Origin of the sequence: Flavobacterium sp. KBS0721 (genome assembly GCF_002007065.3) — a bacterium.
Classification (GTDB): domain Bacteria; phylum Bacteroidota; class Bacteroidia; order Flavobacteriales; family Flavobacteriaceae; genus Flavobacterium; species Flavobacterium piscis.
Genome location: NZ_CP042170.1, coordinates 4959590 through 5190275 on the forward strand (window position 1 = coordinate 4959590; position 230686 = coordinate 5190275).

Consider the following 230686-nt stretch of genomic DNA (forward strand, 5'->3'; position numbering starts at 1 on the left):
GGTCGAGATATAACCTTCACCAATATTAGGCTGGTGACCATATAATCCAATTTGCAGCCAGCCCTTTTCATCAAAAGTGCCAGATGCATTTATTTGGTTGTAAATCATGCTATACAATGCTGAGCGAACCTGGGCCGGAGCAATTTCTTTTGGCAATTCTTTCAAAAGGGCAATGTGAGATAATAACTGGAAAGCTCCAAAACGATAGGCTAATGATCTTCCTATTGGAGGATAAGTTCCGTCAGGAGAAATTAACCTTTCCTGAACTGCTGCATAACGTCTTGCCCTGTTTAACTCTGTTGCATAATCTGCGTTGTAAACGCTGTCTTTTTGTTTAAGAGTGCCTAAAATATCTAATTGCATGGGATGAATTACAAAACTGTTGTAATAATCCCAATGAAAATCAGGCCCGTCGCCAAAAGTTCCATCTCCCAGATACCATTTTTTGTGTTGTTCTAAAGCATAATTTAACCGGTTATTATCAGGGTCTTTGTCGAATTTAACTATCGCTGCCTCAATCATTCCTGCAAAAAGAAGCCAGTTGCTTTGATAAGGCTCAATTTTTCTGGATGATTTTAATGCTGCAATTACATTTTGTTTTGTAATACTGTCTAGTGGTTCCCAAAGTTGGTTGGGTGCGCGAAGCAAAGCCTGAGCAAAAAAAGCCGCATCAACCAGAGGCTGTCTGTCAATCACAAAATTCATATAATCGGGACTGCCCGGATCAGTTGCATTATGAATGCACTTTTGAGCCAGATCGATATATTTTGCCCTTAGTTTTCCTTCTGCAGTTTCGTCTGCACCTAATTCCAGCCAGGGAGCCATTCCGGAAAGGAGTCGGCCAAAAGCTTCCAGATATGTTACATGAGTTCTGTCATCCCATGCTCCGGGAGATTTCTCTACAGGCATCGTTTGTTTTAGCTGGTTTTTACTTAATGCTTCTAAAACAGGGTTTCCAATTTTTGTTAAAGAGGATACAAAAAATTTACGCACTTTTTCAGGCGAATCTTTTTGAAGTTTTTTTGATTGTGAATGAATGCCGATTGTTGCTGCAAAATACAGAAACAACACTAAAGCAGTATTTTTTAAATAATGATTCATTAAAATATTTTTATCTTGTTTTGTAAGTTTTAGGTTGATTTCCAAAAACTTTCATTTAGTATGTATTTATTGTCCTTTACGTTTTGATATTTTTTCTTAAACTCAGAAGGGTTTATGTTATAAAATTGCTGAAAGTGTTTCCTGAAATATTTTATATCGCCAAAACCTGCAATTGAAGCGGCCTGGCTTATTTGTAAATCTGTTGTAATCAATAATGTTGCTACTTTTCTTAACCGGACGTTGCGGGTAAATTCTGAAACAGATTTGCCTGTAATTTTTTTAATTTTTTTATATACTAAAGAATAACTCATGCCCAGGTGAAATGCCAAATCATGCACATTAAAATTCTCTACATCCAAATTGGCATCAATAACATCTACAATTCTTTCGATGAGTTTTTTGTCCTCATCGGATAGTTTTAGATTGGTTTCTTTTTTGGTCACCGAGTTCAGCAGGTAATGCTGCTCGCTGTCTCGTCGGGCTAATATTCCGCTTATTCTCGCTAATAAATAGTCGTTATCAAATGGTTTGGTGATGTAATCATCGGCTCCTACTTCTGCCCCTTTTAGTTTTACTTCTTCTGAAGTTCCTCCGGTAAGTAATATTACAGGAATGTGTTTTAATTCTTCATCTGACTTAATATGTTTACAAAAAGCCACACCGTTCATTTCTCCCATCACCACATCTGAGATGACCAGATCAGGCTGTATTTTTTTAATTATATCTAAAGCTGTTTCGGCATTTTCAGCGAGCGTAATATGATATTTTGAGGATAAAATTCGTTTTAGATAATTTCTAATCTGGGCATTATCATCAACCACTAAAATACTTTTGGCATCTTTAATTAACTCGTTTACATTACCAGTTTCATCAATTGACTGCAACCCACTTTCCTGCAATACATTATCTTCTAATGCATCCTCCAGAAATAAAGTTCTGTCGCTTAGGTCTTCTCTGATTTCTACATCTCCAAAATGTTCTTTTCCAAGAGGCAATTTAATCTCAAAAATGGCTCCTCCATTTTCATTATCATAACATCTCACCTCTCCAAAATGTTGATTTACAAATTGTTTAACCAAATAAAGTCCGATACCAAAACCTTTACGGTTATTTTTTATGTTAGTATTGGACTGATAAAACAAATTAAAAATTTTGTCTTTATCTGCATCGGGAACGCCTTCTCCATTATCAATAACTTTTATAATTACCTCAACGTCTGTACAGCGCAAATTGACCGTTACGCTTCCGTTTTCTTTTTCTGTAAATTTTAATGCATTAGAAATCAGGTTAAACAAAGTCATTTCTATTTTTTCACGATCGACATAAACCAACAGCTTTTCTTCGGAAATACTAAAACTGTAGTCGATTTTTTTAATTTTTGCATGATGTACAAAACAGCTAAAAACTTCTTTGGCCAGTTCTACAATATCAATTTGCCCAATTTTAAGTTTTCCCGTTTCTGTTTCTGTTTTTCTAAAAAGAAGCAGCTGATCCACCAAACTCAGTAATCTTCTGGAATTGCTGTATACCATTTCGATAGCGCCCGGATCTATTTGCTGATCTGTACCGTAAATAATATCCTTCAACGGATTGATAATCATGGTTAATGGTGACCTGAACTCATGAGAAATATTGGTAAAAAAAGTTATTTTTTTCTCGTTTAACTCTTTTTCCTGTTTGGCCAAATCTTGCGAAAGCTTTATCTCATATTGAAGCTGTGCCTGCTTTCGCTGGTATTTATCTACAACATAAATAATAAAAGCGACAAGAAGAAAATACACAAAATAAGCAAAACCACTTCTGTACCATGGTGGTAATATGGTAATAGGCAATGAAATGGATTTTGTATTCCAGATTCCTTCTGCGTTTGTAGATTTAATTTTCAGTACATAATCACCTTCTGTTAATCGGGAATAATTGGCACTTCGGATATTATCAATATAATGCCATTGCGAATCCCATCCTTCGAGAAAATAAGCGTACGATATTTTTTCAGGCAGACTATATTCTAAAGCTGCAAAATCGATATTTAGCATCGATTCGTCATAAGGTAATTTTACTTGATCAATTCCAAAAGAAGTCAGGCCCGACTGATCAAAAACTTTATTATTTACTTTTATAGCAGTTATTACCACTTTTGGGAAATCATGAATCTGACTATTAATTCTGGTATCAATAATATTAAAACCTTTAATTCCACCAAAAACAATTTCGCCAGTGGTAAGCTTTAAGGCCGCATTATAATTAAACTGATTGCTTTGCAGTCCGTCAGTATCGTGATAACTGGTGATTTTTCCGTTTTTAGCATTATAGGTAAATATTCCGTTGTAGGTACTGCCCCAAAAAGCGCCCTGATTGTCCTGAACAATGTTTAAAACTGAATTATTTGGAAGTCCGTTTCGCTGTGTGAGGAATTTTTTAGCCGAAGTTTCGGGATTAAAAATCATCAAACCTCCCCCTTCTGTACCCACGAGTATTTTTGTTTTAGTAAGAGCAATAACTGATCTCACCGGATATTTTACATCAATTTCCTTTCGCTCCATAGTTTTGGGATTGAATCGAAATAATTTTGTAAAATTCCCTATCCAGAGATTATTGTTTTCATCTTCGGTAATCGAAATAATTCCTCTAATTTTGGCATCGACAAAATCGAATTTGTCAGTTGTATTATTATACCGGTACAGTCCTTCATCATCTGGAGAACTGGCCCATAAAATATTATCCTTACCACGAAAAAGTACCCAGATATTTTTTTGAAATGCATTGTATTTAGGATTGTAAAAACTATACTTTTTAAAATTACCGGTCTGAGCATTAAATAAGGAAACTCCGCCGCCATAGGTTGCAAACCAGGTTCCTTTATCATTTGTGACAATTGCGGTTACAAAATTATTCGAGATCGAATTGGGATTGTTTGCATTGTACGCATAATTGGTAAACGTATTGGTCTTTTTATTCCACAAACTTGCCCCCGCTCCGTCAGTTCCTATCCATAAATGTTCACTATCCTGCTCTGATAACGACAAAATAAAATCGCTGGGCAGGGTGTTTTTTATATTTTCATTTTTCGAAATGGTACTAAAAGGACTTTTTGTTTCCTCAATTTTATTCACTCCTCCTCTTAAAGTTCCAATCCAAACTCTGTTTTCATTGTCTAAAAACAAGGACGAAATGGCATTGCTATTCAGTTTTTCTTCATCTGAACTCGCATTAAATAAAGAAAAAGTATCTGAAGTATAATTGTATTTTACAATACCGTTACCGTTTGTAGCGATCCAGAGTTCTTTTTTATCATTCTTGCACATTAAATCAGAAATAGGATACTGAACTTCCTGATTCGTATAAATGTGATGTGTTTTTTTTAATGTATTGTACTTTAGCAAACCTTCATCAACGCCTATCCAAATGTTTGAAAATTTATCTGATAAAATGCAGCTTCCGGTTGTAAAATCAGAAAAAACAACAATTAGTTTTTTGGCTGTTGCATCCATAGTAACGAGACCAACGCCCTGAACAAAACACCAGAATTTGCCGGATTTGTCAAAATCCATTCCCTGAACATGATAATCCCAATGCAGTTTTCCGTTTTCATAAAGCGGGATCTGAACGATTTCCTGTTTGTCTGCATAATAAAGCAATCCCTTACCTGCCGTGGCGATATACATGTTTGATTTGTGATCTGCGATTTTATTGATAACAAAATCGATGGGCTCACTCTTAGAGGTTTTCGCATTTATATAATATCGTGTACTAAACTGATTGCTCAAATAATCATAAACACTTATGCCTCCTTTTGTACCAATCCAAATTTCATTTTTAGTGCCGCAAATACTTACAACCCTGTTATTATTTAGCGAATTACGATCATTGGGTTCGTTTCTGAAATTTAAAAAATTATAACCATCGAACCTGCTTATTCCGTCATAAGTACCAAACCACATTAATCCCCGCTTGTCCTTGTATACAGAAGTAACAGCATTATTTGCAAGTCCGTTTTTTATGCCAATATAACCAATATCATACTTTGCATGTCCAAATTTTGCAACAGCTGAACCTGCTTTCTGCGGCATTGCCGGCGAACAGACTAAAAATATTAAAAATAAAAGGATTCTATTTTTCAAAATATAGTGTGGTTGGAATTAAATGGTCAGGTTTTATTAAAATTTACTAATTAAAATTAAAATCTTTAAAATTAGAAAAACCTATGAATGATTTTCATAGGTTTTCCCGAACAAATATTTAGAAAAATACGAATTAAATTCATAGAATATAATTGCTTCTGCCGTTTGCTTTAATAGCGTCATAAAAAAATAATTAAACACATAGAAACATAGAATTTATGAACAAAAAGGATACAAAAAAAGAAATACATTTCTTTCGCATAGTAAGCTATGTGCATTATAAACAAGTGAAACGACTTCTTTTAATTAGAAAAATCTATGTTTCTATGTGTTAAAAATAATTATGCTCAACAGTTTATTTCACCAATGATATGGTATACGAATAACTGTACTGTTTTTCTAATAATCGGTACGGATCATGAGGAAGTCGTCCCCAACTATCATCACCACCCAAACCTCTTTGTTTGTAATCCAGATGCAGGTAAACAGCTTCTTTTGAATCTAAATTCAAATCAGAAGGATGTCTTTGTGCTTTATCTTTTCCAGGATCCAGATCTTCTGTCGAAATATTCAACGCGCTAAAACTAAGTTCTTGTTGTCCTTCGATTTTAATGCCTTGCCCGTTTTGATTTTTTAATGTCAGCCAGCGAACATCGGTTTTATAACCTGATTCCTGAGGACGAATGTAATTTCTGGCATATTGGTTTATTACTTTATCTGAATATTCTCCAATAAAAGAAGCCGAATTCCTATCTGAATAATTTTCCCAAGGCCCTCTTCCGTAATAACTTAGATTATCATAATTACCGTTTAGTTTGATGCGCATTCCAAAACGAGGTAATTCAGGTAAGTCTTTCCCTGCCATATCTATAGATGCAGTCACTTTTATTGATCCATTATTTTGAATTAGATACTCTACGGTGTAAGGAACAGCTGCCTGAGCTAGTTGATAGGCTACTTTAATCAGCAAACCTTCTGTTGTATTTTTATCCATTTTAACACTTATCAAAGTCGGATTTTTTGAGGCTTCTTTCCAGATTACTAATTTATTTGGCATTCCGTTTCCAAAATCATTATCTGTTGGAGCACGCCAAAAATAAGGAGACGGGAAATTGGTAAAAATTTCATTGCCCGCATTTTTCAGTTTATAGTTCAGGATTTCTCCTTTTTTCAAATCAAATTGTCCTGTCGCATTTTCAGCTTCAAAAGACACTATGTTATTGCTCACAGTGTATTTTAATTTTGAAGCACTTTTGGCAATGCTGTTGTTTTTAAAATAAGAACCTTTGCCTATTTTAAATTGTTCTCTTGCAAATTCATGTCCTTTAGCCAGCAATGGCGCATCGTATTTTGAAACGGCAAAAACATTTAAAAAATATTCTGAATTCTCCTCGATTGTACCTAAATCCAGTGCTGCTTTTTTAGTTTCTTCCGGAGCTGCATCCAAAGTAAATTCTGCCGATTTTGTTTTTACGCCATTTTTAATCAATTCCCATTTAAAGATATAATCAGAAAGATTGGTGAAATTATAATGGTTTGTAACCGACAAATCAGTTCCATTAAGTTGAAATTGAATGTTTTGATATACTTTTTTCACTTCATATAATGCAGGTTTTGGAGTTCTGTTAGAAAACACAAGTCCGTCAGCACAGCCATTCTCATCATTTTGTAAATTAGCACCTCCTAAATCTCCGCCATATGCCCAAAAAGTAACTCCCTTTTCATTTTTTGTTTTCAATCCCTGATCAATCCAATCCCAAATAAATCCACCCTGCATGCGTTTACTGTTATTGATAATGTCCCAGTATTCCTGAAAATTTCCGCTGCTGTTTCCCATAGCGTGTGCATATTCGCACATGATGTAAGGACGCGTTTTATCAGAATTGGCATACTCTTTCATGCTTTTTATGCCCGGATACATAGGGGCAACTATATCGGTATTTCTGTTTTCTCCTGCCTGCTCAAACTGAACCGGACGCGTAGTATCTGTTTTTTTAAGCCAATCGTAAGCATCATAAAAAACAGGACCATTACCACATTCATTACCTAAAGACCAAATAATGATAGACGGATGGTTTTTATCCAGTGCAAACATTCTTTCGATACGATCCATATGTGCCGGTGCCCACTCTGGCAAATAAGCAGGATGTTTGGTTTTATCAAACCAGTTTTGCAATTCGGCACCCATTGCATGGGTTTCGATATTGGCCTCATCAACCACATAAAATCCATATTCATCACATAAATCATAGATATGACTATCATGCGGATAGTGGCTCATTCTAATGGCGTTAATGTTAAATTCCTTCATTAGCTGAAGGTCTTTTATTGTTGTTGCTTCAACAGGAGCGTGCCCTTTTACATCATCATGTTCGTGTATATTAACACCTTTTACCATCACAACCTTACCATTTACTAAGAGTCTGGCATTTTTTATTTCGACTTTTCTAAAACCAGTTTTTTTAGAAATAATTTCTAATGTTTTTCCTTTATTGTCTAGTAATGTAATGGTATATCTGTACAGATTTGGTGTTTCAGCATTCCATTGTTTTACATTTTCGATTGTTTTTTCAAAGCTGATTTTCTGTTCTTTAGCGTTTACTTTTTTACTTTCAGAAAAGATGGTATTTCCTTCTTTATCAAACAATTCAGCTTTAACAACGGTATTTTTAATTTTACTGTTTTCAAAATATTTTAAAGTAACATCAAGATTAAAAATCCCATTTTTATATTGATTGTCTAAATCACTTTTTACAAAATAATCCCAAACAGTTGTTTTGGGCATTGCCTGCAAATAAACATCACGCTCAATACCGCTTAACCTCCAAAAATCCTGATCTTCTAAATAACTTCCGTCATGCCAGCGAAATACCTGAACTGCAATCAGGTTATTTCCTTTTTGTAAAAATGAAGTAATATTAAATTCGGCAGGCGTTTTTGATGCTTTGGTCATCCCTACCTCTTTTCCGTTAAGGAAAACTTTAGCATAACCGCTGATAGAACCAAAATGAAGTATGATTTCTTTGTCTTTCCATGAATCAGCAATTGTAAAAGTGCGTCTGTAACTTCCTACCGGGTTATAATCGCCATTTATAAAAGGTGGATTTTTAGGAAATGGATACGTAATATTGGTATAAATAGGAATATCAAAACCTTCTATTTCCCAGTTCGAAGGCACCTGAATGTTTTTCCAATTGCTGTCATCTAAATTTACTGCAAAAAAATCCATAGGTCTTTGCGACGGATTTTTTACAATATTGAATTTCCAGCTTCCATTTAAACTCTGATATAAGGCTGATTTTTGAGGATTGTTCCCTTTCAATTCAGCTTCATTATTATATAAAAGAAAGGAACTTCTGCCTGCTTCTTTTCCGCGGTCCAGAATTTTAGGATTTTCCCATTCGTTACTCTGGGCATAATTACTTTGCAGACTCAAAAATAAGGCAAGTGCTAATACAATTTTTTTCATTTAATTATTTTAAAAATGGGAACTAAAATTCAATACTCCTTAATTTTATTTCAATCAAACTTTACCAAGCATCATTAAATAAAGACTTACTTAAAAAAAATACAGAGGTCCCGGTTAGAAAATGATATGCTCTATTTTAGAAATAAAAAATAACTTCACAAATTTAAATAACAACACATAAAACAAGAGGGACACAACAATATATTAGAAGGGGTATATCAATAAAAACAGCAATAAAACAAATAAATTAGCAAATAATTTATACAATTCATAATTTTTAAATTAAAAAAAAGACATTATAGCACAGGCAACTTTTCTATTTCTAAAACCTGTACTGGCTCAGGATTTGCTTTTACCAAACCTTCTCCATCTGCCTGATTTACATTTTGAGAAAAAATGTGCAATTGCTTTTTATCGTTCCAGAGTTCTTTATCAAAATTAGGTTCCCATTGTCCTACTGAAAAGCGGCTAAGATCTTGTAATTTCCAGTTTATATTTTGCAGATTAGTGTATCCTAATGCTATTTTATTATCTCTTTCTTCGTCTCTAAAAAGCAAATACAACATCGATTTATGAACTAAAATTTCAGGACGTGAAATAGGGATTCTTTTGGTTCCTCCTCCGCCCAAAGTAAATGACTTTGTATGAAAAGCAGTGTTGATTAAGTTCCATTTTCCATGGGATAAATACACTACTTTATATTGCGGTATTCCGGTATTGTCCCAATAAGTAGTAATATATGGATTTCCCTTTTCATCTACCGTCATGGCCGTCTGATTGATTAAACTGCTATTTTGAGGTACTTTCCAGGCTTGTTCCGCCGTTGCTTTTGTAATGGGCAAGACGTATTTTTCGCCTGTAGATTTTTGCCATGTTTTTCCTCCATCTGCAGAAAAAGCGTAACAAATATCATGGTTGGTAGATACATCCCAGCTTTCCCTCCAAACCCACGACATGTAAATTCCTTTCTCGCCTACGCACATTTGCCAATAGGCACTGCGTTGATTTTCGCCATCGATTAAATTATTTTGTAAGGCGGTCCATTGCTGCGTTTTTACGTCATACGATTTCATAATCATATTTCCTCTTCCGGAAGCTCCTGAACGGTAGCAAAATAATAATTTCCCATCAGGTAAATTATGAAATTCAGGATACGTTACTTTCTCCTCCTCCTTGCCGGTCATTGCTTTTTCCTGGCCTAACTCTAAGCTGTATGGCATTTTACTTCTGGCGTAACGCAAACGGGTATCATGATGATCCCAGCTCATATGAAGATAGCCATCACCATCTATTGCGATACTGATGTCGTTGTGTGCATCTTTTACATTACCGCTATACGGAGTAATTAATGTATCCCATTTTTGTGCATTTAGTTTTCGTTTTGCCAAAACTACCCTGCCTTCGGGATCGTAGTATGCTGTATATTGAACTCCTTTAAAAGTAGTTAGTGCACTGTTTCTAAAAATTACTGTATTTACAGAATTATTGCTCCAGCCTAAACCAATAGTACTTTCTGTAGTTTTTAGCTGAGCCTTAGCGGAAAATGATGAAAATATCACCATCACAAAAAAACTTACAAGTACTTGATTTTTATTTAAATGTGTTATTAAGTTGATCTCCATTTTCTTTATTATTATCCAATAAATCCTTAATTAAAAAAACATTCCTGACTGTTTGCTCATCCTGATTTTTTATAAGCAGTTAACAAATGTAACTACAACACTTATTTAAGCAAAACAATACCAACCAGTTTTTTAATTTATTTATCAGATTGACAAAGAATATGATATCTACAGATAATAATAGTCAAAGCGAAGTAAGTTTAGCCTTAACCTTGCTGTTTTATCATGTAATGATCTTTTCAAAAACATAATATTGAAATGATAGCTATTAGAAGAAAAGATCTTCCATTTTTTGAAGCTTCAATATCATGTAAGACTAACCCTATTTAGTTTAGAATTCGGCGGTAAGAAAATTTCTTGCAGCCTCGTAACACTCTTAATACCTAACATTTATCATGTTTTTTGGCTGTTCAAATTTGTTATTTTGTTTTAAACTAACAATACCACAAAACTATCTAATGATAATTGACAACAAAAATTTCAAGAATACAGCAACCTGTCCTGAGCCTGATATTTATGTATTAAAAACCTGTAAAAATGCATATTGATACTGACTTACTTTATACCTGGGGGGCAGTAGCCAAAAAAGTACCCAAAAATACTATTATCTTTTATGAGGATGATCCACCTTTGTCTTTTTATCAGATACTGGAAGGTACCGTAAAAATGAGTTATACGAACGAAGACGGTAAAGATCTTACTATTGGAATTTTTGAAAAAGGAAACAGTTTTGGAGAACCTCCGCTATTTATCGAACAGCCTTACCCGGCTTCTGCAATTGCACAAACAGATTGTGTTTTACTGAAACTTTCTAAGAGAAAATTCATTGCCTTTCTTCAGGAAAATCCTGATATACAGATTAAAATATTAAAAGTTTTTGCCTGGAAAATTTACAATAAAATTGTCTTTTCTAAAAACATAATAAATCATAAGCCGGAATACCGTATAAAATATTTTCTTGATAATTTAAAAAAACAAAATAATGTAACTGCCTGTCAAAAAATGAGAATTCCTTACACGAGACAGGAAATTGCAGATTTTACCGGTTTACGTGTAGAGACTGTTATACGCACGATTTCACTTATGAATAAGGTAAAAAAAATTGAAATTGTCGATCATAAACTTTTTTATTGAATGAGATTCCAGCAGTTAACCATCACTCGTATCGGATAAATTTTATCAATTTCTGTTTCTTTACTTCAGGTTAGCCCAAAATTATTAATTCAGTATCTGCTCTTATAGAAGTAAAAAAGGAACTTTAAAAAGTTTCTTTTTTATTGTATCACTTTACTTATCATTGCTTTTGAAATATTATTTGCTCTGATCTTTATTTCACTCGCCTTTTGACCTTCAAATAAATCATCGACTGTGTTTTTCCATAATTTAGTCCAGTGCTTGAAATGACTTTTGGTTAAACTGCTTTTCTGGTTCAGCGCTCTGTGTTTCATCATTGGATTTCCGTCAAAATTTCCAGTGTAAAAAAGAATATTATCCCAGAAATCATACATTGTCGGAAGATGTTTTTCCCAATTGACAGCGGCAACTTCGGTAAATAAATATCCAATAGTCGCATCTGTTCGAATCTTTTGGTAAAAGGCATCTACCAGTATTTTGATGTCTTCTTTGTTTTTAATATCTGTTTTCATATTCTTTTCTTAAACGATTAAAGATCTTTTCTTTTAAATTTTCGAAGTGAGATAAAAAACGGAACCACAATCCATAAAACCAATAATGCAAAAGAGATTGTTAGTCCGAGTGTCGTTCCAAAAAAATCTTTAAAAATAGCTCCAGTATATCCCATCATCGCCGATTGGTCAAGGTGCAGCAAGATTTGAATACGGGCAAGATCTATTGGACTTAATGCCGTTACTGCCACCATTGCCTTTTCGATAGGATATTCGGCAAACTGAAATAATAGAAATAGTACCAATGCATCAAAAAGTATTGCAAAATACAGCCAGGACATGATTGCTAAACCTATTCCTTTTGCTTTATCACGGGTCAAAATACAACTCAAAAAAGCCAATGATACAAACACAATCGAAATTAAACATCCTGACAAAAGCATCATAAATCCTGCAGCATCAGGTGCGTTAATTAAAAGAGGAATTCCTGCACCCAATAAAAAGGCAAATACCATCGCGATAGAAAGTCCGGCAAATAAACTCATCCATATTTTTTTTCGTCTTAAAGGCTGGCTGAGCAGCAGCTCAATAAATTCTGAACTATTATAGAGATATATTGTTGAAAAAAGTATCGAAACTAACGGAACCGTAAATAAAATTACGTTCAGGATTGTCAGCAATCCCTTGGCTGAATTATCCTCCAAACCAAAAGAGCCCCAGGATAATAAAGCCAGAATAAAGGTGTAACTCAGTATAATTTTATTTTTAAGAATATCTAATAGTACAATTTTAATAATCCTGTTCATGATTCTTTTCTTTTAGAATTTTTGCAATAGCTTTTGAAATTTTGTTTTCGCCTGTTGATTCAAGCAAATCGGTTATCGTTTTATGAAAATGGACTTTCCCATCCTGCATAAAAATAATCTGGGTTATCATATCGTCAAGTTCACTAAGCAAATGAGAGGTAATCAGGATTAACTTTCCCTCATTTTTTTGATGTATGATTTTGTGCTTTAAAATTTCTGCTGCCAGAGGATCAAGACCTGCAGTGGGTTCATCAAGTATTAACACATCAGGATTAAAAAGAAAGGCCAATGCAGCACTTACCTTTTGGGTTGTACCGCCGGAAAGTGTTCTCATTTGCTTGCCTTTCATTTTATCGAGCTTAAAAGCTTTTATCAAATCTTCATCGAGCGTGTCTTTAGAATTTCGAATTTCTTTGATCATGGCAATAATTTGCTCAATAGTCATATTATCCGGATAACGGCCTATTTGAGGCATATATCCAATATTATTTCTATATTCAAACTTATTTAGAATGGATTTTTTATGGAATAAAATATCACCGCTGCCAGGCAAAACCATTCCTAAAACAGATTTGATTAAGGTCGTTTTTCCGCAACCATTTGGGCCAATAAGGGCGATACATTCTCCTGCATTAAACTGAAGATTCACATCTTGCAATACCTGAAGTCTGCCAAATTTTTTATTTATATTTTCTAAAGTAATCATAATACAAGAGATTTCATTTCGGGAGTTTGATCGACAAAATTATCGGGTGTAATACTTGGAAGAATTTTTTCTGATTTATCAAGAAGCGTAATCATAAAACTCCTGAATAACAGCATTGCCGAAGGATTGTTTTCCGTGAGAACAGCAAAAAGACTCAGCGGATGAAAAGGCACATCTCCAATTCCGTCCCGATTAAGATCATATCCTTCGTATTTATCCCAATAATTGTTATTAAAATGATTGAGCACTAAACTTCCATTGGTGCTAATGTCAAAAGTATTGGCGAGAAAATTATTAAAGGAAATCTCATTATCCATGCAGCTTGCCTGAATTTTCATGCCCCAGCCATTGTCTTTGAAAATATTTTTTGAAAGCATAATCCGGCTTGCTCCTTCCATATAAATTCCTGAAGTATTGCGAATGAATTTATTTCCTATAATATGACTATCTGAAATTTCTTTTAACAATAAACCATAAGCGGCATCTCCCCAATTTTCTTCAAAATAATTATTGAACATTTTTACATTTTTCGTGAACATCACTGCTACGCCCGCACCATTATTTTTAAAGACATTTGAGATATAGGAATCATCATTAGAAAACATAAAATGAAGTCCGTATCGAATGTTTTCTTTTGAGATATTTCTCCAGATAATAGAATTAGAAACAAATTCAAAGTAAATACCATCACGATGTCCGGAAATTCTGTTGCCGATAATTTGTATGCTGTCGCTTTTCCAGCAATGAATCCCGTTTCCTATTCGTTGTTCCTCTTTTTGATAAGCTTTGATCGTATTGTTTTTTATGATACAGCCAATTCCTTTTTGAACATAAATTCCAAAAAAATTATTCTCAAGAATATTGTTTTTTATGGTAACTGCTGTTTTGTTGTATATTTTAATGCCACAAGGGTCATTGAGGGAACCGTAGCCCGAATTGATGATTTTAAAACCCGCAAAAGTTACGCTATCGGCTTTGATGGAAACCACTTCATATTTTTTTTCTCCATCGAGAATAGGTAAGCCATTTCCCTGCAGTATTATTTTTTTATCTACAATTAAGTTTCCTTCCTTATAAACACCTTTATAAACCACGATAGTATCACCGGGATTTGCGAGTTCAATCGCTTTTTTTATTGTTTTGATGGTTTTATCCTTACCTACTTCTATTTTTTGCGAATGCAGACAGGTGAGAAACATTGAGAGACAAAGACAGAAGAATATTTTCATGGTTAGTGGGTTGTAATGAGCATTTATTCCAGCTTTATTTTTCTATAATAGCCGTCCATTCTGTTTCGTTTGCGTTTGATATTGCTTTAAAAGCTTTTGCCTCACTTTTGTTCGAAAATGCCGCTATGTTCCCATGCATGGGGCTTTTTATGGTACCGCCAGAGATAAAGAAAGCTTTCTCTGCTCTAATCAATTCATTTTCTTTGGCGTAATCATTTACATAATAGGCTTTGATCTGCATCTCCTGATGTTCTTTACCAAAATTGGCCATACAGGCAATATCATCAAACTTATACGCCCTGCCTTTTTGGGTAATAATTTCTGCAGCATATCTTCCATCACTGATTCCCATTTTACAAAAATCACAATTGTCTGTATTCAATTTAATTGGAATTGCTTTATCGCCTGAGCATGAAAAAAGAAAACAAGTACTAATTAAAATGCCGAAGAATTTATCGAGAGGTGAAACTGATTTTTTCTCTTTTATGATGGCCAAAAAAAGTAAAACGCCAACAGTAATAAGCATCCATCCGCCAATATCAGGAATAGAATAAGCACCAAAATTCAATAATTGTTTATAACCAAGCAGTGGCGGCTGGTACGCCATACCCGGAACCCGAATGGCTGCATTGGGATCTAAGTTATGACCATATTCATAGTTCCAGCGGTAAAAATCGACAGCTGCTAATACCGCGAAAAGTAAAAAAGCGAAGAAAAAGATGTGGAGCAATTTTCGCTTTGCAAAAAACAAACCGCTTATTGCAATGACACCAAATGAAGCTAAAATATAAGGCAAGATTTTAAATTCTATAAAATCTTCTGTATGAAGGGTCTTCATCCCAATATAGTGATTAAGACCATTTATAATATCAACATCTCCGGCTATTTTAGTAGCATGCAGTTTTAAAACCAAGCCTTCAGGATATTGTGGTGCACTGAGTTCTATTCTCCACATGGGTACAAAAATGGACCCTATTAAAAGCAGACTGCACAAAAAGAGTACTACTTTAGAAAAAGTTGAAAGTGTTTGATTTTTCATGATAAATCGAAATAAAAAGGGAACAAAGAAAACTTTGTTCCCTTTATGGGTTACTAGCTATTCCTTTGGTAAATTTGTACCTAAACTATAAGTAATGGGAACGTTACTTCCTGCAGGTGAAACTCTAACGTAACCCTGCATTTCCTGATGCAGTGCGCTGCAGAAATCGGTACAGTAGAATGGGAACATTCCTTTTTTCTGAGGAACCCATTTTAGTGTAAGCGTTTCGCCTGGCATGATCAGTAATTCGGCTGTGTTAGCCCCTTTAATCGCAAATCCGTGCGGTACATCCCAATCTTGTTCTAAATTAGTAACGTGAAAATAAACTTCATCACCAACTTTAATTCCTTCAATATTGTCAGGAGCAAAATGAGAGCGAATACAAGTCATGTAAACATGTACTTTATTTCCTTCTCTCACTACTTTGGTTTCTTTTTCTCCTTTGGCAACATATGGATGCTGGTTGTCTGCCATTTTGTAATATTTCAACTGACCGTTATTACGTATTTTATCAGCCGGAATACCTTGTGCATAATGCGGTTCACCGATGGTTGGATAATCTAATAAAAGTTTCATTTTATCGCCACTGATATCAAACAATTGTGCACTTTGAGCCAATTCAGGTCCTGTTGGCAAGAATCTGTCTTTTGTGATTTTATTATACACTACCATATATTTTCCAAAAGGTTTTTCTGTATTTCCTCCCGGAATCATAAGATGTCCTGGTGAATAATAAGTAGCTTTTCGATCTAAAACTTTCAGGTCTTTAATATTCCATTTTACAACTTCAGAAGATACAAACATGGTTGTATACGCATTCCCTTTTCCGTCAAATTCTGTATGCAAAGGTCCTAGTCCAGGTTTTTGAACTTCACCATAAAGAGCTGCTTCATATTTAACTACCGGAATTCCGGCATAAGTTCCATCAAACTGTTTTTTGGCAATGGCATCTTTAAGCTTTGTAAAACTGAATACCGGAATCAATGCTGCTAATTTTCCGCTTCCCACAATGTATTCACCCGTTGGGTCAATATCACAGCCGTGAGGTGATTTAGGACATGGAATCAGATAGCAAATATCTTTAAGTTCTGCAGCATCCAAAATCAATACTTCTTTCTTAGTTTCAGATTTTGCAGTCTGGGTTTTCTCATCCCAGGTATTATGAACATAATTGGCAGGTACGCGTTTTCCTTTCCCTGCTTTGATATACTCTTCCGCTTTTTTCCAGTTTACTGCCATGATAAAATCTTTATCATTTTTTGATGCATTAACTTCAAGCAATGTGTTGGCTTGTTCTGTGTTATAACAAGAGAAGAAGAACCAGCCGTGAGATTCTTTTTTACCGGGGTGACTAAGATCAAAATTAACGCCCGGAGTTACAATTTGAAAGGCAAGATCAAGCTCTCCTTCGTTTCCAACTTTTACAAAACTAATATGTCCTTTAAAGTTTTTCTTATAGGTATTAATAGGTACATCGCCATTATCATTATCTGCCGGTACACTAAAACGGCTCGCTCCTACTACATACTCTGTGTTTTGTGTAATAAAAGGAGAGGAATGGTTTCCTCCGCAATTTGGAAGCTCAATTATCTCTGCCGTTTTAAAAGTTTTCAGGTCAATACGTGCGATTCTTGGCGTATTATTAGCATTGGCAAAAAGCCATCTTCCGTCTGCTTCACCATTAGTCTGTGATAAATCCATGTGGTGCTGATCGTCCCACGGCACAAAACCATGCGAAGTATTCAGCATCGCTTTGGTTTCTTCACTGTAGCCATAACCACTTTGGGGATCCTGCGAAAATACCGGCATCACCCTTAACAATCTTCCGCTTGGAAGTCCGTAAACGCTCACCTGCCCACTAAAACCTCCAGATACAAAATTGTAATATTCATCGTATTTACCCGGAGCAACATATACTTTTTGTGCAGCATCACCTTCTACAGTATCACTAGAATCTTTAGGTTTACAGGAAACAAAAAAGGCACACCCCAACGTAAGGGCGAAAACTGATTTTAAAAATTTATTCTTCATAAGACTTTTATTTAGCATTATAATTTTATGGTTAGCATTATTTTATACCGTCAATCTGGCGCATATATTCCAGTATATTTCTGGCTTCATCATCTGTAAGCCCCTGATTAGGCATACGAATCATGCAGAGTTCTAATTGCGCCTGCAATTCAGGATCCTTGTCGATCATAGGATCAGGATTGGTAATAAAGTTCATAATCCATTGCGGGGTTCTGCGTTCTGTAACCCCTTTCCATCCGGGTCCTACTAATTTTTCGTCTGTAGGTTTATGGCAGGAAGTGCATTTTACTTCGGCTACTTTTAATCCTTTTTCTGCCATTGACTTGTCTAAGGAAGTACCTAATTCAATAGTAGAAAATTTTCCTAATCCTCTTTTAGGATCATACGATTCTGCTTCAGCTTTTTTCTCTTCTACCGAGGGAGTCGAAAAATCCTGATCTGTATTCGATTTTTCTTTTCCGCAAGACACAAACAAGAAAAGACCGAACATTGTTACTAAAAATAATCTGTTCATTACTATGGTTTTTATTTTGTTAAACTATTGAACAAAATTCCAAAACTTGTATCTCTTAAAGTATGACTGTAATCATACACTGCAAAAAATGTTCACAATACCTTCGTACTTTCAAAATACAGTTATGAAAATTTGTGTTTATATATTCCTGTTTGCAGTCGTGTTCAGACCAGCGTTTCCAATTCTGGACTACATTTTGAACTACCATTACATTGTAACAGAATTATGCGAAAACAAAGACACTCCAAAACTGGGCTGTAACGGAAAATGTCACTTAAAAAAAGAACTGGCAAAAGCATATAAAAATGATGTGCCTGCCTCAAGCGAGAAAAAAAGTGAAACCTTCGAAACTGCTTTGCTTTTCCTGGTAAACATTCCGGTTTTTAGTTTTGAAAGTATTAAAAAACCTCTTGTAGCGATAAACTCCGTCTATAAAAATCTGTACTCCCTTACCGCTACTGCTTCTGTATTTCGTCCGCCTATTTTCTGGTATTAATTTTTCTTTTATTTCTAATTTTTCTTCTCCGGATTTACATTCGGCGGAAGCCATATTATCATTAATTCAAATTAATACTCAAATGAAAATTTTAAAATACACCACTCTTTTAGCTTTAGCTATTCTCTTCTTTTCTTGTTCATCCGATGAAAATGCTGCTGATAAAACTCCAATCGATGAAACCACGGGGCTGCAAAAAATTCAGGAAATAGTGAACGAGAATCACATTATTGAACTCTATTCTCAAAGCGGCGCTTTAGTTCAGGGGTACAATCATATCACTCTTAGAATCAAAGACAAAAAAACAAATGCCTACGTTAGTAATGCCAAAATAAACTGGCTCCCAGTAATGCATATGGCCATGATGGAACATTCTTGTCCAAAATCGATTGTGACCAAAATAGCAGATAAACAAACGTTATATGAAGGCGATATTATCTTTCAAATGGCTCAAAATGACACTGAATACTGGAATCTGACTCTTACTTATACCGTTGATAGTATTTCGTCTACGGCGAAGGATATTATCAAAGTTCCGGCTTCCGCAAAACGAACCGTTAGCACTTTTAACGGTATTGACGGCGTTCGTTATCTGGTCGCTTACATTGCTCCTCAAAATCCAAAAGTCGCTACGAATGATATTAGTTTAGGCCTTTATAAAATGGAGGATATGATGACATTTTCTACAGTGAATAATTTTAAAATAAAAATCGATCCCAGAATGCCAAGCATGGGAAATCATGGTTCGCCAAACAATACCGATTTAACTCAATCCTTGAAGGATGGATTTTATAAAGGAAAATTTTCCTTGACCATGACGGGATACTGGAGAATTAATCTGCAGCTTTTAAACACTTCAGATCAAGTACTAAAGGGAGAACCCATAACGACAGAAAATCCGGCAAGTAGTTTATTCTTAGAAATAGAATTCTAAAAACTTACCAATAACAAGAAAGAGATGGTTTTCGCTGTCTCTTTCTTATAATTATTTCACAATGAAAAATACAATAGCCATCCTCTTAGCTGTATTTTCAACAGTCTGCTGGGCGCAAGAAAAAAAGAATGATACTGTCGCAGCTGTAAATCTTAATGAAATTATAGTAATAGGAAAAAAAACACCTTTAAATCTCAAACAGCCTAAATCGTTAACTTCTTTAGAGGATTATCTTAGTGGATCTTCCAAAATAAATATGATCAAAAGAGGTTCTTATGCGTGGGAACCCACCATTAACAATATGTCGACCGAACGTACTGTAATTACCATCGATGGCATGCGCATTTTTGGTGCCTGTACAGACAAAATGGATCCGGTAACTTCTTATGTCGAAGTCTCTAATTTATCTGAGGCAAAAGTTGCATCTGGTCAGCAGGCAAGTTGCCACGGAGCAACAATTGGAGGTTCGATCGATTTAAAACGCAATCAATTGAATCAGAAAGCAAACGGCTGGAATACTAGTCTGAATTCCGGTTACGAAAGTAATAATCAGCAAAAAATTATTGGTGCCGCTTTGGGATATAATGATAGTAGTTTTTTTACCCGAATAGATTTTATGCGTCGGGATGCCGAAAACTACAAAGCCGGAGATAGAAAAGAAATTGACTTTTCGCAATTTACCAAATATAATATTTCGGCCGCTGCAGGTTACAACATCAATAAAAAAAATATACTCGAAGCTACTGCCATTTACGACAAAGCCACAAACGTTGGTTATCCTGCACTTCCTATGGATGTTTCATTGGCAGAAGCCAAAATCGTGGCGCTGAGTTATCAATATATTCCGGTTAACAGTGTTGTTTCGAACTGGGAAACAAAGGGTTATTTTAATACCATTAAACACAAAATGGACGATACTAAAAGGCCTTCGGTGCCCATTCATATGGATATGCCGGGATCGTCTGAAACCTTTGGTTTTTATTCTAAAATAAAAGGAAAGATCAAAAACCATGATTTTTTGGCCGATTTGAATACTTTTTATAATAAGGCTGTAGCCGAAATGACCATGTATCCTGCTGATACAAATGAGAATCTTATGTTTATGTATACCTGGCCGGATGTACGCACTTTCTACAACGGATTATCATTAGAAGATAATATTAAAATTTCGAAGGAAGCTGTACTTAGAATCAGTACTAATCTGGGATTTCATTCTAATACTGTAGCCAATGATTTTGGATTGCAAAGCCTTCGTATTTTTTATCCTGAAATGAAGGCGACACAAAATCGCTTTTTAAAGAGTTTCTCCGGAAATTATACTGCCAATAAAGGAAAACTGGAGTATGGTTTTGGTTTGGCTTACGCCGAAAGAGCGCCCTCCGTCTCTGAAAGTTATGGATTCTATCTCTACAACAGCAATGATTTTTATGATTATATAGGAAATCCAAATTTAAAAAATGAAAAGGCTGTTGAAGGAAATTTTTCTTTTGGATTTAAAAGCAGCCGCTTAACATCTAAAATTACAGCTTCGTATTTCTATATTTCGAATTACATAATAGGAAAAATTGATTCGAAAACTTTGCCTATGACTATTGGAGCATCTGGTATAAAAATTTACAATGCACTTGATCACGCTTCGATTTTTAATACTGATTTTAATCTGGAATATTCAATTTCGCAAAACTGGAACATCAAAACATTAATTGCTTATAGTCTGGGCAAAGATGACGATCATAATAATCTTCCGTTTATAAGTCCGCTTCGATATAATGCCGGAATCGAATTTAAAAAAAATAAACTCAATGCAGGAATTTTAGCCTCGGGAAATCTTGCGCAAAATGATTTTGCCAAAGCGTACGGACAAACCCAAACATCTGATTATTTGATTTTTAATATTAATGCAGGTTATGCTTTCGATTGGAATCAAAACAAAATAAAACTGCAGACAGGTGTTGAAAATATATTCGATAAATATTACACCACTTTTTCAGACTGGAACAAAATACCGCGAATGGGACGTAATTTCTTCATCAATCTTGTTTACAGTTTTGACTAAATTTTAAAACAATAAAAAATAGCATTACAACTTTTAAAAAGGCTAAAAAAATAAATAGTCCTTATGATTGGAATCATAAACTAAAAAAGATTGCGGTGATACTTTTACAGTATTAAAATTTTTCAATAACATTCAAAACCCATAACAATGAAAACATCTTTCAAGATTACCGTTTTAGCTATTTTTACCATTTTTAGTTTATTTTCATGTGGAAAAAAAGAGGCTAAAGATATAGCACCTGCTGAAACTACTGCAACGGAACAACCCTACGAAGAACATCCTGTTGAAACTCCTGCGGCTACAAATGATCTGCATATTGAAAGTAATGATCAAATGCAGTATTCCTTGCATGAACTAAGAGCTCCGGCAGGAAAAATCACCCTTACCCTGAAACATGTTGGCAAGATGGAGAAAACGGTAATGGGACATAATTTAGTCATTCTGACACCTGGTACAGATATTTCTGATTTTACACAAAAAGCCGTAGATGCAAAAAATACAGATTACATACCTGCATCTGAAAAAGCAAAAGTAATTGCTCATACCAAAATAATTGGCGGCGGAGAAAGTGATACCATCGAATTTACTATTAATGAAAAAGGAACGTACGATTTTATCTGTTCTTTTCCCGGACATGTATCAATGATGAAAGGAAAGCTAATTGTAGAATAATTCATTGGCTTTTAAATAAATAAAACTCAAAATCATTATAAATGAATAAGGAAAGAAAACTTTGGATAGGATTTGCACTCGTAATGTGTATCTCTTTTTCAGTATTAGGATATTACGGATACGAGATTTATCAGCAGGCACCTCCTATTCCTACCCAAATAAAAAGCCCTGATAAAACGGTAATTTTTACCTCTCAGGAAATAAAAGACGGCCAGAATATCTGGCAAAGCATTGGAGGTCAGGAAGTGGGAACCATTTGGGGACATGGTGCTTATGTAGCGCCAGACTGGACTGCAGACTGGCTGCATAGAGAAGCTGTCTTTATTCTCGAAAAATTATCTCAAAAAGAATATTCAAAAACTTATGCCCAACTAACAGAGGAACAGCAGGCAGGCATGAAAATCAGACTCCAGAATGATGTGCGTAAAAATACCTACGACAAAACTACTGGTGTTATCACGATTTCTCAAAACAGAATTGAAGCCATAGAATACCTAAGCAAATATTATGAAGGTTTGTTTATGGATGATCCTAAATTCGATACGCTCCGTAATAATTATGCTATTCCTAAAATGTCTGTAAAAGATCCGGAACGAATGCATAAAATGAATGCTTTTTTCTTTTGGGCAACCTGGGCTACTGTAACAGAAAGACCGAATCAGAAAATTTCATACACCCACAACTGGCCATCAGATGAACTGGTTGGAAATGTGGCAACAAAAGATCTTTTGGTCTGGTCAGGAGTCAGTATCATACTGCTTTTGTTCTGCATCGGAATTCTTATTTTTTATCATGTACGATCAGGAGAAGACGAACATTTTGAAGTACCGGTTCAGGATCCTTTGCTGAAACAAGGAAAAACACCTTCGATGTACCGAATAAAAAAATATTTGTGGGTCGTAAGCCTTTTAATTGTGCTGCAAGTTATACTGGGTGTCATTACTGCGCACTATGGTGTAGAAGGAAACGGTTTCTTTGGAGTTCCGTTAGATCAAATTCTTCCGTATGCCGTAACAAGAACCTGGCATACTCAACTGGCCATATTCTGGATAGCGACGGCCTGGCTTGCCACCGGATTGTATATTGCACCGGCGGTTTCCGGCAAAGATCCAAAGTTTCAAACATTTGGGGTTGACTTTTTATTCTATGCCTTACTTGTAATTGTACTAGGTTCTATGGCAGGACAATGGTTTGGTGTTATGCAGAAACTTAATCTGGTAGAAAACTTTTGGTTTGGTCATCAAGGTTACGAATATGTAGATCTGGGCAGGTTTTGGCAAATATTTCTTCTTGTAGGATTGTTTCTTTGGCTGGCATTTATGGTTCGCCCCTTATTACCGGTCCTGAAGAAAAAAAACGGCGAGAGAAATCTAATCATTATGTTCCTGATCTCATGTACTGCTATCGCTACTTTCTATGCTGCCGGACTCATGTGGGGAAGACAAACCAATCTGGCCATTGCCGAATATTGGAGATGGTGGGTAGTACATTTATGGGTAGAAGGTTTCTTTGAAGTATTTGCTACTGTTGTAATCGCGTTTTTATTTGTTCGTCTGGGCTTGTTAAAAACAAAAACAGCTACACTTAATGTTCTTTTCTCTACCATCATTTTTATGTCTGGCGGAATATTAGGAACCTTCCATCATCTCTATTTCGCCGGAACTCCCACGGCTGTTATGGCGCTTGGAGCAACCTTTAGTGCCTTAGAGATTGTACCCTTGGTTTTAATTGGTTATGAAGCTTACCACAACTACAAACTTTCTAAATCAACCCAATGGATTAAAGATTATAAATGGCCTATTTATTTTATGATTGCTGTTGCTTTCTGGAATTTCTTAGGCGCTGGAGTATTTGGATTTATCATTAATCCGCCTATTGCCTTGTATTATGTTCAGGGTTTAAATACAACGCCTTTGCACGGACATACTGCCTTATTTGGAGTTTATGGAATGCTGGGAATTGGTTTGATGCTTTTTGTACTGCGCAGTTTGTACAGACAAGAGAGATGGAATGAAAAATTAATGAAATTCATATTCTGGTCTACCAATATTGGCTTGCTGGCCATGGCTTTAATGAGTCTTCTTCCGGTTGGAATATGGCAGGCTATAGAAAGTATCGAGCACGGAATGTGGTATGCACGTTCTGCTGAACTCATGCAACAGCCAGCCATGGTAACCTTAAAATGGCTTAGAGCAATTGGCGACACTATCTTCGGATTTGGCGTACTGGCTTTGTGCTGGTTTGTTTTTGAACTCACACTTCGAAAAAAAAGTAAATAAACCTGAATCTCCGGGAGTTAAAATTCCCGGAATTCTTTTTCTTAAAAATTAAAAAAAAGCCGAAAATTAAAAAATACGATCGTAAAAATCTCATTTCAGCCGATTTTAATCTTAATCCATTATAAAAACTTAATTCTATGACAACAACAAACCCAACCACAATTGGCGAAATCGTAGCAAATGATTTCAGAACCGCAGCAATCTTTTCAAAATATAATATTGATTTTTGCTGCAAAGGACATCGTACTTTAGAAGAAGTTTGCAAAAAGCGAAACATCGAAGAATATCTTCTTGTCGAAGAGCTTGACCGTGCAAAAAATAATTCGGCGAACCAAACTTTTGATTATAAATCATGGCCTTTGGATCTGTTAACAGATTATATCGAAAAAACGCATCACAGGTATGTAGAAGAAAAAACGCCGGTCCTATGTCGCTTTTTAAATAAATTATGCAGTGTTCACGGTGAAGTACATCCTGAACTTTTTGAAATCAACACCCTTTTTACTGAATCTGCCGCAGATCTTGCTACTCATATGAAAAGAGAAGAAGAGGTTCTTTTTCCCTATATCCGAAAAATGAAAATAGCGCACAATAAAGGCCAATTGCTTCAAATGCCACATTTTGGAACAATCGAAAATCAGGTAGTTTTGATGAAAGAAGAACATGATATTGAAGGACAGCGCTTTAAAAAAATAGCTTTACTTACCCATAATTATACTCCTCCGGGAGATGCGTGCAATACTTATAAAGTTACTTTTTTGATGCTGGAAGAATTTGAACGTGACCTGCACAAGCATATCCATATGGAAAACAATATATTATTTCCAAGAGCAATTGTTCTTGAAAAAAACTTTGAAGTAGTGCTCTAAATATCATAAATGATAGAAAAATATGTGATCAAATGAAACGGAGATTACAAGCTTTTTGAAGCGTTAAAAATTTAGGATGCGCTTCAAAAAGCCTTCAAAAGTGTCAATTAAACACCAGATAAAAAGAAAGGAAAATTGGATTTTTCTTAAATCCAGAATTGGATTATTATATATTGGCGTGTTTAGTGGTGGCGAATAAACAATTCCATAAAAAATAATAGATATTATAAAGATGATAAAGTATCTTAAAATAAAACTTTGAAGGAAATCACTTTGTACAATTCTTTAAAGAATAATTTCTCCAAGCTCAGCGACTTAAATTATTGTGATAAAGAAATAAACCATAAAAATATATCAGCGTCAAATATTACAGCTGTTTACGGAGAATGAATACAATATGTCTTAATTCTTTTAACCCCAATACTTTAAATTAAAATCTGTATTATGACTTTACACCATATACTTTTAATAATTCACCTTATTGCTGCAACGATCTGGATTGGAGGCCATCTTACGCTTAGTATTGTTTTTCTGCCAGTTGCTTTAAGAAAAAAAGAACCTTTAATTATATTAAACTTTGAAAAAAAATTCGAACCACTTGGTATATCTTCTTTAATTGCCCTGATTATAACAGGAATTTGGATGGCCTATGATTTTGGAATTACGTACCAATCATGGTTTCATTTTTCCGGCAGTTTAGAAAAAGTAGTTTCGATAAAATTGGTTTTATTAATGCTAACTTTTGTTCTTGCACTCTATACTCAAATTTATGTAATTCCAAATCTCACTAAGTACAATCTCAATAAAATAGCATTTTCGATTATAAGCGTAACTGTAATAGGACTTAGTATGCTTATTTTGGGTTCAACAATAAGATATGGAGGGATCTAAAGACGTATTTTAATATGTACTCCAACAGAATATCATGATCAATTTTTGAACTTGTTCAATCGCTGACGAACTTCCGGTCGCTGGTTTTGGTAAAGTTTATTAACCGCAAAGAACGCAGGGGATTACGCAAAGTTCGCAACGAACAGCCTTTGCGACCTTAATAAAGACAGCAGTACAGACAATAAAAAAAACCTTTGCGTACTTTGCGGTAAATTTCACAAAGTGATATAAACAAAAAATCCCTCCCGATAAATCAGGAAGGATTCTTAAAAGAAAGGCGACGACATACTCTCCCACATAACTGCAGTACCATCTGCGCAGGCGGGCTTAACTACTCTGTTCGGGATGGGAAGAGGTGAGCCCCGCCGCAATAACCACCTTAAGGCCGTTTTGCAATGGGTGATTAGCCTTAGCTAGTCAACATTACACAATATCTTAACATACTGAGATAAAGAAAAGTATTTTAGTTTTAGAAAGTTTCTCCCCCCGACTTGCATCGGGGGAAAAGGGTGTACATAAGCTTACGGATTATTAGTACTACTCGACTATGACATTACTGCCTTTACATCTATAGCCTATCAACGTGGTCATCTTCCACGATCCTTAAAAGAAATCTCATCTTGTGGTGGGTTTCGCGCTTATATGCTTTCAGCGCTTATCCCTTCCAAACGTAGCTACTCTGCGGTGCCCCTGGCGGGACAACAGATACACTAGAGGTTTGTCCAATTCGGTCCTCTCGTACTAGAATCAGATCCACTCAAATTTCTAACGCCCACAGTAGATAGAGACCGAACTGTCTCACGACGTTCTGAACCCAGCTCGCGTGCCACTTTAATGGGCGAACAGCCCAACCCTTGGGACCTTCTCCAGCCCCAGGATGTGACGAGCCGACATCGAGGTGCCAAACCCCCCCGTCGATATGAGCTCTTGGGGGAGATCAGCCTGTTATCCCCGGCGTACCTTTTATCCTTTGAGCGATGGCCCTTCCATGCGGAACCACCGGATCACTATGCTCTACTTTCGTACCTGATCGACCTGTATGTCTCTCAGTCAAGCTCCCTTATGCCATTGCACTCTACGCACGGTTACCAAGCGTACTGAGGGAACCTTTAGAAGCCTCCGTTACTCTTTTGGAGGCGACCACCCCAGTCAAACTACCCACCAAGCAATGTCCCCCGCAAAACGGGGTTAGGCCTCAGATAAACAAAGGGTTGTATTTCAACAATGACTCCACAACGCCTGGCGACGCCGCTTCATAGTCTCCAACCTATCCTACACATCATTTATCCAAGGTCAATACTAAGCTATAGTAAAGGTGCACAGGGTCTTTTCGTCCCACTGCGGGTAAACGGCATCTTCACCGTTACTACAATTTCACCGAGCTCATGGCTGAGACAGTGTCCAGATCGTTACACCATTCGTGCAGGTCGGAACTTACCCGACAAGGAATTTCGCTACCTTAGGACCGTTATAGTTACGGCCGCCGTTTACTGGGGCTTCAATTCAATGCTTCTCCGAAGATAACATCTCCTCTTAACCTTCCAGCACCGGGCAGGTGTCAGGCCCTATACTTCATCTTACGATTTTGCAGAGCCCTGTGTTTTTGATAAACAGTCGCCTGGACCTCTTCACTGCGGCCCCCATTGCTGGGGGCGACCTTTCTCCCGAAGTTACAGGTCTATTTTGCCTAATTCCTTAGCCATGAATCTCTCGAGCACCTTAGGATTCTCTCCTCAACTACCTGTGTCGGTTTACGGTACTGGTACTAATTACCTGAAGTTTAGAGGTTTTTCTTGGAAGCCCTTAGGCGCACTATCTCTTTGTCCGAAGACTCCGAGTACTATCGTATTTCCCCAAGCCGCGTGGATTTGCCTGCGCAGCTTATAGGTAGGTACTTCAACGAACTATTCCGTCAGTTCGCGGCGCTTTCATCACTCCGTCACCCCATCACAGTAATTAGTAGTACGGGAATATTAACCCGTTAGCCATCGACTGTCCCTTTCGGGTTCGCCTTAGGACCAGACTAACCCACAGCTGATTAGCATAGCTGTGGAAACCTTAGTTTTTCGGTGTGCGGGTTTCTCGCCCGCATTATCGTTACTTATGCCTACATTTTCTTTTCCAGCCAGTCCAGCATACCTTACGATACACCTTCAACCCTGCTGGAATGCTCCCCTACCACTTAGAGTAAACTCTAAATCCATAGCTTCGGTAATACACTTATGCCCGATTATTATCCATGCTCGTCCGCTCGACTAGTGAGCTGTTACGCACTCTTTAAATGAATGGCTGCTTCCAAGCCAACATCCTAGCTGTCTGGGCAGACAAACCTCGTTCTTTCAACTTAGTGTATATTTGGGGACCTTAGCTGATGGTCTGGGTTCTTTCCCTCTCGGACTTGGACCTTAGCACCCAAGCCCTCACTGTTAGTGAACATTATATAGCATTCGGAGTTTGTCAGGAATTGGTAGGCGGTGAAGCCCCCGCATCCAATCAGTAGCTCTACCTCTATATAACTTTATAACTAACGCTGCACCTAAATGCATTTCGGGGAGTACGAGCTATTTCCGAGTTTGATTGGCCTTTCACCCCTACCCACAGGTCATCCGAAGACTTTTCAACGTCAACCGGTTCGGACCTCCACTGTGTGTTACCACAGCTTCATCCTGCCCATGGGTAGATCACACGGTTTCGCGTCTAACACTACTGACTAAAGCGCCCTATTCAGACTCGCTTTCGCTACGGATCCGTGGCTTAACCACTTAACCTTGCCAGCAACGTTAACTCGTAGGCTCATTATGCAAAAGGCACGCCGTCACCCCACGAAAGGGCTCCGACCGCTTGTAAGCGTATGGTTTCAGGATCTATTTCACTCCGTTATTCACGGTTCTTTTCACCTTTCCCTCACGGTACTGGTTCACTATCGGTCTCTCAGGAGTATTTAGCCTTAGCGGATGGTCCCGCCAAATTCAGACAGGGTTTCACGTGCCCCGCCCTACTCAGGATACCACTATCTATTACACTCGTTACCCATACGGGGCTATCACCCTCTTTGGCGTCACTTTCCAGTAACTTCCGGTTCCTTGTGCATAAAATCTCGTGGTCCTACAACCCCAATCTTGCCGTAACAACATTGGTTTGGGCTAATCCGCGTTCGCTCGCCACTACTTACGGAATCACTTTTGTTTTCTTCTCCTCCGCCTACTTAGATGTTTCAGTTCAGCGGGTTTGCCCACCTATCGGTGTACTATGTCTTCAACATAGTGGGTTGCCCCATTCAGGTATCTGCGGATCAATCGGTGTGTGCCCGTCCCCGCAGCTTTTCGCAGCTTATCACGCCTTTCATCGCCTCTGAGAGCCAAGGCATCCCCCATACGCCCTTATTTTGCTTATTGTACCAATCATAAAATCAATTATGACCGTTTTTTTTTGTCTTTTATTATTTGTATTGCTACTTATAACAAAAAACGCTTTCTACTTTTTATTATTTTCTTATCTCAATATGTCAATGAACTTTTATTTACTATCTTTATAGTAAACCAGTGGAGAATAACGGAGTCGAACCGTTGACCTCCTGCGTGCAAGGCAGGCGCTCTAGCCAGCTGAGCTAATCCCCCAATCTAATTATGAATTGTGAATTATGAATTATGAATTATTATTCATAACGCCTCAACTCTAGAATTTCCTTTTCAAGTTTACAGTCTCTTTATTTTGTCTTTTTATAATTTACAATTCATAATTTATAATTAACAATTTAAAAAGTAGTCCCGGGCAGACTCGAACTGCCGACCCCTACATTATCAGTGTAGTACTCTAACCAGCTGAGCTACGAGACTCTGTTTTACTTAAAATTTATTATTTGAACTAACAGCAAGAGTAATTGAACTTTAAAATTCAGATCCTTTAGATAAACATCTTTTTTCCCCATCGTGTATTACTACTAACAATTGGGGCTCTAGAAAGGAGGTGTTCCAGCCGCACCTTCCGGTACGGCTACCTTGTTACGACTTAGCCCTAGTTACCAGTTTTACCCTAGGCAGCTCCTTGCGGTCACCGACTTCAGGCACCCCCAGCTTCCATGGCTTGACGGGCGGTGTGTACAAGGCCCGGGAACGTATTCACCGGATCATGGCTGATATCCGATTACTAGCGATTCCAGCTTCACGGAGTCGAGTTGCAGACTCCGATCCGAACTGTGACCGGTTTTATAGATTCGCTCCTGGTCGCCCAGTGGCTGCTCTCTGTACCGGCCATTGTAGCACGTGTGTAGCCCAAGGCGTAAGGGCCGTGATGATTTGACGTCATCCCCACCTTCCTCACAGTTTGCACTGGCAGTCTTGTTAGAGTTCCCGACTTGACTCGCTGGCAACTAACAACAGGGGTTGCGCTCGTTATAGGACTTAACCTGACACCTCACGGCACGAGCTGACGACAACCATGCAGCACCTTGTAAATTGTCTTGCGAAAGATCTGTTTCCAAACCGGTCAATCTACATTTAAGCCTTGGTAAGGTTCCTCGCGTATCATCGAATTAAACCACATGCTCCACCGCTTGTGCGGGCCCCCGTCAATTCCTTTGAGTTTCATTCTTGCGAACGTACTCCCCAGGTGGGATACTTATCACTTTCGCTTAGCCACTGAAATTGCTTCCAACAGCTAGTATCCATCGTTTACGGCGTGGACTACCAGGGTATCTAATCCTGTTCGCTACCCACGCTTTCGTCCATCAGCGTCAATCAATTAGTAGTAACCTGCCTTCGCAATTGGTATTCCATGTAATCTCTAAGCATTTCACCGCTACACTACATATTCTAGTTACTTCCTAATAATTCAAGTCTAACAGTATCAATGGCCGTTCCACCGTTGAGCGATGGGCTTTCACCACTGACTTATTAAACCGCCTACGGACCCTTTAAACCCAATGATTCCGGATAACGCTTGGATCCTCCGTATTACCGCGGCTGCTGGCACGGAGTTAGCCGATCCTTATTCTTACGATACCGTCAAGTCCCGACACGTCGGGATGTTTCTTCTCGTATAAAAGCAGTTTACAATCCATAGGACCGTCATCCTGCACGCGGCATGGCTGGATCAGGCTTGCGCCCATTGTCCAATATTCCTCACTGCTGCCTCCCGTAGGAGTCTGGTCCGTGTCTCAGTACCAGTGTGGGGGATCTCCCTCTCAGGACCCCTACCCATCGTAGCCTTGGTAAGCCGTTACCTTACCAACTAGCTAATGGGACGCATGCTCATCTTTTACCGTTGTGACTTTAATATAATCCTGATGCCAGGGCTATATACTATGAGGTATTAATCCAAATTTCTCTGGGCTATCCCTCTGTAAAAGGTAGATTGCATACGCGTTACGCACCCGTGCGCCGGTCTCTAGTTCCGAAGAACTATACCCCTCGACTTGCATGTGTTAAGCCTGCCGCTAGCGTTCATCCTGAGCCAGGATCAAACTCTTCATCGTATATTGTTTGTCTTAATTGCTTAAGACTAATTATTATTCGACGTTTTCTCTATCGGTTTTTCAAATCTCTCGATTCCATTACTCTTATTCTTTTGTTCTAACATCTCTGTTAAAACGGCTGTCAATTCAATATGTCTACGAACGTGTTTCTTTTTCAATATCGCTTGTTTCTCAAAGCGGGTGCAAAAGTAGAAAACTTATTTTAAAGTGGCAAATGTTTTTTGAAGTTTTTTTTAAGAAAATTTCTTTTCTTTTTTCCTTCCAAACCTTACCAATCTCTCAATGAACTTTCCGTGTTTTGCGGGGTGCAAATGTAACTTCTGTTTTTAAATCTCACAAGCTTTTTTTAATCTTTTTTTGAAAATAAATTTTCAGTTTGATTCGTAATGCTTGTCAGTATTTTAAAGAACGTCTGTCGCTGTTGCGGGTGCAAAAGTAGACCCTTTATTTACATTTACAAGACTTTTTATTATATATTTTCCATCTTTTTTATAAGTCGTTGGTTTGACGGTTTTTACAAGGCGAAGTTTTTTTGATCTTTGGCTGCTTTTATTGGGTTTTGCCTGTTTTGGGTGGTTTTAATGAGTTTTGCCACGAAGGCGCTAAGGCGCGAAGGTTTCTTTTTTTGTTGGCTTTGTTTTGAAAAAGTCAGCAAAGTTGGGGTTTTTACTGTTTTTTTTTAATCGCGCAATCCCGATAGTTATCGGGCGCTAAGTCGCAAAGTTTATTCTTTTGGGGCAGTTTCTTTCTTCTTATTACTAATTTTTATTCTCAAAACTACTGCCCTAGCCCCGATGGGAGGGAAAATCCTTTTGCTTTTTTCTTTAAAAAGCAAAAGATTGGAAGGACAGCGGGAAATAGCTCCTAATAAAAACTAAAATTCCAAATCTTTAAAATTCCAAATTCCAATAAAAGCTAGTTTATGTGAAAATTGCTCTTATATATTATAGCAGAAACTTCTCCTTATATATATAGGTGCAAAAAATAAATCCGATAGTCTTTGAAACTATCAGGCTATATAATAAAAATCTTGACTTAGTTCCTATCATAACGATACCTATAAGTAAACAATTTAAATACCAGCTTACAATTGCTGTGAAAAATTGCTTTTTTTATCTTTCCTAAATTGAATCCAAACATACGATAAGGATAAGAAAACCATTATTGCGCTGGCGTACATCAACATTGGAATTTTTGCAATCACATCCTGATAAACCCATCCGGCGAAAAGTGCACCAAGACCAATTCCTGCTTCCAATGCAATATACATTGTTGCCATAGCCTTGCCACGATGTTCCGGAAAACTCATATCAACTGTCCAGGCATTTAAAGCCGGAGATACGATCCCCGTAGAAACTCCATATAATGCCGCTCCGGCCAAAAATCCGGCAATTGATGTTGAAAACCCAACAATCACTAAGGATATAATTAATAAAAAGAGTCCAATTGCTATCAAACGAAGGCGGCCGTACTTGTCAGACGCTTTTCCTGCTCCAAAACGAATCATTACTGACGTAATAGTAAAGACCATAAAGAACAAGCCTTTGTTAGCAATTCCTAAATGCTGGCTCCAATCCGGAATTAATGTCAGGATAACACCATAAGCCATATAAGAAAGAAAAGTCACTATAGCTGCGGGAAGAACTTCTAAAGCTATAATGTCTTTTCGTGAAATTTTTAAAATACGCAGGCTAAAACGCTGTTTATGTTTCAAAGTTTCCTTCATATTCATCAGAATAACAATAGACAGAAGCGCAAAAACAGAAGAAGCATAAAAAAGCATATTCATAGAAGAATACAATTTAATTGAACTTCCAATAGCCGGACCAAGAGCCATTCCTATAGAAAAGCACAATCCATGCAAACCTAAAGCTTCACCCCAGCGTTCTCTTGGGACAATATCTGCAACATAGGCCGCAGTAGCTGTAGGTTTGAATCCAGTAGAAAATCCGTGAATTAATCTCAAGAATAAAAATCCGGAAACTGTTCCTAAAACCGGATATAAAATACCGCAGACAAAACAAACAATAGAACCAACTGCCATTACTGGTACTCTGCCCAAAGTATCGGTTAACCGACCACTAAAAGGTCTGGAAATTCCTGCTGTTAAGGTAAAAAGAGCAATAATTAATCCTTTATACTCTGCTCCTCCCATATTGCTCAAATATTCCGGCAATTCAGGAATCAGCATATTAAAACTGGCAGAAAAAAGTAATGAACTTAAACAGACTAATCCAAATTGTAGATTATAAATAGGATGGATGGCTTTTACAGAAGAATTCATGAAGATTTTTTAAAAGTGCAAAAATAATGAAAACTCTAGTTTAAAACTAACAGCCGGTCTAAAAGCATAAGTTTATCAAACCAAATTCAAAAAGTAAAAAACAGAAAAAAATCCAAATCCCAATTTTAGAATTGGAATTTGGATTTTCAAAATTGAAATTTATATTTTATTAATCTAAAATAAAACTCACGCTAACATTTGCAACCACTTCTATTTCTCCAATTGCCAAAGTTTCGTTTGATGCACCAGCTGAATCCATAGCTACTGATTTCATAGCAGCATACATTGGTTGTGGACGGTACACCTGAGTATTATCAGAAATAGTATATGCTTTACCAACTTTTTGTCCTAAAACCGAAACATAATCTTCTGCTTTTAATTTAGCATCTTTGATTGCCAATTTTCTAGCTTCTGTTTCTATTTGAGCTAATTTAGAAGTTTCAAAAGAAACTCTGTCAATGCGATTAATTCCTTGTTGAACCAAACCTTCCATTAATTCATCATACTTAGATAAATCTTTAACTACAATTTCTACAGTTTGTGTAGCATTGTAACTTGTTTTCTTTTTCTCATAATCGTATTGTGGATTAAGGGCTACTTGCTTGGTTTTGAAATCTGCTGTTGGAATATTCATTTTTTTGATGAATTTTAAAACTGCATCAATTTTCTCGTCATTTTGCTTTTTGACATCTTTAGCATTATTCCCTTTTGTTTCAACAGTTGCCGAAATACAAACCTGATCAGGCGCTACTTTTACTTTGCCCTCTCCGTTTACATTGATTTGAGGAATTTGTTTGGTTTCCTGAGCGTAAGACATAGTCATAAACATGATTGTTAAAAATAATACTGCTTTCTTCATTTTTGTGATATTTAAATTGTTTGATAATGGAATTTCAAAAGTTGTGCCAATATTTATAGTTTGCCCAACTTTGCCATTACAAAAAGTATCAAAATAGGAATTGCTAACAGAATTACCATCAAACTATGATCTACAATTAATGAAGGCTCTTTTACCAAAGTTATCAAATACCCCCCTATAGCACCTCCAAAATGTGCCGTGTGTCCAATATTGTCATTTTTGGCACGCATTCCGTAAATCGAATACAATAAATATAAAATTCCGAATAAATAAGCCGGCATTGGTATAACGAAGAAAATTCCTAACATCATATCAGGCTGTAATAATATTGCAGAATATAAAACTCCCGTTACCGCTCCAGAAGCGCCAACAGCTCTATAACTATAATCATTTTTATGAAATAACATTGTAAGCAAACTCCCGAATATTAAACTTCCGAAGTAAATTAAAACAAAAGAAAAAGTCCCCAACCATTGTATTACTACAGGAGCAAAAAACCATAACGTTAGCATATTAAAAGCTAAATGCATAATATCTGCATGTAAAAATCCTGACGAAAGCATTCTGATTTGCTCTCCTGAACGGATACTTCCTACATGAAATTCGTATTTTCTAAAAAAGGCAAGATCGTTAAATCCTTTATAACTAATCAAAGCATTGGCGACTATTATCCCAACTAAAATGGTATTCATAAAAAATATTTAATGTGAATTGTAAATATAGTCATTCTTAAACATATGTTAGTGTCAAAGCAAAATATCAACGGTTATTCATTTTTACTTTATATTTGTAAAAAAAAATTACATGCAATTTCTCGTTTATATATTAGCCTATCCTTTTCTTTGGCTTATCTCTATACTCCCATTTCGAATATTTTACTGGTTATCAGATTGTGTATACTTTATTGTATATCGTGTTATTGGTTATCGTATAAAAGTGGTTCGCGAAAATCTTGAACTTACACTGCCGCACTTAAGTAAAGAAGAACGTAAAAAAATTGAAAAAAAATTCTATCAGCATATGTGTGATATGTTTTTAGAAATGATCAAAACGATGAGTATTTCGCCAGAAGAAATGGAGAAAAGATTTAAAATTACTAATATCGAAGTTCTTCGTGCCTATGAAAATAAAGGGAAAAGTGTTGTTTTAGTCGCTTCTCATTACGCGAGTTGGGAATGGCTTTTGACCATTAATAAGAGAATTAAATTTAGAGGAATTGGTGTTTACAAAAAAATTGCTAATCCCTATTTTGATAAATTAATTCGAAAAATACGTTCTAAATACGATGCAGAATTAGTCGAAACAAGAAAAACCATTCCGCTAATGGCACAAAATCAGCGTGACGGAATTTTAAGCCTCTACGGGTTAGCAAGTGATCAGTCTCCAAAATTAGACCGAATTTTTCATTCGATGAAATTCATGGGGATAGAAGTTCCTGTTCATACAGGTGCAGAAATGCTGGCTAAAAAATATGATTTGAGTGTGATTTTTGTAAAAGTAAAAAAAGTAGCTCGCGGCTATTATGAGGCTACGATTGTACCCATAGCAGACGACCCTAAAGAATATCCAAATTTCGACATAACAGAAAAGTACTTAAAAGAGGTAGAAAAACAAATTTATGAAGCTCCAGAATATTATTTATGGACACATAAAAGATGGAAGCATAGAGTTGAATAACTGTTTTAATTAAAATAAAAATCCAAAAAGGCAACCATTACTTTTTTGGATTTTTTTTTGAAAACTATCCAAAACAAGAAATTCATTTATCTCATATATCTACAGCATGTTTTTGATGGGTTTTTGTAATATTTTTTTATCGCAGAATCAAAATGAGAAACGAGATAAACGGCATATATTTGATATTGATAAAATTTTCCCAAATCTAAATTATCAAACTATGACAAAAAAAATATCTTTCTTACTCCTACTCTGTTTTTCAATCCTCACTCACGCTCAAAGTCCTAAACGCGGAATAGCTTACAAAGATCATTCGACAGCTGATTTACTTGCCCTGAAACCAGGAGTTTCATGGTGGTACAACTGGGGTTCTTTGCCTGAAAAGGATACAAACGCCAATTATACTTCTATTGGTGTCGAATATGTACCCATGGCATGGAATCAGATCAGCGATAACAATGTTCAGGCTTTTATTGACCGAATAAAACCCGGTGCCAAATATTTGCTCGCTTTTAATGAACCTAATTTTAATGATGGCGCGCGAATGACTCCGCAAGATGCTGTAAATTTCTGGAAGAATATTGAAAAAATAGCTGTTGCAAAAAATCTGGAAATAGTAAGTGCATCACCAGCTTTTAATGACCCAAATAATAGTTATGGAGGTTACAGCAGTCCGACTGCGTGGCACGATCAGTTTTTTCTTTTATGCCCAACTTGCAAAGTCGATTACATTGCCTTTCATACTTATGACAGAACCTCTGGCGATGTTATTGGCGTTACTAGTCTTCTTAAAAAATACAACCGCCCCATTTGGGTGACTGAATTTGCCAACAGAGTGGTTCAGACTGCAGCTCAAAAAACGGCATTTATGAAAGAAATCATAACAAATTTTGAAAACGATCCGGACATCTATCGCTATTCATGGTTTACCGGAAGAGTTCCTGCCGATTGGCTAGACATGGCAGAAGGTCCTTTATTAGCTCCTGAAAGTGGTGTTCTAAGACCAATAGGAACCGAATATGTAAATGCCACTTACACCTCAAAAAAAATGAACGTTCCAGGCAGAATAACCGCCAATAAACATTACCGAAGAAAAGGAACGAGCCTGCAAAATACTACAGATTCCGGAACGGGTCAAAATGTAAGCGCTATTGACCAGGGCGATTGGAATGAATTTATGTTAAATACTGATCAAGCAGGAAGCTATAATTTTTCTTTTAGAGTAGCCTCCACAAACCAGGGTAAATTTGATGTTTTAGTAAATGATGTCGTGATTAAAACAGATGAAACATTTGATGCAACTGGTGGTTTGCAAACCTATACCAACAAAATTGTAAAAGGTATCGCCTTGCCTAAAGGCGAAGTTTATCTGAAAATTAAATTCAAATCAAACAATATGAATTTTAATTATATAGATGCTGCAATAGCTAGTCTGGGTGTTAATGATCCTGCATTCGAAAAAGATTCTTTTACAGTATATCCAAATCCAATAAAAATACAATCGACACTTCATATAAAATCATCGATTACGGAGCCTTTATCTTTAAAAATAGTCGATATGAAAGGGAGTATTTGTTATGCTTCAGACGATTATTTTACGAATGAAGATATTAAAATTGGAGATAAATTATCGACAGGAGTTTATATTATAAATGCAGTTTATGGCTCAGTTAAAAAATCTATTAAGATTATTAAAAACTAAAAAAAGAAAAACCTCTTTCAAAATAAATGAAAGAGGTTTTCTTTTAATAACTGCTCATTTTAACCGCAAAGTTCGCAATGATTTACGCAAGGTTCGCAAAGTTTATAACACAAAGCTTTGCGAACTTTGCCTTTTATAAAAACTCAATATTAAAAAACCTTTGCGTACTTTGCGGTTAAATCTACCCGTTTCAAGCATTTAAATTCCCGCAATGGCTTTTATTTCATCTATAATTCGAAGAGCCAAAACATCTGCTTTATCCTGTGAAGGAGCTTCAGTATAAATTCTGATGATTGGTTCTGTATTTGATTTTCTTAAATGAACCCATTCTGTAGCAAAATCAATTTTCACACCATCAATCGTTGTGATATCTTCGTTTTTATATTTTTCTGTCATGGCTACTAAAATCGCATCAACATCAATTTGTGGTGTTAATTCGATTTTGTTTTTACTCATATAATATTCAGGATATGAAGCACGCAATGCCGAAACTGATATTTTTTTGTTGGCCAAATGAGTCAGGAACAACGCCACTCCTACCAAACTATCGCGTCCGTAATGAGATTCTGGGTAAATAATTCCACCGTTACCTTCGCCACCAATAATAGCATTGTTTTTCTTCATTAATGCTACTACGTTTACTTCTCCAACTGCGCTGGCTTCATATTTTCCGCCATGAGCTACAGTTACGTCACGCAAAGCACGTGATGATGACATGTTCGAAACTGTATTTCCTGCAGTTTTACTCAGAACATAATCCGCGCAAGCCACTAATGTATATTCTTCCCCAAACATTTCTCCGTCTTCGCAAATAAAAGCCAAACGATCTACGTCCGGATCAACTACTACTCCCATATCGGCTTTTTCTTTTACTACCAATTCAGAAATATCTGTTAAATGTTCTTTTAATGGTTCCGGATTATGAGGGAAATGTCCGTTTGGTTCGCAGTATAATTTTACTACTTCAACGCCCATTAATTCTAATAATTTTGGAATAATAATTCCTCCTGAAGAGTTTACTCCATCAACCACTACTTTAAATTTTGCTGCTTTTACTGCTTCAACATCAACTAAAGGTAAATTCAGCACCTCGTCGATATGAATATCCATGTAGGCATCATTTACGGTGATTTCGCCTAAACTGTCCACATCCGAGAAATCGAAAGCTTCAGCATCGGCAATTTCAAGAATTTTAGCGCCTTCTTCTCCACTTAAAAATTCTCCTTTTGCATTCAATAATTTTAAGGCATTCCATTGTTTTGGATTATGAGAAGCTGTCAGGATAATTCCACCATCAGCTTTTTCTAAAGGAACAGCCACTTCTACCGTTGGCGTTGTAGAAAGTCCAAGATCAATTACATTAATTCCTAAACCTATTAATGTATTCACAACAAGATTATGAATCATTGGTCCCGAAATTCTGGCATCACGACCAATTACAACCGTTAGTTTTTCTTTTGAAGTATTGTTTTTAAGAAAAGTACCGTATGCCGATGCAAATTTTACAGCATCAACAGGAGTCAGGTTATCTCCTACTTTTCCACCAATTGTTCCTCTTATTCCTGATATCGATTTTATTAAAGTCATTTTTATGAGTTATGGTTACCAATTACAAATATAGAAAAGTTACTAAGGTTCTTAGTGACTAAGTGGCTAAGAATTTAAAAAAAAGGTTCTAAGGTGCTAAGTTGCTAAGGTTCCGAGATCCTATAAAAAGTCTTTAAGTTGCTAAGAAACTAAGTTGATGATACTTTAATAGCACAAGCCTTCTAAGCTGCATCATTCAATAAAACGATATCAAAAAGTTTTCATACTTTTACTAAAACAAACTTAGTTTCTTAGCCACTTAGAACCTTAGCCACTCAAAAAAAAACAATGAATTTCCTAGCCCACATCTATTTGTCCGGAGATAATGATTTAATCAAAATTGGTAATTTTATGGCCGATGGAATTCGAGGGAAACAATTTGAACATTTTCCTGATGAAGTTCAAAAAGGTATTATTTTACATCGTTCGATAGATACTTATACGGATGCCCATGATGTTTTTAGACAAAGCACCAAACGTCTGCATGAAAAATACCATCATTATGCAGGTGTGATTGTTGATATCATTTATGATCATTTCCTGGCCAAAAACTGGACAAAATATTCTGATGAAAAACTCGAAGATTTCATTAATCGATTTTACCAATCATTACATGAAAATTATGATATTCTGACCGAAAAAACACAAGGTTTAATGCCTTACATGATCGAAAGAAACTGGCTTTTGAGTTATCAAACCGTAGAAGGAATTCATAACATCCTGACTCAAATGGATAGAAGATCTAAGAACCTGTCAAAGATGCAGTTTGCAAGCGAGGAACTTGTAGCATTCTACTCTGAATTCGAACAGGAATTCACCCTCTTTTTTGAAGATATCCGAACACATGCAAAACAAAAATTACACTCTCTATAAAATCAATCAGATTTTATAAAAACAAAACACGATTCTCTTTTTATGAAAAAAATAGTTTTTTTATTAAACTTTATATCTATATATAGTTTTAGCCAGCAAACTCCAAAACCAACCGGATTAGTAGCTGCAAAAGCGATGGTCGTTTCGGCGCGCCAGGAAGCCTCAAAAGTCGGTGCCGAAATTATTCAAAAAGGCGGAAATGCATTTGATGCCATGGTCGCCACAGAACTGGCACTTGCGGTTGCATATCCGTACGCAGGAAATTTAGGTGGTGGCGGATTTATGGTTTACAGAAAAGCGAATGGCGAAGTGGGATCTTTAGATTATCGCGAAAAAGCGCCTTTGGCAGCAACAAAAGACATGTTTCTGGATAAAAAAGGAAATGTTATAAAAGGCAAAAGTACCGAAACTGCTCTTGCTATTGGTGTTCCGGGAACTATTGCCGGAGTTTTTGCGGTTCATAAAAAACTAGGTTCTCTGCCTATGTCTGAAATTCTAAAACCTGTTATTGCCTTGGCAGAAAAAGGTGTTGTCGTAACCCAAAAACAAGAAAAAAGACTGCAGGCTTATCATGATGCGATTGTAAAAATAAATGGTCCTACTACATTATTGGCCGGTAATTTTAAAGAAAATGACACCATCAAATATCCTGCTCTTGCCAATACTTTGAAACGCATTGCAAAAAATGGAAGAAACGAATTTTATAAAGGTGAAACGGCTAAAATCTTAGTGAATTATCTTCAGAAAAAAGGCGGAATTATAACCCTTAAAGATTTAGAAAAATACGAAGCAAAATGGAGAAAGCCATTACAATTTAATTACAAAGATTTAAAAATAACTTCGATGGCACCTCCTAGCAGCGGCGGAATCTGTCTGGCACAAATCATGAAGATGATTGCTCCTTATGATTTAGCCAAAATGGGACATAACTCTGAAGAATCGATTCAGGTAATTGTTGAAGCCGAAAGAAGAGCTTATGCCGATAGAAGCCAATTTTTAGGAGATCCTGATTTTGTAAAAATTCCGATTAACGGATTGTTATCTGACTCGTATTTAAAAGGCAGAATGTCAACTTTCGATACAAAAAAAGCCAGTTTATCATCCGAAATAAAAGAAGGAAAAGTAAATTTTAATGAAAGCACCGAAACCACTCATTATTCGATTGTTGATGCGCAAGGAAATGCCGTTGCAGCCACAACAACGCTTAACGATGGTTACGGATCTAAATATTATTGTGATGAATTGGGTTTCTTTTTGAATAATGAAATGGATGATTTTAGTGCCAAACCGGGTTCTCCAAATATGTTTGGTCTGGTAGGAAATGAAGCCAACAGCATCGCGCCACAAAAAAGAATGTTAAGCTCAATGACTCCAACAATTGTGGAGAAAAACGGTAAATTATTTATGGTTGTAGGTTCTCCTGGAGGATCAACGATTATTACAAGTGTATTACAAGCCATTTTAAATGTTTACGAATACAATTTAAGCATGCAGGATGCTGTAAATGCTCCGCGTTTTCACCACCAATGGTTACCGGACTTAATTACTTTTGAACCCAATGCTTTTGATAAAAACACTATCGACAAACTAAAAGCAAAAGGATATTTAATCAACGAAAAAACAACTCCGGTAATTGGTAAATTAGACTGTATATTAGTTTTACCAAACAACACTCTCGAAGGTGGCGCAGATTCCCGAGGAGACGATACAGCAGTTGGTTTTTAATTTAATTACAGATTTCTATTTAAAATTAAACATTATCATCTAAATTTGTAGTTTACCTAACTTTTACAAACAGAATGCTAAAAAAATATTTCAGAAGACTCGAAAGCATCATCGCTTTGGCACAATCATTAATGACTCCAAAGCAATTTATTTTTTTATCAAGTGTTTTAATTGGTGTTTCCTGCTCTTTGGCGGTAATTGTTCTTAAAACCTTTGCTCATAGTGTTTTCTCTTTTGCGACTTACATCAACGGTATTTTAAAACTAAGTTTCATTAACAGTATACTTCCAATTGTCGGAATCGTGCTGACTGTTTTTGTGGTAAAAAGAGTTCTTAACGGAAGCATCGAAAAAGGAACTTCTCAGATTTTATATGCTGTGGCAAAAAAAGCCAGTATTATTCCGAAAAAGCAGATGTATGCTCAAATCGTTACCTCTTCCCTTACGGTTGGTTTAGGAGGTTCTGCCGGTTTAGAGAGTCCTATTGTAATTACAGGAGCAGCGTTTGGATCAAATTTTGCCCAAAACTATAAATTACCTTATAAAGACAGAACCTTACTTATTGGATGTGGAGTTGCAGCGGGAATTTCTGCAGCTTTTAATGCTCCAATTGCTGGAGTTCTTTTTGCTATAGAAGTTTTATTAGTCGATGTAAGCATTTCTGCGTTTACGCCTATTATGATTTCTGCCGCTACCGGTGCTTTGGTTTCTGCTATCGTTTTGGATGAAACTATTTTATTATCGTTTAAAAAACAAGAAGCTTTTAACTATCATAATATTCCTTTTTATGTTCTGTTAGGAATTTTGACCGGTTTTATAGCCGTTTATTACGCTCGAAATTTTCAAAGAGTCGAACATTATTTTTCACATTTAAAAGTGGGTCCGTACAGAAAAGCCTTAATTGGTTCTTCATTATTGGCATTACTTATTTTTATATTTCCAACACTTTTTGGAGAGGGTTACGAAAGTATCAAAACCTTATCTGAAAGTGATCCGGGACATATATTAGACAATACTTTGTTTGCTGATTTTAGAAATAATCAATGGGTGTTGCTTCTTTTTGTAGGATGCACGATGATGGTAAAGGTATTCGCTTCAGGATTGACTCTAGGAAGTGGTGGTAACGGAGGGAATTTTGCTCCTTCCCTATTTTTAGGATCTTACTTAGGTTACTTTTTCTCGAAATTCATCAGCCTTATTGGTTTATCAAAATTACCAATCAGCAATTTTACCATGGTTGGAATGGCCGGTATCCTGAGCGGATTATTTCATGCACCGCTTACTGCCATTTTCTTAATCGCCGAAATTACCGGAGGTTACAGTTTGATGATTCCGCTTATGATTGTTTCTTCGATAAGTTTTGCTATTTCTAAACGTTTCGAAAAATATTCTCTTGATGTAAAAGGTCTGGCTAAAAAAGGTCACGCTTTTACCAGCAATAAAGACTCCAATATTCTTTCTACTTTAGATATTGACACTATTATTCAATGTGATTATTTAACGGTTCATCCTGATGAAAATTTAAGTAAACTGGTCGATCTTATTTCGCACTCGAATCAGGTTGTTTTTGCTGTTGTCGACAACGAAAAAGATTTAGTTGGTGTAGTTCATTTTAATGATATTCGGGAAATTATCTTCAATAACTATCGCGTTAAGTATACTTTGATTAAAGATGTAATGAAAACACCTCTGGCTACAATTTCATCAAATGACAGCATGGAAATCGTGATGAGTAAATTCGAGCTATCAAAATCGGCTTTTCTTCCTGTTTTACGAAACGGAAAATATTTTGGATTCATTTCTAAGTCTATTGCACTTGAGGCTTACAGAACTAAATTACGCTCTATGACAATCGAATAAAGCTGTTTTCAAAATTCTGAAATAACGTTATCTTTTCTTTCCAAAAACCAAATACCACCAAAGTTTATTATGAAAATTAAAGCCATTATTGTTGATGATGAGTCACATGCGCGCAGTTTCTTAAAAAAACTATGCAATCGATATTATGAAGATAAAATCGAAATAGTTGATGAATGCAATTCGGTTACTGCAGCTTTAATTTCAATAAAAAAAAATGCACCCAATCTTGTTTTTCTGGATATTCAGATGCCGGATGAAAACGGTTTTGAATTGCTTACTCATTTCGAGAGTATTCCATTTGAAGTTATCTTTACAACTGCTCATAAAGAATATGCTATCGAAGCGATTCGCAACAGTGCTTTAGATTATTTATTAAAACCAATTGATGTCTCAGATTTTAAAATTGCAATTGACAGACTCGATTTTGTTTTAGAAAAAAAGAACAGTTTAAATCGTTACCAACTACTTTCTCAAAACATAGCCAATCAATTTACAGGAAAACAGCAAATTGCTTTTCCCACAAAAACCGGCTTTGAGGTAGTGCAGGTTAGCAAAATCATTTTTTGCAAGTCAGACGGTTCGTATACTCTTATTCACACTACAGACAAACAACATTATACTTCAAAATCATTCAAAGAAACTTGTGAATTACTTCTTTCCTCTCCTAATTTCCTAAAAGTACAGCGAAGTTATTTGATAAACCGGGAATATGTTGTCAATTTTAAATCAGATGAGTTTCTTCTCGAAATGACTTCAGGTGATAAAATTCCTGTTTCGGATAAATCATTTAATAAAAAAGAGCTTATTGATGCCATTACCAAATAAGATCTTTGTACAACTCTTTTTCATTTTAATTACAACTTCTGCTTTAGGTCAATATTTCCCATCGCGAAACTTTACCACTTCAGATGGATTACCTAATAATGCAGTACGGTCATTATTTTTAGATTCTAAAAACATTTTATGGATAGGAACTGAAAATGGTATTTCAAGAATGGAAAACGGGACCTTTACGACTATTGATGAAAGCAATGGTTTAGGGCATAACAGTTGTTGGGATATTACAGAAGATACACAAGGTAATATGTGGTTTGCCAGTTATGGTGGCGGCGTAAGCAAATTCGACGGTAAAAAGTTTACTGTTTTTACTATGAAAGATGGGCTTTTAGCCAATAAAACAAGAAAAGTTTTCCCCTATAAAAATAAAATTTATGTTGGTACAGAACAAGGCGTTTCTATAATTGACATAAAAACAAACAAACTAATTACTCCTAAGGTTCCCGAGCATAAAGAAGATTTTATTTCCTTAGCCTTCGTGGAATATAATGGTGTAGTCTATTTTACTTCTACTTTTGCAGGTTTATTTAGAATTGACGAATCGTCTTCGACTCCCCGAATCCAACCCGTTATCTTACATAAAAACTCCTATTCATTAGGACTTTTTGGTTCTACACTTTATAGCGGAAACGAAAGCCATATTAATAAATTTGATTTTGATAAAATTTCACAAGGAGACACCTCTTCTAAAGATTTTGGAAAATCTTTTGTCTGGCAATTCGCAAAAGACAAGAGAAACACCATTTTTGCAGCAGCTTGGGGCGTTTATACTCCTGACGGAGGACTTTATACAATTGCAGAAGATAAGATGACAGATGTGTCTGCTGCATACGGAATTGATTCTAAAATTCTACTGAATGTTGTCTATGATAAATTTAATGACATACTTTATGTGGGTTCGAATGACAATGGAATCTACCAGGTAAGATTGGATGAAATCATTAATTATAATCCTTTCCGTTCAAAATACATTATAGATTTTGAAGATTTTAATAATCAAAAGATAATTCTGGAAACTTCCGGCCTAAAAGTCATTAATGCAAAACAAGAAATTACAAATTCTATTTCACTAGACGATTTTAAGAAAATTGAAATGACTTTCTTTAGAAAAGGAAAACAAATCCTAACTAAACAATCAGCAGAATCCAGGGATTTCGAATTAAATTTTGACATTCCAACAAATGAAATTGAGTTTTATGAAATGGTAAAAAACCAAAACTCTTTATGGATTAGCAGCAATATAGGTATTTTTGAAATTGATAAAAATTATAAAATAGTCAATTACCTTCCCAAACATAGTTTAAAAATTGGTTTTGGCTATGATGATAAATTAATAGAAACCATAACTTATGCAGGAGTTCGGGTGTACGAAAATTTAAAAACCTTAGAAAATACGCATTATTCAAAATTCAATAAAAACACGCCACAATACATTGTAAAAATTTTAACCAATAAAAACAAAACTTATCTTCTATCCGTTTTTAATGGTTTATACGTATATGAAAATGGTCAGTTCCGATCGTACTTGTCTGATGGAATCTGGAAAGAAAAAAAGTTCAAACACATTACAAAAAACAACAAAGGGCAACTTATTCTGGCAGCTGAATTTGGGGATGTTTTTATAATCGATGATTCAAAATCATTCAGAATTCTTAAAACGATTTCAAAAAAACAAATTATTGGGAATACTATTTTATTTCTTGAATCGTACAAAGACTACATTTTGATAGGTACAGAAAAAGGGATCAATATTTATAAAGATGGCATTATTCGACTTATTGACAAGGAACAAGGTCTCAAAGATTGCCGAATAACTACTTCTCAAATTTTCGAAAATACATTATGGCTGGGAACTCAAAAAGGTTTTTATACAATAGATTTAATCCGTTTACTTGCAGCGCAATTAACCGTTTCTGAAATTGGAATCAGTAAAATTGCAATAAATAATATTCCTTTACAACCTTCGGCTTACAGATGGTTCAGTTATAATTCAAAACAACTCATTTCAGACTACAAGCACAATTCTTTTTCAATTGATTTTGTTCCAAAGGGGCACCCTTTTCCTAATAAATTAAAATTTAGATACCGCCTAAACAGTAATAATCGCTGGAGTCCTTATAGCGAAAAAACCAATTTATTTTTACCTTATCTGCCCTACGGAAACTACAATGTAGCTATTGAAGTTTTTGATATGAACGCAGGGAAATCAAAAGTTTTTACGATTTTACAACTTCATATTCAGCCTCCGTTTTGGTTAAGCTGGTGGTTTATTGTATTAATTGTTGCTTGTTTTTCCGGAGTAATCGTATTTATTTTTCTTAGAATAAAAAGAAAATCCAACGAAAAAACGATTATTCAGCGTCGTATTGCCGAAACCAAACTCGAAGCCTTGCTGAGCCAAATGAATCCGCATTTTACTTTTAATGCTATCAACGCTATTCAGGATTTCATTATAAGTAACGACATCGAAAACTCACTGCTTTATATTAGCGAATTTTCGAAGTTAATTCGTAAAACACTCGAAAACTCATCAAAACAAAAGATTACTATTGATGAAGAAATAGAATATCTTCAGGCTTACATTAACATTGAGAACATGCGTTTTGATAATCGATTAGATTTCGAAATTCAAATTTCACCAGAAGTAGATACTTGTTTTACCAAAATTCCAACAATGCTTTTACAGCCTTTTGTAGAGAATGTTTTTGTTCATGCTTTTAATGAATCAAGTGTTGCTCCCCAATTGATCATTTCGTTTAAAATGATTTCAGAAACTATTTTAGAATGTAAAATCACCGATAACGGATTAGGAATTAAGGCCTCAAAAAAAAATAAACTACATCAGTCAAAAGGAATTCAGCTTACAAAAGAGCGACTTTCACTTTTGCAGGAATTAAAAGATCCTATCGAAATTACTTTTACCGAAAATAATGGTACAATAGTTACTATTTTACTTTTGGTTTAATTTCTTCTACTTATAATTCAAAAAGCACTTGTCAAGTTTTGACAAGTGCTTTTTTCGTTTATAAACTAAAAAGATGCTTTCAAATTAAATAAGGATGCTTTTATAAAGTAAATTAATTAGAAAAGGAGTGATAATTTATTTTTGAAAGGAATTAATAAATTAAAAAATATGGCAACTTATAAATGTCGACGATGCGGAATTATTAGAAACGACTTTCAAAGATTACTATTAGCATTAACACCGCAAAGATGTAAACCCGGACTATTTAGCTCTAGCGGATCTGTTTCATCTCATGCTTGGTACAAAATTTCTAATGATAACATTTATTAATTGAAATGATCTGTTGATCTAACTACTATTTAATTAATGAGTAAAAAATTAAAAAATATCTTTATAAAGAAAGTAAATTATGATTAAAAAAATACTATTAGGGTTTATTTTAATACTAGCATTATCAGTACAAAGTCAGACAAAGAAAAAGGCACAGCCCTCTTATGAAAATACAGTAAAAAATTACGTGAAATGGTTTGAATCCCTTCCAGATTATAAAAAACGTGAAGAATCAATCATATTGGTTAATAAATTAAATAGAATGTCGCCACATGATAAAGGATTGTGGTTAGCAACGATGTCTAAATATAGTAAAGTTGAGGAAGTCAATAAAAATGTCATTGACAGTTTATCTAATGAAGGTGTAAAGAAGAAACTACTTGCAGAATTAAAAAATACTACATATGTAAATGGTGAGCAGAAAATAGATACAATTATAATATTACGCAGTACAACTGGTAAGGAAAGAACATTTGCCGAAAATACCAAAGTACGAGAAGAAATTGCACGACTAAAAGAAATAATTATCAAAGCTGATAAAAAAATGGATAGTATCGGTGGGTCTGTGGACTATCATTATAGAAACGGTAATAAAGAATATATGGATGCCTATCATGACTCTGAAAGTGCTAAATTCAATCTTCCTCACTTGAGAGATAAGATAATAACTTATCGGGGTGCTGGTGATAATAATTGGAATTCTTACTTAAAAGATCTTTATGAATTAGAAATCCATCTGTCAGTTCCTCATATATTGACGGATGATGAATTAGATAATGGGATAACCAGTACCAACAAATATGATAAGTTGAAGAAAATATATGTTGCTGAATTTGTCAGAGGTATTAATTATTATAAAGATAAAATACGTGATGATAAAAAAAGTACATTTAATATTAACGAAGTTGCAGAGAGAGATCAAATTGATGATTACAACGATTAATTGAAATAACGATTTACTTACTATAATAAAAGAAAACATAGAAATAACTAAACTAAAAAACGTCACTTTTGATTAATTGATAGAAAATAGAAAATGAAAAAAATATTAAAGAAAATAAAGCTGAAGTGTAAGGGATGGTTGTGTAATTGGGAATGTGGAGGATGTAACAATTGTGGCTGTTTTTGTACTTGCGATGATTAGGCATTAAAGAAAAAAAAGAGCAAGAACGAAGATATTACGTAAAGAATTGAATTAGAAAAAATGCTAATTTTAAAAAAAACCACAAAAAAAACTAACGTTATTTTGTTACTAATTGTAACATAAAGTTTTGCTATCGAGCACAAAAAGAACAAATCAAAGTGGTAACTTTGCGTTTTGCTCAAAATTATGTTAGAAAAAGACAATACTATTGAAGTTCTTGGTGCAAGAGTTCATAATCTAAAAAATATAGACATTTCTATTCCGCGTGAAAAACTGGTGGTTATTACCGGTTTATCAGGTTCGGGAAAATCGTCTTTGGCGTTTGATACCATTTATGCCGAGGGACAACGTCGTTATGTGGAGACTTTTTCCGCTTATGCCAGGCAGTTTCTTGGCGGTCTAGAACGTCCGGATGTTGATAAAATCGATGGTCTTTCGCCGGTAATTGCGATCGAACAAAAAACAACCAGTAAAAGTCCGCGTTCTACGGTGGGGACAATTACAGAAATATACGATTTCCTGAGACTTCTTTACGCTCGTGGTGCCGACGCTTATAGTTACAACACCGGCGAAAAAATGGTTTCGTATTCTGATGAACAAATTAAAGACTTAATTATTCAGGATTTTAAAGGAAAACGCATCAATATTCTCGCTCCGATTATTAGAGCCAGAAAAGGTCATTATGCCGAGTTATTCCAGCAAATTACAAAACAAGGTTTCCTTAAAGTTCGTGTAAACGGCGAAGTTCAGGATTTGGTTTCAGGAATGAAACTGGACCGTTATAAAACGCACGATATCGAAATTGTAGTCGACAGAATGTTGATCGAAGATACCGAAGACAATCAGAAACGTTTGTCTGAAAGTATCAATACAGCTATGCATCATGGCGAAAATGTTTTGATGATCTTAGATCAGGATACGAATGAAGTTCGTTATTTCAGTAGAAATTTAATGTGTCCTACAACGGGAATTTCGTATCAAAATCCTGAGCCTAATTTATTCTCGTTCAACTCTCCAAAAGGAGCCTGCCCGCATTGTAACGGATTAGGAACAGTTCACGAAATCAACGTAAAAAAGATTATTCCGAATCCGAAATTATCGATTAAAGCAGGAGGTTTTGCTCCGCTTGGTGAATATAAATCGTCATGGATTTTTAAGCAATTGGAAGTTATTGGAGAGAAATTCAGTTTCAAGATAACAGACCCGATTGAGAAAATTCCGGAAGAAGCCATGACCATGATTTTGCATGGTGGAAAAGATAAATTCGTTGTCAATTCTAAAGATTTAGGAGTTACCCGCGATTATAAAATAGATTTTGAAGGAATCTCGCATTTCATCAAAAATCAGTTTGACGAAACTTCTTCGACCACTATAAAACGTTGGGCAAAAGATTTTATGGATGAAGTAAATTGTCCCGTTTGTGATGGTTCGCGTTTGAAAAAAGAGGCTTTATTTTTTAAAATAAATGGAAAAAATATCGTTGAATTATGCGATATGGATATTTCTGATCTGACTGTTTGGTTTCAGGATTTAAACAAACATTTGTCTGATAAACAACTTTTGATCGCGTCAGAAGTAGTAAAAGAAATCAAAGACCGTTTGAATTTCCTTATGAATGTTGGTTTGAATTATTTGGCTTTAAGCCGAAGTTCAAAATCACTTTCGGGAGGTGAAGCACAACGTATTCGTCTTGCAACTCAAATTGGTTCGCAATTGGTTGGTGTTTTATATATTCTGGACGAGCCAAGTATTGGTTTGCACCAAAGAGACAATGAAAAACTAATTCATTCCTTAGAGCAATTACGAGATATAGGAAACTCAGTTATTGTCGTTGAACACGACAAAGACATGATCGAACGTGCTGATTATGTTATTGATATTGGACCAAAAGCAGGTAAATACGGAGGAGAAATCATTAGCATTGGAACTCCTGCTGAAACTTTAAAATCAGATACAATTACTGCTCAATATTTGAATGGTAAAATGAAATTAGAGATTCCGAAAGAGCGTCGCAAAGGAAATGGAAAGTTTTTAAAACTAACCGGAGCAACCGGAAACAACCTTAAAAACGTTTCTATCGAATTGCCTTTAGGACAATTGATTTGCGTTACAGGAGTTTCAGGAAGTGGAAAATCTACTTTGATCAACGAGACGCTCTACCCTATTTTGAACGCGTATTATTTTAATGGCGTAAAAAAACCGCAACCTTATAAAAAGATTGAAGGTCTTGAACATATTGATAAAGTTATTGATATCGATCAAAGTCCGATTGGGAGAACGCCACGTTCGAACCCGGCAACTTATACAGAGGTTTTTACCGAAATCAGAAACTTGTTTACCATGACTTCCGAAAGCATGATTCGTGGTTACAAAGCGGGACGTTTTAGTTTTAATGTAAAAGGCGGACGTTGCGAAACCTGCGAAGGTTCCGGTGTAAGAACTATAGAAATGAACTTTTTACCGGATGTTTACGTAGAATGTGAAACCTGTCAGGGAAAACGTTTCAATAGAGAAACTTTAGAGATTCGATACAAAGGAAAATCAATTTCGGATGTATTGAATATGACGGTTGATGAAGCCGTTCCGTTTTTTGAAAACATCCCGAAGATTTATAGAAAAGTAAAAACCATTCAGGATGTTGGTTTAGGATATATCACGCTTGGCCAGCAAAGTACAACACTTTCTGGTGGTGAAGCGCAGCGTATCAAATTAGCCGGAGAATTGTCTAAAAAAGATACTGGAAATACGTTTTATATCTTAGACGAACCTACAACTGGTTTGCATTTTGAAGACATTCGCGTTCTAATGGATGTAATCAATAAACTGGTGGATAAAGGAAATACAATTCTGGTTATCGAACATAATATGGACGTTATCAAACTTGCTGATTATATTATTGATATTGGTCCTGAAGGCGGAAAAGGCGGTGGACAATTGATCGCTAAAGGAACTCCGGAAGAAGTAGCGAAAAATAAAAAAAGCTATACTGCGAAGTTTTTGAAAAAGGAATTGGAGTAAAACCTTTGTACGGATGGATTAAAATCCATCCATACAAAATTGGTCGATGCTACCAATCTTTTTTGTATGTCTTCATCTTTCGACGGATTAAAATCCCTCGCTACAAAGTGAATCGAGCCTAAGACTCTTTTCATACTTATTATAAAAGTTCCGAAGGAACGAAATGTTGGTAGCAACGGATTTTAATCCGTTGAAAATATTACGCGTCCACACAACCAAGTTCCGTAGGAACGAAATATTGGTAACATCTCGACACAAAGATTGGGGATTTTGATTGAGGAGTTTCTTGCGGAGATCCCTCGTTCCTCGGGGATGACAAAAATGGAGATAGATCCATTTTTATAAAAATTCATTAATCATTTGATAATGAATCACAAACCAAAAAAAAAGATTTAACATACGTTACATTTAAATTAATAAATGTGCATTTCTGTCGCAATTCTCAAAAAAAGACTTAATTTAGCTAGCCGTTTTTGAAAAAAAAATTGATTTTGGCAAAGACTAATATAAAATCTATGAATCTAAAAGAAAAGTTCGGTAACGTTGACAAATATTTTTCGCCCAAAATAATTGACGAAGTAAACAATCAATATATTAAAGTGGCTAAAATAAAAGGCCATGAAGTTCCCTGGCACAATCACGAGAATGAAGACGAATTATTTTACATTGTTGACGGTGAACTTTTAATGGAAATTGAAAACGAACCATCATTCACTATGAAAAAAGGTGATTTATTCGTTGTAAAAAAAGGCGTAAATCACAGGGTTTCTTCAGTTGAGGAATGTTCGATAATGCTGATTGAATCGAAAACTACAGAACATACCGGAAAAGTTAAAAGCAATATTACTAAGTCAATTGAAGAACAAACGTATTAAATGAAAGAATTTTTCTTTTTATAAAACAATGTTTCAATTGAAAACTGGTGACCTAGCCCTGATGGGAGCGGCATCCTTTTATGGTGGGGTTCACCATAAAAGATACAGTGGACAGCAGGAAATAGCTCCTTCTCCTTCGACTACGCTCAGGATAAAAATTTAAAAACGACACAGCTAAAAATAAAAATATAAATAATTAAAATACCTAAAATGAGATTAGAAGATTTTGATAATGATGAGGACAAAGTAATTCAGGACCGTTTGAAACAAAAAACGTGGAATGAAATTAGAACAAACGATAGCTGGGCGATTTTTAAAATCATGGCCGAGTTTGTAAACGGTTACGAAAGCATGGGACGTATTGGTCCTTGTGTATCTATTTTTGGTTCGGCGAGAACGAAACCAGATGATAAATACTATTTATTGGCAGAAAAAATTGCTTACAAAATCAGTAAAGCTGGTTACGGTGTGATCACAGGAGGTGGCCCCGGAATCATGGAAGCTGGTAATAAAGGTGCGCATTTAGGAGGCGGAATTTCGGTGGGATTAAATATCGAATTGCCTTTTGAACAACACTTTAACCCTTATATCGATCACGATAAAAACCTGAATTTCGATTATTTCTTTGTGAGAAAAGTAATGTTCGTAAAATATTCTCAAGGTTTTGTGGTAATGCCAGGAGGTTTTGGAACTCTTGATGAAATGTTTGAAGCGATTACCTTAATTCAAACCAAAAAAATTGGTAAATTCCCAATTATATTAGTTGGCGTTGAATTCTGGTCAGGATTGATCGAATGGGTAAAAACGGTTTTAGTAGAAAAAATGCATACCGTTAGTCCCGAAGATTTGAACTTATTTAAGATCGTTGACACTGAAGATGAAGTAGTTGATGTATTGGATAAATTCTACAAGAAATATGATTTAAGTCCTAATTTCTAATATTTTTTTCACCATATAAGTGATATAAGTTCATTTAAAAATGCCGCATAAAGTATTAAACTTAAATTTTCTTATATCACTTAAGGGTTAAATAATCATAAAATCTTACAAAAAATTAAAGCTGTTTTTTTTAACAGCTTTTTTTATGTTATTTTTACAAAAAACCAAAACAACCGAACACTCGTAACTTAAGTTATATATTAATTATCCTAGGCCATCATTGAAACTATTATATAAAGTTATATTCTTCGTTTTTGTCTTAATGAGCTCATTAAAACAATATGCACAACATCAGTCTAAAATGGAGGTGGCGGTTAATCTCGAGCTTAAAACACTGAACGTAAAACAGGATATTACTTATTACAACACGTCTAACGATTCTTTGATTTCGATTGTTTTAAACGATTGGAACAATGCATTCTCTGGAAAGAATACGCCATTAGCCAAAAGATTTTCGGATGAATTTTATCGCGGTTTTCATCTGGCAAAAGCTGCAGAAAGAGGAAATACTACGATTTTGAATTTGACCGATTCAGATAATAGGGCACTTGAATGGGAAAGAACGGAAAAGAATCCTGATTTTGTGGTTGTAAAACTGAATCGAAAATTATATCCTGGTGAGAAAATCGATTTGCATCTGGTTTATATTTCAAAAATTCCGAGTGATAAATTCACCCGTTATGGCTTTGATCAAAATGGCGGAATGAACTTAAAAAACTGGTTCCTGAGCCCGGCGCGATTTGAAAATCATCGTTTTACGAAATCTAACAATTATAATCTGGACGACATTGCAAATGCAGGCGTTGATTATGAAATTGCTATAAAAATCCCAAACCAATACGCGATTACTACCGATTTGAATTCGGTATCAGAAGACGCTACGAATTCGCTCTTTAAAACCTACTCCTATTCCGGAAATAACAGAACTGATTTTAATTTGTTTATCGAAAAACAAAATAGTTTTGCAAGTTATGACAATGGTTCTCTGGAAGTGCTCAGTGATCTTAAAAACAAAAAACTTAGCGAAATTCAGAAAGCCATTATCATTAATAGAGTAGTGAATTTTGCCAGTGCTTTTATAGGGAAATATCCGCATCAAAAAATCACCGTTTCGCAGGTAGATTATGACCGAAATCCGTTTTATGGACTGAATCAGTTACCGTCATTTATTAGTCCGTTTTCTGATGATTTTATATTTGAAATTACGTTCTTAAAAACCTATCTTAATAATTATTTAAAGAATAGTTTGCGCTTAGATCCCCGAAAAGACAATTGGGTGTATGACGGGATTCAGATTTATGCCATGATGAAATATATGGAGGAAAATCATTTGGATCAAAAGATGCTTGGAAGACTTTCTAAAATGAAACTCTTTAAAAGTTACAACATTACCAATCTTACTTTCAATGAGCAATACAGCTATTATTATATGCTGATGGCTCGCAAAAACCTTGACCAGCCACTTGGAGATCCAAAGAATACTTTAATAAAATTCAACGAACAAATTGCCAGTAAATATCGTGCGGGATTAAGCCTGAGTTATTTAGATGATTATCTGGATCACGATATTGTTCCCGAAAGCGTACAGGAATTTTATAACCTGAATAAAACAGAGCAAACGAATCGCTATAATTTCGAAAAAATATTAACCAAAAACAGCCGTAAAAATATCGATTGGTTTTTTAATACAATTATTGATTCGAGAGATATTATCGATTACAAATTTTCTAATGTTTACAGAACAAAAGACAGCGTTCAGTTTCAGATCAAAAATAAAACCAACAATTTTGTTCCTATTCCGGTTTACGGACTTAAGAAAAATGAAGTCGTTTTTAAAAAATGGATTGAACCTAAAAACACCGATTCTATTTATGAAGTAGACCGCAAAAATGCGGATAAAATTGTCTTAAACTACGATAATGAAGTTCCGGAATACAACCAAAGAAACAACTGGAAATCATTAAAAAGTGTGGTGATAACAAATCGTCCCATCAAGTTTAATTTTGCCAAAGATCTTGAAGATCCGTATTACAACCAGATTTTGTACATCCCAACAGTTACTTACAATCTGTATGATGGTTTTACGCCCGGAATACGTTTTCATAACAAAACTATTCTCGATAAACCTTTTACTTTTGATATTAATCCCGCTTACTCTATTAAAGCAGGAACAATTTCAGGTTCGTCAGCATTTGTATACAATCAATATTACAGAAACAGTACACTCTATAATGTTAGATATTCTGTGAGTCAAAATTATTTTCATTATGCGCCTGATGCAACCTATTTAAGATTGAATCCGATGGTTCAGTTTAGAATTCGGGAAGAGAATTTTAGAGACAACAGAAAACAACTTTTTACGTTTCGACAAGTCATTGTAAAACGTGAAGCAAGTCAGTACATAACAGATAATTCTGAACCCAATTATTCTGTTTTTAATGCCCGGTATTCAAATACCAAAACCGAATTAATCGATCACTTTAATTTTATGACCGATGTTCAGTTTGGTGGAAACTTTGGAAAAATTGCCGGAGAAGTTGAATATCGAAGATTATTCGAAAACAATCACAAACTGAATTTGAGATTGTACGCCGGAAGTTTTTTATACAACACAACAAATTCAGATTATTTTAGTTTTGGTTTAGACCGCCCAACAGATTATATGTTCGATTATAATTTTTACGGACGATCAGAAAGCACCGGATTTTTTAGTCAGCAATATGTTATGGCCGAAGGTGGTTTTAAGTCAAAACTAGCGCCAGCCTACGCCAATCAATGGATGACGGCACTAAACGCCAGTTACTCGATCTGGAACTGGATTGAGGTTTACGGCGATATCGGTTTTATGAAAAGCAAACATCAAAGTGAGAATTTTGTTTATGATAGCGGAATTCGTTTAAATCTTGTTCCTGATTATTTTGAACTTTACTTTCCTGTTTATTCAAATAACGGATGGGAAATTTCTCAAAACAAATACAATGAAAAAATACGATTCGTTATCACACTTTCACCAAAAACATTAGTTAATCTTTTTACTAGAAAATGGTTTTAATTGAATAAATTTTAAAGAAAAACATGCGATATTATCAATAAATTACATTTTATTATAAAAATAACCCAAATAAAATACGTAGTTTTTTGATTTTAAATACAAATAATTAAATTATATTTATTTTAAAGAATTATGATTATTGATTGTTTTTAAGTAATTTCGCAGTCTAACATGACCCCTCAAGATTATGATAAAAGAAAAAAGCAATACTACATTAACATTTGAAGATTTCAAAACTGAGGTATTGAATGACTACAGAATTGCAGTAACCAGCCGCGAATGTAGCCTTTTAGGTCGTAAAGAAGTATTGACAGGAAAAGCCAAGTTTGGAATATTTGGTGACGGAAAAGAAGTTCCACAGCTTGCTATGGCAAAATCTTTTCAAAACGGAGATTTTCGTTCCGGATACTATCGCGATCAGACTTTTATGATGGCTATTGGAGAACTGACTCCAAAACAATTTTTCGCAGGTTTATATGGTCATACTGATTTAAATTTTGATCCAATGTCTGCCGGAAGACAAATGGGCGGACACTTTGTAACGCACAGTTTAAACGAAGACGGATCCTGGAAAGACTTAACAAAACAAAAAAATTCAAGCGCAGATATATCGCCTACAGCAGGACAAATGCCAAGATTATTGGGTTTGGCCCAGGCATCTAAAATTTACAGAAATGTTGAAGGTATTAAAACTAAAGACAAATTCTCTGTAAACGGAAACGAAATAGCCTGGGGAACTATAGGAAACGCAAGTACTTCTGAAGGTTTATTTTTCGAAACCATAAATGCTGCCGGAGTTTTGCAGGTACCAATGGTAATGAGTGTTTGGGATGATGAGTACGGAATCTCGGTTCACGCAAGACATCAAACTACCAAAGAAAACATCTCTGAAATCTTAAAAGGATACCAACGCGACGAAGATGCAAACGGTTACGAAATTTTCAGGGTTAAAGGATGGGATTATGCAGAGTTGGTTTCGACTTACGAAAGAGCTGCTGCAATTGCCCGCGAACAGCACGTTCCGGTTTTAATTCACGTAAACGAATTAACACAACCGCAAGGCCACTCTACTTCTGGTTCTCACGAGCGTTACAAAAACGCCGAAAGACTGGCTTGGGAAAAAGATTTTGATTGTATTCGTCAGATGCGTTTATGGATGATTGCCATCAATATTGCATCGCCTGAAGAATTGGCCGAAATTGATGCCCAATTGAAAAAAGAAGTTTTCGAAGCTAAAAAAGAAGCCTGGAACTCTTTTATCAACCCAATTATCGAAGATCAAAAAAATCTTATGGCTTTGCTGGAGCAAATTTCTGCTGCCAGTATCAACCATAAAGATAAAATACAAAAATACATTTCTGAATTAAGCGTTATCAAATCGCCTTTAAAAAAGGAAATGCTGGTAATCGCCAGAAAAATATTGCGTTTTATAGAAATTCCAAACAGCAAAGTTTTATTGTCTGACTGGATTACTAATTATATCGAAATTACCCAACCAAGATTCAGCAGCCATTTGCATTCAGATTCAGATAAAAATGTTTTTTCTGTAGAAAAAGTGCTTCCTGAATATGCTGATAATGCAAAAGCCGACCTTGATGGCCGAATGATCCTTCGTGATAACTTTGATGCTTTGTTTACCAAATATCCTGAAACACTAATCTTTGGTGAAGACGTAGGAAATATTGGTGACGTAAACCAAGGCCTTGAAGGAATGCAGGAAAAATACGGAGAACTTCGTGTTGCCGATGTTGGTATTCGTGAAGCTACTATTATTGGGCAAGGAATCGGGATGGCTTTAAGAGGTTTACGTCCAATTGCTGAAATTCAGTATTTAGATTATTTACTCTACGCAATTCAAATCATGAGCGATGATTTGGCGACATTACAATACAGAACCGTTGGTAAACAAAAAGCGCCACTGATTATCAGAACCCGCGGACATCGTCTGGAAGGAATCTGGCATTCCGGTTCTCCAATGGGAATGATTATCAACGCCGTTCGTGGTATTCACGTTCTCGTACCAAGAAACATGACACAAGCAGCAGGTTTTTACAACGCTCTTTTAGAAACTGACGAACCGGCTCTTGTAATCGAATGTTTGAATGGTTACCGATTAAAAGAAAAAACACCTTTGAATTTTGGTGAATTCAAAACACCGATTGGTGTAGTTGAAACCCTAAAAGAAGGTGCTGACATTACATTAGTTTCATACGGATCGACTTTAAGATTGGTCGAACAAGCCGCAAACGAACTTCTGGAATTAGGAATCGATTGTGAAGTAATCGACATTCAGTCCTTACTTCCGTTTGATATCAATAAAGATATTGTAAAAAGTATCGCTAAAACAAATCGTCTTTTAGTAATCGACGAAGATGTTCCTGGTGGAGCTTCGGCTTACATCCTGCAACAAATTCTGGAAGAACAAGATGCGTACATTCACTTAGACAGTAAACCGCAAACGCTGACTGCAAAAGCACACAGACCAGCTTACGGAACTGATGGTGATTATTTCTCAAAACCTTCTGCCGAAGATATTTTCGAGAAAGTATATACTTTGATGAATGAAGTTAATCCTTCGAAATATCCAAATTTGTATCAATAAATTTAGATTTATATATTTAAAAAAAAGCTCCAATATTTGGAGCTTTTTTTATATCTAATTTTTTAAGATTCTAATATCTTTTTTACTTCCTTATAATTAAGTATATCCTTAAAAAAAGTAAACGGAGCTCTTCGTGCTGGTAAAGTATTTATCAATATTTTTTCTTTTGCAACCTTAACTATTGTGACCTTTTGCCCCCAAGAAAATGAAGATCCACCGGTATAAAATTCTAAAGTTCCATCCCCTTTATGAATTAAGGTCCACTTATTTTTTTGCAGCAATTTTCCTATTTCATCTGTCGAATAATCTTTTACTAAAATTAACTCTTTGAAACGGCGCTCAGTTTCAATTCTTACAACAAAAACAATCAAAATTATTAATCCCCATGACATAAGAAAAGGCCCATCTCTTTCATAATTAGTTATACCAGCATAAATCAATAAAACTGGCATAAATAAAACAAGATAATTTTCTAGATAATCAAAATAACTAATAGGCCATTTCAATTTTCGAATCACATATTGTTTTGTATTTTTTTTCATTAAAATCCGTTTTTTATCCGTGCTTTCGCGCAAGCGAATCCGTGTCATCCGTGTGCCATTACGCGCAAACTAAACTCCTAAAATAGTACGAGCCTTTTCTAAATCCTCAGCAGTATCAATCCCAATTCCAACATGAGTTGTCTCAACCATTTTAATACGTTTTCCGAATTCTAAATAACGAAGTTGTTCCAGTTTCTCAGATGCTTCTAAAGACTTCATAGGAAGGCTGTAAAAATCTAATAAAGCCTGTTTTCTAAAAGCATAAATCCCGATGTGCTGAAAATAACGAACACCAACATCCTTATCCCTCGGATACGGAATTACAGATCTTGAAAAATACAGCGCAAACTGCGATTGATCTACTACAACTTTTACATTATTCGGGTTATTGATTTCGTCTTCATCTGTAATCTCACGCATTAGCGAAGCCAAATCAACTTTATGATCTTCATCATCTTTAAAAACCGACAAAACCTGTTCTAAAGGCCCAGCTTCAGTAAAAGGTTCGTCACCCTGAACATTCACAATAATATCAACATCAAGGCTAAAAATAGCTTCAGCAATACGATCACTGCCTGATTCGTGTTCTTTGATACTCATGATGGCTTTTCCACCATGCGAAACAATTTCATCAAAAATCAAATCCGAGTCGGTTACTACAAATACGTCATCAAACAATTTTGTGGCAACCGCTGCTTCGTAAGTTCTTAGAATTACGGTTTTCCCTCCCAAATCCTGCATGAGTTTAGCAGGAAAACGTGTTGATGCATATCGCGCCGGAATTACAGCTATTATTTTCATCCTAATATTTTTAAATTTATTTTATTCTTCGTGAATCTCTGTGAAAATCTTTGTGGATCTCTGTGGTAAAAATTATAACACAAAGTGTCACAAAGATTTTCACAGAGATTCGCAGAGTTTATTTAAGTATGTTACAAAATTTTTACTGATGTCATACTCAAAGAACCGGCCAACAATTTATCGTTGAATAAACTCAGTTCTTCTGATTTTTCTTTTAAACCTAAAGTATATAATAAAGGCAAATAATGATCCGGCGTTGGAATCGCCAATTGTATCGCCTTATTCATTTTTTCGAAATCAATTAAAGGTTGAAAATTCTCGTCAAGCAAATAATTATTAATGGTTTCGCGCGCTTCAATCGCCCAATCGAAACCGTAATTGTCCTTGTCAAAATTTCTGAAATCAACCAAACGGAGATTGTGAACGATATTTCCGCTGCCAATAATTAAAACTCCTTTACGACGTAAAGATTGTAATTTCTGAGCCAATTCAAAATGATATTGTCCCGATTTAGTATAATCAATACTCAACTGAATTACAGGAACATTTGCCTCAGGATATAAGTGTTTAATTACACTCCACGCGCCATGATCTAAACCCCAATGTTCATCTAAATCTACATTTACGGGTTCTAATATTTTCTTAGTTTCAACAGCCAGTTCAGGACTTCCTTTCGCAGGATATTGCACATCAAAAAGCGCTTGAGGAAAACCTCCAAAATCATGGATTGTTCTCGGCATTTGCATTGCAGTAACTTTGGTTCCATTGGTAAACCAATGCGCAGAAACACATAAAATAGCATTGGGCTGTGGCAATGTTTTAGCCAAATCTCGAAAACTAGCTACAAACTGATTTTCTTCAATAGCATTCATCGGGCTGCCGTGTCCCAAAAACAAAACCGGCATTTTATCTGTATTCGAAAACGTTGATGAAATCGAATGTAAGTCGTTTAGTGTTGTCATTATATTTAGATTTTTTGCCACGAATTTCACTAATTTTCACTAATTAATTCTTTGCGGCAATTTTTCTAGTTGTACTTATTTATTAGGCAATTTTAACGAATTTAATAAAAAGAAAATTCGTACTCATTCGTGAAATTCGTGGCAAAAAAAAACTACTCTTCAAAACTTTCGTCTTTAAATCCTATCAAATATAATTTATTTTTGGCACGTGTCATAGCGGTATACAACCACCTGATATAATCACGATCGATTCCGTTTGGCAGGTAAGGTTGTTCTATAAAGACAGTATTCCATTGCCCACCTTGCGATTTGTGACACGTAATCGCGTAGGAGAATTTTACTTGTAATCCGTTGAAATACTCGTTCTCTTTTACTTTTTGGAACTTCTTGTATTTTGTGGTTTCGCTTTCGTAATCTTTCATGACCTCTTCGTACAAACGATTTGATTCTTCGTAGGTTAGAGACGGAGATTCACTTTTAATGGTATCTAACAACAATACCGTTTCAAAAGGTTTCTGATCCGGATAATCGACCATTCTGATTTTTACTTTCGCAAAATTGAACCCATATAATTCCTTGATTCCGAAGAGTTCCAAAACTTCAATAATATCTCCGTTGGCAATAAATCCGGCTTCATCGGTTTCTTTTAGCCAGAAATAATTATTCTTTACCACCATCAGGAAATCCCCAACCGAAAGTTCGCTTTCTTTAAATAAAATCCTCGTTCTGATTTGTTCGTTGTATTGATTCGCCCTTTTATTCGAACGTACAATAAAAGCTGTATCCTCTATACTATAATTACTGTAAGCCGAGTTTATCGCATCCTGAATATCATAACCATCGGTAAGACGAATAATATCTTTAAATCTTTTTACATCAAATTTAAACTCAGTGATAAAAGTATCTTTCAGTAATTCACGCAGTTCTGTCGCATTGTACAAAATCCCGGAACTTTCTTCCTGACGCATTACTTCGTCGAGTTCGATATGTTCGATTTCTTTGTCATAATGCACAGCCAGAGTTTGCACATCAAGCGCAGGACTTATATCCAAATTCACCGGTGGCAACTGCGCTGTATCTCCCAAAAGAATCATCTTGCAATTGGTCCCGGAATATACATACTGAATTAAATCATCCAGAAGTGATCCGTTATCGTACAATTTCGAATCTGAATTGCTGTCTGAAATCATCGAAGCCTCATCGACGATAAAAATGGTGTTTTTATGTTTGTTTACCTGCTTGGTAAAAGCCACGCCTCCGCCAGCAGATTTTTTAGGAAAATATATTTTTTTATGAATTGTAAACGCGGGTGTATTCGAATAATTGGCAATCACTTTTGCCGCACGACCTGTTGGCGCCAGCAAAACAAACTTTTTATTAATATCTCCCAGATTGTTTACGATTGTCGAGATCACGGTTGTTTTTCCGGTTCCTGCATATCCTTTCAAGACAAAAATCGTATCGTTATGCGTGTCTGTTAGAAAAATAGCGATTTTCTGAAAAAAAACATCCTGTTTATAAGTGGGTGCAAAAGGAAATCGTTTTTGTAAAACGCCATAAAAAAGTGATGAATTCATAGGGAAAAATTGAACTACAAAGAACGGGCTTTTAAATATCAAATTCAATGTCAATTTCAAAAATCAATTTCAATGTCAAAAATCAATGTCAAACTTCAATGTCAAACTTCAATGTCAATTTCAAAAATCAATTTCAAAAATCAATTTCAATGTCAAACTTCAATGTCAATGTCAAATTTCAATATCAATCTCAAACTTTAATCTCAATCGATAAAAAACACCAACGCGGATTCTAAAAATTAATTTTAAATAAAATTAGAGATACCGAAAAACCACACAACTATTTAAATTAAGATATTACTTTTTGAAATTGAAATTTGACATTGAAGTTGGCATTGACATTGATATTGTTATTTATTTTATTTGTAAGTTTGTAATCGCCTTAAATTCTTTCTTGTAAAACAGGTAACGAATTGTAAATCAATATGTCATTGCAAAATACTAACATCACTTCCAAAAATTACAAAAAGCTTTCTATTCAGGTTTCACTGAACGGATTTTCATTTTGTTGTTTTGATACTTTAAATAATACAATAACAGCCTTTAATGAAATCAATTTTGATGCTACGCAAAAGCCATCAAAAATTGAAGAATTATACAGCGCCGCTTTTAAAAATTATCCGGAACTAAAAGATACTTACGATGAAATTTTAGTCATCCATAATAATAATCTTTCGACTTTTGTACCGAGCGCTTTGTTCGACGAAAATTTCTTAGGAAGCTATTTACAATACAATACAAAGGTTTTTGAAACCGACTTTTTTACTTTCGATCAAATTTCGAATTACGAAATGCATTCGGTTTATATCCCCTACATCAATATCAACAACTTTTTGATTGACACCGTTGGTTCGTTTGATTACAAACACGTCAACAGTATTTTGGTCGAGAAAATTCTTGAAAGCTCCAAGAACAATGATCAGAAAAAAATGGTAGTAAATTTCAATGCCAATCATTTTGAAGTTATCGTGGTTCAAAATCAGAAATTGTTATTATTCAATTCTTTTGAATATCAGACTCCGGAAGATTTTCTTTATTACATTCTTTTTACAGCCGAACAATTGAGCTTGAATCCGGAAAGTTTTCCGCTTGAATTATTAGGTACTATACATCAAAACGATCCGTACTATTCCATTGCATACAAATACATTCGTCATATTTCATTTTTGGATGTAAGCACATTACAAGAAAGAAACAGCTTTTCAACTGCACAAAATAAAAAACATTATATCTTATTTCAATCATGAGAATCATTTCAGGAAAATACAAAGGACGCCGCATTTTTCCGCCAAAAAACCTTCCTGTAAGACCTACGACTGACATGAGTAAAGAAGCATTGTTTAATGTTTTGAACAATCATTTTAGTTTTGAAGGCTTAAAGGTTTTGGATTTATTTGCCGGAACAGGAAACATTACTTACGAATTCGCTTCGCGCGGAAGTGCTCCAATAACCTCAGTTGATGGTGATTTTGGATGTGTAAAATTTATCAAACAAGTGTCATCAGAATATGATTTTGATGTCGCTGCAACGAAAAGTGATGTCTATAAATTCTTAGACAATTGCAAAACCTCTTACGATATCATTTTTGCCGATCCTCCTTACGGATTAGATCAGGCAGCGTTTGAAAAAATTGTTCTTACGGTTTTCGAAAGAGAACTATTAAATGAAGACGGAATGATGATTATTGAACATTCTAAATACACGAAAATGGAACATTTAAGTAATTTTTCTTTTCAAAAAAATTATGGAGGTTCATTTTTTAGTTTCTTCGAACTCAACTCGACTGATGATGAGGAAGAACTGACTATTAAATTAAATAAAGCTACAGAAGACGACGAAGGTTAGTTTTAGTTTGAATATAATAAGCTCAAATGGAGCGAAATCGAGATTTTATAATATTTCCGATTTCGCTCCATTTTGCAATAATTGAAATTCTAAACTTTAATTTTAACACATAGAAACATAGATTTTTTTTATGCATCTAAAAGAATTCCAAAAAAGAAATAAATTTCCTTCTCATAGCCCGCTCTGTGCATTTGAAATAAGTGAAACGCCTTTTTTCGAGTAAACCATTGTATGTTTCTATGTGTTAAAAATAATTACACACAATGATTTCTTTTTTTAATTCACCCGGCCCGAGTTTTGCTCCATGCTTTTTCCTTTAAATTCAGTTTCCTTTACTTTTCCAAAAGAATACTTGATTGAAATAGAAATTTCATGTTCATCTACCAAATACCTTGCTTTTGAGTTGATATTGTTAATGGTAAATACTTCTTCTTCATTTATCTTTTTAAATACATTATTAAAGTTCAGACTGCAATTCCAATTTTTAAAGAAAGTTTTCGAAACTGCCATGTCTACAATTGCCCTGGCATTTCTTTCAAAAACACCTTTGTTTTGTTTTGTAACTCCTCTAAAAGCAAGAACAGCCGTATATCCTTTTGGCAGTTTGAATTCATTGTTTGAATAATAATATGCATACGGTTTTGAAGATAAAAATACTGCCGAAGCATCATCTTCTCTGAAACAAAAACTAAAGAATTGGTTATCGTCCAGAATTTATAGGTAAAAGGCACTTCAACGTCGAGAACAAACGCAGATTCCTTGTCAAAATTCACGTCTTTAAAAGTCATTATATTCAGTTCTTTATCAAAAAAGAAACTATTGTAAACCGGATTTGTATTTTGATAATAGGTTAGTTTTACCGATTTATCATGATACTGAAATGTCGAAGAAATTTCGTTGACAATCGTAGGATTCAGATTGATATTTCTGGCATATAAAAAATACGGATTTATATATGTTGTCCCCTGACTTAGCGACGAATAATTGGGTCTTGAAATACTCTTTGCGTAATTTATACTAATGTTTTTCGTACTGTCTATTGCGACTGAAAACTGTATTTTGGGGAAAAAATCAGTATAATTTTTATTGATTAAAGGCGATAAATCAGTTTTAAACTTTCCGTTTACATTGGTGTTTTCAACTCTAAAACCCACGGAGAAATCGACTTTTTTAATCTTTCCTGAAAGCTGAGTGTAACCTGCCAGATTTTGCTCTTTAAAATCATAATGACTAATTTCATTTTCACTTTTCTCAAAATACACTATATCAGAATCTGATTTTGAATCGGCAGAAGCATACAATCCTCCTATTTCCAACTTCATTTCGTTTTTAAACTTTTTCTCAACATCAATCTTTCCTGAAAATACATTGACCTGAAATTTTTGATCACGAAGTTGTGTGAGTTCAAATTGGGTATTATTATAATTATTCTGCACATGGCTCCATAATCCCTGATCGAAATTAGAATATTGCAAACCGGTAAAAACCTGTGTATCGATCGCTTTTATTTTTTTAGAATAGTTTACAAATGAGTTTACAAAATTCTTCTTGCTGTCATTATCACTATACGTTAAAACATTATTTTCTACATTTTTATTTGTATTACCTGTTATAGTATTAATTGGAAAAATGTCTTTTTGAGGCCTGCCGTTTACACTAAACGAAAAATAATCCTCTTCGTTTATTTTGTAAAATAAACTGCCTCCAAAAACAAATTGCCTTTTTTTAGAATAAGCAGTTACATCATACTTAGAAATAATTTGCGCATCCGGAATTTGATAATCGATACTATGATTTTCCCAAGGCTGTAATTGATTGTAATTAAAATTGGCTTTCCATTCGATTTTATTCTTTTTAAAACTGGTATTAAAACCAAGATAATTACTGTATTTTTTCTTAAAAGAAACAACCTCAGAAATCTCTGTTCTAAAACCATCTTTTTTGCTAAATCTTCGTGTAATCAGGATTACAGAACGACCTTCGGCTTCATATTTAGAGGACGGGTTCTGAATGATTTCTATCGTTTTAATATCGGCCACAGCCAAAGCATTCAAATCGTTCATTCCAACTTTTTGATTGTCGATGTAGATTAAAGGATTTCCGCGCCCAACAACCGAAATACTTTCTTTATCAGAACTTACCTGAACCGTTGGCAATTTTGCTAATAAATCAACCGTATTTGGGATCGAATTATAGATCGAATTGGCGACATCAACTTTTATATTTCCGTTTGCATTGGTAAAAGTTTTTTTGTTCTGAGCAACCACAACTTCATTTAATGTATTCGAAATACTGTCTTTTGGTGTTTCATTTTGAGAATATCCAAATAACGAAAGCAGAAAAAGAAATAAAATCAGGAAAAGTTTCAAGGGCAAATAGGCGGTCATTTTTGGTTGGAGTTAAAGTTGTGATCCTGCAAAAATGCTTTAAAAAAAAGGTTGCGTAGGTTAATTGAAGGTTAATGCGGGGTTAATGTGCTGATTGTATCATAAAAGCATTAATTTTGAAATTAGGAATAGCCCACGGATTTTACGGATTTACACGGATTTTTTTATAAATCTGAAAAGTCTTTAATCTGCGTAAAAAAAAAAATCCGTGTAAACCAGTTTAACCCGTTTCATCCGCGAGCCATAACAAAAACAACTAATGAAACAAAGAATCAATTTACTAATAGCGTTTTCTGTCGTTGCTCTTATCGTTCTATCAGCGGTACAATGCTATTTGGTAAAAACTACTTACGATTACAAAGTGGCGCAGTTTCATACCGAAATCAAAAATGAAATTGCTCAAATCTCTAATAATTATAGTGATATTGATTCGGTACTTGTAGCAAAAAAAGACGCGCTCTACAAACAATTATCTGAAAATTATATTCAGGGGAAAAATACCAAAGTCGATGTTAAAAAATACATTCTTGAAAATGAATATCGGGATGCATTAACGCAAAAAATTCAGCGTAAATTCGAAAGAGATTTACCGGATCTAAAGATAGATTTTGCTATTGTACTGAATAAATTTGTCCTGTATCAAAATGCCAAAAAAGCAGATACTATTTTTTCTGAAAAACCTTTTATTCGAAATAAACTATACGGTAATCTGGCATCCTTAAATCATGCATTTCTGGTTAGAAATTATGTTGGAACAACAAACGGTTCTTATGCCAGTCAGGATTATAAATTACTGACCGAAGACTCCATGTATATCTCGGTAATCGATTGGGAAATGATTATTTTAAGACGAATGACTTTTGTTTTAATTCTCTCGCTGCTTTCTGTACTAACGCTTATAACGCTTTTTGTCATTGCCATAAAAGCCTTAATCAAGCAGAAAAAAGTAAACGAAATCAAAACCGATTTTATTAATAATATTACGCACGAACTCAAAACTCCTTTGGCGACTTTGGGTATTTCGACCAAAATATTAGAGCGAAAAGATATTAGAGATAATGATGAAAATTTTAATGCTATCGTCAATACGATTTCACGCCAAAACAATCGTTTACAAAATTTGATCGATCAGGTGATGGCGAATTCACTGGCCGAGAATGGAATTGAATTACAAAAAGAAAAAATAGAAACGGAAGATTTTCTGTTAACGATAATCAATGATTTTAAAATTGCATTTCCAAAAATCAATCTTAAAACCGATTTTCAAACTCATAAAACAATTTTGGTTTTAGATAAATTCCATCTCACAACTGCGTTTTTAAATGTTCTTGAAAATGCTGTAAAATATGGTTCAAACACGATAACTGTAAAAACAAGTATTGTCGAAAATCAGTTCTCTATTAGTATTGAAGATGACGGAATTGGAATTGAAAAGAACAAACAATCACTTCTTTTTGAAAAATTTTATCGCGTACAACAAGGAAACCTTCACAATACAAAAGGCTTAGGATTAGGTCTTTATTATGTAGATCAAATTATAAAAGCGCATCAGGGTACTGTGAATGTTGTGAGTGATTTAGGAAAAGGAACTCAGTTTACTATTTTATTAAAAGTTTAAATTACCTTATTTTGAAAAAATTACTTTTAGCTGAAGACGATTTTGATTTTGCAGCCATTTTAAAACAATACTTAGAACTGCATCAATTTGAAGTAATCTGGGCAGAAAATGGAGAAATAGCTGTAGACTATTTTAAAAAACAGACTTTTGATATTTGCGTTTTTGATGTCATGATGCCCAAAATGGACGGATTTTCACTGGCCGAAAAAATAATTACGATCAATCCCGAAATTCCGTTTATTTTCCTGACTGCAAGAAAATTAAAAGAAGACAAAATTATTGGTTTAAAACTGGGCGCAGACGATTATATCATAAAACCTTTTGAAGTAGACGAACTGATTCTGCGTTTGCAGAACATTTTAAAGAGAATGGAGCAAAAAAGAAGTCTCGAGGGAAATAATATAATTGAAATTGGTTCTTATATTTTTGATAATGAAAGATTAACCCTTAATAATAAAAATCACGTGCAGCAGCTCACAGAAATGGAAGCTTCTCTTATCGAATATTTATATCTGAATCATAATCAGCTATTAAAAAGAGATCAAATTTTAATGTCGGTCTGGAAAAAAGACGATTATTTTTCAGGACGAAGTATGGATGTTTTTATCAGCAGACTTAGAAAATATTTTAACTCAGATCCAAAAATAAAAATTGAAAGTGTTCGAAATATTGGATTAGAATTTAAAATAGAAAAACCTTGATCTCTCAAGGTTTTCTACTATATCTCTTTTGATTATTTTCCAATAACCCAACCTAAAGTAAAGTTAGCAACGGGTACAAATTCAGTATCATATTTATCAAAATTCACACCCGGCCCTAAATGTACTTCAAGATTGAACCGGCCTTTGTAAGTACGTTGAAACCCCCAAAGTGCTGCCAAAGTAAACGACGGATCGTAATTACCGTATTTTTCGTTGGTATTTAATGATTTAAAGTTATAATAAGCAGACGCGGCTAAAAAGTTCCCTGAATTGCGGGCGGTTCTTTTTCCTTTGGCAGCTCTTTTTTCTAAATTATAATAATGACGAAACTGTTCGTTGATCGTAGGAAAAACATACCAACTTGATTCGCCATAATAACTGCTATAACGATAACCAACTCCTAAAGTTACTTCAGAATAAAGTGTGTTTTTAGCATCAAAACCATGCTCATAAACAAATGCGGGAAATAGCAAATTAACCTTAAACTGATTTTTAACTACAGCAATCGGAGCATCATCCTGCGCCTGAACAGCATTAATAAAAAGAACAGCTAAAAGTAAAAACAGGTAATTTTTCTTCATGTTTGATTTTTAAATTGTTGCATCAAAAATAAGATTAAAACAATACAAAGGAATTAAAAATCAAAATATTTTCTTACACTAAATATGTAGCAAAGTATTGGGCATTATATAAACTACTGTAAATGATATAAGTTTTAGAACCAATTGTATAACTATTTACATCAAGTACGTAATACATTTGTAATGAACATTTAAAACCAAACATCATGAACCTAAAAAGATTTTTCGGAGGACTATTAACCATCCTCGGAATCGTTGGTTTGATTTATACTGCTGTTATATTTGCAGGGACTTCAGGCGAAACGCGAGACATTAAATCACTAATTATTTACGGTATATTAGGTATAGTGTTTTTTATGTCAGGAATTAGTTTAGTGCGCGCTACAAAAGACGAAGCATAAACTTTTCAAGACAATAAAACGGTACTTATTTTTTCGTACAGAGGAGTTTTTACGCCATATTTCAAAGCTTCTTCGACTACAAATTTTGTCAGCGAAGCCGCTTCTATTTTATTACCTGCCAAGTAATCCCTGTGCATAGATGAAGTCGCTTCTTTAGGCGATTTTTCTAGTTTTACAATAGTCTGGTTTACAATATCATCTGATAGTTGTAAACCTTTGGCTTTGGCTACCATTTCAATTTCTTTAAGTAATTCTACATAAATAGCTTTAGCATCAGAATTGCTTAAAATCTGTCCAATATTCTGGTTTAAATAAGAAGTTACAGAAGCCAGAGCAGAAATGAAAATGAATTTTTCCCAAACTGTTTCTTCAATATTCTCTACCAAATAACTTTCGATTTTAGCTTTCTGAAAAATGCTTTGTAATTCGTTTAATTTTGAATTTGAAGCCGTTTTAGAACCAAAGAATAACTTTTCATAAAAACCAATTTTCCGAATTGTTCCAGGCGAAAAAATCATCGAAATAATATAAACACAACCTTGCAAAATATCATTTTCTGGAAATAATTTATGAATACGTTCTGGAGCATCTACTCCATTATATAGCGGAAGAATCACCGTTTCCTGAGCGATACATTGCTGCAACGAAAGTAAACTTTCCTCGATGTCATAGGTTTTAGTGGCACAAATTAAATAATCCAATATGCCAATTTCATCCGGATTATTCGAAACCAATTTTGGATAAACAACAGTTTCTGTATCATCTGTAATGATTGTCAATCCGTTTTCGGCGATTGCTTTTTGAGTTTCGCCACGAGCGATAAAAATCACTTCAATTTCTTCAGACTTGTAATACGCTTTCGCTAAAAGTCCTCCAAAATAACCACCTACTCCACCGAGCCCTAAAATTCCTATTCTAATCATAAATTTTAAATTTTAAATTCCAATAAATATAAAGTAACGTAGGAACGGAATTACGCGTGTGATTTCTCTCTTCGTTCGAAATGACAAAAATGTGGTGCAAAAGAACCAAACACAAACCAATAAAAATCCGCATAAATCCGCGCTTTCGCGAAAGCGAATCCGTGTCATCCGTGTGTCATTACGCGCAAAGCCAAACAAATTATTCCTCTACAACTGGATCGAGATTAAGCTCTGTAAAATCACGTTCGCTTTTTGAGATTACAATTGTTGCTACTGTATTTCCAATCAAATTGGTTATCGCTCTTGCTTCGCTCATAAATTTATCAACTCCCAGTAAAAAAGCCAAGCCTTCTACAGGAATTTTATGCAATGCCGTCAATGTCGAAGCCAGAACAATAAAACCGCTTCCGGTAACTCCCGCCGCACCTTTTGAGGTAATCATCAGGATTCCTATTACACTTAGTATTTCGAAAAAACTCAAATGTACATCATACAATTGTGCCAGAAAAATCACCGACATCGACAAATAAATTGAAGTTCCGTCGAGATTAAAAGAATAACCCGTTGGGATCACCAACCCCACAACCGATTTACTGCAACCCATTTGTTCCAGTTTTACCATAATACTTGGTAAAGCAGCTTCAGATGACGAAGTTCCCAAAACCAGTAAAAGCTCTTCTTTAATATATTTTAAAATCGAAAGAATACTGATTTTATAATATCGCAAAATACTTCCCAAAATCAAAAACACAAACAAAGCCATAGTCAGGTAAACACAAAGCATCAGTTTGCCAAGCGGAATCAAAGTTCCCAAACCAAACTTACCAATCGTATACGCCATTCCGCCAAATGCACCAATTGGGGCAAGATACATGACGTATTTCAACCCAAAGAAAACGACTTTTGAAAAGCGTTCCAGTACCAAAATGGTTTGTTCTCTTTTGCTGTAAAAGTTCAAAGCAATACCGCAAACAATTGCTGCCAGTAAGACCTGTAATGTAAAGTTCGAAAAGAAAAACTCCAACCACGAAAAATCCTTCGCTGTGCCTTTTGTATATTGACTAGCATCGCCCAAAGTCAAACCTGATTTATCAATTTTACCGGGTTTAAAAAAATAAGCCACTGCAACACCAATAGCCAGTGCCACTGTCGAAACTACCTCAAAGTATCCCAGCGCTTTCACACCAATTCGGCCTACTTTTTTCAGGTTTCCCATTCCGGAAATTCCCAATACAATGGTAAGGAAGATAATCGGACCAATAAAAAGTTTGATTAGTGCGATAAATTTAGTGCCTAAAATTTCCATTTTTACACCATTTTCGGGCGAAAAATGTCCTAGCAAAATCCCGGCAATAATGGCAATTAAAACCCAAAAAGTAAGATTGGTAATTATGAGTTTAAAAGTACTTTTTCCCGGTTTAGCAAAAGGTTTTGGAGTGGTTATATTCATGAAGGTAGATTAGAGAGTTTCACAAATATATAAAAAATGCAGACCTGTAAGCCGGATTCTGTCCTCGATAAATCAAGGCCTTATCATTTATCTAGATCATGTATTACTACATGACTCAAGCTACCTACCCTTCAACAACGGACGAGAAGCCCTTAAATGCTGATATACTTGGTATTTCACCGCATAGAGTTTACCTGGTTTCACTACAGCATTACCTGTACATACTTTCTGTTGCACTTGTCCTTGCGTTATCTCTAACGCCGACGGGTGTTACCCGCTATGCTTCTCTGTGGTGTCCGGACTTTCCTCCCTCCCGATAAATTGGGACGACGATAAGGCGGTCTGCGGTGCAAAAGTAGCGTTTTATCTACTAACAATAATCATTTTAAATTTTAGATTTTTGGCCTATTATCATAATGATTTAATTTTAAATTGGTTATCTTTAAAATCCATAATTTTAAAATTCAATTATCATGACAAGAATGTATCACTACGCAACTGTTTCAAAAGCTCTGGATCAATTACATGAAAAAGGATTTACTTGTGATTTTAATCTAAACTCGGACCTGATTAAAAAGAATCCTGAAAAATTTGAAATTGTACATGTGTATCGATACGAAGGGGAATCAGACCCTGGCGATGAGGCAGTTGTATACGGAATTAAATCAACATCAGGCAAAAAAGGCGTTTATGTAGCAGGCTTTTCCGCCGACTCAGATCAGGAAACTGCTAAATTTTTATTTGATTTAAGCATTAAAGGAAGATAAATAATAAGTCGCTGGGTTTAAAATAACTTAAACTCAGCGACATAAAATATTAAACTTCGTGCGGTGGGGTTCGCCACAAAAGATTGGAACGGATAGCAGGATCTGCTCCTAAAAAAATTTCATAACAATCGAAATGAAAGGCGAAAAAAGTTAAAACTTACTTTTTAAATCCATTCTAACATGAAGAATTCTAATGATTTCAACTTCTTTATTTGAAATAATCTGATAAAAAATTATGTGCTGATTCGATTTAAAACCTAACAATTTTTCTGTTACGTTATCGTATTTTTTTCCGAGACTTGGATTTTCGGCTATTTCCTGACACGAGTTTAAAAGTAGAAGATAATATTTATCCGCCTGACTCTCTGACCATTCATCATAAGTATAATCCCAAATAGTAGCTAAATCGTCGACCGCTTTATTAGTCAAATAATATTTAGCCATTTTTTCTCTTTGCTTTTAAACTTTCAAGGTGCTTTTTGGCATTGAAGTTTACGGCACGTCCGCTGTCAATTCCATCCTGAACTGCCTTCTTCAAAATAATTAGTTTATTTTCTTCCTCTTCTAAAAGGCGTAAACCGGCTCTAACTACTTCACTCGCGTTTTTAAATCTTCCTTCAGAAAGACTATTTTCAATGAAGTTTTCAAAATGATTTCCTAGTGATATTGAAGTATTTCGTCCCATAGCATTTTATAATTAAATCAAAGTTACCAATTTTTGGTAATATTTCGAAATCATGATAAATTTTAACTTTAATTTACTGAGATTATCATTCCTTGCGAATGACAAAATAAAAAATCATTGTCATACGCGTGCCCATTTCAATTCAAAACATAAAAAAAGCCCATCATAAGACGGACTTTCAATAACAACACAAAACTAAATTATGCTGTTGGTATTTTTAATTTCCAACCTGGTTGAATCAGGTCAGGATTTTTAACAATATCTTTGTTGGCTTCAAAAATGGCTTCCCAGGAAACGCCATGAGCTTTTCCAATTCTAGACAAGGAATCTCCACTTTTTACAGTGTATTCAGTTGTAGCTCCTTCAGTAACAGCGATGTTCATTACCACATCAGCAGAACGATAATCAGGATCTATTTTTCCGTAAGCATCCCACAGTTTTTCTTTATCTGCTGCCGATTTGGCTTGACCGTCTATATACAAAACATTATCTTGTTCTCTTACCTGCAAATTGGCGATTCCTAATTCACCTGCCAAATCTGTGACATCTCTATATTTATCTTGTAAACTCATCATAACTTATTTAATGATTAATTTGTTATCCACTTTTTTCGGTTTCAGTTCCTGTATACTTTGCATTAAAGGCTGTAGTTTTTCTCTTTTAATTTCTCCAGAAAGTGTTACTACACCACCTACAACCGTAGCACTTACTCCATCGTAAGCATCTACAACTTTATGTATCGATTTATCTAACTCTGTATCTGGATTAATGATAACAGCTGCTGCCGCAGGTTCTTGATTGGCTCTTGCAATCTCGCAGGTATTCACAACAGATTTTACTCCTTTTACTGCTCTAACGCTTTTTTCGATATTTTTTTTGAAAATTGCGTCGTCGCAAGTTCCAGTAATTGTTGCTACACCATCATGTACAGTTACTTGTACGTTTGGCGTGTCGCTCAATTTTTCGCTGATAGCTTTTTCAATATCTGCATCTTTTGGAGCGCAGGCTGCAAGTGAAACAAAAAGTCCGATTCCCAGTAAAATTGTTTGAATTTTCATAATAACATTTTTTTAATAATTAACTATCTAAAATTAAACAGATTAACTATAAAAACATTATATGATATTAGAAGGTTTTTATATCATTTCCAGTAAAAAAGAAATAAATATCCTATATTTTTGAAGTTGCTAAAATAGAAATTAATTCTTCTAACTGAGGCATTTTCATTTTTACAACAGATTGTATTTCAGTATTTTCAGAAGCGATAAGTAAAACACCTTCATTATCTTCTATATATCCGGCAGGTATAGCTTGATAATTCGGATCTGAAATTAATGTTTCTTTTTTTCCATCTTTAAACCAACCATAAATAGCTTCATAAATAATTTTATTATTCAAATTTCTATAGTCTCTTCGCCATATGTATTCCAAAGTGAAACTCTAAGAAGATAAAAACCCATCAACCCAAATATTCCAATCCATATAAAATAGCCAATTTGCAATCCGCCTCCAATCAAAACACTTACAATAGTTCCAACCAAAGGAAAAATAAAAAATGCAAACGCAAAAAAGAACATTAGAATTCTAACTGCAAATGGCGATTTTTTGACTTTAAGATTTAAAGTATTATTTCTAAAATTAAATTGTTGCATGGATTATATTGAGTAACATGGTAAATAGTAAATGAGATTTTTATTTAAGGTTTATTCATGTTGCGTGACATCATTATATTGCCAGAGTACATTTATAATTTTCCACTCGCCATTGGTTTTTACAATATGCATATAATCTATCCAGGCATCGGCCAATAGTTTTACAGATGCTGTTCTTGCCGAAATATCCAAAAGCTTAATTTCCTTCCTTGGATTTTTAGGGAATTTATCCCCTTTTACATTATAAGTTTCTGCAAGAATTACCATATTCTCTGTAAAGTATTCTGATATATAATCTTTTTGAGCGGCCTTGCTTCTAAAAACCGATCTTTTTACCAAGCGAGGATGCAAAGCACTTTCCATCAATTTCGGGTTTGGAGTATGTTGTGCTTCAATGTATGCTAAAGCAACACGTTTGATATCAATCGTATCTTGTGCTGTTTGGGCTTGAAGTTGGAATGAGCAAAGTGCAATTATGAGTAGTTGTACAAGTTTTTTCATTGAATATTGGGATTTAGGATGAAAAGGTATTTATGAGTGGTACTTTCGTATCAAACGTGCTGACAGAATGAATGTAACATTTCAAATATAATTAAATTTAAAGACTGCAGTTAAAATAAAAGAAATTCAAATAGCAAAACTTGATATATTTAAAAATAGACAAAAAATAAATTATAATGAGATTGCTTCGTTCCTCGCAAACACTTTGATTGTCGATAATGATTTCGATCTTCGACTTCGCTCAGGAAGACAAGTGTTAAGAAAAAAAATCCGTAAAAATCCGCGTTTTCGCTTTAGCGAATCCGTTTTATCAGCATTCTATTTAATCACTATTATATTAAAAAATTCAAATTCAAATTCCTTACTGACTCACATTCAAAACAATCAAAATTCCCTTAAATATTTATGATTTTCAGATTTGTGATTTGGTAAATTTCAGCCTATATTTGCTATCGAATAAAAAGAATATGGAACAATTTGTAGTATCGGCTCGTAAGTATCGCCCACAGACCTTTAAGGATGTTGTGGGACAAAAAGCTATTACCAACACTTTGTTGAATGCCATAGACAGCAATCACCTTGCTTCTGCCCTTTTATTTACAGGACCACGTGGAGTTGGTAAAACTACTTGCGCGCGTATTTTGGCTCGAAAAATAAATCAGCCCGGATATGATGATCCTAATGAGGATTTCGCTTTTAACGTTTTTGAGTTAGATGCGGCATCGAACAACTCGGTTGATGATATTCGTAGCCTGATCGATCAGGTTAGAATCCCGCCACAAACCGGACAATATAAAGTCTATATTATTGACGAGGTTCATATGTTGTCTTCGGCAGCTTTTAATGCTTTCCTTAAAACATTAGAAGAGCCGCCAAAACATGCTATTTTTATTTTAGCAACAACAGAGAAACACAAAATTATTCCAACGATTTTATCTCGTTGTCAGATATTTGATTTCAAAAGAATTACAGTAAAAGATGCTAAAGAACATTTGGCTGAAGTTGCGAAAAGTCAGGGAATCAATTTTGAAGACGATGCTTTGCACATTATTGCTCAAAAGGCAGATGGTGCAATGCGTGACGCTTTATCTATTTTTGACCGTGTGGTTTCCTACTGCGGAACGAACTTAACACGTCAGGCTGTAACCGAAAACCTTAACGTTTTAGATTACGAAACTTACATTAGCATTACCGATTTACTTTTAGAAAATAAAATTCCGGATCTTTTATTAGCTTACAATGATATTCTGGCAAAAGGTTTTGACGGGCATCATTTTATTGCCGGTCTGGCTTCGCATTTCAGGGATTTACTGGTAAGTAAAACTCCTGCTACAATCGCTTTGCTGGAAGTGGGTGAACAAGCGCAACAAATGTATGGCGTTCAGGCTCAAAAATGTTCTCAGGAATTTCTATTAAAAGGAATTGATATCGCAAATGACTGCGATTTAAAATACAAACTGAGTCAGAACCAACGCCTTTTGGTTGAATTATGTTTGATGCAATTGGCCTCTATCAGCTTTGATGGAGAAAAAAAAAAGTTGAGCAATTCATAATTCCCCCTACTTATTACAGAAATAGTGGATATTCTATTACTGAAATTCCAACTGCAAAAACCCAAATTCCAAATACTGGAGGAGAAATTACAAATCAGAAAACCCAAATTCCAAATACTGAGGGAGAAAACAATTTCAATCAAAATAGCAATGTCAATCAAAATGACAATGTTGCTGTAAACAATACTGCTGAAACTCCAAAAGTTGAAACTCCACAACCTGAAATTAGTAACGAACCTAAAATTTCTGCTTTTTCTTTATCGAGTATTCGCAAGAAAAAAGAGCTGGAAGCCGCCAATATGTCTTATGTAAAACCGACTTCTGTAATGCCTACGGAAGAATTTACGGAGACTGAAATGTTAGTGCAATGGAATAAATATGCACAACGTTTGGGGGACAAAGGCCATAAAATCATGCAATCGCTACTATTGATTAACGATCCTAAATTAAATGGAACAGTTATTACTTTCGAATTACCTAATGAAGGTTCTAAACTTGATTTTGAAGGTCAGATTCATGGTCTTTTAGGGCATTTAAAAGGACATTTACACAATCATGACATTACAATTGAAGTGAATGTAAATGAAACTATTGAAATTAAGAGAAGTTTAAACGATCAGGATCGATACAATCGACTGGTGGAAATTAATCCTAATCTGGAACTTTTAAGATCTACATTTGGATTAGATTTAACTTCTTAATTTTAAAATCCATCTGCAACGATTATTTCGGTAGATTTTTTAAGCAACAATATATTTTGTAGTATTTTTTCTATATTTTTGACCTATTAATAATTTATTAAAATCTTAGAAATTGGAAAAACAATTAGCAAATTCTGCACCACTGGGTCTTCTGGGTTTCGGAATGACCACTATTTTATTAAACATTCACAATATGGGATTTTTTCCTATAAGTGCTGTCATCCTTTCAATGGGAATCTTTTATGGCGGAATTGCTCAGGTAATTGCGGGAATTATTGCTTTTAAACGGGGAAATATTTTTGCCGCTACTGCCTTTACGTCCTATGGTTTTTTCTGGATTACTTTGGTTGCGATCTGGATGCTTCCAAGTAGTGATATTACTGTAGCGGGACCTACTCCTTCTTCATTTTTAGGATGGTATCTCGCTCTTTGGGGAATATTTACTGCTTTTATGTGGTACGGAACATGGGGCGGAAGCAAGGTTCAGCAATTTATTTTTCTTTCATTAACCGTTTTATTTTTTCTTTTGGCTATAGAAAAATGGACTGAAATTGAGTCAATAGCTACTCTTGCTGGAGCAATTGGCATCATTTGCGGAAGCAGTGCTTTTTATTTGGCTATGGCCGAATTACTAGAAGAAGTAAAAGGTAAAAAAGTATTACCTTATTGATAACTATTTTTTGCCACGAACTACACGAATCTAAAGGATAAATTAGAACATTTATAAATGAAAAATTAGTACTAATTGGTGTAATTCGTGGCAAAATTGTTTATTTGTTCTTTAATCCGAAATCGTAAACTTCTTGCAGCCATTTTTCTCTTTGAAAATCTGTAGCTGTTTTTATAATTCCGATGTAACTTACTTTTACGGGTTTTACACCGCAGAATTCTAAAGTAGATTTCTTTAATTGATTTACACTTGGTCTTCCATAAAAAAATCTATAGTACCAGCCTGGCTGATCAAGAGTTGTAATAATATGTGCCGTTTTTCCTTTTAGCAGTTTATCCCACCAGACTGAGTTTTCACGATATTGAAACGCCATTCCTGGTAAAAACAAACGATCAATAAATCCTTTTGTAATTGCCGGCAAACCTCCCCACCAAACCGGATGAATCCAAACCAAATGGTCTGCCCTTTTGATTTTTTCCCAGGACTCCAGCAAATCCGGTTCTAATTCAGTTCGTTTTTGATAACCAAATTGCAGGTTTGGATTAAAATTTAATGCTGCAATTGTTATGGTTTCGACTTCTGCACCGGAAGCGATTGCACCTTTTAAATAAGATTCGGCTATGCCAAAATTGAAGCTTGACGGATTTGGATGTCCATTTATAATGAGTATTTTTTTCATGCTCTATTCGTTTATTTTAAGATTAATGGTACTGTAAGTATTTAAAGCCTCATAAACTTCTTTCGACGAATGTATTTGATGACTAAAATAAATTCCGCCTGATAAAGTGTCACTCAACATTTTTTCGATATGCAAAACTGTCGAAAAAGCCGTCAATTCCGCCTGACCTTTAATGCTTTGCAAGCTAACTCTTTTTGTTTTATCCTTCGTTTTTATGATTACTTCAAAAATGGTTTGATCGCCATTTCCGCTTGAACCAAAAAGCAATTGTCTTTCTTTTAAAAACATGATATTAAAAATCTTAAGCGATTGAAAATACCCCATCAAACTGGTTACAAACTTAGAATTGTAGGTCATCTTAACCAAAACAGTTGGTATTTTTTCTATCTGATTTAAAATAAACAAATCCGGAACATCAAGATTATAAACCTGACGTTTCCCAATTCCGAAAGAGAAATTAAATTTTTCGGAATTTAAAAAATGCTTTACATGTTGTGGTTGGTTATTTTTATAAACAACAAATGGTTTGCATACGTTTTCGGCTAAAAAATTAGCTGAACTTTTTCCTGCCAAATCTTTTACAGAATAATAGATAAAAATATTGGTTTCCTGAATTTTATGCTTGTCAGGCTCCATAAAATCTACGAGACTACCTACGATACCGCCCATCCAGCCCGAACTAAAAACAATTCGGCTATTTATTTTCTGTTTATTTGCCCTAGCTAAATCATACGCAATAGTGAGATCTGGTGTTGGCTTTGTAATATCGATATAATCTAATTTGTTTTGTATGGCAAACTGCAAAATTTCATTATTACGATCTTTTGTACACAATACAATCAGGTCGATTTTATTCTGTATAATAGATTCCAACGTTTTTGGATTGTTGACGTCAATAATTAAATTTTTATTCGTTTTTCCTGACTGACGACTTCCTACAAACAGGTTAAAGTCAGGATTTCTTGCTTCAAGAATTCGTAATATGACTTTACCTACTAAGCCGGTTCCGCCAATTACTAAAATATTTTTTCTCATCATTATATATTGTTTTTAGCAAAAATAATGATGAGATATCTCTCGACAACCAGACAAATGTCCTATAATATTGCTTTACGAATTCTGCTTAAATGCCTTGGTGTAACGCCTAAATAGGACGCTAAATATTGCAATGGAATGAGCTGCAGGTATTTTTTATGGTTTTTATAAAGTTCTTCATAACGTTGGGTTCCGGATAATTTCTGAAAAGAAATCATTCTTTTTTGAAGCGTAACATATTCCATTTCAGTTAACTTACGTCCTATTTCCTGCCAATGAATACCTAAGGCGTAAAGTTTTTCTAAACTTTCACGGCTTATGACTTGAACTTCTGTATCGGCTATTGCCTGAATATTTTCTTCGGCTACATTTTGCGTTATAAAACTAGAGAATGATGCCATAAATTCGTTTTCGAAAGCGAAACAATTCGTGATTTCATCCCCCTGATGATTGAAAAAATACGAACGTAAAATCCCTTTTTTGATAAAAACGATTTCATTACTGACCTCATTTTCTTTCAATAAAAGTTCTCCTTTTTTGAGTTTTCGAAAAGTAATTAAATCATCGAGCAGCTCTAATTCATTTTGAGGTAAAACCTGAATTGATTGAAAAACTGATTTCATTATAAATTCTGAATAGATTAATTTTTAGACGCGAAAACTCTTTCAATTCTTTTATCCGGAATAAGCCATAACATTGCTACAGCAAAATATGCAGCACCTGAAACCCATTCGTTGTAAAACGAAAAGACTATTCCTACGACATATAAAACAGCTGATGTGTACCCTTTTAAATCTTTTCCAATCGCTTTTGCCAATACTGAATTTTCACCTTCATTTACAATTATAATGCGCTGTAAAATAAAATACGCAATTGCAGATAAAAACAATACGATTCCGTACAAAGTCATGGAAGCTTTTGCAAAATTATGCTCTCCCATCCAGCCTGTTGCAACAGGAATTAAGGACAACCAAAATAATAAATGCAAATTAGCCCAAAGGATTTTTCCGTTTATTTTGGTCATGCCATGAATTAAATAATGGTGATTGTTCCAATAGATTCCCACATAAATAAAACTCAAAATATAACTTAAAAACTTAGGAATAAGCCTTTTTAAATCGGCAAATTCATGTCCTTCCGGCACTTTAATTTCTAAAATCATAATAGTGATAATAATTGCTAATACACCATCACTAAAAGCTTCAAGTCTTGTTTTATTCATTTATATCTAAGATTAAGTTTGGGATTGTTATAAAAAAGTTTGCCACTAATTGCACAAATTTACACGAATTATATTTTATAGTGAGAATAAAAAATTAGTGCAAATTTGTGAAATTCGTGGCAAAAAAAGATCTATAAAAATTAAATTTTCCCGTAGTACATTGCTTTTACGATTCCGTCAGAAAGTCCGATTTTGGGAACGTAAATTTGGCGTGCTCCACTCCATTTCATGGCATTCAGGTAAATTCTGGTAGCGTGGATAATTACGTCGGCGCGATCTGAATTCAGTCCCAGTTCTGCAATTCTTTGTTCGTAGGTTAATGAATTTAAAAACGCATATTGCGAATTGATATAAATGTACGAAAGCGGTTTTTCCTGCTGTTTTCCGGACATTTTAAACAGCTTGTTAATGTTTCCTCCAGAACCAATTAAGGTTACCTCATCATAATCTGCCGTATTGGTTTTAATCCATTTTTCGATTTCATCCCAAACCACATCATGCACCATATTATTCAGTAAACGAACAGTTCCGGCTTTAAAGGATCTTGAATTGATTAATTTTCCGTCAGAAAACAAAGTAAACTCTGTGCTTCCACCACCTACGTCTACAAAAAGATAAGTTTCATCTGTTTTTAATAAATGATGTAAATCTGTCGATGCAATAATGGCGGCTTCTTTTTTGCCATCAATAATTTCGATTTTAATATCGGCTTTTTTCTTAATCAAAGCCACTACTTCTTTAGCATTATACGCTTCACGCATTGCCGAAGTGGCAAACGCCATATAACGCTCTACTTTATGTACTTTCATCAAAAGATTGAATGCTTTCATGGCATCCACCATTCGATCTATATTTTCTTCTGAAATTTCTCCAACTGTAAAGGCATCTTGTCCCAAACGAATTGGCACACGAACAAGCGAACTTTTATTAAATTGTGGTTCTTTGCCATCTTGTTCTACAACATTCGATATTAGAAGCCTCATGGCGTTTGAACCAATATCTATTGCTGCATATTTCTTTATATTAATCATGCTCACTTATGATTTGAATTTATTCTTTTTATTATTAATTTATTTTTTGAGGAACTTGCTCTAATACTGATACTTTGTTTTGATAATACTTATAGGTTTCAAGTTGCGCTCTAAATGGGGCATGATGATTTCGAGGTTTGTATTTATTATCTAGTTTATAGGAATGGTATCTCACTTTGACATTTCCTTTCCATGCAATATTAAAATTATCTATTAATTCTTTCTTAATTTCAAGATCATAAATCGGACAGGTTACTTCGACTCTTCCGTCCAGATTTCTGGTCATGAAGTCGGCAGACGAAATATAAACTTCGGTCAGGCCGGCATTTCCAAAAATATAAACTCTTGTATGTTCCAGGTAATTATCGACAATACTTATGGCTTCGATGTTTTCGCTCATTCCCGGAATTCCCGGAATCAGAGAGCAAATACCTCTTACCTGAAGCTGGATTTTTACTCCGGCATTACTGGCTTCGTATAATTTATCGATCATTTTAAAATCAGATAAACTATTCATTTTTAATTTAATATGTGTTTTTCTACCTGCCAAAGCGTGCAGAATTTCACGATCTATTAATTTAATAAATTTAGTTCTTGTGTAATGTGGCGATACTATTAAATGCTTGTATCTGTGTACTCTGTAATTGATATCGAAAAATTCGAATATTTTTGAGATGTCTTTTAAAATTCCCTGATGACAGGTAAAAAGCGTGACATCTGTATAAATCTTCGCTGTTGATTCGTTGAAATTTCCTGTGGAGATAAATCCGTACCGACGTGATTTGCCGTCTTCGGTTCTTTCAATCACACAAATTTTACTGTGTACTTTTAAACCTTTTATTCCAAAAATAAGTTCAATTCCTTCGGTCTGCATCTGCTCTGCATACGAAATATTCGAAGCTTCATCAAAGCGTGCCTGAAGTTCGATTTGTACGGTTACTTTTTTACCATTTTTAGCAGCATTAATTAATGAACTAATAATCTGCGAATTTTTAGCCAAACGATACAAGGTAATTTTGATACTGGTTACTTTTGGATCTAAAGCCGCTTCACGCAAAAACTTGGTTAAATACGAAAATGACTGATACGGTGCATGTAACAGATAATCTTTTTTACTTATTTTTTCGAGCATACTTCCTCCCAGACTTAAACCCGGAATTGGCAATGGTTCGTTTGGTTTATAAAGTAAATCGTATCTTCCTAAGTTGGGAAAACTCATATAATCGCGACGATTATGGTATCTTCCTCCGGGAATAATACTATCTGTTTCTACAATTTTCATTTTATCTAAAAAGAAATGCAGCGTATCTTCTTCAATTAAATTATCATAAATAAAACGAACTGGCTCTCCTATTCTTCTGTCTTTTACTGATGTTGCAATTTTTTCGAGCATACTTTTACTCAAATCGCTATCGATATCTAGCTGAGCATCACGGGTAATTTTGATCATATGTGCCGAAACACTTTTATAATCGAAAATATTAAAGATATTTTTCAGGTTATAACGAATTACGTCATCAATAAGAATTACATAGTGTTTATCATCGTGAGATGGCAACACAACAAATCTGTTGATGGTTTTCGGGATTTCGATCACGGCGTAACGAACCTCATTATTTGTATTCATTTCTAAACGAACAGCCAAATAACCCAACGTGTCTTTAAGAATTGGGAACTCTGCTAAATCATTTAAAATGATGGTAACTAATTCCGGACTCAGTTTTTGATCAAAAAAATCTTTTAAAAAACATGCCTGATCCGGTGTTATTTCATCTTCATTAATAATTAAAATATTTTCGGCTTCCAGTTCTGTTTCAATATTACCTAAAATACGTAAACTTTCAGATTGCTGCTGAATTACAATTTCGGTAATATCTTTAATTAACTGATGAGCAGAAACTCCACCTAAATATTTTTCTCCAGAAATTCCTGAAAGGCTCAATCTTCGAATCGCAGCATAACGAACTCTAAAAAATTCATCCAGATTGTTTGAAAAAATTCCAACAAAACGCAGTCTGTCTAAAAGCGGAACCGTATTATCTGCGGCTTCCTGAAGTACTCTCGCATTAAACGCTAACCAACTTTTTTCTCTATCGATATATTTCTGTTCGTACACTTTATTATTATTTTAAATCTTTGGGGAAAATTGTTTTATGAGTTTTACCTTTATTGATTGCGTTCCAACTATCTGCATCAAACTGTAAGGACACAAAGCCTGAAGTAGGAACGTTTTCGATAAAAACATCTCCAAATTTATTAACAAAATTTGTAATAGCCTCGTTATGTCCAAAAAGAATAACACTTTCGAAACTATTATCACATGATTTGATAATCTTTTCAAGCTGTTTATCATCAAAAGTATAAAGATCGTCTTTAAAAACGATACTTTCTATAGGATATGAAATATTTTGGGCAAAAATCAGCGCCGTTTCTGAAGCCCGTGCCGCAGTACTACTCCATATTATATAGGTTTTAGGAAGAAAATTTGAAATATTTGCCGATACTTCATGGGCATCCAGGATTCCTTTTTTCATTAAAGGTCTGTCGAAATCTTTTAAAGGAGCTTCCCAGCTTGATTTTGCATGACGTATTAAAATTAAATTTTTCATAAGCGGATGGTTTATAAACCTCTTAGGAGGTTAATAATTTATTGAACTTCTAATTTACAAAAGAAATATTAAACCTTCTGCTTTTTTTATTTCTGTTAACATTTAAGGCAAATTTTAACAAGAATTAAAATTTCTTATAAACGAAATATCTAAACAATCGACTTATTCCATTTTTTCGAAAAAGTGTTCTTCATCTATTAAAACAAACACTTGGTCGATTGAAGCTTATTTATAAAAAATTAACTAAATATCTGATTATTAATCATTTAAAATATTTTAAAAATTGCATTTTTAATCAAAAAAACAAAAAAAATTACACTTTTTTATTTGTTAGAAATGACAAAAAAAATACATTTTCGATGCATTATCTAACAAAAAAAATACACTTCAACGAGTTTTTAGGTTAGTTACGGACAAAAAAAATCAAAAGTTGCACCTCTCTATAACTTTGATTCTGTTAAAATTTGATAAATACCAAAAACAAAAAACCACGCATATGATAACTAAAACTACTCTTGAAAAAGCAGCGAAATTTGTTCACGATTGTAAGTTTATTTTTTCTTTCAAAAAAAACATCTTTCAGAAAAACATTTTTTCTTTACTGTTTTGTTTAATTACAACTCTTGCATTTGCACAGACAAAAAATGTAGATTCATATCTAAGTGCCTTACCATCCTCTGATGCAATTCAAGTGAAACATCTCTTGTACGATCTACAATCGGCAGTTTACTATTTATCTGATGACAGAACGGTAAAAATCTATGGCGATAATCCCACTGCTTTGTACACAGATATCAATTCGATACCTTTTTTGGGATCAGCAGCAATACAGGGCAATGATATTGAAATTGCCACTATCAAAATTGAAACAAGTTCTGACTTAAGCAGGACTATTGATCTTACTTCGTTTTCAGGTTTTGGTAAATTAAAATACATCTACATCTCTACAGCAATTCAAACTAGCGAAGCAGTGATCAATAACATGATCAAAAATGACACTTCAAAATATGTTCTTATCTACAATATTTCTATCGGCGGATAATTTAAAAGCAATTATTATGAAAAAATTCTACTATCAATATTTAGCGCTTTGTTATTTATTTTTAATGTTATTAGGAAGTGCTTTTACAGGAAATGCACAAGTTATTGTTCCGTTTAAAGAGAGAACTTCTTCTTTTACTCCAACAACAAAAACGTATCACGTAAAAGGTAATTTTACGATGATGGGAAATACTAATTTGACGTTGCAGAACTATGGCGACAATACCACAAATGGTGGTAATTCGATGAAATATGTTGATATTGACGGCGACAACACCACATTAAACTCTTCTTCATCAACTCTTGTTTTGCCTACTGACAGCGGTACAAATTTAGACTGCTCAAAAATAGTGTATGCTGGTTTATACTGGACAGGAAGAGTTTCTAATGCCACAAATAGTCCAAACACATTTACCGCTACAAACGGAACGCTGACTAAAACTTTAGATAAACGAAAAATTTTATTCAAAGGTCCTTCAGCATCCGGCTATGATACTTTTGCAGCAACTGATATTTATTTTCCAACAAATGCAAACGGAAATATGTTTACTGCTTATGCAGAAGTTACCACTTACGTGAAAGACCACGGTGTTGGTGCTTATTTTGCTGCAGATATCGCTGCTACCCAAGGAAACGATGGTGGTGATATTGGAAAATATGCCGGATGGGCATTGATCGTGGTTTACGAAAATTCCAGTATGAAAAACAGAGATATTACCATTTTTGACGGACACGCTTATGTGAGGGAAAGTCAAACTCTGAGCTATAATATTCCGGTTTCCGGTTTTAACTCTGTGGCTTCTGGCCCTGTTGGAATAAAATTAGGAATAATGGCCGGTGAAGGAGATGTGAATTATAGCGGAGATTATTTTAAAGTTAAAAAAAGAACAGCAGTTACTGATCTTGATAGCGATTACATTACGTTAAGCAGAACCGGAAATTCGACTACAAACTTCTTTAATTCCTCTATTTTCACAGGTGGAAATACACGAAATCCAAGTTTAACGAATAATTCCGGTATCGACATTAGCATGTTTGATTTACCCAACACAGCTAAAGATATTATTGGGAATAATCAAACCTCAACTACTTTTAGATATGGTTCAACTGTAGACACTTACACCATTTTTGCAATTGCCATGGCGGTTGATGCTTATGTCCCGGAAATTGAAGGCACACTTACAGCTACCACAATAAATGGTACTTCGGCGGGTGCAGGTCCCTATACTGTTTTACCTGGTCAGGAAATGGGATATAAACTTCAAATAAAGAATAAAGGTTCTGAACCGACAAAAAATTCCAAAATCATAATTCCGATACCATACAATGCGACTTTTGTACCCGGAAGTTTAGGAAAAGTAGTGAATTTCACTCCACTTCCAACTCCAAACAGTTTGACTTATGAGCCTACTATTGGTGCAAACGGATCTATTGTTTGGGATTTAGGAACGTTACCTCTTCTTGCAAATACAGATACAGTTCTCGCAGAATTAACCTTTAAACTTAAATCTACAGAAAACTGTGCGTTGCTAAAAAACTCTAATTGCAGCAATGCCATTTCTGTAAATGGTACTTTAAATGGTACTGGAATAAATTCTGGTGTGGCAGTTACCAATAAACCTTTTATCTTAGGTTATACAACAAGTGGTACTTGTAGTGGCGTTGCGATTTCTGCACCGCTGCAAACAACCATTAATACCAGTTCTTTTATTAATGCAAATTGTCAGGCTACACCTCCAACTATAGCATTTACATTTTGTAATGGATCAACAACAATCCCAATTACAGATGTAACGGGTTCATTTCCTCCGGGATCGACTTTTTATAATGCTTATCCAATTATAGCAGGAACAACAACTCAATACACGATAAACAATCCTTTTCCTGCAACGTTTGGAACAAATACTTACTATGCTATTCCTCCAGGAGCAACGGGTGGTTGTTATTTTCAGTTTACCATAACGGTTCAAAGTATTGCTACAATGCCAACTGTGAGTGGACCCGTAAATTATTGTATTGGTGATGTTTCTCAGCCCTTAACTGCGACACCTACAAACCCGAGTTATACATTATATTACTATTTGACTACTACTTCTACTGCACAACAATCAATAACGCCTCCTACTGATACAGCTGGGCAATTTACTTATTATGTTGCCGAAGGAATTTCAAATGCTTGTATTGGACCTAAAAAACCAATTACGGTCAATATTTATGCTAAGCCAACGCTAGTTATAACTGCTCCGGCACCCATTTGTTCGCCTGCTGCAACACTTAATATTGCTGCTTCGGCAATTGTAGCCGGAAGTACGGCAGGATTAGTTTATACGTTTTGGAAAGATTTGGCTGCAACTATTCCGTATCCGGATTATGCTTCGGCAATTCCCGGAACTTACTACATCAAAGGAACAAACCCAACCACTAATTGTTATGACATAAAACCAGTTGTCGTGACCAAAAGTACAGTTCTTGTAACTGAACTTACAGCATCACATACAAATGTAAACTGTTATGGTCAGTCAACGGGTTCTATTACAGTAAATAATGCGACTGGCGGAGTTGCTCCTTATACCTATTCCTGGAAAAAAGACGGAAATGCTTATGCTGGTACTACTCAGATTTTAACCAATTTGGGAGTTGGAAGCTATGAAGTAACTGCCACAGATGCAAATGGCTGTAAAGGAACTTTGACAATTATTATTACACAACCAACTGCGGCTTTAGCTCTTGCAGCTTCTTCTAAAACAGATGTGACTTGTTTTGGGAAAAGTACAGGAAGTGTAACAGCCGGCGCGGTAACCAATGCCGTTGGAACTATTTCTTATGTATGGAAAAATGCTATAAATGTTTCAGTTGGAACTACAGCTTCGGTTTCAAATCTTCCGGCAGGAACTTATACTTTGACTGTTACTGATAATTGTTCGACACAAACTAATTCGGTTACTATATTACAGCCGGGTGCGGCTTTAGCTCTTGCAGCTTCTTCTAAAACAGATATTACTTGTTTTGGATTTAGCACTGGAACTATAACAGCCGGCGCGGTAACTAATTCTGTTGGAACTGTAAATTATGTATGGAAAAATGCTTTAAATGTTTCAGTTGGAACTACAGCTTCGGTTTCGAATCTTCCGGCGGGAACTTATACTTTGACCGTTACTGATAATTGTTCGACACAAACAAATTCTGTTACTATATTACAACCAACTGCGGCTTTAGCTCTTGCAGCTTCTTCTAAAACAGATGTGACTTGTTTTGGGAAAAGTACAGGAAGTGTAACAGCCGGCGCGGTAACCAATGCCGTTGGAACTGTTTCTTATTCTTGGAAAAATGCTTTAAATGTTTCAGTTGAAACTTCCGCTTCGGTTTCGAATCTTCCGGCGGGAACTTATACTTTGACCGTTACTGATAATTGTTCGACACAAAGTAATTTGGTTACTATTTTGCAACCGGGTACGGCTTTAAGCGCTACAACAAGTCAGGTAAATGTTGGTTGTGGCGGCGGTAATAACGGATCTGCAACTGTGAATGTTTCAGGCGGAACTTCAGGATATACTTATTCTTGGGACACAACTCCAGTTCAAACTTCTGCAACTGCAAGCGGGCTTATTGCAGGAACTTATACAGTCGTTATTAAAGATGCTAATCTTTGTACCATCTCTAAATCAGTAACTATTACTGATGGAGATGCTATTAAACCAATTATAGATCCGTTGCCTTTGGCTTCTACAATTAATTGTCCTGCTTTACCAGTTTTTGCAACTGCGACTGCAACTGATAATAATGGTACAATTTCTTCATTAACATATGACGATGTGGTTACTCAAGGTACTTGTGTGGGTTCATATACCACTACAAGAACATGGACTGCTGTAGATGCTTGTGGAAATATTTCTCTTCCTGTTAGTCAGGTTATTAATGTGCAGGACATTACTGCTCCAACTTGGTCAACTGCGGTGGCTTCTTTAAATAAAACTATCGAATGCAGTAATGCGGTGGCTTTAACTTCCGCTCAAACGTTATTTCCAATTGCTTCTGATTTATGTGATAGCGATGTTTCGGATATTGTAAAAGTGAGCGGTGCGTTTGTAGCTTCGGCAGCTTGTTCGAATGCAGGAACGTATACCAATACCTGGACAGTAAAAGATGATTGCGGAAATACTTCTGACACTTTCACGCAAGTGATAACAATTCAGGATACTTCGGCTCCAACCTGGTCAACTGCGGTGGCTTCTTTAAATAAAACTATCGAATGCAGTGATGCGGTGGCTTTAACTTCCGCGCAAGCGTTATTTCCAATTGCTTCGGATTTATGTGATAGCGATGTTTCGGATATTGTAAAAGTGAGCGGTGCGTTTGTAGCTTCGGCAGCTTGTTCGAATGCGGGAACGTATACCAATACTTGGACTGTAAAAGACGATTGCGGAAATACTTCTGACACTTTCACGCAAGTGATTACTATTCAGGATACTTCGGCTCCAACTTGGTCAACTGCGGTGGCTTCTTTAAATAAAACTATCGAATGCAGTGATGCGGTGGCTTTAACTTCCGCGCAAGCGTTATTTCCAATAGCTTTAGATTCATGTGATAGCGATGTTTCGGATATTGTAAAAGTGAGCGGTGCGTTTGTGGCTTCGGCAGATTGCTCGAATGCGGGAACGTATACCAATACATGGACAGTGAAAGACGATTGCGGAAATACTTCTGATACTTTCACGCAAGTGATAACAATTCAGGATACTTCGGCTCCAACTTGGTCAACTACTGTGGCTTCTTTAAATAAAACTATCGAATGCAGTGATCCGGCTGCTTTAACTTCCGCGCAAGCGTTATTTCCAATAGCTTCTGATTTATGTGATAGTGATGTTTCGGATATTGTAAAAGTGAGCGGTGCGTTTGTAGTTTCGGCAGATTGTTCGAATGCGGGAACGTATACCAATACCTGGACAGTAAAAGACGATTGCGGAAATACTTCTGACACTTTCACGCAAGTGATTACGATTGAAGATACTTCGGCTCCAACTTGGTCAACTGTTGTTTCTTCTTTAAATAAAACTATCGAATGCAGTAATGCGGCTGCTTTAACTTCCGCGCAAGCGTTATTTCCAATTGCTTCTGATTTATGTGATAGCGATGTTTTGGATATTGTAAAAGTGAGCGGTGCGTTTGTAGCTTCGGCAGCTTGTTCGAATGCAGGAACGTATACCAATACCTGGACAGTAAAAGATGATTGCGGAAATACTTCTGACACTTTCACGCAAGTGATTACTATTGAAGATACTTCGGCTCCAACTTGGTCAACTGCTGTAGCTTCTTTAAATAAAACTATCGAATGCAGTGATGCGGTGGCTTTAACTTCCGCGCAAGCGTTATTTCCAATTGCTTCTGATTTATGTGATAGCGATGTTTTGGATATTGTAAAAGTAAGCGGTGCGTTTGCAGCTTCGGCAGATTGTTCGAATGCGGGAACGTATACCAATACCTGGACAGTAAAAGACGATTGCGGAAATACTTCTGACACTTTCACGCAAGTGATAACAATTCAGGATACAACTAAACCAACATTTATTGGAGAACTTCCAAAAGATATTACGGTTTCTTGCGATGCTGTTCCTGAACCTGCAAATATTGAGGCTAGTGACAATTGCAATGGTAATTTACCGATCGTTTTTAGTGAAATTAAAAGCGATATTATAAACGGTTGTTCTACTAATTATACTTTAACACGCACCTGGACCACTAGCGATTGTGGCAAAAACACAGCTACTTATACTCAGATTATAACGGTGAGAGATACAACTGCTCCTACTGGAACATCTCCTGCTGATGTATCTAATTTACAAACAATTGCAGATATTCCGGTTGGGAACTCCGGTGATATCAAAGATGCTGCTGATAATTGCAGTAGTACGGTAGATATTATTGTAAGTGATTCTAATAATGGAGGAAGCGGTTGTGATGGAAATGCTTTTATCTTAACCAGAACCTATACATTGACTGATTGTGCCGGTAATAAAACCGAATTGAAACAAACCTTTACTGTAGAAAATAAAGTTTCGGTTTCAGGAGTTGCTTCGCATGTAACTTGTCTTGGAGGAAAAGACGGTTTAATATTAGTGACTAATAGTCCGGGATCGACTGTGGTTATTAGAAATGAAAATAATGAGGTTGTTGGCAATACTAATTTACCGGCAGGAACCTACACGCTTACAGCAACATCATCTGTAAATAGCAGTAACGAAACTTGTTCTGCAACGGCAACGGTTGTGATTTCTCAGCCAACTTATACGGTTAAAATATCCGGACAAATTATAAACAAAGACACGAATACGCCAATTGCAAATGTACCTGTTACTTTGGTTCCGCAAGGTACTACGGCTGGACCTATTTTATTACGCATCACAGGTGCCGATGGTTTATATAATTTCTCAGGAATGGTTGCCGGAAGTTATTTGGTTCAGGTTCAGGATGCCAACTTGAATAGTGCACATCAATTATATCCTGTCGATTCAAGTTTATTCTTTACTACACTTGAAGATTGTAAAATTCAGGAACATAATTTTGAATATGGAAAATCAACTTTACCGGTTTTAGGAGATTATGTTTGGTACGATACAAATGGCAACGGAATTCAGGATGAATGGTATGATGCTAATAATGATGGCATTGTAACTAAAAACATTCCTGACGGAAACGGAGCAATTGATTATAGCCAATGGGAATGGATTGACCTTAATGGTGACGGAAGTTATTCTGGGCCTATGAATGTGGGGGAATTAAATGCAGGAGGTTTTGGAAATGCTTTGAGTGCTAATGTTATTATTGATGGTCCTAACGGATATCATCAGGAAGTAATTGTGGGTATTGAAGGATTTTGGAGAGACAGACCTGATAGTGCAAATCCTTATGGAGATTACACTATTAAACTGGTAAAAGATGCTAACCTTGATGCAGTTGCTGCCACCTTAGGAGCTTCTGGATTAGTCAAAGTTCTACCTTCAATTACTAATAAAAAAGTGACGAATAAAAACGGTAAATCGCAATTGCATACGGTTTGCAGTACTACCGGTGGTGCAACTGGGTATATTGTAACGATAACCCCGGAAGATTTGGTTCATTTAGATGCTGACTTTGGAGTAAATTGTAAAGTTTTCTCTGATATTGTGGCCAATGATGATACAGCGGGACCAATTGCGGGAGTCAATAATATTACGAAAAATGTAGTAAATGTATTGCCTAATGACACACTGGAAGGTGTAGTTGTAACAGCTGCTGATGTTATTATTACAACAGTAACTCCAAATGAGTTTTTACAATTAAACACAGACGGATCTGTAGATGTTTTAGCAAATGCTCCGGTTGGAACTTTGACATTAGTATATCAAATTTGCGAAGCCGACCAAACAACAAACTGTGATACCGCAACAGTTACTGTAACTATAGAAGCTCCGGTAATGACTGTAACAGCGACTCCAATTTGTGTTAACGATGTTCCTTACATTGATTATGTGGTAACTACTCTAAATTTTACTCCTGTAAACGGTGTAACAATTGCATGGGCAAACAGTAACAATAACGTTATCAGTACAATGAATGATTTACCACTTAAAGGACGCCTATTATGGCCCGGAGCAGTAGTGGATCAAACCGGAAAAGGTATCGACTGGCCAGGTTGGGTTTTTCAGGACAATAAATGGATTGAAGCACCAGACGGATTTGAAACACTTCGTCCTCTTGCCAAATTGATAATTTCTACTAATCCTACCGAGACCATAACTATAGAGTATCCAAAAGCGGAACCTTACTGTACTGCCAGACCAACATTTGCTATTGTAGCAAATGATGACAACGCAGGACCAATAAACGGAACTACAGGAGCAACAAACGTTATAAATGTATACAACAATGATAGTTTGAATGCTAGTGCAATAATTCCAACTGATGTTACACTTACAATTGTAACACCGGATCCTAAAGGAGCCTTGACATTAAATCCTAATGGTTCTGTTGATGTTGCAGCCGGAACTCCTGGAGGAACTTATACGATGACCTATCAAATATGCGAAAATGCAGATGCGGGGAACTGTGACACAGCAATCGTAACAGTTATTGTATCTGAACCGGCTGCACCGCCAACTCCGGTTATTGCTAATGATGATGTTTACGCTAATATAGGTTGTAATACTTTTGGGTTAGTTGGTAATGTTTTGATCAATGACTTTAAAGGTATTACCAGAGCAACATTAGAACTCGTAAACTTTACCTTATTGAATTCAAATAACAATGCTAAAACAGACCCAAACATCACTTTTGATACCTTAGGAAATGTAACGGTATCTGGTTTAACTCCTGCAGGAACATATACTTACAGCTATCAAATTTGTGATAAGCTAAGTGCTGATAACTGCGATACTGCAACGGTTACGATAACTGTTGTGCCAAATGGTATTGTAAATATTTCAAGTCAAGCTTGTAATGATGATTCAACTCTTATTGATTTACTTTCTCTATTGCCCGAAAATACACCTTCAACAGGAGTTTGGATTGATTCTAATAACAGCAATGCGATACAAGGAAATACTTTTAATGCACTTGGTTTAGCACTTGGCAATTACACATTTGAATATAAAATAACAGATCAAAATTGTCCTAGAAGCATTTTACTGAACATGGAAATTAATGATGATTGTAAAGTATTAGCCTGTGGAAACGTTGTGGTACATAACGCCTTTTCTCCTAATGGCGACGGAATGAATGACGTTTTCAAAATTGATAGTATTGATGACATCACTTGTTATCCTGAAAACAATGTAGAGATCTACAATCGTTGGGGAATATTGGTTTTTGAAACTGATAATTATAACAACACCACCAACGCATTTGATGGAATATCAAGAGGAAGAACAACTGTTAAGCAATCTGACGGATTACCAACCGGAACTTATTTCTACATTATTAATTACAAATCGTTAGATGGAAATAATGTACTTCAAAATAATAAAAAAGATGGGTATTTATATTTATCAAAATAAAATCGATAGTAATAATAATATAATAATATCTACTATGAGAGCAAAATTATATTTCTTCGTCATAATGTTTACAGGCATCGCCTGTTATGCACAACAAGATGCACAATATACGCAATACATGTACAACACCATAGCTGTCAATCCTGCGTATGCAGGATCACGAGGAGCCTTGAGTATTTTTGGACTGTACCGTACCCAATGGGTGGGACTCGACGGAGCACCTGAAACCAGCAGTTTTTCTGTCAATACTCCCATCAGCAACAGCAATTTGGGAGTGGGAGTTTCACTGGTAAATGATAAAATAGGGCCCATTAACGAAAACAATCTTTCGGTTGATCTTTCCTATACTGTACAGACCTCACCTGATTTCAAATTATCATTTGGAATCAAGGGAACGGCCAATTTATTTAATCTGGATATCAACAAGCTAAATCCTGAAAGTCAGGGCGATCCGCAGTTTCAGGATCTCGACAATAAATTCTCTCCCAATGTAGGAGCCGGTGTTTACTGGCATTCTGATAAGGCCTACATAGGTTTATCAGTTCCTAATTTTATCGAAACCAATCGATATGATGATAATGACATTGCCATTTTTAAGGATAAAATCAATTATTATTTAATGGCTGGATATGTATTTGACCTGGATAAACTGGAGTACATCAAATTCAAACCCGCTGTCCTGACTAAAATGGTCCAAGGAGCGCCACTTCAGGTTGATGTATCGGCCAACTTTATGTTTATGGAAAAATTTGTGGTGGGACTAGCTTACAGATGGAGTGCCTCATTAAGTGCTATGGTAGGTTTCCAGATTACAGACGGACTTTATTTAGGATACGGTTATGATCGTGAAACCACCAACCTAAACAATTATAATTCAGGATCACATGAGATCTTCCTGCGTTATGAGTTCTTTAAAAACAACGGTAAAATGACAACCCCTCGTTTCTTCTAAAAATAATAATTATGAAAAAATATATACTTCTCTGCTTAATAATAATCTGTTTTTCATTCGACAGTTACGCCCAGGATTCCAAAACAGCTGCCGGAGACAAAAAATATGACAGTTATGCGTATATCGATGCCATTAAAACCTATGAACGCGTAGTCCAAAAAGGATACAAATCTGAGGATATGTTCAAAAAACTCGGTAATTCCTATTACTTCAATTCTGATTTTGATGGGGCCGCCAAATGGTATGGTGAACTTTTTGCGATGAATACCAGTGTAGAACCTGAGTATTATTACAGATATGCTCAATCCTTAAAATCAACAGGACAAATAGATAAGGCCAATAAAATCCTTTCTGAATTTAATGCTAAATTCAAAAACGACAACAGGGGAAAATTGTACAAAGAAGATGTCAATTATCTGGATCAGATAAAAGCCAATTCAGGTCGTTATACTATTGAAGATGCCGGAATCAATTCTAAATATTCCGATTACGGATCTTTCGTTTATGACAACAAAATCTATTTTGCTTCGGCCAGGGATACCGGAAACTTCTCGCAGCGCAAACACAAATGGACAAATGAATATTTTACCAATCTGTATTTTGCAGATGTGGATGCCACAACAGGTAAAAGCGTCAAAGTCAATAAATTCAAAACATCCATTAATACCAAATTCCATGAATCTTCTCCGGCTTTTACCAAAGATGGCAAAACAGTTTATTTTACCCGAAACAATTATGTAAACGGTAAAAAAGGAAAAGATGAAAATAAAATTACTTTAATAAAAATATACAAAGCCACACTGGATAATAACGGCAAATGGGGAAATAGTATCGAACTTCCTTTTAACAGTGATAACTATAGTGTTGGGCATCCTGCGCTGAGTGCTGATGGAAAAACCTTGTACTTTGCCTCTGATATGCCCGGAACATTCGGACAGTCTGACATTTACAAAGTAAGTATTAATGGAGAAAGTTATGGTGCGCCACAAAACCTGGGCACTTCTATCAATACCGAAGGCAAAGAAACCTTCCCTTACGTAACGAGCGAAAACGAAATTTATTTTGCTTCAGACGGTCATCCCGGACTTGGCGGACTCGATGTATTTGTAGGGAATATTGAAGATAACGGTACCATCAGCAATATTCAGAATGTGGGAAGCGATATCAACTCTCCAAAAGATGACTTTGCCTACAACATAGATCCGGTTTCCCGACGAGGCTATTTCAGTTCTAACAAAGATGGCGGTCAGGGATCAGATGATATTTATAAATTTCTGGAAACCCGAAAACTACAATGTATCCAGACACTGGAAGGTATTATTACCGACCTTAATACCACTGCTGTTTTACCGGGAACAAAAGTCACTTTGTATGAAGGAACCACAATGAAAAACAGCACGGTTTCAGATAAAGACGGCTATTACACTTTTACTGTGGAATGCGGAAAAACGTATAATGTAAGAGCTGAAAAAGAGGAATACACCACAAGGGAAGTTACAGTAACCATTGGAAAGCTAACCGGAAAAACAAGTCTTCCAATTGCTTTAGAAAAATCAACTTGTAAGGTCACCATTGGCGATGACCTTGGTAAATGTTTTGGTATTAAAATAATTTATTTCGATCTGGATAAATCCAATATCAGAACCGAAGCAGCTTTGGATCTCGAGAAAATCCTCGATGTGCTAAACAACAATCCAACGATGAAACTTGATATTCGCTCGCACACCGATAGTAGAGCTACACATCAATACAATGCAGCTTTATCCAACCGAAGAGCCAAATCAACCATTGACTGGCTGGTCAAAAACGGTGTTGCCAAAAACAGGCTAACCGGAAAAGGATATGGTGAAACACAACTGGTAAATGGATGTTCTGATGGTGTACAATGCAGCGAAGAAGAACATCAAATGAACAGACGAAGTGAGTTTATTATAATGGGACTTTAAAAAAGAAATTCCAATATTTTAAAAAATCCAAATTCCAATACGTCTATTTGTATTGGAATTTGGATTTTTTTATTTGGGATCTTTCCAGTTGTTTGTCTTTAAAAAAAGTCGTCGCAAATCAAAGATTCGCAACGACTACTAAAAACCAACCAGTCCAATAATATTTAAATTTTAGCGAATATATTCGTATAGTATTTTTTTCCGGTTTTAGCATCAGTGGTTACTGCTAAGCCAAAATGAGTAAAATCTCCTACGATATTTTCTTTATGTCCGGGGCTGTCAAGCCACGCTCTTACTGCTGCTTCAGAAGTTTTGTAATTGTAGGCGACATTTTCACCTACTTTTTTAGCTCCTAAAACGCTAATAATATTATTCGAACGCGAAGTAAAATCATTGTGATCGACAACATTGTTGGCAATCATATAATTATTATGCTCTTCACATTTAAACGAAATATGATTTATTTTTTCTAATGCATTCAAACCAATACTTACCCTGTAATCGTTGATAAGTTTCATGGTTTCGATCTCTGAATCGTTGTACGTGTAGTTCGTAATCAGAGTTTCGGTTGTAGTACTATTATCTGCTCCCTCCGCACTATCTGCAGAGCATGAGTTCATTGTAATAAAAATTACAACGAACATCATGGCACACATCATCTTTTTCATAATCAATAGCAGTTAAAATTAAAGTAAATGTTGGGGCAAATTCCTTAAAATATATTGTAAAAATAAATTGTATCGTTTTTCTTATTCAAACGTATTCAATTTATCGGTAAACTGCAAAAATAATCGATGAAATACACTATTATTATTATATTTAATATAATTTTCTTACAAACTAAGATGATAATCTTTCAATCTTCCAGGAATAATCAGATTGACTTTGGTAACGTATTCTGTCATGCAGTCTGTTAGGTCTTCCCTGCCAAAATTCAACCTCTAAAGGAGTGACCAAATATCCTCCCCAATTTTCGGGTCTTGGAATTGATTTTCCTTCAAATTCTGCTTCCAGTTTTTTTAGATTTTCTTCTAAAAAAGTTCTCGAAGGAATCACTTCACTTTGATGAGAAACAATCGCACCCAATTTACTTCCGTCAGGACGGGAATCAAAATAACCATCAGATATATTCTCAGACGTTTTTTGGGCAATTCCTTTTATAATGACCTGACGCTCCATATCCTGCCAAAAGAAAGACAAACAAACATGAGGATTTGCCTCAATTGCTTTTCCTTTTTCAGATTTATAATTGGTGTAAAAAATAAATCCCTCTTCGTAAAATTTCTTCAATAAAACTACTCTTGATTTCGGAAAACCATCTAATCCAATGGTAGAAAGTGTCATGGCATTCACCTCTCCGCTTCCGCCGAAATCTTCCACTTCATGAAACCATCTGTTAAAAAGATTAATGGGATCTTCAGGAATATTGGTTTCTAATAATTCGCTCTTTTCGTAAGATTTTCTATAATTGCTTAAATCATTCATTTTTTTAGATCTTTAGATTGTTAGACTGCTTAGATTGTTAGATTTTCTTTTTAAACTAATAATTCATAACTCTAAACTCATAACTTTTTTTACCACTCAAAAGAAACTCCGTCATCGCCTAAAAGTACGTTCGGGAAAATTGCTGCTGCTTCTTCTTTAAAACGTTCAATACCATCATATCGTGTAGAATAATGACCTAAAATCAAGTTTTTCGCATTCGATTTAAGAGCAATCGTTGCAGCTTCTTTGGCGGTTGAATGTAATGTTTTTAAGGCCAAAGGGGCTTCTGATTCTAAAAAAGTAGATTCATGATACAATACATCAACATCTTTTATAATCGGAATTATTGCTTCATGATAAACCGTATCCGAGCAAAAAGCGTAGCTCATTGAGGGAATAGGATCAAAAGATAATTTTTCATTTTCGATTACAGTTCCGTCATCAAGTGTCACATCTCCTCCACCCTTTATTTTTTGATAATAGGCTGTATGAATGTCGTATTGCTGAACAGCCTCAACATTTAGTTTTCTGTCTCCGGGTTTTTCCTGAAATAAAAATCCGTTCGTGTAAACGCGATGTTTTAGCGGAATGGTTTTTACGATGACTTTTGTATCTTCAAAAATAACTTCGCTTTGTTTAGACTCTAATTCATGAAAAAACAAATTATAAGTTGTCCAGGATTCCGTCAGTTTCAATTGAAGAAGAATCAATTCTTTAATTCCTTTCGGACCATAAATGTGCAGATCTGTTGTTCTGCCCAAAAGTGAAAAAGTCGAAATAGTACCAATTAATCCGTAAAGGTGATCTCCGTGCAAATGCGAAATAAAAATGTGATTAATCTTGGAGAATTTAATCTTGTTTTTACGCAATTGTACCTGAGTTCCTTCGCCACAATCAATTAAAAACAATCTGTTCTTAATTTCTAAAACCTGCGAAGTTGGGTTGGTAAGTGTTCTGGGAGTTGCGGCATAACAGCCAAGTATGGTTAATTTCATTTTAGATTGTTGATTGTAGATTTTAGATTGAGTAAGTATATTTTAAGATTGATTTAGTTATTCAAAAATCTAAAATCTGAACTCTAAAATCTAAAATTAAAACCCGAGGTCTCTTTCTATTTCGTCCATTTCGATAATATCATGTGCTTCTAAAAGAGAAGGCACTACGATTAATTTATCCGAAATAGCATTAAAGTCAAGATCAGCGACTACAATTACAAATGACTTTTTGGCTTTTTTTTGCTGTTTTGCAAGTGGTAAAAAAAGCTTAACGTCTTTTTCAGACAAACCTGAATCTGCTAATAAATCGATTATAATATTTTGTTTTTCAAAGGTTTTAAATTGCTGCGTTACTTTTTCAAGGAAAGCATTAAAATCTCCTTGCGTATTTTTGATTGTAACGGTATGTCCTTTTTGATCTACTTTCATCTTCTTATTTATAGGCGCTATTATGAGAGCTAAGGTACAATTTTTTTAGTTTTCAGTCGCAGTCGCAGTAAACAGTTTTAAACTTGTGTGATTCTAAGTTTTCAGTCGCAGTTTTCCGTAAACATTCGCAGCATACAGTTTTGAGCTTTTAGTAACAGTAAAAGAAAAAACATTTTCAAATCCGGACAATCCCTGTAAACTGAGACTGAGACTGAGACTGTAAACTAAACCTTATTGAATCTTAGAAGCTAATAAATAAATCACCGCCATTCTAATCGCTACACCGTTTTCTACCTGATTTAAAATCACTGAGTGATCAGAATCTGCTACTTCAGAAGTAATCTCTACTCCTCTGTTGATTGGTCCCGGGTGCATGATTACGATTTCTTTGTTTAGAGAATCTAATAAGGGTTTATCGACTCCGTATTGTTGTGCGTATTCACGTGTTGACGGGAAGAAATTCACATCCATACGTTCGTTTTGTACACGAAGCATATTGGCAACATCACACCATTCTAAGGCTTTTCTTAAATTGGGTTCAACTGTAACTCCCAGTGATTCAATATATCTTGGGATCAACGTTTTTGGTCCGCAAACTTTTACTTCGGCACCTTGCATTTGCAAAGCGTATATATTGGATAAAGCCACTCTTGAATGCAGAATATCACCTACAATAACAACTTTTTTTCCGGCTACATCTCCTAATTTTTCTCTGATAGAATAACTGTCTAATAAAGCCTGAGTAGGATGTTCGTGTGCTCCGTCGCCGGCGTTTACGATACTGGCTTTGACATTTTTGGATAAAAAATAAGCCGCTCCGGGATTGGAGTGGCGCATTACAACCATGTCTACTTTCATGGAAAGGATATTATTTACAGTATCAATCAGGGTTTCTCCTTTTTTAACCGAAGACTGAGCTGCCGAAAAACTGATAACATCAGCAGATAATCGTTTTTGAGCCAACTCAAAAGAGAGTTTTGTTCGGGTACTATTTTCGAAGAAAATATTGGCAATGGTAATATCTCGTAATGAAGGAACTTTTTTAATAGGCCTGTTAATGACTTCTTTAAAATGATCTGCCGTTTCAAAAATTAGGTTAATATCATTCTCGTTGATGTATTTTATTCCTAATAAATGATTTACGCTTAATTCTTTCATTTTTATTTCTTTAATTTTTATTTGTCAAATTCCTGAAGTTCTAAAAATATTCAGTTCTTCAATGTTTTAAAGAGAAGCTTCTCTATTGAACCATTCTGTCTACAACTTCACTGTAATCCTGGAGATCTCTTGCATCTTCATCAAAAATCTTTTGCCATCTGAAACCCGGAATTTCAATTTTAGTTCTTGCAGAACCGTCCCATTTTATTTTAAAATCGTTATTTATTAAAACTTCGGCAACTCGCTTTCCTACTTCTATCGTCGTTGCATCATCCGAATTATCTACTTTTTGAAAAGCGATATACAAACCTGGATTTTCAATAGCGATTGCTCTGGCCAAATCCTGTTCATGATAAAAACAATAACCGTCAGACTCTATTTCGTTTTCCTGCAATTCTCTTTCAACCTCAACCACTTCATATTCACCATCTGTTGTCGTATAACCTGCATTATGAAGTGCCAATATATTTTCGTCACACAATTCATCAAACGCTTTTATAAGCCTTTCAGTATCTGTTGGACTTTCCCATTGTTTACTTTCTGACAATAATTTTTGGTATTCTTCTCTTATTTTGTCAAAAGCCCACTCTTCTGAGATTTCGTCTGCAAATTCGTTGTCTTCAATTTCTTCTATAATGTTCTCCTGAATCTCATCAAGAGAAAGAAATCCCATTCTGACCTGATTAAAAATTGATTCATAAATAAACGCTTCATTCTCTGTCATATTTTTTTTGTTTAATCGTTTATTTGTTGATTTGTTTAAGCGTTTATTTGCTATACCGGTAATCGTTTCTTTCCGATTAAACGATTAAACAAATCACCGATTAAACTTTTAATTCGTTATCAGATAAACGGCGTCCTCGCCTTCATTCTCTTTCCAGCTTACTTTTACTTTTTCGTCGTTTATAGCATCAACCTGACGACCGCGATAATCGGGCTGAATAGGCAAATTACGGCTAAAACGTCTGTCGATTAACACCAACAATTCGATTTCTGATGGTCGCCCAAAAGACTGAATTGCGGTCAAAGCAGAACGAATGCTTCGTCCGGTAAACAATACGTCATCAATAAAAATGACTTTCTTGTTTTCGACTATAAAATTTATTTGTGTTTTATTGGCTTCCAGCGGTTTATCAGTACGACGAAAATCATCTCTAAAAAAAGTAATGTCCAGATATCCCAAAGAAATCTCCGGAACCTGATATTCGTTTTCCAATATTTGTTTTAAACGTTCAGCTAAAAAAACGCCTCTTGGCTGAATCCCCACTAAAATAGTATCCGAGAAATCAAGGTGTTTTTCGATTAACTGACAAGCCAAACGATGGAGTATGATAGTAACTTCTTTTGAATTAAGTAATACTTTTTGGCTCATAATTAAGTGTGATGTTTGGTTGGGCAAATATACGAAATCAGAATTTATTTGTTGGGGTGTTGGGTGGGGAAATATTTTTTTTGGTTTGGATGGGGGATTTCACAACTTCAAAGTAGTTCATAAAGGAAACTATTTCTTTAATATTCAAAAAAAAACAATATTAATAACTAAACTCTATTCTAATTTAAAAAACATATTTTAGCAGTATAATACATTATTTACAATTATCGATAATATTGTAAATAATAATACAATTCATTTCAACTTTACAATTATTATGTCAACATTTCTAAACATTAATCTTGAAAAAAAAATAAATCTAAATTTAGCGTTTAAGCATTTTTGTTTTTTAATATTTTGGAGCATTGGAATTTCTTTGTTTTTATTTAGAGTTGATTTAATTTTGCTTGAAACATCTACATTGGATTGGGCAATTCCATATATCCCAATAATATTTTTCTTATTGTTACTTTTATATCTTATTCTAAACCCTTGGTACTATATATTAGCTTTTGCTTTGTACCCTTTTTTACTTGTTTTTTGGTTTATTCCTAAGACAATATTAACTATCGGTAAAATATATATGTTTGGAAATTATATTAATTCATTAATTTCAGCCTTGTATAATTTGAAACTCACGATATTTAACTTAAGCTTATTTCTACTAACAGTAATTATTTTTTGTTTTTCCAATCATAGGATCTCTAGGATTTTTATCATGTTAAGTATTACATATTTTTTCACAAATTACTTGTATAGATTATTAAAAAAAGCTTTTACTACACCATCAATATTTGGTACAACGCTTGAAGATGCAATAGAGAAAATAATAAATCGTGAGAATAAATCAGATTCATTTTTATTAAAATCATATATAATAAACAAAGAGGATGAAAAATTAGAATTACAAACAAGAAGAGAAAAACAAATACGAAGAGTATTAATTTTTAATTTCTGCGCAGATTTATTTAAGCAAAAAATTATTGGTCAGAAAGGAAAGCAAGCGTATATAATTTCTTGCCTATTTGGTTCATTAATGTTTATGTTTTATTCAATTATTTTTTTTAGTTTTCTGAATTTCCAATTATATAAACTAAACCCTGAAAACTTTCTTTACACAGGTCAATACATAACATTTGATTTCTTCTATTACACATTGAAGACCATCACATTTGGAGATATTGAAATTATCAAACCGATCTCTATAATGGCTAGAATACTTGAAATTTGTTGCTTTTTTATTGTAGGAATTTTTATTTTAGTTATTTTTCTATCAATTATACTTGCTATGAAACAAGAAAGATTAAATGAAAATGTACAGCTAACAACTAAATTGATTGATTCCGAATCTTTAACTGTAAAAAACTATATTGAAACGGAATTCGGTTCAAATCTTCATTCATTAGCAAAAGAAGTTAAAAACATAGATGAATCTTTACAAAACATTAAGAGTTATATCGACAGACTATTTTAAGTGATTAACCTTTTCTTAAGCATATAAATCAATTTAAGATTACAGCTGAATATCAACAACCATAACGCAGAGATTATTTTATTTCTAATATTCTTATATTTGACAATATTAAACACCAAACATCATGAGAAAAATAATCGTCATAACCATGATTACAATCGATGGCGTAATGCAGGCACCTGGTGGCCCTGAAGAAGATACTTCGGGAGGTTTTGAATATGGAGGCTGGGTAGCACCTTTTGGAGATGAAGAATATGGCAATGTCATGCAGGAACAAATGAAACCTGCCGATATTCTTTTGGGCAGAAAAACATTTGATATTTTTGAAGACTATTGGCCTAAACATGCAGAAGGCTGGCCGGGAATTAATGAAGTTACCAAATATGTTTTGTCTTCTACCAGAAATAGCTCAGACTGGGAAAACACCGAATTTCTTTCCAACATAGAAGACATTAAAAATCTCAAGAATTCAGAAGGCGGCGATATTAAAGTTTGGGGAAGTGCTACACTTGTTCAACACTTGCTTCAACATGATTTAGTGGACGAACTTGGGCTTCTAATTTATTCTATAATTTTGGGCAAAGGGAAAAAATTGTTTGATGATAGCTCAACTCCTGCAGGATTTACCTTAATAGAAAGTACGGTTACACCAAGCGGTGTGATTGCTGTAAGTTACAAACGAGCCGGAGAAGTTAAGACTGGAACTATTGGAGAATAAAAAGTCTTCCATGTTAATGATAAACAGAATTAAACAACTCAAAATCACCGGAGGCATTATTTGGCTTTTAGAACTTATTCACGGAAAAGATTATTTAGCACCTAAATTAATTCATTTAAGAACTTTACAAGCAGGAACCGTTGGGCGTGAAGTTGCAGAAATGCTCGACAATAAAAACTATCGATTAATTCCGAAATTCGAAAATCACGATCTCAAGCACATTGTTTTAGAATATGAAATGACAATGAAGGATGAAATCAGAATGCAAGCCTATTTAATTGGAAATGGTAATTTTACTTTTCCATGTTTAATATTTTTTTCTTTAGGGATATTTTATCCAACAATTTGGAAAGATTTGCTAAACGAATATCAAACGGGAAAAATTTCAAAATCAATTCATTTTTTAACTTTAGATCATTGTATGGCATTGCAATTAGCAGACATCAAAAATGAATATGGCAGAAAAAATAGTCAATTTAAAAATATAAAAAAATGAAAGTAAAAGTCATAGGAATCCCTGTCCAAGATCAGGAAAAGGCATTACAATTTTATACTACAAAATTGGGTTTCATAAAAAAAAATGATGTGCCTTTAGGCGAAGGTAACAGATGGTTAACGGTAGTTTCTAAAGATGAACCAGATGGTGTTGAAGTTTTATTAGAACCATCACCCAATCATTTTGAACCAGCAAAAACATATCAAAAAGCGTTGTTTGATGCCGGAATTCCGTACACGCAATTTAATGTGGATGATCTTCAGCAAGAATATGATCGTCTTGTACATCTTGGCGTTGCATTTACCATGAAACCAACTGAAATGGGAAATGTAAAAATTGCCATTTTGGATGATACTTGTGGTAATAAAATTCAGCTTATTAAAATATTGTAACGATTCAACCTTCTATAAACTGGATTAAAATCCAGCCCTACAATATGGGTCGAGCCTATGGCTCTTTTTTGAATATCTATTAGTGTTAATCAAAATCATAGAACTTTTGAATTAAATTATGTAATACATTTTTTTGTTGTTTGAAGTAATTTTAATCTAACGATAATTAGAATACAAAATTCTTTTTAAAACACTAAAACAGCAAAATCATGCAAAAGAACATTACACCTTTGTTAATGGTATTCGTAATACTATTTTCATTTACAAGTTGCGAAGTTATTGGAGACATTTTTAAAGCCGGAATGGGATTCGGGATTTTTATCGTCATCTTTATTGTTGCGATCATCATCTTTATATTCGCTAAGCTTTTTGGTAAGAAATAAACATAAAAAAATCCCGATCATTACTGATCGGGATTTCTTTTTTATTTAAAGCTATGTTTATTTAGCATACATTTTTGTTCTTAATTCCTGAACTTTTTCGTCGTCAAGATATTCATCAAATGTCATATAACGATCGATTGCTCCGTTTGGCGTAAGCTCTACTACTCTATTACCAACAGTTTGTGCAAACTCGTGGTCATGTGTGGTGAAAATTACAGATCCTTTGAAGTTTTTTAGCGAGTTATTGAAAGCCGTAATCGACTCCAAATCTAAGTGATTCGTTGGTTCGTCCAGCATTAGGATATTCGCTCTTTCCATCATCATTCTCGAAAGCATACAACGTACTTTTTCTCCTCCTGATAATACGCGGCTTGTTTTTAAAGCTTCTTCTCCTGAGAAAATCATTTTCCCTAAGAATCCTCTAATAAATACCTCATCGCGCTCTTCTTCTGTTTTTGCGTATTGGCGTAACCAGTCTACCAATGTCAAATCGTTCTCAAAAAACGAATGGTTTTCTGCCGGTAAATACGCTTGATTGGTTGTAATTCCCCAATCGAAAGTTCCTGAATCTGCTTTTTGCTGGCCGTTTAAAATTTCGTAAAATGCTGTTGTAGCACGCGAATCTTTAGAGAAAAGAACGATTTTATCGCCTTTTGCCATATTCAAATTTACTCCTTTAAACAAAAGATCACCTTCTACAGAAGCCTCCAAATTTTCAACATTCAAAATCTGATCTCCCGCTTCACGATCCTGATCAAAAATAATCGCTGGATAACGACGGCTAGAAGGCTTGATATCTGAAATATTCAATTTAGAAATCATTTTTTTACGAGAAGTTGCTTGTTTAGACTTGGCAACGTTCGCACTGAAACGACGAATAAATTCTTCTAATTCCTGTTTCTTTTCTTCGGCTTTTTTGTTTTGCTGAGCACGTTGTTTTGCCGCTAATTGGCTAGACTCGTACCAGAAAGTATAGTTTCCTGAGTAGTGATTAATTTTTCCAAAATCGATATCAGAAATATGTGTACACACTGAGTCTAAAAAGTGACGGTCGTGAGAAACTACAATTACTGTATTTTCATAATTGGCTAAGAAATTTTCTAACCAGGCGATTGTCTCGAAATCCAGGTCGTTGGTAGGCTCATCCATAATAAGCAAATCAGGGTTTCCAAAAAGAGCCTGCGCCAAAAGCACACGAACTTTAATTTTTCCCTCAAGATCGCCCATTAATGTATAATGATGCTCTTCGTTGATGCCTAAGTTAGACAACATCGATGCGGCATCAGAATCTGCATTCCAACCGTTCATTTCTTCGAACTGAACCTGAAGCTCTCCAATTCTGTCTGCGTTTTTATCGTTGTAGTCTAGATAAAGTTCATCCATTTCTTTTTTAACAGCATACAAAACTTTATTTCCCATCAAAACAGTTTCCAAAACCGTATGCTCGTCGAACATATTGTGATTTTGGTTTAAAACCGACATACGTTTTCCCGGTTCTAAATGAATGTGGCCAGAAGTTGGATCGATATCGCCCGAAATGATTTTTAGAAAAGTAGATTTTCCAGCACCATTGGCTCCAATAACTCCATAAATATTTCCGTGTGTGAATGTGGTATTTACTTCGTCAAACAAAATTCGTTTGCCAAATTGAACTGATAAATTATTGACTGTTAACATGAATGTCTTTTTAATTAATTTGGTGCAAAAGTACGGAAAAAGGTTCAAAGATGCAAAGGGGCTAAGGTTCTAAGTTTTTACCATGCGAAGAAAATTTCTCGTAAAGACGCAAAGGCGCAAAGAAGACATACTTTGCGTTGAAAATTTTTACCATATAAGTAATATAAGTTCTTTTAAAGCGAAACCTAATAACTTAAAAAAGCCAATAAAAAACTTTGCGACTTTGCTCCCGATAGTTATCGGGATTGCGAGATTAAATTCAACAGCTACATAAGTTCATATAAGCAAACTTATAATTTCTTATATCACTTATAGGGTTTAAAAAAATTACAATTTACTTTCTTTCTCTAAAGCGACTTCAAGACTCTCGAAATTAGGCAACACTTTTGCAATAATTCCTTCTTTGTTTAAAATGAAATGTGTTGGGAATGAATTGAGTTGTAATGCTTCGTTCATATACACTTTCATGTTTGGAATTACTGAATATGCTAAAGGTCTTTTGGCTAAAAATGCTTTTAATTTTTCCGGAGCATCTTCGGCGAGGCTTATAAAAAGAATGTCTTTTCGGTCTTTGTATTCTTGTGTCAGTTTGTTTACCTGCGGAAATTCTTTGATGCATGGCGTGCAGTGAATGTACCAACATTTAATAACGATGATTTTTCCTTTCATGGATTCGTTTGAAACCAGATTCCCTTTTAAATCTTTGAAAGAGAATTTAGGAAATTGAGTTCCTTCCATTTCGAAATTTTTGTGGGCATCGAAACCAATTTGATTGATTGTGGCTTTTATACTGGTATCTGAATCGGGCTGAATTTCGAATAGCTTATAATAATATTTTGAATCATCTGATTTTAATCGGATTGGGATGAAGTTTTCGTTTGCCAATTGATTTAGGAAGGATTCTTTTGAAATTTCTTTTGAATTTGAATCGAATGCTATAAAATCTCTCGAAAGCATGATGTTTTTGCTTTGATAGGCAGACCAATCTGTATATGTTTTTTGAATTTGAATTGGGTCTACTTCAGGGGTTTCGTGGTTTGATTGAGCGAAACTTGTGCTGAAGATTAGAAATGCTATGATGAAGCTGATTGATTTTTGCATGAAGTTTTTAATGGAATTACCGGGATTCAAAAGTACTTAAAATTGTTTGTATTTTGAGGTAATAGCTAAGAAATGGCACACGGATGACACGGATTCGCTCTGCGAAAACACGGGTTTATGTCATTGCGAGGAACGAAGCAATCTCACTTGCTAAATCAATTGATAGTGTGGTTGCTTCGTTCCTCGCAATGACGCAGATTGAGGTTACTTTGCTTCTTTAATGGCTCGCAGATTTTGCAGATTAAGCGGATTTACACTAATTTTATTCTCCTTTATCGTTATTAAAACAAATGCCCTAGCCCTGATAGAAGCGGTATCCTTTTATTTTTTTCCTTTAAAAAAATAAAAGATACAAGTGGATAGCAGGAAATAGCTCCTAAAAAAAATCACTATTAATTTTACGTCACTTTAAAACATAAAAAAACCTGACAATATAATTGCCAGGTTCATAATGCTCGCCTCCAGGTGAAAACCAAATAACAAATCACCTAAACTTGATGCATTTATTCGAAATAAAAACTAGATTAAAAAATAAATAACCAAACTCAATTTTAACCGTCCTAATTTTTTTATTTCTAAATTTTCATTCCTTTAATTAATTTAAAAAGTTCATTACTTTCAGTGATTTTTTGTTTCCTGCTCTGTCTGTTACGATCACTACAAATATTTGTTTTGTTGAGAAACTGTAATTTTGAAGCAGTACTTCTTTATTATTCTGAATGTTTTTATGACTCACCAATAATTGCCCGATGGTATTGAATACCTCTACCTGAGCGATATCCTGGGTGTCATTTGTAACTGATAATGCATCGTTTTTGAAATAAGCCATAGTTGTATTATTTGCTTCAATTTTATCCACTGACAGTTTTTTTGCTGTTGACTGCGAAGCAAAATAAGCGGCATAGGCTTTCGATAATTCAGATGAATTACCACAAGAAGATGCATCCCAATTTACAGACCAGGTCATTAAACCTCTTAAAGAAGGATAAGGTCCGCCTGGCTGCATAGTGTATGTTCTTCCTGAAAACGTGGTTCCGTTTCTTAAATAATCCATAGCATTAATTCCTTCTGCCGGCGTTAAATAGCCGCTACCTGCTGCACTTGGACAAGCTGGTAATGCAATAAGAACTTTTGAGGCCGGTAAACCGTCAAAACGCATTCCTGTTGTACCAATATTATGCCCTTTTATTACCATATCGGTTAGGGCTGTTACCATGTTTGCTTTTTTAGCTGAACCATAATATTGACCATCTAATCCGTTTTCTCCTCCTGTATTATACAATTGTACCGCTAACAAATCTAATTCATTACGCAAGTTTTGAATGATTGGCAGGAAGGAACCAAAAGTATCTGTGTAGGTAGAATATCCTCCTTGTACGTATTGTGTTTCCGGAGCTGCTGTTAATAAAAATCCAGGGCCGTAGTACGCTTTTAATTCTTTGAAAGCATCTACTACGTTTTTTAATCTTGGATAAGCAGAAATACCCGCATACGAAATATCTCTTAAACCTCCTGCATTAAAGTTCATCGATCCGCCTTCAAAATCAATATCGACTCCATCAAATTGATACTCATCGATAATGGCTTTTAGACCATTAACAAAAATATTTTTTTGCGTTACATTGTCTAAAACAACATGACCATTTTGACCTCCAATAGAGACAATAACAGGAACGCCGCTATCTCTTAGGGATTTTATATCGTTTTTCAACAATTGCTTATTGAAAACACCATTGGTCATATATCGGGTATCATTGGTAGTTAATACTGGTGTATAACCATCACGATTAACGGTTTCTACGAAAGAATAATCGACTACGTTAAACTTACTTCCCACCATTTGAGAGAAGTATAAAAACGGAGCTCCTGCATTTTCCCAGGAATGTGCATATCCTAAAATAATTTTGGATGGAAGCGGGATAAATCTATTCGTGCTCACCGGAGCAATTTTAATGGTATTGTTTAATGTAGTTACAGCAGCTTTATTATCTGTTGCTTTGATTACAACTGGATAATCCTGATAAGCAGATGGAGTAAAATTATAGGTGTAAGTATTATTTGTACCTGCTGTCATGTTGAATGTACCTCCATTTATTGTGATAGTAACACCTGAAACTGATCCGTCACTATCTACAGCTGTAACTGAAATTGGCACAACCTGGAAAGAACTCTGGTTTACAGTACTCGATGGTGAATTCCAAGTAATTACAGGCAATGAATTAGGACAAGTTGTTCCTGAACATTGTAAAGAGAATGCTTTAGTGTTTTCGGCTGTTGTACCGCTTGATGAAGTTACTGTTGCTTTCAACGTATAATTTTTGTTGAAATCTGCTGCAACCGGTGTCCAGTTTGCTACATATTCTGTTCCTGAAAGTGTTGCTGTAATATTTTGTCCGTTGATATTGAATACTACTGACGAAATAGTTAAGGTTGCATCTACACTTGCAGTTGCTTTCAACTGAATTGCAGTTCCCGGAGCTATAGCAACCGTTGCCAATGATGGACTTGTAATAGTTACCTGAGGTGGCGTAATTGTAACTGTATTGGTGTTGAAGTTGTAAACCGTTGGAGCTGTTGGCATTGCAAAATTTACCAGATTATTGGGGAAATATGCGGTATTATTGTTCTCCCAACCATTTAGTTTTAAACTTAAAACTTGCGTGTAACCTGCTGTAACTGTATTATCAAAACTATAATTTCCTGATGCATCTGTTGTTGCAAGGACACTTTTCCAGTTATGCGTATTATCTGTCCAGGGCACTACTAATTCTACTTTAGCTCCTGCAACAGGAGTTGTACCATTTTTGACAGTTCCGCTAATTAAGTTAGTACTTGCCAGTGCTGCTCTTGCACTAGAACCTGTACTGAAGTTGTAAACTGTTGGGTTTGCAGGAACGGCAAAATTGGCCAGATTATTAGGTAGGTAAACTACTTCTCCGTTTTCCCAAGTGTTTAATTTTAAACTTGTAATTGTGGTATATCCTGCTACAACTGCATTGTCAAAACTGTATTTTCCCTGAGCATCTGTTATGGCAATAACACTTTTCCAAGGATGTGTATTATCTGTCCATGGTAAAACTATTTCTACTTTGGCACCAGAAACAAAATTTGCTCCGTTTTTAACCGTTCCGCTAATTTTACCTGAAGGAGTTACAATAACATCCTGAGCAAAGTTTAGTGTTTTGTTGGCCACTAAATTGGTATAAACTGTTGAAGCCGGTGTAAAAGTTTGTCCTGTTAAAGCTGCTGTTACGGTATAATTTCCTCCAGAAGGCAAACTAAGCGAATAAACACCGCTTGTATTTGTAACTGCCGTAAAATTTCCGGTTGTAGAAGTGGCTGTAACTGTTACGCCCGAAACCGGAGTCGTATTGTTTACAACAGTTCCGCTTACTGTGTAATTAACAATTGGTGCGCCTTGAATAAAATTCAACGTTTTATTCGCATCAATTGCATTATAAACTGTTGAAGTTGGTGTGTATGAGAAACCTGATTTTGCAGCTGTAACTGTAAAATTAAGTCCTGCTGTTAAACCTGCAACACTGTAAACTCCGCTTGCATTCGAAACCGCAGTTAAAACTGTTGCTCCAGATGTAGCCGAAACTGTTACACCAGAAACCGGAGTTGTTCCGTTAAGAACTGTTCCGCTTACGGTATAAACAGGTTGCGTTCCGTTGATCACTACAGCGGTTTGATTGACTGTAACATTGTTTAAAGTAACCGGAACAAATGTATACGAAGCTTTTAAAGCTGTTAATGTATAATTTTGTCCTGAAGTTAAGTTATTGAAGGTGAAATTGCCGCCAGTAGAAACTACAGTTTGCAATACGACATTGCTTGCATTACGTAATTCAACAGTAACATCCGGAACTAAAGCCGATCCGTTTTTTACAGAACCTGTAATACTTACTGTTCCCGGAACTACGCTTCCAAATGATGTATCAACCTGAGTTAATAATGAGTTTGGAATTGAACCTCTTGTATCCTGAGACAATTCCCAAACCATACCTCCGGCAAGGTTTTTCGATTTAATATATTGCACTTTTAAATCCATTGATTGCTTATCTTCATACGAGATAAACTGTTTTAAAGTTGCATTGTATAAATAAGGAACTTTTGTTGTATTATCGAAATAGCGTACCCATCCTGCCGAAGCTGCACTTGGAGTAACCAACATGGTATTTGGATCTAAATAAGGATGTGAATTGGTAACCGGATTCCCGACTAAATCACAAATTTCTATGCTTCCTGATTTTTCGCAGGCTGCCGGACCATCCCACGTTCCTGTTGGATTTTGTGGATTTGTACATCCTGAAACAATATATCTCGGTGCAGAAACGAATAATCCAGGTAAATTAGGATTGGTTCCATTATTGGCAACATTGTCGAATTTTTTCCCGTAGAAAGGCAATCCCATGATTAATTTATTGGCAGGAAAACCAACTACAGTCAAATATTGATTGGTTAATTCATCCAAAGATTCTGATTGTGCTGCGCCATATAGCGGATCGTTTGCGTTTCCACTTCCGTATAAAGGAGCATTGTAGCAGGTTTTATCGAACCAGTTTCCACCAAAATCATATCCAAAATAAGTGATATAATCGCAATATGTCGAAATGTCTTCTGTCATTCCGTATTGTGATCTGTTGTTTGGCCCTAAGTATTGTTTGGATACATTTCGAACATTGTTTCCAGCCGCAATTGTAACTAATTTATTTGGCATTGCCTGACGCATTGCTTTCAATAAATATACTAAGTTTTTGTTGTCGTCCGGGCTGTACTTTTGCGGAGGAATTGGTGCTCCGTTAATTACCTCGGTACCATCTGTTCCTCCGGAAAGAGGATATTCCCAGTCGATGTCGAAGCCATCAATAAAAGGATACGTGGTAATGAAGTTTGCCATGTCTGCAGCCAAAGCGGCTCTTGCAACAGGACTTGCTGCAATTGGAGAAAGATCCTGACCTTTAGTCCATCCTCCTACAGAGATTAAAACTTTTAAATGAGGATACTTTTCTTTCAACTTTTTCAAGTCATAGAAGTTTCCTTTTACCGGAGCATCCCAGGGGATTCCGCCTTCCATATGCTCAAAGTCGGCATAGCTGTCCAAACATAATAATTTGGTGTTCTCAGGATGGGCCGGATCATAAGTTGTCCCATAAAAAGAATAATTCAAATGCGTCAATTTACTTCCGTCTATTTTTGGGATATTAAAATCCCGGGCATAGATAGACCATTGCGCATAATACCCCACTACCTTTTTGCCGTGAGCTGGTTGGGCTAACGCGAGTAAGGGAAACAGTAACAAAAAAAGCAATCTGTAATAATGTTTCATAGTTAAATTAATATTGGTTAATAGAAAAAAATAAATATTCCAATTGCAATAAATTGTGCACCAAACACGGCACATAAAAAACAACAACTGGGTTTCAATAAATTGCAAATAGAAAACATTGCAACTCACAGGAAATTAATTCATATTACTTCTAAAAATAAATACTACTATTACTGATTTTCCATAATCATTAGTGAATAGCACTGATTGATATTTATTTAAATTCAAAAAAATTAGGTTAACAAATGATAAATTTGGGGTTTATCAATTTTAATATTTACTTGTTTGTCATGTTTATGCTTTATTCTGTTTTATTTGGTTTTAAATGTTAATACTTCTTATTTGGTTACTATATTTTTTATTTGATTTAATGAGTTTTTAATGTGGTTTTTTACCATATTCACCTCTACCAGAGGTTTCTGGCAGAGATAAATAAATTACTAATAATCAGGATAACAAAACTTACTAAGTACTAACTCAAACCAAACTCTTTAAATTAATTTTTTAAGACTCGCGTATACTGATAATTCAACATCTGCATGATCTTTTGTATTACATTGTTCAATTAAGCTTTTTAGATCATCCGTTTTTAATGTTGATTTGTTCTCTAAAACAAGCAACAATTCCTGCGATGCATCTGTCAGTTTTTTAGACAAAGGCAAAATTGGCTGAACTAATGGCGCATTGGCACTCAGGGCAACTAATTCTTTATTTAAGGCAATCCATCTATTTAAATAAGCGGCTACTTTTGCTTTATTTTCCGATGTTTTATTGGCCAGATATTGCGTTACTGCATCATCAAAAGCTAAAGAATCTTTGGCATCCGGCCCGCAGGCATCAGCAAAAAGTGTGAATGGAGAATACATTTGATACTCCGTTCCGCCTTTATTACGTGTATATCCTTTTAATGGCTCACAAACATTCGAGAACTCGCTTAATGAGTTGATATTTTGATTGTTTGTGATGTTTCTTAAAATCACATCTTTGTTGCGAATGTGTGTTAATCCTATTTCTTCTAATCTAAAAGAAACTACTTCAAGACGTTTGCGCATATTGGCTACATCTGTAATATCTTCTGCTGACCAAAGTCTTTCTGCAATTGCAGCTGTTCTTGGCCAAAGTCTTGAATCTATAGTTGTTGGCGTTACCAATTCTGTCCACATTGTAGCTTCTCCACCCAATATTCTTGCTTTTTCTTCGGCAGTTAAATTGGCTCCTTTTGGCATCGGATCATTCAAATAATGACTTGCAATTGGGTACATCAAATCGATATAATATCCGTTTGATAAAACTGTTTTATATCCTTTTTTTACTGCATCAACCAATGACTGACCTGCAATCACGCCTTCATTAGGACCTCTCCAGGAATGGATAATGGCATCTTTTGACATATTTTTTGTCAAAATTTCTTCCCATCCCATTAATTGTTTACCATGTTTTTTAAGCATTGGTACCAATTGCATGGTAAAATAAGTTTGCAATTCATGATTGTTTGCCAACTTGTTTTTCTTCATGAATTCCTGAATTTTTGGGTTTGCATCCCAGTCTTTACCTTCGTTTTCATCTCCCCCGATATGAAAATAAGCGCCTGGGAATAATGGACAAACCTCATCAAAAATTTCACTTAATAATTGATATGTTTTAGGATTTGAAGGATCTAATGTTGGCGAAAAAATACCTGCATTTCTTTCAACTCCATAGGTAGTAATTGCTGTACCCTGAATATTTTTTTCAGAAGTTCCTCCTGTCAATGTAATCACTTTGCTTCCTATTTCCGGGTAAGCGGTAAGTATTGCAGATCCATGACCAGGAACATCTATTTCCGGAACCACCAAAATACCGCGCTCATCAGCATATTTTACGATATTTTTGATTTCTTCCTGTGTGTAATACATTCCATCTGAGGCTAAATCAATCAGTTTTCGATGTTTTTTCATTTCGATTCTCCAACCCTGATCGTCTACCAAATGCCAGTGAAAAACATTCATTTTCATAGCGGCCAATCCATCGATATTTCTTTTGATGACATCAATTGGCTGAAAATGTCTTGAAACATCAATCATTAAACCTCTCCAGGTAAATCTTGGGAAATCTGAAACTTTTGAGTTTGGAAAATAAAATGAGTTATTGTTATTCTGCAACATTTGTAATAACGTTTCAAGACCATGAAGTGCTCCTAAATCGCTTGTTGCATTTATTATAATCTGATTTTGTTTAATATCTAAATGATAACTTTCATCTTCATACAAACCAATTTTTCCCGCTTTGGTACAATTGATCTGAAGTGAAGCTGTTGGCACTTCATTTAGTTTAGTAATAAAACCTTGTTCGAAAAAAATACCGGTTCTACCATCTAAGCGACGTAAAAAACGAGTTACTCCACCAAAAATTCGAGGATTAGGATTTCCGGTAATGTTTACTTTAAAGTTTTTGTTTAAAGCAAAATTTCCGTCGTTTACAACAACACTCTGAGGCCAGGGCATAAGATTTAGCTGCTCTTTTTGAATTTGAGCACTAGATGTTACACCTGCTAATAGTAGGACTAATAAATATTTCATTTTTTACTGTTTTTGAAAAAGATGTTACCTGGAGATAACCGTATTAAATAAATGAGAAACAAAACTCAGAATGACCCTGTTGAATCCTCACTTTCCTTATGAAATCAATCTGAATTTTGTACTGTGATTCGCTCTCACCCGAATCTTATTTTTTAATTTTAGTAATCAAAACGCTTAAAGGCTTCGATTGCTTCGTATTCTGCCAATCCTAAATCATCGTATAAAATCGCAGTGTTTTTGTTACGGTCTTCGGCTCTTACCCAAAATTCTCTTGAGTCGTTTCCCTGAAACATAACCCTGTCTTTTTGAGACTGGTGGTATAAAATCGCGTGACGTTTTAATAATACTTCTGATGGAGAAAGCGGAACGGCCATGTCAATTTCATGAATGTCCCATTCGTGCCAGGCTCCTCTATAAAGCCATAACCAGCAATCATCCATGTATTTTTCTGGCTTTAATTGTTTCATGGCGGCAAAAATCGCGTTCAGACAAACTTCGTGCGTTCCGTGCGGATCTGCCAAATCTCCTGCTGCAAACACCTGATGTGGTTTTATTTTGGCAATAATATCTTTTACAATGGCAATGTCTTCTGCTCCTAACGGATTCTTTTTTACCTGCCCTGTTTCGTAAAACGGAAGATCTAAAAAGTGTGTATTTTCATCCTTTAAACCAATGTATCTTGTAGCGGCGTATGATTCTCTTCTTCGGATCAATCCTTTTAATTTTCGAACTTCAAGAGAATCGATCTCGTTTTCTGATTTACTGTTTAAGAATTCAATTATAGATTTGAAGTTGATTCCGCTGCCGGCATCGCCGACAAAATCTTTGGCAACCTCAGCAAATTTCAATGCTTCGTCGTCTGTAACAGCTATATTTCCGGAGGTTTGATATACTACGTGTACATCGTGACCTTGTTTTATCAATTTTGAAAAAGTTCCTCCCATAGAAATCACATCATCATCAGGATGTGGACTAAAAAGAATCACTCTTTTTTTTGCAGGATTGGCTCTCTCCGGACGATGCGAATCATCAGTATTGGGTTTTCCACCCGGCCATCCTGTGATGGTATGCTGCAATACGTTGAACATATTGATGTTCAAATCATAAGCAGAACCTTCCTGCGCCAAAAGATCAGACATTCCGTTGTTGTTGTAATCACGGTCTGTTAATTTTAATATCGATTGTTTTGTTTTTTGGCACAACCAAACAATCGCTTTGCTTTTTAATTCTTGTGTCCAGATGCATTCCCCTACTAACCAAGGCGTTTTGAAACGCGTTAATTCTGAGGCTGCAGACTGGTCTAATACGAAAGTCGCATTAGCATGATTTTGTAAAAATGTAGCCGGAACTTCTGAGCTGATATCTCCTTGAATGGTTCTCTTGATGATATCGGCTTTGTTTTGTCCCCAGGCCATTAAAACGATTCTTTTTGATCTCATGATCGTAGAAACTCCCATAGTAATAGCACGTTTTGGAACGTTGTCTATACCATTAAAATCTGATGAAGCGTCTACTCTTGTAATATGATCCAGTGTAATAATTCTGGTTCCTGAATTGATGTGCGATCCCGGTTCGTTGAAACCTACGTGACCTGTACGCCCAATTCCTAATAATTGAAAATCAAGACCTCCGGCATTTTTAATATTCATTTCATAATCGATGCAGTACTGGTTTAATTCATCAATATGTACTGTTCCGTCCGGAATATTAACATTCTCTGGTTTGATGTCAATATGATTAAAAAGATGCTGATGCATGAAATAATGATAGCTCTGATTATTCTCTTTGGTCATTGGATAATATTCATCCAGATTGAAAGTAACCACATTGCTAAAGCTCAGGCCTTCCTCTTTGTGCATTCTCACTAACTCTTCGTAAACTTTTATAGGAGAAGAACCTGTTGCTAAACCTAATACACAAGATTTTCCTTTTTCTTGTTTAGATCTAATTAATTGCGCAATTTCCTGCGCCACAATTATAGAAGCTTCTGCTGAATTTTTGAAGATTTCATTGTGGATTTTCTCAAATCTGGTTTCTTCAAATTTTCCCGCACTTTTATAGCTGATATCAGGTTTTATTTCTAAAGCACTTTTCATTTCTTTTTCTTTTTTTGCTATTTACAATTTTGGTTTTTGAAATGGTATAAGCAACTCGCATTGCTTATACCATTTACTAACCAAACTTAAATTCTTATAGTTCTTTGATATTTTATTCTAGAAATTTGGAGCATTCACATCCCACCAGGTTCTTGTTCCTCCATTATCAGGACCTCCAAGTTTTGCAACACCTGTTGCCACACCACCAGGATTTCCATCTTTTTCAGTCGAAACAAAAGGTATTCTTCTTACACCCAATTCAGTAGTAATTAAACCACCACTTTGATTGTTAAGAATTGGCAATAATTTAGGGTAACCTGTTCTACGGTGATCTGTCCAGGCTTCGTAACCATCAGGAAAATTAGCAATCCATTTTTGAGTAATGATTTTTTGCAATTTTACTTCGTTACTTGCTGTTTCGTCCCAGGCAACAGTAACCTTATTTACAGCTAGACCACTATTGAATGGAGCTGCCGGATCTACATAATCTTTAGCCATTTTCACATTATCAGCCATATAATCAGCAGCACCTCCAGCAGAAAGCTGTTCAAAAGATGCAGTAATACCTGCTTTATATAATGTTGCTGCGTCACCTCCCATATTCCAGCCTCTTAAAGCGCCTTCTGCTCTTAAGAAATAAATTTCAGCAGTATTTAACCAAACTACCTGCTTGTCTTTTTCTATGATCTTACCAAAGGTTGAAAAGTCCTGATGTACCGTTTTATCTCCCATAATTCCACCAGTACGAATTCCTTTATATTCACCAGGGTATTTAACAGATGTTTTAAAGTAAGAGCTCATTCTAGGATCGTTGTAACCTCCCATGATAGACTCCATATCTGCAGACATACGGCTATCATTATAGTCATAAGAAGAAACTCTAAGAGGGTGTTGTGATACTTTTTTAATTAAAATAAAAGCATCATCAGCTTTTGTCATTACACCAAATTTCTGGCTCATCGCTTTTTCAGCCTCTGCCTTAGCTAATGCTGGTTTAACTTTTACAATGTGCATTGCCAATCTTAAACGTAATGAGTTCGCATATATCACCCATTTTTTATAATCTCCTTCATATGTTGAACGGTCTATGTTGGTAAAAGAACTTTTCTCTCCGGCATCGATTCTTTTTGTTAGTTCTGTTACAGCATAGTCTAAGTCTTCAAACATAAATCCGTAAGCTTCTTCTTGAGAATCATATGCAATTGTTGCATCGGTAGTACCAAATTTTGAGTACACTATTGGTCCCCATGCATCTGCCATTTTATGTAAAGTTTGCACTTTAATAATCTTAGCAAGAGCATAAAACTCATCGTATTTACCTTTAGATTCTCTTTCAACTTTATAGAAATTTGCCATAACTTGTGCATAAGCAGCTTCCCAACACCAAATATTCCAGTTATCAGAAAGTGCATATGAAAGGTTATTAGCACCATCAAAACCCGGAGCGGCAGTGTATCCTCCCCAGTTATTTGCAGATAAATCATTTGCTACCTGGTATTTCCAACCCGGAACATTGACCATGACATTATCAAACATCGTTTTAAAAGGACCATTAATATGATTAAAGTCCTGCGTTGTTTCCTCATAGGTAAAACCATCAGGATTACTATTAACCTCATCGAAATTATCTGTACAACCAACTAAGGCTAAAAGACCGAAACAGATTAATGATTTTTTTATATTATTTGTTTTCATGAGATTTTAAATTAGAAAGTTACATTTAAATTAAGTCCAATACTTCTTGTTGATGGCAAGCCATAAATATCAACTCCTTGTAAACCTTGACCTGTACTTAAAGCAATGTTTGGATCAAAAGGTGCATCTTTATAAAAGAAGAATAAGTTTCTTGCGATTACTGATAAAGTTGCTGTATTAACAAAAGGAAGTACTTTTTTATTGAAAGTATAACCAAGTGAAACCTCTCTTAAACTTACGTTTGTAGCATCGTATACATATTGTGAAGTAGCTCCGTTAACTCCTCCAACTGCGCTGTAATATTTTTCAGCATCCATAGAAGTTACTTTTGTACCATCAGGTTTTACTCCATTTATTGGCACACCACCTGCATTTCTGGCATCTCCGGTTCTCTTTGATACTCCATAAAAATCATTCATAGATTCTGTAATACTCATTACATCTCCTCCAAAACGTCCATCGATCAAGAAATTAGCTGTAAAAGCACCAAACTTAAATGTGTTTGACCAGCCTAACATAAAATCAGGATTTGCATTACCAACTTCTTTAAATTCACTGTCGATAGATAGATTACCATCTTTGTCTAAAATAATTTCTCCATTTTCATTTTTAAGAATATCTCTTCCCTGAATTACTCCAAAAGGTCTTCCCTCAGTTAAAGAATATCTGTAATTAACATTATTTACCGGAGTTAAAGGAATTGTTCCTCCTAACTCTTCAGGAATTTCTTTTACTTTATTTCTGTTTTGAGAATAGTTGATTGTCGTATCCCATGAAAATTTATCTCCAGCAATGATTTTTCCGGTAAGAACAACTTCAAAACCTTTATTTTCTATACTACCGGCATTAATTCCGTAATTGGTATAACCGTAAGGATTTGTTGCAGGTGCAGGAACCTGAATGTATTGATTTTTAGTTTCTGAGCTATAATAAGAAACCTCAAAACCTAATCTGTTATTAAACATTCTCCATTCTGTACCAAACTCATATTCTGATTTTAACTCTGGCTTTAATCCTTCACCTGGTCTTGGCCCTACCGTAGGAGGAATAAGATTACCACCCTGAACAGTTGATTTTGGAGAAGTTACAAAAGCCGAAACGTCATTACCAACTTCTGCATAAGTTGCTCTTACTTTACCAAAGTTAATCCAGTCTGGCATAGTAGTCATTTCGCTTAAAAGAGCTGTAACCCCTACAGATGGATAAAAATAGGAAGCTGTATCTGTATTTACTAAAGTAGAAGACCAGTCATTACGACCTGTAACGTCTAAGTATAACATGTTTTTATAACCAAAAGTTGCAGAACCAAAGATCGACTGAACTTCTCGTGAAGAACCTGTAGCCTGAAGACTTAAATTATCTAGTCCTGATGCTTCGCCAAAATTTCCTAATGTAAACAAGTTAGCATTAACAAGACCTCCAACAATACCAGAATCTAAAGTAGTAGAATGATTTGACAAAGTATTATTGATACTTGCTCCAACTATAGCATTAAAACTAAAGTTTTCGTTGAAGTTAGTATTGATTTTAGCAATTAAATCTCCGTAACGCTGTGTGCTTAAGGTAGCAACGTTTATATATCTACCGTTTATATGAGATAAAGAAGTATTGGTTGTAGCATAAATCTTTTTATCATAATCGTTTTCAACTCTATTATAGCTATATCTTGCTCCAATACTCAACCAATTGTTTGCCTTATAATCTAAAGCAATGTTTCCGTTAAAGAAATTGTCTTTGTCAATAGATTTATTTCTATTGATTAACCAATATGGGTTTTGAACATAAATATCAGATAGTGTATAGAAATTTTGACCATTAAGATTTCTGGAAGGAATAAATGATTCGTAATTATCTTTATAGTAATTAAAGTCATTTGCTCTTTGAAACAAATACACTCCTGTTAGCGGATTTGAATAAAGTCCGTTTACAGGTCTGTTATCAATAGTTTGGCTGGTGTATTTTGCATCAGCAGAAACCGTTAATTTATTATCAAAAAATTTCCCTGTCTGACGAATTCCAAAGTTATTTTTCTTTAATCCATTTCCTTCGATAATTCCGGAAGCAGAAGTATTAGCATAAGATATACTTGTTGAATTTACATCTGTTCCTGTTGTAAACGCTAATGAAGTAATTTGTGTAACACCAGTGTTGAAAAAATCTTCAACAAAATCTGGTGAAGATACTTTTGCTCCCCAAGATTTATTTGCAGCAGAAGTAGTTGCACCATATTCATTCTGGAATTTTGGTAATGAATGTACAGACTCAAAAGTTGTAACCGAAGAAACTGCTAAATTTGATGCGTTCTCTTTATTCTTTTTAGAAGAAAGCAAGATAACACCATTTGCTCCCTGAGATCCGTATAATACAGATGCTGCTGCACCTTTAAGTACTGTCATTCCTTCATAATCATCAGGATTAATCAAAGAAACAACATCTCCTCCATCACGGTTACCTCCGGCAGTACTACCAAATGAGTCGTTTGACGCATTATAACTACCCTGCTGATTTGAAGAACCATTATATAAAGGAATACCATCAATAACATAAAGTGGCTGGCTGTTCATGATAGATGAGTTACCACGGATCAAAACTTTAGTAGATCCTCCGGTACCACCAGAACTTTTTGTTACGGCAACACCGGCAATTTTACCGGCAATTGTATTAATAACGTTGGCATCTTTTACACGAGTTAACTCTTCTCCTTTAAGTTCCTGAGCTGAATAAGTTAATGATTTTCTAGTTTTCTTAAGACCTAATGAAGTTACAACAACCTCTGTAAGAGCATTTGATGCTGCAACAGCCATTTTAACATTAATTGTAGCGGCATCACCTACAACTATTTTTTGTGTTTCAAGACCTACATAAGTAAAAACTAAAGTCTGTCCTTTTTGCACTTCAACTGTGTACAAACCATCAAAATCGGTAGTAGCACCTTTTTGACCTCCTTGTACTGCAACGGACGCCCCTGGCAACGGCAACCCATCAGAATCTGTAATCACACCTTTGACACTCTTTACTTGTGCAAGCGAAACCTGCGCCGTAAAAACAATCATAAAGATTAAGAAAATTTTTTTCATGTTTATTTATTTTGTTAGTTATGGTGTAAATTTATTCTTAAGGGATTGTTAAAAAAAATAATTTATACAAACGGCTTTAAATTTTAAACCAACGACATAAATCAATCAATAATCCGTTTCACGAAAACGTTTTCAAGTTGACATATTTACTGTATTTGATCTATTTATTAATCTTTTACGCAAGTAATTTACATAATTACTAAAAAATCGTCATTTACTATAAAAATCTAATTACCTGAGTTTTATGTCGAAAAACTTCTAAAAAAGGTTGTTTTATTAGATAAAAAACAACTTTTAAGGATAGTAAAATCTTACTAATTTAAAGAGCACATATAGTATTCTTTTTTTTGATTTAATTGCCACAAAATCCTGTTGTCTTGACTTTTAAACTTGTATATTTTTTATGAATGACATCCAATAAAGAATATTCGCCAAAAGAGTCCTGAGCTATTTCCCAAATCATTATTCCTCCAGTGTTTTGAGAAGCAAATTCAACCTTTTTAGCAATCGTCGATTTTCCGTTGTAATATATTTTACCCAGTTCGTCCTGATCTGCAAATTGAGTTCCTGCTAGTATAATGTCATTATAAGTTGAACTTGTAACATCTGGATAAGTAAAATTGTAACCGTAAAAAGGTACACCAAGCGTTAATTTATCACTAGACACATTTTGAAGTTTATGCCAAAAGTCAATTCCTTCTTTAGCAAACTCAAACGAACTGTGCTGACCTGGCTTATCGGCAGACCATGGGCCTGTACTATCGTAAGCCATTACATTAATAAAATCGAATGCGTTTAATGCTTCCTGAGTTATATTTTCGAAACGGGAATTATTAGGCAAAGCAGCCGTTAATATTTTTTTATGCTCTGTAAGGCTCTTTTTTAATTCAATTACAAAACCACTATATCCTGAGGTGACAGCGTTCCATTCGAGATCGACATCTACTCCATCCAACTGATGCAATTCTACAAAGCTGACAATGTTCTGAATTAAAGCTGGCCTGTTTTCTGGTTTATCGATTAAAAAAGACCAATTTGAAGCCTGTTCTTCTGATATGACTCCACCGGCGAGTGAAATACTAATTATAATTTTAGGATTAACGGATTTGGCATATTTAACAAGTCCGTCAAGATCTCCGTTAAATACTATATTTCCGCTTTTATCCGGATTTGCAAATGCCACATTGAGATGTGTTAATTGACAAAACTGAATAGAAGTCATTTTACTGAAATTATCCGAAGATAAATAGCCTACAACTCTGGCTGTTTTAGTCTTTGCATTCTCAGAATCAGATGGCTTATCATTAGAACAACTATAGGCTGAAAAAAGGGAACTTATAAAAAAAAGGATGCCTAATAAGGCTTTATTTTTTATCATAATTTTTAATTTAAACTTGTTGTTTTTAATTTTTAATTAGAATGAAAATAACACCTTATTAGGCATAACTTTATATTTTGAGATTTTTTTTTAGTTTACATCCCACCAAACTTTCCCTAACCAATCATTCTTTCCTCCTAATCTGGATACTGCATCTAAATAGTTTTTTTCATTTTTCTGCATCTCATCATTTGGATAATACAAACGTGTGGGCACAACACCACCAGTTCCGGAATCTGAATTTGTTATTGGTATTAAATGAGGATATCCGGTTCTTCTCCAGTTTGAATATCCTTCGATACTATTAAACAAGTAGGTAATCCAAATTTGTGTGGCTATTTGTTCTTTTTCTGTTCCTGCCAATAAAGGTTTAGCATTTACATAAGCATCTATACTTGCCTGACTTGCTGGAGCTGCGCCATAAATCTCTAATTGCTTAATTCCTGCTTCAACACCTTTTTTGTAATAATCTGCGGCAGAGCCTGAAACCCATCCTCTAAAAGCAGCTTCTGCTAATAACAATTGACTTTCTGAATAACTTACATGCAAAAACGGAGTTGTTCTTAATTTTAAATAAGACTGTATTCCAGAAGCAGAATTTGATCCTCCAGGAAGCTCCCATCTAAACACTCCCGGTTTAACCCCTTCATATAATGTTTCGCCCGGCTGTAATGCTGCTCCGGGAATCACACTACTGCTTGTTTTAGGAGTAGCGATCATAGTCAGTCTTGGATCTCCGTTATTTTTTAGATAATCTATTAGTAACGAACTAAAGTGATCTCCCTGTTCATTTCCTATAAAACCATAAGACAATCCGTTTCCTCTGTAATCCAGTCTGGCAGGATCATCACTAAAAGGAAAATCTAAATGCTGCATAATACAGTTATCAGCATTACTTTCAAAAACTCCATTTTGAAACGCTGCTTTTGCTTGTTTTTCTGCTTCGGCGGGATTTACTTCAGAAATTCTCATTGCCGCACGCAAACGCATGGTGTTAGCTAATTTTTTCCATTTTGAAACATCCCCTTTATAAAATAAATCTCCTTTTATCAGATCTTTTCCAACATTTAATTGATTGTAAGCTTCATCTAATTCTTTAAAAAAAGAAGCATAAATATCTTGTTGTTTATCATATTTAGGCGTTACAATTCCTTTAGAAAAAGCTAAACCGGCTTCTGAATAAGGTACATCTCCATAAATATCAGTCAATCGCTGTGCGATCATCACTCTCATAACTTTAGCGACAGCATTCATGTTTACAGCCGAAGCATCTTTACCGGTTACATCGAGAATATCTACAACACTTTTCATTTCGTGAGCATATACGTTTCTCCATAAAGCTACCGCATATTCCTCTGAATTATTAAACTTGCCACCGTAGTTTGTTACTGCCCATGAACCAGAATAATGCTGTACAAAACCTCCGGCATATATTAAATTGGTTCTGTGCTGATAGTATCCGTCTCCGGACATACACAATTGGGTAAATGTAAGCTGACCCGCCGGATTTGCAGATAACGCCACGGGATCTTTTTCCAGTTCGTCAAAATTTTCTGTACAGCCAACTACCGTAAACACTGCAAGCATGGCTATTATATATTTGATTTTCATAATTTACTTTTTTAGAATGTAATTTTAATATTAAAACCATACGATTGTCTTGATGGTAATGATCCATACTCAAAACCTTGTCCGTTTCCTGAAGTATACATAGACTCCGGATCAACGTTTGGCAAATCTTTATTGAATGTCAATAGATTTCTTCCAAATACAGAAACATAGATTGAATTTATTTTTGCTCCGCCAAAAACACTTTTAGGAATAGTATAGCCTAAGCTTACTTCTCTTAATTTCACATACGAAGCATCATAAATAAACGGTGCCGGAGTAGCATCCGTAACTTGTCTCCAATATTCCTGAGGATCTACCGGTTTGGTGTTTTTTACATAAACAGGATTCTCAGCTGTTCCAGTATTTACCACTGCATTTGCTACATAACCACCCGTAGGAACCCAGCTGTTTATATCAAAATTAGGATCAGCTGCTGCAGCTTGTGTTCTTGCAGCAATATAAGCATCCCTTCCTTCTGTGGTAATATCTAACAATCCTCTTGTTGCAGCAACTGAGTTTGTCATAGAATACACATCCATACCAAATTTCATGTCTAATAAAAACTGAAGAGTAATTCCTTTATACGAAAATCTATTGGTTAAACCCGCTGACCAATCCGGAACTCCTTTTCCTAAAGCTACTTTAGTATCTGTGTATAGAGGCATACCATTTGCACCTACAATCATTTCACCTGAAGGTGTTCTTTGAAAATCTTTTCCAATGATAGTACCGTATTTGCCTCCAACCTGAGCTACAATTGCAGCATTAGCCCAACGAGCCTCAGAAATAGTATAGGTATTAATTTCAGGATGCAAAGAAAGGATTGAGTTTTTATTCTTAGAAAAATTCAAATCAATTCCCCACTCGAAATCTTTAGTTTTTATTGGTGAACCGGATAAAAAGATCTCAATACCTTCGTTACGTAATTCTCCTGCATTTACCGAAAGAAATTCATATCCTGATGTTGATGAAGAAGCTAAATCAAGTGTCTGATCAGCTGTATCTTCACGATATACAGTGATATCTGCTTTTAATCTGTTTTTGAAGAAAGCCGTTTCTAAACCAAATTCGATTCCTGTTTTTGATTGAAAAGTCAGGTTTGCATTTGGTGCCGATGTATTCTTAACATTTACTACACTTTGTCCGTCGTAAGAAGAATACGTCGTATAGTTTAATGCATTTTTATAGGCACCTGGAGCATTCGAAACTTTTGCCCACGAAGCTCTTAATTTTCCATAAGAAAAAACGTCACTCTGAATCTTAAATGCATCCGAGAATACAAAACCTAATGAAGCTCCCGGATAAAAAGCGTCTTTATTAATAACACTAAACCAGTCATTTCTTCCTGTAAACTCAGCGTATAAATAACCTTTATAATCAAACTTTGCAGAACCGTAAACAGAATTTGTTCTTGTTCTGGTTTCTATAGGTGCATTTATGGTCTGAGTTGAAAAATTACTGATAAATTCTGTTCCCGGCTGAATAATATTGGTTCCTTCACTAGAGTTTTCTGATCTTCTAAAATCTCTTCTGTTTGCTCCTAAAATTCCTGAAAATGTCAAATCTGTAGCTAATTTTATTTCGCTAAAAGTGGCAATAACATCCGTATTCATTTCAGAAACAGTAATATCTCCCACTCTAAGATAGCCGGTATCTCTCCCTGGCCATGTACTTCCCGGTACCATGAAATCTTTAGAACCGAAAACATAAGTATCTAAACCGGTTCTAAAAGTCAATCCAACCCATTTTTCAAGCTGATAGGTTCCCGCAACATTCCCTGTAAAACGATTTTTCGTAGTAGAATTGTGATTGGCGTTTACCGTTAAATAAGGGTTCAATTGATAAATATTGTTATTCCATTTATAAACTTCTCCTGTCTCCGGATCACCATAATTTTGCAACCACGCCTGATCGATATTAGGCGCCAGACCGCTTAAGGAATAACCAACATTGTTTGGCGAATCACCCAATCCTGGTCGGTTGTTGGTAGTTTCGACCATATAATTCACATTAGCATCCAAAGTAAATTTATCTGATTTTAAAGTACCATTTAAAGTCGCATTGTTTCTTTCTAATCCGGAATTAGGAACAACATCATCATTTTTCATATTATTAAATCCAAAACGAAGGAATGCATTTTCACTTCCGCCAGAAAGTGCAATTCCATTTGTAGTTGTAACTCCGGTCTTAAAAAAATCCTGAATATTGTTATCCACTTTAGCATAAGGTCGCATAGAGCCATCAAATATTTTTACCTGTGTTCCTACATTATTAGAAAATTTAGGTCCCCACGCACTGGTTGTATATCCGTAAATTTCAGTAGGTGCTTTTGTAGGATCCGGCAAAATCCCTCGATTTCCTGTACCATACTCATCCTGAAAATCGTCATACTTAGCATTTACGCGATCAAAACTAACACCGCTCGTTAGCTCTACTTGCAATTTTCCTTTACTTCCTTTTTTAGTTGTAATTAAAATTACTCCGTTTAACGCTCTTGAACCATATAAAGCTGATGCTGCCGCACCTTTTAATACAGTAAGACTCTCAATATCATTTGGATTAATACTTGAAATTCCGTCTCCGTTATCTCTTCCGTCAAACCATTTACTGGCTGCGGCACTGTCATTATTCAATCCTGAGTTATCAATAGGAATTCCGTCTACAATATAAAGTGGCTGGTTACTCTCACCTATACTCGAAATCCCTCTAATAATTACTCTGGCACTTCCTCCTGCTCCTGTAGCTGGCATAGAAATATCAACACCGGCAATCTTACCTGAAAGTCCCGACGCTACATTTGTTGTAATTACTTTATTAAGCTGATCACCTTTAATGTCCTGAACTGCATATCCTAATTCTTTTTTCTGCCTCTTGATACCCAAAGCGGTAACGACAACTTCATTTAGGTTTTGTGCATCTTCTGTCAGAACCACATTTACTGTAGATGATTCTGCTACAGTGGCAGTCTTCGTTTTAATTCCGATATACGAAAAAACAAGTATATCACCTGCCGATGCTTGTATCGTATATTTTCCGTCATAATCAGATTGGGTTGCAGTTTTCGTACCCTGAATAATAATACTTACTCCCGGCAGCGGCAATCCGTTTTGATCGCTTACTAAACCTTTGATTGTTTTTACCTGAGCAAGCGATACCTGCGCCGTAAACACAAACATAAAGATTAACATAATTTGTTTCATTTTATCATGGTTTTGTTGGTTAAGTGATAAATTTATTGTTAAAATTAACATAAATAAAACATTTTAAACATACAGCACAAAACCTTAAACGAACGACACAAAACAATCAACAATATGTTTTACGAAAACGATATCCCACAGAGATAATATAAAATATATCTTTTTTTATAAAATTTTATTCAAAAGAATTGTGTTTTACCCAGTAATTGTTTAAAGTTGCACAATATTTCCAGAGAAGAAATTTTACAATACTAAATCACCAAACTAAAGTTGACAGAAATCCAAAAATTAAAATTTGATATTAAGCTTAAAAATCATGTTTGGTTTTGGGGAAGTTACTTTACCCTTAACTTTTTAAGATGGGGAGCTTACTTTAATGATTATCCTTATTCGTTTAAATCAAATTTAATTGAGTTCTCTTTGCATATACCTTTAGTATATTTTAATCTTTTTGTTTTGGTGCCAAAATATGTATTGAAACAAAAGTATATTCCATATACCCTCGCATTAATAGCAAGCCTTTTTGGCATCTATCTGCTCAAAACAGTTTTGACCTATTATATTATATCCGAAAATATTTGGCCGGAAGCCAATAGAGAATATCATCCTTTTGATATTAATCATATTCTGGCCGTTTGTATAGGAGAGTTATATGTGCTGGCTATGGCTTCATCAGTTTATCTCACTTTAACATGGCTTCGGGAAAGAGAACGAAACCGGTCTTTAAGAGAAAATCAGTTCAAAATCAAATTGAAATACCTTGAAAATCAAATTCAGCCGCATTTCTTTTTCAATACCTTAAATAATTTATATGCCTTGTCATTAGAATCTTCTGATAAGGTTCCGGATGTTATTATAAAACTATCAAATTTGATGGAATATGTTTTATATGATGTAAAAGGCACCAAATTTGTTCCATTAATTAAAGAGATTGATTACATTCAGAATTATATCGAAATCGAGAAGTTACGCTTTGAGAATGTTGAAGTTACGGTTAATCTCGAATCGAATATAGAAGATGTTGTTGTACCTCCTTTAATATTCATCTCATTGGTCGAAAATGCCTTTAAACACGGAGGAATTAACAACAATAACTTAAAAATTAAGATAAATTGTAAGGTTATCAACAATAAAATGTTAGATTTTGAAATCCTAAATAATTTTGTAAATTCACAAAATCTTAATGCCAAAGGCGGAATTGGTTTAGTAAATACCAAGAAAAGATTAAAATTAATTTACAAAAACGATTTCAGTTTAAAACACACAACAAAACTAAACTACTATATAATCCGTTTGCAAATACCTATTGATAATGAAAATTAAATGCGTGTTGATTGACGATGAGCCATTAGCTATCAAAGTCCTGCAAAATTATTTTACCAATTTTACAGATTTTGAAGTCATCGGTACATTCAATAATTCTCTGGAAGCGCTTGATTTTATAAACAGTACTGCTGTTGATGCCGTATTTCTGGACATCAACATGCCTATGATGACAGGTTTTGAACTCATTAGTTTAATCGAAAATAAAACCAAAGTTATTATAACAACTGCTTTTAGGGAATTTGCTGCAGAAAGTTACGATCTTGATGTTTTGGATTATTTAGTAAAGCCTATCCCACTGCCCAGATTTATAAAATGCATTAATAAAATCACTACCGAATACAATTTAAAAAACAATATTAAAGTCGAAACTACAAAAGGCGATTCTCATATTTTTATCAAAGTCGATAAAAAAATGATGAAAATTAATATTGAAGAAATTCTATTTGTCGAAGGAATGAAGGAATACATCAAAGTAGTGACTCCTGATAAAACCTATATTACCCATAAATCACTCACCTCTTTGTCAGAAGAATTACCTGCAGATCGCTTTTTGCGCATCCATAAATCTTACGTAATTGCATTAAATAAAGTGAAATCTATCGAAGGAAATCGCATTCAGATCCAATCTTACACCATTCCGATAGGGAGAAATTACAGCAAAGAGGTCAAAAACAAAATTTTAGAATAAACTTTAACTATTAAATTCATTTTCTAAGTCGGTATAAATTAACACATTGTTGAAAAAATGATGCCGTTGGTTTAAATTTAACATTATTTGTGCCTTTTTATTTTTTTTTGATATACTTAACAAATATATTTACGGTCTTCAAAAAACAATAAAATAAAAAAATTAACCTCTTAAATTATGAGTTCAGAAAATGTTCAAACCAAATGGGGACAGTTTATCTCGTTGATAATTGTTTTCTTCTTTTGGGGTTTTGTTGGTTCTGCCAATGATATCCTGATTCCCGTATTCAAAAAAGTATTTACTTTATCTCAGGTTCAATCACAATTAGTGGCCTGGGCATTTTATGCAGCTTATTTCGTAGGATCTATGATCTTCTTTTTAGTATCATTAAAATTAGATGTTTTACAAAAATTCGGATATAAAAAAACCCTTTCTGCCGGTTTACTTCTTTCAGCAGTTGGATCATTTTTATTCATTCCTGCTGCAACAATGGAAAGTTTTCCATTTTTTCTAACTGCCTTATTTACCGTAGGTTTAGGATTTTCAATCCAGCAAATTGTAGCCAATCCGTTGGCTATTAAAATGGGAAGTCCCGCAACAGGAGCGCACCGTTTGACTTTAGCCGGAGGTATCAACTCTTTTGGAACAACAATTGGAGCAATTTTACTAGGAATCGCTTTATTTGGAATGGGCGATAACAAAAATACATCACTTTCATTAGAAGATATTAAACTGCCTTTCATCATCTTAGGACTTGCTTTTATTGCAGTTGCTATTTTCATGAACTTCTCGAAAATCGAAGATCCTGCAAAAGAAGAGGAAGTAGTAGTTAAAGTAGCACACGAAAAATTCAGCATCTCAGATTATCCACAATTATATTTGGGAATGTTAGGTATTTTTATTTACGTTGGTACTGAGGTAACGATCATTAGTAACCTGCCTGCCTTATTACATACTGCTGAATTTGGTAATGTTCTTGAAGATGCCATCGCACCTTTTATTGCCCTTTACTGGGGAAGTTTAATGATTGGACGCTGGAATGGTGGTGTTAACGTTTTCAACACTTCAAACTTAGTAAATACAGCATTAAAATTCATTGTTCCTGCAATAGCTTTTGGAGTTATTATTGGAGCTAACATTTTTGCTGCACACGATGTTTCTGCATTTTATATCTATCCAATCTGGATCTTATTATTTATTGGTGTAAGTTTTGTAGGGGGTAAAAATGCCGGAAAAACGCTAATGCTTTTCGGAATATCAGGATTATTAATGATGCTTGCCGGTTTAGTATGGCCAGATCCATCAATTGCTAAATTCTTCTTTATCTCCGGAGGTTTATTCTTATCAATCATGTGGCCATCAATCTTCGATTTAGCTATCGCAGGATTAGGTAAAAACACAGGAAAAGCATCATCATTCCTAATTATGATGATTTTAGGAGGAGGAGTTATTCCTTTGGTTCAGGGCGCAATCTGTGATATCGATCATACAAGTCCTGGCGGAATACTAGGTATTACCTGGACACACTTCTCTTACATCGTTCCGTTACTTGGTTTTGCTTATTTAGCATTTTATGGTTTCTATTGCCCTAAAATATTAAAAAGACAAGGAATTAACCATGTTGAAGGTGGTGGCGGAGGTCACTAGAACAAGTTTAAAAAAACAATAAAAAAATCCCAAATTCCAATCCACAAAGTTGAAATTTGGGATTTTTTTAATTCGTAAAAGAAAAAACTTAGTCCCTCAAAACCTTAGTATCTTAGAACCTCTACTTAGCATTAATAACATTACTAAGATTCTTTTTAAAAACACTCTTGTTTTGCTCTGATAATACATAGATGACATCTTTATCCGCATGAACAATAACTTTGTCAATATCCGCCTCTAAAAGGGCTTTTGGATCTTTAATTTTCAATGTACAGGCACCATCAAAAAAGCCATCATCCTCAATTATTTTTTTTGCTTCCAAAATTGTTCCATCACTTAAAACTGCCGAAATAGCCATCGTTTTATTGAGTGTTTTCGAATAAAAACCATCCATTACCAGCAATAACCTATAATTGTTTTTCAATTCCGGTCCCTTAAACTCATGGCGTGTAATATTATATCGCAGACCTTTTGCCAAAGTTTGAAACTGAACCGAACAATCCAGCTCAAAAGTAGCCACATCACCGTCATCATTGACCGATTTCAATATTTTGGCAGCTTGTGCATTTACAATAAAATTCAGGAAAAAAAACACCATAATTAAGATTAGTTTTTTCATATATACTTCAATTTGAGATATATAAAAGTAAAAAAAATCGCCATCTTATTTTAAAAGATGACGATTTTTAAATCTTAAGTACCTGTGTATTACTTATTTCCTTTTTCGAAATCAGCTACAAACTGAGCCAATCCAATATCTGTCAAAGGGTGTTTCAACAATCCGTAAATTGCAGAAAGAGGTCCTGTCATAACATCTGCACCAATTTTAGCACAGTTTACAATATGCATTGTATGACGTACCGAAGCGGCCAAAATTTGAGTTTCATAACCGTAGTTATCATAGATTTCTCTAATTTCCTGAATTAAATTCAAACCATCAGTAGAAACGTCATCCAAACGACCAATAAAAGGAGAAACATAAGTTGCCCCCGCTTTTGCAGCCAATAAAGCCTGACCTGCAGAAAACACAAGTGTTACGTTGGTTTTAATTCCTTTATCAGAAAAATATTTTGCAGCCATTACACCTTCTTTAGTCATAGGTAATTTAACTACGATTTGATCATGTAATTCAGCCAATTCTTCACCTTCTTTGATCATTCCATCATAATCCAGCGCATTAACTTCAGCACTTACATCACCTTCAACAAGATTACAAATGTCAACATAATGCTTCAAAATGTTGTTTTTTCCAGTGATTCCTTCTTTTGCCATCAACGATGGATTAGTTGTTACACCATCCAAAACACCTAAAGCTTGTGCTTCTTTAATCTGAGCTAAATTAGCCGTGTCAATAAAAAATTTCATAATTATATCTATTTAATTGTGTTCAGTTTTTGGGCGTTCCCTAACGGTCGGGCTCTCGGCTATATCTTTTGTTCCGTTTCACTTCACAAAAGGATGCCGCCTCCATCCCTAACGCAAATTCGGTGCAAAATTACAATTTATAATTTCCATAAAATAAAAAAGTCAAAAATAATTCTAAACACCTAAAATGATAAGAAAAATACCTTTAGTATTAAACTAGTTTTATTTTCGTACTTTTAAAAAATAAAAAATCACCCCTTAAAAGTGCTAGAAGACAATTTCAAACAAGATATAATCAACATCGGGAACATCTCAATTATTCCAAACCTACTGAATGTTATTTGCCAGACTACCGGAATGGGATTTGCAGCAGTAGCAAGAGTTACCGACGAAAGATGGATTACATGCAGCGTTCAGGACAATGTCCTTTTTGGCTTAAAACCCGGAGACGAATTACAAATAAAAACAACAATTTGCGACGAAATAAGACAAAATCCCAAACCCGTAATTATTGATAATGTAAGCGAAGACAAGGAGTATCATGACCACCATACTCCGGCGATGTACAAATTACAAAGCTATATTTCAGTACCAATCATGCGTCAGGACGGAAGTTTCTTTGGGACTTTATGCGCCATAGACCCTAAACCTAACAGCTTAAAAGAGTTCAAAGTACGCGAAATGTTCAACTTATTTGCTGAACTTATTTCGTTTCACCTTGCAGGAATTGAACAAGCAGTAGAAAACAAAAAAGCGCTGGAAGAAAAAACTAACCTACTTGAAAAAACTCAGGTTAAAAAAGATGAAGCAGAAAGATTAAACTCAGATTTCAAGAAAAAACTTATTGAAAAAAATCTTTCACTTGAAAAAATGAATAGCGAACTCGAAGCTTTCAATTACATTTCAAGTCACGATCTTCAGGAACCATTACGAAAAATACAACTTTTTACAGATACCATTGAGCGCGAAGAAGCCGGCAATTTATCAGAAAAAAGCAAAACAGCCTTTCATAAAATCAAGACTTCAGCTTTTCGAATGCAAAACCTGATTAATGATCTCTTGATTTATTCTAAAACAAAATTTGACGATAGAAAGTTCGAAGTAAAAGACTTAAACACCATCGCAAAGGATGTTATTGAAGATCTCACCAACGAGTTTGAAAATAAAAATGTACTTTTTGACATCAAAGAATTAGGCAAACTCTCCGTGATAGAATTTCAATTCAGGCAGCTACTATACAATCTGATCAACAATTCATTAAAATTCGCAAGTCCTGACAGGGATTTAATCATAACCCTATCGGCAGAAATCACCAACGGAGAATTAAACAAGCTTGCTCCGCTTACTAAATATTATAAAATAACAATCTCAGACAACGGCATTGGATTTGACCCATTGTATAGCGATAAAATATTTGGCTTATTTCAGGCACTACATACCAAACCGCTAAAAAGCACCGGAATTGGACTTACAATAGTAAAGCGAATTGTAGAAAACCATCATGGTTTTATAAAAGCCAAAGGAGCTTTAAATCAAGGAGCAAAATTTGAAATTTTTATTCCAATAGAATAGCACAAAAATTTGCTCCTATTTTTTGTATAGTTTATTGAACAGAATTTTTTCTATTCAATTGTTTCAATTCATCTCTGATTTCTTCGAGAACTCTTAGAGTATCCTCTTTATGAATTTCAGCGTTATTGATTTTATCACTCAATGAACTCATTAATTTTCGAATAAGCGACCATACGACGACCAATATTAAAACACCAAATAGAGCCGGTAAATATTCTGCTATTTTTTCCATATTTTTATAGTTTATAATGATTCATTAACATTTTTTCATACACTTTATCCGGAAGTGCTCGTTTTAAAACAATCGAAAACTTCTGCATAAAAGCGCCTACTTTATAATGTACGTTTGGCTTTTTTTGCTGCATAATTCTATAAACCGCTTCAGCCATTTCATTAGGATTGCTACCGGCATCAACATGTTCGTTCATTGTCGCAAGCGTTTCTCCATATACTTTTTCGTAAGCAGAACCCTTAATAACCGGCGCATGATAACGTCCGGATGCAATATTAGTTGCAAAATCTCCGGGCGCAACATTTGTAATCTCAATACCAAATGACTTTACTTCCATTCGCAAAGCTTCAGTAATCAATTCCAAAGCTCCTTTTGATGCCGAATAAACACTGCGGTAAGGCAGTCCCATATAACCGGCAATAGAAGTAATATTAATAATCAAACCAGATTTTTGTTCACGCATTTGCGGCAAAACAGCTTTCATTACTTCAATAGGACCAAAAAAATTGGTTTCAAAATTATTCTTGATTTCCTCGGTAGGAATTTCTTCCAGAGGCCCCGTAATTCCAACACCGGCATTATTAATCACCACATCTAAACGACCTGAATTGGCAATAATTTTATTTACTGCTGATTTTATAGATTCAGCATTGCGAACATCCAATGCAACCAGTGGAAAAACTGAACTCAGTACTTTTTCAGGATTTCTGCTCGTTCCGTAGACCACAAAACCTTTTTTTTGCAAAAATTCTCCAATAGATTTTCCAATCCCTGAGGATCCTCCGGTAATTAAAACGACTTTATTCATTTTGAAAAGTTATGAGTTTTGAGTTATAAGTTATGAGAGATCACTAATTTTTTTTTAACACAGAGAACACAAAGGTTATTCGCAGAGTCCACTACGATTTACATTGTGCTTACAATCTAAGCACACAAGCTTTGCGAACTTTGCCTTTTCACAAAACTTAGCATATCAAAAAATCTTAGCGCTCTTTGCGGTTAAATATTTTTTAATCTCGCAAAGCCGCGAAGTCGCAAAGTTATTCACAAAGCTTTGCGAACTTAGCATACTCACAAAACTTAGTATCTCAAAAAAACTTTGCGCTCTTTGCGGTTAAATTCGACAGCTTTTCCATTTGATCCATTATTAAGTTCAGGTAAATCTGTTAAACTTGTAACATTCAACAAATAACTTTTAACTTACGAAGTACCAAAAATAAAAAAATCCTCCATAAGGAAGACTAAATTTGATTTAATTATAAAAAAAATCCCGAAGCATCGGGAATAAAAAAAATGGCAAGCGACCTACATCGCACCGCTCAACCACGTACCCTTGCTATGTTCCCATCCTGGGGGAGTCTGCAGGAGCTGGTCGTGTAGGACTTGCCGGTGCAAATATACAATCTTTTTATATTTTTGCAAGACCTTTGTTGCTATAAAAATATCATCGTATATTGGCTTATTCAAATTTTAAACTATGAAAAATTATAACTTCCTAGCTGTCATTTTATTAGGAATCACATTAATTGGATGTGGAGATAAAAATAAAGGTGAAAATTCTTTATTTAATATTGATGATTCTGCTTTTCCGGCACATTTTACACAAGATAATGCCATTTCTATTGGAATTTTAAACCCAAAATCGAAAGAAATCGATAGCATTGTTTACTTTGTTAGTGATAAAAAAGTGGGAAGTACAAAAGGAGCTTCAAAATTTAATTTCCCCTTAAAAGATCAAAAATTAGGATATCAATACCTAAAAGCAACGGTTTATTTTGGATCTGATTCTTCTGATGCTACCAAAAGAATCGAATTAGTTTCTAACGTTGAACCTAAACCATTAAAATATAAAGTCGTAAATACTTACGCTCATGACACACTTTCTTTCACAGAAGGTTTAGAATTCTACAAAGATACTTTATACGAAAGTACCGGTCAGGAGGGCGCATCATATTTAAGAAAGTACGATTACAAAACAGGTAAAATTTACAAACAAATTGATCTTGATAAAAAATATTTTGGTGAAGGCATTACTTTTATCAATGGAAAATTATTTCAGTTAACATGGCAAAACAAAACTGGTTTTATCTATGATGCAAATACTTTAAAACTGGAAAAAACCTTTGCTTACGAAAAAGATATCGAAGGATGGGGAATGACAAATGACGGAAAATACATTTACCAAACCGATAAAACAGAGAAAATCTGGAAAATGGATCCAGCAACTCAAAAAATGGTAGATTACATAAATGTGTACTCAGGAACTTCAAAAATTAAAGCGATCAATGAGCTGGAATGGATTAACGGAAAAATCTATACCAATGTATGGTTTAAAGACGCTATTGCTGTCGTAAACCCAACATCTGGAGCCGTTGAGGGAATTCTAGACATGTCTGGTTTGAGAAAATTTATGGATGACAAAATTACCAAAGATGATGTTTTAAACGGAATTGCTTACAATCCTAAAACTAAAACTATTTTCGTAACAGGAAAAAACTGGAGCAAGATGTTCGAAATAACGGTTTCCGAATAAACTAAAAATAAATTCAATATTAAACACAAATTTCACAGTTTTCACGGATTAGTTCGTGATAATTTGTGAAATTTGTGTTTTAAAACAATATAAATAATGACGACATTAATTACCAACATACAAGAACTGCTTCAGGTTCGTGAAACTTCAATTTCTAAAGTTTCGGGTGCAGAAATGGCTATTCTTCCTACCATAAAAAATGCTTTTTTACTTATAAAAGATAATGTAATTGAGGATTTTGGTGCAATGGATAATGTTCCTGAAATCAAAGCAGATAAGGTAATTGATGCTAAAGGCCGGGCTGTACTTCCAACATGGTGCGACAGCCACACTCATATTGTATATGCAGGAAATCGCGAACAGGAATTCGTAGACCGCATTAACGGATTTACGTATGAAGAAATCGCGAATCGTGGAGGCGGGATTCTAAATTCGGCCAAGAAACTCAACGAAACTACAGAAGAAGAAATTTACGAGCAGTCAAGAGTTCGATTAGAAGAAGTCATGCATTTAGGAACAGGAGCTGTAGAAATAAAATCCGGATATGGCTTAACTATTGAAGGAGAACTCAAAATGCTTCGCGTTATTAAAAAACTGGCAGAGAATTATCCCATCAAAATAAAAGCCACTTTTCTTGGCGCACATGCTTTTCCTTTACACTATAAAGACAACAAAGCGGGGTACATAGATGAAATCATCACCAAAATGCTGCCCGAAATTGCCCAAAATAAATTAGCGGATTATGTTGATGTCTTCTGCGAAACAGGTTACTTTTCTGTAGAAGAAACAGAGAAAATTATGCAGGCAGGAATTCAATTTGGCTTAAAGCCAAAAATTCACGTCAATCAATTCAATTCTATTGGCGGAATACAAGCCGGAATTAAATTTAAAGCCCTTTCTGTAGATCATCTTGAAATTATGAACCCCGAAGATATCGAAGCATTAAAAAACACAGAAACGATGCCTGTCGCATTACCATCGTGCTCGTATTTTTTAAGTATTCCTTACACACCGGCAAGAGAAATGATTAAAGCCGGGCTTCCATTAGCCTTAGCAACCGATTTCAATCCAGGTTCTACTCCGTCCGGAAATATGAATTTTGTGGTTGCAACCGCCTGTATCAAAATGAAAATGACTCCTGAAGAAGCTATTAATGCAGCTACTATAAACGGCGCGTATGCAATGGGAATTTCAGAAACCCACGGAAGTATCACCAAAGGCAAAAAAGCCAATTTGATCCTCACAAAACCCATTTCGTCATACTACCAGATTCCATACGCTTTTGGAAGCAATCTAATAGAAAGTGTTTTTATCGAAGGTGAAATTTTAGTATAAAAATAAAAACTGAAGAAAAAGAAGCCAGAAATCAAGCTTTTATTTTTGAACCATTAAGAGATTAAGTTTCATTAAGCTGTAAAAACTTTATTTTTCTTAATCTCTTAATGGTAAAAAAAATAATAGTTCCGTTAGAATCTATTCTTCTTTTTATCTCAAAAACAACTAACTTTATCTCATAAAAAAAGGTCTGTGAAACTTCACAGACCTTTAATATTTTAGTGGTATTATTACCTAAGCGATAATTGTATTATCTTAAGTTAAAACTAGTTTTAGAAACTAATTCATCATTATCAAAAACATTGATAAAATAAGCTCCCTTAGCAAAATCTTTACCTGGTAAATCTTCACTTACGTTAACTGTTTTGTTTTCGTACTTAACAGTAGTTTTAAAACTATAAGTTAAAGTATTATCACCAAAACTTTCTGTTTTCTTATCTCCTAAAACATTGTTTTTAGAATCGATAACTTGCACATAGTACGTTTTATCACCAGATTTAGCGATTTGGTTTTCAGCTACAGTAAAACTAATTTTTAAAACATCAGCACGGCTTGCTTTATCAGTTTCAATTTGTTTTCCAGAACTTCTTAATTTATAAGCAGAAGTTTTAGTATTCAAGATTGATAATTTAGCCCCTTTTTCAACAGTCTTAGCCAATTCTTCGTTTTGACCTACAAGTACTTCATTATATTTTTTAGATTCACCTAAAACTACAATTGTACTGTCTCTTTGAGTTGTTAAAACACCATTTTGCTTTTTTAGCTCATCGTTTTCAGCAACTAAAGTTTTCATTTTACCTTGCATTGCCTGAACCTGAGATCTAAATTTAGATACATCACCTTTTGATTTATTTAAATCATCCATCAAGGCTACTACTTTATCTCTTTCCTGAATTAATTCATCAGACATAGAAGTGTTTTCAGCGATTGCAGCATCATAAGTTGTTTTTAACTCCTGCAGATCTTTCATTACAGATTCTTTCTCTGTTAATGTTGTTGTAAGTTCAGTTTTTGTTACATCTGAATCTGACGACAATTTAAAAATATACACTAAGCTACCAATTAGTAGGACTGCTAAAACTGCGATTACCGCTTTTAGACTTGAGTTGTTTTTCTTTGGGTTTTCCATATTTAAATAATTTTCTTTAAAACAAATTTAAGAATTAATATAAGGTTATAACGTAAGTTACTACAATTATATTATTTTTGGAAAATAAATTTTTTTCATGGAGAAATTAGTCCCGTTTACTATCAATGATTTAGCAAAAGTCACAAATCATCGAAGTGGTGAAATAAAGTTTGGAGAAAAGATGATTATCATTCCAAAAGGAGTTGATAAAATCAATTTTCTAAAAGAAAGCGAAGCCAAATATGTACTGTTGGGAATTCCTGAAGATATTGGCGTGCGTGCCAATTACGGCAGGCCTGGCGCAGCATCGGCCTGGGAAAGTGCTATAAAAAGTATTGCCAATATACAGCACAATCGTTTTTCTAAAGGCAGCCAGATTATTATTTTAGGACATATTAATGTTGCAGAAGAAATGCGCGATGTTGAAAATTTGGATTTTAACGATATTGACGATCGCTCAAAATTAAGTCAGCTGGTTGAAAAAGTAGACAAAGAAGTTTCGCACATTATTTTTACAATTATCAAAGCGGGGAAAACTCCAATTATCATTGGCGGAGGCCATAATAATGCTTACGGAAATATAAAAGGTTCGGCTTTAGCCAAAGGAAAACCTATAAATGCTATTAATTTTGATGCCCATTCTGATTTTAGGATCCTGGAAGGCCGCCATAGCGGAAATGGATTTTCTTATGCTTATGAAGAAGGCTTCTTAAAAAAATATTTCATTTTTGGTTTACACGAAAACTATACTTCAAAAAGTGTTTTAGACATTATTAAAAAATTAGAAGACCGCGTTCGTTATAATACCTACGACAGTGTAAATATTCGTAAAGAAAAAGATTTTGACAGAGAGATGGCGTTGGCATTAGAATTTATCAAAACAGATGCTTTTGGTATTGAAATCGATTTGGACGCGATTCCTAACATTGCCAGCAGTGCGATGACAATTAGCGGATTTTCGGTCGAAGAATTACGTCAGTTTATTTCCTTTTTCGGACAGCACAGAAATGCTGCTTACTTGCATATTTGCGAAGGAGCGCCGGATTTGGCCGATTCTCCCAACAATAATTTAATTGGAAAATTAATTGGTTATTTAGTTACGGATTTCATCAAAGCCAACAACGAAAAGCATACTTTATTATAAGATGACTTACTGAAAATGAGTTCATTTGCCAAATAAAACAAGAATCAAATAAACGATTGGTCGAATAAACCTATCTTTGCACAGAATTTTAGTACTTAAAACTAAATTCTTAACACCTAAGATATGTTATTCGAAGATTTATCACTTTCAAAAAGTATACAAAAAGCCGTATTTGAAGAAGGCTACCTAAACCCTACTCCTATCCAGGAACAATCTATTCCGATTGTTTTGGCAGGAAGGGATTTAATTGGTTGTGCCCAAACCGGTACAGGAAAAACCGCTGCATTTGCAATCCCCATCATACATCAATTACACCGAATTGTAGGTTCATCAAAAAAAGCCAAAGTAATTCGTGCCTTAATAGTTACCCCAACACGTGAATTAGCAGTTCAGATTGGACAAAGTTTTGATACTTATGCCAAATATACCAACCTGACGCAATTGACAATTTTTGGCGGAGTTTCGCAAAATCCTCAGGTTGACACACTAAAAAACGGAGTTGACATTTTGGTGGCAACACCGGGAAGATTGCTGGATTTACAAAAACAAGGTTTTCTTGATCTGGATCATTTACATACTTTGGTTCTTGACGAAGCAGATCAGATGCTGGACATGGGCTTTATAAATGATGTAAAGAAAATTGTAAAACTAACTCCAAAAAACCGTCAGACTTTATTATTTTCTGCAACAATGCCTATTGCTATTCGTGAATTGGCCGAGATGTTTTTGCAAGATCCTGCAAAAGTAGAAGTTTCTCCGGTTTCATCTACAGCAGAAAATGTAGAACAGCGTGTTTATTTTGTGGAGAAAACAGAAAAAAGAAATCTACTATATCATCTTATAAAAAACGAAGATTTATCAAACGTATTGGTTTTTTCAAGAACCAAACACGGAGCTGATAATGTTGTAAAAGCATTGCGCAAAAAAGATATCCCTGCCGAAGCCATTCACGGTGATAAATCGCAAAATGCAAGACAACGTGTTTTAGATGCTTTTAAAAACAAAGAAGTAGGTGTTCTTGTTGCGACAGATATTGCCGCAAGAGGAATTGATATTGACCAATTGCCTTTTGTAATTAACTTTGATTTACCTAATATTCCTGAAACCTACGTGCATAGAATTGGACGTACTGGACGTGCCGGAAACGGAGGAGTTGCAATTTCCTTTTGCAGTAAAGACGAACATGGTTACTGGAAAGACATTCAGAAATTGATAAAAGTAGACGTAAAAACGATTACGGATCATCCTTACCAATGGCACGCGGGAAGTCCTGAAGCAACAGAAGAAAAACCCAAAAATTCTAACCGAAGCGGTGGCGCTCATAAATCAAGAAAATCAAACGCTTCTAAGCAAAATAAAAAGCGCTGGTATTAATATACCGCTACCAAGTAAACACTAATTTCACAAATCGACATTTGTGAAATTAGTGTTTATTTTTTTTGTGCTTGTCTCGTTTTTTGATTCATATATTAAGTAGCTTATAATCTTAAACAGCTTAACAGGCTCAAAAGGTTTAATGATAATATCATTCATGCCGGATGAAATTGCTTCATCGGTTATTTCACCTTTATCAAAAGCAGTCAATGCTACGATAGGTGTTTTTATATCTTTTAAACGAATTCTTTTAGTCGTTTCAAATCCATTCATTAACGGCATATTAATATCCATTAAAATAAGATCAAAATCTTCTTTATTTAGGATTTCCAAAGCTCCAAAACCGTCGTCTACTACTTTACAGATATAATTATTCTTTTCTATAATTTTCTTTGTCACCAGTTGATTGATGAGATTATCTTCGACTATCAAAATTTTATAAACTTCACTTGAAGTCAAATCTACTTCGATTTCATCTATAATGTTTTTTGTTTTTTGCGGATCATATTCAAAAGCAATTACAAAAGAAAATGAAGTTCCCTCGCCTATATTACTTTTTAAATTAATTGTGCTTCCAAAAAGAGCCAACAATCGTGTCACAATACTCAGCCCTAATCCTGTTCCCTGATAATCTTCGTCTTTCCTGCCTACCTGAACAAACTTTTCAAAGATCTTACCCTGATCTACAATTGCAATTCCTACCCCATTATCTTTAATTAAAAAATCAAGAAAGTACATTTTTGACTCTATATTAATGAGTTTTACAATAATTTCGACTTCACCACCTTTAGTAAATTTTAATGCATTACTTACTAAATTCATCAAAATCTGGGCGAGTCGTAATTTATCTCCAATTAAATATTCCGGAATTTTAGGATCTATAGATACAGAAATTTTATTATTATTTTTTTGAGACAAAAAAGACAGAGAATTTTTGATCATGGTAATTTCATCTGAAATGTTAAATGTCAGATTTTCTAATACCACTTTATTTTCTTCAATTTTATTAATTTGAAGAATGTCGTTTACCAATGACAATAAATATCGCGCTGAAAATTTCAAAGAACTTAAATGTTGGCTCTTTGATAATTCTTTATGCTCTTCAAGCAGCATATTAGTAATCCCTACTACACCATACAGCGGAGTACGCAATTCATGGCTTATGGTCGAAATAAATTGAGTTTTGAGCAAAGAGGCTTCTTCTGCGATTTCTTTTGCTTTTAAAAGCTCTAAATTATGTTTTTTCTTAAACCTGATATTTTTGATCAGGGTAATAATCAGAAAAAGAAGTATGAGCGAAATCACTATAAACAAAATGACAATGATCCTCGATTTTTTCAGGCTTTGATATTGTGAATCTTTTTCATTCTCTATTTTATCAATTTGTCTTTTGTACTCATTTAACTCGAGATTAAAACCTGCAATAGAAGCTCGCTTGAGTTTTTCCTTATTAGTCATTTCATCTCTGATAGTACTATAAGCAAGCATATTTTTATAAGCGCCCTCAAATTTACCAATCTTATTTAAAAACTTCGAATACTCTAAATAAGCATATAACAAATCTGTTTTTTCATGAATAGATTCCCCGTAAGAAATAGCTTTTAAAAAATATTTATTGGCCTTAGCATTTTGATTTTCATTTGACCAATACATTCCATTCAAAAAATTTAAGGCCACATCGTTTGATTTTCCTTTTAAAGCATTCTGATTCTTATTGATATAGTTCAGGTAAGGCAATCCGTCAGCATAGTTTCCAATCTTAAAATAGGACCAAACAATATTAAGGTTTGTGATAGCAACTTCTTCAGAATACTTTGCATGTTCGCCATATTTTAGTGATTCTTTATAATAAGCAATTCCGTCAGTATATCTTTTTTTTTCAAAAAAACATAAATTACCTAAATTACTGGTAATCATCATTTTTAAATTAACAATATTGGATCTTTTAGCATAAGATAAGGCTTTATGGTAAAAAAAATCTGCTTTATCGACTTCACCCAGCTCATGAAAGTTAATCGCTATTATATTATAATTCCTCGAAATTAACGTATCATTTTTTATATTGAAAGCATGTTGTAAAGCTATACCGGATTTCTCTAAAGACTTTTCATAATTGGTGTCATCTAAATAATCACAGGCTTCCTGGGTTAAATTTTTAATTTTTTCATTTGATCCAATATTAGTCTGAGCAAATAGCTTAGGACAAAATAAATGCATACAAACAAAAACTAAAAAATAAAACCTGTAATAAGACATAAATTTGGGGGAAATGTTTATTCAAATATACATTATTATAACTTCAAAATAACAGTATGTTTTTCATAATGAAAGTAATACTAATCAATATTTTTATCTCTATTATTTTGATTCTTACCAATTACAAATAGCACCAAATAAAAAACCGTAATGAAAGTTATCATTACGGTTTTTTTATCATTTAAAAAGTATAAAACTATTTTTCTAAACTAAACTTCTTCAAGTCCTTCTATGCCGTCTTCTTTATCATCTTCCCATTGTCCTACAACCGAAGTCGCCAAAGCATTTCCTAAAACATTGGTAGCGCTTCTGAACATATCACAGAAATGATCAATTGGCAGGATTAAAGCAATTCCTTCTACAGGAATTTTAAACATACCACAAGTAGCTGCAACAATAACCAAACTCGCCCTTGGTACACCGGCAATACCTTTGCTGGTCAACATTAAAACCAAAAGCATAGCCATTTGTGTTCCCAGATCTAAATGAACCCCATAAAACTGAGCAATAAAGATACTGGCAAAAGTCATGTACATCATACTTCCGTCAAGATTAAACGAATATCCTAGCGGTAACATAAAGGCAACAATTTTATCCTTTACACCAAATTCTTCCAGTTCTTCCGTTAATTTAGGAAAAACAGCCTCGCTACTAGTTGTTCCAAAAGCAATTGCCAATGGTCCTATAATACGTCTTAGCAATTCCGTCATTCTTCCCTTCAGGAAAATATAACCTACAGCAATCAGGACTACCCACAATGTACTGATTCCGACTAAAAATGATCCGAAAAATTTAAAGTACGTAATAATTAATTCTTCTGCATCCCTAATAGCAAATACACCTGCAATGGCTCCAAATACTCCAATTGGAGCAAAGTTCATTACATAATTTACCATTTTCAGAACAATATGCGATGCTTTATCAAAAGCATTTATAATTGGTTTTACCGTACTTCCTAATGAAGCCGCCGCTAATCCAAAAAAGATAGAAAAAATTACAATTTGTAAAATCTCATTGGTTGCCAATGCTTCAAAAAGACTTTTAGGAACAATGTGTTCTACAAAATTTTCAACAGATAATATTTTTGTTTTAGCTGTAACCTCAGATGCTGCAGCCATATCTACGTGATCCAATTTTAAACCTACTCCGGGCTCTAAAAGATTTACATAAAATAATCCAATCAATAAGGATATAAAAGAGGCTGTAAAAAACCACCCAAGAGCTTTTCCTCCAACTCTTCCCACTGTTTTTATATCTCCCAATTTAGCAATTCCTACTACTAAGGTGGTAAAAACCAAAGGAGCGATAATCATTTGCACTAATCTGATAAAGATTGTGGCAAGCATTTTTATTTTATTACTAAAAGACAGTGCAGCTTCCTGCGAAATTGAATTATGAATCACAATTCCTAAAGCTGCTCCAAGCACCATTGCAATTACGATTTGTCCAGTTAATCCTTTAAGAAATGATTTTTTTTTAGTTTCTGTTACTTGCATTAATTTGTTTTATTTAGAATTAAAATATTAAGACCCTCACTGCCTTAATTTTTATTAATATGTTTTGTTGATTAAATAAAAATCAGCCAAAACAATTGCCGCCATTGCCTCTACAATAGGCACGGCACGAGGCACAACACAAGGATCATGACGACCTTTACCCGTCATGGGTGTTATGTTTCCTTTATTATCTAATGAATCCTGGGTTTGCATAATTGTTGCAACAGGTTTAAAAGCTACTCTAAAATAAATATCCATTCCGTTGCTGATTCCTCCCTGAATTCCTCCTGAAAGATTCGTTTTTGTAGTTCCGTCAGGATTGTATAAATCATTGTGTTCACTGCCTTTCATTTCAGAACCAGAAAAACCGCTTCCGTATTCAAAACCTTTTACTGCATTTATAGAAAGCATTGCTTTTCCTAATTCAGCGTGTAATTTATCAAAAACAGGTTCTCCTAACCCAACCGGAACGTTTTGAATGACACAAGATACAACACCACCAACAGTATCACCTTGTTTACGAATATCACGAATATATTCTTCCATAATCGCCGCCGACTTTTCGTCAGGACAACGAACAGGATTGCTTTCTATCTTAGAAAAATCTAAATCCTGGTAAGGTGTGTCTAAATGAATTGGACCAACAGAAGAAACATAAGCATTAATTTTAATTTGCGGTAACATTTGCTTTGCAATTGCTCCTGCTACTACTCTGCTTGCCGTTTCACGCGCAGAACTTCTTCCGCCACCGCGATAATCACGAAAACCATATTTTTGGTCGTATACATAATCAGCGTGACTTGGTCTGTAATTGTCTTTTATATGAGAGTAATCATCAGATTTTTGATTGGTATTCGGGATGATAAAACCTATTGGCGTTCCGGTAGTTTTACCTTCAAAAATACCAGATAAAAACTGCACTGCATCCGGTTCTTTACGTTGTGTTACAATTGCTGATTGTCCCGGTTTTCTTCTGGACATTTCAAGTTCAATTGCTTCTAAATCAAGTTCAATTCCTGATGGACAACCATCAATAATTCCGCCTAAAGCTTCACCATGAGATTCTCCAAATGTTGTAACTTTATAAAGGGTGCCGTAGCTATTTCCTGCCATTGTAATTTGTTTTGAGCAAATGTAAGTTTTATGAATTAAATTAAAAAATTTAAAATTAGTATTATTAACTAAAGGTTAAGTAGTTTAAAAATCACAATTTATTAAAATTGTAGCCAAATTGGTAACCTTTTGATAAAATATCTCTGACGAAAGTTTCTTTTATTTGCTAAACTTCAAAAAAAGAAAAATTGAAAAAACGAAATGTTGAATTGGTCGTTCTCTCAGATGTTCATTTGGGAACTTACGGAAGTCACGCTAAAGAACTAAACAACTACTTATCAAGCATTAAACCCAAAACATTAGTCTTAAACGGCGATATAATTGATGCCTGGCAGTTTCGAAAATCATACTTTCCAAAAGCACATTTAAGAGTCATTCAACGCATCATCGGGATGGCATCGAAAGGAACAAAAGTGTATTATATCACTGGAAATCACGACGAAATTCTTCGAAAATTCAGCGATATGAATATGGGAAATTTTTCTCTGGTCGATAAATTAGTTTTAGAATTAGACGATAAAAAAGCCTGGATTTTTCACGGAGATGTTTTCGATGCTTCGGTTCAGCATTCAAAATGGATTGCAAAACTAGGCGGATTAGGATACGATTATCTCATTTTAAGCAATCGATTTGCCAATTGGTGTTTAGCAAAACTAGGTCGGGAACCGTATTCTTTTTCTAAAAAAATAAAAGCAAGCGTTAAAAAAGCCGTCAAATTTATTTCGGATTTTGAAACTACAGCCACAGATCTGGCCATCGAAAAAAAATACGATTATGTAATTTGCGGACATATTCATGAACCAAAAATTATCACCAAGGAAAACAAACACGGATCTACCTTATATTTAAACTCCGGTGATTGGGTCGAAAATCTTACTGCATTAGAATATCATAAAAAGCGTTGGAAATTATACTCGTACATTGAAAGCAATTTTAGCGAAGAAGAAAATCTTTTTGAGATGGAAGATATTTTAAGTTCGCAATTAATTTCGTCAATCATCCTTAAAAAATAAGTCTAAAAAACTGCGCCAAAAAAAGAGAAATCCTGCACTACAACTGACACAGAAGTCTTTAACAAAATTTGATAAAAACGTAAAAATGTGAATTATATAACAATTTTTAAAAATAGTATACGTTTCTACATTACACGTAACTGTACATTTGAAAAAAATTTAATAACCATTTTTATGAAAAAAATCATTTTATCTGCCTTCATGCTATTAGGATTAGCATTTACAGCTCAATCACAAGAAATTTCAAAACATGCTTTAGGAGTACGTTTAGGAGATAACAACGGATTTGGTGGCGAGGTATCATATCAATTAGGCTTAAGCCAAAAAAATAGACTTGAATTTGATTTAGGTTTTAGAAATAGTAGTGATGTAGATGCCATTAAAGGAGTTGCTCTTTACCAATGGGTTTGGAACATTGATGGAGGTTTTAACTGGTACGCTGGTGTTGGTGGTGGTATTGCTGCCTGGGACCACGATTATTACAATAACAATTTTAAATATAACGACAGCGGAACATACGTATTTGCAGCTGGAGATATTGGTATAGAATACAGATTTAGCGAAGCACCTATCACACTTTCATTAGATGCAAGACCTGAAATTGGTTCAGGATATTATGACGATGACAATTTTGGATTTGATGTAGGTTTAGGAGTTAAATTTAGATTCTAAAATTAAAACTAAAAAATAATTGTAAAAAGAAATCCTGTCGCTGAAAAACGACAGGATTTTTTTGTTTTTATAGCACTTAATCATTTATCCGCAAAGTGCGCAAGGTTTTCTATATGGCGGGGTTTTATAAAAAAGCAAAGTTCGCAAAGCTTTGTATTGAAACAGCTTTGCGAACTTTTTAATTTCCAATTATACTTTAAATAAATAACTTCGCGCACTTTGCGGTTAAATTCAATATCCAACCTAAACAATGCTTATTTTATAATAATCTCTTTTTTCGAATGCACTTTTACCACCGTATAAGGATAAGTAATTACCTGCATTGTCATCGCATCTGCAGCAGGATTTACTTCTTTTACAGTAATAATAATATTCTTATCCGTTTCTTCCACTTTTTCAACCTTAATAGAATATCCGCCGGTGTTTTTCTCCCCCATGTTTAAGATAACATAATTTGAATTGCTAATATCGTCATCTTTCATTTTATCTTTCAAAAGCGGATCACTTTCCAACATTTTGATTTCATTAGGTTCTGTCAAAATTTCAAAAAATTTAATATTTCCACCACCGTCAGATTGTTCTGTTAAAACTTCATACAAAACTTTCGAACCTGAATCTGCTGTTTTTTTTGCTCCACAGGAAATTAAAACAAAAACTATTAAAACCGAAATTACTTTTTTCATTTACGTATGTTTTTAAATTTAATGTTTTTACTCTTTATAATCGTCTATCGCTTTTTGATACAAAGCTTCATACTTAGGCAAAATATTTTTGATATCAAATTTCTTTGCGACCTCTAAGGCATTTGCTTTAAATTCACTCAATGTTTTATCGTCCTTTAGGATTTTAATTGCATTTGCAGCCATTTCTTCAACATTGCCCACGTTGCTCAAATATCCTGAAATACCTTCAAAATTAACCTCAGGCAAACCTCCTGAATTACTAGAAATTACCGGAACCCCACAAGCCATTGCTTCTAAAGCTGCTAAACCAAAACTTTCAGTTTCTGACGGAAGCAGGAACAAATCAGTAAGACATAAAATTTTATCAATTTCATTACTGTTCCCAAAGAAAATTACCTTATCGTAAATCCCCAGCTCCATACATAAAATTTCTGCTTTTTCTTTTTCAGGACCGTCACCCACCATCATTAATTTAGCAGGCATTTCTTTCTGGATATTATAAAAAATCTTAATGATATCCGGAATACGTTTTACTTTTCTAAAGTTACTAATATGCGTTATGATTCGCTCATTCTCTTTCGCCATTACGGATCTGTGACAAGGCGCAAGCGGATCTTTTTTCATTTTGTCCAATTCAATAAAATTAGGGATTACCTTAATTTTATTCTTGATTTTAAACAACTTCAAAGTATCATCTTTCAAACTCTGCGAAACAGAAGTCACGTAATCTGATTTATTGATACTAAATGTCACTGCAGGTTTATAAAACGGATGATTTCCAACCAGTGTAATATCAGTTCCATGAAGCGTTGTAATCATCGGAAGATTTATACCTTCATTCTTCAGCATTTGCTTCGCCATATAGCCCGCATAAGCGTGCGGAATAGCATAATGCACATGCAAAACTTCAATCTTATATAATTTCACCATATCAACCAATTTGCTTGACAAAGCCAATTCATAAGGCTGATAATGAAAAAGAGGATATTCAGGAACGTTTACTTCGTGATAATGAACATTAGGATTTAAAAGTGCCAACCTAACCGGCTGACTGTAAGTAATAAAATGGATTTCGTGTCCGCGTCTGGCTAATTCAAGACCCAATTCTGTAGCAACTACGCCACTACCGCCAAATGTCGGATAACAAACTATAGCTATTTTCATGTATTAAATTTAATACTACGAAAGTACTCAAAAATAGCTTTTAATCGAAGATTTAGATTGTTAGATTTTTGTGAAGATTAGACCTCAGAATATGAGTTTATTAGATCAAAATCAATTTTAATACTAGCCTGGACAACAAGATTATTTCATTTTAATTTGTGGTAAATCAAGTAAGAACCTCCCAAGCAAATTCATAATTAATGATTAATAATGTTTTTCAGGAGCAAAAGTGATGTTTTCAAAAGAACCACTTGTCCCGCTGTCCGTTATATCTTTTCTGCCGAACCCCGGCAAAAAAGGATATCACTCCCATCGGGGCTAGATTAGAGGTTTTGTTTTTTTACAAGAACGAAAGTTTCCACAATCTTGTCATACTGACGAAGGAAGGATCACACAAGAAACTCCGCAAAGAAAAGTCAATCGTTGTCGATCTTGCAACGGAGATTTCTCGTTCCTACCAATGACGTTTTTTAGAATTAAAATAAAATCCGTTTAATCTGCGTCTTTGCAAAGCAAATCAGTGTCATCTGCGTTTCATGGCAAAGATTATACAATTTCTTGTATCTTCTTCAACTTCGCTAACAATGACGTCATTTATATTGCTTTTGTAAAAAAAAATAACACCCGGAATGACAAGATTGCGATAAAAAATCGCCAGTTAAAACAAAAAAAGGCACAAAACCCAAGTTTTATGCCTTCCAAAAATATTATAAATCTCTCTTAGAAAAATCTGCTATGCCAACTATCAGCAGCAGGAACTTCCCAGGATTCGTTGTATTCTTCTATATTGTTTACAAGATTATTAAACACAATCGTGTTCTCAGAAACCGATTTATCCTTAACCATTTTCTTGAAATCAATTAACGGTTTATGAGCAATATGTTCCCCAAGTTTAAAAGTAACGTTCATTTTGTCAAGCAAGTCAACATTATATTTTTTCTCTAAACTCTGAATAAATTCCACCGAACTATCAATAGAACATCCTGTAGCTGCCTGCACATCCTGATTTACAGCCAAAATAATAAATCGGTTGTATTTTAATTGATATGAAGCTTCTAAACTTGTTCCGTGTGCAGCCCAACCTTCAATGAAAGTTTTCAGGTCTGCTTCTATTTCAGAAAATTCTTCCTCAGAAAATTTTCTGTTTGATTGGTAAATCCAGATTTTGGATTCGCCAGGTAAATCTTCAAAAGGTATATACATTTTAATTTTAGATTTTAGATTGTTGATTTTAGATTCAAAAGTAGTTTCAAGTTTCAGGTTTCAAGTTAAAAAACTTAGCACCTCACTTAGCACCTCAGAACCTTAATTAAAGATCTTGCGCATTTGCTATTAACTCCGCAATATCCATTACTTTAACCTGTCCTTCTTTCTCCTTATGTTTAATACCATCAGTCAACATTGTATTGCAAAACGGACAACCTGCTGCAATAATATCCGGTTTTACTTCCAGAGCATCTTCTGTTCGCAATACGTTTACTTCTTTATTTCCCGGTTCAGCATCTTTAAACATTTGTGCTCCACCAGCTCCGCAACATAAACCATTCGCCTTAGAACGTTTCATTTCGAGCAATTCTACATCAAGTTTTTCTATTAAATCCCTCGGTGCTTCATAAATTTTATTGGCTCTTCCTAAATAACAAGGGTCATGAAAAGTGATTTTTTTTCCTTTAAATTGTCCGCCTTCAACTGTTAATCTTCCGTCATCCATCAACGACTTTAAAAACTCAGTATGATGCACTACATCGTATTGACCACCTAATTCAGGATATTCATTTTTTAAAGTATTAAAACAATGCGGACAAGCGGTAACAATTTTTTTAGCTTCATAAGCATTCAAAACCTCGATATTCATCATCGCCTGCATCTGAAACAAAAATTCATTTCCGGCACGTTTTGCAGGATCTCCGGTACAGCTCTCTTCAGTACCCAGAACCGCAAAAGAAACATTAGTACGGTTTAAGATTCGCACAAATGCCTTCGTAATTTTTTTTGCTCTATCATCAAAACTTCCCGCGCAACCTACCCAAAATAAAACTTCTGGCTGTATTCCCTGGGCTAGCATTTCAGCCATTGTTGGCACTACTAAACTTTCTGACATCTCTTTTTATTGTTTAATCGGCTGCTCGCTAAGTTGGTTAATCGCTGTAAACGATTAAAATTCCTACTTTATCCAAAACCGAAAAATTATTTCATGCTATCAGTTAAGCGAATAAACGATTAACCAACTAAACTTTAACTCTAATTTTCATTTTTCCAGTTCAGCCTGTCCTGCTGACTGTATTGCCATGGCGCACCATTATTTTCAATGTTAGTCATCATAGCATTCAATGGCATTGGTGCAGCACTTTGCTCCATCACCAAATAGCGACGCATATCCATAATAATAGACAACGGACTAATATTTACCGGACATTCCTCTACACAAGCATTACATGAGGTACAAGCCCACAATTCTTCTGGAGTAATATAATCGTTTAATAATGTCTTGTTATCCGGAACAAAAACACCTTTGTTGGCATCAATATTTTTCCCTACTTCCTGCAAACGATCTCTTGTATCCATCATAATTTTACGAGGAGACAATTTTTTACCTGTTTGGTTGGCCGGACAAGATGATGTACAACGGCCACATTCTGTACAAGTATATGCATTCAATAGCTGAACCCAGTTTAAATCCTGAACATCACTTGCTCCAAATTTACTTGGCGCTGCATTTTCATCTGCCGGAGCTGCTGCAAACGGATCTGCATTAGGATCCATCATTAATTTCACTTCTTTTGTAACCGATTCTAAATTATCAAACTGACCTTGCGGTTTTAGGTTTGCAAAATACGTATTCGGGAACGCCAAAAGAATATGTAAATGTTTAGAGAAGTACAAATAGTTCATAAAAACCAAAATACCCGCGATATGCAACCACCAAAAAACTTCAAACAATAATGCAACCAATTCGTTTGAAACGCCATTAAACATTGGCGCAATAAACTGACTTATCGGAAAACTTCCTGCTTTATGAAAATGAGAGAATCCTCCGGGAACATTTTGCAAATGCAAATCCGAGGCATTCATTAATAAAAATAAAATCATTAAAACAGTCTCGAAATACAAAATGTAATTGGCATCACTTTTTGGAAATCCGTTTAAATCAGGATTTATAAAACGTTTTACTCTAATTATATTTCTTCTGATCCAGAATATAATAACTGCAACCAGAACTAAAAATGCTAATATTTCGAATGCGGCAATTAAAAAATCGTAAACAACACCTAAATAAGGTGCAAAAACTCTATGTGTACCAAATAAACCATCAATGATGATTTCGAGTAATTCGATATTTATAATAACGAAACCTAGATAAACAACAATATGCAATACTCCGGAAACAGGTCGTTTCACCATTTTGGACTGCCCTAAAGCAATCATCGCCATATTTGCCCAACGAGCCTTAGGATTATCTTTACGATCAACATCAACTCCAAGGTTAATGTTTCTGATAATCTTTTTTATGCTTAATGCAAAAAAGCCAAAACCAGCTATTAAAAGTATAGCAAATAAAATATTATCTAAATATCCCATTCCTTAATTATTTTTTATCTGTTGTATTTGCGTCTTCTGTGGGTGGCGCAACGTAAGGTTTATTTTTCTTTCCAAAAAGAGAAACGTTTACGTAACGTGTTGGGTACAAACGAACATCCTGCAATAACAATTCTAATTCTTTCGAAGTTTTAGCCAAATTATTATACAAAGCATCATCATTTAATAATTTACCTGCGGTACCTTTTCCTGAGTTTAAATTACTCATAATACCGTCTACTTTAGCTAAAGTCTGATTTAGGTTTCTAACTGTTTTTCCTAAATCGGCTTTGTTCAAAGAATCAGATATCTTATTGAAGTTGTTCGACATTTTATTAAAGTTTGTCACTACTCCGTTAATCTGACCTTTATTAGTATCTAAAATAGAATTCAAAGTTCCTGATGCTCTATGAAATTGCTCCATAGTCTGACTCAATTCTGCCAATGATTTTTTTAGATCTTCCTGTCCTTTTTTATCCAATACATTATTTAGTCCGGAAACCAAAGTATTGATATTTAAAAGCATTAAATCTAATTTTTGCTGAATTGGCTCTATTTTACCTCCCAGAGATTCTGTTAAACCTAATTCTACAGTAGAAGAAAGCAATTGACCTTCTTCTGCCGGATCTTTATCAGCCAGATTAGGTAAAATCTTAATTTGTTTTCCACCAATTAAACTTGGTGAATACAAAGCAGCTTTACTTGTTTTTGAGATTGGAAAATCTGTTTTTAACTGAAGTTCAACCAGTAATTTACCTGTTAATTCATTTATTGTAATTTTACTTACTTTACCAACTGAAAGTCCATTTATGGTAACGGGTGCTGATGATGACAAATCCTCAACATTATTATATTCTACATATAATGTTTTGTAATTTGTAAAAAGGTCTTTGCCTTTTAAAAAGCTGTAGCCCCAGATAAATAATAAAATTGACGCGATGACTAAAATAGCCGTTTTAATTTCTCTTGTTAGTTTCAAAATTCTTAGTGTTTGTACAAAATTAGTATAAATATTCGAACTAAAGGCTATTATTTAATAGCGTCTTGAATACTGATCTTTTCTCCGTCTTTGGTTGCAACTAAAAAAGAAGCTCCATATCCTTTATCCTTAGCTTCTTCTAAATATTTTTTAGCAGCTGCATAATCTGAAGTTTCCTGGTAAAAATATTTATAAATATTATTTTCGTATATCATTGTTACATTTTTTAATCCTTTAAAATTTTTAGGTTCCAATGGCGTTTTTTTAATGCTGGCAATAAGCTGTACTTTAAAGAATGTTCCTTTTGGAGTATTCTTAGCAACCGCAGGAGCTTCAACCACCTTTGCTTTTACCGGAGTAGTATCTCTTACTGGTCGCGCATCGTTTGATTCATTGGATCCTGAACCAAAATATTCTCTTTTATAACTTAAAATTGCCTCGGCAATAGCTTTTGCAATGTCGTTTTGCCCTTCTTCAGAATTTAAAATATTTCCTTCAGTAGGATTAGAAATAAATCCAGTTTCCACTAAAACTCTTGGCATATAGGCTTTATGAAGAACCATAAAAGGCGCTTGCTTTACTCCTCCTTGTCTCAGCTTTTTACCCAATTTTTCAAAATTATCTTCAATTTTACTGGCTAATGAAATACTATTGTCCTGATATTCTTCCTGCATTAAAGTTAATCCAATCATCGATTCAGGAGAATTAGGATCATAACCTTCATATTTACGTTTATAATCTTTCTCTAAAGTAATAACCGAGTTCTCTTTTTTCGCAGCCTCAAGATTCGATGCCAGTTTACTTAAACCCATTACATATGTTTCTGTTCCGTCTGCAGCAGTATTTTTATTGGCATTACAGTGAATTGAGACAAAAATATTCGAATTGGCTCTGTTTGCAATATTAGCTCTTTCGACCAAATCAATAAAAACATCTGTTTTACGAGTGTAAATTACATTAACATTGGGTGTGCTCTCTAAAATTTTACCAACTTTTAAAACAATAGCCAAAGCAATATTTTTTTCGATCCGTCCGCTATAAACAGCTCCAAAGTCATGATCTCCATGCCCAGCATCAAGTGTTACCTTAAAAACATTTGACTGGCTGTATGCACAAAAAGACAATATCGTTAGAAAAAAAGTAAATATTACTTTAATTTTGTTAAATCTGTTCATAAATCTAAAAGTTAATTTTAATAAAACGTAACTGCTATAATTTTTACAATTGATTATTTTTGACAAAAAATTATATGTAAGTTTGACATGTCAAAAAACAAGCCATAATTTTACAAAAATAGCATTTAAACCTTTGCATACAAACTTATTTAATATCGTTTTATTATCATTTTTCCTAACTTTAGGATGTGGTAATTTATATTCGCAAGAGATAAAAAACAAAAAAAAGCCGTTACCAACTGTAAAACAAACAGATAAAGCCAAAACTGCTGTTACAGATCTAACGCCGGTGTCTGTTGTTGATACCATAAAGTTAGATACTGTTAAAACCAAAAAGAGCGCTTTAGATGCCGTTACTAAGTATAAAGCCAAAGATTATGCGAAGTACGACAGGAAAAAGAAGACGCTTACTTTATATAATGAAGCCGAATTATATTATAAAGATGTCGAATTAAAGTCGGGTATTATTGTTTTAAATCTGGAAAAAGATGAAGTTTATGCGGGTCGTATAAGAGATTCTGCAGGTGTTTTGATACAATATCCTAATTTTAAACAAGGACCAAGCGAAGTTCAGCCTGATTCTATCCGATTTAATTTTAAAACAAAAAAGGCGTTAATTTATAATTCAAGGACTGAACAGGGAGAATTTAAAATTAAAGCGGCTATTACAAAAAAAGAAAACGATTCTGTTTACTTTTTAAAAGGTGCCCGTTTTACCACTGCAAAAGACATTGATGATCCTGAATATTATTTCAGAACGAACAAAGTAAAATTCGTTCCAAACAAAAAGGTTGTCGTCGGTACCACTCAAATGGTAATTGCAGATGTACCAACTCCGTTAATTCTGCCTTTTGCTTTTTTTCCGATGACTAAGGAAAAAAGTGTTTCGGGTATTATTGTACCAAGTTATAACGATTCAAACACCAGAGGTTTCTCATTACAAAACATGGGTTATTATTTTGCTTTAAGCGATAATTATGACTTAACGGCATTAGCTGATTATTACACCAATGGTAGTTATGCCATGCGATTTGAATCAGCGTACGCAACAAGATACAAGTATAGAGGAAACATAAATGTTCGTTTCGAGAATTTGATCAATAGCGAGCGAGGTTACCCTGACTACAGTAAAGAAAACATTTACAATATTCAGTGGTCTCACTCAAAAGACACAAAATCAAATCCCAATTCCAGTTTTTCTGCTTCTGTAAATATGGGTAGTAGTAAATATTTTAAGCGATCTATTAACCAGGCCAACGTTGGTTCGAATTTAAACAACACTTTAAATTCATCGATTTCTTACAACAAAACATTTAACACTATACCACAAGCACGTTTTTCGTTAACAGCAACGCATTCGCAAAATACACAAACGGAGCAAATACAGATGACATTACCAACCTTGCAAGCCAGTGTTGATCGTGTGTATCCTTTTGTTGGAAAAGATGGGGTTAAAAAAGGTTTTATCAAGAACATCAACTTGCAATATAACCTGAGTGGTAAAAACAACATCACCACTACAGATTCATTATTTTTTAAACCACAAATGTTTAGAGATGCTCAAATAGGCATGCAGCATAGTATTCCAATTAGTACCAATTTTAAAATATTTAAATATTTTAGCGCAGGAGCCTCTACCAATTATCAGGAAACATGGGTTACAAAAACTATTGATAAAGATTATGATCCGGATAAAGGTCAGGTGGTCAATACAACAGTTAATGGTTTTGATGCTTTTAGAACTTATAATTTCAGTACCAATTTAGGAACTACAATTTATGGTACGTTTAATTTTGGAAGCGACAAAAGAATTCAATCCATTCGTCACGTAATGCGTCCAACGGTTACTTACTCGTACACACCAAGTTTTGACCAGTATTACAATAATTATACTGTTGATGCTACTGGTAGAATTTCCACTTATTCCAGATTTGATGGTGGAATTTTTGGAGCACCTGGTAAAAGTAATTCGAATATTGTATCCTTTGCTTTAAGCAATACTTTTGAAGCTAAAGTAAGAGACAGAGACAGCACAAAAACAGAACCTAAGAAAATCATGCTGTTAAACAATTTAAACTTCAGCACGAGTTATAATTTTGATGCTGACGGAAAAGAAAGTTTAGCATGGCAACCAGTTCTTGTAAGCGGAGGAACCCAACTTTTTGATAATAAAATGAATGTGAATTTTGGTGCTACATTAGATCCTTACGCGATCGATAATGGCGGAGCCAGAATTAACACTTATAATATTGATAATGGCGGGAGTTTATTTAGAATGACCAGTGCCAACGTAACTTTAAACTATTCGTTTTCTAACAAAGGAACCGGAAAGGAAAAAGACAATACACAAAGTGAACGGAACGGAGGACGTAAAGATGATTTATTTGGTACAAATACGGATTTGAATGACAGCCGAAACAGCCAGTTTGCTAATGAAAAAGATGACGAAGACGATGTAATCACAGAATTCTTTAAAGCAAAAATACCATGGGATATGACTATGGCTTATTCCCTGACCTATTCAAATGTAAATCGGGAAAATAAAATTACAGGAAACTCTATCATGGTTTCTGCTAATATGGATATTACTCCAAAATGGAAAGGCGGAGTTTCCACCGGTTACGATTTTGTGCAAAAGGGAGTTACTTTTACGCAATTCCGTTTTGAAAGAGATTTATTAAGCTGGAGAATGGCATTTAACTGGAGTCCATTGGGTGTAAACTCCAACTGGAACTTCTTTATCGGAATCAAATCAGGAATGCTTAGTGACATTAAATGGAACAAACGAAGCACTTCTAATCGATAAGCAATCCTTTATTTAAAGTAACTTTTAGTGATAATGAATGGAATCTTTAAAGATTTAATCTTAATTTCATTATCTCTAATTATCCTATTTAGTATTTAAAAAACTATTATCATGAAAAAAATCATCTTTACAGACAAAGCACCTGCACCAATTGGGCCTTACAACCAGGCCGTATTATCAGGAAATACACTTTATGCATCTGGCCAGATTGCCATAAATCCAGCTTCTGGAGAACTTGTCACAGAAAATATAAATGACGAAACCACACAAGTAATGAATAATATTGCTGCCATTCTTGAAGCTGCAAACATGACTTTTGAAAACGTTGTTAAGGCCACAATTTTCATCATGGATATGAACAATTTTGCGGCTATAAACGCCATTTACGGTTCTTATTTTGATGAAAAAACAGCACCTGCGCGTGAAACAGTTCAGGTAGCATGCCTTCCAAAAAATGTAAACGTAGAGATTTCGATAATTGCTGTACAATAGCACTTAAAAAAACAAGAACAAACAACAACTAGAATTATAGTAATATAATTACAAGCAAATAAAAAACCGTTTCAGTGATGAAACGGTTTTTTGGTATATATTGAATGATGTAAAATTCTATAATTGCAACGCTATAGCATTTAATAACAACTGAGCAGAAGCTTCATTTGTTGCCAAAGGTACATTATGCACATCACAAACACGAATAAGCATATTAATATCAACTTCATGAGCATGGCTCGCCAGAGGATCTTTGAAAAAGAAAACCATTTGCGTTTTACCTTCGGCTACGCGAGCAGCAATTTGCGCATCGCCTCCCATTGGTCCTGAAAGCATTCTTTTTACCTTAAAACCGGCATTTACTGCCTTACTTCCGGTAGTTCCTGTAGCGATCAGTTTAATATTTTCCTGAAGAAGAAGTGTTTTGTTTTTATTTAAAAACTGAACCATATCTGCTTTCTTACCATCGTGAGCTATTATAGCAATTTCCATACTTACCTTTTAATTATTGATTAGCAACATGATAAGCTATCAATCCATCAATAGGTCTTCTTAAAACATTACCTAATTGAAGCTCGTATTTATCAAAAGTTTCCTGTAGTTCGTCTTTTAGATAAAAAGCAATAGAACCTACAAAATGAACCGGAACTTCTTTACAATTATCAAATTGTTTGATGTAATTTTTTACAAAAGATTTCATTCCCTTGAAAATAATTTTTCTGCAAAACTCAGTGTCTTTATGCTTGATCAAAAACTTAGCAAAAGTCGCTAAATAAGCATTTGGATTTGGTTCTTTGTATAATTTGTTTTTGATGAAATCAGGATCTAAATCATATTCTTTTTCAAATTCTACTGCCAGTTCTTTAGGCATTTTATTGAAATAATATTTTCTGATTAATTCTTTTCCGAAAACATTTCCGCTACAATCATCCATGGCAATATATCCTAATGATTGTACTTTTTGATGCAATACTTTCCCATCAAAATAACTGCAGTTAGAACCTGTTCCTAAGATACTCACAATAGCTTCTTCTCCTTTTGGAGTAGTCGCATAAACTGCTGCATATGTATCTTCATGAACTTCTACAATAGCATTAACAAAATATTCCTGAAATATTTGCGAAAGCTCTGTTTTCATTCTGTCAGTTCCACATCCTGCTCCGTAAAAGAACAAATGTGTTGCATTTTTTTTATTTTGTAAGATATCAAAACGGTCATTTAACCTTTCGATAATTTCATGACCTTCCAGAATTTCAGGATTTAATCCTAATGTTTGTGTGGTGAATAATACTTTTCCATTATCATCAATTGCAATCCAATCGGCTTTCGTAGATCCACTATCAACTATTAATTTCATTTTATTTAGTTTTTGGATTAGTTTTTCTTTAGCTAAATAAAAAGTGTGTTTTTTACATTAATTAAAGAAGTAACAAAATAAGAAAAATCCCGTTACTTTGAAATAACGGGATTTTACAAAAATATATAATATTATTTTAAACCTGCAATATGCACAGATAAATCAATTAATTTGCTTGAGTATCCGTACTCATTATCATACCAAGATACTAATTTGAAGAAAGTTGAATTTAAACCAATTCCAGCAGTAGCATCAACGATTGAAGTTCTTTTGTCAGAAATAAAATCCTGAGAAACAACTGCATCTTCAGTATATCCTAAGATACCTTTTAATTCATTTTCAGAAGCTTTCTTTAAAACAGCCATAATTTCCTCGTAAGAAGTTTCTTTAGCTACTTTTACAGTTAAATCTACTACAGAAACGTCAGCAGTAGGAACACGGAAAGACATTCCAGTTAATTTTCCATTCAAAGCAGGAATTACTTTTCCAACCGCTTTAGCAGCTCCTGTAGAAGACGGGATGATGTTGATGCTAGCAGCACGTCCACCTCTCCAGTCTTTTCTTGAAGGACCATCAGCAGTCATTTGAGTTGAAGTTGTTGCGTGAACAGTTGTCATTAAACCTTCAACAATTTCGAAATTATCATGAATTACTTTAGCTAAAGGAGCTAAACAGTTTGTAGTACAAGATGCATTAGAAACTACTAAGTCAGTAGCTTTTGCAGACTCGTGATTTACTCCCATTACAAACATTGGAGCATCTGCAGAAGGAGCAGAAATAATTACTTTTTTAGCACCACCTTTAATGTGCTCATTTGCAGTTTCGATAGTAGTGAAGATACCAGTACATTCAGCCACTACGTCAACATCAACTTCATTCCATTTTAAGTCAGCAGGATTTCTTTCTGCAGTAATACGGATATTTCTTCCGTTTACGTAAAGTTTTCCTTCTTTTACTTCTACAGTTCCGTTGAAACGACCGTGAACTGAATCATATTTTAATAAATAAGCTAAGTGATCAACATCTAATAAATCGTTGATTGCTACAACTTCTACATTATCTCTATTGAAAGTTTCTCTAAAAACGATTCTTCCGATACGTCCGAATCCGTTTATTCCTAATTTTACTTTTGACATTTTACTTAATTTTTGCTTTTGTTTTTATTACACTACTTTAAAGTCTAATTTCCTCACAATAAACTTCTTTCCTTTTTAAACTTTTTTTTTATGTTGACATGATATCAGATACTCTCAACAATTCTCTATCAATTTCAGATTTACCTTTAATTGCTTGTTCAAGAGGTGTCAGGGCAACTTTATCTGCCTGCAGACCTACCATGTAATTTGATTTTCCTTCGATTAAAGACTCTACTGCTTTTACACCTAATCGGCTTGCAAGAACACGGTCGAAACAAGATGGAGAACCACCACGCTGCATATGTCCTAAAACAGATACCCTAACATCATATTCAGGTAAATTAGCTTCAACGTAATCTTTTAATTCGAATACGTTTTTACCAATTTTATCTCCTTCAGCAATAACTACAATACTTGATGATTTTCCTGAAGCTTTACTTTTTTGAAGAGAGTCTAATAATCTGTCTAAACCTAAATCTTCTTCAGGAATAAGAATTTCTTCGGCACCAGCGCCAATTCCGGCATTAAGAGCAATGTGACCTGCATCTCTACCCATAACCTCTACAAAAAACAGACGGTTATGCGAACTTGCTGTATCTCTAATTTTATCAATACAATCTACAACAGTATTCAAAGCGGTGTCATATCCTAAGGTATGACTTGTACCAAAAATATCATTATCAATTGTACCCGGAATTCCCATTACAGGAAAACCATATTCTGAATTGAAAATTAATCCTCCGGTAAAACTTCCGTCACCTCCTATTACAACCAAAGCATCTACTCCGGCTTTCACAAGATTATCGTGAGCTTTTTTTCTACCTTCCGGTGTTCTAAACTCAACTGAACGAGCCGATTTCAGGATCGTTCCGCCTTTGTTTACAATATTATTTACGCTACGAGGTCCCATTTCTTTGAAATCTCCTTCGATCATTCCCTGATACCCTCTATAAATTCCTATGCATTCTATATTATGGTAAGCACATGTTCGAACAACTGATCGTATTGCAGCATTCATTCCTGGTGAGTCTCCTCCCGAAGTAAGAACACCAACTTTTTTTATTGTTTTTGGCATTATTTAAGTATTAAAGTGTAAAATTAGCAAACATTCAGCACTTTTCAGGTGATGTTTATCATTAATTAATAAAATTTGTTAAATTCAAACGTTTTCGTTAATAAGTTTTTCGATAGTAAAAATTTCATTTAAAATAATAAAACGTACCTATTTTAATTAAATCTTTAAAATTAACAATACATAAATGAAGTGTTATAAAAATTCGGCACTTTTTGATATTGTAAGAAAATAAATCAGCCCCTAATTTAGCACAAAAAAAACCATTCTGCGAAGCGAATGGTTTCTTTTAAGATTATTTTTAACACAATGGGCTAAAAGTCATTATCAGGAATTAAACCTTCGCTATTGTTTTTTGGCTGTGTTTCATTCTTTTCTTCTTTTTTACCAGACTTCTTTTTGTCTTTTTCTGCATCTTTTTTATTGGAGAATTTTACAAAATCAGGGTTTAGATACGAATCCTGCAGATCATCTGAAGAGCTTTTGATGGCTCTTTCTAATTTATGATTCTTAAATAATTTATTGACCAGTTCGCTAAAAGTATCAAAATCTACTTCATACGAAATACCGACTCCTTGCGTATAACCAATTCCCTGTCCTATATAATTGATATCGTTTTCTTTATTGAACAAACGAAGATTCATCGATCCGTCTTCGTTCACACGGTATAATATTTCGATATCTCCCACAATAGCTGACTCGTTTACACCGCCTATAGGCACTCCTAATTTTCCGTTTATGGTTATTCTTTCGTTTACCTGCGATGTTATATTCGCCACAAATTGACCATCGGCCTCCTGACCAATTCGTTTATCTGCCGATATAAAATTCAAATCGATATTGATCTTATCGTTGTCTGATTTAATAATCCCGCCTAATAAACTAGCAGCAGTTTCTGCAAAGGTTCCTGACAAATCGCTTTGATTGAATCCGTCCGGACTCATAAATGATCCTGTCGAAAGCAAATACAAAGCTTGCGTCTGACGAACGTCTTTATCATCTAACTTATATTGTATCTCTGATTTCAAAACATTACTCACAGAAGGAAACTGAATATCAAAATTAGGTTCCGGACTTGTTAAATCTCCCCTTAAACCAATTACAACCTCTACCGGCACTTTTTTATTGAAAGATGAATTATCTAATAAAACAGCCGGATTTGCAGATGTTTTATAAACGGCTTCAAGATTCAATTGCGCCTTCATAGGGTTTCCTTCCCAAATAATAGAACCTCCTTTTTTAACAGCGAATTTTTTATCTATTAAACCACCATATTTAAAGTTATAAGTTCCTTCGTAGGCCTGGAAATCTCCCCACATATTAAATTTACCCAGTGTATTGATTTTAAACAACAACGATCCGTATCCTTTTCCTTTCATACCATGACCGGAATTCCTGTCCAGAATTACTTCAACCTCGGCATCAGGCGTAATATCAAAATCAAATTCTAACTCAAGACCATTGTAATTTCTTGTTTTTTCGACAATACCATTGGCAAGGTTATATTTTTCTTTTGGCGTTACAAAATGTATCCAGCTGCTTTCCCCAACACTTTGTGCGTTGTTTATAGGAATCTTCACTTCAGTTCCTTTTTCTGATTTAGCATCCACCTTTATAAATAGGTTTTCTGTTGGACCTTTAATACTTGCTGTACCATTGATAAAAGCCGTACCAAAATACGCTGCATCTTCACTATCTTTTGTATCTAATGCCAGTAATCGTTTTGAGGTTATGGTAAGATCAAGCTTCCAGTCACCAAAATTATGATGTTCGATACTTCCGTTCAGCAATCCTTTGGTACCGTACTTGGTATCTGTTAACTGATTGTTTCTGAATAAGAATTTTTCATCTGTTAAATCGATAACTGTTCGGTCGCTCAATTCGTAATCAGTATTAAGATACGGAACTGTCATTCCCGCTTTTTCTACGTAGAGTCTTCCGTTTATCTCCGGTTTTTTAAGATTACCAACAACTGCCGCATTTCCGGAAACCGATCCTCTTACATTTGATAAAACATCTCCTCCCACTGTACCTAAAGTGGCCAGATTAAATCCTTCGAGTTTTAAATTTAAATCTAAAAAAGTCTCCTTATTTTCGATTGCGAAAGTTCCGTTGGCCCGAAACGATTCTGTAAATCCATTTTGAATGGATGAATTTATGGTAAACTTTTTGAAACTTTCATCTCCGGAAATATCGAATTTTAAGGTTCCTAAATCTACTTTATTCAAATTAAGATGATCTATCGAAATGGCTGCCGTGGGCTGATACACATTCTTATTCTGTTTATAATTGATGTTACCATTCAAATTACCATTAAATACAAATTTGGAAGTTAATGGCGTAATTTTATTAATATCAACATCTTCAAAATTAAGGACGAGATCTTTATAATCGTTTCCTTTGATTACACCATTCAAATCAATTTTCTGATTTTCATGGGATAAGATGATATTATCAATAGTGAAATTTTTAAAGAACTGATCAAATACAATCTGGTTATCCTCACCATCATCTTCATTTAAATACCATATATAGTCTTTAAACTTCATCTCGGATTTCTTAATCCCAACGATATTATTTTTGTTCTTATCTATAGTGTGGTACAAATCGAGATTAAAATAATCTTCTCCTTTTGATCCTCCCTTAAACTCCGATCGAACAAACAGCGTATCTTTTGCAGTAACATTAATTAAATTAAAATCACGTATTTTATAGTAAGGTGTTTTTATACTATCTAACTCGACATAGGCATTGTACAGTGTGTTTTTATTATCAATGCTAATACGAATGTTGTCGAATGTATTTTTTGCCGCAGTAATTTTCTGAGATTTAAACCTAAATTTAAATTCCTGTAAATCCGAATCTATTTTCCCACGCACTACTGTACTTGAGTCTATATTAATTTCAGGATATAACATTTCGACTACTTTATCATAAACATGAAAGTTAAAACGCAAAAACTGGCCTTTTTTTACTTTATAAGGTTTATAATTGGTATATAAGCTACCAACCGAATTCATAACCAGTTTATCTAATTGCCCAAACTGAAATTTACCTACTATCTCCCCTTTTACTACATCATCTGAGCTAATGGTTATGGTACGCAGTTTATCAGCGTCGAAATTCGAGCTTACCGTTACTTCATCAAAAGTATAAGTGGCTTTAGGATTTTGGTAAACAGCATCTCTAATTAAAACGGTTCCCTGAAGGTTTTCTATAGAATTTCCGGTAACTTCAACTACTGCATCTCCGCGGAAATGAGAAATAGAATCGTTTAAGATTTTCAGCTTTCGAAGATCAGCATTCTCTACATTAATATGAAAATCATACTTACTTTCGCGTTTACTTAAATCTACTAATCCATCAAAAGTTAAACTTAAATTTGGATCATTTACAGAAAGCTGTCCCTTATAATAAGGCAATTTAAAATTACCGTTTACTACGATATTATTATAGGTATACTTATTATAATCTAATTTGGCAATATCTCCTTTTATAATCGTATTAAGATATTTCTCTGTAAAACCCTTACCGTCAATATCTAAATTTAAAGTTGTTTTGCCAATATCTTTTCTATTCAATAAAGCCCCCACATTAAAATTATCCAAAATGATATTTCCGGAATAAGATGCTTTATCAATAAAATCGATATTATTCATATGCAAATCTGCCTGACCATTCCCCAGATCTGTAATCATTTTAAAGTTAGCTTCTAATGCCGTGGTTGAAACTTTTGCTTTGCCCACAATATTAAATTTTCCTAACCTTTTAAGCTCTTTAGGAAGTTTTTTACCCAAAATACCCGGCAGTATCACCACTAAATTATCATAACTGGAAACCAGCTTGTCAAATTTACCATCCATGGCAAACTTTTGAGTTTTGGTACCCAAAAGGTTTTTAAAATTTATGGTTCCGTTAATTTTAGAACCATTGGTATCACTTAGATTAAGATGTCTTAAATTAAGATCATTTAAGGTTCCTTTGATCTTGGTTTTTATTTTAAAATGCTGATTTTTACCCAATCCGTCGAAAAAATAACGAATATCGTTTGAAGCAATCGAAGCCGAATCTAATGCAACATCAAATTTTACTTTATCTGTAAATTGAAGAAAATCTCCTACGTTATAATTTAAGATCGCTTTTCCGTAAATCGAGGTTCTTTTGGTTTTTATAGCAAGATTTTCAACTTTAATCTGTTTTTTGGTATAACTGAATTTACCTGCAAAGTTGGACACATATAAGCCGCGATGATCTAAAAAAGAAAAACGATGAATGGTCGTGTTTACATCCGGACCGTATAATTTAAAATCACTGATATAAGCGTTTAGTTTTTTAAAGTCAAGAAATACAGGTGTGGTTTTATTTTCATCAACAACAGAAAAAGCACCTTTTGAGATGTAGGCATTTCTGGCTGTCAGCAAAAAGTGCTTACTTGATTTGGCTCTTTCAGGACTAGTTTCAAACAATTTAATAAACTTATTTATATTGTTTTCGTTCTCGTTTTTATAGGTTTTCAGATTAAAAATCAATCCTGTTAAACGAAGATCACCAAAAATCAAATCACCATCCAGCGTTCTTTTAATACTTAAAATATCAGTTGTAATGATATCAGAGTAAATTAAAGTTTTGTTGTGATGGTCCAGAATTAAAACCTTCTTAAGTTTTACTCCTCCAAAAATATTGATTGCAACTTTCTCGACACTAATTTTAGTTTTAAAATCAGTATTTAACGATTCTGTAATGTATCTGGCAATTTTTGTCTGAACGATAGGTAAAGCCAAGGTGATAGCAAGTACTAACAAAAGTAAAATTAACCCAATTAGGGTTCGTGATATTATTTTCTTTACTTTTTTGATAACTGCTTTTATTTTAGTTTTCTTTTAAATTTATTTTGAACAGACAAAGAACGACTGTTTTTGATAAAAATTCTTTAATTTTGGCTTCTCCTTATAATAAAAGAAAATCAAATATTTGATTTGTCAAATATAATTCAAAATTCGTGCCTTTATATGCAAAATTCAGAGGTTTTTATTCTTGCCATCGAAAGTTCATGCGATGATACTGCTGCCGCGGTATTACATAACGACAAAGTACTCTCAAATGTTGTGGCCAATCAGTTAATTCACAACCAATATGGTGGTGTTGTTCCCGAATTGGCTTCGAGAGCACATCAACAAAATATTGTTCCTGTAATTGATGCAGCGCTTCGCAAAGCAAATGTACAAAAAGATCAACTAACTGCCATTGCCTTTACACAAGGTCCGGGTTTAATGGGATCTTTGCTTGTAGGAAGTTCTTTTAGCAAATCATTATCATTGGCATTAAAAATTCCGTTAATAGCTGTAAATCATATGCATGCGCATATTTTAGCCCATTTTATAGATGAAGAAGGTTTTGATAAACCTGAATTTCCTTTTCTGGCCTTGACCATTAGCGGAGGTCATACTCAGATAGTAAAAGTGAACGGCTTTTTTGACATGGAAATTATTGGCGAAACCACTGACGACGCGGTTGGGGAAGCTTTTGACAAGAGTGCTAAAATTCTTGGACTGCCTTATCCGGGCGGGCCTTTGATCGATAAATACGCAAAAGAAGGAAATCCGAAAGCATTTGCATTTACCAAACCTAAAGTTCCAGGATTAGACTTTAGTTTCTCCGGATTAAAAACAGCGATTTTATATTTTATTCAGAAGAAAAAGCTGGAAAACCCGAATTTTATCGAAGAAAACCTGAATGATATTTGTGCCTCTATTCAATATACTATCATTGAAATTTTGATGGATAAATTGAAATTGGCAGTAAAAGAAACCGGAATTACACAAATTGCCATTGGTGGAGGCGTTTCGGCAAATTCAGGTATTAGAACCAGATTAAAAGAAAGTGAAGGAAAATACGGTTGGAAAACCTTTGTTCCCAAATTTGAATACACAACCGATAACGCTGCAATGATAGGAATTGTAGGATATCAAAAATATTTATCAAGTCGTTTTGAAACTTCAGCAGTGGTTTCTAAAGCGCGAATTCAATTTTAACTATGCAATTATTTTATAATACTGAAATAGACGAATCAACTGAAAGCTTTTCTTTTGATAAAGAAGAAAGCCGACATATAATAAAAGTTTTACGAAAGAAAGACTCTGATATTTTACATGTTACAAATGGTTTAGGTTTATTGTTTGAAACTCAAATTACATTGGCTTCTGACAACAAATGTATCGTTCAGGTACTTTCGATAAAAAAAACCGACGAACCTAAATTTCGTCTGCATCTTGCCGTTGCCCCAACCAAAATGAACGATCGTTTTGAATGGTTTCTGGAAAAAGCTACCGAAATTGGTATTCAGGAAATCACACCAATTATTTGTGACCGCTCTGAACGTAAAGTGATTAATTTAGAACGTTTTGAAAAGATTATTCTTTCGGCCATGAAACAATCTAACGAAACGTATTTGCCTAAATTAAACGAAGCCATTTCGTTTAAGGAATTCATTAAACAAAAAAACGAAGGTTTGCAATTGATTGCGCATTGCGAGGAAACTGATAAAAAGTCATTAAAAGATATTTTAAAACCAAATCAAAGCGTTACGATGCTTATTGGTCCTGAAGGTGATTTTTCTGAAAAGGAAATCGCACTGGCTTTAGAGAATAATTATCAACCGGTTACTTTAGGAAATACGCGTTTACGAACCGAAACTGCCGCAATTGTTGCTTGTCATAGTGTTGTTTTTTTTAATGAAAGTTCTAATTGAAAACAATCTTTTCTTTTTGACGAAACAGCGCTCAACAAAGATTAAACTCAATCTTGTCATCTCGAGGAACGAGAGATCACACGCGGGATTCGACAAAGATTTGACCATATACTCTGCGGAATTTCTAGTGTGATTCCTCGAGATGACAAAAAAGCGTTTAAAAAGGAAAACACCAGATAATTTATAATTATTATGAAAAGAATATTTTACTTATTATTACTTTTTTCCATTTCCTCATTTTCACAGGAAATTGCTTTACTTAAATACAGCGGCGGCGGTGATTGGTACGGAAATCCAACCTCATTACCTAACTTGATTAAGTTTTGTAATGCCAACATTAATACCAGAATAAAAGCAAAACCATCAACTGTTGAGCCTGGTAATCCTGATTTGCTTTCGTACCCTTTTGTGCACATGACAGGCCACGGAAATGTAGTTTTTAGCGATGCAGATGTTAGCAATCTTAGAAATTACCTAACTGGTGGAGGTTTTCTTCATATTGATGATAATTACGGAATGGATCAATATATTCGAAAAGAAATTAAAAAAATATTCCCAACTAATAACCTAGTTGAGATTCCGGCAACTCATCCGATTTTTCAAAAGCCTTATCCTTTCCCTAACGGATTACCCAAAATTCATGAGCATGACGGAACCAGCGCACAAGCTTTTGGAATTTTCGTAGAAAATAAATTAGTATTACTTTATACATATGAATGTGATTTGGGTGACGGTTGGGAAGATGCCGAAGTACACAATGATCCTTTGGCCGTTAGAGAAAAAGCCCTGAAAATGGGCGCCAACATTATCAATTATATTTTTACCAACTAAACCGATAGAAACGTAAAGAATTAAAAATTGAGAATTAAAAATTAAAAAACCTCATTGCTCTTACGCTAGCTAGGAGTTTCACATCTTTAATTCTCAATTTTTAATTCTCATTTTTAATTTTTAATTCTTAATTCTTATAAAGTGCAACTTACTCACGAAGAAAACCAATTTGAAAGAAAAACATTTCCGATCACATTAGTTTGTGATCATATTTACTTTCAGCAAAATATAGGTTCTCTTTTTAGAATCAGTGAAGCATTTGGAGTCGAGAATATTATCTTTTTAGGAAAAGATATTCCGCTAACTCCCCGAAAAATAAACAAAACTTCCCGAAGTACGCATCTTCATGTACCTCATACCGTAATAGAAGAAACAACCGAATTAGTGGATTATCTTCTTCAAAATAATTTTGAAATTATTGCACTGGAAATTGCAAGTAATAGTAAACCATTAAAAGAAGTTGTGATTCCTGACAATCAAAAAATTGCACTTTTGATAGGAAGTGAAATTGACGGAATCTCTGATGAACTTTTAAAAATCTCGAATCAAATTTTACACATTAATATGTTTGGAAAAAACTCCAGTATGAATGTTGTCCAGGCTGCCAGTATTGCTTTATACGAGATTACTAGTATCTAATTTTTTTGTTTAAATGTTAAATTTAACTAATTCGAAAGCAATCCTTTTACAAACGGCAAACAAAACCTCGATTAAAAGTAAATAAATACGTTAAAATACATCAATAAAAATATTAAGTAAGAAAAAACATCTTAAAAAAATAATTGATATTTTTGTAAGAACTAGATTATACAAGGGTTTATAAATTTCTGACAAATAAATCATTATAAAAATTTGGCTACAAAATGATTTTGTTATAAAATTGCGGAACAAACAACCAAATGTAATTTTTTATAACAAAAACCCAAATTATTATGAAAAAAGTTCTTTTTTCCGCGGTAACAGCCCTATTGCTGTTTTCTTGTCAAAATGACCAATCAGAATCAACAGATTCAGAAGCAACAGCTGCATCAACGCGCCGCGTATGTGCATCTCAACAAGTGTTAGATGACCAGCTGAAAGCTGATCCTACATTAGCGATCAGAATGAATGAAATTGAAGCTTTTACTAACAAGGCCCTGATTTCAGGAAAACTTGTAAACGGAAAAGTTCAAATTCCTGTTGTAGTCAATGTCTTGTACAGAACTGCCGCACAAAACATTTCTGACGCACAAATTCAAAGCCAAATTGATGTCCTTAACAAAGATTTCAATGCATTAAACTCAGATTACAATAGTGTACCTGCCCTATTTTCAGGCGTAAAAGCCAACGTAGGAATTTCATTTGTTTTAGAAAAGATCAATAGAAAATCGACTACGAAAACTTCATGGGGAACAAACGATGCCATGAAAAAAGTAGCTCAGGGCGGTTTAGCACCAACTTCGCCAACCACAAAACTTAATTTATGGTCTTGCGCAATTGGTGGCGGAATATTAGGTTATGCGCAATTTCCTGGAGGAGCATCTGCTACAGACGGAGTTGTAATTGATTCTAAATATTTTGGTTTATCAGGTGCTGCAAATGCTCCTTTTAACTTAGGACGTACTGGTACTCACGAAGTAGGTCACTGGATGAATTTGCGCCATATTTGGGGAGACGCTAATTGCGGAAGCGATTTAGTAGCTGATACTCCTACGCATAATGAGGAAAATTATGGTGTACCTGCTTATCCTCACTACAGTACTTGTTCAGGAACTCCTGTAGAGATGACGATGAACTACATGGATTATGTTGATGATAATGCTATGTACATGTTCTCTAACGGACAAAAAAACAGAATGGCCGCCATCTTTGTTACAGGAGGTGCAAGAGCTGCTTTTGGAATCTAAAAAAACAGATTAAAATAAGGAAGTGAAAAGCGGGATGAAATCATCTCGCTTTTTTTTGTTTATCCCTTAGTTTTAAAAGCTTTTTCCTATATTTATAATCTAAAATCAAAATATGATCACATCTAAAATTATATCTAACGGAATCTTAAGAGCTTTAGCAACTATATTAATTATTACTGTCGTTTTATATTTTCTGTACACGATACAAACCGTAATTGTTTACTTGTGTATTTCCTTACTATTGTGTTTAATTGCAAATCCGTTAATACAATTCTTAAAAAATAAACTAAAATTTAGCAATTCACTGGCCGCCACTATAGCCTTAATCCTTTTTATTTTGGCAATCGTTGGTTTTATCTTTTTATTTGTGCCCTTGATTATTTCTCAGGCCAATAATCTCTCTTTGCTGGATACACAAAGTTTGCAGCGACAGTTTATGCAAACAGAACGCAGTATCGAAGCGTATTTTAATATTCAACATGTTGATTTAAATAAAGTTTTAAAAGATTCTAAAATCACTTCACTTATTGATTTTAGCTATTTTACCATTTTTCTAAATTCAATATTAGGATTTTTAGCCGATATGGGAATGGGATTGGTTTCTGTTTTCTTCATTACGTTTTTCTTTCTTAAGGATCAGGACTCATTTAAAGAAAGTGCGCGTAAAATTCTTCCGGATAATAATGAAGATAAAATCATCAACTCTGTTACAAAAATCAACCACTTTTTAACCCGATATTTTATTGGATTATTATTGCAATTAACCGTTGTTTTTATTTTATATCTAATTGTTTTAATGATTTTTGGAAATAAGAATGCTTTTGTAATTGCTTTTTTATGTGCTATCTTAAATATCATTCCTTATATAGGTCCGATAATTGGAACAACTCTGGCCGGAATTTTAACCATGATTAGTATGATTGGAAGTGACTTTCAGACCGAAATTTTACCTAAAACCATCTATGTAATCATAGGATTTTTACTAGTTCAGGCAATTGATAATAATATTAGTCAGCCTATAATTTCGTCAAAAAGTGTAAATTCGCACCCGCTGGAAATATTCCTGATTACTATAATCAGCGGAATTACTTTTGGGATTGTCGGGATGATTATTGCTATTCCGGTTTTTACAATGGTGAAAGTAATTTTGAAAGAATTTTTTCCTGATAACAAAATCGTCTCTGTATTAACCGAAAGAATTTAGCATTGAACACTTCTATTTTAGACCAAAAAATCCAGAAATTTATAACTCAAAATAGCGGTGCCTCAATTACAAAATTAGCGCTTCAGAAAAATCCATTTCCTGAAACGGACTGGATTTTGATTTTAAATCAAATCGAAGCAAAATCTAAAGCAAAAGATAAATTACCTACCTGGTTTAAAACAGAGAATATCATTTATCCAAGTAAGGTTTCTGTTGAACAAACCTCATCTGAGAAAACGGCTGCTTATAAAGCTTCACTAATATCAGGCGAAAGCTTAATTGATCTTACGGGAGGTTTTGGCGTGGATGATTATTATTTTACCCAACAATTCAAAAACATTGCACATTGCGAAATAAATGAAGAATTATCAAATATTGTAAAGCACAATTTCGAACAATTAAAAGTAAACAATTGTACATTTTATGCAGATGATTCAACAAATATTTTAAACCAATCTGATGAAAAATGGGATTGGATATACATAGATCCTTCCCGAAGAAGTGATGCAAAAGGCAAAGTTTTTATGCTGAAAGATTGTTTGCCAAATGTTCCTGAATTATTGGATTTTTATTTTGAAAAAAGTGATTCTATTTTAATAAAAACTGCTCCTTTATTGGATATTTCAGCGGGTTTGTCTGAATTAAAATTCGTTAAAAACATTCATATTATTGCCCTTGACAATGAAGTAAAAGAATTGCTCTTTGAAATTCACAATCATTACAAAGGCGAAATTCAAATAAAAACAGCCAATATTCTAAAGGAAAAAATCGAAACTTTTGAATTTATTTTGGGCGATGATACTATTTTTCCGTCGTATCATTTGCCTCAAAAGTACGTTTATGAAGCCAATTCGGCTATAATGAAATCCGGTGGTTTTGATGAAGTTAGTGCTTTTTACGACATCAATAAACTGCATAAACACTCTCATTTATATACATCAGAAAATTTAATCGATTTTCCGGGACGAACTTTTGAAATCGAAAAAGTGATTGGGTACAGCAAAAATGAGATGAAAACTGAGCTTGCCAACCAGCAGGCGAATATCACTACACGAAATTTTCCGGACACGGTAGAAAACATTCGAAAAAAATGGAAAATAAAAAATGGAGGAAATTTGTATTGTTTTTTTACAACTGATAAAAATTATAACAAAATAGTTTTAATTTGCAGAAAAATAACTCAAAAATGAAACAACTAATTACTCTAACTTTTTTTTTATTAACGATTACCGCATTTGCCCAAAAACCATGTGAATACAGTGCCAATGTAAATGACTCTATTGGTAGTTATAAAGTAACCAATGATTACCTTATTAGCGAAAAATATTTTGGAGGAACATTTGATTATGTTTTCTTTGCCTTAGCACAAACAGATGGTTTGCCTACATTAAACCTGCAACTTATCCAGAAAAGTAAAGATTTTATAAAAGCGAATTGTTTTGATAAGAATTCGAAAATATTTTTGCAATTAGAAAACGGAAAAATAGTTACCCTAATGCATATTGACAGAGAAAATTGCGGTACGCTTATTCATGATGACAAAGGTTTTGATAATCGTATCACGACGGGCATTTTTATGTTTATGAAAGATAATTATGAAGAACTGAAAAAATCTCCTGTATCGATTATGCGAATTAAATACCTGACCACAACAGAGGATTATATTGTAAAAAGAGAGTTAACATCTGAATTAAACGGAAAGGTTTATAAACCCAATACCTACTTTATGGAAAATATGAGATGTGTTGAATAATTAATCACATTTCCAGGTTTGGTTGGAGACTTTATCTTTTAAACCGGTCTTTAAATTATAATGCCACCACTCTGAATCAAATGAATTGAAACCATTTTTAATCATCACACTTTTAAGATATTTTCTGTTTGCGATTACAGGAACAGGCAGTTTTTTATAATTATGACCGGCCTGAATTCCGAAGAAGTCAAATTTAGTTCCCATTTCAAGCTCTATTCCATCGGCATTTACTAACGAAATATCTACGGCTCCTCCTCTATTATGGATGGAGCCTTTTTTAGGATCTGCAACATACTCTGGATTGGATACTATCTCCCACATTTTCTTTTGAATGGATAAAGGTCTGTAACAATCGTATATTTTTATTTTGCACCCATTCTTCATAAATACTTTATTGGCCGCTACAAGCGCCTGAACGGTCTTGTAACGCAATACACATTCGGCACAATCGTATACTTTTGCTTTCAGAAAATTATCTTCGGTAGCGTATTTCATATCATAAATAAAATCTTTGCTGTAATCTTTTAAATTTACAAAAGTGGTGTCTGCAATTTCCTGTTTCTGAGGTTCTGCATACACTTCGTTTTGGGCTTTTGCATTAGGCACAAACAATATGATACCGAAGAATACTAAAAAACGAAATTTTGAAGATGTGCTTATTTTCATTGTAAAATGTGTTGTATGATGTAAATATAGACATAAAAGTGTTGTACAAAAAATGCAATTTTAGATAATACTTTATTAATCTTTGTACTTTAAACTATGATCTTTAATTATTTTCTGGCTTTTGAGTTTAACGGGTTTGGGTAATTGTTTCCAGTTTTCATCGTGTTCAATTTTATAAACATCATCTTCATTACCTGAAGGATAATAGGCCGTTGCTTTAGATTTTACGAAAATCTGATTCGCTGATTTTTCAGGAATTGTATAAATAATTTGTTTGAACGGCTTTGCATCTAGACCATCGCTGTCTCCCATATACGACAAATAAAATTCAGGTTTACCGTCTTTATCTTCATCGCTAATGGTACATTTTTGATAATCAAATTCAGGCCAATATACGACATTGCCAAAATCCTGAAATTTGGCTTTTTCTATCAATCCTCCGTGATCATGCAATAAAACAAAGGCATATAAATTATGTTCGCTAAAAACTATAGTATCCTTAGGTTTGCCCTTCATATCACTATGTTTCCAGGTTTCTTCTTCATGAACCCATTTTTTTGTTTTAAAATTATAAACCTCACCAACGGCGCCATCTTTATAATCAATCATACGGCTGAGTTTGCTGATCTTCTTTTTAAAAACAAATTCAAAATGACCGTACTGGCTTTCGCAATGAATAATCATTGTTGTTTTGCCATATGATTTGCTTTCATAATTAAACTCCCCATCCGGAATGGATTTGCTATATTTTAGGGAATCCTTAGGATAATAGCGTTGTACTATCAAAGGTTTTATTTGAGCTGTGACTGAATTTACAAAGACTAAAAAAAGCAGTAGAAAAAGGTAATTTGGTTTTAATTTCATTTTATAAATTTTTAATGTAAAGCAGTACTAATTTACAATAGTAGATTATCACTCATAATTTTACTGGATTTTCTTGACTATATTTCCTTCTTTGTCGGTTACATTTGGTTTATGGAGTTCGTGCCATCTTTTTACAAAGGAATCAATATTTGCCATGTCTTTTATTACCAATTCCCTTAATTTATTCAGCTGTTTTTCAAAACTACTTTGCGTGGTATACTTTCCTATTTTATACTCGGGTAAAAAAAGCATGTAAAACAAAGGAGGGCCTTTGTAATCATCGCTCCTTAATTGCATACGAGTGGAATCATTAGGCGGCAGGTGAAAATGTATTCCGTCACACTCTTTCAAGTCTGAAATTGAATTTATCTTTTCATGAAGTTCGAAAATATTCAAGTCTATTTTTATTCGTTTCTCCCCTCTCAAAACAGTCAAAGTAATAATATGTAACTGATTTTCATTTGTAAGCTTGCATAACTCATAGGAGTATCCGCGAATATTAGGATCGTATTGTCCAAACCAGGATGTTTTGAAAGGAGATTTGACATATCCATTTTTTTCAAGTTCGGGAATGCCATAGTCTTTGAGAATAGTACTTCTAGTTGTCAGATGTTCTTTATCTGATATATTAAATTTATCTTTCATATTTAATACGTTTTCATAATCAGGAATCTGAATTCGTAAATCTATAAAAAACCTCACAACAATGTGAGGTTTTTATAGATTCTTTGTGAGGTTAAGAGAGATTATAAAAATACAAACGTTTTATCGAAGTCTTGACAGAGCTGAGAATGAAGTACATTATTTACTATTTTGTTTTTTCCTTTGCTTTAATGACCTTATTTCTCTTAAAATAATATATAGTATCGAAGTAAAAAAGAGAAATACTATTATTTGACAAAAAATGAAAGCTATATCACTACTTCCTAAAAAAGCACAGAATAAAGCCCCATACAAGTAAGACTGGGAATATAGTAATAACATAATCAGTTCACACCCACTACTACTTGATCCACAAATTATACTATTTAGAAATTTTTCAATTTCAAGACCTGTTAAATTGTCATAGGTTCCTATTAAAAAATATAAAGAGCAAAAAAATATTGCATTTGAAAAGCTTTTTTTATCAATTTGATTGATTTTTAAGTTCATTTTATTTTATTATCAAAGTAATTAGTCTGCCATATCCTTCAACTGCGGTGGGTAATCTTGTCATTTATTCCATAATTCAAGCCATTTTTGTTTTGCTCTTGGAGCTTCTCCTATTAGACCTGGAGCACCTTCTCCAGAGAATATTCCCTTACCTGAAGGAGTTTTCATATAAAGCTTTCTTCTTTTTACATAAACAAAACCCTTGATCCAAGTCTTTGCATCCTCTAATTTAATTCAGCATTCTATAAAAGTATCTACGTAGTATACATATAAATAAAAACTTGATGATCTACTGTAAAAAATAAAAATCCTCCAGTAAAAGGTGATTTTAAGAAACGATCCGGAAAATATACTTCAGATCGGATTCTATAATAATCGTCCTCTAAAAAGAAACTTTCTTTAATAGAATTAGTGAACCAAGGTTTTATAAAATCTTTATTCAAGTAAACCTTGTCTCCAATATTAACTTTATTCTTAGAATAATTTTCTTTTAGATTCTGATAGTCAGATTCTGATAGTTTCAAAATAACTTGCAAATCATAGTCATTTGGACCAATTGCTCTTCCTTTTTTTTGACCTAATTCGCTAATTGAAAATCTAACAGAAATAGGGTTTATGCCATCTATGTTTATTCTTTGTTTTAATTCATTAATATTACTATTTTCTATTTTTTCCTCTTTCATGCAAGAAAAAAAACAGCATATAATAATTAATAAGTGAAATAATTTAGTTTGCATTTTTTATTTAAATTAAGGTGTTTTTGTATTTGTCTTTACAGTCCACTTAACTGTATGAGTAGATGTTCCTTTTTGCATAAACTGCTTTCCTAATCCTGTTAATTCAAAATTTCCATTTGCATCATCCGGAGTTCCTGTAGCAATATCTGACATTCCAGGATTAAAATTATACTTGTCTTCAGCATGTATAGTTAATTTCATCGTATAGGAAATAACGCCTTTTTTCTCTACAGCGGTAACATCTGCACTCATCCAGAAATTAAATGCTCCAATAGCTTTTTGCCAATCTTCAGTATCAGGATATGGAAATCTTGAATCACTACTGGAACCTACAGGAAAACCTTCGCTCGACATCTGTATTTTTCCAGATTTTTTCAATAATTCTCCGGATCACCAGTAAACTCTGGTGTGGCATAAATACCCTGTTGTGTTGGAGGCCCCGGAGATACTCCTAAACTTTTTAGATAGGTATCTAATGCTCTTTGTTGTTCTGCTGTTAGTTTGGTATAATTAACTCTTCTGTCTGTATACCTAAGGGCTGAGTACAATTCTTTTATTTCGTATTCTCATTTTTAAACATAAAAAACTTCGCATTTCTGCGAAGTTTAATTTTTTTATTCTTTGTCGATTTTCTTTGACGGTTCGAAGTCGGGAGACTTCGAACAGCGGGGGTATAATTTAAAAAGTAAATATCATGAAACCTCCTTCATTATTTATGAAAAAAAAACGCAAACTCAGAATGACATTTACGCATTTTTATAAAACTCTTTAAAAAAAATGAAGTATAATTTAATATTTATCTAAATCATCAAATTCAATATTTGTAATTTTTGATTTTACTAGTATTTCATACAACTTATTGCTAATTACTTTAATTGCTGTATCTCCTAAACAAAAAATATCAGATCCATCCCAAGTTTCAAAATCAACTTTAATACTTCCATATACTCGATCTCCATCTTCATCATATTCAGATATAATGCCAGCCCTTCCTGTAATTTGAAAACCGTAATACTTCAACTCAACATCCTCAATAACAATAGGATAACAATCCCATCCTTTAATATTATTCTCTTCAAGAATATTTTTAAATCTTTCTGATATTGCAAAATTCCAAGGATCTTGATATCCAATCATATCAAAAAATATTTTACCTTCATCTACTTTAAAAATATTATTTTCTTTAAGAAATGATGGATCATCAAAGGACCCTGATGTTTCATATTTAACTTTTGCTTCTATTCTTACTGCACCTTTTTTATTACCTCGTACGAGTGTTTTTAATACTTCCATTATTCAAATATTTTTTCTATTCTTTTTGCTTCCTTTTGCAGTTGCTCTATTGTAGGTGTTATCCCTTTATATTTGTCCATAACTTTTTCCCATTCTTTCAAATGTAAGGCAGAGTTCTTACCTCTGTGTATTGAAGCCTCTAACCATTTCATATTTGCTGGATTATTGACATCTAAACCAGCCTTAGCAAAAAATTCAGCGAATTGCTTAGCTTTTGGGAAAATATGATGCGCATCCATCCCTTTGCCTAATAATTGAGTAAACACTTGTAAATTATGTCTATAATATTTTGCCGAAAATTTTGCTCCTCCTTCAATTAATTCTGCTGCACTCTTTTTTGCCATCACAGAGCCTTCTGCTTTCAGTGCAACTTTCATTTCAGCTTTTGACATTTTATACGCTCCATTTACAATGTATTTAGAGCCTCCTTCTAATAATACTTTACCAGTACCTTTCGCTAGTCCTTTTGCTATTGAGCCACTTCCAAAAGTAACACAATCTAATGCCAGTCCACCAACTCCCAATCCCAAAGTAACCCAATCTCCATCTCTTACTCCTCTATAAATATCCCTAGAGCTACCAATAAAAGGAATAAAATCAATAACATCGACCTGTTTACCATTTGGATCAATTAACCTTACTGGATTCTGATAACAATATCCGTAGGTGTTATGATTAAATGAATTAGATAGACCCGCATTATGATCATCGTCAAAATAAGTTTCATCTTCAATCACAGGGTTATATATTGACAGAGGATCAACATTTAACCACAAACTGGTTTTCATATCTAAATACCTAGCTCCATAATAGCTAAGATTTGTTTCTCTATCCAACTCCTTACCATTAAACAAATATGGCGTATTGAAAGAACTACTATGTTCTTCAAATAAAATCTCCCCAAAAGCAATATATTCCACATGTTGTGAAACAGAACCATTTTTGTTGCTAATATACGAAGTACTACCTAAATGGTCTGGATGAAAATAAAAAATATCGTTTTCAGGTAAACCAATTCCAGTAAATCCCTCACCAGCTTTCACCGTATTGGGCTCAATCGGAGGGCCAAATTGTACCGGAGGTCCAGGTACATCTCCCGGTGCATTAAAAATTGGGTTTCGCGGCCAACCTTCTGGTGGTTCCTTATTTTCCTCTACTGGCTTAATTACTTCAGTTGGATATGGATCTCCAGTAAATTCAGGTGTAGCATAAATTCCTTGTTGTGTAGGCGGTCCTGGTGGTACTCCTAAACTTTTCACATAGGTATCTAATGCTTTTTGTTGCTCAGCTGTTAACTTAGTATAGTTTACTCCGCCAGCTGTTATCCCTAAAGGCTGAGCAAAAGTTCCATTACCAAGTTTACTTACAACTCTTCCTGCACCTTCAAAATAATGTTTTGTAAATTTGCCTTTACTAATTACAAAATAAGGAGAAACGTATCCTGTGTAATCATCTGTATGCACAATTGTTGCTGCCGTTTCTCCGTTAATGGCTACATTTTGAGAATCTCCTGAACTTTTTATTACTCGTTCGCCTTTTGCATCATACGTATATTGGTGAATTCTTCCGTTATCATTTATTCCCATTAAACGATTTTCTTCGTCCCATGTCATTTTTCTGAATTTTTTTTCTTCCGTATAACTCGTGGGGTTTCCGTTGCCATCATACACATATTGACGTGGTTCTGCTTTTCCTGCTTCAGCAATTTTATTCGGTGCATTAGGATGCAGTTCGTTATCATAATTATAATCTAAAACATAACCTTTCTGTTCATTGTTTACCGTATGTACTAAATCCTTTTTTATGATGTTATGCATTTTGTTATAGCTCATATTCAGCTCATAACTTGCTTTGGTGAACTCACCTTGATACGTTGCTTTTGCCGATTTTAATCTGTAAAAATCATCGTATTGGTATTCATGGTTCGAAGTTCCACCCAAAGTATTGTTGACTACAGGTGCAACATTTTTAATACCTAAAACATTCCCAACCAAGTCATAACTGTACGAATTGTTGATCACTTGTCTGGTACCGCTCTTTACCTGCAATTGTTGTAATCTTCTCATTACAGCATCATAAGTATAGTTGGTCTCTGTATCATTACCGTACTTTAGATACTTGCGTTGCTCAAACTCGTCATAACCTAATTGTTTAATATAATCGTACGTATGGCTTTCTTTTTTACCCCGCATGCTTTGCAAGTTTCCTGCACGGTTGTAAGTATACTCTACAACCTCGCCGTCAGGATAGGTCATTTTCTGAATACGATTCCAGGTATCATACTCATATTGTGAAATGTAAGTTTGTACATCAGTTGGTGTAATACGAAGTGTACGTATTTCTTTTTCGACTTCACCTAATTTTCCGTAGAAAAATTCCTGACCACCGCTTGCATCCTGCACAAACCACAATCTTCCTCTACGTGAAGCTGTACCATCTGACTTGCCATAATTATATTGCACATTATTTTGAGGATTTTTTGGATATTTTATTGATTCTAATCTGTTATAATTATATTCGTATTGTATAGCCCCTCCATTCGGTACTGTGTTTTTAATTTCCTGTGTAATACGAGAAGTTAGATTACCAGCTAAATCGTAATTTAAGGTCGTTGTCCCTGCATCAGGAGTTGTAAATAAAGTACGCCTTCCCAACCAATCATAACTACTTTTGGTAATATGATTCATAGCATCAGTAACTTTGACTTTTTCACCTAATGCATTAATCTCAAAATTAGTTATTAGATCATTTTGCATAACCATTATATTCTGGCCTGTTGCATCCGTTTGGGTTTGTGTAGATTTATTTAATGCATCTGTTTGAATTGTACGCAGTGTTGAAATTCCATTATAATTATCCAAAGCAAAAGTTGTAGTATTACTACTGCCATCCGGTAAGGTTACTTTAATAGCTCGTCCTACCTCATCATATTCTGTTTTAGTTGGTGCTACTGCGGATACTGCAGTACTAAAATTATTGTCTATCGTAGTTGTCGTTGTTGGGTAATAGCTTGCTACTGGTCTACCTAATCCATCATAAATAACTTTTCCTGACACAATTTGTGCTTCTTGATCAGGACTACCAACCTGAGTAAATAAACTAGCTGTTTTTTTAACTTGAATTGCCCTTTCTAATCCGTCAGTGTAGGTATATGTTTCAATATCCTTGTCTAATTCAGAATCATAATTACGAGTTCTGGCATATGGTACCTTTGCATTTGGAAAATATTCATATGCAATAGTATATGGCTTTCCAGCAGCAATTTCATATGGTCCTCTAATACTGCTAATTCGTCCATTAGCATCAAGCGAGTAAATTGTACTTTGATCATTACGATCAGTAGTTTTTAATAATGTATTAAAGCGATAGTCATATTCCATTTTATTCTGATAACCAAAAGCATCCTTTATTCCAATTAAGTGACTATAATTATCTGAATCATAAGAATATTCTAATGTCATTCTCTGTGCTTTATGATTAGAAGCACCTGTAATCTTTTGAAGATTACCATAAATATCATAAACAATATCAGTAATTGCAATCTTATCAGCTGCAATATAATTTTTTATTTGAGTGACTTCAGCTGTGCTTGTATTGATGATTGTAGCTCTTTTACGCCTCAAACCCTCATTTGTAAATACTTCTAACTGTTTAGGAATTCCTCCAAAATATGGTGTAGTACTTTCATAATAACTTATTTTTGAAGTCACCCTATCATCAACACTTCCATTTCCTAAATCTTCATATTGTATAATGTTTCCTTTGGCATCGTATGTATTAAAAGTATTAGTTTCAAGATAATCATTTCCCCCTTCATATATTTTTTGATTAGTATGAGTTAATGCTATAAAAATACTTTTTGCATCACATAAAGCTAAATTCAGTTCTGATAAATTAACATTTGTCTGCGTCGCAACATCTATAAAACTATATTCGTTTTCTGATTCCTGACGCATTTTATTGTTTTTATCTAATGTGTAACCACGTTTTAAGAGATTTTTACGGAAGTAATCCTGATTGTAAAATTCCTGAATGGAAGTCGAAAAAACCGAATTGTCAGCAGTATCAATTTGTTCCTGAATGACTTTTCCGAAACCGTAAAATTCTCTTTCACGACGATCGTGATAACCGTCTTCGTATCTGAATTTTGCAATAGAATGGTCACTACCATCCCCCACATGTCCGTCAAAAACATCAACAGATTGTAGAACCCATTTAGCTGACGGATTTTCGTAAGTTGGTTTCAACAGTTCGTAATCTACCACATAACTGTTTCCGGCACCATTGGTTACACTTTTTAGTTTATTGGTTCTTTTGATATTGGAAAGGCGTACTACTAGATTATCTTCATCTTTTGATAAGATGTAATCTAAGTTTCCATCACCGTCAATATCTGAAAAAGAAGCTTCGGAACGGGAAGTACTGGCACCAAAACTTCCTCCAAAACTTGGGGTTAATTTCATTACGACAATTGGCGGAATTAACGGAATATCATATGATGCTCCAACACTTCCTCCGTAACTTACACCCGTATTTCTGGTCATCGCTTCATAACGAGGATAAGTAATAGCAGGGGCAAACGAGTTACCCATATTTAATTCGACCAAAACAGTATTGTCTCTGTATTCAATTTTATCTGCCAAACCATCTCCATTGATATCTAAAAATGAATGGCTGTTGTCTGACGTGCTTCTCGAATAATTAAGTCCTCCTGAAAAAGATCCGTTCATAACGCTGTATCCGGCACTTCCACCAATATCAAGCGAAGTTCCTTTGTTAATTACATTCATGTTTTCCCAACGCTCAGCCTGCAAAAATCCGTAACCGGTATTAAAGGAAACTGTTTCATTGGTTTCGATTCTATCTGCAAGTCCGTCACCATTAATATCTGAAAATATTTGTTCAGAGCGATCTTCTCCTTTACCAACATTACCTCCTAAACTGATTGTTCCTCCTGCTTTAAGAGCGTCTTGTATACTGGCATTTGAACCAGAATTAAATTTGACTTTCCCTTTGCTCACAGTCATTTGCAATGAACTTTGCGGTGCGCCGTGATTATAACTTCCTGACAAACTTCCGCCTGTACTATTGGTCTTAGAATGACTAAAATCGCCTATATTGGTAACATCACTGCTTTTTCCTCCAATCGGAGTGGTATATTGTACCTTACTATCGATTATGTAATCCGGAAAACCATCTCCGTTTAAATCACTCATGGTTTGAACTACATAAGTATCACCGGTAGATTTTGTCAAGCCTCCGCTAATACCTCCTGCACCACCACCTACTCCTGCACCACCACCAATACTTCGGCTTTTGCTTTCGTTGATCATATCAAGCGCATCAGTTTCACCTCCTGATAATGGATCTGTTAATGGCGAAGAAAAATCAGTATATTCTGCAAAGTCATCTTCTCCTAAACGATTGGTTCCCATAAACTCATTTTGAATAAAACTGGCTTTTTCACCTCCGTATAGAATGTTATCAGAATAAACAGCGCTCATAGGCAAAAAATACTCTTTGCCTGTATCGAATTCTCCCGGCATGTTTTCAGGATCTAAAGTATTTGGATCCGGAAAATTATTAGGATCAATACCGCTATTGTTTTCAAACTTAAGTTTTGTCTGATCTATCAGATTACCAGCAAGATTACCATTCACAATAAAACGTCCCCAATTTTTATATTGTAAACCAAAATTATATTCGGTTTCGCTTAAATTAGTATAGATTGAAAAATCATTTGTCGCTTTTTCCCATAACACCGGAAGTGCAGGATCTGTAACTGAATCTGTTATTTCGTAATTGATGTTTAACGCTCCCAACTTAGGATATGTAGTTAAAACTTCATTAAGTACAGGATCGCTTACATATACTTCTAAATCTATCGGTACATTTTTTTGTGTATCCGGATAAGCATAATTCAAATCAGCAGTAGAAGTAGTAAGACTCAAAACACCATTTGTAACAGTATAAGTTGTTCGGCCCACTAGCAAACCATTTTGTTTCGCAGTTAGTATTACATTTCCGTTATATCTGGATCTATTCAAACTGGTAGTCAATGTATAATCTGTAGTTTTTACAAACAGCTTCAATTTACCCGTAACGTCTGGTTTTACGCCATCAATCACGTAATTTCCATCAATTTTAGAATAAAAACTATGCCCAACATCCACCTTACGAATATTATCTTCAGGTCTCGTATTTGGTATATTTGGCAAAATCACTGATGGATTTGCAAATAATAATTTTGGATCGATATTAGTCGAAGATTCAAGGGTGGTTGTAACAAATGTGTTATCGTCAGGAATTGCAAAAACCAGTGTTTGCAAATTAAAGTCAACTACTTCTGATGCTAAAAATTTACGCTCATATAGAATTGTTGTTCCTGCTGTATTAATTACATTTTTTACAATTTTTAAAGTGATGTGATCCGAGGTAACCGGTTTCTTAAAAGTCCCTGAAAATGTTATTGTTCCTGCTTTTGGCACTACAATAGAATTGGCCTGGCTGGCAAAGAAATCTGTTGCTGCATGAAAATTTTTCAGCGTGATTAAATTCGCGTCTTTGGCTGTAGCATTTATTGTTTCTAAAGCATTAGAAATTTCGGTTCTTTTTTCAACCTGAGTATATTCGATTTTAGGATCCCAAGTTACTTTATCGTAATTTCCATCTTTTATAGAACTTATTCTAAAATACAAACGTTCTCCTTTCTCGACATTAAGTGTTTGAGCTGGTTTTGATTTTTGAGTATAATCTAAAGCTGTAATGACTTCATCCCAAATTAGAATATTATTTTTTTGAAAATACAAATGTACTCCATCAGCTTTATCTAAACCATTTCTTGTTTTGTATTCTTGTCTTTCTTCAGAAAGATCTTCTAAAAGCTGATAATTTTGATTTAATATAATGGTACCTTTTGCAGGAGCCTGCCATACGCGAACTACATCATGCAATGGGTTTTTATCTAATAACTGCTGAAGTTCTAAGGTTCGGTCCGGCATAGTAAGTGCCAAATCTCCACCACCTGAAACCGGAGAAGGGGTTTGTGAACTTGATGGCATAAATACAGGAACGCCATTTACAATTCGATTATAATACACCTTTCCATTATTCACAAAATCAACTAATCCGTCACCATTAAAATCCATAAAATAACTAAGCGTTCGATTGGTTGAACGCTGTTCGTCGTAACCAACATTTGCCGAAGCAACTCCAAAACCAACACTGGCATCTACTCCCCAGCTAAATGATTTGTTTTTGTTGATCCCAAGATTTTTTATTCCCTCAATTTTGACCGCTTCTCCAAATGAATTAGGCTTAGTCGCGTGTAAATTTTTACGATAATACACATTACTTCCAATTCTAAATATTTTATCTGGATATGAATCTCCATCTATATCTTCGAGTACAATCGAAGTTTCTGATTTCCCCCAATTGTTTCCTCCATGGGCACCAATAGTATTATTTTTAAAAGTACCAAAAGTTGGTAATCCTACACCTATTCTGTAATTAATACCCGTTGAAGTTCCGTTAGTACTTCCCGCTAAAGTATGATTGCTTTCAAACTCTTTAATTCCTGTAAAGCCTTGTTTAATATCGTCTGTAGGAACATCCCAACTCTGCTCCGGCCCAAAAGGATTATATTTCCCTGAAGCATCACGAACATCATCAAAATAATCCATTGTATTGGTGTAAAACAATTTCGATTCAGAATCGTATTCTGAAATCGATTCCAGCAATGTTTTCTTAAAAGCGCCTTCTTTATATTTAAGCTCGTAACTGCGAACCATATCGCTTTTGTAGCGTACTTCGATTTTGCGTAATAACTGATTGTTGAGTTGTTTGAAACCTAATCTTGCCGAAAGCTGAACATCTGCACGGTTGGCTTCGCCTAAATCACTGTTTTTTACAAAAGTGACGCTGTAATTTCCTTTTTGTGAACCAAAACCGGTATAATATACTTTTTTAAGATAGAGTTCTCCGTCCTTTTTATCGTATTCGTATTCAACTGTATTTCCTTTTAGATCGACCTGAAGACATAGTGCCCAATGTCCGATATTTCCGGATCCATCCTGTAAAACTGCATCGGTTGAAAGTCCTGACGCGTTTCCACCGTAATAACTGGCTACTCCGCTTTTATCCCTTACTACCCAATAATAATTTTTAGGAGATGATCCTTTACGGATAATTTGCTGGAAGGCGCCTTCTCGTCTTGGATAAAACTGTTTGTCGGTTGTTCTTCCTACCCATTCGGCTCTGTGCGAATTGGGGATCAATTGTTCTCCGGCAATGGCGTAAGTTTCAGTTTCTTTTGATGCATCGTATCGTGGTGCTCCCCAACGGGTTTCGATACTTACTGCAGGTGCCGAAATATCCCAACCCATACCTGCCCAGCTATGACCGCCATCACTATCATATTGAAGGTTAAATGAAGGCTGCATACCGCCTCTTCCGTTTGGAATCACGATTGAAAATCCTGTACTGGCCGTTCCTCTTCCGTTTGCAGAAGGTGGCGCGATAGACTGAATTCCAACCAGCGGACTCGCCGCTTTTAAATCTTTGATACTTGTTGGGGTATAACCTGAAGTCTCGGGAGATTCCGGCATTTTTATAATTCCGGCAATAAAATCGGTAAAATGAGTCGTTCTGGCCTTAATAATTCCTTGTTTGATATCCAAAGAGTCTTTGGTTACTTCCTGCCATAATCTTTTATTTTCATCAAAATAAAATACATTAATATCTTTCTCGGTATAACCTTCCGGGATTGTTTTTTTGTCATAAGGCAATGATAAGGTTACAGCCTTTTCGAAAATAGTTCCGTGTGGCAATAACCTGAAACCTGCATTAGTTCCTGTAACGTTGACCATGGCAGAATTTAGCGGTGCAATATCTATTTTTCGAAGTCCGCTTACCGATACTTTTACATTTGTTTTTAAAGCTCCAACAGGAAAAACTGCAGAGAAATCTTTGTAATCTAATGTATTAACGGTTTCAATATTGATGGTTTTAGCAATGCGCTCTTTTGCATTTTCGAGTGGTCTGTAACCCGGAACTTTCAAAAATTGATTGAGTTCTAATTTTTCATTTACAATAACTCCGGTTGCCGTCTCTTTGGTTACTAAAATAGATTTTCCTGTAGTTGCAGCATCCAAAACCAATTCGAATTCCGGTTGGTTCACATCAATGGAAATTCCGCCAATGCTCATTTTTCTGATTTGAGAAGGAAAATTGGTTCCCTTTATATAAAGTTTATTGTCTGATTTTAATAAAGTAAAGTCAGCCGAAGCAAGAGCAGTTTTATAAACAATACGAACATTTTTTATTCGGTATGAATTTGAAATTCCTTCCGGAGCCGTAAACAATACAACGTTGTCTCCTTCTCGCAATGACTTTTCTGAAAGTAACTCAGATTGTTTGCTCCAGTTTTTATTTTGAGATACAAATTGCCCTCCAATACTAGGCTGATTGTTTAAACTTCTTGAAATAGAAGCTGCCTGATCGTAACCGTACAAGTCATATTCCAGATACGCATTTTCTTCCTGAGATGGCAAAGCATCTACTTTAAGATGAAAAACATTATCGTAGGCATCATCAACATCAGATTCATCCTTTATTCCTATAATACCTTCGGCAATATCTGCACTAAACGACTTTGTGTTTTTAGTTTCGTTTTTAAGAATCGCTATCGAATCTGCTTTTGCTTTTTCAATAATCAATTCGTCATCATTACCTTCAGTAAATAAAGAAACTATTTTGTAGGGACCAAAATTGGCGGCAAACAAAAAAGAACCTATTAAAAATACCAGTATTATAATTTTATTTTTCATAAAGTAGGGTAATCAATTATGGGGCAATCTGTTTATTTTTTCAAGTTGCAATTCTTTTAATCTGTTTAAAAACCAGATTTGAATTACTTCACAATCACTTTGAACGTTTTGGTTCCAAAATCTGAACTTACGTTTACTAAATACATTCCTGAAGCACTTTTTATAACATCTTCATACAAATAGGTTTCTATCTGGCTGAAATGTTTTTGTTTTAAAAGCGAACCTGTTGGCGTATAAATACTAATGTTGGCATTTGTCTTTTTAGGGAATTGCATTGCAACAGAAAAACGGCCGTCTGTAGTGGGGTTTGGGTATAAAATAAGTACGCTGGAATTTGTTATTTCTTTTCCATCAGTAGCAACAGCAATTTTGGTAGCGGTTTTACATTCCTGATTGTTTACCAATCTAAGTTCATATGCTCCCGGTTGATCGATCAGTATTTTTGGGTTATCATCTATAAAATCACCCTCATAAAACCATTGGTATTCATAATTTCCTTCTGGTAAACCGGCACTGGCATCAAGAGTCAGTGCATTTCCGTCTTTCAATAGATAATCTGGTTTCAGGTTTGGGAATGTTCCCTGTTTATCAGCCACAAAAACAGTTTCTGAGTACAAATTTCCTTTTGCATCCCTTACGATATAATCATAAGTTCCTGATGAAAGCTGTACTCCTGTTGCACTTTTTGCTGCCTGATTCCATTGTTTTACTGCAACTTCACTGCCTTCTTTTTTTACAGTAACGGTAAATGGGGCCTCTCCGCCTTCTATAGCATAATTTAATTGCCCTGATCCTGAAACACCACAAGTTGCCTCTGTAATCCAGACACGGCTGAACATTTCCGGGGCGACTTTCAGCGTAAATTTGGCTTTGCCAGATTTTTGCTTGTCCCAGTTAAAATCATTCAATACCAGTTTTTCCTGGCTCGAAGTACTGGCTAACTTAACATATTCTGAATCTTTTTCGTCATAAGTTCCTTTACCGGAATAGTCTACTAGCAACCAGTAATAAGTATCTTTTGGTAAAGTGCCTTTTATGAATTTTGGATTTAATGTCCAGTCAAGACTTAAATCGGTTGGGTTGGTAAAATCCAGCTGCCACTCTTTGGCGATTCCAATAGGTTCTCCCTGCTCCTGTTTTTTTACCAGAAGATTTTTCCCGTTATCACTCCAAAAAGCAAAATAATTATCCGGAATAGTATTCGATTTACTTTTAAGTCCAATAGTCAGGAGTCCTTCATCGACCATATTACTGCTTTTGGGTTGCAATAATCCGCTGGCATCATCACGCCCTACTGCAGTAATCGAATTTTCAAATCCTTTATGCTGGTTGATGTCCCAGATGGTTTGACCTTTGCTATTCAGATAATTTTTGATATCAAACTGTGACAACGAAATACCATATTTTACCGCCAGATAACTTGCCACTTTTTGAGTTTCCAGACCTGACAAAACCCTATTGTAAACCAGAATCTCGCTGATGTTTCCTTTGAATTCTTCGGGGGGTAATTTATCAAATTTTGACTTCTGTCCAATAGTCAGCAACGATAACTTTGCAACACTATCTGTTACATTTTGTTGAAAGAAATGAATATTAGCTTTATTGGGTTTTATTTTCTCCTGATAGGTTTGATACGAGTATTTTTTTAGATCAACCAACCGTTTATTGGTGGCTACAGAAAGTGTTTTTTTAGTATCGTTTATGGTCCATAAAAATTGTTCTTTCAGACTGTCTTTTACTTTATACACCATAAACAGCGTTTGTTTTCTTTTACTTTCTGTTCCCAAAGGTAAAATCAAAGAATCTTGTGTGCTGTCGAAAACAATACTTGGGTTAAAATTAAAAACTGCACCGCTATGTTTTCTGGCCGATATTTTGGCTTCCTTTTTTGTCAGACTTTCCCAATAATAAGCCTCACCATTATTTTGGGATTTAATCCAAAATTGTGGCTCTTCAACTAATCCGGGCAGCACTTTTTGCTGAGAAAAAATTAAATTACTCGTCAACAAGGTTACAAAAACGGATATTAAAAAAATCTTTTTGTACATAATTTTTATGTTTAAATGAGAAGCGACTATTTAGAAATTGGCTAAATCATCAAAGTCAAAAGAGTAACCAATAATGAGTGAAATACTATTGATTTTGTTTTTATTTTCGCTATAGCGATGTCCGTTTTCCTCGGTAGTCAGAGCATCTGTAAGTCCTAAAGTATAACGCGCTCCTACAGAAAGCCTTGAATTAAATTCATATCCGGAAGAAAACATACCATAGAAATAGTTTTTCCCCGTTAGGGATTCTTTCAAAACTTTTTGCACATTCGCATCCGGCTCAAAATAAGTACCTGAATCAGCAAAAATTTCCTGGGCATTCGAGCTGTATTTTATATTGTCAGAGGCAATATTAAATCCTACATAAGGGCCTGCGCCAATGTAAAAACCTTCGACAGGATAATATTTAAATTGCGCACCAACATTTAGATAACTGTATCCAAAAGTCATTGTATATTTTAACCCTTTAATATCCTCATATTTTAAATCGGTGCTCTGACCTGAATAAGACAATTCAGTCTGAATACTCACTTTGGCGTACGGATATTTCCAGTTGATCATAATACCTGCAGTACCGCCAAATTTGCCTTCTTCTTTTAAAGTATATCCTTCGTAAATTCCTTTTGGTACAATTACATCAGGAAGATTAGACATTTTAGAATAAATTCCGCCTGCAAAAAGACCATAAGTAATCTCTCTGTCACCTTGTGCAAACAGCGATTTTGTGCTTACTAATAATAAAAGCAAAATAATTTTTTTCATGTTTTTTATTGAAATTACCATTGATGAAAACTATAACCTAAAGAGAAGCAAATGACACTGCTTTTGTTTTGATTTTCGATAAACTGAAAGGAAGAAGAATTACTTTTTACCACATCTTTTACACCTAAATAATAACGTAAATCAAAGTGGATACTTTGATGCAATTCATAACCCAAGGCAAAACACAAGGAAAAATCATCTGTTCCGTCAAGACCATCTTTATAAAATTGTCTGGTCGCAACATCGTACATTCCTCCAGCTTCGTTGGATTTGTAAGTAACATTATTAGACGATAAACTGATGCCATAAAATGCGCCAAAACCTAAGTTTAGTCCTTCATACGGATATACTTTGTACAGCGCACCAATTTGCAAATAAGAATAATGCAAACCCAGTTCAAATTCTTTTCCGGTGGCATCGTGATAATTTACGGTTTCTCCCGATTGTCTGAATAAAATTTCGGGCTGAATAGCAACACGCGTATCATAAAGTTTGCAGTTTAAAAAAAAGCCTCCCTCTAATCCGTATCCGCCTTTACTTTCCATCACACTATTGTCGTACGTATTGTCACGACCTTTAATGCTTTCAGGCAGATTACTAATTTGAGAAAAAAGTCCGCCAAGCTTGAGCCCATAAGTGATATTGGTCTCATTTTGTCCGTAAAGTGTAACGTTAAAAAAACAACCCAATATTAATAAGTGTAATATTACTTTCATTCACAAAATTTTTTGCGAATATATGTATTAATTTTTAATAAATATTAACATAAAAGTCGACCAAAAACAAAATTATTCGACAAATTACTTATTTCTTAAAATTAAGGGCAAAATGCCTTACAATTAGTACAATAATGGTTTACTTATTATAAAGCTGATTTTTTTTTCACAATTGTTTATCGAAAACAAACAAAAGAAGAAAAAATATGCCTTGTAGATAAACATTTTGAATTCTCCACATCAAAAATAAATAAGGCTCAAATTCAAAAAAATAAAGATCCTTTTGAGAAATTATCTAACTTTACTTTTCTCCTAAAAGCTAAGGCGTTCTAAAAAGAAAATAACTTTTATGGCTTTACAAACTGCGAAGACTAGATAAACTTTCAACCCATTTTGATAATGAAAAAAAGAGAAAAACTAGAAATTATTAGAAAATACTATCCTGATGCCTTAACTACTATTGATTTTATGAACAAAATCATAGATTATGTAGAAGAAAAACTAGATCTGGAACCCGCGCAAATCATGTTTGCAGACAGTATTTGCAGTGATGATGTCAACAGTATTCAATACCCTGTAAGAACAAATGAATTTTTGGGTCCTTTTAAAATGGGAGGATTAGACGGATTTCCTTTTACGGGATTAACCGGCATGCAGGCATTTGCAAGTCATGTTCCTGATGATGGAGCCGTTTTTATCTATTACGGACCACATATTGGTATTTCGAAAGAAGGAATTATTGGTGAGATTAATCGCTTTGGACAAAATAAACCTTCGGGTTGTTGTGGTGCAGCCAATGGTGCTTTGCATAAACTAATCAATAATGCTATAAAACCCGGCCATATTACAGAAATTGATTATCAGATGAATACTATTGAACAAATCCTTTTCAAACAAAAAGAAAGAATCCTAAAAGCCGAAATACCACTTTATGAAGCAACAGAAATAATCTACGATTCGATCGATAAACGCATTGAGGAATTAGTTGCTGCGACTACATACAATTGCAAATACGTTATTCTTGTTGGTGGCATTTTGATTAATAGTGACACCGATATAGGTTCTTTTTCATCTACCAAAAAATTTGAAGTTATTGATTTAAAAACGGGTCGTAGAGAAAATGCAATAGCCACTATCAATTAGTAAAATAGCAATTTTAAAATTCAATGAAAAACTATATACTAGTAATTTGCTTAATAATATTCAGCTTCTTTTTTCAGGCCGATTGTAATGCCCAAAAGTCAAAAAAGCCAAGGTTCAAAGCTTTGGTTTTATACGAAAATGGCGGACATCATCTGGCTTTTACCAAGGCTGCAAAACCCTGGCTAAACAAATTGGCTGTCGATAGCAGTTTTACAATTGATTATATCGAAAGTACTAAAACAATAAACGAAGCTCTTCTAAAAAAATATCAGGTTTTTATACAATTAGATTATCCTCCTTATACCTGGAGCGAGGAATCTATGAAAGCTTTTGAGAAATACATGAACAATGGCAAAGGCGGATGGGTAGGATTACATCACGCAACTTTATTGGGCGAATTCGACGGATACCCAATGTGGCAATGGTTTTCTGATTTTATGGGCGGTATAAAGTTTTTAGATTATATTCCGACTTTTGCCAGAGCCAAAGTAAATATCGAAGACACCTCACATCCTATAACAAAAGGAATTCCTTCAAACTTTTCTGTAAATACCGAAGAATGGTATACGTATAACAAGAGCCCGCGGCCAAATGTACATGTCATAGGCTCGGTAGACGAATCATCTTATGAGCCGGAATCAAAAATAAAAATGGGCGACCATCCGGTAATTTGGACCAACGATCATTTTAAATCCCGAAATGTTTACATTTTTATGGGACATTCACCTGAATTGTTTCAAAATGAAGCTTATACTATCCTTTTAAGAAATTCAATATTTTGGGCTGCAAATAAAAATTCGGTTTGAATTTAAAGTAATTTAAAAAATGCCCATATTTTCGGGTTTGATTGTAAATCCTATACGCACCATACTTTTATGTTCCTGATAATCAATCAAACTTTCTGTATAGCCCACAAACCATTGGAGCGTGAGATAGTAATTCTCGCTTTTGTAAGGCCTCCAGTTTACTTGTGTCTGTAAAGATCCGTAATTAATAAGTCCACTTCCTTTCCTGAAAAGAATATCAGCACTCCATCGTCCGGGCTGTATTTGATAAGTTGCACTGGCTTCGCCATAACCTACATATTTGGTTAATCCAGGATTGTCTTCTTTATCGACAAGCGGAATCCATCCTCTTAAACCAACAATCCATCGTGGAGAAATCTGGGATTTTAATGAAAAAGCCAGCATGTTCCAGGTTCTCGAATAAATAGAATCCCTACCATTTGATTCATGTTCGAATGAGACGCTTCCATAAGTCAACCTATTGCCTTTTAAATAAAACGGACGAACAATCGCTACACCGGGATTAAAATTAATTTCAGAAAATGGTTTGGAACTTGCATAAATATCCCAAAAAGCTTTTTGGGTATACATTAAATACGGAAAAAAACCTCCCCATAAAGGTTTTGAATTCAATCGTAATTTAAAACTTACCTGATATTTTACATCGGCATTATTACGGGTAATATCAGTATTTATAGGCACTCCTGTTAAAAAATAATTATCTTTATGAACAGAAAAACTAGGCTCTTTCAGTAGAGAATCTGCTGCCCGGAAATTTTTTTTCTCTTCGACAATTTGAGAAATTTGCGAATTTGATTTAATTGAAAATAAAACAAAAAAAATCAGTAGGTATTTGAAATGCATTTATAAATAGTAATTGTAATTATTTTTTAATTTTAAAATAAATGTACTCCATTTTAAAGCTCCGCATTAACTCAATAAAAATAAAGTTGACTCAATAACTTTCCGGTATTTTTTTTTTAGAACATTACAACTTTTTAGAGCAGCAGTTCATCATCCGTAAAAAACGATCATAGTCACTTATTACAGAATGATCTGTGTCTGTTTTTGCACATTTTAGGATGTATTATAAAACCACTTTATTCCGCCAGACATAAAACCCAATAAATCTTAATGACCCAAAAACAGGCTGTTTCCTAATTAAATTTAGTACCTTGTAGTACCAAAGTTTCTTTTGCACTAGTAAAAGTGTGAATTTTTATTTCCACAAAATGTAATCCATAAGATCTGTTTTATGAAAAAAATCCCTCTAATAGTATTCCTTACATGTCTCTTTATTTCATGCGAAAACAAGAAAGAAATTGAACTGCAAAGAAGAGAACAAGCTTTGAATGTAAGAGAAGAAAAAATCGCCGAAAAAGAATCAGACTATCAATCCCTACTTCTGTTTCGTGACAGTATTTATGCCTTAAAAGATACCGTACAAGACATAACCTCATCTATAAAAGAATGGCCGGAAAACATTCAGGGAATCTGGAACAGTAAAATGTTGTGCCGTGAATCGAACTGCAGCAAATATGTAATAGGAGATCAGCGTAACGAAACCTGGCAATTTTTATCAGACTCAACAGGAATTTACACCCATGTATTAAATAACAAAAAGCTTATTCGTGTGTTTCAGGCCAAATATAGCGATGATAAAATACTGCTAGAATTTAAAACCGACAGTATTTCTAAAAATAGTACCAAAATAAATGTAGTGCTTGACGATATCAAGAATAATGTCATTAAAGGAACACAGACTATAACAGGACAGGATAATTGTACGGCAAGATTTTCTGTAGAACTTACCCTTCCTCAAAAAAAATAATATATGTTATTAAGTATACAACACGTTAGCCTTCCTATCGAAGATCCACTGCTAAAATTCCTGATAGAGCTTATTATAATCTTGTGTATTCCGCTTTTATTGAATAAAATAAAAGTACCGCATCTTTTAGGTCTTATTATAGCGGGAGCCGTAATAGGTCCTAACGGTTTTAACGTGCTTGCGAGAGACAGCAGTGTGGTGGTAACAGGTACAACAGGACTTCTGTACATTATGTTTTTGGCAGGTCTTGAGATCGATATGGGCGATTTTAAAAAGAACAAGTGGAAGAGCATCACTTTTTCACTCTATACTTTTATAGTTCCTTTTGTACTGGGACTTATTGGCGGTTATTATGTATTGCATTTTTCTATTCTAACCACAGTACTTTTTGCCAGTCTTTTTTCGTCTCATACTCTTATCGTATATCCTATGATAAGCAAACTTGGCATCGCCAAAAAACTGGCTGTAAATATCACTGTTGGCGGAACAATGATTACCGATGTACTGTCACTGGTCGTTTTAGCTGTAGTTGTAGGGATGTCGCAAGGAGAAGTAGGAACCTCTTTTTGGGTCAAACTATCCGTTTCTATGATCGTATTTGCCTTGATCGTTTTACTCGTGTTTCCTATTATTGCACGTTGGTTTTTTAAGAATGTCGAAGATAAAATTTCGCAGTACATCTTTGTCATTGTCATGATATATCTTGCTGCTTTACTGGCAGAATTAGCCGGGATTGAAGCCATCATTGGAGCTTTCTTTGCAGGTCTTGCCCTTAACAGGCTTATACCTCATACTTCGTCGCTTATGAACCGCGTAGAATTTGTTGGAAACGCGATTTTTATTCCCTTCTTTCTTATAAGTGTTGGTATGCTTATCGATTTTAATGCTTTTATTCAGAGTTGGGAAACACTTGGAGTAGCTTCGATCATGCTGATAGCTTCTATTGGAGGGAAATATGTTGCTGCTATTTTAACCAAAAAAACATTTAGCCTTACCAATGATGAGGGTACTCTTATTTTTGGAATGAGTGCCGCATCTGCAGCTGCAACATTAGCTTCGGTAATGGTAGGGTATAATATTATTTTGTTCGAAAATGAAGCAGGAGAACCTGTCCGACTTTTAAATGAACATGTCCTTAACGGAAGTATTTTACTTATTCTTGTTTCCTGTACAATTTCATCATTTGTTTCTATGGCAAGTGCGCAGCGAATTGCAGATTCAGATAAAGAAGAAACTGTGGCAGGAACTAGTCATGAAAAAGAAAAAATACTCCTGGCATTAAATCATGAAAATACAGTTGAAAAACTAGTCAATCTGGGCTTGCTCATCAAAACTCAAACCAATAAAGACAGTCTTTTTGCCGTAAATATTATCAATGAAGCTAAAAGCGAATCTTCATCAAAAAATGCAGAAAAACTACTTGGCGAAGCCGTAAATATGTCCGCCGGAGCAGATGTAAAACTTAATCCCATTACCCGACATGATAATGATGTTGTATTAGGAATTAGCAATGTCGTCAAAGAACAAAACATTACCGATCTAATTATTGGCCTGGAAGAAGAAAAAGGTTTCTCCTCTTCTTTCACCTACAATCTTTATAATGGTTACTTGCGCAATAAGGAAATAAATGTCATTATTTATCATGCCGTTCAGCCTGTTGCTACGATAAAAAAATATGCTGTATTGATCCCTGCAAATGCAGAGCGTGAACCCGGTTTTTTCCATTCATTATTAAGAGTCTGGAATATCGGTAAAAATTCAGGAGCGAAAATGAGTTTTTACGCCAACGATAAAACAACTGAAATTTTAAAGAGCATTATTAAAAAGGCAAATATCGAAGCTGTTTTTAATCCGGTAACGACCTGGCAGGAAGCTCAGGAAGCTGCCTGTAATTTAGAGGAGGACGAAGGTTTGATCGTATTAATGGCAGACAGAGGCATGCATTCTTATTTTTCTCAAATGCAAAATGTGCCTGAAATTTTAAACAAAAACCTGAATAAAAATAATTATATCTTAATTTATCCATTTTCGAAAATTGACAAAACGGTTACCGAAAAAAGAGCCGTAAGCAATCTGGATGATTTTGCTGATATTGGAAAAATTATTGGAAGAATATTTAAATAATACAAACAATCAATTCAAATTAAAATGCAAGAAATGAACACAATGCAAAAAGAAGTAAAATTATACCGAAATTCAAAAAAAACAAAAAAACTATTATTCACTTCTTTAGGAGTCTGCGTTATTCTGCTTCTTGTTATTCTTTATAGTGCCGGAATATTTGACGGTGAACTCAAAATAAAACCATTGGTATTTTCCGGCGGAGCGTTCTTAATTATGTTGATTCTTTTATTAAAAAGTGTGTCGAGTTTAAAAGACAAGAGTCCATTAATTGAATTAAACCAACACAATTTTTATGGCAAAACTACTCCTATGTCAAAATCATTTGGTATTGTAAACTGGGAAGATGTAGCCGATATTCAATCACAAAAAACCGGAGGAGATACTTTGGTAGTGGTTACCATTAATAATCCTCAAAAATACGAAGGAAGACTTTCTAAAATGCTTTGGAATATGGCTCTTAACAAAGAAACCAATCAATTAACATTAATGTATTCTGCTTCTGAAATCGACGTTGATCACAACGAACTTTTTAACCTGTTTAACACATCATGGCAAGAAAGTAAAAAAAGTACTTTTGTATACAGATAAACATTCTAAATACATAATAAACACCGCGTTTTTTATTTTAATATTTAAAATAGCGAACTAACGAATAATAATCTTGCACTATTGTTTAAATTTGCAAAATTATTATTCGTTTTAGTTTCCCTAAATAAAATATCTCAATAACAAAATCCGGTCAATATCAAACAACTTAAAAGAGCTGTTTTGGTATTAGAAATAAATCTAATGAACATAAAAAGGTCCGAGCTTAAGAAAATCATTCAAAAAGCAGAAGATAAAAATTTATCTTTCCGTGTTTTTGATTTAGAAAAAGAACATCTAAAAAACTATTTGCAACCGCACAAAAACGATCACTTTTTTATTGTAATTGTAGCAACAGGAAAAGTCGAAATACAGATCGAAGACAAAATTCATTTTCTTAAAGCAGGAAAGATTTCTATTGTGTTTCCGGAACAAATTTGTTTTATATCTAATTTCAGCGATGATTTAAGCGGTAAAATAATTTTATTTGAAGAAGTATTATTTTGTTCCGATATATTAAAAAACGAGTTAAGCCCTTATAATGTAAATCTTTCTGCCAATCTTAATTGTACAGCGCTTCCTAATCAGGAATTCGAAGAAGCGATTGCCCTTGTAAAAAACATTCAGAATATTTACAACAAACCAAGCCTTGTCAAAAAAGAACAAGCCCGTTTTTATATCAAAGTCTTTTTATTGGGACTTATAGAATCTGTGCACGGTCAGCATCCTGTATTGCATCAAAAAACAAATCAGCATATTTATATTGGTTTTAAAAAACTTTTAAATCAACAATATCGAAGTGAACGCACGGTGCAATACTACGCGTCGCAACTTTCTATTACTCCTAAAAAACTCAATGAAATAACTAAAAAACATTGTGGTGAAACGGCTATAAATGCAATTCATAACAGAATCCTGACCGAAATCAAACGTCAATTATTGTTTTCTGATCTCTCTCACAAAGAAATTGCTTTTGAGCTGGGATTTAGTTCTCCGTCGGCCCTTAATAAATTTGTACGGGCAAAACTCAAAGAAACACCTACCGAACTTCAGCAGGAATTGGCGCAAATTTATACCGCGTAGTCTTGTTTGTATAACATATTGCCCTGCCCTCACATTTAACTTTGCATCAATAATTAAATACTATTAAAGATGAGCAAATTATTTGTTGCAGGAGAAGTTTTCCATGGTCCGGGAAGTCTTGAAGAATTAAAAAATATAAAAGGTAAAAAAGCTTTTGTTGTAACCGGCGGAAGTTCGATGAAAAAAAGCGGAACGCTTGATAAAGCTGTAGCATATTTAAACGAAGCAGGAATCGAAACTTTTGTTTTTGATGGTGTCGAAGAAGATCCGTCATCAGCAACAAGTTTTAAAGGTGCAGAAGCCATGAATGAATTTCAGCCGGACTGGATCGTAGGTATTGGTGGATGTTCTGCAATTGATGCCGCTAAAACAATGTGGATTTTTTACGAACATCCAGATACCGAATTTGATTCACTTATTAAACCGTTTAACGTACCGGTACTTAGAAACAAAGCGAGATTTATAGCCATTCCTTCTACTAGCGGAACAGGAACTGAAACGACAGGTTTAGCCGTAATAACAGATCGCGAAAAAGGGGTAAAATATCCAATTGTTTCATATGAATTAACTCCGGATGTTGCCATAATCGATGGAGAAATCTGTACTTCGATGCCGGCTCACGTAACATCAAATACAGGATTAGATGCTTTAACACATTGCGTTGAAGCTTATGTTTCTAATATTGATGATAATTTTGCTGATGTATTAGCAAAAGGCGGATTACAAATTGTTTTTGATAATCTGGAAGAGGCGGTAAAAAACCCTTCAAATATTACTGCACGTCAAAATATGCACGACGCTTCATTTATGGGAGGTTTGGCTTTTAATAATGCCTGGTTAGGAATTGTTCACTCATTATCTCATCAGGTTGGTGCTTTGTATGGTATTCCGCACGGATGTGCAAATGCGATCTTCTTACCTAACGTTATTCGATATAATGATTCGGCTACTGCTAAATTTCCGTCACTGGCAAAAGTAATTGGACTTGAAACTGCTGAAGAACTGGCACAGTCTATTGAAGGATTAAGAAAAAGAGTCAACAATATTTCTTCATTAAAAGAATTTGGAATCTCAAAAGAAGACTGGGACAAAAATCTGGATTATATTGCCAATAATGCATTAATCGATCCATGTACCGGTTTTAATCCAAGAGTAACAAACCTCGAAGATTTAAAAGACATTTATAATGCTTGCTACGAAGGTATTGTTTATGCTAATGATGCTTTAGTTACAAACTAGTTCTGAAAAACAGAAAAAAAAAGGAAACCAGACATTCAAAAAATGTCTGGTTTCTTTTTTAAAATACTATTCTAAACCCGTTGGGCAATGTCATTAAGTTAAGGAAATTCAATGGAACAATTTGTTAAAGACAATACCTAATCACTTTGTTTTTTGTTCCATTGGAACATTTCATTGGTAGCCCAATAAATACGCCGTTTTTTTACGTTCCGTAGGAACGTTTGATTTTATAAATAATAATACAGATTACATATACAATTTCTCAAACGTCCCAATGGGACGATGTTTATCACGATGCCTTTTTTCTACCGACGAGGTGTTCCGATGGAACACAATCTAAAATATCTTAACTTAATGGCATTGCGCTTTTGGACTATATTATTATATGTTAAAAATTATTACACCCAACGGGTTATTTTAATTATTAAAGTTCTGACTTTAAATCGATTTTACCTTTCTGAAGTCCTTTACCAGTTACTTCCAATTGTATTGCTCCTGCAGTTTTAATTGCTTTAACCAATACCACCAATTTACCGCTGAAAAGTTTCATTTTATTGTCATGAAATATTTCTAATGATGTAGCATCGCCATTACAAGCAGCTCTATACGTTGCAGCTCCGGTTACTTTAAAGTTTAGTTCATTGATTGCTGTAGGACATGGTAATCCATTTTTATCTACAACTGAAACGGTTACGAAAGAAATATCATCACCATCGGCTTTGATCACTTTGCGATCTGCTTCAAGAATGATTTTATAAGGATCTCCAGCGGTTTTAACCTCACTTTCGGCAGCTATTTTTCCATTCGAATCAAATGCTACCACTTTTACCGTTCCCGGCTCATATTTCACATCATTCCACATTAAACGATAACGGTTTTGCGGAGTTGAATTGTTTTTTTTCTGAACGCCCATACTTTTTCCGTTTACGAAAAGTTCTGCGCTGTCATAATTGGTGTAAACAAAAACCGGGGTAATTTCTCCTTCTCTTCCTTTCCAATTCCAATGCGGTAATATGTGAAGCGTTTTATCTTCCTTATTCCACCTGCTTCTGTACAAATAAAAACGGTCTTTAGGCAATCCCGCCAAATCAGAGATTCCGAAATAAGAACTTCTTGATGGCCATTTTTCATCATAAGGCGTTGGTTCTCCCAAATAATCAAAACCAGTCCAGACAAATTCGCCAATTACCCAAGGTTTATCATCCTGAAGCACAAAATCTTCATCAGGAACATTCGACCAACTGCAAGCTTCAAGATCATAAGACGAAGACTGAAAATCATCGTATTGTTTCTCTTTTTGCTGCACAACAGGAAATTTATAAATTCCTCTTGAACTCACTGTCGAAGCAGTTTCTGAACCTAAAATAAATCCTTGTGGAAATGATTTGTAAGCTTCTTCATAAAGATGTACTCTATAATTCAGTCCCGGTACATCTAATAAAGCCCCAAACCCAGATTCCATAGTTTGTTTTACCTGATCCATTCCTACCGTTACCGGACGCGTAGGATCTTCTCTGTGAAAAACATCCTGTAAAAATTTAGCTCTTGTCAAACCTTCAGCTCCATATTGATCCGGAACTTCATTTCCTGAACTCCACATTACAATACAAGGATGATTTCTTGTAGCTCTCACTAAATTTACAATGTCTTTCTCTGCATATTCTTCAAAAAAGCGATGATATCCGTTTTTCACTTTTGGCTTTGCCCATTCATCAAAACTTTCAGCCAGAAACATAAATCCCATTTCGTCAGCCAATTCAAGCTGTTCAAAAGAAGGCATATTATGAGAACTTCTGATCGCATTACATCCCATATCTTTTAGAATCGTAAGCTGTCTGCGAAGCGCGGCTTTATTGACCGCAGCACCAAGAGGCCCAAGATCATGATGAAGACAAACTCCTTTAAATTTTGTCACTTTTCCGTTAAGGCTAAATCCTTTATTGGCCTCGTATTTAATTGATCTAATTCCGAATTTTATATTTTGTTCGTCTTTTAAAGTTCCGTCAGCTGCGTATAATTTGCTAACGGCTGTATACAAATAAGGGGTTTCAGGACTCCATAAATGAGGTTTTGCAACAGCAATAGTTTGATGCAATTTTCCATCTTTTATTTCTGTCACTTTCTGTGTTGTTACTATCGTATTAGCTGCATCTTTTATTTCCGTTATCATCGACAAATTATTGCCATTAACCTCAGCTTTAAGATCAACAACAGCGCTGTTTTCGTTGATGTCCGGAGTGGTAATAAAAGTTCCCCATTGTACAAAGTTTTCCTGTTCTTTTACTACAATACTCACGTTTCTGTATAAACCTGCTCCGGGATACCATCTTGAAGAAAATGGTTCATTAGTCAATTTTACTGCCAGAACATTTTCTGCTCCGGCTATTAAATCTTTCGAAATATCAATATAAAAATAGCTGTACCCGTAACCCCATTCTCCTACCTTTTTTCCGTTTAAATAAACCTGAGGTTCGCTCATTGCACCTTCAAAAATAAGAAGTACTTTTTTCCCTTTTTTAAACTCAGGAATTGAAAATGTATTGCGATACCAGCCTGTACCAATATGCGGAAGCGCACCTGTACGACCTGTTTTTTCGGTAGGCACTTTTTCTCCGTTTTGTTCAATTGCCGAAACTTGTTTGTCCCATTCTTTATCAAAAGGACCGTAAATCGCCCAATCGTGCGGCACACTCACTTTTTCCCATTTCGAAGCATTAAAATCTACAGAAAAAGCATCTCCTTTTACTTCTTTAGAAAAGCGCCAATTGTCTTTTAAAACAGTTGTGGATTGTGACATCATTTTTCCGGAAGAAAAAACCAGAAGAAATACTAGCAGTATTGATCTAAAAATTAATTTCATTTTATTTTTTATTTTTTCACCATTAAGATATTAAAAGCACTTAGCTTTATGAAACCTAATATCTTAATGGTAAAATTTAATATTTAATTTTTAATTTAAAAAAAATCTATTCTTTAAAAGCATCCAAAGCTGGTGAAGGTTTCCCATCAGAAAGCCAGGCATTTAATTGATAACCGCTCCAGCTTTTTTCGCCTTGTGGCTCCCAATAAATAACGCCCAATCCTTTATTATTGGGTACGCTTTTTACGGCTTTTATAGTCGCTTCAAGCATTTCTTTGGTGTTTTGTACTTGTTCGAAATCACCACCAACTTCGACCACCATAACTTCTTTATTGTAGCGTGTTGCCATGTCTTTTAGATTATTTTCTAAATCTAATATAGTACTTTGATAATCGGTTTTGATCCAGTACGGATAATATGATAAACCAATTACATCATATTTCACCTTATTTTCAGTCGCTTTATCAAAAAACCATCTGAATTTTTCACTTTTATTTCCTTCATCTAAGTGAACAATTACTTTAATTTTTGGATCGATCGCTTTTGTTGCTTCGTATCCTTTATCCAGTAATTGTGCTAACTGACTGAAATTATCTGTATGTCCTTCCGGCCAAAGCATACCGCTAGGGATTTCATTTCCAATTTGAACCCATTCCGGCGTTACTCCGGCTTTTTTCAGCATTTTCAAAACGTCATAAGTATGCTGATACACATCGGTTAACAATTCCGGAAAAGAATGTTTTGCCCATGCAGCGGGTTTATTTTGTTTGCCGGGATCTGCCCATGAATCGCTGTAATGAAAATCGATCATGATACGCATTCCCATTTTTTGTGCACGAACTGCCATAACAACCGTTTCTTCCGGACTGCAGTGTCCGCTGGCTTTATCTTCATTCGGGTTTACCCAAACACGTAACCTGATGGTATTTATTCCGCGGTCTTTTAATAATTGCAGACAGTCTTTTTGAGAACCGTCTGCATCATAAAATTTATAGCCTGTTGCTTCCATTTGTGGCAGCCAGCCAACATCTGCCCCTTTTGAAAAGGAGTTTTTTTCGCTAATCATTTTTGGTTTACAAGAAGTAAATGCAAATATCATTAGCATTAAAAAAGATCCAATTTTAAGTGATTTTTTCATATTTTATTCTTTACTGAAAGCCTGCATTACGGATAAGGCATTATTATCAAAACTGTACAAAGCCTGATTTTCGAATGTAGATCCGCTTGTAGATTGTGGTCCTTTAAAAGCAACCCACTCGCCTCCCCAATACGCAAACCCTTGTCCGAATTGGGATGTTTTTACTAAGTTTTTAATATCCATTACAAAAGTTCTTTGTCCTGCCGGAGTTGCAGGATATCCTGAAACCAACTGATCGTTTGAACCTACAATATTATTCGTCTGGTCATTGTGCAATAAAGTAAAAGGATAAGCCGTTTCTGCGATCAGGACTCTTTTACTGAATTTTTGTCCTAAAGCATCAATGGTATTTTTTACTTCTGTTAAATCTTTACCGTGCCATATAGGATAATATGATAATCCAATATAGTCGTAATCAATACTTTTCATTTTAGTAAAAAACCAATCTGTGCTGCCGCCATTTACACCTGCATAATGAATCATTATTTTTGTGTTTGGTGCTTTACTGCGAACTGTTGCGCTTGCAGCACTTAATAAAGCGATACATTGTTGTTCGTTACTGATTAGATTTCCTTGTGGCCATAATAATCCGCTATTAATTTCATTACCAATTTGAATAATATCCGGCTTAATTTCTGTAATTATTGTAGCGGTATAATCAGCAACTGCTGTTTTTAAATCAGCAAAAGATAAATTTTTCCATTCTTCAGGAGTAGTTTGTTCTCCCGGATCGGCCCAATTATCAGAGTAATGAACGGTAAGCCATACTCTTAAACCGGCTTGTCTTGCTTTTTGAGCCAATTGTTTTACTTCGTTTAAACCAGAACGACCGTTTACAGGATTTTTCCATAAACGAATTCGGACGGTATTACAACCTGCATTTTTTAATGTTGTCAGCATGGGTTCGGCTTTGCCATTGCTGTAAAATTTAGTTCCCAAAGATTCCATTTGAGGAAGAAAAGAAACATCTGATGCTCTGATAAAAGTATCCGTTGCATCCGGCGGATTCACCGCTTCTGTATCGGCCGAATCATTACTCGAGCACGAAAACTGAATTGCAGTGATCGCAAGTAACCCAAGAATTTTTATATATTTTTTCATGATAGGAGTTATAATGATTGAAATTTTGAATGTAGAAGAAGCCTCAAAATAAGCTGAGGCTTCTCTTATTTTTTTAATTCAATTTATGGAGTTGCAATGAACGTATAACGACCATCTAAGTCATTGAACCAGATTTCATATTTTCCGGCCTCAACAATAATATCTCCGCCATTATCTCCCCAGCTTACATCCCATCCGCCATTAGCCTTAAACTTCATTTTTCCTGCTTTTAAAGTTTGAGTAACTTTCCAGATATGTCCGTCAAAATCCGATTTCACTAAAGGAACATCCATATTCCATCCGGTGTCATCGCCTGTTAATACCGATCCTGTCAAAGTAATTGTGGCATACGTTGTCATTGGGCCTGTATAGGGCTCAATTTTATAGGTTAGTTCTTCAAGATTAAGTTCAAAACTATAATAACCTGCAGCTGCCGTAGGGAAAACGCCCGGATCAGTATCGCTTTCTGTTGCTCTGTATTGAACTTTTGCTCCGTTTGTTCCATAAGCCGGAGCCCAGAATCCAATTTGTTCAATTAATTTGAAACCATCTTTATTAAAAAATCCTGTATAATAGAATTTTGCAGTTTCTTTTGTATCTCTGTAAATTGGCATATTGTTGCTCGTTACACTCCATCCTGCAGCGGTACCAGGTCCTACTAAAAACAAATCAATTTTAGGGAACACACCTCTGTAAGGCGTTAATGCAATGGTAATTGGTGTAGAATTTTTTGGCTCAGAAAGCGTTGTTCCAACTGTAGATTTAATTCTAACATCAATTGTTCCTTCAACATCAGGCGTAAGACCTAATTCAAGTGCTTTTGCATTAAGCTCTGCCACTGAAATAGCAGCGTGAGTAGAAGTCGTAGACGTAATATCTACCGGAGCTGCAAACTCTGTATTGCTGGCTGCAAACTGCACGGTATAGGTAACAATTGTAGGCGTTCCGTAACTTACTTTTTCCCAGGTAAATGTCAAAGCAGTATTGTTGGGTGTGTCTTTATTTAAAATAGTCGAAGAACCATTATCTGGTGTAATCATCGAGAAAGCCGCTTCCTGAGGCTCAAGGATCATCAAATCTGTTTCGTTTTCACAAGACCAAAGTCCTGTAATTAAGGCAATAACTGTAAAGATTTTATATATGTGTTTCATTTTTCGTATCGTTTATGTTTTAAAAAAAGTTTTAGTAACCCGTGTTTTGAGTCAAATTTCTATTGGCTCCCAATGATCCTTCCGGAATAGGGAAAACGCTCATGTAAGCAGGAATCGAAATTCCTTTTGATGAATTTCCTTTCCAGGCCCAATTGTAAGATCCTCCGGTATATTTGCCAAAACGAATTAAATCTTGTCTTCGGTGTGCTTCCCAGTGTAATTCACGCGCTCTTTCATCGATTAAAAAATCAAGCGTTAACTCACTTAAAGTAATGTTTCCAACAGTCAAATTACTATTCGCTCTTTGTCTTAACGCATTTACATAACTTAAAGCCTGAGCAGTTGTTCCGTTTCCGCCTCTTAAAGTCGCTTCTGCATACATTAAATACACATCGGCTAATCTGAATAATGGGAAATCAGTATCGGCATAAGTAGAACTGATTCCGTTTACTCCTGCAGTAGTTTTATTCGAAAATTTAGATAAAATATAACCTTGTGTTTTTACACCAATATCTTCAATATCAATAGATCTTTGTTTTGCAGGATCGCCCGCAACACCTTTTCCTATAGTATTTCTGGTATCCTGGCTGAATTTTACACCATCAAATTTTTGCGCAAATTCTTTTCTGATTCTAAGTGCTCCTGTCCAGCCGCCAATTCCAAAATCGGCACCATTATTTTCCCAGGCACCAATTTGTCCGTTTGTTAAAACCGTTGTTGCTCCCCAGTTTTGAGAAACCGCTCCATCCGACTGGATTCCGAAAATGATTTCTTCTGAGTTCTCGTTATCCGCTTTAAAGTTGTCCAGGTATTTTGGTTTCAAAGTATAACCACCGGCAATGATTTCGTTACACATTGTAATACAATCATCAAAACGATTGGCCTGAACATAAACCTGAGCATTTAAATACATTTTTGCCAAAATCATACGAGCCATAGATTGGTCTAATCTTCCGTATTCATTGGTTCTGGCTGCTTTTAAATCTGGTAAAACCGCTTTTAATTCACTTTCGATAAAATCAAATAATTGTTTTCTGTTAAATTCAGGCCCCGCAAAATTTACAGGATCATTTTCAGTGTACATTGGTGCTTTTCCAAATAAATCCATCATGTTATAATACGCATACGCTCTTAAAACACGAACTTCCTTACGCCAAAGTGCAATATCTGCTAATGTTGTAGCATTTGTAATACCTCTTGAACTTAATTTTTCAGGCGTGCTCTGACGTAAAAATTCGTTGGCATAGGAAACAGAAACCATGGTTCTGCTGAACATTCCTAAAATAACAGGATTTGCGGCTGTCCAGATATTACGTTGTAATTCTGCGGTTCCTCCGTCATTTTCGTAACTCCAAACCAATTCATCTGTCGTTAATTCCTGCATGTAGAGTAAACATCTTGTAAACTGGCTTGTTCCGGCATCTACCCCTTCAAGCGAAGAATTATCAGGCCCCAATACACCGGTTAAAGTTAAATTTCCGTAGACTCCTGCAAAAGCTTTTTTATATCCTTCCGGAGTCGAAAATAAAACATCAGACGAAAGAACGTCATCATCTTCAGAGACTACATTTAAGTCATCAGTACAAGAATGAAAAACGGTAGTCAAAGCTAAAATTGTTATTAAAATATATTTTTTCATCTTTATTAAAATTTAAGATTAAGACCAAATAAAATAGATCGTTGTCTAGGATAAATTGTTTTGTCTACACCGTTATTGGTGATTTCAGGATCTAAACCGCTGTATTTTGTAATTACAAAAACGTTCTGAACTCCAGTCGAAAATCTTAACGATGCTTTACTGTTTAACCAGTTGTTTAAAGTATATCCTAACGTAACGTTGTCAATTTTTAAGAAAGAAGCATTCTCGATATAAAGATCTGATAATACTACATTTGAAGTAGTCTGAAAATTAGTATCTAGTATCTGAGACGGAACATTACTTAAAACCCCTCCATTTTCCATAGCATCATATTGTGCTCTGCTGGCGTCTACGGCATTATAAATTCGGTTACCAATACTCGCTCTTAAATTGAATGAAAAATCGAATTTTTTATAATTCATATTCGATGCAAATCCTAATGTAAAGTCAGGATCTGGATTATTATAAATGTATTTATCAGCATCGTTTCTAACATTATCACCATTTAAATCTGCAAAAGCACCTTCAATTGGTTTTCCTTCGTTATTGTACATTTGTTTGTATACGTAGAAAGAATAAGGAGTATAACCTTCTCTGAAAATTTGTCCGGGAGTTCCTGTTCCTGCAATATTATCTCCTAAAAAGATATCGCTTCCGTTTACTAAATTTTTGATTCTTCTTTCAAATTTGGATACATTAAAATTCATATTCCAATTGAAATTCTCCGTTTTAATGGCATTCGCATTAAGCGTAAACTCGACACCTTTTGTAGTAAAGCTTCCTACGTTTTGATACACACGGTTCGAGAAATTACTACCATCAGATATGGCTGCATTTACTAATAAATCTTTAGATTCTTTGTAATACACATCAAGTCCGGCAGATAAACGATTGTCTAAAAATCCAAAATCAAGACCTGCGTTGTACGAAGTAGTTTCTTCCCATTTCAGGTTGTTTGTTCTTTTTGAAGGAAGTGCAACCGGAACCGGACTTGTACCAAAATAGTATTCAGAGTTTCCGCTGCCAACTTGATATTTCTGCAAGTATCCGTTTGGCTCAGGAATATCCTGCTGTCCTGTAATACCGTAACTTAATCTTAATTTTAAATCAGATAATACGGTACTTTCCTTAAAGAAATCTTCTTTGATTTTCCAGGCAAAAGCTACTGAAGGGAAATTTCCCCAACGATTCGCTTCTTCAAATCTTGAAGAACCATCTCTTCTGTAAGACAGTGTTAGTAAATATTTATCTCTGAAATTTAAGTTTGTTCTGGCAAAGAATCCTAATAAAACAACATCTGTATCCAAAGTTGTTTCCGGAAATGTTGATGGTAAATCAGGGTTTAGAATATTGCCTGTTTCAAATTTTGAGCTTTGAAATTTTTGATACGAATAACCTGCTGTCGCCTCAAAAACCAGTGATTTAAAAGTTTTATTATACACTAAATAAGTATCTAATAATTTATTTCGTCTGGTTGCTTCTGTATATTCATCTGTACCATACGGAATGTTGTTGTTTGATGGAGCAGAACCCGCATCAGCACCAACCAATCTTCTTCGGTCTCCGTTTGACTCATCAAAACCAACATTTACAACCGCTCTTAAAGCAGGAAAAAAGTGGAATTTATAATCTATTTCAAAATTCCCGAAAATTCTGTCATTCGTTCCTCTGTCATTGGTATTCAACAATTGCGAAACAGGATTTCTTGCTGCGGTTGAAACTAAAGGATAATTTCCGTTGGAATCAATTCCTGTAGTATATTCAAAATAACCGCCATAAGGAGCGCCATCCACTTTTATGGGCTGAGTTGGATCAAAACCAATAGCAGCTCCTTCAACAGCATCTGTAAATCTGTTTTTTTCGTTGGTGTAATTGGCCGAAAGCCTCAATTTTAAATGATTGTCAAGAAAAGCAGGATTCATAACTAAACCAACTGTGTTTCTTTTGAAAGTATTCGTTAAACGCAAACCTTGCTGATCTGTATTTCCTAAAGTTAAACTCGTTGGAATAATATTGAATAAACTTCCTCTAACGGCTAAACTTTGATCTATGGTTCCGGTGTTTCTGTAAATTGCTTTTTGCCAATCGGTATTTGCAGTTCCCAGTTTACTTAAATCATCGCTTCTTCTGTCTGCGATAACGCTTCTAAATTCATCTGCGCTAAAAACGTCAACCGTTTTTGTCAGCGTTCCTGCAGCATATTGTACATTATAGTCTACAGATAATGTTTTGCTTCCTTTTTTAGTTGTGATGATAATAACACCATTCGAAGCGCGGGAACCGTAAATGGCAGAAGCCGACGCATCTTTTAAAACCGTAATAGATTCTACCGTTGCAGGGTTTAATGAGGCTAAAAAGGAAGACGATCCTGTATTGGTAGCATTATCAAGCGGTAATCCATCAATTACAATAAGTGGATCATTGCTTGCAAAAAGCGAACTTCCGCCTCGAATTCTAATTTGAGAACTAGACCCCGGAGCACCAGTTGAATTTACTGATAAACCGGCTACTCTTCCGTTCAGTAAATTTTCTGTCGTAATATTATTTCCTTTGTTAAAGTCTTTTGTAGTAAGTGCAGTAACAGATCCTGTCGCGTCTTTCTTTTTAACGCTTCCGTAACCTACCTGAACCACAACTTCTTTTAGCAGATTAGTATCTTCATCAAGAAATACCGTTATGTTTTTTTGGGTGCCAACCGGAATGGTCTGATTAGAATATCCGGTATAGGAAAACGTAATCTGACTATCTGCTTTTACTCCGGATAATTTAAATTTTCCGTCAAAGTCTGTAGAGGTACTAATATTTGCGCCTGATACTTTTATGTTTACTCCCGGTATGGGCTGCTTGGAAGATTTTTCCAATACAACTCCGGTAATTGTGTTCTGAGCAAAAACACAAAAAGGTAGTAAGAATAATAAAAGTAAAAATTTTGTTTTAATTCTTTTCATACTTTTTTAATGGGTTTGGTTTAAGATAGTTTTTGTTTATTAGTGTTGGTTACAAAATGATTGCAGCGTTATATAAGTTAGTTTTATAACCTGCTTCTTAAAATAAGTTTATTCACTTTTTTAATAACTAGGAAAAGGTTTTCCTCTGTAAATGGTAATTGAAGTGTTGGTCATGTTTACATTGTTTTTGGTTAAGATAATTGGTTAGTTTTTTTTGATTGACTTGCTCTGAACAAAAAAGTAAAGCAGTATTACTCAAACGTTGTAGCTTATCAACTCACTTTGCAAATTAAGTACAGAGCAAGGTATTTAGACAGGGAAAAATTCATTTATAAAAGGGGACAATTTCGTAAAAGTGTCTGTACAACACTTCATAAAAACATATTATCTATTTTTTTAATTCAAAAAAAATCAAAACATCAATAATTAAGCTTTAAAATAATAGAATTAACAATGAAATAATTTGTTGTTTTTAATCGGTTTATTCTGAAAAAAGCAATTTGATATGCTTAAATTTTAAATAAGAAAATTCAAAAAACCTATGAGAAAAAAATTACCACAGAGAACGCTAAGTTTTTTTTAATAAGTCTAATAAAAACACAGAGATCACAAAGCTTTGTCTTCATTTAGCTTTGCGAACTCTGTGTTTTTTTTAAGCAATCTTAAATAAAATCTTTGTGTTCTTTGCGGTAAAAAACAATTACTATATTAAACTCAAAACCTTAGAAAAAAAAATTTTTTACCGCAAAGAGCGCTAAGTTTTTTTCTCTTAGCTTTTAAAAAAGGCAAAGTTCGCAAAGCTTTGTCTTCATTTAGCTTTGTGATCTTTGTGTTTTTAAAGCAATCTTAAATAAAATCTTTGTGTTCTCTGCGGTAAAAAACAATTACTATATTAACCTCAAAACCTTAGAGAAAGAAATATTTACCACAGAGAACGCTAAGTTTTTTTAATATGATAAGTCTAATAAAACACAGAGATCACAAAGCTTTGTCTTCATTTAGCTTTGTGATCTCTGTGTTTTAAAGCAATCGTAAATAAAAATCTTTGTGTTCTCTGTGGTAAAATAATTTAGGCAGTATGTTTTTTAACTCTTAACTTTTATAAAACACAAGTTCAAAAGCTTTCTATTGATCGAGCTTTGCGAACTCTGTGTTTTTTTTTAAAGCAATCTTAAATAAAATCTTTGTGTTCTCTGCGGTAAAAAAAACAACTAGTAAGCATCTTTTTTTCCAAAGCCTTTAGCATTGATTAAAAAAAAAACACTAAAATCATAATCCACCATTCCTGTAAAAAACCAGTAGTGTTTTTTGAGCATTAGTTAATAAATGTGTTAATTTCGCAAAGTACACAGCTATCAACATATATTCACATAAAAAAATTGATCCTGATTTCTAATCACATCCCTTTTATTTTTCGTATATCAAAGAGCAGCACGCTTTTTAAAAAAATTTCTATGAATAAATTAAAGTTCTTTCTTGTTATTAGTCTTCTGCATCTACATGCATCCGGACAAAATTACCCGATACGCCATCTTGATATTTCATCAGGACTTTCGAACAATTCTGTTGCCTCTATTTATCAGGATCAAAATGGTTATATGTGGTTTGGAACTTTTGATGGACTAAACCGATATGATGGAAATGATTTTAAAGTTTACCGCCATATTCATACCGATCCAAATTCTATTCAGGGAAATGCTATTAGCTGTATCGAAGGTGACTTTGAAAATAATTTGTGGGTAGGAACAACTGCCGGACCGGTAGTTTTTAATGCAGAACGATCTTCTTTTACTCCGCTGCAATATTATGATACCAATAAAAAAATCAAACCTTTAAACTTTACGGCTTACGAAATAATTGCTGTTCATTCGCTACATATGATTCTCGTCGCTACAAAAGAGGGGATTGTAGTTTATAAAGAAGGGGAGAAAATTGGCACGGCAATCCCTTTCAACGGAAAATTAAATTATATCGCAAGATCAATAGCTTATAATGCAAAAAAACAAATTTTCTACGTTTTTATCACCGGAACCGGTCTTTGCCAATATGATATTAAATCAAAAAAACTAACACTTCTTAACCCTACCATTACAGGTTCAAATTGCATTAAATTGACAAATGACGGACTCTGGATAGGAACAGATGAAGGGGCGTACTTATATAATCATAACCTTAATACTTATTCTAAAAATTACTTTCTGGAAAAAACAGTCGTGCGTGATTTTTATCAGCAGGGAAACAGACTCTGGATTGCCACTGATGGTGCGGGCCTTTTTACCATTACCAAAAATCAGCCTGCTCCTGTTTTATATCGTGCCAGTGGGCCTGTTTCATTACTAAACAGTAAATCGCTGTATGATATATTTGAAAGCAAAACCGGAGAAATGTGGTTTGGAACCCTGCGTGGAGGTGTAAGTATGATGGGAGAAAAACCGCTCTATTTTAATCATTTTAAAAGCAAGGATCCGCTGACCAATAAAGAAGACGAAGATCCGGCTGCCAACTTCATGCTTTCTTTTTGTGAAGACGAAAAGAAAAATATCTGGATTGGTACAGATGGCGCCGGAATGCGATACTGGAACAGAAAACAAAACACTTACGATGTTTACTCGACCACCTCAGCTGCAGGCAGAAAAATTCAGAGCAATTTTGTTACAAGTATTGTCAGGGATGCTGATAATGCCATTTGGGTGGCGATGTGGAAAGGCGGAGTCTGTCGTATTGACCCGAAATCAAAAGCCATTCAGAATTTCTCTATTTATAATCAGATTACCAAAAAAGCAGAACAGGAATCCTGGCTGCTGTTTATAGACTCAAAAAAAACGCTATGGCTTGCCGTTACTAATGGCGGAGCATTATATCAATTTGATAAAAAACAAAATAAATTCATTTGTTACAGCACCGCTTTGCGCGATGTTACTTGTCTCTACGAAACTCAGGACGGAAAAATCTGGGGCGGAACTTTCAATTCCTTTTTTGAGATCGATACCAAAACAAAAAAAGTAAAAAACTATCATTCAGAGTATACTATTCGATGTATAACCGAAGATGAAAATAAAAATCTTTGGATTGGTACGGTTGAAGGCGGTTTGCTTTTATTCAACCGAAAAACAGGCACTTTCAAAAAATATACCACACAAAACGGTCTTTCGAGTAATACCATTCTTCGTCTTTTAAAGGATAAAAAAGGAGATTTATGGATGAGTACGTATCAGGGAATCTCAAGATTAAATCCTAAGAACAATACTTTCAGAAATTTTGGAGTTTCTGATGGACTTCAGGGCAGTCAGTTTAGCTGGAATGCGGGAACGGAACTTTCGACAGGAGAATTTATTTTTGGTGGTATCAACGGATTCAATGTTTTTGATCCCAATACTATAAAAGACAAAAAAAATACGGGTAAGTTTTTATTAAATGATTTGCTGGTGAACAATCAGTCCTTAAAATTGGACAGCCCCTATATTACCGAAAAAAAGCTCGAAATGATCAGTGGCGCCGAACTTCCTTATGAAAAATCGGCAGTGAGTTTTGATTTTGTTTATCTTGATTATGTCAATTCAGAAAAAATCAATACCGCTTACTTTCTTGACGGATGGGACAAAGACTGGAACTATACCTCAAAAAATAACAGGGCAAATTATTCCAGGCTGACGGAAGGCACCTATATTTTTAAAGTAAAAACAACTGATGTTTTAGGCAACTGGACAAAGGAAGTAACACTGGCAACAGTAAAAATCCTTCCGCCTTGGTACAGAACATGGTGGGCGTATACTTTTTACCTCATCGCTGCTGCCGGTGCCATTTATGCCTATGTACTTTACCACAAAAACAAAGAAAGATTGCGCTACGAAATAAAACTTTCCCGTATGGAACATAAAAAAGACAAAGAACATGCTGAAAAGCAGTCTTCTATGTTTACTTATATGGCCCATGAACTGCGCACTCCCCTATCTCTGATTATAAATCCGCTGAAAAGCGCAATGGACAGAAAAAACCGTTCTGAAGATGATCTCGATCTGAATCTTGCCTATAAAAATGCCAAAAGATTATTGAGCCTCACAGATCAGTTATTACTGTTTAGAAAAGCGGAAACAGATCTTGATGAACTCAAAATTTCGAAAATTAATTTAAATAACCTGTGTCGGGAAATCTACGAAAGCTTTACACAAATGGCTGCGGTTAAAAGTCTCAATTATCAGTTTATTGAAGAAAAAACACCTGCTGAAATATACGGCGATTATGAAAAAATAGAGATTAGTCTTTTTAATTTAATCTCAAATGCTTTCAAATTTACACCAAATAAAGGTGCTATAACTATCGAAATCATCGAAAATACTGCTGATGTTTCTATCATTATATCAGATACCGGAAGCGGTATTCCTGAAAATGAAATTGATACTGTTTTTGAAAAATTCAAACAGGTTCAGTCTAAAGCCAGTAACGGATTTGGAATAGGTCTTTATGTTGTAAAATATTTTGTAAATAAACATCACGGCGAAATACAGTGTAAAAGCGAATTAGGAAAAGGAACTTCGTTTACTATTATTCTTCCAAAAGGAAAAAGTCACTTTGCAGCAATGAGCATCAATGAAAATCATCCTCAAATGTCGCCTCTTGTTGGGGAACTTTTAGAAGGAATGCCTGCTGACAATCAAAATATTCTTGAAGACAAAAGTCAATCCTCAAATCCTGAAAATATACAGTCAGCATTAATCAGTACCAAAAAAGTACTTTTAATTGTGGAAGACAATCCTGAAATGAATCATTATCTGGTGCAGCTTTTTTTCAACAACTATATTGTTTATTCGGCAGCAAATGGTCTCGAAGGTTTAAAACTTGTCGAAAAACACCTGCCGGATATCGTGCTGAGTGATATTTCGATGGAAGGCATGAACGGTTTGGATTTATGTAAAAAAATCAAGCAAAATGATGATTTAAGCCATATTCCGGTTATACTGCTCACAGCTACCACTAGCAATGATATTCACTTGCAAAGTATTACCGAAGGTGCAGACGACTATGTCACGAAACCTTTTGACAGCGATATACTTCTGGCGCGTGTAGATGCTGTTCTTAGAAACAGAGGGCAATTGCGTAAGTATTACTTAGACAGTATTACACTTCGCGAAAATGTCAATAAAGTTCCTGTTGAATACAAAGAATTCCTTGATAAATGCATCGAAATCGTCGAAGCCAATCTCGAAAACAGTGACTTTAACCTCAAAACTTTTTCTGCCGCAATGGGAATGAGTCATTCAAGTCTTTACAAAAAGATTAAGGCAATTTCAGGACAAACCGTCAATGTTTTTATAAGATCGATCAGAATCCGAAGAGCGGCTGTAATTATGCTTACAGAAAACATCAATATCGCGCAGGTAGGCCCTCAGGTAGGTATAGAAGATCAGCGTTATTTCCGTCAGCAGTTCGTGAAATTATTTGGAATGAAACCTTCTGAATATATTAAAAAATATAGAAATTCTTTTAATAAGGAGTTGAATATCATTCAGAAGAGAGATGTAACGTAGTTATGATTTTTAACGAATAAAATAAACTTTTAATTATAATTTAATGAATAATCGCATCGCTAAAGAATTGATAGAAATGGCGCATCATGACCTGCAGGTACGCGAAGAACTTTTAAAAGAAGGGAAACTTTCACCTGGCTATAATCCTGATATGGAGCTCGTGCATCTGGAGAATGCGAAACGACTTAATGAAATCATCAATACCATCGGCTACCCTACAAAATCAATTGTTGGCGAAGAAGCCATCCAGGCAGCATGGCTTATTGTTCAGCACGCCATCAGTTTGCCGGTTTTTATGAAAAGATGTTATACGCTAATATCCGAAGCTGGTGATGAAGTCAGTCCGCAAAACTTTGCTTACCTGCATGACAGAATATGCTATTTTGAAGGAAGACCACAGAAATTCGGCACTCAGTTTGACAGCAACGGAATGTTTCCCGTCGAAAATAAGACCGAAATGATACGCTTGCGCAAAGAACTACAACTTGACGCACACGACGAAAAATCTATAGTAGAGTTCATCCCCTCGGTTCATAAAACGGGCTTGCACCAAAACGATGCGGAGTTTAATCATTGGAGAAAGCAGGTTGGATGGTTATGAGCCTTTCTGAATATATTAAAATATAAGAATTGACATTTTTATTACAACTAAAAAGCTACAAACTGATTCTTTAATTGTTTAATAACGACTAACTGCATTAGGATAATGTGGATTAAAATGCTGCAGAATTACTTTGGGTGTTGCAATAATTTCTTTGCGAATACTATCAAACCATTCGACCTCTTTCGTTACTTCAGCACAGCATTCGTTTTTTGAGTTGAAAAAGCTACTTTTAATTTTGATTGTATCATTGATATAACAATGTTTCATCTCCACAAAAAAAGGTTCAGTAAACATCAAATTTTTATAACAAACCAGTTCATGATGTCCTTCCTGCAAACCCAAATGCAAAGCATTGAGTTTCTCTTTTGAAAATCCGTTATTAAATAAAAAATGATATAATAATCGAAGCGTGTATGAAATATAAGCGGTATTTTCCATTACCATATAATCATTTACATCTTCGCCGGCAACAACGTAATTTTTGCAGATCATTTAGATTCAGTTAGGGTTATTAAAAAAAGAGGCCAGTTCATTAATGAAACTGACCTCAGGCAATAGTCATGTTTAATGATCTTCCAAATCAAAAAAAGTTCTCTTTAGCTAATATGCGATGGGTAATTTCTATTAGCTAAATAGTTACTGACAGTGTTATTTTACCAATAAAAAATTATAGCTGATTTTTATTTTATCCGCAATTTTTTTTCTAACCATGCTTGGTATCTCGATATCAAAATCTTCAGGTTTTACTTCGAATGCACCAATAGCAGTAACTCCGTTGGCCGCTTTTGAAATTTTTACGACAACCGTAACAGGTTTTGTTTTTCCGTGAATAGTAAGATCGCCTTTCAAGGTAAAATTTTTAGCTGTGCTGGTGATTTTTGCACTGTCAAAATCTTCTATTTTCCCTTTTAATGTTGCTTTCGAAAACTTTTCAGACTCCATATAATTTTCATTAAAATGTTCCTCCATCAGAGCCACTTTAAAACGAAAACCTTTTATAAGAACCAAAGCCGCAAAATCGCCTGTTGATTGTTCTAAAACAGCAGATACACTTTTGTTCTCGGCAGCCACTTCTTCATAAGAAGGCATTGTAGCCTGAAATTTTATATTTCCTGTTTTTGTGATCAGTTTTTGCGCAAATCCATTTGTATTAGCAACTATTATCAATAGTAATACAAAGAAATTTATAAGTTGTTTTTTCATAATAATTAATTTTCTTTAAGTCCGTCAGTATTCCATTTTACAATTACATCAATATTGGCCTGAGACATTCTTCCTGCTTGCGGCATAATCCCTTGTTGTCCTGTTTGCAGTTGAATACGGTTTAATAAACCCGCATTTTCAACCGCAGCTTTTACTTCGGCATAAGTCGTTAAAGGCCTGAAACCTGCAGATCTTCCTGCCTGATGGCAGCCTGTACAATTGCCATCAATAATTGATTTTACGTTTTTAGTGTAGCTGGTTGCCACCACCGGATCAGTCCCGGGCGTTCCCGTTCCCGGAGGTGTTACTGCTCCCGGAGGCGTTTCGATATCCTGATAAGTATCGGCATCGCTACAGCTTGTTAGTGCAAAAAGTAAAATTGTTATTGCTATTAATCTCTTCATAATGTGTCTGTTTATAGTTTTTAAAATACTCTGTATAAGTTAAATCCAAAAAAGAAATCTCCTTTACCCCAGTTGCCGGAAGCATTGGTAAGATATCCGCTCTCGCTCATCGATTGAGAATTGGTAAATATCAATTGAAAAACATGCCCGCCTGTCTCTATATCAAGACCTACAGACAAAGGATTTTCATAAAAACCAGGAGTATCAAAATTGTGCATGTATTCTAAGTTTACAGATAATCTTTTGGTGATTTTATAGCGACCGCCGCCTCCAAATGAAAATTGATTATCATTTTCGATTGTCGGATTGTAAAGGTTTTTATGAATAAAAGAAGGTACTAGCTCAAGAGATAGCCTTTCGTTAATTTTTCTTGACACCAATAACTGCTGTACATAAGTCGTGCGGTGCTTAAATTCCAGTCCTGGATATTGGTCTTTTTCTAAAAAAGTATTAATATCGGCAACACTGTATCCAACAATGTCAACAGGAAAATTAGCACTTTGCCTCGCCATTCTGTATTTTAATCCGGTCTCGTACATTTTGTTTAATGTATGTCTGGAAAGACTGACCGATAACCAGTCTGTAACGCCATAAATTCCCCCTAGTTTAGTGGTTGCATTATCAAGACCAAAAAAACTATCAAAACCATCTTTTACAGTACCAAAACGATGTGAGACTACAAAATAGAACTCTTTTTTTGCTGCCATTTTTGTTGTTTGTAACGTTACAACCTGTAATGCTTTAAAAGTTGCTGCAGCATAACTATCTTCTACCTGAGTCGAATCCAGATCTTTGAGCAGATCCTCTTGCGAATAAGCCATCGTAGCCAAAAAAAGGCAGATTGGGATTAAAAATTTCTTCATAAAATTGATTAATTGTTTTGTTTATTAATGGTACACTGATCTAGTTTTATCTCCTGAAAAAGCTCATCATAACCTATGCACTTTCCTTTTACAGTCACATTTTTATTGGTAATTTTCTCTTTTATTTTTTGAGTAAAAAGACAAAAAACAGTATTTTCAAGGAGGATCACAGAGTCTGTTTGTTTGGTAATTTCACCCGTTATTTCAATAGTTTTATTGAGATATAATGAATCTGCTTTTTGTGGATTTGAGGTATAGTCTTTACTTAATTTTGCTGCTGTAAGACTAAAATCCGGCATTTCGGATGCGATATTGCGTGCTTCCTTATAAAGAAATCCGTAATAAAAATAATAGCCCGCAGGAATCAGCAAAAGCAAGACTATAATTATTAGTGTTATTCTTTTCCTTTTCATAAATAGATTTTAAATGCTGTTTTATCCGGTTATATGAAGTTGTATACCAGAATTTTACTTTATAAGTATTTCAAATTAGTCCGGTATAAATTGGACTAATTTGAAATTTCCTTTAAAAAAATAGAACTTTTTTATATCGCCAGCGGAGCATCTTTTATCGCTACCGGCCAAACCCCAACAGCAGGAAAACTAACTCCTTTATTGGCACCTCGTACGTTTGCATCTTGTCCAAAATAATACAAAGGCCAGCCGTTGTAAACCAATTGAGATTTCCCAAATACTGTAATAACACTAAATTTAGATTTATCAAGTACAGAAGGAACTACGATTTTATCTGTTTCATAAATTGGCCAAATCGCATTGTTCGAAAAATCTGCTTTTGTAAAATTGTTTTTCTTGAAATTATCGTTCTTAAAAGTATACAGCGTTATTCCTTTAGCATCTGTAAAATAAGTAGTCAAACCATCTCCTTCAGTATAATCTGATTTATAGTTTTTAGTATCATGTCCTACAAGCTGGCTTCTTACGATCATAATCGAGTAATCAGGTTTTGCAATAAACCAAACACCGCCAACTCCGTCTCCGGTTGTTTTACCGGCTGCTTCTGCAGTATTGGTTCCGTTTACACTTGGTGCGTAATAATATAAAGGCCATCCTTTATAGGTTACTTGTTTTTTGCCGGATGCCGTAGTTATGGTAGCAAAATCTGAAAATGTTAAACCTGTTCCTATTTTATCTGCAGTTAAATTATCTACCACAAAAGCAGGCCATACAGCTTCACATCCACCAGTACAAGAAGCTTGTCCGTTTGCATCTGTTGAAAAATAGTACAAAGATCTTCCGTCTTTATCAGAAAGATAAGAGCCTAATGTTGCACTGGTAGAAAGACTTACTTCTTTTTTTACTTCGGCAGTTGGAGTAGTATCATTGTTGTCACTGTTACAGCTTGCAAAAAAAGTTGTCGCTGCAAGAGCAACAAGGGCGATTTTAATTTGTTTTAATTTCATTGTTCTTTTGATTAGGTTAAGGGAGTTATTTTTTCCTCGTTTAATTGGATCCAATAGTAAAACAGCCTTTATGTAGATTACCCTACCAAAGAATTATATTTTTTTGAAAAAAAAGTAAAAAAAAAATGCAGAAGCCTTAATAAACCAAGATAGTTCAGGCTATAATGAAATCCTAAAACTAAGATTTGGAGTTCTTTGCAGTGAGAATGTTTCGACTTCCTCAATAGAATTTGAAAGTGAACTTACCCTGTAATATTCGCTGATTTCATTTCGTCTGTTCAGTATATTTAAGATAGAAAGTCCAATTTTATATTGAATTCCCTTTTCCGTTTCCCACTTATAAGTAGACGAAATATTAACCTGCGAAAAAATATGCAAATTGGTATTGTTTGGTTTATTGTAAACCAATACAGGATCCGAAAGATCAATTTGAGAAAGATCAGGTGAAGTTTTTGGCCTGCCGGAGGACCATTTTGTGCCCAAAGCTATTTTAAAATTATTTTTCTCATAAATTCCCGCCCACGAAACTGTATGCATCAGCTGAAAATTGTTGGGAAAACTTGGGTATTCATAATTAGAAAAATGATAATTATTGTGGTTATACGTATAACTTAACCAGGTTAAAAAATGATTCATTTTTTTCTGAATCAGCATTTCTGCTCCCCAAACTTCGTAGTTACCAGTTGTTTTAACAAATTCTAACTGGTTCTGAAATCCCTGGCTGGAGGTCGTAATGCCTTTTACTTTTTTATAAAAACTTTCGATATCCAGCAGCCAGTCGTTCTTTTTGTAGAATAAATTTAAAGATATCTGCCTGCTTCTCTGAATAGGAATAGTACTGTCATTTGAGGTAATCCAACGTCTTTTTTCGATGCCGAAATAATCTTTTTGCAAATCAATAATTTGTTGTGAGTTCTGGCTTTTTAGCTCGCCAAGCAATTCTAAATTCAGGTTTTTATTTATGCCGTAACTCAACTGCATGCGCGGTTCTACAATAAATTTCTTAAATTTTTCGATATAATTAATTCGGGTTCCTGCCTTAAAATAGATGCGTGAAAGTGTATCGTTAAACTTTCCTTCTACAATAAAAGCATGCGTCCTTAATACATCTTTGACTTTACGGTAGAAATCAGGATTGCTTACCTGCTCTAAATTAGTAATCCCCATTTCGTTAAACTGATAACCATCGTTTAAACTAAATTTAGAGCTAATAATATGGTTGTTTTCTAAATTAACACCATTATTGTTTACTGTATTTTCCTGAATAACAACCTGATCGCCAAATGTCGTTTTTTGGTTGGCCAAAAGTTCATAAGAAGAGTTATACACATTAATTTTAGTCGTATTAAAGCTGTTCCAGTTTCTTTTCCATGATAAATTTCCTCCATAATTCTGCTGGCGTAAAACATTGTCTTCAGATCTGTTCATGTCATATATAGTGGCACTTTGAAAAACCTCCAGATTGTCTTTGATGGTAATTAAATCCAGAATTATTTGGTCTTTACTTCCAATTTTCTGAGCATATTTTAGTGTAGCATCATAAAAACCAAATTTTTTATCACTTTGGTAATCAATGTTCTGACTTTTAGAAAAATCAGTAATGGTCGTATTTTGAAATACTTTATTAAAATATTCCCTGTACGTTGGTGTTTCTACAAAATCAGTAATCGATTTACGGGCCGAAATTTCGATATAACTCTTTTTCGAAACATTGTACTTGGCGTAAACATCGGCATTAATCATATTGATTCCTGCGCTAAAAGCGTTTTTTTCTGTGTTTTCGGCAGTAGAAGAAATAGCCACAACACTGGAAACACTTTCTCCGTAAAAAGCAGAGCTTCCGTTTTTGTAAATCGAAATAGTATGTGCCAGATTGGGATTAAAAACAGATATTAAACCAAAAAAATGTCCCGTTTGAAACATTCGTATCCCATTCCATAAAAACAAATTTTGGTCGTGTGTGCCACCGCGAACATTAATACTGGAAACACTTTCATCAAGACTGTTTACCCCAGGTATTTGCTGCATGGTCTGCAAAGCATCCGGTTCTATAAGCCCGGGAAGAATACCAAATTTCTTGGGTTTAATTTCAAATGATCCATCGGTATTTTTTGAAATCCCCGAAGCCAGAATAGCATTGGCTTTTATTTCTTCAAGTTGTGTAATTTCGGGGTCTAATACTATTTGAATACAATTTTCAGCGTCTGATTTGCCCACCAGAATTCTTTTCGATATAAATCCCACATGACTAATGATTAACAGGTTTGCATCGGCTTTGTTGCATTCAAAATAGCCTTTCGCATCTGTTGCAATCTGAGTTTTGTTGGTTAAAGTAACATTGGCATTTTCAATAGGTTTTTTATCTGTACCTGAAAAAACATTACCGCAAATTCGTATTGCTTCTTTCTCTTTTTTATAAATATTAATAAACTGGTTTCCAATATTTTCAAAAGCCAAATTTGTTTTTT

169 protein-coding genes, 2 tRNA genes, 3 rRNA genes and 2 other RNA genes (2 of these 176 cut by a window edge) are annotated in these 230686 nt (G+C 34.6%); 68 read left to right on the forward strand and 108 right to left on the reverse strand.

Translation table 11 applies throughout. The features are described from left to right. From B0M43_RS20715 to B0M43_RS20730, 4 genes are all read right to left on the reverse strand, one after another. Positions 1–1101, reverse strand: the 5' portion of a protein-coding gene (locus tag B0M43_RS20715) for a DUF2264 domain-containing protein (protein WP_078005219.1). The gene continues 144 nt to the left of window position 1, outside the view; only the first 1101 of its 1245 coding nucleotides appear in the window; the start codon lies at positions 1099–1101; the stop codon falls past the left edge of the window. Positions 1102–1130: 29 nt separating this feature from the next. Next, positions 1131–5222: a two-component regulator propeller domain-containing protein gene (locus B0M43_RS20720; RefSeq protein WP_123921735.1), complete on the reverse strand. Its 4092-nt coding sequence runs from the start codon at positions 5220–5222 to the stop codon at positions 1131–1133. Between the two features lie 355 nt (positions 5223–5577). Beyond that, positions 5578–8691 carry a glycoside hydrolase family 2 TIM barrel-domain containing protein gene (locus tag B0M43_RS20725; RefSeq protein WP_078005221.1) on the reverse strand — a complete coding sequence of 1038 codons (3114 nt, stop codon included), beginning with the start codon at positions 8689–8691 and terminating at the stop codon, positions 5578–5580. A gap of 296 nt (positions 8692–8987) precedes the next feature. Continuing rightward, the gene (locus tag B0M43_RS20730) at positions 8988–10313 is read right to left on the reverse strand and encodes a BNR repeat-containing protein (RefSeq protein WP_078005222.1); all 1326 of its coding nucleotides are present in this window, start codon (positions 10311–10313) and stop codon (positions 8988–8990) included. A gap of 537 nt (positions 10314–10850) precedes the next feature. Between B0M43_RS20730 and B0M43_RS20735 the strand changes: the two genes are divergently transcribed. Beyond that, positions 10851–11447, forward strand: coding sequence for a Crp/Fnr family transcriptional regulator (locus tag B0M43_RS20735; RefSeq protein WP_078005223.1), 597 nt, complete (start codon positions 10851–10853; stop codon positions 11445–11447). Between the two features lie 140 nt (positions 11448–11587). On the opposite strand, the gene B0M43_RS20740 is transcribed toward B0M43_RS20735, so the two are convergent. The 7 genes from B0M43_RS20740 to B0M43_RS20770 are packed head-to-tail and all read right to left on the reverse strand — an operon-like array spanning position 11588 to position 18263. After that, the gene (locus B0M43_RS20740) at positions 11588–11959 is read right to left on the reverse strand and encodes a group III truncated hemoglobin (protein ID WP_078005224.1); all 372 of its coding nucleotides are present in this window, start codon (positions 11957–11959) and stop codon (positions 11588–11590) included. A gap of 17 nt (positions 11960–11976) precedes the next feature. Next, positions 11977–12744, reverse strand: a complete 768-nt coding sequence (locus tag B0M43_RS20745) for an ABC transporter permease subunit (protein WP_078005225.1) — start codon at positions 12742–12744, stop codon at positions 11977–11979. Next, positions 12728–13450 (reverse strand): ABC transporter ATP-binding protein, encoded by a 723-nt coding sequence (locus tag B0M43_RS20750; RefSeq protein WP_078005226.1) that lies wholly within the window; start codon positions 13448–13450, stop codon positions 12728–12730. The genes B0M43_RS20745 and B0M43_RS20750 overlap by 17 nt, the downstream gene beginning before the upstream one ends. Then, positions 13447–14679, reverse strand: coding sequence for a nitrous oxide reductase family maturation protein NosD (locus B0M43_RS20755; protein WP_078005227.1), 1233 nt, complete (start codon positions 14677–14679; stop codon positions 13447–13449). The genes B0M43_RS20750 and B0M43_RS20755 overlap by 4 nt, the downstream gene beginning before the upstream one ends. Positions 14680–14713: 34 nt before the next feature. Beyond that, the gene (locus B0M43_RS20760) at positions 14714–15718 is read right to left on the reverse strand and encodes a nitrous oxide reductase accessory protein NosL (protein WP_078005228.1); all 1005 of its coding nucleotides are present in this window, start codon (positions 15716–15718) and stop codon (positions 14714–14716) included. Positions 15719–15775: 57 nt separating this feature from the next. Continuing rightward, positions 15776–17749 (reverse strand): Sec-dependent nitrous-oxide reductase, encoded by a 1974-nt coding sequence (gene nosZ / locus B0M43_RS20765; protein WP_078005229.1) that lies wholly within the window; start codon positions 17747–17749, stop codon positions 15776–15778. A gap of 37 nt (positions 17750–17786) precedes the next feature. After that, complete coding sequence (locus B0M43_RS20770; protein WP_078005230.1) at positions 17787–18263, reverse strand: cytochrome c family protein; 477 nt, start codon at positions 18261–18263, stop codon at positions 17787–17789. Between the two features lie 88 nt (positions 18264–18351). On the opposite strand from B0M43_RS20770, the gene B0M43_RS20775 reads away from it, so the two are divergent. The 7 genes from B0M43_RS20775 (at position 18352) to B0M43_RS20805 (ending at position 26460) form a co-directional block, all read left to right on the forward strand. Next, positions 18352–18759: a hypothetical protein gene (locus B0M43_RS20775; RefSeq protein ID WP_246860158.1), complete on the forward strand. Its 408-nt coding sequence runs from the start codon at positions 18352–18354 to the stop codon at positions 18757–18759. A gap of 82 nt (positions 18760–18841) precedes the next feature. Continuing rightward, entirely contained in the window at positions 18842–19693 is an 852-nt protein-coding gene (locus B0M43_RS20780; protein WP_078005232.1) for a FixH family protein, read from the forward strand. A gap of 61 nt (positions 19694–19754) precedes the next feature. Next, positions 19755–21749, forward strand: coding sequence for a TonB-dependent receptor plug domain-containing protein (locus B0M43_RS20785; protein WP_078005233.1), 1995 nt, complete (start codon positions 19755–19757; stop codon positions 21747–21749). Positions 21750–21896: 147 nt separating this feature from the next. After that, a complete protein-coding gene (gene azu / locus B0M43_RS20790) occupies positions 21897–22421 on the forward strand; it encodes an azurin (RefSeq protein ID WP_078005234.1) in 525 nt (174 codons plus the stop codon). Positions 22422–22462: 41 nt separating this feature from the next. Beyond that, complete coding sequence (locus tag B0M43_RS20795; protein ID WP_078005235.1) at positions 22463–24700, forward strand: nitric-oxide reductase large subunit; 2238 nt, start codon at positions 22463–22465, stop codon at positions 24698–24700. Between the two features lie 137 nt (positions 24701–24837). Further along, a complete protein-coding gene (gene ric, locus B0M43_RS20800) occupies positions 24838–25569 on the forward strand; it encodes an iron-sulfur cluster repair di-iron protein (RefSeq protein WP_078005236.1) in 732 nt (243 codons plus the stop codon). Between the two features lie 444 nt (positions 25570–26013). Beyond that, positions 26014–26460, forward strand: a complete 447-nt coding sequence (locus B0M43_RS20805; RefSeq protein WP_078005237.1) for a CopD family protein — start codon at positions 26014–26016, stop codon at positions 26458–26460. 272 nt (positions 26461–26732) lie between these two features. Here the strand turns inward: B0M43_RS20805 and rrf are convergent. The 8 genes from rrf to B0M43_RS20845 all read right to left on the reverse strand — a co-directional run bounded on the left by rrf (position 26733) and on the right by B0M43_RS20845 (position 35768). Then, positions 26733–26842: ribosomal RNA gene (gene rrf, locus B0M43_RS20810) — 5S ribosomal RNA — on the reverse strand. Between the two features lie 129 nt (positions 26843–26971). Next, positions 26972–29855 (reverse strand): 23S ribosomal RNA (locus tag B0M43_RS20815). Positions 29856–30003: 148 nt separating this feature from the next. Then, positions 30004–30077: transfer RNA gene (locus B0M43_RS20820), tRNA-Ala, on the reverse strand. A 145-nt stretch (positions 30078–30222) separates the two neighbouring features. After that, a tRNA-Ile gene (locus tag B0M43_RS20825) sits at positions 30223–30296 on the reverse strand. Between the two features lie 123 nt (positions 30297–30419). Further along, positions 30420–31933, reverse strand: a 16S ribosomal RNA gene (locus B0M43_RS20830). The 16S, 23S and 5S rRNA genes sit together here with 2 tRNA genes alongside, the layout of an rRNA operon. 1084 nt (positions 31934–33017) lie before the next feature. Next, positions 33018–34217 carry an MFS transporter gene (locus tag B0M43_RS20835; protein WP_078005238.1) on the reverse strand — a complete coding sequence of 400 codons (1200 nt, stop codon included), beginning with the start codon at positions 34215–34217 and terminating at the stop codon, positions 33018–33020. Positions 34218–34386: 169 nt separating this feature from the next. Further along, complete coding sequence (locus tag B0M43_RS20840) at positions 34387–35076, reverse strand: SIMPL domain-containing protein (protein WP_065448405.1); 690 nt, start codon at positions 35074–35076, stop codon at positions 34387–34389. Between the two features lie 53 nt (positions 35077–35129). Next, positions 35130–35768, reverse strand: a complete 639-nt coding sequence (locus B0M43_RS20845; RefSeq protein ID WP_065448404.1) for a rhomboid family intramembrane serine protease — start codon at positions 35766–35768, stop codon at positions 35130–35132. A 112-nt stretch (positions 35769–35880) separates the two neighbouring features. On the opposite strand from B0M43_RS20845, the gene B0M43_RS20850 reads away from it, so the two are divergent. Both B0M43_RS20850 and B0M43_RS20855 read left to right on the forward strand, forming a co-directional pair. Further along, a complete protein-coding gene (locus B0M43_RS20850) occupies positions 35881–36753 on the forward strand; it encodes a lysophospholipid acyltransferase family protein (RefSeq protein WP_065448403.1) in 873 nt (290 codons plus the stop codon). Positions 36754–36973: 220 nt separating this feature from the next. Next, positions 36974–38455 (forward strand): glycosyl hydrolase, encoded by a 1482-nt coding sequence (locus B0M43_RS20855; RefSeq protein WP_168199970.1) that lies wholly within the window; start codon positions 36974–36976, stop codon positions 38453–38455. 198 nt (positions 38456–38653) lie between these two features. Here B0M43_RS20855 and glmM read toward each other — a convergent pair whose 3' ends face one another. Beyond that, the gene (gene glmM / locus B0M43_RS20860) at positions 38654–40042 is read right to left on the reverse strand and encodes a phosphoglucosamine mutase (protein ID WP_078005241.1); all 1389 of its coding nucleotides are present in this window, start codon (positions 40040–40042) and stop codon (positions 38654–38656) included. A 288-nt stretch (positions 40043–40330) separates the two neighbouring features. On the opposite strand from glmM, the gene B0M43_RS20865 reads away from it, so the two are divergent. The 11 genes from B0M43_RS20865 (at position 40331) to B0M43_RS20915 (ending at position 60261) form a co-directional block, all read left to right on the forward strand. Further along, complete coding sequence (locus B0M43_RS20865) at positions 40331–40915, forward strand: ACP phosphodiesterase (RefSeq protein WP_078005242.1); 585 nt, start codon at positions 40331–40333, stop codon at positions 40913–40915. Positions 40916–40957: 42 nt separating this feature from the next. Further along, positions 40958–42640: a gamma-glutamyltransferase gene (gene ggt / locus B0M43_RS20870; protein WP_078005243.1), complete on the forward strand. Its 1683-nt coding sequence runs from the start codon at positions 40958–40960 to the stop codon at positions 42638–42640. Positions 42641–42714: 74 nt separating this feature from the next. Continuing rightward, positions 42715–44499: a chloride channel protein gene (locus B0M43_RS20875; RefSeq protein WP_065448397.1), complete on the forward strand. Its 1785-nt coding sequence runs from the start codon at positions 42715–42717 to the stop codon at positions 44497–44499. A gap of 69 nt (positions 44500–44568) precedes the next feature. Next, positions 44569–45324 (forward strand): LytTR family DNA-binding domain-containing protein, encoded by a 756-nt coding sequence (locus B0M43_RS20880; RefSeq protein ID WP_078005244.1) that lies wholly within the window; start codon positions 44569–44571, stop codon positions 45322–45324. Continuing rightward, the gene (locus tag B0M43_RS20885; protein WP_078005245.1) at positions 45308–48301 is read left to right on the forward strand and encodes a histidine kinase; all 2994 of its coding nucleotides are present in this window, start codon (positions 45308–45310) and stop codon (positions 48299–48301) included. The genes B0M43_RS20880 and B0M43_RS20885 overlap by 17 nt, the downstream gene beginning before the upstream one ends. Before the next feature lie 409 nt (positions 48302–48710). Next, positions 48711–49574, forward strand: a complete 864-nt coding sequence (locus tag B0M43_RS20890) for a hypothetical protein (RefSeq protein WP_078005246.1) — start codon at positions 48711–48713, stop codon at positions 49572–49574. A 387-nt stretch (positions 49575–49961) separates the two neighbouring features. Then, positions 49962–52793: an excinuclease ABC subunit UvrA gene (gene uvrA / locus B0M43_RS20895; protein WP_078005247.1), complete on the forward strand. Its 2832-nt coding sequence runs from the start codon at positions 49962–49964 to the stop codon at positions 52791–52793. A gap of 515 nt (positions 52794–53308) precedes the next feature. Then, a complete protein-coding gene (locus B0M43_RS20900; RefSeq protein WP_078006099.1) occupies positions 53309–53668 on the forward strand; it encodes a cupin domain-containing protein in 360 nt (119 codons plus the stop codon). Positions 53669–53878: 210 nt separating this feature from the next. Further along, positions 53879–54607 (forward strand): TIGR00730 family Rossman fold protein, encoded by a 729-nt coding sequence (locus B0M43_RS20905; protein WP_065448388.1) that lies wholly within the window; start codon positions 53879–53881, stop codon positions 54605–54607. A gap of 301 nt (positions 54608–54908) precedes the next feature. Further along, positions 54909–57659, forward strand: a complete 2751-nt coding sequence (locus B0M43_RS20910) for an aminopeptidase (RefSeq protein WP_078006101.1) — start codon at positions 54909–54911, stop codon at positions 57657–57659. A gap of 187 nt (positions 57660–57846) precedes the next feature. After that, a complete protein-coding gene (locus tag B0M43_RS20915; protein WP_078005248.1) occupies positions 57847–60261 on the forward strand; it encodes a thiamine pyrophosphate-dependent enzyme in 2415 nt (804 codons plus the stop codon). A 62-nt stretch (positions 60262–60323) separates the two neighbouring features. Here B0M43_RS20915 and B0M43_RS20920 read toward each other — a convergent pair whose 3' ends face one another. From B0M43_RS20920 to B0M43_RS20935, 4 genes are all read right to left on the reverse strand, one after another. Continuing rightward, positions 60324–60803, reverse strand: coding sequence for a hypothetical protein (locus tag B0M43_RS20920; protein WP_123921736.1), 480 nt, complete (start codon positions 60801–60803; stop codon positions 60324–60326). A gap of 69 nt (positions 60804–60872) precedes the next feature. Next, entirely contained in the window at positions 60873–61604 is a 732-nt protein-coding gene (kdsB, locus tag B0M43_RS20925) for a 3-deoxy-manno-octulosonate cytidylyltransferase (protein WP_078005250.1), read from the reverse strand. 131 nt (positions 61605–61735) lie between these two features. Beyond that, on the reverse strand, positions 61736–62566 hold the full coding sequence (gene ygiD, locus B0M43_RS20930; protein WP_078005251.1) for a 4,5-DOPA dioxygenase extradiol: 831 nt from the start codon (positions 62564–62566) through the stop codon (positions 61736–61738). Between the two features lie 152 nt (positions 62567–62718). Next, positions 62719–64143: an ATP-dependent RecD-like DNA helicase gene (locus B0M43_RS20935; RefSeq protein WP_078005252.1), complete on the reverse strand. Its 1425-nt coding sequence runs from the start codon at positions 64141–64143 to the stop codon at positions 62719–62721. Positions 64144–64568: 425 nt separating this feature from the next. Here B0M43_RS20935 and B0M43_RS20940 point away from each other — a divergent pair, with 425 nt between their 5' ends. Together B0M43_RS20940 and B0M43_RS20945 are read left to right on the forward strand one after the other, a co-directional pair. Then, on the forward strand, positions 64569–65390 hold the full coding sequence (locus B0M43_RS20940; protein ID WP_078005253.1) for a DUF3822 family protein: 822 nt from the start codon (positions 64569–64571) through the stop codon (positions 65388–65390). After that, the gene (locus B0M43_RS20945; protein WP_078005254.1) at positions 65387–65989 is read left to right on the forward strand and encodes an RsmD family RNA methyltransferase; all 603 of its coding nucleotides are present in this window, start codon (positions 65387–65389) and stop codon (positions 65987–65989) included. Before B0M43_RS20940 ends, B0M43_RS20945 begins: the two co-directional genes overlap by 4 nt. Positions 65990–66265: 276 nt before the next feature. Here the strand turns inward: B0M43_RS20945 and B0M43_RS24815 are convergent, their stop codons facing one another. Both B0M43_RS24815 and B0M43_RS20950 read right to left on the reverse strand, forming a co-directional pair. After that, positions 66266–66592, reverse strand: coding sequence for an outer membrane beta-barrel protein (locus B0M43_RS24815; protein WP_256370428.1), 327 nt, complete (start codon positions 66590–66592; stop codon positions 66266–66268). After that, positions 66502–68376: a TonB-dependent receptor gene (locus B0M43_RS20950; RefSeq protein WP_256370409.1), complete on the reverse strand. Its 1875-nt coding sequence runs from the start codon at positions 68374–68376 to the stop codon at positions 66502–66504. The genes B0M43_RS24815 and B0M43_RS20950 overlap by 91 nt, the downstream gene beginning before the upstream one ends. 259 nt (positions 68377–68635) lie before the next feature. Here B0M43_RS20950 and B0M43_RS20955 point away from each other — a divergent pair, with 259 nt between their 5' ends. Beyond that, positions 68636–69994 carry a sensor histidine kinase KdpD gene (locus B0M43_RS20955; protein ID WP_078005255.1) on the forward strand — a complete coding sequence of 453 codons (1359 nt, stop codon included), beginning with the start codon at positions 68636–68638 and terminating at the stop codon, positions 69992–69994. 11 nt (positions 69995–70005) lie between these two features. Beyond that, a complete protein-coding gene (locus B0M43_RS20960; RefSeq protein ID WP_065449441.1) occupies positions 70006–70695 on the forward strand; it encodes a response regulator transcription factor in 690 nt (229 codons plus the stop codon). 32 nt (positions 70696–70727) lie between these two features. Here the strand turns inward: B0M43_RS20960 and B0M43_RS20965 are convergent, their stop codons facing one another. After that, the gene (locus B0M43_RS20965) at positions 70728–71276 is read right to left on the reverse strand and encodes a hypothetical protein (protein WP_078005256.1); all 549 of its coding nucleotides are present in this window, start codon (positions 71274–71276) and stop codon (positions 70728–70730) included. Positions 71277–71482: 206 nt separating this feature from the next. Between B0M43_RS20965 and B0M43_RS20970 the strand changes: the two genes are divergently transcribed. Then, positions 71483–71677 carry a hypothetical protein gene (locus B0M43_RS20970; protein ID WP_055096600.1) on the forward strand — a complete coding sequence of 65 codons (195 nt, stop codon included), beginning with the start codon at positions 71483–71485 and terminating at the stop codon, positions 71675–71677. A 5-nt stretch (positions 71678–71682) separates the two neighbouring features. Here the strand turns inward: B0M43_RS20970 and B0M43_RS20975 are convergent, their stop codons facing one another. The 3 genes from B0M43_RS20975 to rnpB all read right to left on the reverse strand — a co-directional run bounded on the left by B0M43_RS20975 (position 71683) and on the right by rnpB (position 74399). After that, positions 71683–72600 carry a ketopantoate reductase family protein gene (locus B0M43_RS20975; RefSeq protein ID WP_078005257.1) on the reverse strand — a complete coding sequence of 306 codons (918 nt, stop codon included), beginning with the start codon at positions 72598–72600 and terminating at the stop codon, positions 71683–71685. A 199-nt stretch (positions 72601–72799) separates the two neighbouring features. Continuing rightward, a complete protein-coding gene (locus tag B0M43_RS20980) occupies positions 72800–74050 on the reverse strand; it encodes a cation:dicarboxylate symporter family transporter (RefSeq protein WP_078005258.1) in 1251 nt (416 codons plus the stop codon). Positions 74051–74081: 31 nt separating this feature from the next. After that, positions 74082–74399, reverse strand: an RNA gene (rnpB, locus tag B0M43_RS20985) — RNase P RNA component class A. Positions 74400–74523: 124 nt separating this feature from the next. Between rnpB and B0M43_RS20990 the strand changes: the two genes are divergently transcribed. Next, on the forward strand, positions 74524–74817 hold the full coding sequence (locus tag B0M43_RS20990) for a hypothetical protein (RefSeq protein ID WP_065449437.1): 294 nt from the start codon (positions 74524–74526) through the stop codon (positions 74815–74817). 150 nt (positions 74818–74967) lie between these two features. Here the strand turns inward: B0M43_RS20990 and B0M43_RS20995 are convergent, their stop codons facing one another. From B0M43_RS20995 to B0M43_RS21025, 7 genes are all read right to left on the reverse strand, one after another. Continuing rightward, positions 74968–75261, reverse strand: a complete 294-nt coding sequence (locus B0M43_RS20995; RefSeq protein ID WP_065449436.1) for a type II toxin-antitoxin system RelE/ParE family toxin — start codon at positions 75259–75261, stop codon at positions 74968–74970. After that, a complete protein-coding gene (locus B0M43_RS21000; protein ID WP_078005259.1) occupies positions 75254–75502 on the reverse strand; it encodes a type II toxin-antitoxin system ParD family antitoxin in 249 nt (82 codons plus the stop codon). The genes B0M43_RS20995 and B0M43_RS21000 overlap by 8 nt, the downstream gene beginning before the upstream one ends. A 200-nt stretch (positions 75503–75702) precedes the next feature. After that, positions 75703–76077, reverse strand: a complete 375-nt coding sequence (locus B0M43_RS21005; protein ID WP_243397535.1) for a LysM peptidoglycan-binding domain-containing protein — start codon at positions 76075–76077, stop codon at positions 75703–75705. A gap of 3 nt (positions 76078–76080) precedes the next feature. Beyond that, positions 76081–76560, reverse strand: a complete 480-nt coding sequence (locus tag B0M43_RS21010; RefSeq protein ID WP_078005260.1) for a BON domain-containing protein — start codon at positions 76558–76560, stop codon at positions 76081–76083. A gap of 112 nt (positions 76561–76672) precedes the next feature. After that, the gene (locus B0M43_RS21015; RefSeq protein ID WP_078005261.1) at positions 76673–76900 is read right to left on the reverse strand and encodes a hypothetical protein; all 228 of its coding nucleotides are present in this window, start codon (positions 76898–76900) and stop codon (positions 76673–76675) included. Continuing rightward, positions 76897–77154: a hypothetical protein gene (locus tag B0M43_RS21020; RefSeq protein ID WP_078005262.1), complete on the reverse strand. Its 258-nt coding sequence runs from the start codon at positions 77152–77154 to the stop codon at positions 76897–76899. The genes B0M43_RS21015 and B0M43_RS21020 overlap by 4 nt, the downstream gene beginning before the upstream one ends. Positions 77155–77205: 51 nt before the next feature. Then, positions 77206–77655 carry a nuclear transport factor 2 family protein gene (locus B0M43_RS21025; RefSeq protein ID WP_078005263.1) on the reverse strand — a complete coding sequence of 150 codons (450 nt, stop codon included), beginning with the start codon at positions 77653–77655 and terminating at the stop codon, positions 77206–77208. 467 nt (positions 77656–78122) lie between these two features. Here B0M43_RS21025 and dnaX point away from each other — a divergent pair, with 467 nt between their 5' ends. From dnaX to B0M43_RS21040, 3 genes are all read left to right on the forward strand, one after another. Next, a complete protein-coding gene (dnaX, locus tag B0M43_RS21030) occupies positions 78123–79208 on the forward strand; it encodes a DNA polymerase III subunit gamma/tau (RefSeq protein WP_065449430.1) in 1086 nt (361 codons plus the stop codon). 326 nt (positions 79209–79534) lie between these two features. Beyond that, positions 79535–79909 (forward strand): DNA polymerase III, encoded by a 375-nt coding sequence (locus B0M43_RS21035; RefSeq protein WP_243397536.1) that lies wholly within the window; start codon positions 79535–79537, stop codon positions 79907–79909. A 112-nt stretch (positions 79910–80021) separates the two neighbouring features. Next, positions 80022–80579 carry a GPR1/FUN34/YaaH family transporter gene (locus B0M43_RS21040; protein WP_065449428.1) on the forward strand — a complete coding sequence of 186 codons (558 nt, stop codon included), beginning with the start codon at positions 80022–80024 and terminating at the stop codon, positions 80577–80579. 100 nt (positions 80580–80679) lie between these two features. On the opposite strand, the gene B0M43_RS21045 is transcribed toward B0M43_RS21040, so the two are convergent. From B0M43_RS21045 to B0M43_RS21075, 7 genes are all read right to left on the reverse strand, one after another. After that, complete coding sequence (locus tag B0M43_RS21045) at positions 80680–81258, reverse strand: NAD(P)H-dependent oxidoreductase (RefSeq protein ID WP_078005264.1); 579 nt, start codon at positions 81256–81258, stop codon at positions 80680–80682. Between the two features lie 3 nt (positions 81259–81261). Beyond that, the gene (locus B0M43_RS21050) at positions 81262–82296 is read right to left on the reverse strand and encodes a saccharopine dehydrogenase NADP-binding domain-containing protein (protein WP_246860159.1); all 1035 of its coding nucleotides are present in this window, start codon (positions 82294–82296) and stop codon (positions 81262–81264) included. Positions 82297–82355: 59 nt separating this feature from the next. Next, on the reverse strand, positions 82356–82916 hold the full coding sequence (locus B0M43_RS21055) for a Crp/Fnr family transcriptional regulator (RefSeq protein ID WP_078005266.1): 561 nt from the start codon (positions 82914–82916) through the stop codon (positions 82356–82358). 17 nt (positions 82917–82933) lie between these two features. Then, complete coding sequence (locus tag B0M43_RS21060; protein ID WP_078005267.1) at positions 82934–83515, reverse strand: TMEM175 family protein; 582 nt, start codon at positions 83513–83515, stop codon at positions 82934–82936. A gap of 140 nt (positions 83516–83655) precedes the next feature. Beyond that, entirely contained in the window at positions 83656–84546 is an 891-nt protein-coding gene (locus B0M43_RS21065; RefSeq protein ID WP_065449423.1) for a Ppx/GppA phosphatase family protein, read from the reverse strand. A 34-nt stretch (positions 84547–84580) separates the two neighbouring features. Continuing rightward, entirely contained in the window at positions 84581–86662 is a 2082-nt protein-coding gene (gene ppk1, locus B0M43_RS21070; RefSeq protein ID WP_078005268.1) for a polyphosphate kinase 1, read from the reverse strand. Positions 86663–86669: 7 nt separating this feature from the next. After that, positions 86670–87155 carry a histidine phosphatase family protein gene (locus B0M43_RS21075; RefSeq protein WP_065449421.1) on the reverse strand — a complete coding sequence of 162 codons (486 nt, stop codon included), beginning with the start codon at positions 87153–87155 and terminating at the stop codon, positions 86670–86672. Between the two features lie 496 nt (positions 87156–87651). Between B0M43_RS21075 and B0M43_RS21080 the strand changes: the two genes are divergently transcribed. From B0M43_RS21080 to B0M43_RS21095, 4 genes are read left to right on the forward strand one after another with little or no spacing between them, the layout of a single operon-like run. Beyond that, on the forward strand, positions 87652–88197 hold the full coding sequence (locus B0M43_RS21080) for a hypothetical protein (protein ID WP_078005270.1): 546 nt from the start codon (positions 87652–87654) through the stop codon (positions 88195–88197). Between the two features lie 16 nt (positions 88198–88213). Then, a complete protein-coding gene (locus B0M43_RS21085) occupies positions 88214–97225 on the forward strand; it encodes a gliding motility-associated C-terminal domain-containing protein (protein WP_168199971.1) in 9012 nt (3003 codons plus the stop codon). Between the two features lie 34 nt (positions 97226–97259). Next, positions 97260–98177 carry a type IX secretion system membrane protein PorP/SprF gene (locus B0M43_RS21090; RefSeq protein ID WP_078006104.1) on the forward strand — a complete coding sequence of 306 codons (918 nt, stop codon included), beginning with the start codon at positions 97260–97262 and terminating at the stop codon, positions 98175–98177. Between the two features lie 11 nt (positions 98178–98188). After that, positions 98189–100123 (forward strand): OmpA family protein, encoded by a 1935-nt coding sequence (locus tag B0M43_RS21095; protein ID WP_078005272.1) that lies wholly within the window; start codon positions 98189–98191, stop codon positions 100121–100123. Positions 100124–100287: 164 nt separating this feature from the next. On the opposite strand, the gene B0M43_RS21100 is transcribed toward B0M43_RS21095, so the two are convergent. From B0M43_RS21100 to pyrR, 7 genes are all read right to left on the reverse strand, one after another. Next, the gene (locus B0M43_RS21100) at positions 100288–100791 is read right to left on the reverse strand and encodes a CAP domain-containing protein (RefSeq protein WP_078005273.1); all 504 of its coding nucleotides are present in this window, start codon (positions 100789–100791) and stop codon (positions 100288–100290) included. A gap of 172 nt (positions 100792–100963) precedes the next feature. Beyond that, positions 100964–101608 carry a pyridoxamine 5'-phosphate oxidase gene (gene pdxH / locus B0M43_RS21105; protein ID WP_078005274.1) on the reverse strand — a complete coding sequence of 215 codons (645 nt, stop codon included), beginning with the start codon at positions 101606–101608 and terminating at the stop codon, positions 100964–100966. A gap of 89 nt (positions 101609–101697) precedes the next feature. Beyond that, positions 101698–102603 carry a ribonuclease Z gene (locus B0M43_RS21110; protein ID WP_078005275.1) on the reverse strand — a complete coding sequence of 302 codons (906 nt, stop codon included), beginning with the start codon at positions 102601–102603 and terminating at the stop codon, positions 101698–101700. Positions 102604–102699: 96 nt separating this feature from the next. Further along, the gene (locus B0M43_RS21115) at positions 102700–103032 is read right to left on the reverse strand and encodes a ribonuclease Z (RefSeq protein ID WP_078005276.1); all 333 of its coding nucleotides are present in this window, start codon (positions 103030–103032) and stop codon (positions 102700–102702) included. Between the two features lie 231 nt (positions 103033–103263). Beyond that, positions 103264–104190, reverse strand: a complete 927-nt coding sequence (locus tag B0M43_RS21120) for an aspartate carbamoyltransferase catalytic subunit (protein WP_065449375.1) — start codon at positions 104188–104190, stop codon at positions 103264–103266. Between the two features lie 82 nt (positions 104191–104272). Further along, positions 104273–104914, reverse strand: coding sequence for a hypothetical protein (locus tag B0M43_RS21125; RefSeq protein ID WP_078005277.1), 642 nt, complete (start codon positions 104912–104914; stop codon positions 104273–104275). Between the two features lie 108 nt (positions 104915–105022). After that, the gene (pyrR, locus tag B0M43_RS21130) at positions 105023–105562 is read right to left on the reverse strand and encodes a bifunctional pyr operon transcriptional regulator/uracil phosphoribosyltransferase PyrR (protein ID WP_078005278.1); all 540 of its coding nucleotides are present in this window, start codon (positions 105560–105562) and stop codon (positions 105023–105025) included. 277 nt (positions 105563–105839) lie between these two features. On the opposite strand from pyrR, the gene B0M43_RS21135 reads away from it, so the two are divergent. From B0M43_RS21135 to B0M43_RS24530, 5 genes are all read left to right on the forward strand, one after another. Next, positions 105840–107036 (forward strand): hypothetical protein, encoded by a 1197-nt coding sequence (locus B0M43_RS21135; protein WP_123921737.1) that lies wholly within the window; start codon positions 105840–105842, stop codon positions 107034–107036. A 124-nt stretch (positions 107037–107160) separates the two neighbouring features. Next, on the forward strand, positions 107161–107754 hold the full coding sequence (locus tag B0M43_RS21140; protein WP_078005281.1) for a dihydrofolate reductase family protein: 594 nt from the start codon (positions 107161–107163) through the stop codon (positions 107752–107754). Positions 107755–107770: 16 nt separating this feature from the next. Beyond that, entirely contained in the window at positions 107771–108250 is a 480-nt protein-coding gene (locus B0M43_RS21145; protein WP_123921738.1) for a hypothetical protein, read from the forward strand. Further along, positions 108247–108642, forward strand: coding sequence for a VOC family protein (locus tag B0M43_RS21150; protein WP_078005283.1), 396 nt, complete (start codon positions 108247–108249; stop codon positions 108640–108642). The genes B0M43_RS21145 and B0M43_RS21150 overlap by 4 nt, the downstream gene beginning before the upstream one ends. 209 nt (positions 108643–108851) lie before the next feature. Next, positions 108852–109025, forward strand: a complete 174-nt coding sequence (locus B0M43_RS24530) for a hypothetical protein (protein ID WP_168199972.1) — start codon at positions 108852–108854, stop codon at positions 109023–109025. Between the two features lie 57 nt (positions 109026–109082). Here the strand turns inward: B0M43_RS24530 and B0M43_RS21155 are convergent, their stop codons facing one another. From B0M43_RS21155 to B0M43_RS21200, 10 genes are all read right to left on the reverse strand, one after another. Further along, positions 109083–110702 carry an ABC-F family ATP-binding cassette domain-containing protein gene (locus tag B0M43_RS21155; protein ID WP_065449366.1) on the reverse strand — a complete coding sequence of 540 codons (1620 nt, stop codon included), beginning with the start codon at positions 110700–110702 and terminating at the stop codon, positions 109083–109085. 327 nt (positions 110703–111029) lie between these two features. Next, positions 111030–111803 (reverse strand): TlpA disulfide reductase family protein, encoded by a 774-nt coding sequence (locus B0M43_RS21160; protein WP_078005284.1) that lies wholly within the window; start codon positions 111801–111803, stop codon positions 111030–111032. Positions 111804–112398: 595 nt separating this feature from the next. Further along, positions 112399–117135 carry a T9SS-translocated chitinase ChiA gene (chiA, locus tag B0M43_RS21165; RefSeq protein WP_078005285.1) on the reverse strand — a complete coding sequence of 1579 codons (4737 nt, stop codon included), beginning with the start codon at positions 117133–117135 and terminating at the stop codon, positions 112399–112401. 491 nt (positions 117136–117626) lie between these two features. Next, positions 117627–119693, reverse strand: coding sequence for a beta-N-acetylhexosaminidase (locus B0M43_RS21170; RefSeq protein ID WP_078005286.1), 2067 nt, complete (start codon positions 119691–119693; stop codon positions 117627–117629). 158 nt (positions 119694–119851) lie between these two features. Then, entirely contained in the window at positions 119852–121789 is a 1938-nt protein-coding gene (gene nagB / locus B0M43_RS21175) for a glucosamine-6-phosphate deaminase (protein WP_078005287.1), read from the reverse strand. Between the two features lie 117 nt (positions 121790–121906). Continuing rightward, a complete protein-coding gene (locus B0M43_RS21180; RefSeq protein ID WP_078005288.1) occupies positions 121907–123484 on the reverse strand; it encodes a SusD/RagB family nutrient-binding outer membrane lipoprotein in 1578 nt (525 codons plus the stop codon). An 11-nt stretch (positions 123485–123495) separates the two neighbouring features. Then, the gene (locus B0M43_RS21185) at positions 123496–126561 is read right to left on the reverse strand and encodes a SusC/RagA family TonB-linked outer membrane protein (protein ID WP_065449360.1); all 3066 of its coding nucleotides are present in this window, start codon (positions 126559–126561) and stop codon (positions 123496–123498) included. 352 nt (positions 126562–126913) lie between these two features. After that, on the reverse strand, positions 126914–127939 hold the full coding sequence (locus B0M43_RS21190; protein WP_078005289.1) for a glycosyl hydrolase family 18 protein: 1026 nt from the start codon (positions 127937–127939) through the stop codon (positions 126914–126916). Between the two features lie 90 nt (positions 127940–128029). Continuing rightward, positions 128030–129550: a SusD/RagB family nutrient-binding outer membrane lipoprotein gene (locus B0M43_RS21195; RefSeq protein ID WP_078005290.1), complete on the reverse strand. Its 1521-nt coding sequence runs from the start codon at positions 129548–129550 to the stop codon at positions 128030–128032. Between the two features lie 11 nt (positions 129551–129561). Then, complete coding sequence (locus B0M43_RS21200; RefSeq protein ID WP_168199973.1) at positions 129562–132750, reverse strand: SusC/RagA family TonB-linked outer membrane protein; 3189 nt, start codon at positions 132748–132750, stop codon at positions 129562–129564. 270 nt (positions 132751–133020) lie between these two features. On the opposite strand from B0M43_RS21200, the gene B0M43_RS21205 reads away from it, so the two are divergent. From B0M43_RS21205 to B0M43_RS21215, 3 genes are all read left to right on the forward strand, one after another. Further along, positions 133021–134073, forward strand: coding sequence for a sensor histidine kinase (locus B0M43_RS21205; RefSeq protein ID WP_078005292.1), 1053 nt, complete (start codon positions 133021–133023; stop codon positions 134071–134073). Continuing rightward, a complete protein-coding gene (locus B0M43_RS21210; protein ID WP_056249762.1) occupies positions 134063–134764 on the forward strand; it encodes a LytTR family DNA-binding domain-containing protein in 702 nt (233 codons plus the stop codon). The genes B0M43_RS21205 and B0M43_RS21210 overlap by 11 nt, the downstream gene beginning before the upstream one ends. Positions 134765–134941: 177 nt before the next feature. Beyond that, entirely contained in the window at positions 134942–136411 is a 1470-nt protein-coding gene (locus B0M43_RS21215; RefSeq protein WP_078005293.1) for an MFS transporter, read from the forward strand. A gap of 121 nt (positions 136412–136532) precedes the next feature. On the opposite strand, the gene B0M43_RS21220 is transcribed toward B0M43_RS21215, so the two are convergent. Both B0M43_RS21220 and fsa read right to left on the reverse strand, forming a co-directional pair. Then, on the reverse strand, positions 136533–137030 hold the full coding sequence (locus tag B0M43_RS21220; protein ID WP_078005294.1) for a hypothetical protein: 498 nt from the start codon (positions 137028–137030) through the stop codon (positions 136533–136535). A gap of 89 nt (positions 137031–137119) precedes the next feature. Next, a complete protein-coding gene (fsa, locus tag B0M43_RS21225; RefSeq protein WP_065449355.1) occupies positions 137120–137776 on the reverse strand; it encodes a fructose-6-phosphate aldolase in 657 nt (218 codons plus the stop codon). Positions 137777–138040: 264 nt separating this feature from the next. Between fsa and B0M43_RS21230 the strand changes: the two genes are divergently transcribed. Then, positions 138041–139348 carry an ATP-binding protein gene (locus tag B0M43_RS21230; protein ID WP_123921739.1) on the forward strand — a complete coding sequence of 436 codons (1308 nt, stop codon included), beginning with the start codon at positions 138041–138043 and terminating at the stop codon, positions 139346–139348. 31 nt (positions 139349–139379) lie between these two features. Here the strand turns inward: B0M43_RS21230 and B0M43_RS21235 are convergent, their stop codons facing one another. From B0M43_RS21235 to ffs, 3 genes are all read right to left on the reverse strand, one after another. Then, entirely contained in the window at positions 139380–139580 is a 201-nt protein-coding gene (locus B0M43_RS21235; RefSeq protein ID WP_078005296.1) for a hypothetical protein, read from the reverse strand. 4 nt (positions 139581–139584) lie between these two features. Continuing rightward, complete coding sequence (locus tag B0M43_RS21240) at positions 139585–140388, reverse strand: SDR family oxidoreductase (RefSeq protein ID WP_078005297.1); 804 nt, start codon at positions 140386–140388, stop codon at positions 139585–139587. Positions 140389–140871: 483 nt separating this feature from the next. Then, positions 140872–140969, reverse strand: an RNA gene (ffs, locus tag B0M43_RS21245) — signal recognition particle sRNA small type. A gap of 88 nt (positions 140970–141057) precedes the next feature. Here ffs and B0M43_RS21250 point away from each other — a divergent pair. Both B0M43_RS21250 and hutI read left to right on the forward strand, forming a co-directional pair. Further along, entirely contained in the window at positions 141058–142113 is a 1056-nt protein-coding gene (locus B0M43_RS21250) for a glutaminyl-peptide cyclotransferase (protein ID WP_065449351.1), read from the forward strand. Positions 142114–142209: 96 nt separating this feature from the next. Next, positions 142210–143448, forward strand: coding sequence for an imidazolonepropionase (gene hutI / locus B0M43_RS21255; RefSeq protein WP_078005298.1), 1239 nt, complete (start codon positions 142210–142212; stop codon positions 143446–143448). Between the two features lie 250 nt (positions 143449–143698). Here the strand turns inward: hutI and B0M43_RS21260 are convergent, their stop codons facing one another. Next, positions 143699–144577 carry a hypothetical protein gene (locus tag B0M43_RS21260; protein ID WP_065449349.1) on the reverse strand — a complete coding sequence of 293 codons (879 nt, stop codon included), beginning with the start codon at positions 144575–144577 and terminating at the stop codon, positions 143699–143701. 97 nt (positions 144578–144674) lie between these two features. Between B0M43_RS21260 and B0M43_RS21265 the strand changes: the two genes are divergently transcribed. Both B0M43_RS21265 and B0M43_RS21270 read left to right on the forward strand, forming a co-directional pair. Continuing rightward, complete coding sequence (locus tag B0M43_RS21265) at positions 144675–145721, forward strand: formimidoylglutamase (protein ID WP_065449348.1); 1047 nt, start codon at positions 144675–144677, stop codon at positions 145719–145721. A 123-nt stretch (positions 145722–145844) separates the two neighbouring features. Next, the gene (locus B0M43_RS21270; RefSeq protein ID WP_065449347.1) at positions 145845–147095 is read left to right on the forward strand and encodes a DEAD/DEAH box helicase; all 1251 of its coding nucleotides are present in this window, start codon (positions 145845–145847) and stop codon (positions 147093–147095) included. A gap of 27 nt (positions 147096–147122) precedes the next feature. On the opposite strand, the gene B0M43_RS21275 is transcribed toward B0M43_RS21270, so the two are convergent. The 3 genes from B0M43_RS21275 to aroC all read right to left on the reverse strand — a co-directional run bounded on the left by B0M43_RS21275 (position 147123) and on the right by aroC (position 151960). Further along, on the reverse strand, positions 147123–149312 hold the full coding sequence (locus B0M43_RS21275; protein WP_246860160.1) for a response regulator: 2190 nt from the start codon (positions 149310–149312) through the stop codon (positions 147123–147125). 248 nt (positions 149313–149560) lie between these two features. After that, entirely contained in the window at positions 149561–150847 is a 1287-nt protein-coding gene (locus B0M43_RS21280; protein ID WP_078005300.1) for a dicarboxylate/amino acid:cation symporter, read from the reverse strand. Between the two features lie 54 nt (positions 150848–150901). Then, positions 150902–151960 (reverse strand): chorismate synthase, encoded by a 1059-nt coding sequence (aroC, locus tag B0M43_RS21285; RefSeq protein ID WP_065449344.1) that lies wholly within the window; start codon positions 151958–151960, stop codon positions 150902–150904. Between the two features lie 188 nt (positions 151961–152148). Between aroC and B0M43_RS21290 the strand changes: the two genes are divergently transcribed. Together B0M43_RS21290 and B0M43_RS21295 are read left to right on the forward strand one after the other, a co-directional pair. Then, positions 152149–152973, forward strand: coding sequence for a UDP-2,3-diacylglucosamine diphosphatase (locus B0M43_RS21290; protein ID WP_065449343.1), 825 nt, complete (start codon positions 152149–152151; stop codon positions 152971–152973). Between the two features lie 174 nt (positions 152974–153147). Then, on the forward strand, positions 153148–153645 hold the full coding sequence (locus tag B0M43_RS21295; RefSeq protein WP_065449342.1) for a hypothetical protein: 498 nt from the start codon (positions 153148–153150) through the stop codon (positions 153643–153645). Positions 153646–153899: 254 nt separating this feature from the next. On the opposite strand, the gene B0M43_RS21300 is transcribed toward B0M43_RS21295, so the two are convergent. The 7 genes from B0M43_RS21300 to B0M43_RS21330 all read right to left on the reverse strand — a co-directional run bounded on the left by B0M43_RS21300 (position 153900) and on the right by B0M43_RS21330 (position 161222). Then, positions 153900–154328, reverse strand: a complete 429-nt coding sequence (locus B0M43_RS21300) for a protease complex subunit PrcB family protein (RefSeq protein WP_078005301.1) — start codon at positions 154326–154328, stop codon at positions 153900–153902. A 27-nt stretch (positions 154329–154355) separates the two neighbouring features. Next, positions 154356–155492 carry an N-acetyl-alpha-D-glucosaminyl L-malate synthase BshA gene (gene bshA, locus B0M43_RS21305; protein ID WP_065449340.1) on the reverse strand — a complete coding sequence of 379 codons (1137 nt, stop codon included), beginning with the start codon at positions 155490–155492 and terminating at the stop codon, positions 154356–154358. Positions 155493–156212: 720 nt separating this feature from the next. Further along, on the reverse strand, positions 156213–156695 hold the full coding sequence (locus B0M43_RS21310; protein ID WP_065450321.1) for an ABC transporter ATPase: 483 nt from the start codon (positions 156693–156695) through the stop codon (positions 156213–156215). Between the two features lie 106 nt (positions 156696–156801). Further along, a complete protein-coding gene (locus B0M43_RS21315) occupies positions 156802–157593 on the reverse strand; it encodes a (Fe-S)-binding protein (protein ID WP_065450322.1) in 792 nt (263 codons plus the stop codon). A 140-nt stretch (positions 157594–157733) separates the two neighbouring features. Continuing rightward, a complete protein-coding gene (locus tag B0M43_RS21320; protein ID WP_078005303.1) occupies positions 157734–159071 on the reverse strand; it encodes a (Fe-S)-binding protein in 1338 nt (445 codons plus the stop codon). A 7-nt stretch (positions 159072–159078) separates the two neighbouring features. Beyond that, on the reverse strand, positions 159079–160047 hold the full coding sequence (locus B0M43_RS21325) for an MlaD family protein (RefSeq protein ID WP_078005304.1): 969 nt from the start codon (positions 160045–160047) through the stop codon (positions 159079–159081). Positions 160048–160097: 50 nt separating this feature from the next. Next, positions 160098–161222: an N-acetylmuramoyl-L-alanine amidase gene (locus B0M43_RS21330; protein ID WP_065450645.1), complete on the reverse strand. Its 1125-nt coding sequence runs from the start codon at positions 161220–161222 to the stop codon at positions 160098–160100. A gap of 82 nt (positions 161223–161304) precedes the next feature. On the opposite strand from B0M43_RS21330, the gene B0M43_RS21335 reads away from it, so the two are divergent. Together B0M43_RS21335 and B0M43_RS21340 are read left to right on the forward strand one after the other, a co-directional pair. Continuing rightward, positions 161305–164028: a putative LPS assembly protein LptD gene (locus tag B0M43_RS21335; protein WP_065450646.1), complete on the forward strand. Its 2724-nt coding sequence runs from the start codon at positions 161305–161307 to the stop codon at positions 164026–164028. 111 nt (positions 164029–164139) lie between these two features. Continuing rightward, a complete protein-coding gene (locus tag B0M43_RS21340; protein ID WP_078005306.1) occupies positions 164140–164520 on the forward strand; it encodes a RidA family protein in 381 nt (126 codons plus the stop codon). 117 nt (positions 164521–164637) lie between these two features. On the opposite strand, the gene B0M43_RS21345 is transcribed toward B0M43_RS21340, so the two are convergent. From B0M43_RS21345 to B0M43_RS21365, 5 genes are all read right to left on the reverse strand, one after another. Then, a complete protein-coding gene (locus tag B0M43_RS21345) occupies positions 164638–165012 on the reverse strand; it encodes a methylglyoxal synthase (protein ID WP_065450326.1) in 375 nt (124 codons plus the stop codon). A 13-nt stretch (positions 165013–165025) separates the two neighbouring features. Further along, positions 165026–165877, reverse strand: a complete 852-nt coding sequence (locus B0M43_RS21350) for an N-acetylglucosamine kinase (protein WP_065450327.1) — start codon at positions 165875–165877, stop codon at positions 165026–165028. A 131-nt stretch (positions 165878–166008) separates the two neighbouring features. After that, a complete protein-coding gene (gene gap / locus B0M43_RS21355; RefSeq protein WP_065450328.1) occupies positions 166009–167013 on the reverse strand; it encodes a type I glyceraldehyde-3-phosphate dehydrogenase in 1005 nt (334 codons plus the stop codon). Between the two features lie 88 nt (positions 167014–167101). Continuing rightward, complete coding sequence (gene pfkA, locus B0M43_RS21360) at positions 167102–168088, reverse strand: 6-phosphofructokinase (protein WP_065450329.1); 987 nt, start codon at positions 168086–168088, stop codon at positions 167102–167104. 311 nt (positions 168089–168399) lie between these two features. Then, positions 168400–172887 (reverse strand): translocation/assembly module TamB domain-containing protein, encoded by a 4488-nt coding sequence (locus B0M43_RS21365; protein WP_246860161.1) that lies wholly within the window; start codon positions 172885–172887, stop codon positions 168400–168402. Positions 172888–173094: 207 nt separating this feature from the next. Here B0M43_RS21365 and tsaD point away from each other — a divergent pair, with 207 nt between their 5' ends. The 8 genes from tsaD to B0M43_RS21405 all read left to right on the forward strand — a co-directional run bounded on the left by tsaD (position 173095) and on the right by B0M43_RS21405 (position 180507). Beyond that, positions 173095–174117 carry a tRNA (adenosine(37)-N6)-threonylcarbamoyltransferase complex transferase subunit TsaD gene (gene tsaD, locus B0M43_RS21370; protein ID WP_065450331.1) on the forward strand — a complete coding sequence of 341 codons (1023 nt, stop codon included), beginning with the start codon at positions 173095–173097 and terminating at the stop codon, positions 174115–174117. Between the two features lie 2 nt (positions 174118–174119). Further along, positions 174120–174833: a 16S rRNA (uracil(1498)-N(3))-methyltransferase gene (locus tag B0M43_RS21375; RefSeq protein ID WP_065450332.1), complete on the forward strand. Its 714-nt coding sequence runs from the start codon at positions 174120–174122 to the stop codon at positions 174831–174833. A 192-nt stretch (positions 174834–175025) separates the two neighbouring features. Continuing rightward, entirely contained in the window at positions 175026–175664 is a 639-nt protein-coding gene (locus B0M43_RS21380) for a DUF4159 domain-containing protein (RefSeq protein ID WP_078005308.1), read from the forward strand. 141 nt (positions 175665–175805) lie between these two features. Further along, positions 175806–176303, forward strand: a complete 498-nt coding sequence (locus tag B0M43_RS21385) for a TrmH family RNA methyltransferase (RefSeq protein WP_078005309.1) — start codon at positions 175806–175808, stop codon at positions 176301–176303. 293 nt (positions 176304–176596) lie between these two features. Beyond that, positions 176597–177550, forward strand: a complete 954-nt coding sequence (locus B0M43_RS21390; RefSeq protein WP_078005310.1) for a zinc metalloprotease — start codon at positions 176597–176599, stop codon at positions 177548–177550. Positions 177551–177662: 112 nt separating this feature from the next. Further along, the gene (locus B0M43_RS21395) at positions 177663–178754 is read left to right on the forward strand and encodes an AI-2E family transporter (protein ID WP_065450335.1); all 1092 of its coding nucleotides are present in this window, start codon (positions 177663–177665) and stop codon (positions 178752–178754) included. 2 nt (positions 178755–178756) lie between these two features. Next, on the forward strand, positions 178757–179944 hold the full coding sequence (locus tag B0M43_RS21400) for an SAM-dependent methyltransferase (protein WP_078005311.1): 1188 nt from the start codon (positions 178757–178759) through the stop codon (positions 179942–179944). Next, entirely contained in the window at positions 179941–180507 is a 567-nt protein-coding gene (locus B0M43_RS21405; protein ID WP_065450337.1) for a hypothetical protein, read from the forward strand. Before B0M43_RS21400 ends, B0M43_RS21405 begins: the two co-directional genes overlap by 4 nt. Here B0M43_RS21405 and B0M43_RS21410 read toward each other — a convergent pair whose 3' ends face one another. The 12 genes from B0M43_RS21410 to B0M43_RS21460 form a co-directional block, all read right to left on the reverse strand. Beyond that, on the reverse strand, positions 180508–181173 hold the full coding sequence (locus B0M43_RS21410) for a M15 family metallopeptidase (RefSeq protein ID WP_078005312.1): 666 nt from the start codon (positions 181171–181173) through the stop codon (positions 180508–180510). 75 nt (positions 181174–181248) lie between these two features. Beyond that, a complete protein-coding gene (locus B0M43_RS21415; protein WP_078005313.1) occupies positions 181249–182037 on the reverse strand; it encodes a hypothetical protein in 789 nt (262 codons plus the stop codon). 60 nt (positions 182038–182097) lie between these two features. Continuing rightward, positions 182098–182739 (reverse strand): hypothetical protein, encoded by a 642-nt coding sequence (locus tag B0M43_RS21420; protein WP_123921740.1) that lies wholly within the window; start codon positions 182737–182739, stop codon positions 182098–182100. Between the two features lie 99 nt (positions 182740–182838). Next, the gene (locus B0M43_RS21425; RefSeq protein WP_078005315.1) at positions 182839–183189 is read right to left on the reverse strand and encodes a hypothetical protein; all 351 of its coding nucleotides are present in this window, start codon (positions 183187–183189) and stop codon (positions 182839–182841) included. Positions 183190–183443: 254 nt separating this feature from the next. Beyond that, positions 183444–183926 carry a hypothetical protein gene (locus B0M43_RS21430; protein WP_123921741.1) on the reverse strand — a complete coding sequence of 161 codons (483 nt, stop codon included), beginning with the start codon at positions 183924–183926 and terminating at the stop codon, positions 183444–183446. Positions 183927–183938: 12 nt separating this feature from the next. Then, positions 183939–184280 carry a hypothetical protein gene (locus B0M43_RS21435; RefSeq protein WP_123921742.1) on the reverse strand — a complete coding sequence of 114 codons (342 nt, stop codon included), beginning with the start codon at positions 184278–184280 and terminating at the stop codon, positions 183939–183941. Positions 184281–184300: 20 nt separating this feature from the next. Continuing rightward, positions 184301–184474, reverse strand: a complete 174-nt coding sequence (locus B0M43_RS24535; protein WP_168199974.1) for a hypothetical protein — start codon at positions 184472–184474, stop codon at positions 184301–184303. Positions 184475–184715: 241 nt separating this feature from the next. After that, positions 184716–185219 (reverse strand): hypothetical protein, encoded by a 504-nt coding sequence (locus B0M43_RS21440; RefSeq protein ID WP_078005318.1) that lies wholly within the window; start codon positions 185217–185219, stop codon positions 184716–184718. Then, positions 185219–195046 carry a SpvB/TcaC N-terminal domain-containing protein gene (locus tag B0M43_RS21445; RefSeq protein ID WP_078005319.1) on the reverse strand — a complete coding sequence of 3276 codons (9828 nt, stop codon included), beginning with the start codon at positions 195044–195046 and terminating at the stop codon, positions 185219–185221. Before B0M43_RS21445 ends, B0M43_RS21440 begins: the two co-directional genes overlap by 1 nt. An 83-nt stretch (positions 195047–195129) precedes the next feature. Next, positions 195130–197094 carry a T9SS type A sorting domain-containing protein gene (locus B0M43_RS21450; protein ID WP_078005320.1) on the reverse strand — a complete coding sequence of 655 codons (1965 nt, stop codon included), beginning with the start codon at positions 197092–197094 and terminating at the stop codon, positions 195130–195132. A gap of 30 nt (positions 197095–197124) precedes the next feature. Further along, entirely contained in the window at positions 197125–197856 is a 732-nt protein-coding gene (locus B0M43_RS21455; RefSeq protein WP_078006106.1) for an outer membrane beta-barrel protein, read from the reverse strand. Positions 197857–197870: 14 nt separating this feature from the next. Further along, positions 197871–198572, reverse strand: a complete 702-nt coding sequence (locus B0M43_RS21460) for an outer membrane beta-barrel protein (RefSeq protein WP_065450347.1) — start codon at positions 198570–198572, stop codon at positions 197871–197873. Positions 198573–198971: 399 nt separating this feature from the next. Between B0M43_RS21460 and B0M43_RS21465 the strand changes: the two genes are divergently transcribed. Together B0M43_RS21465 and B0M43_RS21470 are read left to right on the forward strand one after the other, a co-directional pair. Further along, complete coding sequence (locus B0M43_RS21465) at positions 198972–199715, forward strand: hypothetical protein (RefSeq protein ID WP_078005321.1); 744 nt, start codon at positions 198972–198974, stop codon at positions 199713–199715. 23 nt (positions 199716–199738) lie between these two features. After that, the gene (locus tag B0M43_RS21470) at positions 199739–200521 is read left to right on the forward strand and encodes a ThuA domain-containing protein (RefSeq protein ID WP_078005322.1); all 783 of its coding nucleotides are present in this window, start codon (positions 199739–199741) and stop codon (positions 200519–200521) included. Positions 200522–200533: 12 nt separating this feature from the next. Here the strand turns inward: B0M43_RS21470 and B0M43_RS21475 are convergent, their stop codons facing one another. Next, the gene (locus B0M43_RS21475) at positions 200534–201364 is read right to left on the reverse strand and encodes a phospholipase A (protein WP_065450350.1); all 831 of its coding nucleotides are present in this window, start codon (positions 201362–201364) and stop codon (positions 200534–200536) included. A gap of 391 nt (positions 201365–201755) precedes the next feature. Here B0M43_RS21475 and B0M43_RS21480 point away from each other — a divergent pair, with 391 nt between their 5' ends. The 5 genes from B0M43_RS21480 (at position 201756) to B0M43_RS21500 (ending at position 207362) form a co-directional block, all read left to right on the forward strand. Further along, positions 201756–202331 carry a hypothetical protein gene (locus B0M43_RS21480; protein ID WP_078005323.1) on the forward strand — a complete coding sequence of 192 codons (576 nt, stop codon included), beginning with the start codon at positions 201756–201758 and terminating at the stop codon, positions 202329–202331. Between the two features lie 3 nt (positions 202332–202334). Further along, a complete protein-coding gene (locus tag B0M43_RS21485; protein ID WP_078005324.1) occupies positions 202335–204455 on the forward strand; it encodes a cation:proton antiporter in 2121 nt (706 codons plus the stop codon). Between the two features lie 33 nt (positions 204456–204488). Continuing rightward, complete coding sequence (locus B0M43_RS21490) at positions 204489–205043, forward strand: STM3941 family protein (RefSeq protein WP_123921743.1); 555 nt, start codon at positions 204489–204491, stop codon at positions 205041–205043. 201 nt (positions 205044–205244) lie between these two features. Then, on the forward strand, positions 205245–206123 hold the full coding sequence (locus B0M43_RS21495) for a helix-turn-helix transcriptional regulator (protein ID WP_078005326.1): 879 nt from the start codon (positions 205245–205247) through the stop codon (positions 206121–206123). A gap of 69 nt (positions 206124–206192) precedes the next feature. Further along, positions 206193–207362, forward strand: coding sequence for an iron-containing alcohol dehydrogenase (locus tag B0M43_RS21500; protein WP_078005327.1), 1170 nt, complete (start codon positions 206193–206195; stop codon positions 207360–207362). Positions 207363–207786: 424 nt separating this feature from the next. On the opposite strand, the gene B0M43_RS21505 is transcribed toward B0M43_RS21500, so the two are convergent. From B0M43_RS21505 to B0M43_RS21530, 6 genes are all read right to left on the reverse strand, one after another. Beyond that, positions 207787–210222 carry a DUF4982 domain-containing protein gene (locus B0M43_RS21505; RefSeq protein WP_078005328.1) on the reverse strand — a complete coding sequence of 812 codons (2436 nt, stop codon included), beginning with the start codon at positions 210220–210222 and terminating at the stop codon, positions 207787–207789. A gap of 106 nt (positions 210223–210328) precedes the next feature. Then, on the reverse strand, positions 210329–211360 hold the full coding sequence (locus tag B0M43_RS21510) for a glycosyl hydrolase 53 family protein (protein ID WP_246860162.1): 1032 nt from the start codon (positions 211358–211360) through the stop codon (positions 210329–210331). A 3-nt stretch (positions 211361–211363) separates the two neighbouring features. Further along, positions 211364–212461 carry a glycosyl hydrolase 53 family protein gene (locus tag B0M43_RS21515; RefSeq protein ID WP_246860163.1) on the reverse strand — a complete coding sequence of 366 codons (1098 nt, stop codon included), beginning with the start codon at positions 212459–212461 and terminating at the stop codon, positions 211364–211366. A gap of 83 nt (positions 212462–212544) precedes the next feature. Beyond that, a complete protein-coding gene (locus B0M43_RS21520; protein WP_078005330.1) occupies positions 212545–213612 on the reverse strand; it encodes a SusE domain-containing protein in 1068 nt (355 codons plus the stop codon). 31 nt (positions 213613–213643) lie between these two features. Next, the gene (locus B0M43_RS21525; RefSeq protein WP_078005331.1) at positions 213644–215251 is read right to left on the reverse strand and encodes a RagB/SusD family nutrient uptake outer membrane protein; all 1608 of its coding nucleotides are present in this window, start codon (positions 215249–215251) and stop codon (positions 213644–213646) included. A 5-nt stretch (positions 215252–215256) separates the two neighbouring features. Then, entirely contained in the window at positions 215257–218199 is a 2943-nt protein-coding gene (locus B0M43_RS21530) for a SusC/RagA family TonB-linked outer membrane protein (RefSeq protein ID WP_078005332.1), read from the reverse strand. Positions 218200–219653: 1454 nt separating this feature from the next. Here B0M43_RS21530 and B0M43_RS21535 point away from each other — a divergent pair. Next, entirely contained in the window at positions 219654–223724 is a 4071-nt protein-coding gene (locus tag B0M43_RS21535; protein ID WP_078005333.1) for a two-component regulator propeller domain-containing protein, read from the forward strand. Positions 223725–223767: 43 nt separating this feature from the next. Then, positions 223768–224325 (forward strand): DUF6624 domain-containing protein, encoded by a 558-nt coding sequence (locus tag B0M43_RS21540; protein ID WP_078005334.1) that lies wholly within the window; start codon positions 223768–223770, stop codon positions 224323–224325. 78 nt (positions 224326–224403) lie between these two features. On the opposite strand, the gene B0M43_RS21545 is transcribed toward B0M43_RS21540, so the two are convergent. The 7 genes from B0M43_RS21545 to B0M43_RS21575 all read right to left on the reverse strand — a co-directional run. After that, on the reverse strand, positions 224404–224820 hold the full coding sequence (locus B0M43_RS21545; RefSeq protein WP_078005335.1) for a hypothetical protein: 417 nt from the start codon (positions 224818–224820) through the stop codon (positions 224404–224406). Between the two features lie 156 nt (positions 224821–224976). After that, on the reverse strand, positions 224977–225531 hold the full coding sequence (locus B0M43_RS21550) for a YceI family protein (protein WP_078005336.1): 555 nt from the start codon (positions 225529–225531) through the stop codon (positions 224977–224979). Positions 225532–225536: 5 nt separating this feature from the next. Further along, positions 225537–225935 carry a hypothetical protein gene (locus B0M43_RS21555; RefSeq protein ID WP_065450365.1) on the reverse strand — a complete coding sequence of 133 codons (399 nt, stop codon included), beginning with the start codon at positions 225933–225935 and terminating at the stop codon, positions 225537–225539. Positions 225936–225955: 20 nt separating this feature from the next. After that, on the reverse strand, positions 225956–226798 hold the full coding sequence (locus B0M43_RS21560; protein ID WP_078005337.1) for a DUF5777 family beta-barrel protein: 843 nt from the start codon (positions 226796–226798) through the stop codon (positions 225956–225958). Between the two features lie 8 nt (positions 226799–226806). Next, the gene (locus B0M43_RS21565) at positions 226807–227211 is read right to left on the reverse strand and encodes a hypothetical protein (RefSeq protein ID WP_078005338.1); all 405 of its coding nucleotides are present in this window, start codon (positions 227209–227211) and stop codon (positions 226807–226809) included. 131 nt (positions 227212–227342) lie between these two features. Beyond that, the gene (locus tag B0M43_RS21570) at positions 227343–228218 is read right to left on the reverse strand and encodes a hypothetical protein (protein ID WP_078006108.1); all 876 of its coding nucleotides are present in this window, start codon (positions 228216–228218) and stop codon (positions 227343–227345) included. 159 nt (positions 228219–228377) lie between these two features. Next, a protein-coding gene (locus B0M43_RS21575) for a carboxypeptidase-like regulatory domain-containing protein (RefSeq protein ID WP_246860164.1) crosses the window boundary here: on the reverse strand, positions 228378–230686 show its 3' portion. Its footprint extends 193 nt past the window's final position; 2309 of the gene's 2502 nt are visible here — the last part of the coding sequence; its start codon lies beyond the right edge, outside the window — the gene reads right to left on this strand; it ends in the stop codon at positions 228378–228380.

Bases quoted from the DNA above. Each gene is read 5' to 3' on its own strand.
- B0M43_RS20835 (WP_078005238.1), bottom strand. From the start codon at position 34,217: ATGAATTCTTCTGTAAAAGCCATCCATCCTATTTATAATCTACAATTT.
- B0M43_RS21185 (WP_065449360.1), bottom strand. From the start codon at position 126,561: ATGAAAAAAATTTTCTTAATCTTTATGATTGTTTTTACGGCGCAGGTT.
- B0M43_RS21035 (WP_243397536.1), top strand. From the start codon at position 79,535: ATGCCTACGGAAGAATTTACGGAGACTGAAATGTTAGTGCAATGGAAT.
- B0M43_RS20950 (WP_256370409.1), bottom strand. From the start codon at position 68,376: ATGACCGCCTATTTGCCCTTGAAACTTTTCCTGATTTTATTTCTTTTT.
- uvrA (WP_078005247.1), top strand. From the start codon at position 49,962: ATGTTAGAAAAAGACAATACTATTGAAGTTCTTGGTGCAAGAGTTCAT.
- B0M43_RS21480 (WP_078005323.1), top strand. From the start codon at position 201,756: ATGAAAAAAATCCCTCTAATAGTATTCCTTACATGTCTCTTTATTTCA.
- B0M43_RS21380 (WP_078005308.1), top strand. From the start codon at position 175,026: ATGAAAAGAATATTTTACTTATTATTACTTTTTTCCATTTCCTCATTT.
- B0M43_RS20725 (WP_078005221.1), bottom strand. From the start codon at position 8,691: ATGAAAAAAATTGTATTAGCACTTGCCTTATTTTTGAGTCTGCAAAGT.
- B0M43_RS20970 (WP_055096600.1), top strand. From the start codon at position 71,483: ATGAACCTAAAAAGATTTTTCGGAGGACTATTAACCATCCTCGGAATC.
- B0M43_RS21525 (WP_078005331.1), bottom strand. From the start codon at position 215,251: ATGAAAAAATATATTTTAATAACAATTTTAGCTTTGACTACCGTTTTT.
- B0M43_RS21090 (WP_078006104.1), top strand. From the start codon at position 97,260: ATGAGAGCAAAATTATATTTCTTCGTCATAATGTTTACAGGCATCGCC.
- B0M43_RS21210 (WP_056249762.1), top strand. From the start codon at position 134,063: ATGAAAATTAAATGCGTGTTGATTGACGATGAGCCATTAGCTATCAAA.
- B0M43_RS21220 (WP_078005294.1), bottom strand. From the start codon at position 137,030: ATGAAAAAACTAATCTTAATTATGGTGTTTTTTTTCCTGAATTTTATT.
- B0M43_RS20750 (WP_078005226.1), bottom strand. From the start codon at position 13,450: ATGATTACTTTAGAAAATATAAATAAAAAATTTGGCAGACTTCAGGTA.
- B0M43_RS21280 (WP_078005300.1), bottom strand. From the start codon at position 150,847: ATGCAAGTAACAGAAACTAAAAAAAAATCATTTCTTAAAGGATTAACT.
- B0M43_RS20955 (WP_078005255.1), top strand. From the start codon at position 68,636: ATGAAACAAAGAATCAATTTACTAATAGCGTTTTCTGTCGTTGCTCTT.
- B0M43_RS21505 (WP_078005328.1), bottom strand. From the start codon at position 210,222: ATGAAATTAATTTTTAGATCAATACTGCTAGTATTTCTTCTGGTTTTT.
- aroC (WP_065449344.1), bottom strand. From the start codon at position 151,960: ATGGCAGGAAATAGCTACGGCACCCTTTATAAAGTTACAACATTTGGA.
- B0M43_RS24530 (WP_168199972.1), top strand. From the start codon at position 108,852: ATGCAAAAGAACATTACACCTTTGTTAATGGTATTCGTAATACTATTT.
- B0M43_RS21020 (WP_078005262.1), bottom strand. From the start codon at position 77,154: ATGCAACAATTTAATTTTAGAAATAATACTTTAAATCTTAAAGTCAAA.
- B0M43_RS21530 (WP_078005332.1), bottom strand. From the start codon at position 218,199: ATGAAAAGAATTAAAACAAAATTTTTACTTTTATTATTCTTACTACCT.
- B0M43_RS21005 (WP_243397535.1), bottom strand. From the start codon at position 76,077: ATGATGAGTTTACAAGATAAATATAGAGATGTCACAGATTTGGCAGGT.
- B0M43_RS21500 (WP_078005327.1), top strand. From the start codon at position 206,193: ATGAGCAAATTATTTGTTGCAGGAGAAGTTTTCCATGGTCCGGGAAGT.
- B0M43_RS21300 (WP_078005301.1), bottom strand. From the start codon at position 154,328: ATGAAAAAAGTAATTTCGGTTTTAATAGTTTTTGTTTTAATTTCCTGT.
- B0M43_RS21445 (WP_078005319.1), bottom strand. From the start codon at position 195,046: ATGAAAAATAAAATTATAATACTGGTATTTTTAATAGGTTCTTTTTTG.
- B0M43_RS21065 (WP_065449423.1), bottom strand. From the start codon at position 84,546: ATGATTAATATAAAGAAATATGCAGCAATAGATATTGGTTCAAACGCC.
- B0M43_RS21080 (WP_078005270.1), top strand. From the start codon at position 87,652: ATGATAACTAAAACTACTCTTGAAAAAGCAGCGAAATTTGTTCACGAT.
- azu (WP_078005234.1), top strand. From the start codon at position 21,897: ATGAAAACATCTTTCAAGATTACCGTTTTAGCTATTTTTACCATTTTT.
- B0M43_RS21315 (WP_065450322.1), bottom strand. From the start codon at position 157,593: ATGTCAGAAAGTTTAGTAGTGCCAACAATGGCTGAAATGCTAGCCCAG.
- pyrR (WP_078005278.1), bottom strand. From the start codon at position 105,562: ATGAGCCAAAAAGTATTACTTAATTCAAAAGAAGTTACTATCATACTC.
- B0M43_RS21235 (WP_078005296.1), bottom strand. From the start codon at position 139,580: ATGGAAAAAATAGCAGAATATTTACCGGCTCTATTTGGTGTTTTAATA.
- B0M43_RS20885 (WP_078005245.1), top strand. From the start codon at position 45,308: ATGCCATTACCAAATAAGATCTTTGTACAACTCTTTTTCATTTTAATT.
- B0M43_RS21055 (WP_078005266.1), bottom strand. From the start codon at position 82,916: ATGAAATCAGTTTTTCAATCAATTCAGGTTTTACCTCAAAATGAATTA.
- B0M43_RS21310 (WP_065450321.1), bottom strand. From the start codon at position 156,695: ATGTATATACCTTTTGAAGATTTACCTGGCGAATCCAAAATCTGGATT.
- B0M43_RS21395 (WP_065450335.1), top strand. From the start codon at position 177,663: ATGATCACATCTAAAATTATATCTAACGGAATCTTAAGAGCTTTAGCA.
- B0M43_RS21045 (WP_078005264.1), bottom strand. From the start codon at position 81,258: ATGAAAAAAATACTCATTATAAATGGACATCCAAATCCGTCAAGCTTC.
- B0M43_RS21555 (WP_065450365.1), bottom strand. From the start codon at position 225,935: ATGAAGAGATTAATAGCAATAACAATTTTACTTTTTGCACTAACAAGC.
- B0M43_RS20760 (WP_078005228.1), bottom strand. From the start codon at position 15,718: ATGAAAAATCAAACACTTTCAACTTTTTCTAAAGTAGTACTCTTTTTG.
- B0M43_RS20785 (WP_078005233.1), top strand. From the start codon at position 19,755: ATGAAAAATACAATAGCCATCCTCTTAGCTGTATTTTCAACAGTCTGC.
- B0M43_RS21430 (WP_123921741.1), bottom strand. From the start codon at position 183,926: ATGCAAACTAAATTATTTCACTTATTAATTATTATATGCTGTTTTTTT.
- B0M43_RS21485 (WP_078005324.1), top strand. From the start codon at position 202,335: ATGTTATTAAGTATACAACACGTTAGCCTTCCTATCGAAGATCCACTG.
- B0M43_RS21425 (WP_078005315.1), bottom strand. From the start codon at position 183,189: ATGAACTTAAAAATCAATCAAATTGATAAAAAAAGCTTTTCAAATGCA.
- B0M43_RS20890 (WP_078005246.1), top strand. From the start codon at position 48,711: ATGATTAAAAAAATACTATTAGGGTTTATTTTAATACTAGCATTATCA.
- B0M43_RS20740 (WP_078005224.1), bottom strand. From the start codon at position 11,959: ATGAAAACAGATATTAAAAACAAAGAAGACATCAAAATACTGGTAGAT.
- B0M43_RS20995 (WP_065449436.1), bottom strand. From the start codon at position 75,261: ATGGCTAAATATTATTTGACTAATAAAGCGGTCGACGATTTAGCTACT.
- ric (WP_078005236.1), top strand. From the start codon at position 24,838: ATGACAACAACAAACCCAACCACAATTGGCGAAATCGTAGCAAATGAT.
- B0M43_RS21330 (WP_065450645.1), bottom strand. From the start codon at position 161,222: ATGAACAGATTTAACAAAATTAAAGTAATATTTACTTTTTTTCTAACG.
- B0M43_RS21540 (WP_078005334.1), top strand. From the start codon at position 223,768: ATGAATAATCGCATCGCTAAAGAATTGATAGAAATGGCGCATCATGAC.
- B0M43_RS21115 (WP_078005276.1), bottom strand. From the start codon at position 103,032: ATGAAAGTAGATCAAAAAGGACATACCGTTACAATCAAAAATACGCAA.
- B0M43_RS21110 (WP_078005275.1), bottom strand. From the start codon at position 102,603: ATGAAATTAACCATACTTGGCTGTTATGCCGCAACTCCCAGAACACTT.
- bshA (WP_065449340.1), bottom strand. From the start codon at position 155,492: ATGAAAATAGCTATAGTTTGTTATCCGACATTTGGCGGTAGTGGCGTA.
- B0M43_RS21060 (WP_078005267.1), bottom strand. From the start codon at position 83,515: ATGAATAAAACAAGACTTGAAGCTTTTAGTGATGGTGTATTAGCAATT.
- B0M43_RS21410 (WP_078005312.1), bottom strand. From the start codon at position 181,173: ATGAAAATAAGCACATCTTCAAAATTTCGTTTTTTAGTATTCTTCGGT.
- B0M43_RS21095 (WP_078005272.1), top strand. From the start codon at position 98,189: ATGAAAAAATATATACTTCTCTGCTTAATAATAATCTGTTTTTCATTC.
- B0M43_RS20805 (WP_078005237.1), top strand. From the start codon at position 26,014: ATGACTTTACACCATATACTTTTAATAATTCACCTTATTGCTGCAACG.
- pdxH (WP_078005274.1), bottom strand. From the start codon at position 101,608: ATGAATGATTTAAGCAATTATAGAAAATCTTACGAAAAGAGCGAATTA.
- B0M43_RS21470 (WP_078005322.1), top strand. From the start codon at position 199,739: ATGAAAAACTATATACTAGTAATTTGCTTAATAATATTCAGCTTCTTT.
- ygiD (WP_078005251.1), bottom strand. From the start codon at position 62,566: ATGACAACACTAAACGACTTACATTCGATTTCATCAACGTTTTCGAAT.
- ggt (WP_078005243.1), top strand. From the start codon at position 40,958: ATGAAAAAAATAGTTTTTTTATTAAACTTTATATCTATATATAGTTTT.
- B0M43_RS20980 (WP_078005258.1), bottom strand. From the start codon at position 74,050: ATGAATATAACCACTCCAAAACCTTTTGCTAAACCGGGAAAAAGTACT.
- B0M43_RS21345 (WP_065450326.1), bottom strand. From the start codon at position 165,012: ATGGAAATTGCTATAATAGCTCACGATGGTAAGAAAGCAGATATGGTT.
- B0M43_RS21375 (WP_065450332.1), top strand. From the start codon at position 174,120: ATGCAATTATTTTATAATACTGAAATAGACGAATCAACTGAAAGCTTT.
- B0M43_RS21490 (WP_123921743.1), top strand. From the start codon at position 204,489: ATGAACACAATGCAAAAAGAAGTAAAATTATACCGAAATTCAAAAAAA.
- B0M43_RS20905 (WP_065448388.1), top strand. From the start codon at position 53,879: ATGAGATTAGAAGATTTTGATAATGATGAGGACAAAGTAATTCAGGAC.
- B0M43_RS21200 (WP_168199973.1), bottom strand. From the start codon at position 132,750: ATGAAACAAATTATGTTAATCTTTATGTTTGTGTTTACGGCGCAGGTA.
- B0M43_RS20865 (WP_078005242.1), top strand. From the start codon at position 40,331: ATGAATTTCCTAGCCCACATCTATTTGTCCGGAGATAATGATTTAATC.
- B0M43_RS21155 (WP_065449366.1), bottom strand. From the start codon at position 110,702: ATGTTAACAGTCAATAATTTATCAGTTCAATTTGGCAAACGAATTTTG.
- B0M43_RS21545 (WP_078005335.1), bottom strand. From the start codon at position 224,820: ATGATCTGCAAAAATTACGTTGTTGCCGGCGAAGATGTAAATGATTAT.
- B0M43_RS21435 (WP_123921742.1), bottom strand. From the start codon at position 184,280: ATGTCGAGCGAAGGTTTTCCTGTAGGTTCCAGTAGTGATTCAAGATTT.
- B0M43_RS20880 (WP_078005244.1), top strand. From the start codon at position 44,569: ATGAAAATTAAAGCCATTATTGTTGATGATGAGTCACATGCGCGCAGT.
- B0M43_RS21340 (WP_078005306.1), top strand. From the start codon at position 164,140: ATGAAAAAAATCATCTTTACAGACAAAGCACCTGCACCAATTGGGCCT.
- pfkA (WP_065450329.1), bottom strand. From the start codon at position 168,088: ATGCCAAAAACAATAAAAAAAGTTGGTGTTCTTACTTCGGGAGGAGAC.
- B0M43_RS20795 (WP_078005235.1), top strand. From the start codon at position 22,463: ATGAATAAGGAAAGAAAACTTTGGATAGGATTTGCACTCGTAATGTGT.
- B0M43_RS21250 (WP_065449351.1), top strand. From the start codon at position 141,058: ATGAAAAATTATAACTTCCTAGCTGTCATTTTATTAGGAATCACATTA.
- B0M43_RS21465 (WP_078005321.1), top strand. From the start codon at position 198,972: ATGAAAAAAAGAGAAAAACTAGAAATTATTAGAAAATACTATCCTGAT.
- B0M43_RS20755 (WP_078005227.1), bottom strand. From the start codon at position 14,679: ATGAAAATATTCTTCTGTCTTTGTCTCTCAATGTTTCTCACCTGTCTG.
- B0M43_RS21415 (WP_078005313.1), bottom strand. From the start codon at position 182,037: ATGAAATTAAAACCAAATTACCTTTTTCTACTGCTTTTTTTAGTCTTT.
- B0M43_RS21150 (WP_078005283.1), top strand. From the start codon at position 108,247: ATGAAAGTAAAAGTCATAGGAATCCCTGTCCAAGATCAGGAAAAGGCA.
- B0M43_RS20730 (WP_078005222.1), bottom strand. From the start codon at position 10,313: ATGGAGATCAACTTAATAACACATTTAAATAAAAATCAAGTACTTGTA.
- tsaD (WP_065450331.1), top strand. From the start codon at position 173,095: ATGCAAAATTCAGAGGTTTTTATTCTTGCCATCGAAAGTTCATGCGAT.
- B0M43_RS21160 (WP_078005284.1), bottom strand. From the start codon at position 111,803: ATGCAAAAATCAATCAGCTTCATCATAGCATTTCTAATCTTCAGCACA.
- dnaX (WP_065449430.1), top strand. From the start codon at position 78,123: ATGGAACAATTTGTAGTATCGGCTCGTAAGTATCGCCCACAGACCTTT.
- B0M43_RS21495 (WP_078005326.1), top strand. From the start codon at position 205,245: ATGAACATAAAAAGGTCCGAGCTTAAGAAAATCATTCAAAAAGCAGAA.
- B0M43_RS21260 (WP_065449349.1), bottom strand. From the start codon at position 144,577: ATGGAAAACCCAAAGAAAAACAACTCAAGTCTAAAAGCGGTAATCGCA.
- B0M43_RS21010 (WP_078005260.1), bottom strand. From the start codon at position 76,560: ATGAAAATTCAAACAATTTTACTGGGAATCGGACTTTTTGTTTCACTT.
- B0M43_RS21460 (WP_065450347.1), bottom strand. From the start codon at position 198,572: ATGAAAGTAATATTACACTTATTAATATTGGGTTGTTTTTTTAACGTT.
- B0M43_RS21515 (WP_246860163.1), bottom strand. From the start codon at position 212,461: ATGAAAAAATATATAAAAATTCTTGGGTTACTTGCGATCACTGCAATT.
- B0M43_RS20990 (WP_065449437.1), top strand. From the start codon at position 74,524: ATGACAAGAATGTATCACTACGCAACTGTTTCAAAAGCTCTGGATCAA.
- B0M43_RS21025 (WP_078005263.1), bottom strand. From the start codon at position 77,655: ATGAAAAAACTTGTACAACTACTCATAATTGCACTTTGCTCATTCCAA.
- B0M43_RS20965 (WP_078005256.1), bottom strand. From the start codon at position 71,276: ATGAAGAAAAATTACCTGTTTTTACTTTTAGCTGTTCTTTTTATTAAT.
- B0M43_RS21140 (WP_078005281.1), top strand. From the start codon at position 107,161: ATGAGAAAAATAATCGTCATAACCATGATTACAATCGATGGCGTAATG.
- B0M43_RS20780 (WP_078005232.1), top strand. From the start codon at position 18,842: ATGAAAATTTTAAAATACACCACTCTTTTAGCTTTAGCTATTCTCTTC.
- B0M43_RS21050 (WP_246860159.1), bottom strand. From the start codon at position 82,296: ATGATGAGAAAAAATATTTTAGTAATTGGCGGAACCGGCTTAGTAGGT.
- B0M43_RS20845 (WP_065448404.1), bottom strand. From the start codon at position 35,768: ATGAATACCATTTTAGTTGGGATAATAGTCGCCAATGCTTTGATTAGT.
- B0M43_RS21475 (WP_065450350.1), bottom strand. From the start codon at position 201,364: ATGCATTTCAAATACCTACTGATTTTTTTTGTTTTATTTTCAATTAAA.
- nagB (WP_078005287.1), bottom strand. From the start codon at position 121,789: ATGAAAAGTGCTTTAGAAATAAAACCTGATATCAGCTATAAAAGTGCG.
- B0M43_RS21120 (WP_065449375.1), bottom strand. From the start codon at position 104,190: ATGAAAGAATTAAGCGTAAATCATTTATTAGGAATAAAATACATCAAC.
- hutI (WP_078005298.1), top strand. From the start codon at position 142,210: ATGACGACATTAATTACCAACATACAAGAACTGCTTCAGGTTCGTGAA.
- B0M43_RS21145 (WP_123921738.1), top strand. From the start codon at position 107,771: ATGATAAACAGAATTAAACAACTCAAAATCACCGGAGGCATTATTTGG.
- B0M43_RS21405 (WP_065450337.1), top strand. From the start codon at position 179,941: ATGAAACAACTAATTACTCTAACTTTTTTTTTATTAACGATTACCGCA.
- B0M43_RS21000 (WP_078005259.1), bottom strand. From the start codon at position 75,502: ATGGGACGAAATACTTCAATATCACTAGGAAATCATTTTGAAAACTTC.
- B0M43_RS20745 (WP_078005225.1), bottom strand. From the start codon at position 12,744: ATGAACAGGATTATTAAAATTGTACTATTAGATATTCTTAAAAATAAA.
- B0M43_RS21440 (WP_078005318.1), bottom strand. From the start codon at position 185,219: ATGGAAGTATTAAAAACACTCGTACGAGGTAATAAAAAAGGTGCAGTA.
- B0M43_RS21455 (WP_078006106.1), bottom strand. From the start codon at position 197,856: ATGAAAAAAATTATTTTGCTTTTATTATTAGTAAGCACAAAATCGCTG.
- B0M43_RS21125 (WP_078005277.1), bottom strand. From the start codon at position 104,914: ATGACAGAGAATGAAGCGTTTATTTATGAATCAATTTTTAATCAGGTC.
- nosZ (WP_078005229.1), bottom strand. From the start codon at position 17,749: ATGAAGAATAAATTTTTAAAATCAGTTTTCGCCCTTACGTTGGGGTGT.
- B0M43_RS21560 (WP_078005337.1), bottom strand. From the start codon at position 226,798: ATGAAGAAATTTTTAATCCCAATCTGCCTTTTTTTGGCTACGATGGCT.
- B0M43_RS21190 (WP_078005289.1), bottom strand. From the start codon at position 127,939: ATGATAAAAAATAAAGCCTTATTAGGCATCCTTTTTTTTATAAGTTCC.
- B0M43_RS20770 (WP_078005230.1), bottom strand. From the start codon at position 18,263: ATGAACAGATTATTTTTAGTAACAATGTTCGGTCTTTTCTTGTTTGTG.
- B0M43_RS20935 (WP_078005252.1), bottom strand. From the start codon at position 64,143: ATGAATTCATCACTTTTTTATGGCGTTTTACAAAAACGATTTCCTTTT.
- B0M43_RS20850 (WP_065448403.1), top strand. From the start codon at position 35,881: ATGCAATTTCTCGTTTATATATTAGCCTATCCTTTTCTTTGGCTTATC.
- B0M43_RS21195 (WP_078005290.1), bottom strand. From the start codon at position 129,550: ATGAAAATCAAATATATAATAGCCATGCTTGCAGTGTTTACGGTAGTT.
- B0M43_RS21240 (WP_078005297.1), bottom strand. From the start codon at position 140,388: ATGAATAAAGTCGTTTTAATTACCGGAGGATCCTCAGGGATTGGAAAA.
- B0M43_RS21550 (WP_078005336.1), bottom strand. From the start codon at position 225,531: ATGAAAAAACAACTTATAAATTTCTTTGTATTACTATTGATAATAGTT.
- B0M43_RS20775 (WP_246860158.1), top strand. From the start codon at position 18,352: ATGTTCACAATACCTTCGTACTTTCAAAATACAGTTATGAAAATTTGT.
- chiA (WP_078005285.1), bottom strand. From the start codon at position 117,135: ATGAAACATTATTACAGATTGCTTTTTTTGTTACTGTTTCCCTTACTC.
- B0M43_RS21450 (WP_078005320.1), bottom strand. From the start codon at position 197,094: ATGTACAAAAAGATTTTTTTAATATCCGTTTTTGTAACCTTGTTGACG.
- B0M43_RS20915 (WP_078005248.1), top strand. From the start codon at position 57,847: ATGATAAAAGAAAAAAGCAATACTACATTAACATTTGAAGATTTCAAA.
- gap (WP_065450328.1), bottom strand. From the start codon at position 167,013: ATGTCAAAAGTAAAATTAGGAATAAACGGATTCGGACGTATCGGAAGA.
- B0M43_RS20735 (WP_078005223.1), top strand. From the start codon at position 10,851: ATGCATATTGATACTGACTTACTTTATACCTGGGGGGCAGTAGCCAAA.
- B0M43_RS21565 (WP_078005338.1), bottom strand. From the start codon at position 227,211: ATGAAAAGGAAAAGAATAACACTAATAATTATAGTCTTGCTTTTGCTG.
- B0M43_RS21100 (WP_078005273.1), bottom strand. From the start codon at position 100,791: ATGAAAAAGATGATGTGTGCCATGATGTTCGTTGTAATTTTTATTACA.
- B0M43_RS20840 (WP_065448405.1), bottom strand. From the start codon at position 35,076: ATGAAGAAAGCAGTATTATTTTTAACAATCATGTTTATGACTATGTCT.
- B0M43_RS20900 (WP_078006099.1), top strand. From the start codon at position 53,309: ATGAATCTAAAAGAAAAGTTCGGTAACGTTGACAAATATTTTTCGCCC.
- B0M43_RS21265 (WP_065449348.1), top strand. From the start codon at position 144,675: ATGGAGAAATTAGTCCCGTTTACTATCAATGATTTAGCAAAAGTCACA.
- glmM (WP_078005241.1), bottom strand. From the start codon at position 40,042: ATGACTTTAATAAAATCGATATCAGGAATAAGAGGAACAATTGGTGGA.
- B0M43_RS21350 (WP_065450327.1), bottom strand. From the start codon at position 165,877: ATGAAATTAATAGTTGATAGTGGATCTACGAAAGCCGATTGGATTGCA.
- B0M43_RS21135 (WP_123921737.1), top strand. From the start codon at position 105,840: ATGTCAACATTTCTAAACATTAATCTTGAAAAAAAAATAAATCTAAAT.
- B0M43_RS20945 (WP_078005254.1), top strand. From the start codon at position 65,387: ATGAGAATCATTTCAGGAAAATACAAAGGACGCCGCATTTTTCCGCCA.
- B0M43_RS21170 (WP_078005286.1), bottom strand. From the start codon at position 119,693: ATGAAATATTTATTAGTCCTACTATTAGCAGGTGTAACATCTAGTGCT.
- B0M43_RS21570 (WP_078006108.1), bottom strand. From the start codon at position 228,218: ATGAAATTAAAACAAATTAAAATCGCCCTTGTTGCTCTTGCAGCGACA.
- B0M43_RS21180 (WP_078005288.1), bottom strand. From the start codon at position 123,484: ATGAAAACAAATAATATAAAAAAATCATTAATCTGTTTCGGTCTTTTA.
- B0M43_RS21390 (WP_078005310.1), top strand. From the start codon at position 176,597: ATGAAAAAAGTTCTTTTTTCCGCGGTAACAGCCCTATTGCTGTTTTCT.
- B0M43_RS21520 (WP_078005330.1), bottom strand. From the start codon at position 213,612: ATGAAACACATATATAAAATCTTTACAGTTATTGCCTTAATTACAGGA.
- B0M43_RS21275 (WP_246860160.1), bottom strand. From the start codon at position 149,312: ATGCATTTATTTTGTCCTAAGCTATTTGCTCAGACTAATATTGGATCA.
- B0M43_RS21085 (WP_168199971.1), top strand. From the start codon at position 88,214: ATGAAAAAATTCTACTATCAATATTTAGCGCTTTGTTATTTATTTTTA.
- B0M43_RS20920 (WP_123921736.1), bottom strand. From the start codon at position 60,803: ATGAAAAAAAATACAAAACAATATGTGATTCGAAAATTGAAATGGCCT.
- kdsB (WP_078005250.1), bottom strand. From the start codon at position 61,604: ATGAAAATAATAGCTGTAATTCCGGCGCGATATGCATCAACACGTTTT.
- B0M43_RS21320 (WP_078005303.1), bottom strand. From the start codon at position 159,071: ATGGGATATTTAGATAATATTTTATTTGCTATACTTTTAATAGCTGGT.
- B0M43_RS21075 (WP_065449421.1), bottom strand. From the start codon at position 87,155: ATGAAAAATTTAATTTTAATACGTCATGCAAAATCAAGCTGGGAAGCT.
- B0M43_RS20910 (WP_078006101.1), top strand. From the start codon at position 54,909: ATGGAGGTGGCGGTTAATCTCGAGCTTAAAACACTGAACGTAAAACAG.
- B0M43_RS20975 (WP_078005257.1), bottom strand. From the start codon at position 72,600: ATGATTAGAATAGGAATTTTAGGGCTCGGTGGAGTAGGTGGTTATTTT.
- B0M43_RS21510 (WP_246860162.1), bottom strand. From the start codon at position 211,360: ATGAAAAAATCACTTAAAATTGGATCTTTTTTAATGCTAATGATATTT.
- B0M43_RS21535 (WP_078005333.1), top strand. From the start codon at position 219,654: ATGAATAAATTAAAGTTCTTTCTTGTTATTAGTCTTCTGCATCTACAT.
- B0M43_RS20875 (WP_065448397.1), top strand. From the start codon at position 42,715: ATGCTAAAAAAATATTTCAGAAGACTCGAAAGCATCATCGCTTTGGCA.
- B0M43_RS20855 (WP_168199970.1), top strand. From the start codon at position 36,974: ATGACAAAAAAAATATCTTTCTTACTCCTACTCTGTTTTTCAATCCTC.
- B0M43_RS21295 (WP_065449342.1), top strand. From the start codon at position 153,148: ATGAAAAAAATCATTTTATCTGCCTTCATGCTATTAGGATTAGCATTT.
- B0M43_RS20940 (WP_078005253.1), top strand. From the start codon at position 64,569: ATGTCATTGCAAAATACTAACATCACTTCCAAAAATTACAAAAAGCTT.
- fsa (WP_065449355.1), bottom strand. From the start codon at position 137,776: ATGAAATTTTTTATTGACACGGCTAATTTAGCTCAGATTAAAGAAGCA.
- B0M43_RS21270 (WP_065449347.1), top strand. From the start codon at position 145,845: ATGTTATTCGAAGATTTATCACTTTCAAAAAGTATACAAAAAGCCGTA.
- B0M43_RS21215 (WP_078005293.1), top strand. From the start codon at position 134,942: ATGAGTTCAGAAAATGTTCAAACCAAATGGGGACAGTTTATCTCGTTG.